At 64.2% G+C, this 225,939-nt stretch carries 216 protein-coding genes, 2 tRNA genes and 1 riboswitch (2 of these 219 running past the window's edge); of the genes, 133 read left to right on the forward strand and 85 right to left on the reverse strand.

The genetic code is table 11. The features are described 5' to 3' along the window. The 4 genes from AC6H0R_RS05500 to AC6H0R_RS05515 all read left to right on the forward strand — a co-directional run. On the forward strand, positions 1-381 hold the end of the coding sequence (locus tag AC6H0R_RS05500) for a class I SAM-dependent methyltransferase (RefSeq protein ID WP_497580340.1). The gene continues 480 nt to the left of window position 1, outside the view; only the last 381 of its 861 coding nucleotides appear in the window; its start codon lies beyond the left edge, outside the window; the stop codon is at positions 379-381. 256 nt (positions 382-637) lie between these two features. Further along, complete coding sequence (locus AC6H0R_RS05505; protein ID WP_497580341.1) at positions 638-1,498, forward strand: glycosyltransferase family 2 protein; 861 nt, start codon at positions 638-640, stop codon at positions 1,496-1,498. Positions 1,499-1,554: 56 nt separating this feature from the next. Then, positions 1,555-1,628: transfer RNA gene (locus tag AC6H0R_RS05510), tRNA-Gly, on the forward strand. Positions 1,629-1,774: 146 nt separating this feature from the next. Next, positions 1,775-2,611, forward strand: coding sequence for a class I SAM-dependent methyltransferase (locus AC6H0R_RS05515; protein ID WP_497580342.1), 837 nt, complete (start codon positions 1,775-1,777; stop codon positions 2,609-2,611). Here AC6H0R_RS05515 and AC6H0R_RS05520 read toward each other — a convergent pair. Both AC6H0R_RS05520 and AC6H0R_RS05525 read right to left on the reverse strand, forming a co-directional pair. Next, on the reverse strand, positions 2,596-3,795 hold the full coding sequence (locus AC6H0R_RS05520; RefSeq protein ID WP_497580343.1) for an MFS transporter: 1,200 nt from the start codon (positions 3,793-3,795) through the stop codon (positions 2,596-2,598). The two genes, AC6H0R_RS05515 and AC6H0R_RS05520, sit on opposite strands and share 16 nt — an antisense overlap. 38 nt (positions 3,796-3,833) lie before the next feature. After that, positions 3,834-4,334, reverse strand: coding sequence for a flavin reductase family protein (locus tag AC6H0R_RS05525; protein ID WP_497580344.1), 501 nt, complete (start codon positions 4,332-4,334; stop codon positions 3,834-3,836). Between the two features lie 111 nt (positions 4,335-4,445). On the opposite strand from AC6H0R_RS05525, the gene mutY reads away from it, so the two are divergent. Next, positions 4,446-5,510 carry an A/G-specific adenine glycosylase gene (mutY, locus tag AC6H0R_RS05530; RefSeq protein ID WP_497580345.1) on the forward strand — a complete coding sequence of 355 codons (1,065 nt, stop codon included), beginning with the start codon at positions 4,446-4,448 and terminating at the stop codon, positions 5,508-5,510. Here the strand turns inward: mutY and AC6H0R_RS05535 are convergent. The 3 genes from AC6H0R_RS05535 to AC6H0R_RS05545 form a co-directional block, all read right to left on the reverse strand. Further along, positions 5,497-6,093, reverse strand: a complete 597-nt coding sequence (locus tag AC6H0R_RS05535; RefSeq protein ID WP_497580346.1) for an LON peptidase substrate-binding domain-containing protein — start codon at positions 6,091-6,093, stop codon at positions 5,497-5,499. The two genes, mutY and AC6H0R_RS05535, sit on opposite strands and share 14 nt — an antisense overlap. Next, entirely contained in the window at positions 6,090-6,716 is a 627-nt protein-coding gene (locus tag AC6H0R_RS05540) for a flavin prenyltransferase UbiX (RefSeq protein WP_497580347.1), read from the reverse strand. The genes AC6H0R_RS05535 and AC6H0R_RS05540 overlap by 4 nt, the downstream gene beginning before the upstream one ends. Positions 6,717-6,812: 96 nt before the next feature. Then, a complete protein-coding gene (locus AC6H0R_RS05545; RefSeq protein WP_497580348.1) occupies positions 6,813-7,631 on the reverse strand; it encodes an ABC transporter substrate-binding protein in 819 nt (272 codons plus the stop codon). A 119-nt stretch (positions 7,632-7,750) separates the two neighbouring features. On the opposite strand from AC6H0R_RS05545, the gene AC6H0R_RS05550 reads away from it, so the two are divergent. Next, complete coding sequence (locus AC6H0R_RS05550) at positions 7,751-8,851, forward strand: substrate-binding domain-containing protein (protein ID WP_497580349.1); 1,101 nt, start codon at positions 7,751-7,753, stop codon at positions 8,849-8,851. Positions 8,852-8,856: 5 nt separating this feature from the next. Here the strand turns inward: AC6H0R_RS05550 and modC are convergent, their stop codons facing one another. From modC to AC6H0R_RS05570, 4 genes are read right to left on the reverse strand one after another with little or no spacing between them, the layout of a single operon-like run. After that, complete coding sequence (gene modC / locus AC6H0R_RS05555; protein WP_497580350.1) at positions 8,857-9,930, reverse strand: molybdenum ABC transporter ATP-binding protein; 1,074 nt, start codon at positions 9,928-9,930, stop codon at positions 8,857-8,859. Next, positions 9,927-10,613: a molybdate ABC transporter permease subunit gene (gene modB / locus AC6H0R_RS05560; protein WP_497573044.1), complete on the reverse strand. Its 687-nt coding sequence runs from the start codon at positions 10,611-10,613 to the stop codon at positions 9,927-9,929. Before modB ends, modC begins: the two co-directional genes overlap by 4 nt. 9 nt (positions 10,614-10,622) lie before the next feature. Next, the gene (gene modA, locus AC6H0R_RS05565; protein ID WP_497580351.1) at positions 10,623-11,375 is read right to left on the reverse strand and encodes a molybdate ABC transporter substrate-binding protein; all 753 of its coding nucleotides are present in this window, start codon (positions 11,373-11,375) and stop codon (positions 10,623-10,625) included. 32 nt (positions 11,376-11,407) lie between these two features. After that, positions 11,408-12,229, reverse strand: a complete 822-nt coding sequence (locus tag AC6H0R_RS05570) for a TOBE domain-containing protein (RefSeq protein ID WP_497580352.1) — start codon at positions 12,227-12,229, stop codon at positions 11,408-11,410. A 102-nt stretch (positions 12,230-12,331) separates the two neighbouring features. Here AC6H0R_RS05570 and AC6H0R_RS05575 point away from each other — a divergent pair, with 102 nt between their 5' ends. Beyond that, positions 12,332-12,784: a TOBE domain-containing protein gene (locus AC6H0R_RS05575; RefSeq protein ID WP_497580353.1), complete on the forward strand. Its 453-nt coding sequence runs from the start codon at positions 12,332-12,334 to the stop codon at positions 12,782-12,784. A gap of 12 nt (positions 12,785-12,796) precedes the next feature. On the opposite strand, the gene AC6H0R_RS05580 is transcribed toward AC6H0R_RS05575, so the two are convergent. Both AC6H0R_RS05580 and AC6H0R_RS05585 read right to left on the reverse strand, forming a co-directional pair. Beyond that, positions 12,797-14,173 carry a nucleoside recognition domain-containing protein gene (locus tag AC6H0R_RS05580; RefSeq protein WP_497580354.1) on the reverse strand — a complete coding sequence of 459 codons (1,377 nt, stop codon included), beginning with the start codon at positions 14,171-14,173 and terminating at the stop codon, positions 12,797-12,799. Positions 14,174-14,242: 69 nt separating this feature from the next. Further along, entirely contained in the window at positions 14,243-14,836 is a 594-nt protein-coding gene (locus AC6H0R_RS05585; RefSeq protein WP_497580355.1) for a CBS domain-containing protein, read from the reverse strand. A gap of 156 nt (positions 14,837-14,992) precedes the next feature. On the opposite strand from AC6H0R_RS05585, the gene AC6H0R_RS05590 reads away from it, so the two are divergent. After that, positions 14,993-16,639, forward strand: coding sequence for an ATP-binding domain-containing protein (locus AC6H0R_RS05590; RefSeq protein WP_497580356.1), 1,647 nt, complete (start codon positions 14,993-14,995; stop codon positions 16,637-16,639). A gap of 54 nt (positions 16,640-16,693) precedes the next feature. Here the strand turns inward: AC6H0R_RS05590 and AC6H0R_RS05595 are convergent, their stop codons facing one another. Together AC6H0R_RS05595 and AC6H0R_RS05600 are read right to left on the reverse strand one after the other, a co-directional pair. Continuing rightward, positions 16,694-17,155, reverse strand: coding sequence for a ProQ/FINO family protein (locus AC6H0R_RS05595; protein ID WP_497580357.1), 462 nt, complete (start codon positions 17,153-17,155; stop codon positions 16,694-16,696). 87 nt (positions 17,156-17,242) lie between these two features. Continuing rightward, positions 17,243-18,466, reverse strand: a complete 1,224-nt coding sequence (locus AC6H0R_RS05600) for an Eco57I restriction-modification methylase domain-containing protein (protein WP_497580358.1) — start codon at positions 18,464-18,466, stop codon at positions 17,243-17,245. Positions 18,467-18,774: 308 nt separating this feature from the next. Here AC6H0R_RS05600 and chrA point away from each other — a divergent pair, with 308 nt between their 5' ends. Continuing rightward, complete coding sequence (chrA, locus tag AC6H0R_RS05605; RefSeq protein ID WP_497580359.1) at positions 18,775-20,136, forward strand: chromate efflux transporter; 1,362 nt, start codon at positions 18,775-18,777, stop codon at positions 20,134-20,136. Positions 20,137-20,246: 110 nt separating this feature from the next. Here chrA and AC6H0R_RS05610 read toward each other — a convergent pair whose 3' ends face one another. Then, a complete protein-coding gene (locus AC6H0R_RS05610) occupies positions 20,247-20,657 on the reverse strand; it encodes a hypothetical protein (protein WP_497580360.1) in 411 nt (136 codons plus the stop codon). Between the two features lie 262 nt (positions 20,658-20,919). Here AC6H0R_RS05610 and trhP point away from each other — a divergent pair, with 262 nt between their 5' ends. The 9 genes from trhP (at position 20,920) to metW (ending at position 30,605) form a co-directional block, all read left to right on the forward strand. Further along, positions 20,920-22,314, forward strand: a complete 1,395-nt coding sequence (trhP, locus tag AC6H0R_RS05615; protein ID WP_497580361.1) for a prephenate-dependent tRNA uridine(34) hydroxylase TrhP — start codon at positions 20,920-20,922, stop codon at positions 22,312-22,314. Between the two features lie 158 nt (positions 22,315-22,472). Then, positions 22,473-23,573, forward strand: coding sequence for a tRNA (uridine(54)-C5)-methyltransferase TrmA (trmA, locus tag AC6H0R_RS05620; RefSeq protein ID WP_497580362.1), 1,101 nt, complete (start codon positions 22,473-22,475; stop codon positions 23,571-23,573). 1 nt (position 23,574) lies between these two features. After that, the gene (locus AC6H0R_RS05625; RefSeq protein ID WP_497580363.1) at positions 23,575-24,063 is read left to right on the forward strand and encodes a GNAT family N-acetyltransferase; all 489 of its coding nucleotides are present in this window, start codon (positions 23,575-23,577) and stop codon (positions 24,061-24,063) included. 77 nt (positions 24,064-24,140) lie between these two features. Then, positions 24,141-25,766 (forward strand): ABC-F family ATPase, encoded by a 1,626-nt coding sequence (locus AC6H0R_RS05630; protein ID WP_497580364.1) that lies wholly within the window; start codon positions 24,141-24,143, stop codon positions 25,764-25,766. A 73-nt stretch (positions 25,767-25,839) separates the two neighbouring features. After that, positions 25,840-26,223 carry a PTS sugar transporter subunit IIA gene (locus AC6H0R_RS05635; protein WP_497580365.1) on the forward strand — a complete coding sequence of 128 codons (384 nt, stop codon included), beginning with the start codon at positions 25,840-25,842 and terminating at the stop codon, positions 26,221-26,223. A 7-nt stretch (positions 26,224-26,230) separates the two neighbouring features. Beyond that, positions 26,231-26,500, forward strand: a complete 270-nt coding sequence (locus tag AC6H0R_RS05640) for an HPr family phosphocarrier protein (RefSeq protein WP_497580366.1) — start codon at positions 26,231-26,233, stop codon at positions 26,498-26,500. Between the two features lie 6 nt (positions 26,501-26,506). Continuing rightward, positions 26,507-28,237, forward strand: coding sequence for a phosphoenolpyruvate--protein phosphotransferase (gene ptsP / locus AC6H0R_RS05645; RefSeq protein ID WP_497580367.1), 1,731 nt, complete (start codon positions 26,507-26,509; stop codon positions 28,235-28,237). 629 nt (positions 28,238-28,866) lie between these two features. Next, complete coding sequence (gene metX / locus AC6H0R_RS05650; protein WP_497580368.1) at positions 28,867-29,994, forward strand: homoserine O-succinyltransferase MetX; 1,128 nt, start codon at positions 28,867-28,869, stop codon at positions 29,992-29,994. Beyond that, positions 29,991-30,605, forward strand: coding sequence for a methionine biosynthesis protein MetW (gene metW / locus AC6H0R_RS05655; protein ID WP_497580369.1), 615 nt, complete (start codon positions 29,991-29,993; stop codon positions 30,603-30,605). Before metX ends, metW begins: the two co-directional genes overlap by 4 nt. Here metW and AC6H0R_RS05660 read toward each other — a convergent pair. Further along, the gene (locus AC6H0R_RS05660) at positions 30,581-30,862 is read right to left on the reverse strand and encodes a hypothetical protein (protein ID WP_497580370.1); all 282 of its coding nucleotides are present in this window, start codon (positions 30,860-30,862) and stop codon (positions 30,581-30,583) included. The genes metW and AC6H0R_RS05660 overlap by 25 nt on opposite strands. 283 nt (positions 30,863-31,145) lie before the next feature. On the opposite strand from AC6H0R_RS05660, the gene AC6H0R_RS05665 reads away from it, so the two are divergent. From AC6H0R_RS05665 to AC6H0R_RS05690, 6 genes are all read left to right on the forward strand, one after another. Continuing rightward, on the forward strand, positions 31,146-33,281 hold the full coding sequence (locus AC6H0R_RS05665; protein ID WP_497580371.1) for a putative bifunctional diguanylate cyclase/phosphodiesterase: 2,136 nt from the start codon (positions 31,146-31,148) through the stop codon (positions 33,279-33,281). A gap of 61 nt (positions 33,282-33,342) precedes the next feature. Beyond that, on the forward strand, positions 33,343-34,659 hold the full coding sequence (locus AC6H0R_RS05670) for an AmpG family muropeptide MFS transporter (protein WP_497580372.1): 1,317 nt from the start codon (positions 33,343-33,345) through the stop codon (positions 34,657-34,659). Beyond that, positions 34,656-35,387, forward strand: a complete 732-nt coding sequence (locus tag AC6H0R_RS05675; protein WP_497580373.1) for a uracil-DNA glycosylase family protein — start codon at positions 34,656-34,658, stop codon at positions 35,385-35,387. Before AC6H0R_RS05670 ends, AC6H0R_RS05675 begins: the two co-directional genes overlap by 4 nt. Before the next feature lie 52 nt (positions 35,388-35,439). After that, positions 35,440-36,120: a carbonate dehydratase gene (can, locus tag AC6H0R_RS05680; protein WP_497580374.1), complete on the forward strand. Its 681-nt coding sequence runs from the start codon at positions 35,440-35,442 to the stop codon at positions 36,118-36,120. Then, positions 36,120-37,028 (forward strand): ROK family protein, encoded by a 909-nt coding sequence (locus tag AC6H0R_RS05685; RefSeq protein ID WP_497580375.1) that lies wholly within the window; start codon positions 36,120-36,122, stop codon positions 37,026-37,028. Before can ends, AC6H0R_RS05685 begins: the two co-directional genes overlap by 1 nt. Further along, the gene (locus tag AC6H0R_RS05690) at positions 37,025-38,062 is read left to right on the forward strand and encodes a GGDEF domain-containing protein (RefSeq protein WP_497580376.1); all 1,038 of its coding nucleotides are present in this window, start codon (positions 37,025-37,027) and stop codon (positions 38,060-38,062) included. The genes AC6H0R_RS05685 and AC6H0R_RS05690 overlap by 4 nt, the downstream gene beginning before the upstream one ends. Position 38,063: 1 nt before the next feature. On the opposite strand, the gene AC6H0R_RS05695 is transcribed toward AC6H0R_RS05690, so the two are convergent. From AC6H0R_RS05695 to rpmH, 14 genes are all read right to left on the reverse strand, one after another. Continuing rightward, positions 38,064-40,247 carry a primosomal protein N' gene (locus AC6H0R_RS05695; RefSeq protein WP_497580377.1) on the reverse strand — a complete coding sequence of 728 codons (2,184 nt, stop codon included), beginning with the start codon at positions 40,245-40,247 and terminating at the stop codon, positions 38,064-38,066. Positions 40,248-40,591: 344 nt separating this feature from the next. Then, on the reverse strand, positions 40,592-41,662 hold the full coding sequence (hemE, locus tag AC6H0R_RS05700) for a uroporphyrinogen decarboxylase (RefSeq protein WP_497580378.1): 1,071 nt from the start codon (positions 41,660-41,662) through the stop codon (positions 40,592-40,594). Between the two features lie 107 nt (positions 41,663-41,769). After that, positions 41,770-43,227, reverse strand: coding sequence for a TrkH family potassium uptake protein (locus AC6H0R_RS05705; RefSeq protein WP_497580379.1), 1,458 nt, complete (start codon positions 43,225-43,227; stop codon positions 41,770-41,772). A gap of 1 nt (position 43,228) precedes the next feature. Then, positions 43,229-44,629 (reverse strand): Trk system potassium transporter TrkA, encoded by a 1,401-nt coding sequence (gene trkA / locus AC6H0R_RS05710; protein ID WP_497580380.1) that lies wholly within the window; start codon positions 44,627-44,629, stop codon positions 43,229-43,231. Positions 44,630-44,709: 80 nt separating this feature from the next. Further along, positions 44,710-45,954 carry a sigma-54-dependent transcriptional regulator gene (locus AC6H0R_RS05715; protein ID WP_497580381.1) on the reverse strand — a complete coding sequence of 415 codons (1,245 nt, stop codon included), beginning with the start codon at positions 45,952-45,954 and terminating at the stop codon, positions 44,710-44,712. A gap of 9 nt (positions 45,955-45,963) precedes the next feature. Beyond that, positions 45,964-48,102 carry a sensor histidine kinase gene (locus AC6H0R_RS05720; protein WP_497580382.1) on the reverse strand — a complete coding sequence of 713 codons (2,139 nt, stop codon included), beginning with the start codon at positions 48,100-48,102 and terminating at the stop codon, positions 45,964-45,966. Beyond that, positions 48,099-48,692, reverse strand: coding sequence for a DUF4390 domain-containing protein (locus AC6H0R_RS05725; protein ID WP_497580383.1), 594 nt, complete (start codon positions 48,690-48,692; stop codon positions 48,099-48,101). Before AC6H0R_RS05725 ends, AC6H0R_RS05720 begins: the two co-directional genes overlap by 4 nt. Next, the gene (gene rsmB, locus AC6H0R_RS05730) at positions 48,652-49,902 is read right to left on the reverse strand and encodes a 16S rRNA (cytosine(967)-C(5))-methyltransferase RsmB (RefSeq protein WP_497580653.1); all 1,251 of its coding nucleotides are present in this window, start codon (positions 49,900-49,902) and stop codon (positions 48,652-48,654) included. The genes AC6H0R_RS05725 and rsmB overlap by 41 nt, the downstream gene beginning before the upstream one ends. Before the next feature lie 101 nt (positions 49,903-50,003). Next, the gene (locus AC6H0R_RS05735; protein WP_497580384.1) at positions 50,004-50,774 is read right to left on the reverse strand and encodes a sulfite exporter TauE/SafE family protein; all 771 of its coding nucleotides are present in this window, start codon (positions 50,772-50,774) and stop codon (positions 50,004-50,006) included. A gap of 30 nt (positions 50,775-50,804) precedes the next feature. Continuing rightward, on the reverse strand, positions 50,805-52,172 hold the full coding sequence (mnmE, locus tag AC6H0R_RS05740) for a tRNA uridine-5-carboxymethylaminomethyl(34) synthesis GTPase MnmE (protein WP_497580385.1): 1,368 nt from the start codon (positions 52,170-52,172) through the stop codon (positions 50,805-50,807). A gap of 41 nt (positions 52,173-52,213) precedes the next feature. Further along, a complete protein-coding gene (gene yidC, locus AC6H0R_RS05745) occupies positions 52,214-53,893 on the reverse strand; it encodes a membrane protein insertase YidC (RefSeq protein ID WP_497580386.1) in 1,680 nt (559 codons plus the stop codon). Between the two features lie 5 nt (positions 53,894-53,898). After that, entirely contained in the window at positions 53,899-54,132 is a 234-nt protein-coding gene (gene yidD, locus AC6H0R_RS05750) for a membrane protein insertion efficiency factor YidD (RefSeq protein ID WP_497580387.1), read from the reverse strand. Next, the gene (gene rnpA / locus AC6H0R_RS05755) at positions 54,129-54,530 is read right to left on the reverse strand and encodes a ribonuclease P protein component (RefSeq protein ID WP_497580388.1); all 402 of its coding nucleotides are present in this window, start codon (positions 54,528-54,530) and stop codon (positions 54,129-54,131) included. Before rnpA ends, yidD begins: the two co-directional genes overlap by 4 nt. Continuing rightward, the gene (gene rpmH / locus AC6H0R_RS05760) at positions 54,490-54,624 is read right to left on the reverse strand and encodes a 50S ribosomal protein L34 (RefSeq protein ID WP_002926183.1); all 135 of its coding nucleotides are present in this window, start codon (positions 54,622-54,624) and stop codon (positions 54,490-54,492) included. Before rpmH ends, rnpA begins: the two co-directional genes overlap by 41 nt. A gap of 287 nt (positions 54,625-54,911) precedes the next feature. On the opposite strand from rpmH, the gene dnaA reads away from it, so the two are divergent. The 9 genes from dnaA (at position 54,912) to AC6H0R_RS05805 (ending at position 67,909) form a co-directional block, all read left to right on the forward strand. Beyond that, complete coding sequence (gene dnaA / locus AC6H0R_RS05765; protein WP_497580389.1) at positions 54,912-56,309, forward strand: chromosomal replication initiator protein DnaA; 1,398 nt, start codon at positions 54,912-54,914, stop codon at positions 56,307-56,309. A 69-nt stretch (positions 56,310-56,378) separates the two neighbouring features. After that, positions 56,379-57,485, forward strand: a complete 1,107-nt coding sequence (gene dnaN, locus AC6H0R_RS05770; RefSeq protein ID WP_497580390.1) for a DNA polymerase III subunit beta — start codon at positions 56,379-56,381, stop codon at positions 57,483-57,485. A 104-nt stretch (positions 57,486-57,589) separates the two neighbouring features. Then, positions 57,590-60,073, forward strand: coding sequence for a DNA topoisomerase (ATP-hydrolyzing) subunit B (gene gyrB, locus AC6H0R_RS05775; protein ID WP_497580391.1), 2,484 nt, complete (start codon positions 57,590-57,592; stop codon positions 60,071-60,073). Between the two features lie 155 nt (positions 60,074-60,228). After that, positions 60,229-61,683, forward strand: coding sequence for a class I SAM-dependent DNA methyltransferase (locus AC6H0R_RS05780; RefSeq protein ID WP_497580392.1), 1,455 nt, complete (start codon positions 60,229-60,231; stop codon positions 61,681-61,683). Beyond that, on the forward strand, positions 61,680-62,828 hold the full coding sequence (locus AC6H0R_RS05785) for a restriction endonuclease subunit S (protein ID WP_497580393.1): 1,149 nt from the start codon (positions 61,680-61,682) through the stop codon (positions 62,826-62,828). Before AC6H0R_RS05780 ends, AC6H0R_RS05785 begins: the two co-directional genes overlap by 4 nt. 35 nt (positions 62,829-62,863) lie before the next feature. Beyond that, entirely contained in the window at positions 62,864-64,015 is a 1,152-nt protein-coding gene (locus tag AC6H0R_RS05790; RefSeq protein WP_497580394.1) for a helix-turn-helix domain-containing protein, read from the forward strand. Continuing rightward, a complete protein-coding gene (locus AC6H0R_RS05795) occupies positions 64,002-64,478 on the forward strand; it encodes a DUF4411 family protein (protein ID WP_497580395.1) in 477 nt (158 codons plus the stop codon). The genes AC6H0R_RS05790 and AC6H0R_RS05795 overlap by 14 nt, the downstream gene beginning before the upstream one ends. 5 nt (positions 64,479-64,483) lie before the next feature. Then, the gene (gene hsdR / locus AC6H0R_RS05800; RefSeq protein WP_497580396.1) at positions 64,484-66,874 is read left to right on the forward strand and encodes an EcoAI/FtnUII family type I restriction enzme subunit R; all 2,391 of its coding nucleotides are present in this window, start codon (positions 64,484-64,486) and stop codon (positions 66,872-66,874) included. Between the two features lie 144 nt (positions 66,875-67,018). Further along, on the forward strand, positions 67,019-67,909 hold the full coding sequence (locus AC6H0R_RS05805; RefSeq protein ID WP_497580397.1) for a DMT family transporter: 891 nt from the start codon (positions 67,019-67,021) through the stop codon (positions 67,907-67,909). 24 nt (positions 67,910-67,933) lie between these two features. Here AC6H0R_RS05805 and AC6H0R_RS05810 read toward each other — a convergent pair whose 3' ends face one another. From AC6H0R_RS05810 to AC6H0R_RS05825, 4 genes are all read right to left on the reverse strand, one after another. Beyond that, positions 67,934-69,202 (reverse strand): D-amino acid dehydrogenase, encoded by a 1,269-nt coding sequence (locus tag AC6H0R_RS05810; RefSeq protein ID WP_497580398.1) that lies wholly within the window; start codon positions 69,200-69,202, stop codon positions 67,934-67,936. 160 nt (positions 69,203-69,362) lie between these two features. Next, a riboswitch (glycine riboswitch) is annotated at positions 69,363-69,456 on the reverse strand. Between the two features lie 323 nt (positions 69,457-69,779). Continuing rightward, positions 69,780-71,744, reverse strand: coding sequence for a TonB-dependent receptor domain-containing protein (locus tag AC6H0R_RS05815; protein WP_497580399.1), 1,965 nt, complete (start codon positions 71,742-71,744; stop codon positions 69,780-69,782). Positions 71,745-71,832: 88 nt separating this feature from the next. Next, complete coding sequence (locus AC6H0R_RS05820) at positions 71,833-73,182, reverse strand: sensor histidine kinase (protein ID WP_497580400.1); 1,350 nt, start codon at positions 73,180-73,182, stop codon at positions 71,833-71,835. Continuing rightward, positions 73,179-73,874, reverse strand: a complete 696-nt coding sequence (locus tag AC6H0R_RS05825; RefSeq protein ID WP_497580401.1) for a response regulator transcription factor — start codon at positions 73,872-73,874, stop codon at positions 73,179-73,181. The genes AC6H0R_RS05820 and AC6H0R_RS05825 overlap by 4 nt, the downstream gene beginning before the upstream one ends. Positions 73,875-74,071: 197 nt before the next feature. Between AC6H0R_RS05825 and AC6H0R_RS05830 the strand changes: the two genes are divergently transcribed. Genes AC6H0R_RS05830 through AC6H0R_RS05840 form a run of 3 tightly spaced genes read left to right on the forward strand, consistent with a single transcriptional unit; the run spans position 74,072 to position 77,561 of the window. Beyond that, positions 74,072-76,258, forward strand: coding sequence for a TonB-dependent receptor (locus AC6H0R_RS05830; RefSeq protein WP_497580402.1), 2,187 nt, complete (start codon positions 74,072-74,074; stop codon positions 76,256-76,258). Further along, positions 76,258-77,409 (forward strand): PepSY-associated TM helix domain-containing protein, encoded by a 1,152-nt coding sequence (locus tag AC6H0R_RS05835; protein WP_497580403.1) that lies wholly within the window; start codon positions 76,258-76,260, stop codon positions 77,407-77,409. Before AC6H0R_RS05830 ends, AC6H0R_RS05835 begins: the two co-directional genes overlap by 1 nt. Next, the gene (locus tag AC6H0R_RS05840; RefSeq protein ID WP_497580404.1) at positions 77,406-77,561 is read left to right on the forward strand and encodes a hypothetical protein; all 156 of its coding nucleotides are present in this window, start codon (positions 77,406-77,408) and stop codon (positions 77,559-77,561) included. The genes AC6H0R_RS05835 and AC6H0R_RS05840 overlap by 4 nt, the downstream gene beginning before the upstream one ends. Here AC6H0R_RS05840 and AC6H0R_RS05845 read toward each other — a convergent pair whose 3' ends face one another. Continuing rightward, positions 77,562-78,422, reverse strand: coding sequence for an HDOD domain-containing protein (locus AC6H0R_RS05845; protein ID WP_497580405.1), 861 nt, complete (start codon positions 78,420-78,422; stop codon positions 77,562-77,564). Positions 78,423-78,579: 157 nt separating this feature from the next. Between AC6H0R_RS05845 and AC6H0R_RS05850 the strand changes: the two genes are divergently transcribed. Both AC6H0R_RS05850 and alkB read left to right on the forward strand, forming a co-directional pair. Further along, positions 78,580-79,791 carry a tetratricopeptide repeat protein gene (locus tag AC6H0R_RS05850; RefSeq protein ID WP_497580406.1) on the forward strand — a complete coding sequence of 404 codons (1,212 nt, stop codon included), beginning with the start codon at positions 78,580-78,582 and terminating at the stop codon, positions 79,789-79,791. Further along, positions 79,775-80,416 (forward strand): DNA oxidative demethylase AlkB, encoded by a 642-nt coding sequence (gene alkB / locus AC6H0R_RS05855; protein ID WP_497580407.1) that lies wholly within the window; start codon positions 79,775-79,777, stop codon positions 80,414-80,416. The genes AC6H0R_RS05850 and alkB overlap by 17 nt, the downstream gene beginning before the upstream one ends. Positions 80,417-80,432: 16 nt before the next feature. Here alkB and AC6H0R_RS05860 read toward each other — a convergent pair whose 3' ends face one another. The 3 genes from AC6H0R_RS05860 to AC6H0R_RS05870 are packed head-to-tail and all read right to left on the reverse strand — an operon-like array spanning position 80,433 to position 81,493. Continuing rightward, complete coding sequence (locus AC6H0R_RS05860; RefSeq protein ID WP_497580408.1) at positions 80,433-80,732, reverse strand: hypothetical protein; 300 nt, start codon at positions 80,730-80,732, stop codon at positions 80,433-80,435. 12 nt (positions 80,733-80,744) lie between these two features. Further along, entirely contained in the window at positions 80,745-81,191 is a 447-nt protein-coding gene (locus AC6H0R_RS05865) for a hypothetical protein (RefSeq protein WP_497580409.1), read from the reverse strand. Positions 81,192-81,199: 8 nt separating this feature from the next. Beyond that, the gene (locus tag AC6H0R_RS05870) at positions 81,200-81,493 is read right to left on the reverse strand and encodes an ElaB/YgaM/YqjD family protein (RefSeq protein ID WP_497580410.1); all 294 of its coding nucleotides are present in this window, start codon (positions 81,491-81,493) and stop codon (positions 81,200-81,202) included. Positions 81,494-81,826: 333 nt separating this feature from the next. On the opposite strand from AC6H0R_RS05870, the gene AC6H0R_RS05875 reads away from it, so the two are divergent. Further along, entirely contained in the window at positions 81,827-82,795 is a 969-nt protein-coding gene (locus AC6H0R_RS05875) for a M14 family metallopeptidase (RefSeq protein ID WP_497580411.1), read from the forward strand. A 68-nt stretch (positions 82,796-82,863) separates the two neighbouring features. Then, positions 82,864-84,051 (forward strand): acyl-CoA dehydrogenase, encoded by a 1,188-nt coding sequence (locus AC6H0R_RS05880; RefSeq protein WP_497580412.1) that lies wholly within the window; start codon positions 82,864-82,866, stop codon positions 84,049-84,051. Positions 84,052-84,059: 8 nt separating this feature from the next. On the opposite strand, the gene AC6H0R_RS05885 is transcribed toward AC6H0R_RS05880, so the two are convergent. Both AC6H0R_RS05885 and AC6H0R_RS05890 read right to left on the reverse strand, forming a co-directional pair. Further along, entirely contained in the window at positions 84,060-85,016 is a 957-nt protein-coding gene (locus tag AC6H0R_RS05885) for a recombination-associated protein RdgC (RefSeq protein ID WP_497580413.1), read from the reverse strand. A gap of 52 nt (positions 85,017-85,068) precedes the next feature. Beyond that, a complete protein-coding gene (locus AC6H0R_RS05890; RefSeq protein WP_497580414.1) occupies positions 85,069-85,536 on the reverse strand; it encodes an SRPBCC family protein in 468 nt (155 codons plus the stop codon). Positions 85,537-85,876: 340 nt separating this feature from the next. Here AC6H0R_RS05890 and AC6H0R_RS05895 point away from each other — a divergent pair, with 340 nt between their 5' ends. From AC6H0R_RS05895 to nikR, 12 genes are all read left to right on the forward strand, one after another. Then, positions 85,877-86,590, forward strand: coding sequence for a pseudouridine synthase (locus tag AC6H0R_RS05895; RefSeq protein WP_497580415.1), 714 nt, complete (start codon positions 85,877-85,879; stop codon positions 86,588-86,590). 237 nt (positions 86,591-86,827) lie between these two features. After that, entirely contained in the window at positions 86,828-87,973 is a 1,146-nt protein-coding gene (gene earP / locus AC6H0R_RS05900; RefSeq protein ID WP_497580416.1) for an elongation factor P maturation arginine rhamnosyltransferase EarP, read from the forward strand. Positions 87,974-88,068: 95 nt separating this feature from the next. Next, complete coding sequence (gene efp, locus AC6H0R_RS05905; protein ID WP_497580417.1) at positions 88,069-88,626, forward strand: elongation factor P; 558 nt, start codon at positions 88,069-88,071, stop codon at positions 88,624-88,626. 180 nt (positions 88,627-88,806) lie between these two features. After that, on the forward strand, positions 88,807-89,169 hold the full coding sequence (locus AC6H0R_RS05910) for a hypothetical protein (protein WP_497580418.1): 363 nt from the start codon (positions 88,807-88,809) through the stop codon (positions 89,167-89,169). Positions 89,170-89,203: 34 nt separating this feature from the next. Then, positions 89,204-89,806 (forward strand): YcjF family protein, encoded by a 603-nt coding sequence (locus tag AC6H0R_RS05915; protein WP_497580419.1) that lies wholly within the window; start codon positions 89,204-89,206, stop codon positions 89,804-89,806. 83 nt (positions 89,807-89,889) lie between these two features. Further along, on the forward strand, positions 89,890-90,819 hold the full coding sequence (locus tag AC6H0R_RS05920) for a histone deacetylase family protein (protein ID WP_497580420.1): 930 nt from the start codon (positions 89,890-89,892) through the stop codon (positions 90,817-90,819). 268 nt (positions 90,820-91,087) lie between these two features. After that, positions 91,088-91,654, forward strand: a complete 567-nt coding sequence (ahpC, locus tag AC6H0R_RS05925) for an alkyl hydroperoxide reductase subunit C (RefSeq protein WP_497580421.1) — start codon at positions 91,088-91,090, stop codon at positions 91,652-91,654. 131 nt (positions 91,655-91,785) lie between these two features. Continuing rightward, on the forward strand, positions 91,786-93,384 hold the full coding sequence (gene ahpF / locus AC6H0R_RS05930; RefSeq protein WP_497580654.1) for an alkyl hydroperoxide reductase subunit F: 1,599 nt from the start codon (positions 91,786-91,788) through the stop codon (positions 93,382-93,384). A 231-nt stretch (positions 93,385-93,615) separates the two neighbouring features. Beyond that, positions 93,616-95,658: a TonB-dependent receptor gene (locus AC6H0R_RS05935; protein ID WP_497580422.1), complete on the forward strand. Its 2,043-nt coding sequence runs from the start codon at positions 93,616-93,618 to the stop codon at positions 95,656-95,658. Between the two features lie 14 nt (positions 95,659-95,672). Beyond that, the gene (locus AC6H0R_RS05940) at positions 95,673-96,389 is read left to right on the forward strand and encodes a DUF4198 domain-containing protein (protein WP_497580423.1); all 717 of its coding nucleotides are present in this window, start codon (positions 95,673-95,675) and stop codon (positions 96,387-96,389) included. Then, positions 96,389-96,856: a hypothetical protein gene (locus AC6H0R_RS05945; protein WP_497580424.1), complete on the forward strand. Its 468-nt coding sequence runs from the start codon at positions 96,389-96,391 to the stop codon at positions 96,854-96,856. Before AC6H0R_RS05940 ends, AC6H0R_RS05945 begins: the two co-directional genes overlap by 1 nt. A gap of 34 nt (positions 96,857-96,890) precedes the next feature. Beyond that, positions 96,891-97,376, forward strand: a complete 486-nt coding sequence (nikR, locus tag AC6H0R_RS05950) for a nickel-responsive transcriptional regulator NikR (RefSeq protein WP_497580425.1) — start codon at positions 96,891-96,893, stop codon at positions 97,374-97,376. A gap of 11 nt (positions 97,377-97,387) precedes the next feature. On the opposite strand, the gene AC6H0R_RS05955 is transcribed toward nikR, so the two are convergent. Both AC6H0R_RS05955 and AC6H0R_RS05960 read right to left on the reverse strand, forming a co-directional pair. Continuing rightward, on the reverse strand, positions 97,388-97,798 hold the full coding sequence (locus AC6H0R_RS05955; protein WP_497580426.1) for a VOC family protein: 411 nt from the start codon (positions 97,796-97,798) through the stop codon (positions 97,388-97,390). A gap of 7 nt (positions 97,799-97,805) precedes the next feature. Then, positions 97,806-98,654, reverse strand: coding sequence for an aldo/keto reductase (locus AC6H0R_RS05960; RefSeq protein WP_497580427.1), 849 nt, complete (start codon positions 98,652-98,654; stop codon positions 97,806-97,808). A gap of 123 nt (positions 98,655-98,777) precedes the next feature. On the opposite strand from AC6H0R_RS05960, the gene AC6H0R_RS05965 reads away from it, so the two are divergent. After that, on the forward strand, positions 98,778-99,098 hold the full coding sequence (locus AC6H0R_RS05965) for an ArsR/SmtB family transcription factor (RefSeq protein ID WP_497580428.1): 321 nt from the start codon (positions 98,778-98,780) through the stop codon (positions 99,096-99,098). Then, on the forward strand, positions 99,095-99,757 hold the full coding sequence (arsH, locus tag AC6H0R_RS05970; RefSeq protein WP_497580429.1) for an arsenical resistance protein ArsH: 663 nt from the start codon (positions 99,095-99,097) through the stop codon (positions 99,755-99,757). Before AC6H0R_RS05965 ends, arsH begins: the two co-directional genes overlap by 4 nt. Here arsH and AC6H0R_RS05975 read toward each other — a convergent pair. The 3 genes from AC6H0R_RS05975 to AC6H0R_RS05985 form a co-directional block, all read right to left on the reverse strand. Beyond that, entirely contained in the window at positions 99,751-100,209 is a 459-nt protein-coding gene (locus tag AC6H0R_RS05975; protein ID WP_497580430.1) for a hypothetical protein, read from the reverse strand. The genes arsH and AC6H0R_RS05975 overlap by 7 nt on opposite strands. 8 nt (positions 100,210-100,217) lie before the next feature. Then, positions 100,218-100,535, reverse strand: a complete 318-nt coding sequence (locus tag AC6H0R_RS05980; RefSeq protein ID WP_497580431.1) for a hypothetical protein — start codon at positions 100,533-100,535, stop codon at positions 100,218-100,220. Between the two features lie 166 nt (positions 100,536-100,701). Then, on the reverse strand, positions 100,702-101,145 hold the full coding sequence (locus AC6H0R_RS05985; protein ID WP_497580432.1) for a hypothetical protein: 444 nt from the start codon (positions 101,143-101,145) through the stop codon (positions 100,702-100,704). Positions 101,146-101,314: 169 nt separating this feature from the next. On the opposite strand from AC6H0R_RS05985, the gene AC6H0R_RS05990 reads away from it, so the two are divergent. The 5 genes from AC6H0R_RS05990 (at position 101,315) to AC6H0R_RS06010 (ending at position 108,017) form a co-directional block, all read left to right on the forward strand. Then, the gene (locus AC6H0R_RS05990) at positions 101,315-102,106 is read left to right on the forward strand and encodes a CbbQ/NirQ/NorQ/GpvN family protein (RefSeq protein ID WP_497580433.1); all 792 of its coding nucleotides are present in this window, start codon (positions 101,315-101,317) and stop codon (positions 102,104-102,106) included. A 7-nt stretch (positions 102,107-102,113) separates the two neighbouring features. After that, positions 102,114-103,670, forward strand: a complete 1,557-nt coding sequence (locus AC6H0R_RS05995; RefSeq protein WP_497580434.1) for a nitric oxide reductase activation protein NorD — start codon at positions 102,114-102,116, stop codon at positions 103,668-103,670. Between the two features lie 394 nt (positions 103,671-104,064). Next, entirely contained in the window at positions 104,065-104,697 is a 633-nt protein-coding gene (locus AC6H0R_RS06000; protein WP_497580435.1) for a hypothetical protein, read from the forward strand. Positions 104,698-104,810: 113 nt separating this feature from the next. Beyond that, on the forward strand, positions 104,811-106,025 hold the full coding sequence (locus AC6H0R_RS06005) for a hypothetical protein (protein WP_497580436.1): 1,215 nt from the start codon (positions 104,811-104,813) through the stop codon (positions 106,023-106,025). A gap of 222 nt (positions 106,026-106,247) precedes the next feature. Then, positions 106,248-108,017: a hypothetical protein gene (locus tag AC6H0R_RS06010; protein ID WP_497580437.1), complete on the forward strand. Its 1,770-nt coding sequence runs from the start codon at positions 106,248-106,250 to the stop codon at positions 108,015-108,017. Positions 108,018-108,134: 117 nt separating this feature from the next. Here the strand turns inward: AC6H0R_RS06010 and AC6H0R_RS06015 are convergent, their stop codons facing one another. The 5 genes from AC6H0R_RS06015 to AC6H0R_RS06035 are packed head-to-tail and all read right to left on the reverse strand — an operon-like array spanning position 108,135 to position 115,151. After that, positions 108,135-108,539: an SET domain-containing protein-lysine N-methyltransferase gene (locus AC6H0R_RS06015; protein WP_497580438.1), complete on the reverse strand. Its 405-nt coding sequence runs from the start codon at positions 108,537-108,539 to the stop codon at positions 108,135-108,137. Then, positions 108,523-109,383 carry an ATP-grasp fold amidoligase family protein gene (locus tag AC6H0R_RS06020; protein ID WP_497580439.1) on the reverse strand — a complete coding sequence of 287 codons (861 nt, stop codon included), beginning with the start codon at positions 109,381-109,383 and terminating at the stop codon, positions 108,523-108,525. The genes AC6H0R_RS06015 and AC6H0R_RS06020 overlap by 17 nt, the downstream gene beginning before the upstream one ends. 59 nt (positions 109,384-109,442) lie before the next feature. Further along, entirely contained in the window at positions 109,443-110,831 is a 1,389-nt protein-coding gene (locus AC6H0R_RS06025) for an efflux transporter outer membrane subunit (protein WP_497580440.1), read from the reverse strand. Next, the gene (locus AC6H0R_RS06030) at positions 110,828-113,983 is read right to left on the reverse strand and encodes an efflux RND transporter permease subunit (RefSeq protein ID WP_497580441.1); all 3,156 of its coding nucleotides are present in this window, start codon (positions 113,981-113,983) and stop codon (positions 110,828-110,830) included. The genes AC6H0R_RS06025 and AC6H0R_RS06030 overlap by 4 nt, the downstream gene beginning before the upstream one ends. A gap of 10 nt (positions 113,984-113,993) precedes the next feature. Next, positions 113,994-115,151, reverse strand: a complete 1,158-nt coding sequence (locus tag AC6H0R_RS06035; protein WP_497580442.1) for an efflux RND transporter periplasmic adaptor subunit — start codon at positions 115,149-115,151, stop codon at positions 113,994-113,996. A 108-nt stretch (positions 115,152-115,259) separates the two neighbouring features. On the opposite strand from AC6H0R_RS06035, the gene AC6H0R_RS06040 reads away from it, so the two are divergent. From AC6H0R_RS06040 to AC6H0R_RS06075, 8 genes are all read left to right on the forward strand, one after another. After that, entirely contained in the window at positions 115,260-115,865 is a 606-nt protein-coding gene (locus AC6H0R_RS06040; RefSeq protein WP_497580443.1) for a TetR/AcrR family transcriptional regulator, read from the forward strand. A gap of 301 nt (positions 115,866-116,166) precedes the next feature. Then, complete coding sequence (locus AC6H0R_RS06045; protein WP_497580444.1) at positions 116,167-116,877, forward strand: DUF481 domain-containing protein; 711 nt, start codon at positions 116,167-116,169, stop codon at positions 116,875-116,877. Between the two features lie 197 nt (positions 116,878-117,074). Then, positions 117,075-118,706, forward strand: coding sequence for an AAA family ATPase (locus tag AC6H0R_RS06050; protein WP_497580445.1), 1,632 nt, complete (start codon positions 117,075-117,077; stop codon positions 118,704-118,706). 301 nt (positions 118,707-119,007) lie between these two features. Further along, entirely contained in the window at positions 119,008-119,706 is a 699-nt protein-coding gene (locus AC6H0R_RS06055; RefSeq protein WP_497580446.1) for a FadR/GntR family transcriptional regulator, read from the forward strand. 10 nt (positions 119,707-119,716) lie between these two features. Beyond that, positions 119,717-120,511, forward strand: coding sequence for a transporter substrate-binding domain-containing protein (locus tag AC6H0R_RS06060; protein ID WP_497580447.1), 795 nt, complete (start codon positions 119,717-119,719; stop codon positions 120,509-120,511). 74 nt (positions 120,512-120,585) lie between these two features. Continuing rightward, positions 120,586-121,254 carry an amino acid ABC transporter permease gene (locus tag AC6H0R_RS06065; RefSeq protein ID WP_497580448.1) on the forward strand — a complete coding sequence of 223 codons (669 nt, stop codon included), beginning with the start codon at positions 120,586-120,588 and terminating at the stop codon, positions 121,252-121,254. After that, positions 121,254-121,907, forward strand: coding sequence for an amino acid ABC transporter permease (locus AC6H0R_RS06070; protein ID WP_497580449.1), 654 nt, complete (start codon positions 121,254-121,256; stop codon positions 121,905-121,907). Before AC6H0R_RS06065 ends, AC6H0R_RS06070 begins: the two co-directional genes overlap by 1 nt. Further along, on the forward strand, positions 121,894-122,622 hold the full coding sequence (locus tag AC6H0R_RS06075) for an amino acid ABC transporter ATP-binding protein (RefSeq protein WP_497580450.1): 729 nt from the start codon (positions 121,894-121,896) through the stop codon (positions 122,620-122,622). Before AC6H0R_RS06070 ends, AC6H0R_RS06075 begins: the two co-directional genes overlap by 14 nt. A 22-nt stretch (positions 122,623-122,644) precedes the next feature. Here the strand turns inward: AC6H0R_RS06075 and AC6H0R_RS06080 are convergent, their stop codons facing one another. Further along, positions 122,645-123,013, reverse strand: a complete 369-nt coding sequence (locus AC6H0R_RS06080; protein WP_497580451.1) for a thiol-disulfide oxidoreductase DCC family protein — start codon at positions 123,011-123,013, stop codon at positions 122,645-122,647. Positions 123,014-123,089: 76 nt separating this feature from the next. Between AC6H0R_RS06080 and AC6H0R_RS06085 the strand changes: the two genes are divergently transcribed. Continuing rightward, complete coding sequence (locus tag AC6H0R_RS06085) at positions 123,090-123,512, forward strand: GFA family protein (RefSeq protein ID WP_497580452.1); 423 nt, start codon at positions 123,090-123,092, stop codon at positions 123,510-123,512. Between the two features lie 102 nt (positions 123,513-123,614). On the opposite strand, the gene AC6H0R_RS06090 is transcribed toward AC6H0R_RS06085, so the two are convergent. Then, positions 123,615-124,175 (reverse strand): hypothetical protein, encoded by a 561-nt coding sequence (locus AC6H0R_RS06090; RefSeq protein ID WP_497580453.1) that lies wholly within the window; start codon positions 124,173-124,175, stop codon positions 123,615-123,617. A gap of 151 nt (positions 124,176-124,326) precedes the next feature. Between AC6H0R_RS06090 and uvrA the strand changes: the two genes are divergently transcribed. After that, entirely contained in the window at positions 124,327-129,807 is a 5,481-nt protein-coding gene (uvrA, locus tag AC6H0R_RS06095) for an excinuclease ABC subunit UvrA (protein WP_497580454.1), read from the forward strand. Then, a complete protein-coding gene (locus tag AC6H0R_RS06100; RefSeq protein WP_497580455.1) occupies positions 129,804-130,493 on the forward strand; it encodes a cytochrome b/b6 domain-containing protein in 690 nt (229 codons plus the stop codon). Before uvrA ends, AC6H0R_RS06100 begins: the two co-directional genes overlap by 4 nt. 69 nt (positions 130,494-130,562) lie before the next feature. Here AC6H0R_RS06100 and AC6H0R_RS06105 read toward each other — a convergent pair whose 3' ends face one another. Then, entirely contained in the window at positions 130,563-131,027 is a 465-nt protein-coding gene (locus AC6H0R_RS06105) for a c-type cytochrome (RefSeq protein WP_497580456.1), read from the reverse strand. Positions 131,028-131,254: 227 nt separating this feature from the next. On the opposite strand from AC6H0R_RS06105, the gene AC6H0R_RS06110 reads away from it, so the two are divergent. Next, the gene (locus AC6H0R_RS06110) at positions 131,255-132,880 is read left to right on the forward strand and encodes a methyl-accepting chemotaxis protein (protein WP_497580457.1); all 1,626 of its coding nucleotides are present in this window, start codon (positions 131,255-131,257) and stop codon (positions 132,878-132,880) included. Between the two features lie 50 nt (positions 132,881-132,930). Here the strand turns inward: AC6H0R_RS06110 and AC6H0R_RS06115 are convergent, their stop codons facing one another. After that, complete coding sequence (locus AC6H0R_RS06115) at positions 132,931-134,406, reverse strand: DegQ family serine endoprotease (protein WP_497580458.1); 1,476 nt, start codon at positions 134,404-134,406, stop codon at positions 132,931-132,933. A 160-nt stretch (positions 134,407-134,566) separates the two neighbouring features. On the opposite strand from AC6H0R_RS06115, the gene AC6H0R_RS06120 reads away from it, so the two are divergent. Together AC6H0R_RS06120 and AC6H0R_RS06125 are read left to right on the forward strand one after the other, a co-directional pair. Further along, positions 134,567-135,505 (forward strand): hydrogen peroxide-inducible genes activator, encoded by a 939-nt coding sequence (locus AC6H0R_RS06120; RefSeq protein ID WP_497580459.1) that lies wholly within the window; start codon positions 134,567-134,569, stop codon positions 135,503-135,505. A gap of 122 nt (positions 135,506-135,627) precedes the next feature. Continuing rightward, positions 135,628-136,101 (forward strand): Dps family protein, encoded by a 474-nt coding sequence (locus AC6H0R_RS06125; protein WP_497580460.1) that lies wholly within the window; start codon positions 135,628-135,630, stop codon positions 136,099-136,101. Between the two features lie 68 nt (positions 136,102-136,169). On the opposite strand, the gene AC6H0R_RS06130 is transcribed toward AC6H0R_RS06125, so the two are convergent. From AC6H0R_RS06130 to AC6H0R_RS06145, 4 genes are all read right to left on the reverse strand, one after another. After that, a complete protein-coding gene (locus tag AC6H0R_RS06130) occupies positions 136,170-138,680 on the reverse strand; it encodes a DNA topoisomerase III (protein ID WP_497580461.1) in 2,511 nt (836 codons plus the stop codon). A gap of 131 nt (positions 138,681-138,811) precedes the next feature. Then, positions 138,812-139,276 (reverse strand): Smg family protein, encoded by a 465-nt coding sequence (locus AC6H0R_RS06135; protein ID WP_497580462.1) that lies wholly within the window; start codon positions 139,274-139,276, stop codon positions 138,812-138,814. A gap of 17 nt (positions 139,277-139,293) precedes the next feature. Continuing rightward, positions 139,294-140,379, reverse strand: a complete 1,086-nt coding sequence (gene dprA / locus AC6H0R_RS06140) for a DNA-processing protein DprA (protein WP_497580463.1) — start codon at positions 140,377-140,379, stop codon at positions 139,294-139,296. Next, entirely contained in the window at positions 140,379-141,434 is a 1,056-nt protein-coding gene (locus AC6H0R_RS06145) for a LysM peptidoglycan-binding domain-containing protein (protein ID WP_497580464.1), read from the reverse strand. Before AC6H0R_RS06145 ends, dprA begins: the two co-directional genes overlap by 1 nt. Positions 141,435-141,600: 166 nt before the next feature. On the opposite strand from AC6H0R_RS06145, the gene def reads away from it, so the two are divergent. The 7 genes from def to AC6H0R_RS06180 all read left to right on the forward strand — a co-directional run bounded on the left by def (position 141,601) and on the right by AC6H0R_RS06180 (position 148,907). Next, positions 141,601-142,104, forward strand: a complete 504-nt coding sequence (def, locus tag AC6H0R_RS06150; protein WP_497580465.1) for a peptide deformylase — start codon at positions 141,601-141,603, stop codon at positions 142,102-142,104. Beyond that, entirely contained in the window at positions 142,104-143,051 is a 948-nt protein-coding gene (fmt, locus tag AC6H0R_RS06155; RefSeq protein WP_497580466.1) for a methionyl-tRNA formyltransferase, read from the forward strand. Before def ends, fmt begins: the two co-directional genes overlap by 1 nt. Positions 143,052-143,111: 60 nt before the next feature. Continuing rightward, complete coding sequence (gene htpX, locus AC6H0R_RS06160; RefSeq protein WP_497580467.1) at positions 143,112-143,948, forward strand: zinc metalloprotease HtpX; 837 nt, start codon at positions 143,112-143,114, stop codon at positions 143,946-143,948. Positions 143,949-143,988: 40 nt separating this feature from the next. Continuing rightward, positions 143,989-146,076, forward strand: coding sequence for a sensor histidine kinase (locus AC6H0R_RS06165; protein ID WP_497580468.1), 2,088 nt, complete (start codon positions 143,989-143,991; stop codon positions 146,074-146,076). 100 nt (positions 146,077-146,176) lie between these two features. Next, positions 146,177-147,583: a sigma-54-dependent transcriptional regulator gene (locus tag AC6H0R_RS06170; RefSeq protein WP_497580469.1), complete on the forward strand. Its 1,407-nt coding sequence runs from the start codon at positions 146,177-146,179 to the stop codon at positions 147,581-147,583. 43 nt (positions 147,584-147,626) lie between these two features. Beyond that, a complete protein-coding gene (mobB, locus tag AC6H0R_RS06175) occupies positions 147,627-148,154 on the forward strand; it encodes a molybdopterin-guanine dinucleotide biosynthesis protein B (RefSeq protein ID WP_497580470.1) in 528 nt (175 codons plus the stop codon). 48 nt (positions 148,155-148,202) lie between these two features. Further along, positions 148,203-148,907 (forward strand): Rieske (2Fe-2S) protein, encoded by a 705-nt coding sequence (locus tag AC6H0R_RS06180; RefSeq protein ID WP_497580471.1) that lies wholly within the window; start codon positions 148,203-148,205, stop codon positions 148,905-148,907. Positions 148,908-148,918: 11 nt separating this feature from the next. Here the strand turns inward: AC6H0R_RS06180 and AC6H0R_RS06185 are convergent, their stop codons facing one another. Further along, positions 148,919-149,590 (reverse strand): ankyrin repeat domain-containing protein, encoded by a 672-nt coding sequence (locus AC6H0R_RS06185; protein WP_497580472.1) that lies wholly within the window; start codon positions 149,588-149,590, stop codon positions 148,919-148,921. Positions 149,591-149,691: 101 nt separating this feature from the next. Here AC6H0R_RS06185 and apbC point away from each other — a divergent pair, with 101 nt between their 5' ends. Further along, complete coding sequence (gene apbC / locus AC6H0R_RS06190; protein ID WP_497580473.1) at positions 149,692-150,786, forward strand: iron-sulfur cluster carrier protein ApbC; 1,095 nt, start codon at positions 149,692-149,694, stop codon at positions 150,784-150,786. Positions 150,787-150,820: 34 nt separating this feature from the next. Here apbC and AC6H0R_RS06195 read toward each other — a convergent pair whose 3' ends face one another. Beyond that, positions 150,821-151,708, reverse strand: a complete 888-nt coding sequence (locus tag AC6H0R_RS06195; protein ID WP_497580474.1) for a sigma-54 interaction domain-containing protein — start codon at positions 151,706-151,708, stop codon at positions 150,821-150,823. Between the two features lie 421 nt (positions 151,709-152,129). Here AC6H0R_RS06195 and AC6H0R_RS06200 point away from each other — a divergent pair, with 421 nt between their 5' ends. The 10 genes from AC6H0R_RS06200 to AC6H0R_RS06245 all read left to right on the forward strand — a co-directional run bounded on the left by AC6H0R_RS06200 (position 152,130) and on the right by AC6H0R_RS06245 (position 161,497). Further along, entirely contained in the window at positions 152,130-152,699 is a 570-nt protein-coding gene (locus AC6H0R_RS06200) for a DUF3305 domain-containing protein (protein WP_497580475.1), read from the forward strand. Then, entirely contained in the window at positions 152,696-153,364 is a 669-nt protein-coding gene (locus tag AC6H0R_RS06205; protein WP_497580476.1) for a DUF3306 domain-containing protein, read from the forward strand. The genes AC6H0R_RS06200 and AC6H0R_RS06205 overlap by 4 nt, the downstream gene beginning before the upstream one ends. Further along, positions 153,361-155,088: a 4Fe-4S binding protein gene (locus tag AC6H0R_RS06210; RefSeq protein WP_497580477.1), complete on the forward strand. Its 1,728-nt coding sequence runs from the start codon at positions 153,361-153,363 to the stop codon at positions 155,086-155,088. Before AC6H0R_RS06205 ends, AC6H0R_RS06210 begins: the two co-directional genes overlap by 4 nt. Positions 155,089-155,097: 9 nt before the next feature. Further along, entirely contained in the window at positions 155,098-155,706 is a 609-nt protein-coding gene (locus tag AC6H0R_RS06215; RefSeq protein ID WP_497580478.1) for a TorD/DmsD family molecular chaperone, read from the forward strand. A gap of 63 nt (positions 155,707-155,769) precedes the next feature. Beyond that, the gene (locus AC6H0R_RS06220; RefSeq protein ID WP_497580479.1) at positions 155,770-155,979 is read left to right on the forward strand and encodes a twin-arginine translocation signal domain-containing protein; all 210 of its coding nucleotides are present in this window, start codon (positions 155,770-155,772) and stop codon (positions 155,977-155,979) included. 48 nt (positions 155,980-156,027) lie between these two features. Continuing rightward, positions 156,028-158,907 (forward strand): formate dehydrogenase subunit alpha, encoded by a 2,880-nt coding sequence (locus AC6H0R_RS06225; protein WP_497580480.1) that lies wholly within the window; start codon positions 156,028-156,030, stop codon positions 158,905-158,907. A 28-nt stretch (positions 158,908-158,935) separates the two neighbouring features. Then, the gene (gene fdh3B, locus AC6H0R_RS06230) at positions 158,936-159,523 is read left to right on the forward strand and encodes a formate dehydrogenase FDH3 subunit beta (RefSeq protein WP_497580481.1); all 588 of its coding nucleotides are present in this window, start codon (positions 158,936-158,938) and stop codon (positions 159,521-159,523) included. 73 nt (positions 159,524-159,596) lie between these two features. Next, complete coding sequence (locus AC6H0R_RS06235) at positions 159,597-159,788, forward strand: hypothetical protein (RefSeq protein ID WP_497580482.1); 192 nt, start codon at positions 159,597-159,599, stop codon at positions 159,786-159,788. 10 nt (positions 159,789-159,798) lie between these two features. Then, on the forward strand, positions 159,799-160,878 hold the full coding sequence (locus AC6H0R_RS06240; protein WP_497580483.1) for a formate dehydrogenase subunit gamma: 1,080 nt from the start codon (positions 159,799-159,801) through the stop codon (positions 160,876-160,878). 103 nt (positions 160,879-160,981) lie between these two features. Next, complete coding sequence (locus AC6H0R_RS06245; protein ID WP_497580484.1) at positions 160,982-161,497, forward strand: DUF6505 family protein; 516 nt, start codon at positions 160,982-160,984, stop codon at positions 161,495-161,497. A gap of 40 nt (positions 161,498-161,537) precedes the next feature. Here the strand turns inward: AC6H0R_RS06245 and mobA are convergent, their stop codons facing one another. Genes mobA through AC6H0R_RS06260 form a run of 3 tightly spaced genes read right to left on the reverse strand, consistent with a single transcriptional unit; the run spans position 161,538 to position 164,153 of the window. Next, on the reverse strand, positions 161,538-162,125 hold the full coding sequence (gene mobA / locus AC6H0R_RS06250) for a molybdenum cofactor guanylyltransferase MobA (protein ID WP_497580485.1): 588 nt from the start codon (positions 162,123-162,125) through the stop codon (positions 161,538-161,540). Next, a complete protein-coding gene (locus AC6H0R_RS06255) occupies positions 162,122-162,949 on the reverse strand; it encodes a formate dehydrogenase accessory sulfurtransferase FdhD (protein ID WP_497580486.1) in 828 nt (275 codons plus the stop codon). Before AC6H0R_RS06255 ends, mobA begins: the two co-directional genes overlap by 4 nt. Before the next feature lie 28 nt (positions 162,950-162,977). After that, positions 162,978-164,153 carry an MFS transporter gene (locus AC6H0R_RS06260; protein ID WP_497580487.1) on the reverse strand — a complete coding sequence of 392 codons (1,176 nt, stop codon included), beginning with the start codon at positions 164,151-164,153 and terminating at the stop codon, positions 162,978-162,980. Between the two features lie 141 nt (positions 164,154-164,294). On the opposite strand from AC6H0R_RS06260, the gene tpx reads away from it, so the two are divergent. The 7 genes from tpx to AC6H0R_RS06295 all read left to right on the forward strand — a co-directional run bounded on the left by tpx (position 164,295) and on the right by AC6H0R_RS06295 (position 172,214). Further along, positions 164,295-164,795, forward strand: a complete 501-nt coding sequence (tpx, locus tag AC6H0R_RS06265; protein WP_497580488.1) for a thiol peroxidase — start codon at positions 164,295-164,297, stop codon at positions 164,793-164,795. 129 nt (positions 164,796-164,924) lie between these two features. Continuing rightward, on the forward strand, positions 164,925-165,929 hold the full coding sequence (locus AC6H0R_RS06270; RefSeq protein ID WP_497580489.1) for an adenosine deaminase: 1,005 nt from the start codon (positions 164,925-164,927) through the stop codon (positions 165,927-165,929). Positions 165,930-166,021: 92 nt separating this feature from the next. Further along, positions 166,022-167,104: an efflux RND transporter periplasmic adaptor subunit gene (locus AC6H0R_RS06275; RefSeq protein ID WP_497580490.1), complete on the forward strand. Its 1,083-nt coding sequence runs from the start codon at positions 166,022-166,024 to the stop codon at positions 167,102-167,104. Further along, positions 167,101-170,205: an efflux RND transporter permease subunit gene (locus AC6H0R_RS06280; RefSeq protein ID WP_497580491.1), complete on the forward strand. Its 3,105-nt coding sequence runs from the start codon at positions 167,101-167,103 to the stop codon at positions 170,203-170,205. The genes AC6H0R_RS06275 and AC6H0R_RS06280 overlap by 4 nt, the downstream gene beginning before the upstream one ends. A gap of 15 nt (positions 170,206-170,220) precedes the next feature. After that, entirely contained in the window at positions 170,221-170,631 is a 411-nt protein-coding gene (locus AC6H0R_RS06285) for a hypothetical protein (RefSeq protein WP_497580492.1), read from the forward strand. Between the two features lie 66 nt (positions 170,632-170,697). Then, a complete protein-coding gene (locus AC6H0R_RS06290; protein ID WP_497580493.1) occupies positions 170,698-171,588 on the forward strand; it encodes a LysR substrate-binding domain-containing protein in 891 nt (296 codons plus the stop codon). 2 nt (positions 171,589-171,590) lie between these two features. After that, entirely contained in the window at positions 171,591-172,214 is a 624-nt protein-coding gene (locus AC6H0R_RS06295) for a pyridoxamine 5'-phosphate oxidase family protein (RefSeq protein ID WP_497580494.1), read from the forward strand. A gap of 1 nt (position 172,215) precedes the next feature. Here the strand turns inward: AC6H0R_RS06295 and AC6H0R_RS06300 are convergent, their stop codons facing one another. From AC6H0R_RS06300 to AC6H0R_RS06315, 4 genes are read right to left on the reverse strand one after another with little or no spacing between them, the layout of a single operon-like run. Further along, positions 172,216-173,415, reverse strand: coding sequence for an ABC transporter permease (locus tag AC6H0R_RS06300; RefSeq protein ID WP_497580495.1), 1,200 nt, complete (start codon positions 173,413-173,415; stop codon positions 172,216-172,218). Then, positions 173,412-174,617: an ABC transporter permease gene (locus AC6H0R_RS06305; protein WP_497580496.1), complete on the reverse strand. Its 1,206-nt coding sequence runs from the start codon at positions 174,615-174,617 to the stop codon at positions 173,412-173,414. The genes AC6H0R_RS06300 and AC6H0R_RS06305 overlap by 4 nt, the downstream gene beginning before the upstream one ends. Next, positions 174,614-175,309 carry an ABC transporter ATP-binding protein gene (locus AC6H0R_RS06310; RefSeq protein WP_497580497.1) on the reverse strand — a complete coding sequence of 232 codons (696 nt, stop codon included), beginning with the start codon at positions 175,307-175,309 and terminating at the stop codon, positions 174,614-174,616. The genes AC6H0R_RS06305 and AC6H0R_RS06310 overlap by 4 nt, the downstream gene beginning before the upstream one ends. Before the next feature lie 4 nt (positions 175,310-175,313). Continuing rightward, the gene (locus tag AC6H0R_RS06315) at positions 175,314-176,456 is read right to left on the reverse strand and encodes an efflux RND transporter periplasmic adaptor subunit (protein WP_497580498.1); all 1,143 of its coding nucleotides are present in this window, start codon (positions 176,454-176,456) and stop codon (positions 175,314-175,316) included. Positions 176,457-176,612: 156 nt separating this feature from the next. Between AC6H0R_RS06315 and AC6H0R_RS06320 the strand changes: the two genes are divergently transcribed. Both AC6H0R_RS06320 and AC6H0R_RS06325 read left to right on the forward strand, forming a co-directional pair. Further along, positions 176,613-176,900, forward strand: coding sequence for a hypothetical protein (locus AC6H0R_RS06320; protein ID WP_497580499.1), 288 nt, complete (start codon positions 176,613-176,615; stop codon positions 176,898-176,900). A 3-nt stretch (positions 176,901-176,903) separates the two neighbouring features. Beyond that, positions 176,904-177,467: a thioredoxin family protein gene (locus tag AC6H0R_RS06325; protein ID WP_497580500.1), complete on the forward strand. Its 564-nt coding sequence runs from the start codon at positions 176,904-176,906 to the stop codon at positions 177,465-177,467. A 1-nt stretch (position 177,468) separates the two neighbouring features. Here AC6H0R_RS06325 and AC6H0R_RS06330 read toward each other — a convergent pair whose 3' ends face one another. Continuing rightward, positions 177,469-179,403, reverse strand: a complete 1,935-nt coding sequence (locus AC6H0R_RS06330) for a PhnD/SsuA/transferrin family substrate-binding protein (RefSeq protein WP_497580501.1) — start codon at positions 179,401-179,403, stop codon at positions 177,469-177,471. Further along, positions 179,400-180,308 (reverse strand): ABC transporter substrate-binding protein, encoded by a 909-nt coding sequence (locus AC6H0R_RS06335; RefSeq protein ID WP_497580502.1) that lies wholly within the window; start codon positions 180,306-180,308, stop codon positions 179,400-179,402. Before AC6H0R_RS06335 ends, AC6H0R_RS06330 begins: the two co-directional genes overlap by 4 nt. Positions 180,309-180,587: 279 nt before the next feature. Between AC6H0R_RS06335 and mnmG the strand changes: the two genes are divergently transcribed. From mnmG to AC6H0R_RS06355, 4 genes are read left to right on the forward strand one after another with little or no spacing between them, the layout of a single operon-like run. Beyond that, entirely contained in the window at positions 180,588-182,570 is a 1,983-nt protein-coding gene (gene mnmG, locus AC6H0R_RS06340) for a tRNA uridine-5-carboxymethylaminomethyl(34) synthesis enzyme MnmG (protein WP_497580503.1), read from the forward strand. Then, positions 182,567-183,193 (forward strand): 16S rRNA (guanine(527)-N(7))-methyltransferase RsmG, encoded by a 627-nt coding sequence (gene rsmG / locus AC6H0R_RS06345; RefSeq protein ID WP_497580504.1) that lies wholly within the window; start codon positions 182,567-182,569, stop codon positions 183,191-183,193. Before mnmG ends, rsmG begins: the two co-directional genes overlap by 4 nt. Continuing rightward, positions 183,193-183,963: a ParA family protein gene (locus AC6H0R_RS06350; protein ID WP_497580505.1), complete on the forward strand. Its 771-nt coding sequence runs from the start codon at positions 183,193-183,195 to the stop codon at positions 183,961-183,963. The genes rsmG and AC6H0R_RS06350 overlap by 1 nt, the downstream gene beginning before the upstream one ends. A gap of 31 nt (positions 183,964-183,994) precedes the next feature. After that, on the forward strand, positions 183,995-184,843 hold the full coding sequence (locus AC6H0R_RS06355; RefSeq protein WP_497580506.1) for a ParB/RepB/Spo0J family partition protein: 849 nt from the start codon (positions 183,995-183,997) through the stop codon (positions 184,841-184,843). An 8-nt stretch (positions 184,844-184,851) separates the two neighbouring features. On the opposite strand, the gene AC6H0R_RS06360 is transcribed toward AC6H0R_RS06355, so the two are convergent. Further along, a complete protein-coding gene (locus AC6H0R_RS06360) occupies positions 184,852-186,174 on the reverse strand; it encodes an MFS transporter (RefSeq protein WP_497580507.1) in 1,323 nt (440 codons plus the stop codon). 188 nt (positions 186,175-186,362) lie between these two features. On the opposite strand from AC6H0R_RS06360, the gene AC6H0R_RS06365 reads away from it, so the two are divergent. From AC6H0R_RS06365 to AC6H0R_RS06405, 9 genes are read left to right on the forward strand one after another with little or no spacing between them, the layout of a single operon-like run. After that, on the forward strand, positions 186,363-186,704 hold the full coding sequence (locus AC6H0R_RS06365) for an ATP synthase subunit I (RefSeq protein WP_497580508.1): 342 nt from the start codon (positions 186,363-186,365) through the stop codon (positions 186,702-186,704). A gap of 2 nt (positions 186,705-186,706) precedes the next feature. After that, entirely contained in the window at positions 186,707-187,561 is an 855-nt protein-coding gene (gene atpB / locus AC6H0R_RS06370) for a F0F1 ATP synthase subunit A (protein WP_497580509.1), read from the forward strand. Positions 187,562-187,613: 52 nt separating this feature from the next. Beyond that, positions 187,614-187,862 (forward strand): F0F1 ATP synthase subunit C, encoded by a 249-nt coding sequence (gene atpE / locus AC6H0R_RS06375; RefSeq protein WP_497572865.1) that lies wholly within the window; start codon positions 187,614-187,616, stop codon positions 187,860-187,862. A gap of 37 nt (positions 187,863-187,899) precedes the next feature. Beyond that, complete coding sequence (locus tag AC6H0R_RS06380; protein ID WP_497580510.1) at positions 187,900-188,373, forward strand: F0F1 ATP synthase subunit B; 474 nt, start codon at positions 187,900-187,902, stop codon at positions 188,371-188,373. A 3-nt stretch (positions 188,374-188,376) separates the two neighbouring features. Continuing rightward, complete coding sequence (locus tag AC6H0R_RS06385; protein WP_497580511.1) at positions 188,377-188,913, forward strand: F0F1 ATP synthase subunit delta; 537 nt, start codon at positions 188,377-188,379, stop codon at positions 188,911-188,913. A 13-nt stretch (positions 188,914-188,926) separates the two neighbouring features. Further along, positions 188,927-190,465, forward strand: coding sequence for a F0F1 ATP synthase subunit alpha (atpA, locus tag AC6H0R_RS06390; RefSeq protein ID WP_497580512.1), 1,539 nt, complete (start codon positions 188,927-188,929; stop codon positions 190,463-190,465). A 20-nt stretch (positions 190,466-190,485) separates the two neighbouring features. Continuing rightward, entirely contained in the window at positions 190,486-191,355 is an 870-nt protein-coding gene (gene atpG / locus AC6H0R_RS06395; RefSeq protein WP_497580513.1) for a F0F1 ATP synthase subunit gamma, read from the forward strand. Between the two features lie 27 nt (positions 191,356-191,382). Continuing rightward, entirely contained in the window at positions 191,383-192,780 is a 1,398-nt protein-coding gene (atpD, locus tag AC6H0R_RS06400; protein WP_497580514.1) for a F0F1 ATP synthase subunit beta, read from the forward strand. Between the two features lie 53 nt (positions 192,781-192,833). Then, complete coding sequence (locus AC6H0R_RS06405; protein WP_497580515.1) at positions 192,834-193,259, forward strand: F0F1 ATP synthase subunit epsilon; 426 nt, start codon at positions 192,834-192,836, stop codon at positions 193,257-193,259. A 68-nt stretch (positions 193,260-193,327) separates the two neighbouring features. On the opposite strand, the gene AC6H0R_RS06410 is transcribed toward AC6H0R_RS06405, so the two are convergent. The 4 genes from AC6H0R_RS06410 to AC6H0R_RS06425 form a co-directional block, all read right to left on the reverse strand. Beyond that, entirely contained in the window at positions 193,328-193,918 is a 591-nt protein-coding gene (locus AC6H0R_RS06410; protein WP_497580516.1) for a ubiquinone biosynthesis accessory factor UbiJ, read from the reverse strand. 18 nt (positions 193,919-193,936) lie between these two features. After that, positions 193,937-194,788: a Tim44 domain-containing protein gene (locus AC6H0R_RS06415; RefSeq protein WP_497580517.1), complete on the reverse strand. Its 852-nt coding sequence runs from the start codon at positions 194,786-194,788 to the stop codon at positions 193,937-193,939. Positions 194,789-194,859: 71 nt separating this feature from the next. Further along, a complete protein-coding gene (gene ubiE, locus AC6H0R_RS06420; RefSeq protein ID WP_497580518.1) occupies positions 194,860-195,597 on the reverse strand; it encodes a bifunctional demethylmenaquinone methyltransferase/2-methoxy-6-polyprenyl-1,4-benzoquinol methylase UbiE in 738 nt (245 codons plus the stop codon). A 4-nt stretch (positions 195,598-195,601) separates the two neighbouring features. After that, a complete protein-coding gene (locus AC6H0R_RS06425) occupies positions 195,602-196,048 on the reverse strand; it encodes a gamma-butyrobetaine hydroxylase family protein (RefSeq protein ID WP_497580519.1) in 447 nt (148 codons plus the stop codon). A gap of 130 nt (positions 196,049-196,178) precedes the next feature. On the opposite strand from AC6H0R_RS06425, the gene phoB reads away from it, so the two are divergent. Together phoB and phoR are read left to right on the forward strand one after the other, a co-directional pair. Beyond that, positions 196,179-196,880 (forward strand): phosphate regulon transcriptional regulator PhoB, encoded by a 702-nt coding sequence (gene phoB, locus AC6H0R_RS06430; RefSeq protein WP_497580520.1) that lies wholly within the window; start codon positions 196,179-196,181, stop codon positions 196,878-196,880. A gap of 63 nt (positions 196,881-196,943) precedes the next feature. Beyond that, positions 196,944-198,257 carry a phosphate regulon sensor histidine kinase PhoR gene (gene phoR, locus AC6H0R_RS06435; protein WP_497580521.1) on the forward strand — a complete coding sequence of 438 codons (1,314 nt, stop codon included), beginning with the start codon at positions 196,944-196,946 and terminating at the stop codon, positions 198,255-198,257. Here the strand turns inward: phoR and AC6H0R_RS06440 are convergent. From AC6H0R_RS06440 to gatC, 8 genes are all read right to left on the reverse strand, one after another. After that, complete coding sequence (locus AC6H0R_RS06440) at positions 198,241-199,845, reverse strand: cyclic-di-GMP receptor FimW-related protein (RefSeq protein WP_497580522.1); 1,605 nt, start codon at positions 199,843-199,845, stop codon at positions 198,241-198,243. The two genes, phoR and AC6H0R_RS06440, sit on opposite strands and share 17 nt — an antisense overlap. Further along, positions 199,842-200,270: an HIT family protein gene (locus AC6H0R_RS06445; protein ID WP_497580523.1), complete on the reverse strand. Its 429-nt coding sequence runs from the start codon at positions 200,268-200,270 to the stop codon at positions 199,842-199,844. The genes AC6H0R_RS06440 and AC6H0R_RS06445 overlap by 4 nt, the downstream gene beginning before the upstream one ends. A 56-nt stretch (positions 200,271-200,326) precedes the next feature. Further along, positions 200,327-201,127 carry a class II glutamine amidotransferase gene (locus tag AC6H0R_RS06450; protein WP_497580524.1) on the reverse strand — a complete coding sequence of 267 codons (801 nt, stop codon included), beginning with the start codon at positions 201,125-201,127 and terminating at the stop codon, positions 200,327-200,329. A 53-nt stretch (positions 201,128-201,180) separates the two neighbouring features. After that, complete coding sequence (locus AC6H0R_RS06455) at positions 201,181-202,272, reverse strand: YeeE/YedE family protein (RefSeq protein ID WP_497580525.1); 1,092 nt, start codon at positions 202,270-202,272, stop codon at positions 201,181-201,183. Positions 202,273-202,381: 109 nt separating this feature from the next. Continuing rightward, positions 202,382-202,918: a DUF3617 domain-containing protein gene (locus tag AC6H0R_RS06460; RefSeq protein WP_497580526.1), complete on the reverse strand. Its 537-nt coding sequence runs from the start codon at positions 202,916-202,918 to the stop codon at positions 202,382-202,384. A gap of 20 nt (positions 202,919-202,938) precedes the next feature. Next, positions 202,939-204,396, reverse strand: a complete 1,458-nt coding sequence (gatB, locus tag AC6H0R_RS06465; RefSeq protein ID WP_497580527.1) for an Asp-tRNA(Asn)/Glu-tRNA(Gln) amidotransferase subunit GatB — start codon at positions 204,394-204,396, stop codon at positions 202,939-202,941. 14 nt (positions 204,397-204,410) lie between these two features. Then, positions 204,411-205,886, reverse strand: a complete 1,476-nt coding sequence (gene gatA / locus AC6H0R_RS06470) for an Asp-tRNA(Asn)/Glu-tRNA(Gln) amidotransferase subunit GatA (protein ID WP_497580528.1) — start codon at positions 205,884-205,886, stop codon at positions 204,411-204,413. A 28-nt stretch (positions 205,887-205,914) separates the two neighbouring features. Continuing rightward, on the reverse strand, positions 205,915-206,202 hold the full coding sequence (gene gatC / locus AC6H0R_RS06475) for an Asp-tRNA(Asn)/Glu-tRNA(Gln) amidotransferase subunit GatC (protein ID WP_497580529.1): 288 nt from the start codon (positions 206,200-206,202) through the stop codon (positions 205,915-205,917). A gap of 135 nt (positions 206,203-206,337) precedes the next feature. Here gatC and AC6H0R_RS06480 point away from each other — a divergent pair, with 135 nt between their 5' ends. The 13 genes from AC6H0R_RS06480 (at position 206,338) to AC6H0R_RS06540 (ending at position 217,949) form a co-directional block, all read left to right on the forward strand. Beyond that, on the forward strand, positions 206,338-207,381 hold the full coding sequence (locus tag AC6H0R_RS06480) for a rod shape-determining protein (RefSeq protein ID WP_497580530.1): 1,044 nt from the start codon (positions 206,338-206,340) through the stop codon (positions 207,379-207,381). 54 nt (positions 207,382-207,435) lie between these two features. Next, complete coding sequence (gene mreC / locus AC6H0R_RS06485) at positions 207,436-208,350, forward strand: rod shape-determining protein MreC (protein ID WP_497580531.1); 915 nt, start codon at positions 207,436-207,438, stop codon at positions 208,348-208,350. A 1-nt stretch (position 208,351) separates the two neighbouring features. Then, complete coding sequence (mreD, locus tag AC6H0R_RS06490; RefSeq protein WP_497580532.1) at positions 208,352-208,873, forward strand: rod shape-determining protein MreD; 522 nt, start codon at positions 208,352-208,354, stop codon at positions 208,871-208,873. Between the two features lie 45 nt (positions 208,874-208,918). Then, positions 208,919-210,817 (forward strand): penicillin-binding protein 2, encoded by a 1,899-nt coding sequence (gene mrdA, locus AC6H0R_RS06495; RefSeq protein WP_497580533.1) that lies wholly within the window; start codon positions 208,919-208,921, stop codon positions 210,815-210,817. Further along, positions 210,814-211,953 (forward strand): rod shape-determining protein RodA, encoded by a 1,140-nt coding sequence (gene rodA, locus AC6H0R_RS06500; RefSeq protein WP_497580534.1) that lies wholly within the window; start codon positions 210,814-210,816, stop codon positions 211,951-211,953. The genes mrdA and rodA overlap by 4 nt, the downstream gene beginning before the upstream one ends. A gap of 9 nt (positions 211,954-211,962) precedes the next feature. Next, positions 211,963-212,925 carry a septal ring lytic transglycosylase RlpA family protein gene (locus AC6H0R_RS06505; protein ID WP_497580535.1) on the forward strand — a complete coding sequence of 321 codons (963 nt, stop codon included), beginning with the start codon at positions 211,963-211,965 and terminating at the stop codon, positions 212,923-212,925. A 93-nt stretch (positions 212,926-213,018) separates the two neighbouring features. Beyond that, positions 213,019-214,146: a D-alanyl-D-alanine carboxypeptidase family protein gene (locus AC6H0R_RS06510; protein ID WP_497580536.1), complete on the forward strand. Its 1,128-nt coding sequence runs from the start codon at positions 213,019-213,021 to the stop codon at positions 214,144-214,146. Further along, positions 214,143-214,997 (forward strand): D-amino acid aminotransferase, encoded by an 855-nt coding sequence (locus tag AC6H0R_RS06515; protein WP_497580537.1) that lies wholly within the window; start codon positions 214,143-214,145, stop codon positions 214,995-214,997. The genes AC6H0R_RS06510 and AC6H0R_RS06515 overlap by 4 nt, the downstream gene beginning before the upstream one ends. Further along, the gene (locus tag AC6H0R_RS06520) at positions 214,994-215,266 is read left to right on the forward strand and encodes a YbeD family protein (protein ID WP_497580538.1); all 273 of its coding nucleotides are present in this window, start codon (positions 214,994-214,996) and stop codon (positions 215,264-215,266) included. The genes AC6H0R_RS06515 and AC6H0R_RS06520 overlap by 4 nt, the downstream gene beginning before the upstream one ends. 26 nt (positions 215,267-215,292) lie before the next feature. Continuing rightward, positions 215,293-215,904 carry a lipoyl(octanoyl) transferase LipB gene (lipB, locus tag AC6H0R_RS06525; protein WP_497580655.1) on the forward strand — a complete coding sequence of 204 codons (612 nt, stop codon included), beginning with the start codon at positions 215,293-215,295 and terminating at the stop codon, positions 215,902-215,904. A 78-nt stretch (positions 215,905-215,982) separates the two neighbouring features. Further along, the gene (lipA, locus tag AC6H0R_RS06530; protein WP_497580539.1) at positions 215,983-216,930 is read left to right on the forward strand and encodes a lipoyl synthase; all 948 of its coding nucleotides are present in this window, start codon (positions 215,983-215,985) and stop codon (positions 216,928-216,930) included. A gap of 46 nt (positions 216,931-216,976) precedes the next feature. Further along, positions 216,977-217,420 carry a hypothetical protein gene (locus AC6H0R_RS06535; RefSeq protein WP_497580540.1) on the forward strand — a complete coding sequence of 148 codons (444 nt, stop codon included), beginning with the start codon at positions 216,977-216,979 and terminating at the stop codon, positions 217,418-217,420. 55 nt (positions 217,421-217,475) lie between these two features. Continuing rightward, complete coding sequence (locus AC6H0R_RS06540) at positions 217,476-217,949, forward strand: DUF6152 family protein (RefSeq protein WP_497580541.1); 474 nt, start codon at positions 217,476-217,478, stop codon at positions 217,947-217,949. A gap of 19 nt (positions 217,950-217,968) precedes the next feature. Here AC6H0R_RS06540 and dksA read toward each other — a convergent pair whose 3' ends face one another. Next, positions 217,969-218,400, reverse strand: coding sequence for an RNA polymerase-binding protein DksA (gene dksA, locus AC6H0R_RS06545; protein ID WP_497580542.1), 432 nt, complete (start codon positions 218,398-218,400; stop codon positions 217,969-217,971). A 213-nt stretch (positions 218,401-218,613) separates the two neighbouring features. On the opposite strand from dksA, the gene AC6H0R_RS06550 reads away from it, so the two are divergent. Beyond that, positions 218,614-220,599: a UvrD-helicase domain-containing protein gene (locus AC6H0R_RS06550; RefSeq protein WP_497580543.1), complete on the forward strand. Its 1,986-nt coding sequence runs from the start codon at positions 218,614-218,616 to the stop codon at positions 220,597-220,599. A gap of 51 nt (positions 220,600-220,650) precedes the next feature. Here the strand turns inward: AC6H0R_RS06550 and AC6H0R_RS06555 are convergent, their stop codons facing one another. After that, the gene (locus AC6H0R_RS06555; RefSeq protein WP_497580544.1) at positions 220,651-221,100 is read right to left on the reverse strand and encodes a c-type cytochrome; all 450 of its coding nucleotides are present in this window, start codon (positions 221,098-221,100) and stop codon (positions 220,651-220,653) included. A gap of 135 nt (positions 221,101-221,235) precedes the next feature. Between AC6H0R_RS06555 and AC6H0R_RS06560 the strand changes: the two genes are divergently transcribed. From AC6H0R_RS06560 to AC6H0R_RS06575, 4 genes are all read left to right on the forward strand, one after another. Then, positions 221,236-221,312, forward strand: a tRNA-Arg gene (locus AC6H0R_RS06560). A gap of 265 nt (positions 221,313-221,577) precedes the next feature. Continuing rightward, the gene (locus tag AC6H0R_RS06565; protein ID WP_497580545.1) at positions 221,578-222,573 is read left to right on the forward strand and encodes a glycosyltransferase; all 996 of its coding nucleotides are present in this window, start codon (positions 221,578-221,580) and stop codon (positions 222,571-222,573) included. A gap of 258 nt (positions 222,574-222,831) precedes the next feature. Continuing rightward, the gene (locus AC6H0R_RS06570; RefSeq protein WP_497580546.1) at positions 222,832-223,455 is read left to right on the forward strand and encodes a sensor histidine kinase; all 624 of its coding nucleotides are present in this window, start codon (positions 222,832-222,834) and stop codon (positions 223,453-223,455) included. Next, entirely contained in the window at positions 223,452-224,846 is a 1,395-nt protein-coding gene (locus AC6H0R_RS06575) for a response regulator (RefSeq protein ID WP_497580547.1), read from the forward strand. The genes AC6H0R_RS06570 and AC6H0R_RS06575 overlap by 4 nt, the downstream gene beginning before the upstream one ends. A gap of 6 nt (positions 224,847-224,852) precedes the next feature. Here AC6H0R_RS06575 and AC6H0R_RS06580 read toward each other — a convergent pair whose 3' ends face one another. Together AC6H0R_RS06580 and hydA are read right to left on the reverse strand one after the other, a co-directional pair. Next, complete coding sequence (locus AC6H0R_RS06580) at positions 224,853-225,620, reverse strand: fumarylacetoacetate hydrolase family protein (RefSeq protein ID WP_497580548.1); 768 nt, start codon at positions 225,618-225,620, stop codon at positions 224,853-224,855. Next, positions 225,617-225,939 carry the 3' end of a dihydropyrimidinase gene (gene hydA, locus AC6H0R_RS06585; RefSeq protein ID WP_497580549.1) on the reverse strand. 1,123 nt of this gene lie beyond the right edge of the window, so the window shows 323 of its 1,446 coding nt (coding positions 1,124-1,446); its start codon lies off the right edge, out of view; it ends in the stop codon at positions 225,617-225,619. The genes AC6H0R_RS06580 and hydA overlap by 4 nt, the downstream gene beginning before the upstream one ends.

A 225,939-nucleotide genomic window follows, 5' to 3' on the forward strand; every position in this document is an offset into this window, starting at 1 on the left:
TCACCTGTCTCAGAGGATGTCGAAGCCGTACTACGCGCGCTGGAGGATCACCGGATACCCAGCCTCAACCACCTGAAACTGCGTCTGTGGTCCGCGCTGCAGGACAACCCCTCCGACGGGGTTTGCCTTGCGGATGTATGGACTGCTGTACACCGCCTCGTTGATGCCGACTGGAAGGAACTGGCCGAGCGCTTGCACTGGAATGTCGAGCAGCTGGAAATGATTGATGCCTATCGTGAATGTCCCGCACGCTACCATCTGGTCACCCCAAGCGAAGCGACAAAGCTATTCTCCACGGCAGGTTTCCGCCGCGTAAGCACAGTGATACCGAACTACCCGCTCGGTCGCCATTGCCCGACATTGGTATTCGCCCGGGACTGAAGCGGCTGCGCTCGCGGGCCTCTGGCTGAACGGTCATGAAGCTTCGAAGCAGCAAGCCTAGTTTTCGGCGGCGCCTTCCGCCAATCCGACCTCAAAACTGAATTGCCGCATCAAACCAGGTCGAGCATCTTCGACGGCTGATTGCAGAAACTCTGGATGATCCGCTGATCACCCCCGCCGGCGCGAACGCCGGCATACTGCCAACCGCCCCCCGCGCCATACCGGCGCCATTCCGACGTGACGGAGCGCATCGCCGATGAACCTCGAACCGAAGCTGAGCATCCTGCTCATCAGCTACAACCAGGAGCGATTCATCGAGCAGTGCGTGCACGGCATCCTCATTCAGAACTACACGTCTCCATTCGAAGTGGTCGTGGCCGATGATTGCTCGACGGACGGCACGCTTGAGCTCATCGAACGCAGCTTGTCCTCGGCGCAGATCGATTTCCGGGTCCTGCCGACGCCCGGTAATCTCGGCATGTACGCCAATTACGAACGCGGCTTTGCTGCCTGCCGGGGGGAGTACATCGCGGTGCTGGAAGGCGACGACTACTGGACCTACGCCCGCAAACTGGCCGAACACACGGCGTTTCTCGACCTGCATCATGAATGTGTGATGAGCTTCAACCGCGCAATCATCTATCGGGACGAGCAGCAACGTTTCGAAGTGCGCGGCAGCGAGCCTGACGGCCCGTTCGAGTACATCACCACTGCGCAACTGGCTGCGGGCGGAGGTATCGGCAATCTGTCCACCTGCGTTTTCCGGGCATCTGCAATAAGACGCCTCGACGAGGAGTTCTGGCGCATGGGGTCCGCTGACTGGGGCTTCGGGCTGGCACTCGGACAGTTCGGGCTAATTGCCCGCCTGCCAGGCCCGATGTCGGTGTATCGGGTTCATTCCGGCGGCCTTTGGAGCAGCCGGAAAATGACCCCGCAAACGGCAGCACGACCGGACTCGCTCGACAAGTGGGACCAATACCTGGAATACCGATTCAGCCGCGAATTCAAGGCACATCGGCGCAAGGCCGGCTGGAGACGAGTCAAACGCAATTGGCGACGTACCCTGCGTAATGCCCTCGCGAGGCTAATTGGGCGATCTCGACACCGCGACCACTGAGCAGCGCGGCAAACGCTGTAAAAACACCCGATCGTGACGTACAATCCGGCTCCTTCGCGGGTGTAGTTCAATGGTAGAACGGCAGCTTCCCAAGCTGCATACGTGGGTTCGATTCCCATCACCCGCTCCATCGGCCGTCCGGCCATCTTCCCGCCGCACCCTCCTGTTTCAGCTCATCCGTCCGCCACTGCGGAACCAAGCTGCGTGAATGTCATCTGTGCCGTTCACGCCGGCAGTGCTTCCCGATCCGACGTGCTTTCTTTCCGGAGAGACGCGATGAGATGCCTGAACAGATCAATCACCGCTTCAACCCTTGGGGCTCTGCTGCTGTGCAGCGCCGTCTGGGCACAGACAACCGCCCCGGAGGTGCAGCCTTACCAGCCCCGCGTCGGTCAGGAAGGCAAGGACGTTGTTTGGGTACCCACCGCCGACAGCCTGGTGTCGAGCATGCTCGACATGGCGCAGCTGAAGCCCGGCGACCGTCTGGTCGACCTCGGCTCCGGCGACGGGCGGACCGTCATCGCTGCCGCCCGACGCGGCATCGCAGCGCGCGGCATCGAGTACAACGCGGATCTGGTCGCGCTGTCACGGCAGAACGCCGACGCGGCGGGGGTGGCAGATCGTGCGAAGTTCGAACAGGGTGACATCTTCGAATCCGACTTCTCGGACGCCACGGTGGTCACGCTGTTCCTGCTGCCGGCGCTCAATCTGCGGCTGCGCCCGATCCTGCTCGACATGCCGCCGGGCACACGCATCGTATCCAACTCCTTCCACATGGAAGAGTGGCAGTCGGACGAACGTGTTGAGGTCGAAGGCGCCTGCAGCACCTGGTGTCGCGCCTACAAGTGGGTGGTGCCGGCCAAGGTCGAGGGTAGCTGGGCCATCGGTGGCGATCAGCTCGTGCTCAAGCAAAGCTTCCAGATGCTCGAAGGTCACCTGAATCGCGGCGGCAAGGCGGTGGAAATTGCTGACGCCCGGCTCGACGGCGCACAAATCCGCTTCTCGGTCGGCACGCAACACTACGTCGGGCAGGTCGATGGCAACAGCATGCGCGGCATGATTGATGGCCGCACGGCCTGGGCGGCAACGCGCACGGCTCAGGAAGCGCGCTGACGACGACCTATCAGCACCGCAAAGGTGATGCCGATCAACAGCAGGCCGAACGCCGGCACGAGAAAGGCCGGCACGTAACCGAAGTGGTCGATGAGCAGCGCATTGAGCGAGATCCCTGCGGCCTGACCCAGAAACAACGAAGACGCAAACAGCGCCACCGCCGTGCCGCGATGCTCCGGAACCATCTGCGTGGCATTGAGCTGAAAGGTGTTGTGCAGCATGTAGAAACCGATGCCGGCCAGCCACGCCGCGGGCAAGGCGCCGCTCCAGTACGGCACCAGCGCAAACAACAAGAAGGCCAGCCCGAGCGCGGCACCGCCGGAAACGGCCAGGCCGCGCTCGCCAAGGCGGCTGACGAAATGGCGTGCGAACAGCGCGTAACTCAAGCCGCCAAGACCGAACAAGGCCATCAGCGCCCCGGCCTGTGTCAGCGACAGCCCGAAACGCTCGTGCACGTAAGTCGGCACGAAGGCCAGGCCTCCGAACACCAGGCCGCCTTCCAGACACACGCCCAGCAGGATCAGGCGCGCCCACCCGACCCGACCGACCGCCGCGAAACGCTGCACAAAGCTGAAGCCGCGCGTCGTGGCCGGAACGGCAGCGTCGATGTCAGGGCTGCGCCACACCTCGCGCACCAGCAGGATGCCGACCAGCGCAAACACCGCCAGCATGAACCAGAAGGCTCCGCGCCAGCCGGTCAGATCGGCAAACAATCCGCCGAATGCCTGCCCGGCAATGACGCCGAAAATCTGCCCGATCAGGAAGTAGGCCAGCACCGGCTGCCGGCGCTCGTAAGGCACGTTGTCGGCGATCCACGCCATCGCCAGCGGAATCGCCGCCGCGCAGGCTACGCCACTCAGGGCACGGAACAGCAGCAGGTGCGAGAAGTCGCTGGCCAGCGCGGAGCCGAGCACACCCAGCGTCCCCGCCAGCACGGCCCAGGCAATCACGCGGTACTTGCCGAAGCGGTCGCCCAACGGGCCGTACAGCAACTGGAAGCAGCCATAGGCCAGTGCAAACAGCGACACCGCATAGGCGGCCTGCCCTGCGCTTACCATGAAGTCGGCGACGAGTTGCGGCAGCAAGGGGTCGGCCACGCGCGCCGCGCCACTGCTCGCGAAGGCCGCGAGGGAAAGCAGCGCAATGCGGCGAATCAGGTCACGTTCGGACGGGGCAGTCGACACTGCGGGGATTCAGCCAGCGTGCATCGCGGCGCGCGAACTCACGGCGCGAGTCGCTGGTAGGCGCCGCCCCAGTAGATCAGCGGCGGATGGGTTTCTTCGTGGTCGAAGCGCACGACCTCGGAGATGAACAGGATGTGATCACCCCCGTCGTGGCGCACCGTGTTGCGGCACTCGAAACGCGCGCAGCAGCCCTTGAGCAGCGGCACGCCATACATGCCGGTGTCGATGTCGAGCCCGGCAAACTTGTCGTCCGAACGCGAGGCGAACAGGTTGGAGAGGTTGTCCTGGTCGGCCGCCAGCACGTTCACCGAGTAGTATTCGCAGGACTCGAAAATCGGCACGCACGGCAGGTTGGACGACAGGCTCCACACGATCAGCGGCGGATCGAGCGAGACGGAATTGAAGGAATTGACGGTCAGCCCGATGGGCTTTCCGTCCGGCGCACGTGTGGCAACCACCGTGATGCCGGTGGCAAACATGCCGAGGGCGTCGCGGAATTCGCGGGTGAAAGATTCGTGGGAAATCGGGGTTTGGGACATGAATGAGACCGGTCGAAAATCGGGGGATGTACGCAGACCGGTAAGCAAAATCAAAGGTTCCGGTGGCGCGATTATCCCCGCGTTGTGCGCTGCGGTCGAGGACGGACTGCGATGACGCCCGGACCGCGGTTCGCCGAACGCCTGCTCGCATGGCACGCACAGCATGGCCGGCACGACCTGCCGTGGCAGGCCACGCGCGACCCCTACCGTGTATGGCTGTCGGAGATCATGCTGCAGCAGACCCGCGTCGAGACGGTGATTCCTTACTACACGCGCTTTCTCGCGCGCTTTCCGGACATCGCGGCGCTGGCCGCTGCACCGGTCGAAGACGTACTCGCGCTGTGGAGCGGGCTGGGCTACTACGCCCGCGCCCGCAACCTGCACAAAGCGGCACAAACGGTGGTGCAGGAGCACGGCGGACGTTTTCCGCAGTGCGCCATCGAGATCGCCACACTGCCCGGCATTGGCCGCTCGACAGCCGCCGCGATTGCCGCCTTCTGTTTCGGAGAACGCGCAGCCATTCTGGATGGCAACGTCAAACGCGTGCTGTGCCGTGTCTTCGGCATCGACGGTTTTCCGGGCGAACGCGTGGTCGAGGAAAAGCTGTGGGCGCTGGCCGACACGCTGATGCCGGCGGAACGCGGCGGCAACTACATCCAGGCGCAGATGGACCTGGGCGCCACGTTGTGCACCCGCAGCCGCCCGGCCTGTAACCGTTGTCCGCTCGCCGCTGACTGCGTGGCGCTGGCCACCGGCCGGGTCGCCGAACTACCCCAGGCCCGCCCGAAAAAAGCCGTGCCGCAACGTCACGTGCGTGTTGCGGTGATCGAGCGGGATGGGCAGGTGCTGCTGGAACGCCGCCCGCCATCCGGCATCTGGGGTGGCTTGCTGGCGCTGCCGGAAATCGCTGACGGCGAAAAGACCAACGACTGGCTGCGACGTCGTTTCGGCATCACCGCGAACGCGCAGGCACTTGCCACCGTGCGGCATGTGTTCACGCATTTCCGGCTCGACATCGAACCGGTGCTGCTGCGTGCGCCGGCCAGCGCGGCGATGGTGACGGAAGCGGGTCTGGAGTGGCTGGCACTCGACGCGCTGGATGAGGTCGGCCTGCCGGCACCAGTGCGACGCATCCTCGACGCCGTTGCACAGCCGGACCTGCTCAGTCCTTCTTGAGACCCTGCTGCGCCAGATAGCTGCGGATGATCTGCAGGCGGTCGATCGGCAGTTCCAGCTCCAGCAGTGCCTGACGCGCACGCAGCGGAATCGGCAGCACGCCAGCCAGCCGCATGCCGACCCAGTCGGCGTCGTCGAAATGCTGTGGCGGAGGGAAATGCTCTTCGCCCAGGTCGTTCATGATCGCGCGCAGCACCGACACCAGAATCACGCTCTCCTGCGGCACCGGCTGCGGCGGGCGCTCTTCCAGCCATTCCACATCGGCAATCAGCAAACCGTTGGGACCGACTTCGGTATCGACAATGCGGTAACGCCGCTCGCCCATCACCGACACCTGCAGCAATCCGGCCTGCTGCGCATCACACGACACGATGCGTGCGCTGGTACCCGTGGCATGCGGGCGCGCGGGCGCGCCCACTTCCTTGCCCTCGGCGATCAGGTTCACGCCAAAGGCCGAGCCCTCGCGCAAGCACTGCGACACCAGATCCACGTAACGTGCCTCGAACACCCGCAGTGGCAGCAGGCCGCCCGGAAACAGCACGGTTTGCAGCGGAAACAGAGGCAGTCGCGACACTTCCTTCATTCTTCCTCCCCGGCACCCCAGCGTTGCATCAGGGCATGCGGAACACCGAGTTGGTCCAGTACGCGAGCCACGACAAAATCGACCATGTCGTCCACGGTCTGCGGATGGGTATAAAAGCCCGGACTGGGCGGCAGGATGACCACGCCCAGGCGCGCCAGCTTGAGCATGTTTTCGAGATGGATGGCCGAGAACGGCGTCTCGCGCGGCACCAGGATCAGCTTGCGGCCTTCCTTGATGGCGACGTCGGCCGCGCGCTCGATCAGGTTCTGCGACAAACCCGCCGCGATGGCGGCCAGTGTGCCCATGGTGCACGGACACACCACCATGGCATCGGCCGGGTTGGAGCCCGAAGCCAGCGGTGCAAACCACTCCTCACGGCCAAACACGCGCAGCTGACCCGGTTTGGCGTTGAACTGCTGCGACAGCGCGGCCTCGACCTCGGATGGGCGAGAGGGCAGTTCGAGATTCATTTCCTGCCGCGCAACAATCTGCGCAACCTGCGAATACAGCAGCCACACCGTAACCCCTGCCCCGAGCAGGGTATCGACCAACCGCATGCCGTAGGGCATGCCGGAGGCGCCGGTGAAGGCAACAGCAACGGTATCGGGTGGCGAGCGGGTCATCGGAGCTAACGGGCCGGAAGATACGGCCAACTCTAGCACGAGCCCGCAAACGACGACGGGGCGCCCGCAGGCGCCCCGTCGTGAAACAAACCCGCCTTACTTGTCGGCGTTCGGGAAGAACAGCTGCTCACCGTCGATCTTGTAGGAAGCAATGGCGGCCTGACCTTCAGCCGACACCAGCCAGTCGATGAACTTCTGACCCGCTTCCTTCTTCACGTGGGCATGCTTCTCCGGATTCACCAAGATCACGCCGTACTGGTTGAACATGCGCTCGTCACCTTCGACCAGGATGGCCAGATCAGCACGGTTCTTGAAGTTCAGCCAGGTCGCGCGGTCCGACAGCACATAGGCGCCGCTGGATGCAGCGATGTTCAGCGCGGGGCCCATACCGCAACCGCATTCCTTGTAGCCCGTGCCCATGTTGTCGACCCCTGCAGCCTTCCAGAAACGCAGCTCGGCGGCGTGCGTACCGCTCTTGTCGCCACGCGACACGAAACCGGCATTGGCGGCGGCGACCTTCTTCAGGCCGGCGTGGATATCGCTGCCTTTGGTACCGGCCGGGTCCTTCTTGTCACCGATCAGCACGAAATCGTTGTACATCACCGGGTAGCGCTTGACGCCGAAGCCCTCCTCGACGAACTTCTCTTCGGCGACCTTGTTGTGCACGAACAGCACGTCGGCATCACCACGGCGACCGGTGTCGAGCGCCTGCCCGGTGCCCTGGGCCACCACACGCACCTCGATGCCCGTCTTTTTCTGGAACATCGGCAGGATGTGGCCGAACAGGCCCGACTGCTCGGTGGAGGTGGTCGACGAGACCACGATGGATTCGGCTTGTGCCGCAACGGCAAAGGCCGAGATGGCAAACGCGGCTACGAGGCCGCGGAACGGACGAACAAAAGATGCTGGCTTCATGGAATCACTCCTGGGGGAAACGGCTGCCATGCTGTTGCGCGGCAACCTATGGTCGCGAGTTCATTACTGGTTTTGGCGTAATCTATTGATCGTGATTACTTTCAGCAATATGAAGCCCCGTGCATAGGATTCAGTTCAACTACGTTCTGGCCGACACCCGCGGCCCCACGCGGATACGCAATCCGCTGATCGACCTGCTCCACGCGGTCGAAGACAACGGCTCGATCTCCGCCGCCGCCCGCCAGCTCGGCTACTCCTACCGCCATGTGTGGGGCGAGCTGAAACGCTGGGAAGTGGAACTGAACCACAGCCTGATCGTCTGGGAGAAGGGCCAGCCGGCGCGGCTGACCGAGTTCGGCACCAAGCTGCTGTGGGCTGAGCGACAGGTACAGGCGAGGCTGCAGGCGCAGATCGACAACCTGCGCGCCGACCTTGAACGCGCCTACGCCGTGGCCTTTGACGACTCCACCCACGTGCTGAGTTTCTACGCCAGCCACGACGACGCGCTCTCGGCGCTGCGCGAACAGGCGCGCACCAGCAAGCTGCATCTGGACATCCGCTTCACCGGCAGCGTGGACGCCATCCGCGCGCTGAACGAAGGGCGCTGCATGATGGCGGGCTTCCACACCCGCCTGCAGCCCTCGCGCAGCTCGCTCGCCTATCGCACCTACAAGCCCATGCTCAAGCCGGGCCTGCACAAGATCATCGGCTTCGCGCGACGCACGCAGGGCCTGATCGTGGCGCCCGGAAATCCGCTCAACCTCAATGGCCTGAAGGACCTCACCAGGAGTCGCGTGCGCTTTGCCAACCGTGCGCTCGGCACCGGCACGCGCCTGCTGCTCGACGAGTTGCTGGCCGAACAGCGCATCGCTACGGACTCGATCAACGGATTCGACACTGCCGAACCCTCACACACCGCTGTCGCACAGGCCGTGGCTGCAGGCCAGGCCGATGTCGGGATGGGCATCGAGGCGGCGGCGCGGGCGCGCGGACTGGACTTCGTGCCCATCGTCGACGAGCAATACCATCTCGCCTGCCTCAAGTCGGCGCTGGCCGAATCGGGCATCCAGGCATTGCTTCAACTGCTCGGCAACACAGACTGGCAGCGCATGCTGGCGAACCTGCCAGGCTATGCGCCGGAACACTGCGGCGAAGTACTGGCAATGAGCCGCGTGCTGCCCTGGTGGCGTTACCGCACGCACAAGCACCCGGCTGAGTAAGGGCTTCACGCCTCCATCAATGCCGCCGATTTGATCTGCGCCCACACCGCGCAGCCTGGCGCCAGCCCCAGCCGCTCAGCCGAGCGCCGCGTGATGCGCGCCAGCAGCGGCACTCCGGCCGCGTCCAGCCGGATCAGCACATAGGCCGGAGCATCGGCGGCCGCAACTTCAACGACTTTGACCGGAATCTGGTTGTTGATGCTGGTGTCTTCGGCGCGCGAGCGCGCCAGCCCCACATCGCGCGCATGCACCCGCACACGCAACGCCTCACCCGGCGCACGCGCACAGCGCGGCACCAGCAACTCCCCGCCAGCGAAGGCCAGCCGCGACAGATGCCAGGCCTCGTCGTGGGCAACCACGGTCGTCTCGATCATGACGCTGGACTCAATGCCCCGCGCCAGCGACAGGTCGGTGCGCGCCAGCGTCTCGACCAGCGGGCCAGCCGCTTGCACGCGGCCGCTCTCGATCAGCACCAGATGGTCGGCCAGCCGGATCACCTCGTCGTGGGAATGGCTGACATACAGCATCGGAATGTCCAGCTGGTCGCGCAGGCGTTCCAGGTAGGGCAGGATTTCCTGCTTGCGCGCGGCATCCAGCGCCGACAGCGGCTCGTCGAGCAGCAGCAGGCGCGGGCTGGTCAGCAGTGCGCGGGCGAGCCCGACGCGCTGGCGCTCGCCACCCGAGAGCTGCTCGGGGTGGCGGTCGAGCAGATGCCCGAGATCGAGCAGCGCCACCAGATCGTCCCAGCCGATGCGGCGCTCGGCGGCCGGAACGCGCTTGTAGCCGTATTCCATGTTGCCGCGCGCCGACAGGTGCGGAAACAGGCTGGCCTCCTGGAAAACGTAGCCGAGGCTGCGCCGGTGGGTCGGCACAAAGTCGCGGCCGTCCTGCCACATCTCGCCGTCGAACTCGACGCGGCCATCCGCCAGCCGCTCCAGCCCGGCGATGCAGCGCAGCACCGTGGTCTTGCCGGCGCCGGACGGCCCGAACAGCGCCGTGACACCGTGAGACGGCAGCTTCAGGTCGACATCGAGCACGAAGTCGCCACGATCGACACGGAAACGTGCCGCGATCGTCACGATGCCACCCCCATCACCTTGAAGCGCCGGTTGATCGCATAGACGCTCAGCAGCAGCGAGAACGACAGGACCACCAGCACCAGCGCCAGGCGATGGGCGGCGGCGAAGTCCATGGATTCGACGTGGTTGTAGATCGCGATCGAGGCAACCTGGGTGCTGCCCGGAATGTTGCCGCCGAGCATGATGATCACGCCGAACTCGCCCAGCGTATGGGCAAACGACAGCACTGCGGCGGTCAGGAAACCACGCCGCGCCAGCGGCAGCGAGATCGTCACGAAGCGCTCGAAGGGCCCGGCGCGCAGGCACGCTGCAGCCTCCAGCACGCGCGTGCCGGTGGCCTGGAAGGCGTTCTGCAGCGGCTGCACGACGAAAGGCAGCGAATAGATCATCGAGCCGATCACCAGCCCCGAGAAGCTGAAGGCCAGGTGACCGATGCCGACATCTTCAAGAAAGCCACCGATGGCGCCATACGGCCCCAGCAGCAACAGCAGGTAGAAGCCCACCACGGTGGGCGGCAGCACCAGCGGCAGCGACACCAGCGCCTCGACGAAGGTCTTGATGCGCGACCGCGTCTGCGCCAGCCACCACGCCAGCGGCACACACAGCACGATCAGGATGGCGGTGCTGATCACCGCCAGCTTGAGCGTGATCCACAGCGCGGTGAGGTCCTGCGGTGACAGCATGCAACTTCCTCAGTCGGGGAATCCGTAACCGGCAGCCTCAATCACCTTGCGCGCCTCGGCACCACGCAGCCACTCCAGAAACTGCTTCGCAGCCTCGACATCACCCGCACGCTTGAGGGCCACGCCCGCCTGGGCAATCGGCGTATAGGCATCCTTCGGCGGAATCCAGTAGGAGCCGGCGATACCCCTTTCGGTCTTGACCTGCGCCAGCGCGACAAAGCCCAGATCCGCCGCACCACTGGCAACCTGTCCGTGGGTCTGGCCAATGGACTGCCCGCGCACCAGCTTGCCGGCGGAGTCGATGGTAGCGAACACGCCGCGCTTGCGCAGGATTTCCTCGGCCGCCTTGCCATACGGCGCGACCTTGGGATCAGCGATGGCGAGATGGCGGAAGCCGCCCCGCTCCAGCACGGCTGCGTCGGCGTCGACCACGCCTTCGCGCGCACTCCACAGCACCGGCACACCCAGCGCATAGACAAAGCGCGTGCCCTCTACCGCGCGACCTTCCTGCTCCAGACGCTCCGGGCGCGCCGCGTCGGCCGACAGGAAGACGTCGAAGGGCGCGCCGTTGAGGATCTGCGTGGTCAGCGCTCCCGACGAACCGGCACTGATCACAAGATCATGGCCGCTCGCCGCCTTGAACATCGGCGCCAGCTTCTGCAGCGTGCCGCGGAAGTTGGCCGCCACAGCGACCTTGATATCGGCGGCAGCGACGGGGAGGGTGACGAGCAGCGCAAGCGCCGCGATGCATTTCCTGAACATGGGACAACTCCGGGGAAGTGGCCTTGCGGCCGTCAGTCATAGGTCGCCAGCATCACGCTGGACGCCCTGAAGATGGCGCAGGCCCGCTTGCCGGGGACCAGCACTAAGGATTCGGTGCTTTCGTGGGTCAGCACGGCCGCCAGACTGCGGCCGGATGGCAAGGCCAGCGTGACTTCATCGTTGACCGAGCCGTGATGCACCTCGCTGATCTCGCCCCACAGCTGGTTGCGCGCCGTCACGCGCAGGTCGGGGTCGGTGGCAATCAGCACCGAGGGTGCCTTGACGAAGGCGAACACCTCGCGGCCGATGGCCAGCCCGAGGTTCTCGGCACTGGTGCGGGTGATGGTGGCAACCAGCTCGGTGTCGGCGTCAATGCGCAAACGCACCTCGAAATCCACCTCGCCGTCACGCAGCGCGACGACCGGGCCGGAAAACTGGTTGCGCGCGCTGCTGCGCATCTTCATGCGGTGCATCAGACGGCGGAACCCGTCCACATCGATGGGGCCGTCCTGCCCCAGCCGCTCACCCACGCGCTCGAGTGCGGCCTGCGTCTCGATCTCGAGTGCGCGGTACAGCGCGATCATCCGCCGACCATAGTCGGTGAGTGCCGTGCCGCCCCCCTGCCGTCCGCCGGACACACGCACCACCAGCGGTTCCGGGGCAAGGTTGTTCATGGTGTCGATCGCGTCCCAGGCGGCCTTGTACGACAATGGCACCGCCTTGGCCGCCTGGTTGATGGAGCCCGCGTGATCGATGGCTTCGAGCAGTCGAATGCGGGTGTCGGAGAAGGCAAAGCCGGCCTCGGCTTCGATCGACACCCGTCCTAGAATGCGCTCCGGGGTACGCTGATTCATGATGTTATGTCTTCTTGTGTATAACGATTCATGGTTTCATGACGCCATTATCCCTTTGGAACGCATGGCAATTCCGATTACTTGTGTAGTGGACTATATAACGTGACCGAGACCGACCACAAGCCCGGCGGAATCAGCGCGCGCAACGTGCTGCCGGCCCGTATCCGCAGCATCGGCGGAGACGGCGCGACCAGCCGGGTCGAGCTTGAACTGGCGGGTGGCGAACTGCTGGTGGCAACGCTCGCGCGTTCGGGTGTGGTCGAACTGGGGCTGACGCCGGACGGCGCAGCGCTGGCAATCATCAAGGCGCCCTGGCTGGATCTGTGCACCGCAGGCAATGCGGCACAGCTGTCTTCACCCAACCGCCTGCCCGGCACGATCACGCGCGTGGTACCCGGGACGGTGAATGCCGAGGTCTGGCTGAAAACCGCGCGAGGCAACGAACTGGTGGCCGTGTTGCCGCGCACGGCCGTGGCGGAATGCGGGCTGACGGTCGGCGCCGCAGCAACGGCAATCGTCAGTCCGTCGGATATCGTGATCGGCGTGCGTGGCTGAGCGGAGCGTGCTCTAGAGGAACAGATAGCTGCAGATCGCCACCGCAGCCATCACGGCGATCACGTCTGCGGTCAGCGCCGCCGCCAGCGTGTGGCGCATACGGCGGATCTGCACCGCGCCGAAATACACCGCCAGCACGTAGAAGGTGGTTTCGGTCGAGCCCTGCAAGGTCGTCACCAGCATGCCGACGTAGCTGTCGGGGCCAATGGCCGGGTCGTTGATGATCGAGGCCATCACGCCGTAGGCGCCGGAACCCGAGAGCGGCCGCAACAGCGCCATCGGCAGCGCCTCGGCGGGCAGGCCGACCTTGCCGGTGAGAGCACCCAGCGTCGCCACCATGTAGTCCATCGCCCCGCTGGCGCGGAACATGCCGACCGCAACCAGGATGGCGACCAGATACGGAATGATGCGCAGCGCGACCTGAAAGCCGTCCTTGGCGCCGTCGACGAAGACCTCGTAGATGCGCACCCCGCGCAGCGCGCCGAACAGCAGAAAGGCCACCATCAAGCCCGGCACGATCCACGGCGAAATGGCGCGGCCATACACGATGGTGAAGGGGATCAGCGCGAACAGACCGCCCAGCGCCAGCACCGAAACCCACAGCGGGTAGCCGCCGCCGTCGTCCGGCAATGCCTCGCTTTCAGCCTCGACCCAGGGGCGGTCGACGGGAGCCGCATCGGGGTCGAGCGGCCCGACAGGGAAGAAACGTCGATACATGAACGCGGCGACAACAGCCGCGATCGTCGCGCAAATGGTCGCGAAAAGCGTAGTCGGCAGAATCGCCGCCGGGTCAGCCGAACCCGCTGCCGCGCGGATGGCGATGACGCCAGTCGGCAGCAGCGTGACGCTGGAAGTGTTGATGGCGAGGAACAGCGCCATCGAGTTGGTCGCCGTACCGGGCCGGGTATTGAGCTTGTCCAGCTCCTGCATGGCTCGGATGCCGAAAGGCGTGGCGGCGTTGCCCAAGCCCAGCGCATTGGCTGACATGTTCAGGATCATCGCGCCCATGGCCGGATGGTTGGGCGGCACTTCGGGAAACAGCCGCGTCATCAGCGGGCGGATGACCTTGGCGATGATGACCAGCAGCCCCCCCGCCTCGGCGACCTTCATCAGGCCAAGGAACAGCGTCATCACGCCGACCAGCCCCAGCGCCAGTTCCACCGAACCGGTGGCTGCGTCGATCATGCCCTTGGACAGCGCCTCCATCGGCGCAGCCGTGCCCTCAACCGGCACATGGCCGATCTGGCGCCAGGCCGCGGCACCAAAGGCAATCAGGACGATGGCGAGGAAGATGCCGTTCACCGCGCGCCCTCCGGCCAGATGGCAGAAGGGCTGCAGACGACGCGATGCGGGGGATTCAAGATGCGGCGGCTCCTGGCGGCGGGGCATGACGGGCGGAAAACAGCCGCCATGAAATCACGTCGCCCCGCCCCGCACAAGCCGCCCGGTGACGGACGCTCAGCCGTTGGCCAGCGTCTCCTCGATCTCGGCAAAGGTACGCGCCACCGACATCGGCACGACCGGCACACCCAGGCGGCGCGACAGGTCGGCCGACGAGAAGACACCGCAGATCTGAGCCAAACCGGATGCGTCACGACGCACCACCAGGGCATGCTGACGACCGTGCGCGCGCATGGTCTCGACCACGTCGCCCAAACGGGCCTTGCCCAGATCGGCTAATTCGAGCGCCTCGACGGCATCGGCCGGCGTCATGATGTCCTGCACCCGGATCTCGTCGTGGTGCACGCCACGCTCACGCACGATCTGCATGGGCTTTTCGCCAAGCAGATCGTTGCTGGTGACGAGGCCGACCACATCCCCCGCGTGATCAACCGCAAACAGCATGCGCACGCGGCGTTCGAGCATGCGCACGTGCGCCGCCTCGACGAACTCGTCGGCGCGAACGGTAACTGCAGTGATGCGGGTCAGATCCGTCATTGCCGACAGCGCCGGCTCGGCCAGCAGGCGTTCCAACGGTTGCGCCGCAGGGGCAGGTACGAGCGGCACCTTACCGGCAAGCGTCGTGGCAGAAAGGGCGTGAAACTGGGTCATGGTGGCTCCTCCTTGTGAGGTGCGAGTGATGCACCGAGCATGAGTCGCACCGATGTTTTCACTATGGGCGCCACACCAGCCCGACGCAAGCCGGCAGACACGCGCGTCCGGCCGCTTCGCGTACCATGCGGACATCCGCGACCACGGCTTCCGACCATGCCCCGCATCCACCCCGAAGGATGGCGCCAGATTCCCGCCAGCGGCGCGCTGGCGCGCAAGCTCGACACCCTGGCCGAGCTGGAAGACGGCCTGCCCGATGGCTTCACCGTATTCCACGGCATCCACTGGACGCGCGCCGAGCACGAGCAACTGCTGTTCGGCGCCATCGATTTCGCAGTGGTGGGCCCGTCCGGCCGGGTATTGCTGATCGAGCAGGTCGCCGGCTTTCTCGACGAAACGCCCGAAGGTCTGGTCAAACGTCACATCCGCGCACGCCACAACATCAGCGTTGAACTGGCGCGCACCGCCGACCACCTGCGCGCACGGCTCAAGACCAACCTCGACGGCATGGAGCCGGTGCTCGACCTGCTGCTGTTCTGCCCGGACTTCACGGTGCGCGACCCCGGCAGTGCCGGCATCGACCCGAGCCGCATCGTCGACGCCGCAAAACGTGACCAGCTCGCCAACACGGTACGCACCCTGCTGGCCAGCGATGAAGCCGAACCGGCTGTGGTGGCGCGCATCAACCGCTTCTTTGCTGACGAACTCCAGCTCGTGCCCGACACCAGCGCACTGGTGGGTCAGGCCACAACGCTCTACACACGCCTGGCCGGCGGGCTGGCCGAATGGGGCCGGCGCATCGAGATGCAGCCGCACCGTTTGCGCGTCACCGGCACCGCCGGCAGCGGCAAGACGCAGCTCGCGCTGGCCGTGCTGGCCGATGCCGTGGCGGCCGGGCGGCGCGCGCTCTACGTCTGCTACAACCGCCCGCTGGCCGATCACATCTCGCGCATTGCGCCCACCGGCACCGAAGTCACCACCTATCACCAGCTGTGCGACCGCATGCTCAGCGCCGCCGGCAAACGCCCGAGCTTTGGCCGCCCCGACTCTTTCGCGCGCATGGAACGCGACTTTGCCGCGCTGGCCGTGGAGCCGCGCTTTGACGAACTCATCGTCGATGAAGGTCAGGATTTCGCCGAGGAATGGCGCGACGCGCTGCTGCGCCTGCTCACGCCCGAGGGCCGCGCCTGGTGGCTCGAAGACCCGATGCAGAATCTCTACGAGCGGCCCGAGGTCGCGCTGCCGGGTTGGGTGCGGCTCACCAGCGAGCGCAACTTCCGCAGCCCTTCGGACATCGTCACGCTGCTCAACCGCAAGCTTGTGAACGAGCGCCCGATGGAAGCCGGCAGCCCGCTGGCCGGTTCGGAAGTGGAGATTTCGGTGTGGAACAACGAAGCCGAGATGATGGAGCGCACGCGCCGCGCCATCACCCGCGCCATCGGCCTCGGCTTCCGGCGCGAGCACATCGCGCTGATCACCTTCCGCGGCCGTGAGAACTCACGCTTCACCGGGCTGGAACGCCTCGGCCAGCACAGCCTGCGCGCCTCGACCGGGCGCTACGATCTGCTCGGCTCGCCGGAATTCACAGCGGGGGATTTCCTCATCGACTCGGTGCACCGCTTCAAGGGCCAGGCCGCGCCCTGCGTGATCCTCACCGAGATCGACTTCACAACGCTGGACGTGCGCACGCAGCGCAAACTCTTCGTCGGCGCAACGCGGGCGGGGATGAAGCTGATGATGGTGATGTCGCAGCGGGCGGCAAAGCTGCTGGAACTGAGCGCCAGCGAAGGGCCGGCTACGTGACTCGCAGGTCAGACAAGCGCCGCAAGGCGGCTTCTCTGGCCTGCGCCTGCTAACTCAGCGCTTCGAGAACTTCCCGACCAGCTGATTGAGGCGCTCGGCCTTGCGCTGCTCGGCCTGTTCCTCACGTTCGCGTTCCTGCTGTTGCTGCTGCTCGTCGCGCTTGCGCTTGGCCGCGGCGGCAAAGCGATCCTTCAGCGTCTGCGAGGCGTGGCTGCGGTGCTCTTCGGTGATTTCGCCGTCCACCTTGCCATCGAGGTCGAAACGCTCGGTGGCTTTCTCAACCGCCTTCAGATAACGCGTGGAGCTCACGTGCATGCGCATCGCGGTGCGCACCGTCTTGCGGTCGAACTCGGGGAAGCGCGCGTGGATGGCCTTGTCGATGCCAAGCGCCAGCGGCTTGCAGTCGCGGAAGGTCGGCGACGCCTCTTGCAGGCGGCGCAACACTTCACGCGGTTCTATACCGGCAGCCTTGGGGGCCTCGGTGGCGGGTTCTTCGCTGGGGATCTCGGATTCCATCGGCTCTACAGGCAGCAGTTTCGGACGCGGCGCAATCATCGCACGAATCGGCGGGCGTCGCTCAGACAGGCAGGGTTGGCAGGGCCATCAGGCTACGTTGCGTTGTACGGAAGTCGCCACCGCGCCCAGGCTCACTTGCTGCGGGCGGCGCAATTCGTTGAAGACCTCGGGCAACAACAGGGAAGCGAGGCTGCGCTGCGTGAACAGAAAACGCCCGTCCACCACAAAGCCCAGCTCCGCCCACGGCACGGCCGTGTTCAGCAATTCAACTGCCCGCGCCATGTCCATGCCTTCCACCTTGGGAAACAGCGCCAGAATGGAGCCGTCGTAGGCCTCGCAGTCGTGCGTGAAGAAGGGCGCCGGGCGGCGCGTGCGGCTGTTCACGTAGATGCGCTGGCGGCCCGGCGCGTCGTGGAAGGTCCGGCCCCACATCCACCAGTTGGTCTCGTCAAAGTGGCGCACACGCCTCGCCAGCAGTCGGGCCTTGTGCCGCTTCAATGACGGGTGGCGCAGGTTGTAGAGCATGCGCCGGGTTTCATTGGTGTCGATGGTCCGGGAGCAGACGAACTCGACATTGCCCTGCCGGTGCTCGAACACCGCATCGGCCCCCGACACCGCACCCACCTTGACCATGAACAAGGACGACAGCGGCACGCTCAGCTCGGTGGACGAGAAGATCAGCTGCCCGTCCATCTCGACGAAGCGGCGCGTTTGCCAGTCGCCACTCCACTCGCGGTACAGCGTCTTGCGCGTGAAGTTGCCCAGCTCGAAGCGGAAGATCGCGCAGTTGGGCACCGCGCCGTCAAAGATGCGGTGATCGCCGGTCTCGATCCAGTGCGTGATGGTGCCCAGCTCGAACAGCCGGCGGTTGAGCTTGCGCGCCGAGGTGAGCTTGATGAACTCGCGCGGCACGATGAACACCAGTTCGCCACCCGGCTTCAGATGCCGCACCGCCTTCTCGATGAAGAACAGCGCGAGGTTGCTGCGCGCGTCGAAGAGCGTGCCATCGAGCAGCCGCTTGGTCGCATCGCCGATGTCCTGGAAGCGCACATAGGGCGGATTGCCGATCACGGTGTCGAACTGCTCACTGTCCGGGTAGGCGAAGAAATCCATCACCTGCGCGCCGGCCGGCGCCACACGAGCGTCGAACTCGATAGCCACACAGCCCGGAATCCGCCGCGAGAACGCGCCGTCACCGCAACTCGGCTCCAACGTGCGGCCCTTGCGCTCGCAGAGGGAAAGCATCTGCTGCACGACCAAATCGGGCGTGAACACCTGGCCGAGCTTTCCGACGTCGAGCTGCTTCTTCAAACCCTCTCTCCTTCCTGCTGACGTGGCCCATCGTCCCGTCAGCGAATCCGTGCCGGAACTTTAGCACCGCGCGATTGCGCACCGGTCGCAGCAACCGGGAAAATTGCGGCGCGGATGGCAGCCGACCGCGAAGCCGGGTACCTTGCGCACTCAGCCTCAGTAGGGCGCAATAACCGAAGGGCATTGCGCCGCATGCGCCCGTGCAAACTGCGCCTCATGGCATGCCCGGATCATCCGGCGGATTACGCTTCGCTAATCCGCCCTACGCAAACTGTATCGATCCCGATCTTCCGACTGCGAGCCTCACGATGACCGAACCGCACGCTGCCCCGAACGCGCCCGACGAGAACGCGGCTCCGGCCCACCCGAGCTTCTACGAAGCCTTCCTGTGGTGGCTCAAGCTCGGCTTCATCAGCTTCGGCGGGCCGGCCGGGCAGATTTCGATCATGCATCAGGAGCTGGTCGAAAAACGCCGCTGGATCTCGGAGCGGCGCTTTCTGCACGCGCTCAACTACTGCATGGTGCTGCCCGGCCCTGAGGCGCAGCAGCTGGCCATCTACATCGGCTGGCTGTTGCACCGCACCTGGGGCGGCATCGTGGCGGGGGCGCTGTTCGTGCTGCCGTCGCTGTTCATTCTGGCGGGGCTGACCTGGGTGTATCTGGCCTATGGCGATGTGCCGCTGGTGCAGGGCATCTTTGCCGGCATCAAGCCGGCGGTGGTGGCCATCGTGCTGTTCGCCGCCTGGCGCATTGGCAGCCGCGCGCTCAAGAACGAGGTGATGTGGGGCATCGCCGCTTTGTCGTTCGTCGCGATCTTCGTGTTCCGCATTCCCTTCCCGTTCATCGTGCTGGGAGCGGCGCTGATCGGCATGGCCGGCGGCAAGTTCCTGCCCGCCAAATTCGCCGTGGGCGGCGGACACGGCTCAGCTGACAAGAGCTTCGGCGCCGCAGTGATTGATGACAACACGCGCCTGCCGCACACGCTGTTCAACACGCTGCATCTGGCCAAGCTGCTGGGCGTGGGGCTGGTGCTGTGGGCTGTGGGCATGTGGCTGCTGCCGGCCGGCACGCTGAGCGACATCGGCGCCTTCTTCACCAAGGCCGCGCTGGTGACCTTCGGCGGCGCCTACGCGGTGCTGCCCTATGTGTATCAGGGCGGCGTGGACAGCTACGGCTGGCTCACCGGCGCACAGATGATCGACGGCCTCGCGCTGGGCGAATCCACCCCCGGCCCGCTGATCATGATCGTCGCCTTCGTCGGCTTTGTCGGCGCCTGGACGCACCAGATATTCGGCTCGGAAAACCTCTTCCTCGCCGGCTTCGTCGGCGCCAGCGTGGCGACCTTCTTCACCTTCCTGCCGTCCTTCCTGTTCATCCTGGCCGGGGGGCCGCTGGTGGAATCCACCCACGGCGATCTGAAATTCACCGCACCGCTGTCCGCCATCACGGCAGCAGTGGTGGGCGTGATCCTGAACCTCGCGCTGTTCTTCGCCTGGCACGTGCTGTGGCCGCGTGCCTCAATGGAAGCCCCCTTTGCGGGCGGCTTCGAGTGGTTCCCGGCCGTGGTGGCCGTTGCCGCCTTCATCGCGCTGTGGAAGTTCAAGCAGGACATCCTGCGCGTGCTGGGGGTTTGTGCGGTGTTGGGGTTGGGGTGGACGTTGGTGGGGTGAGGCTGGCTGGGGAAAACGTGGTCTGTCCCCTATTTGTGCTATTTGTGTCCCCTATTTGCTAATTTTGAAAGAAGTGGGGATCCGAAATTACGAAATTCGTAGCCGCTCTTCTAAAATTTTTGGCACGTAAACTGTTCTACAGCAAGGCTATCTTTATATTTTGCTCCTGGAGCAACTGCGCCAAAAAGATTAGCCACTCCGCCTGTTTTAAGATTTTCGTCAAAAACTAGAAAGCTTCCACCCCCGACACCAGTGCAAGTTAAAAAGTTTTTCTGAGAAATAATATTGGCATTCTTTGTGCAGGTATATGAAAGGTCTAGAGCTTGATCTGATTCTCTGTATTCAAGCCTCTCTCCATTCCCGTGAATTTTTATGAGTACATTATTCTTTACGAAATTGGTCAATTCCCACCTCGCACCATCCCAATTAAAGCCACCCGATACATTCATAACACAACCATACTGTCCATCTGAATTTGCATTAAATGAAATGATTAAAAGTAGGTAGGCATATTTATTCATTTTGATCGATCCTATTTTGCAGACCGCGTAGGGCGCAATTACCGAAGGGCATTGCGCCGTATTAAACGAACATCCGGCGGATTACGCTGCGCTAATCCGCCCTACAAAAACAACTACCCCGATTCAAGCACGAATGCATGGAAAGCAAAACATTCCATGACAACCCAATCCGTGACTTCCTGACCACTCAGCGCACAAAGCAAAGCCGACAAGTAGCTTCCGGTAGAATTACGCCCCTTCCCCCCGCTCCACCGAGAACCCCATGCCCTCCCGCTTCAACCCCGAACTGCTCGCGCCTGCCGGTTCGCTCGACATGATGCGCACCGCATTTGCCTATGGCGCTGACGCCGTGTATGCCGGCCAGCCGCGCTATTCGCTGCGGGTGCGCAACAACAGCTTCGACAAGGTGGAGGCGCTGGCCACGGGCATCAACGAGGCGCACGCGCTGGGCAAGGCCTTCCACCTGGTGGCGAACATCAGCCCGCACAACAGCAAGGTGCGCACGTATCTGCGGGACATGGAGGACGTGATTGCGCTGGGGCCGGACGCGCTGATCATGGCGGACCCGGGGCTGATCATGATGACGCGCGAGCGCTGGCCGGACATGCCCATCCACCTGTCGGTGCAGGCCAACACCACCAATTACGCCAGCGTGCGTTTCTGGCAGAGCCTGGGGGTGAAGCGCATCATCCTGTCGCGCGAGTTGTCGCTGGATGAGGTGGCGGAGATTCGGCAGGAATGCCCGGACATGGAGCTGGAAGTGTTCGTGCATGGCGCGCTGTGCATTGCGTACTCGGGCCGCTGCCTGCTGTCGGGCTATTTCAACCACCGCGACCCCAACCAGGGCAGTTGCACCAATTCGTGCCGCTGGGATTACCGCATGCACGAGGGCGCGGAGAACGGCGCGGGGGATGTGGTGGCGAGCAACGCCATGCCCATCGGCAACCCCAAGGATGCCGGGGCGGTGGGCACGGCGACGCGGCCGATGGCAGTGACGACGGCGCTGGGCGGCGGGCCGCGCCACATCGGCGGCAGCAAGACCTGGCTGCTGGAAGAGGGCACCCGCCCCGGTGAGCTGATGCCCATCGAGGAGGACGAGCACGGCACCTACATCCTCAACTCCAAGGACCTGCGCGCCATCGAGCACATTGGCCGGCTGGTGGAGATCGGCGTGGATTCGCTGAAGATCGAGGGCCGCACCAAGAGCCCGTATTACGTGGCGCGCGCCGCGCAGAGCTACCGCCGTGCAATTGACGACGCGGTGGCCGGCCGGCCGTTTGACCCAGGCCTGCTCGGCGCGCTTGAAGGCCTGGCCAACCGTGGCTACACCGACGGCTTCTACCAGCGTCACAGCACGCCAGACCACCAGAACTACCTGCGCGGCCATTCGGAATCCGGCCGCAGCCTGCTGGTGGGCGAGGTCACCGGCTTTGACACCGAGCGGGGCCTGGCCCAGGTCGAGGTCAAGAACGGCTTCGGGCTCGGCGACCGGCTGGAGTTCGTGACGCCGGCGGGCAACTTTGACGTGGTGGCCGAGCGCATCGAGAACGCGGCGGGCGAAGCCATGGAACGCATTCCGGGCAGCGGACGCACGGTGTGGCTGCCGTTGCCGGAAGGTGCGCCGCAGGGCGAGTGCTTCGTCGCGCGCTTTGTGTAAGACAGCACGGATGGCTTGGCCGCGCGCCATGGTGAGCGCGGCGTGGCCATCCCGCTTCTGACGGCTACGCCGATTCCAGACGAATCCCCGAATACCCGGCGTACTCGGCCGGTGCGCACGGTACAGTCTCAACCCTTGTCTCACGCCCCCGGTTTCAAATGTCCCTGCCCAATACCCTGATGTCGGCCGAAGCCTACGAAGCGCAACTTGAAGCCAAGCTGGCGCGCTATCGCGCCGACTTTGCGCCGCTCGGGCTGCCGGAGCCGGAGGTGTTTCGCTCAACGCCCACCGAATACCGCCTGCGGGCGGAGTTCCGCCTGTGGCACCACGACGAGCGCGTGGATTACGCGATGTTCGACGCCGCCAACCCCAGGCAGCCGGTGGTTGTCGATGATTTTCCGGCCGCTGCAGCGTCGATTCGCGCGGCCATGCCGGGCCTGCGCGATGCGCTGATGGCCAACGAGTTGCTGCGCAAGCGCGTGTTTCAGGTGGAGTTTCTCGCCACGCTGTCGGGCGAGCTGCTGATCAGCCTCGTGTATCACCGCAAGCTCGACGAAGCGTGGGAAGCCGCCGCGCGCCCGCTGGCCGCGCAACTGAACGCGCAGATCATCGGCCGCAGCAAGGGCCAGAAGGTGGTGCTGGAGCGCGACTGGCTGCTTGAAGAGCTGGAAGTCGACGGCCTGCGGCTGCGCTACCAGCAGATCGAAGGCAGCTTCACCCAGCCCAACGGCGAGGTGAACCGCCAGATGCTTGGCTGGGCGCGCGCGCAGTGTGCCAAGGCCGGCGGCGATCTGCTGGAGCTGTATTGCGGCAACGGCAACTTCACGTTTGCGCTGGCGCCGCTGTTCGAGCGCGTGCTGGCCACCGAGCTGTCGAAATCGTCGGTGAAGGCCGCGCTGTACAACATCGAAGCCAACGGCACCGACAACATCACGCTGCTGCGCATGTCGAGCGAAGAGCTGAGCGATGCCATGGCCGGCGGGCGCGAGTACCGCCGCCTGCAGGGCATCGACCTGGCGTCCTACCGCTTCTCCACGCTGTTCGTCGACCCGCCGCGCAGCGGTCTGGACCCGGCCACGCTGGCCATGGCGGCAGAGTTCGACCGCGTGCTGTACATCTCGTGCAACCCCACCACGCTGCGCGAAAACGCCGAGGCGCTGAGCGCCACGCACAGCATTGCGGCGGCAGCGGCCTTCGACCAGTTTCCCTACACGCATCACCTGGAATGCGGCCTGCTGCTGAAGCGCCGGGACGCGTGAGATGAACGGGGCCGTGCGCATCATCGCAACCGATCTGCACGACCCGGCCCACGCAGCGGCCTGGGTGGCGCTGCTCGATGCCTACGCGCGCGACCCCATGGGCGGCGGCACGGGCCTGCCCGACGCGGTGCGCGCGGCGCTGCCGCAACGGCTCGCCGGCCGCGCAGGCTTTGTTTCCTTTCTGGCCTTTGACGGCGACGAGGCGGTGGGGCTGATCAACTGCTTCGAGGGCTTCTCGACCTTTACCGCGCAGCCGCTGCTCAACGTGCACGATATCGCCGTGCTGCCCACCCACCGCCGCCGTGGCATCGCCCGTACCCTGCTCTCTGCGGCAGAGGAAGCCGCCCGCCAGCGGGGCTGCTGCAAGCTCACGCTGGAAGTGCTCTCCAGCAACCACGCGGCCATGTCCGCCTACGTGCAGCAGGGTTTCGCGCCGTATGAGCTGGACCCGGCAGCGGGGCAGGCGGTGTTGCTGCAGAAGTGGTTGTAAGCGGGAAGGGCCTGCGGTGAGCAGGCCGCGTAGGCTATAATCCCGCCCTTTCTTTTGCTTCAAAAACAGGATCTTCCGTGCTCGTCGCCGCCAACATCACCATGCAGTTCGGGGCCAAGCCCCTTTTTGAAAACGTCTCCGTCAAATTCGGCGATGGCAACCGCTACGGCCTGATCGGGGCCAACGGAGCGGGCAAGTCGACCTTCATGAAGATCCTGTGCGGCGCGCTCGAGGCGAGCGGCGGCAACGTCTCCAAGGAGCCGATGGAGCGCATGGCCTATCTGCGCCAGGATCAGTTCGCGTACGAAGACAAGCGCGTGCTCGACGTGGTGATGATGGGCCACGAAGAGCTGTGGGCCGCCATCCAGGAACGCGACGCGATCTACGCCAACCCGGAAGCCACCGAAGACGACTACATGCACGCCGCCGAGCTGGAAGGCAAGGTTGGCGAGTACGACGGCTATACCGCCGAGGCGCGCGCCGGCGAACTGCTGCTGGGCGTGGGCATTGCCACCGAACTGCACGACGGGCCGATGAGCGAAGTGGCGCCGGGCTGGAAACTGCGCGTGCTGCTGTGCCAGGCGCTGTTTGCCAACCCGGACATCCTGCTGCTGGACGAGCCGACCAACAACCTCGACATCAACACCATCCGCTGGCTGGAAGACGTACTCAACAACCGTGACAGCACGATGGTGATCATCTCGCACGACCGCCACTTCCTGAACCAGGTGTGCACGCACATGGCCGACCTGGATTACGGCACGATCACCGTGTACGCCGGCAACTACGACGACTACATGGAAGCCTCGGTGATGGCGCGCCAGCGCCAGCAGGCGGCCAACGCCCGCGCCAAGGAAAAGATCTCCGACCTGCAGGACTTCGTGCGCCGCTTCTCGGCCAACAAATCCAAGGCCAAGCAGGCCACCAGCCGCCTCAAGCTGATCGACAAGCTCAAGCCGGAAGACGTGAAGCCGTCTTCGCGCCAGTACCCGTTCATCCGCTTCGAGTACGACGACAAGGACAAGCTGCACCGCCTGGCCTGCGAGATCGAGAACATCACCTTTGCCTACGAGGGCATGGAAAAGCCGCTGTTCAAGGGCTTCAGCATGCCGATCGAGGCCGGCGAGAAGATTGCCATCATCGGTGAGAACGGCGTCGGCAAGACCACGCTGCTCAAGCTGCTGATGGGCGAGCTGACGCCGCAGAAGGGCCAGATCAAGTGGGCCGAAAAGGCCAACCCCGGCTACTACGCGCAGGACCACTCGGCGGACTTCGCCAAGGACGTGAACCTGACCGACTGGATTGCCGAGTATTCGCGCATCACCGCGGCCGCCACCGGCGAAGACAACGAAACCCTGATGCGCGGCACGCTGGGCCGGCTGCTGTTCTCGGGCGACGACGTGAAGAAGTCGGTGAAGGTGATCTCGGGTGGCGAACAGGGCCGCATGCTGTTCGGCAAGCTGATGCTGTCGCGCCCCAACGTGCTGATCATGGACGAGCCGACCAACCACCTCGACATGGAATCCATCGAGTCGCTGAACACCTCGCTCGACAAATTCCCCGGCACCTTCGTGTTCGTATCGCACGACCGCGAATTCGTGTCGTCGCTGGCCACGCGCATCCTCGAGATCAAGCTCGACGGCACCCTCATCGACTACCGCGGCAGCTACGAGGAATACCTCGCCAGCCAGGGCCTGGACTGATGCGGTGATCGCGGGCCGGCATGCACCGTGCGTGCGCCGACCCGCGCTCTCTGCACTCCGCTAGAATCTGCGCATGATCGGCATCTTCCTCATCACCCACGGCACGCTCGGCGAATCGCTGATCCAGTGCGTGAGCCACGTGCTCAACAAGCGCCCGGTGCAGATCGTGCAACTCGGCGTCAGCGGGCAGGACGACCCGCTCGACCTGTTGCCGGTGGCGCGCCGCATGCTCGACTGGGTGGATTCCGGCGACGGCGTGCTGGTGCTCACCGACATCTTCGGCGCCACGCCTTCCAACATTGCCAGCAAGCTGCTCGAACCGGGTCGTGTCGAAGGCCTCGCAGGAGTGAACCTGCCGATGCTGATGCGCGCACTGACCTATCGCGAACGAGACATGAACACGCTGATCCAGCGCGCCATCAGCGGCGGCTGTGACGGCGTACTCCACATCAAGTGAGGCCCTGATGCCGCGCAAGGAACTGGAAATCATCAACAAGCTGGGCCTGCACGCGCGCGCCTCGGCCAAACTCACCCAGACCGCCAGCCAGTTCCGCAGCGAAGTGTGGATGGAGCGCAACGGCCGGCGCGTGAACGCCAAGAGCATCATGGGCGTGATGATGCTGGCCGCCGCCAAGGGCACGACGGTGATCGTAGACATCGAAGGCCCGGACGCTGACGACGCCATGCAGGCCATCGAAACGCTCATTGCCGACCGCTTTGGCGAAGAGGAGTAAGCGCGCATGACCTTCACCGTCCACGGTCTGCCGGTCTCGCAGGGCATTGCCATCGGCCATGCCCATCTCATCTCGCGCGCGCTGCTGGAGGTGAATCACTACCACGTCGCCGAAAAGCACGTGGACGACGAGATGAAGCGGCTGGACGATTCGGTCGCGGCGGTGAAGCGCGAACTCAACGCACTCAAGGCCACCGCCGCCAGTTCGCAGGCGCATGGCGAGGTCGGCGCCTTTGTCGACCTGCAGCTCATCATGCTGGCCGACCCGCTGCTGGTGGACGCCGCACGCAGCGTGATCCAGGAACGCCGCTGCAACGCCGAGTGGGCGATGGTGCAGCAGATGGACCACCTCGTCGCACAGTTCGAGCAGATCGAGGACGCCTACCTGCGCGAGCGCAAGGCCGACGTGGTGCAGGTGGTCGAACGCGTGGTCAAGGATCTGGTCGGCCACCCCGGCCACCTGCCGCCCAAGCGCCGCGACGGGCTCGGCACCATCGTCGTCGCACACGACCTGTCGCCGGCCGACACCATCGGCTTTCGCGATCACAACATCGCCGGTTTCCTGACCGACATCGGCGGCCCGACCAGCCACACCGCCATCGTCGCGCGCACGCTGTCGATTCCGGCCGTGGTCGGCCTGCACCGCATCCGCGATCTGGTCGAAGAAAACGAACTGATCATCATCGACGGCACGCTGGGCATCGTCATCGTCGATCCGGACGAGGCCATTGTCGAGGCCTACCGGCTGCGCCGCACCGAGCTGGAGGTCAAGCGCTCGCGCCTCAAGCTGCTGCGCGACACCCCCGCCAACACGCTCGACGGCCGCTTCATCTCCCTGCTCGGCAACATCGAAGGGCCGGGTGACGTGGCGCAGATCAAGTCGGTCAACGCCGACGGCGTCGGCCTGTACCGCACCGAATTCCTGTTCATGGGCCGCGAGGACCTGCCCGGCGAAGACGAGCAGTTCGAGGCCTACCGCGCCGTCGTCAAGCCGCTGGCCGGCAAGCCGGTGACCATCCGCACCTTCGACATCGGCGCCGACAAGATGCTGTCGATCGGCCATCAGCGCGAAGAACCCAACCCCGCGCTGGGCCTGCGCGCAGTGCGCTTCTCGCTGTCCGAACCCCAGATGTTCCGCACCCAGCTGCGCGCACTGCTGCGCGCCTCAGCCTACGGCAAGCTGCGCATCATGATCCCGATGATCTCGCACGTGCAGGAGCTGGAGCAGGCGCTGACCATGCTCGCGCTGGCACGCGAGGAACTGAAGGCGGCCAAGCAGAAGTTCGATGAGTCCATCGACATCGGCGCGATGATCGAGGTGCCGGCCGCCGCGCTGGCCATCGGCATGTTCAAGAAGCGCGTGTCCTTCCTGTCGCTCGGCACCAACGATCTGATCCAGTACACGCTGGCCATCGACCGCACCGACGACGCCGTGGTGCATCTGTACGACCCGCTGCACCCCGCCGTGCTCAAGCTCATCAACGGCACCATCCAGGCCGGCGCGCGCTACGGCATGTCGGTGTCAGTATGCGGCGAAATGGCCGGCGACCCGACCTACACCCGACTGCTGCTCGGCATGGGCCTGCGCGAGTTCTCGATGCACCCGGCCAACGTGCTGGAGATCAAGCAGCAACTGCTGCACGCCGACTACTCGGAGCTGGCGCCACGTGTGCAACGCATCCTGCGCATGGATGAGCCGGCGCGGGTGCATGAAGCAGCGCTGAAGCTCGCGGGCTGAAGCCCCGCCGTCTCGGCCCTTCGGGCTTCCCTCGCTCCGGGCGGTTTAACCGGCCGGTCCTGAACTCGCTGCGCTCAGACAGCAGGACCGGACTGCCCCGGCGAAACCACCCTGCACTCGGCGAGCCAGAGGGGATGAGGGTGCCAGTCCGACCGTAGGGCGCAATAAGCGAAGCGCATTGCGCCGGATGGGCAGCGAGAACCGCACGGCTGTTCTGGAGAGCATCCCCCCTTCTGAGCCGCTGAGCGAAGAGCGCTCACGGCGGGGCCTTCCGGCCTTGCTGTCTGAGCGCAGCGAGTTCGCAAGGCCGGCCGCCGGGAGTCCTCGTAGCGAAGGGACCCCGAAGGGGCGGTGAGGAGGGCACGTTTCTTTGCTTCCTTTCTTGTCGTGCAACAAGAAAGGAAGTCGCCCGCCGGGGCGAACTCCCGGCCAACGCACGCCAACCATCAGCGTTGCCGCAACGAACCGGCAAGGCGCTGAAATTGACTTTCCACTCTCACCGCGATAACTTCGCGCCCTGATAGCGCCGATTTGAACTACAGCTTGCGGGCGCTCAATAAATACGGCTAAAGCGAGGGCAACCCTGTCCGCGTTTATGAGCCGACAGGGTTTTATTTTTTCCAGACACCATGATCCAGCCTCAATCGGTCGGCATCGTCACCCCACAGCGGGCGGTCTTCAATGAACCGCTGCCGCTCAAGTGCGGCGCAGTGCTGCCAGCCTACGAACTCGTCTACGAGACCTACGGCGAACTCAACGCCGACCGCAGCAATGCGGTGCTGGTCTGTCACGCACTCTCCGGATCGCATCACGTTGCCGGCCATTACGCCGACGATCCCGGCAGTATCGGCTGGTGGGACAACCTCGTCGGGCCGGGCAAGCCGCTCGATACACGGCACTTCTTCGTCATCGGGGTGAACAACCTCGGCGGCTGCTTCGGCAGCACCGGGCCGGCCTCGATCAACCCGGCCACGGGCCGCCACTGGGGCGCCGACTTTCCGTTCATCACGGTCGAGGACTGGGTCACGACGCAGGCGCGGCTGGCCGACCAGCTCGGCATCGAGCGCTTTGCGGCAGTGGTGGGCGGCAGCCTGGGCGGCATGCAGGCCATCTCGTGGGCGCTGCAGTATCCGGAGCGCGTGGCCAATGTGGCAGCCATCGCCTCGGCGTCCAAGCTGACGGCGCAGAACATTGCCTTCAACGAGGTGGCCCGCCAGGCCATCCTGACCGACCCGGATTTTCACGGCGGCAACTTCTACGAACACGGCCTGGTGCCGGCGCGCGGGCTGCGGCTGGCGCGCATGATCGGCCACATCACCTATCTGTCGGATGATTCGCTGGCCGAGAAATTCGGCCGCGTGCTGCGCCACGGCAAAGCCATCTACAGCTACGACGTGGAGTTCGAGATCGAGTCCTACCTGCGCTATCAGGGCGACAAGTTCTCGAAGGTGTTCGACGCCAATACCTATCTGCTGACCACCAAGGCGCTCGATTACTTTGACCCGGCCTTCGAGCACGGCGGCAATCTGGCCGCGGCCATGGCGCGCTGCACGGCGGACTTTCTGGTGGTGTCGTTTTCGACCGACTGGCGTTTCTCGCCCGAGCGTTCGCGCGAGATCGTCTATTCGCTGCTGCACAACCGGCGCAACGTGAGCTATGCCGAGATCGAGAGCGGCGCCGGTCACGACGCCTTCCTGCTCGACGATGCGCACTACCATGCGGTGCTGCGCAGCTACTTCGAACGGATGCGCAAATGAGCCCGACCTATCGCTACGACTATGACGTCATCGCCGGCTGGATTGCCCCCGGCGAGAAGGTGCTCGACCTGGGATGCGGCGACGGCAGTCTGCTGCGCCGTCTGATGGACGAGCGCGGCGTGCAGGGCTGGGGCGTGGAGAACGATCCGGCCAATCTGGTGGCCTGCCTGAAAAACGGTATCAACGTGATCCAGGTCGACCTCGAAAAAGGCCTGGCCGGCTTCGAGGACGGTTTCTTCGACCACGTCATCATGAGCCTGTCGCTGCAGACCATCCACAACACGCAGGGCATTCTCGACGAGATGCTGCGAGTCGCGCGCGAGGCGGTGGTGAGCTTTCCGAACTTCGGCTACCGCAGCCATCGCGAAAGCATCGGCGCCGGCCACATGCCGGTGTCCGATAGTCTGCCGCACCAGTGGTTCAACACACCCAACGTGCGCTTCTTCACGATTGCCGACTTCGAGTCGCTGTGCCGGATCAGCGGCATCGTGGTGCGCGAGCGTCTCGCTTTCGACGACGGTCAGCGCATCGACGACGACGCCAACCTCAACGCCAGCATGGCGGTGTATCGCCTCGGCCGCGACACTCAGGACAAGCTGCGCACGGCGTAAGCCGCTACATCCACTTCCAGCGCAGCCGCCTCTTGCAGGCGCAAGGCGCTGACCGCGTAGCGGTCGCGCCATGCGCCGGATTGCGCAAAAGCGGCCTCGCCAGCCGCCCTCGCCACCCCCAGCAACAGATCTGCCGGCAGCAGCTTGCCCATCGGGTTCGACGGCTCGCAGCCGGCCTCCTCGAACTGCCGCCCCAGCCACGCACGCGCCTCATCAACAGCCATTGCCGCGAACGCGGGCTCGGCAACCGTCAGCACGTACGCGTGCCCCTCTCCGAACAAAACCGAAAGCCTGCGCATCATCCCTCACACCCGACCCTGAAGCTGGCCGATGATTGTGTGCTTCCGGGTCGAGCCGATCAAGGGCTGCCCTCATTCGGGCCCCAGTGTGCACACAGCCACGCTTTGCCGGCACAAATCCTTGTATTCAAAACACATGGCCGCCAGAATCGCGCCCTGTATGTGCCCGCGCGATGGGCACGGCACGCCGCAACAGCACCCACGCGCGGGGCCTTGACCGGCCTCCAACCAGGAGCAGTACATGCACCGAGACCCGGCCGGTCCCGACCACGCACCCGCAGACGGCGCTCAGCCATCTGTCACGGCTGCACAGGTCGTTGCCCGGCACCTGTGTCAGCCCCAGGCGGCGGTCACCCTCGGTCGCTGGACGCACGACCTGCGCAGTGGCGAGCTGTGCTGGTCCGAAGCCTTCCGCAGCCTGATGCACATTCCGCCCGACGAGCCGCCCAGCTTCGAAGGCTTCATCGAGCGTATCCACGCCGACTGCCGCTCCGGCGTGCTCCGGGTGCTGCAGCAGTTGTGCGAGGTCGGCGGCAGCGCCAGCTTCAGTTTCCGCGTACCACGGGCCACCGAAATCGCGTGCTTCGAGGCCCACCTCGTCGTCGACCTGGATGATCTCGACCGCCCGACGCTGGCCCACGGCAGCCTGCGCGACGTCACCGAACGCAACAACAGCGACGACGCGCTGCGCCGCCGCAGCGTCTATCTCAACGCCATCCTTGATCAGTTGCCGCAGGCGATCAGCGTGTTCGACGCGCAGCTGCGCCTGCAGTGCTGGAACGCACGTTACGCCGAGGTGATCGGCGTGCCGCGCGACATGCTGCACGCCGAAGCATGCTTCGAGGAGATCTACCGCATTCCGGCCGAACGTGGCGATTTCGGCCCTGGCGACCCCGCCGAGCTGGTCGAGCAGCGCAAGCAGCTGGCGCTCAACTTCGAGCCGCTGTTGTTCGAGCGCACCCGCTCCGACGGGCGCACCCTGCTGATTGCGCGCGAGCCGCTGTACATCGATGGCCGCGTGGCCGGGCTGGTCACCACCTATACCGACATCTCGGAGCGCAAGCGCATCGAGGCCGAGGTCCGCCATCTGGCGCACCATGACGTGCTGACCGGGCTGGCCAACCGCAGCCTGCTCGACGGCCGGCTGCAGCAGGCCATTGCCGACTCGCGCCGCTGCGGCCAGCATCTGGCGGTGCTGTTCATCGACCTGGACCGTTTCAAGAACATCAACGATTCGCTCGGCCACCACGTCGGCGACGAGCTGCTGGTGCAGGTGGCCGAACGCCTGCGCGCCGAAGTGCGCGAATCCGACACCGTGGCGCGGCTGGGTGGCGACGAGTTCGTCATCGCGCTGCAGGGCGTGGGCGGAGCAAGCGACGCAGCACGCATCACCGAAGGCCTTCTTGAGACCCTCTCGAAGCCCTACCAAGTGGCCGGCACCGAGCTGCACGCCACGCCGTCCATCGGCATCAGCCTGTTTCCGGACGACGCCCAGGACGCCAACACCCTGCTGCGCAACGCCGACACCGCGATGTACCACGCCAAGGCGGTCGGCCGCGCCAACTACCAGTTCTTCACCGACGGGCTCAACCACAGCACCACGGTGCGCCTGGAGCTGGAAAACAACCTGCGCCGCGCCATCGGCCGCAAGGAATTCGAGCTGTGGTATCAGCCGCTGCACGACGCGCGCGGCGCCACGCTGAACGGCTTCGAGGCGCTGGTCCGCTGGCGCCGCGAGGACAATCTGCTGGTGATGCCGGACAGCTTCATCCCGGTGGCCGAAGATACCGGCATGATCGTCGAGCTTGGCGAGTGGGTGCTGCGCGAAGCCTGCCGGCAGGCGCGTCTGTGGTCAGGGCTGGGCGCCGCGCGCCCGCGCATTTCGGTCAACCTGTCGGCACGTCAGCTGCGCGACGCGCACTTTGCCGACACGGTCGCCGACATCCTCGCCGAAACGGGGCTGGAACCGTCGATGCTCGAACTCGAGATCACCGAGAGTTCGGTCATGGACAAGCCCGACGAGGCCGTCGCACTGCTGCGCCGGCTCAAGGCGCTGGGCGTCGGCATCGCCATCGACGACTTCGGCACCGGTTATTCCTCGCTGTCCTACCTGAAGATGTTCCCGCTCGACCGACTCAAGATCGACGGCTCCTTCGTGTGCGACATCGACAACGACCCGAATGATTCGGCCATCGTCTCGGCCGCGGTCTCGCTGGCGCACAACCTCGGCCTGCCGGTGGTTGCCGAGGGCGTGGAGACCGCCGCCCAGGCCCAGCACCTGGTACGCCTGGGCTGCGACGAGCTGCAGGGCTACCACTTCAGCCGTCCGATGCCGGCCCAGCAGGCCGATTCCATGCTGCGCGCGCTGCAGGTCTGAACCAGCCTCCCAAGCATCTGCAATAATCGGGGCCTTGCTCCCGACCCCCGACGGATTCCGCGTGCCCGAAACCGAACGCCCGAGCTGGCAACAAGCCCTGCTCAACCGCCGCATGCTGGTGTGCATCTTCACCGGCTTCAGTTCCGGCCTGCCGCTGTTCCTGCTGTTTTCCTTGCTGCCCGCCTGGCTCAAGACCGAGGGCCTGAGCCTGAAGGTGATCGGTGCCTTCGCGCTGATCCAGTTTCCCTACACCTGGAAGTTCCTGTGGGCGCCGCTGCTCGACCGCTACGGCATCCTGCCGTGGCTGGGCCGACGCCGCAGCTGGATGCTGGTGTCGCAGATCGGGCTGCTGGCCGCGATCGCCTCACTCGGCCAACTTTCACCGGCGGACAACCTGCAACTGGTGGTGATCCTGACGGTAGTGCTGGCGTTCCTGTCCGCCACCCAGGACATCGCGTTGGATGCCTTCCGGCGAGAAATCCTGCCCGATGCCGAGCTGGGCATCGGCAACGCCATGCACGTCAATGCCTATCGCATCGCGGGCTTCGTGCCAGGGTCGCTGTCACTGATCCTGGCCGACCACCTGCCGTGGTCGCAGGTCTTCCTGATCACGGCGCTGTTCATGGTGCCGGGCCTGCTGATGACGCTGTCGGTAAAGGAACCGCTGGCTTCGGTGCAGGCGCCGCGCTCGCTGCGTGCTGCGGTGGTCGAACCCTTTCAGGAGTTCTTCGGCCGACACGGCGTGAAGTCTGCGCTGCTGGTGCTGCTGTTCATCTTTCTCTACAAGGTCGGCGATTCGCTGGCCTCTGCGCTGGCCACACCGTTCTACCTCGACATGGGCTTCACCCTGTCGGAAATCGGCGTGGTCGCCAAGAATGCCGGGCTGTGGCCGATGATCATCGGCGTGCTGCTGGGCGGGCTGTGGATGCTCAAGCTCGGCATCAACCGGGCCTTGTGGGTGTTCGGCGTGGCGCAAGTGGTATCCACTGCCGGCTTCGTATGGCTGGCCTGGATCGGCCCGGGCGATTCCGACGCCGCTCGGCTGGCCGCACTGGCAGTGGTGATCTCGTTCGAAGCGCTGGGTGCCGGCCTCGGCACCGCAGCCTTCGTAGCGTTCATCTCGCGCACCACCAACCCGGCCTATACGGCCACCCAGTTCGCGTTGTTCACCAGCCTGATGGCCGTGCCACGAACCTTCATCAACGCCACCTCGGGCTGGCTGGTCGAGAACATGGGCTGGATGGATTTCTTCGCGCTGTGCGTGATCATCGCCATCCCGGGCATGTTGCTGCTGATCAAGGTAGCCCCATGGAACGGCGAACAGCAAGCCATCGACGACATGCCATCACGACGCAGCGAGAAACAAGCCACGCCATGACCACTTCCGATACCGCCGACGCGGCCATTGCCGCCGCCAGAACGCTGTCCGACACGCTGGCACCGATGCGTTTCGCGCCGCCGGTGAGCCACGTCTACGACCCGCTGACCTACGCGTGGGCGGTACATGAGGCCTATCTCGAACGCTTCGCCGCCGCACCCAAACGCGTGGTCTTCCTCGGCATGAACCCAGGCCCCTTCGGAATGGCGCAGACCGGCGTGCCGTTCGGCGAAATCGAGACGGTGCGCGACTGGCTGGGCCTGTCCGGCGAGATCACGAAGCCGCCGGTCGAGAATCCCAAACGCCCGGTGGAAGGTTTTGCGTGCGCCCGATCCGAGGTTTCCGGCCGCCGCCTGTGGGGCCTGTTCCGCGAACGCTTCGGCACGGCTGAGGCCTTTGCGCAGGATCACTTCGTCGCCAACTACTGCCCACTGGCCTTCTTCGACGGCGGCCGCAACCTCACGCCGGACAAGCTGCCCGCGGCCGAATCGGGGCCGCTGATGGCAGCCTGCGACGCGCACCTGCGCGCGCTGATCGACGCACTCCAGCCAGAGTGGGTGGTGGGCGTCGGTGCGTGGGCCGAGCAGCGGGCCGCGCAGGCGCTGGCCGGACGGAACTTACGCATCGGTCGGGTACTCCACCCCAGCCCGGCCAGCCCGGCCGCCAACCGCGGCTGGTCCCCTGCGGCCAGCCGCCAGCTCGTCGAACTCGGCATCTGGACCGCTTGAACACCACCCGGCACGGTAAAATCCGGACCGAACGCATTACAGGCAGACCACCGTGAACGAAATCCAGCATCTGTTCGACAGCAACCGTGCCTGGGCGGCCCGCCGCCTGCAGGAAGACCCCGACTTCTTTTCGCGCCTGGCGCGCCAGCAGTCGCCCGAGTATCTGTGGATCGGCTGTTCCGACAGCCGCGTGCCGGCCAACCAGATCGTCGATCTGGATCCGGGCGAGGTCTTCGTACATCGCAACGTCGCCAACGTGGTCGGGCACACCGATCTGAACGTGCTGTCGGTCGTGCAGTTCGCGGTCGATGTGCTCAAGGTCAAGCACATCCTGATCGTCGGCCACTACGGCTGCGGTGGCGTTGCCGCCGCGCTGCACAACCGCAGCATGGGCCTGATCGATAACTGGCTGCGCAATGTGCAGGACGTGCGCGACCGCAACATCATCCTGCTCGACTCTTTGGGCGCCGACCGCGACCGCCAGAACCGCCTGTGCGAACTCAACGTGATGCAGCAGGTGGTCAACGTCAGTCAGACCACGGTGCTGCGCGAAGCCTGGGCGCGTGACCAGAAGGTCACCGTGCATGGCTGGTGCTATTCGCTGGAAGACGGGCTGATCCGCGATCTGGGCATGAGTGCGCGCAGCGCCGACGAGGCCTACCGCAATTTTCATGACACCAGCCGGCGCATGCTGGGCAGCAAGACCACCCTGGCCGACCGACAGGGCGGCTGATGCGCATCGGGGTCGATCTGGGTGGCAGCAAGATCGAGCTCGTCGCACTCGACGATGCCGGCCACGCGCTTCATCGTGAACGCGTGGCTACTCCGGCCGGCGACTACGCCGCCACACTCGACACCATTGTTCAGCTGGTGGCGCGTTGCGAAGCTGCCATCGGCGCGCGCGCGACCGTCGGCATCGGCACGCCCGGCTCGCTGTCCCCTGCCAGTGGTCTGATCCGCAACGCCAACTCCACCTGTCTCAACGGTCACGCGCTCGACCGCGATCTGGCACGGCTGCTGGACCGTGAGCTGCGGGTAGCCAATGACGCCAACTGTTTTGCAGTGTCGGAGGCCACCGATGGCGCGGGCGCCGGCGCGACCTGCGTGTTCGGCGTGATCCTGGGTACCGGCGTGGGCGGCGGAGTAGTGATCAATGGCCGCCTGCTGCACGGCGCCAACGGCATTGCCGGCGAATGGGGCCACACCCCGCTGCCGCTGCCCGGCGCCGACGATCTACCGTTACCGCCGTGCTATTGCGGGCGAACCGGCTGCATCGAGACCTATCTTTCCGGCCCGGCAATGGCCACCGAACACGCCCGGCGCACCGGCCTGTCGCTGGATGCCCGCGAAATCGCGGCGGACGCCGAACGTGGCGGGCAGTGCAGCGAGGCCACGATGGAACGCTTCGAGCGCCGACTGGCACGCGCGCTGGCCGGCATCATCAACGTCATCGACCCCGACGTCATCGTGCTCGGCGGCGGCCTGTCCCACCTCGATCGGCTGTACCGCAACGTGCCACGCATCTGGAGGGAATACGTGTTCTCCGACGTCGTGAGCACCCGACTGACCCCGGCCCTGCACGGCGACGCCTCCGGCGTACGCGGCGCGGCCTGGCTGTGGCCGGCCGAGGCCGGGTCATGAGTCGCGCCTGCACGCCTCCGGGCGAAGCCGAACGCCTTGCCGCGCTGCACGCCTACGGCATCCTGGACACGCCACCCGATGCCAGCTTTGACGCACTGACGCGCATTGCCGCGCACATCTGCGAGACACCGATCGCCGTCATCAACTTCATCGACCGTGATCGCCAGTGGTTCAAGTCCGAGATCGGGCTGGGTGTTCGGGAAACACCGCTCGACATCTCGATCTGTGCGCACGCCATTTTGCAGCCCGGCCTGTTCGTGGTGCCCGACACCACGCAGGACGCGCGCTTTGCCGACAATCCGCTGGTGACCGGCGAACCGCATCTGCGCTTCTATGCAGGCGCCCTGCTGGAGAGCGAAGACGGGCATCCGCTGGGCACCTTGTGCGTGCTCGACCAGCATCCGCGCACGCTCAGCCCGGAGCAAGGCGAGATCCTACAGGCACTGGCCGGTCAGGTCATGCTGTTGTTGCAACTCTACCGCCAGAACCAGAAGCAGGCCGAAATGTTGGCCAGGATCGATGCTGCCCGGCGCGAGATGGCGCACCTTGCCGCCACCGATGCGCTGACCGGGCTGGCCAACCGGCGCGCCTTCGGCGAACGCCTGTCGCAGGAGATCGCACGCATCGGACGTGGCAAGGGGCCAAGCTGCCTGATCATGGCCGACCTCGACCACTTCAAGCGCATCAACGACCAGCATGGTCACCAGACCGGTGACCATGCGCTGACAGTGTTTGCGAGCACCTGTTTGAGCGTCTTCCGCGAGGTCGACGTGATCGGGCGCTGGGGTGGCGAGGAGTTCGCCATACTGCTGCCGGACACGCTGGTGGATGACGCACTGCGCGTGGCCGAACGCCTGCACGCTAGCCTGTCGCGCGCACCGATTACCGGCAACGGCAGCGCCTTCCATCTGTCGGTCAGCCTCGGCGTCGTCGAGCTCGATGGCAGGCGCAGCATGGATGAAGTCATCCGTCTGGCCGATGAAGCGTTGTACGCGGCCAAGAGCGCGGGACGCAACCGCAGCGAAACCCGCTGACTCAGACCTCCAGCGGGTCGATGTCGATCTGCCAGCGCAGGGTTCGCGGCGCACGTTGCGCGCGCAGGTAGTCCAGCCACACCGCCACGAAACCCTGCAACAGACCCCGCTGATCCGCCTCCACCAGCAGTTGCGCACGCTCGCGCCGCGCCAGCCGCGTCATGCGCATCGGCACGGCATCAAACACGCGCAGCCCATCGGGCGCCAGTTCGAGCGCCCGCTCGCGTGCTTCGGTCAGAAAGGTCAGCGCAGCTTCGAGCTCAGGCGCATCGGCGCGCAGCATCACCTGATGGCTGAAGGGCGGGAAGCCGGCCATGTGGCGCTCGTCGAGCTCTCTCGCAGCAAAACCGTCAAAGTCATGGCGGGCCAAATGGCGATACAAGGGGTGCTCGGGAAACTCGGTCTGGATCAGCACCTCGCCGGCCAGATGGGCGCGACCGGCACGACCACCCACCTGCATCAACTGCTGGAACAGGCGCTCCGGCGCGCGGAAATCGGCTGCATGCAGCGAAGAGTCCGCGCCAACCACCCCGACCAGCGTGAGCTGCGGGAAGTCGTGGCCCTTGGCCATCATCTGCGTGCCCACCAGGATGTCCGCCTCGCCGCCCGCGATACGCGCGAGCAAGCTCTCCCATTGCGGCCGCGTGCGTGCCGCGTCACGGTCCAGACGCAGCACACGCGCCTGCGGAAACATCGCGGTGAGGCGCTCTTCGATACGCTGCGTGCCGCGGCCGAAAGGCTGGATGTCCTGGTTGCCGCAACTCGGGCAGGCGGCGGGGATCGGCGCTTCGGTGCCGCAGTGGTGGCAGCGCATGCGCCGGTCGGCCAGGTGCACGACAAGTTTGGCCGAGCAATGCGGGCAACCGCTGACCCAGCCGCATGAAGTGCACGACAGCACCGGCGCATAGCCTCGCCGGTTGAGGAATACGAGACTCTGCTCACCGCGTTCCAGACGCTGGCCGATGGCCTCACGCAGGGCCGGGCTGATGCCTTCGTCGAGGCGGATATGGCGGGTGTCGACGCAGCGCACCTTCGGCATGCCCGCGGACACCGCACGCGCATCCAGCCGCAAGGGCTTGTAGCGCCCCTGCCGCGCGTGCTGCCAGGTTTCGAGCGACGGCGTGGCCGAACCCAGCACGATGGGCACCCCCCGGTCGTGCGCGCGCCACACCGCCACGTCGCGCGCGGAATAGCGCACGCCTTCCTGCTGCTTGTAGGAGGCGTCGTGCTCTTCGTCGAGCAGGATCAGACCCAGCCGGGGCAGCGGCGTGAAGACCGACAAGCGGGTACCGAGCACGATATCGGCGCGCCCCTCCATGGCCTGGACGAATCCGCGCGAGCGTGCACCGGCGGCCTGGCCTGAATGCAGGCTGACCACGTTGGCAAACGGGAAACGTGAGGCGACGCGCGTCTCGAGCTGCGGCGTCAGTGCGATCTCGGGCACCAGCATCAGAACCTGCCGGCCAGCCTCCAGCGTACGCTGGGCCAGCTGCAGATAGACCTCGGTCTTGCCGCTGCCGGTCACACCCTGCAGCAGCCAGCACCCGAAATCGTCGAGCCGCGCCGCAACCGCGTCGATGGCTGCCTGCTGGTCTGCGGTCGGAACCGGGGCCGGCCCGGTCGTGTGCGGCGGCTGGTCGGCCTCCACGATCTCGATCCAGCCACGACGCATGGCATCGGCCAGCGCTCCGGCCAGCGGGTGCTCACGCGCAACGCTGCGGCGCTGTGCTCCCGCGTCGCACAGGGCCGCCACCAGTTGGCGAGCGCGACTGTCACGTCCAGCTTCCAGCGCAGTGCGTCCGGCAGCAGACACCGCCACAAAGGGATCGGCGGCCGCGGAATCGACGGCATCGGAACGACGCAATCCGGGCGGCAACGCCAGCGCGATCACCTCGCCCAACGGTTCGTGATAGTAGCGGGCAACAAAGCCGACCAGCGCCAGCCAGTCCGGTGGCAGCGGCGGCAACTCGCGCAATACGCGAGAGACGGCCTTCAGACGGGAAGAATCGATGTCCTGCAGCGGCACAACATCGACAATGACGCCGTTCTTTTCAGCCGCGCCGAAGGGAACACGCACACAGCATCCGATATCTTCTATGGATATCTTTTCACACGAATAATCAAACAGTTGCGGTAGCGGAACTGCAATCGCAACGCGGGCGACAAGCTGTTCCGGATGGCTCATTTATACAGATAATCCTTTTTAAACAGTTGCTTGCACGCGGAAGCTGATCACGATGATTGAAAGTTCCGCTAAGACCTTGCTCTTCAACCCTTAGGCGGGTTGTCCACAATATCTGTGGATAACTTTGTGAAAAAGCTGGGCGAAACTGCGTGAACCCGCCGGAACGACGGGACTCCAGTCACATTGCCTTAACAATGCGCAACAAAAACTTCTTTTAAAATCAATGAACTAAAATAAATGCTTGGCTGGCAACATTTTTTCTTCACGGAGTTGCAGCCCAACACCGTGGCGTGTGCATAAGTCAAGCCTGAATTTGGCTTTTTTCGGTTTCCGAAACCCGGAAATCAGCTGCCGGATCTCAAGCTTCGGCTGTGGGTATGCACGGTTTCCACGAGCGCATCCACCGACTCCGGCGGGGTGAACTGCGAGATACCGTGACCGAGGTTGAAGACGTGACCAGGGTGCGGCCCGAAGGCGTCGAGCACGCGGCGTGCCTCGGTCGCGACCACCTCGGGCGGGGCGAACAGCACGTTGGGATCGAGGTTGCCCTGCAGGGCAACCCGGTCGCCCACTAGCTTGCGGGCGCGGCCGATGTCCATGGTCCAGTCGAGGCCCACCGCATCACACCCGATGTCGGCAATGCTCTCCAGCCACAGCCCGCCACCCTTGGTGAACACGATGCTGGGCACGCGCTGGCCGTCGCGCTCACGCGTGAGGCCGGCCACCACGCGGCGCAGATAGGCCAGCGAAAACTCCTGATAAGCCGCCTCGGACATCACACCGCCCCAGGAATCGAACACCATCACGGCCTGCGCACCGGCTTCGATCTGGGCGTTGAGATAAGCCACCACGGCGTCGGCGGTGACCGACAGGATGTGGTGCATCAGATCCGGCCGGCTGTAGACCATGGTCTTGATCTTGCGGTAGTCGGAAGAACCCTGGCCCTCGACCATATAGCACGCCAGCGTCCACGGGCTGCCGGAGAAGCCGATCAGCGGCACGGAACCGTCGAGCGCGCGGCGGATCTCGGACACCGCATCCATGACGTAGCGCAGCTCGATGTTGGGGTCGGGCGCGGTGAGGTTGCGGATCTCCCATTCCTCGCGCAACGGACGCTCGAAGCGCGGGCCCTCGCCCTCGGCGAAGTACAGACCAAGGCCCATGGCGTCGGGCACGGTGAGGATGTCGGAGAACAGGATGGCGGCGTCGAGGTCGTAACGCGCCAGCGGCTGCAGTGTGACTTCACAGGCCAGATCCTTGTTCTTGCACAAGTCAAGGAAGCTGCCGGCACGCGCACGCGTCTCACGGTATTCCGGCAAGTAGCGACCGGCCTGACGCATCAGCCAAAGAGGGGTGTAGTCGGTAGGCTGGCGCAGCAGGGCGCGCAGAAAGGTGTCGTTCTTGAGACGGCTCACGGGATCAGTCCTGTGGGGCCGCGCAGCGCGCGGCCGGAATCGGTCGTAAAGGACCGATTATCCCGGTTTTCGGCGCCGCTGCCGACCCTCACGCCACCAAGCAGGGCTCAGCGACGCCAGAACACCGGCGTGAGCACCACCAGCAAGGTGAGCAGTTCAAGACGACCGAGAATCATCGCAAAGGACAGCACCCACATCTGGAGTTCGCTGAGACCGGCGTAGTTGGTCGCCGGACCGACCAGCGCCAGACCCGGACCCGTGTTGTTGATGCAGGCCACGACCGCCGAGAACCCGGTCACCAGATCCGCGCCGAGTGCGGTCATCACTAGCGTCAGCGTGACGATGGAGACCATGTACAGGAAGCTGAAGGCCAGCACCGCATGCAGGATGTTCTCGGACACGCGCTGGTGGCCCAGGCGCACCGGATAGACGGCGTTGGGATGCAATGAGCGCACGATCTCCCGGTAGGCCTGCTTGTACAGGATGATGGCGCGCATCATCTTGATGCCACCGCCGGTCGAGCCCGAACACGCGATGAAGCTGCCCAGGAACAGCAACCACAGCTGCAGGAAGCCCGGCCACATGGTGTAGTCGTGCGTGACCAGGCCGAGCGAAGTCGAGATCGACACCACGTGGAAGGCAACCTGCCGCACGGTGGTCGCAAGGTCGGCCGTGCTGTCGAAGTACATCAGGTAGCCGGTCATCATCACGACGCTGGCAGCCAGCACCATGAAGTAGAACGGAATCTCGGGGTCGTGCAGGTAGGGCCGCGGCGAGCGGCGGACCAGCGCGAGATAGTGCGTGGCGTAGTTGAGACCGGCGAGCAGCGCGAAACCGATCACGACGAGTTCGATCGGCAGGCTCTGGAAGTGGCCGATGGAGTCGTCCTTGCTCGAAAAGCCCCCCAGCCCGGCTACCGTGAAGGCGTGAATGACCGCATCCCACGGCTCCATGCCGACGGCCCACAGGCTGATGCCGCAGGCCACGGTGAGCAGCATGTAGGTCAGCCACAGGCCCTTGGCGGTTTCCGTGATGCGCGGAGTGAGCGAAGACTCCTTCATCGGGGTCGGCACTTCGGCCTTGAACAGCTGCCGGCCGCCGATGCCGAGCAGCGGCAGGATCGCCACCACCAGCACGATGACACCCATGCCGCCGATCCAGTGCATGAAGGTGCGCCACAGGTTGATCGCCACCGGCAGGTCATCAATGCGGTAAAGAATGGTGGCGCCGGTAGCGGTGAGCCCCGAAACGGCCTCGAAGAAGGCCTTGCTCACCCCGAGCTCGGGCATGAACCCATACAGCGGCATGGCCCCGAAGATCGGCAATACCAGCCAGGTCAGCACCACCAGCAGGAAACCGTCGCTGGGACGCAGGTCGCGCTTCTTGCCGCGTGTCATGAACCAGATCACGGCGCCGATGACGAAGGTCACCAGCATGGCCCGGTCGAAGGCTGAGCTCGCGTCATCACCGTGCAGGTGCGAAATGCTCAGCGGTACGGCCATCAGCAGGCCGAAGATCATGATGATCAGGCCGAGAGCGTTGAAGACGGGAAAGAAACTCCGCATGTCAGAGGAAGGTGAATCCGACCTGGAACAACTTTTCGACCTGACGCACGAGCTTCTTGTGCGTGCAGAACACGATGACGTGGTCGTCCTGGGCGATCACGGTGTCGTGGTGCGGCATGATCACCTCACGCCGGATCACACGCTCATCACGGATCTCGTTGCGCACGATGGCGCCGATGGTGACCCCGCGTGGCAGCGGGATGTCTTCGATGGCCTTGCCGACGACTTTGGACTCGGAGGGCGTACCGTGCGCGACGATCTCCAGCGCTTCGGCTGCGCCCCGGCGCAGGCTGTGCACCGCCACCACGTCGCCACGCCGTACGTGCGCGAGCAGTGTGCCGATGGAAATCTGCGCCGGCGAAATGGCGATGTCGATCGGGCCGCCCTGCACCAGATCGACGTAGCTCTTGCGGTTGATCAGTGCCAGCGTGCGGCGTGCGCCCATGCGCTTGGCGAGCGAGGCGGACATGATGTTGTCCTCCTCGTCATTGGTCAGCGCCACGAACAGGTCGATCTCGTCTATACCTTCGTTCTCGAGCAGCTTCTCGTCCGTCGAGTCGCCGCGCAGCACCAGCGTGCGGTCGAGATTGATGGCCAGCATCTCGGTGCGGCGCTTGCTCACGTCGAGCAGCTTGACGTTGTAGTCCTGCTCGATCGAGCGAGCCAGGCGGAAGCCGATGTTGCCGCCGCCGGCGATCATGATGCGGCGCATCGGATGGTCGCTGCGGCGTAGCTCGCGCATGACCTGGCGGATGTGCACACTGGCAGCCAGACAGAACACTTCGTCGCCCGGCACGATGATGGTGTCGCCCTCGGGGATCAGGGCTTCGCCGTTGCGATAGATCGCGGCGATGCGCACTTCGATGTTGGGCAGGTGGTAGCGCAGCGCCTTGAGCGGATGGCCGACCAGCGGGCCGCCCTCGAAGGCACGCACGCCGATCAGGCTCAGGGTGCCGTCCGCAAACTCGAGCACCTGCAGCGCTTCCGGGAAGGAGATCAGGCGCTTGATGTAGTCCGTGACGATCTGCTCGGGGCAGATCGAGAAGTCGACAGCGAAATTTTCGCTCGACAGCAGTTCCGGGTAATCAACGAACTCGCCGGAGCGCAGCCGCGCGATGCGGGTAGGCAGGTTGAACAGTGTGCGCGCCACCTTGCAGGCGCACAGGTTGCTCTCGTCGGACTGGGTCACCGCGATGAGCAGGTCGGCATCGTCGGCGCCGGCATCACTCAGGACGGAAGGCGACGCACCATTGCCGCACACGGTGCGCACCTCGAAGCGGTCGCGCAGGGTATCGAGCAATTCTGCGTTCGAATCGACGAGCGTAATGTCGTTGGCTTCTGAAACCAGATTCTCGGCAACAGAAGTGCCGACCTGACCCGCACCCAGGATGATGATTTTCACTTCCGGACTACCCTCGTTCCGAAAGCGCGCATTGTACGCCCGCGCTGCGGCTCATGGTGCAGCGCGCAAACCGGCGCTTTTCAGCTCTCGGCACTCTTGCGGCCCGGCTGCAGGCCGAGTTGCTTGAGTTTGCGATACAGGTGGGTTCGCTCCAGGCCGCACTTCTCGGCAATCCGCGTCATGTTGTTGCCTTCCGAGCGCAGATAGTGCTCGAAGTACAGCCGCTCGAAGGCTTCCCTGGCCTCACGCAGCGGCTGGTCGAAGGAGATTGCGTGCACGTTGTCGGCCGGCGCAGGCAACACACGCCGCACGTCGGCAAGACTGATTTCTTCTTCCAACGTGCCCAGTGCCAAGGACTTCACGGCGGCCCGCAATTCTCCGAAACCGCCTGCCCAGGGCTGCGTGCGCAGGGCGTTGAGGGCAGCGGTCGAAAACCCCCGGCGGGGGACCTCGCCACCTTCGACCAGATGTACCAGCAGCTGGGAGGCCACTTCAGGCACATCGTCCTGTACGTCGGAGAGCGTCGGCGGTACGAGGCTGACTTCGAACAGACGCGACACCAGACGCTCTTCCCACCCTTCGGCAATCAGCGCTTCCGGGCCGGACTCGGCCACCATCACCACGTGCAGGTTGAAACGGTCGAGCCGCTCCAGTGCGAAGGCGAGGTTCTTCTGCTGAGTGCGCGTCAGTTTGCCGGGCTCGCCCACGAAGACCACGCCGCCGCTGCAGTTTTGCAGCTGGGTCAGGTCGATGGGATGGCTGACGGTGGCGAAATCCAGCCACGGCGAACCATTGGGCTTGAGGCTTCGAGCCGCAAGCTCTGCAAGACTGCCGGGACCGGCACGCAGCGCCAGTACGCGGGACTTTTCGGCGATCTGCTGCAGCCGCTTGCGCAGCTCGCGCAGCGGCGCCGAGCGCGGGAAGGCCGCGAGGGTCAGCGGCGCAGGCTGGCCGGTTGCACTGGGACGCTGCAGGCCGCGTTTGACGGCGGTAAGCAGCTTCTGCAGCGCAATGGGCTTCTCAAGGTAGTCGATGGCACCGATTCGCGTCGCCTCGACGGCAGTATCAATGGTGCCGTGACCGGACATCATCACCACCGGCATGGTCAGCTGACCATTGGCGGCCCACTCCTTGAGCAGGGTGATGCCGTCGGTGTCAGGCATCCAGATGTCGAGCAGCACCAGCTCAGGCCGCTTGGCATTGCGCGCGGCCCGCGCTGCGCCGGCATTCTCGGCCAGCACGACGTCGTGACCTTCGTCGCTGAGGATTTCAGAGAGGAGCTCGCGTATGCCGACTTCATCGTCGACGATAAGAATGTTCGCCATCGTTGCTCTTTACCACGTTTCTGCGTTGCGTTCCGGAACGGCTTCAGCCGCGAGCGGAAACCGCACGGTGACGACAGCGCCACCCTCCGGTCCGTTCGACAGCTGGACATCGCCGCCATGCTCATCGACGATCTTCTTCATGATCGCCAGCCCCAGCCCCGTCCCCCGGGCCTTGGTGGTGAAATACGGTTCAAATGGCCGCGTCAGCACTTCGGGAGGGAAACCGGGACCGTTGTCGCGCCAGTTCAGTTCGATCATGTCAGAGACCACCCGGGTGGTCAGTGTGACCTGCGCGCTGGCCGAGCCGCTCAACGCGTCTTCAGAATTCTGGAAGAGATTATGAATGATCTGCCGGATCTGCGCCGGATCCCCGCTGGCATGCGGGGTACCGGGCGCGAAATCGCAGCGCACCTTCAGCGGCGAGCTCTCATACAGGCCGAGCACTTCACAGACCAGCGCATGCATGTCCACCGGCACATAGCCCGGACTCTGCGGCCGCGCATAGTCGCGGAAGGCGTTGACCAGATTCTTCATGGCCTCGACCTGATTGACGATGGTCTTGGTAGCGCGCTGCAGGATCGCCTGCCCATCTTCGTCCAGGCGGCTTTCAAGCTTGTAGGCCAGCCGCTCGGCCGAAAGCTGGATCGGGGTAAGCGGGTTCTTGATCTCGTGGGCGAGACGCCGCGCAACTTCACCCCATGCCGCGGTCCTCTGCGCACGCACAAGCTCGGAGATGTCATCAAAGACCACCACCATGCCGCCGCCGCTCGATGCCGGCAGGCGGGCGCCGTGGATGCGCAGCGTTTGCGGTTCATTGCCGTCGCGCACGATCTCGACCTGCTCGTGCCACTCCGCCTGATTGCGCGCAAAGCCGTCAAACAGGGCATCACGGAAACCATGCAGTCTCGGCCAGTGTGACAGCGGAATGTCCTCGAAGCCTTCGAGTGCATCTCCCAGGATATCGACGGCGCCATGGTTGGAGGCGCGCAGGCAGCCGTCCTCTCCAAAGGCCAGCACACCCGCCGAAAGGTTGGCGAGTACGCTTTCCAGATAGACGCGCGCCGTCTCTACCGCGTGCCTGCTCTTGTCGGCCTGTCCTCGCGCCTCTTCAAGCTGACGGGTCATCTGGTTGAAGGACTGGGTCAGCACGCCAAGCTCGTCACGTGCGGGCAAGGCCCGCCTGGGGCTGAAGTCGCCTTGGGCAACGGCGCGCGTGCCTTCGGCAAGAATCAGCAACGGGGCAACCAACCGACGCGTGAGCACAAAGGCGACCGCGATCGCACCCAGCAGCGCCAGAAACAGCGTCAGGGTGAGTGTGAGCAGATAGATCTGGCTCAGGCCGTCCCGACCAATGACGATCTGTTGGTATTCCCGATGCGCTTCCTGCACCGCTTCGACGTTGCGCAACAGCGCATTCGGTACCGGTTCGGTAAGCTGGAGATAGTAGGGCTCACCAAGCATGCTGCGATCCTGGATCGGCACAACGACCCGAATCATCATGCTTTCGTCATTACTTGCCTCGACCTGGGCGTAGCGGCGCAGCTGTCTGGCCTGACGAAGCTGGGCAGAATTGGGGAGGTCCGGCAGAAGACTGCCTACGCCACTGCTGACAGTGGTGATCAGTTGCCCGCCCGGCCCCATCAACGTCAGGGTGGCAACCCCTGAACGCTCACGCAATGCATTGAGCCGGATGGACGACGCTGCAATGTTGCCGTCCAGCTCAAGCGCAACGTCCCGACCCCGTTCCACCACCTGACTGACGAGGTGATCGAGGGCGGTCTGGCCGAGCACAATGCCGCCGTCGAGTGCGCGCTCGACACGCACGTCAAACCACGAGTCGATACTGCGCACGACGAAGAACAGCGACACCGCGTACAGGATCAATCCCGGTATCACCGCCATCAGCGCGAACATCAGCATCAGGCGGTACTTGATGCGGGATCCGAAACTGCGCGCCCGGTACTCGCGCCACAGGCGCACAAGCTGCACCAGCACCACTGACGCGAGGATCGCAGCGGCGACACCGTTGATGGCCAGCAGCTGCGGGAAAAGGCCACCGAGCAGATCGAGGTTGGCGCTCACCGAGGTCAGCAGGAACAAGGAGACCGCGGCCAGAGCAAGCAGCAGGACAATACCGGCGCGCTTCATGGCCGCGGCTCCCCGCTGAACTGCCAACGCACCCAAGGGGTTGCCAGCGTCCATTCACGTCCGCCAGTCGCAGTCACCACGAGCAGCTTGGGCAGCAGTTCAATCTGGTGGCGCATGCGCAGCGAGGCACGGTACTCCGCAGCTTCAGTGATTGCTTCGTAGGGCATGACATACCAGTTGCGGACTCGTGTCATGGTGAGCAGCGCGGCATCCAGGGTGTCGAAAGTTCGATGCAGGCCGCCAAACGACAGCCGGTAGCTGCGAGTGACCGCATGGTAGGCGAGTCGATACTGCAACGTGCTTTCAAGCACGGTGCGGTCAAACCAGTACCAGTGGGGTTGCTCGACTTCCAGCTCTACGCTGAAGTGCAGCGACACGCCGCGCTGCAGCGCATCGACCAGACGGGGGTTGAGGTCGAGCTCGAAATCGGCATTGACGACGTAGCCCTCTTCTGTGGCAATCATCGCCGCCGAGCGTACCTTGGCCTCGGCCAGTGCAACCAGTGGCAGGCAGACGAGCAGAAGCGCAAGCGTCAGGGCACGCAGGTGATCACGCACTCTTCCGGAGCAGCGCGTAGTAAAAGCCGTCATGCTCGGCATCCGGCAGCAGTTGTAAATCCATCCGGCCATGCAGCGGCAGCCTCTCCACATCGGGGTGGCGATCGCAGAAGGCTGCGATCTGCGCGCCATTCTCGTCATCGAACACCGAGCAGGTTGCGTACAGCATTGTGCCACCTCGAGCGAGGCTTGGCCAAAGCGCGTCCAGGATCTGAGCTTGCTGGGCAGCAAATCCGGCAATGTCCTCGTCGCGGCGCAGCCACTTGATGTCGGGATGTCGGCGTACCACTCCGGACGCACTGCACGGCACGTCGGCAAGAATCCGATCGTAGGGCTGGCCGTCCCACCAGCTCGCGAGGTCACGGGCGTCCCCGCACAGACTCTCGGCTTTGAGCTTGAGCCGCTCGAGATTGGCACGCACTCGGCCAAGGCGCCTGCGATCGACATCCAGTGCAGTCAACTGCACATCTGCACGTTCAAGAATATGGGCACTCTTGCCGCCAGGTGCGGAGCAGGCGTCCAGCACCCGCTCACCGGACAAAGCACCCAGCAACTCCGCTGCCCGTTGGGCACCCGCATCCTGAACCGAGACCTTGCCCTCGGCAAAACCTGGCAGTTCGATGACGCCCACCGGGCGGTGCAGACGAAGGCCCTGCTCTCCGAAGGGCACGGCCGAGATTCCTGCAGCCTGCAGCTCTGCAAGATAGGCCTCTCGAACCACCCTCCTGCAGTTCACACGCAGACTCATTGGCGGATGCGTATTGCCGGCCTCCAGCACCGCCTCCCAATCATCCGGCAGGGAAGACTTCAGACGCGCCACCCACCAGTCGGGATGACATGTCCTGGCTACTTCATTCTTCTGAATGGCCTGACCGAACGCGTCTCGCTGACGCAGGTAGTTTCTGAGAACGCCATTAACGACCCCCTTCAGCCCTTGCACGCGGGAAGCCGCGGCTACAACTGCCTGATCGACGATAACGTGCGAGCGTTCAGGCTGCACCTCAAGGCGATGCAGTGCAATCATCAGGATCGCATGGATGTCGTCGGGCAGAGGCTTTGAAAGCAGGCGGTCCAGTATCAGATCCCCGGCCCCGTAGTTTCTCAGTGTTGACCAGGCAAGATCGCGAACGGCCCCTCGCGTTGCCGCCGGCCATTGGGGATGCGCCGCAAGTGTGCTCTCCCAGCTTTCGGTCAGGTTCTTGCCTTGCAGCACGTTTGCGATCAAGGTGGCCGATTGGCACATGGCGTACGCGAGACTGTCGCTCGCCATGGTCGGCGATGTGCCTGTCGAGCGTTTGCGGGATTCGGAGAATGTCTGTTTCACGTGAAACCGTTGATATGAGGTCAGCTACCGATCAGGTCGTACGCCATCTTCGCAATGAGCAGAACAACCACCAGCAGAAAAATGCGACGCACGAAACCAGCTCCGTGCCTGAGTGCCATGCGAGAGCCGATAAGCGCACCGCCAAGATTGCATACCGCCATCACCAGACCGGCCTGCCAAAGCAGCTCAACGCTGCTCATGAAGAAAGATAGCGCTGCAAGATTGGTCGCGACGTTGAGAATCTTGGCGGTCGCTGATGCATGCAGAAAATCAAGCGCGACAAAACGGACCAACAGAAAGATGAAGAAGCTACCAGTACCCGGTCCGAAAAAGCCATCATAGAACCCTACGGCCAGCGCGATCCCGACGGTAACAAGCACATCACGACGCTCAATGGCGGACTTGTTCGCTCCGGTACCGAAGTCCTTGCGGGCAAAGGTGTAAGCGGCCACCAGAATCAACAGCACCAGCACGAGCGGGCGAAGCAGCTCAACCGGCATCCATGCAACGGCACGGGCGCCAAACCACGCACCGATGAGCGCCGCCACCGCGCCAGGTACTGCAAGACGCCATGGAATACTGACGCGACGGGAATACTGAATCGCTGCGCTGGTTGTTCCGACTATGCTAGCGATCTTGTTGGTACCGAAGAGGGTGGCCGGACTGGCAGATGGGAATGCGGTGAACAACGCCGGTATCTGGATCAGACCACCGCCACCCACCACGGCGTCGACAAAGCCCGCCATGAAAGCGGCTATTGCGATCACCACAAGTACGCTTTCAAACTCCACGCCACCACCCATGTTTCACGTGAAACGGCATTACTTGCCGATGCAGAATCTCGAGAAGATCACGCCAAGAAGATCGTCGGGTGTGAACTCACCGGTAATCTCGCCCAGCGAGTCATGTGCGAGACGCAACTCTTCTGCGAACAGCTCAAGCACAGCCATCTGCGCATACGCAGACTCCAGATGCAAAGCAGCACGACGCAAAGCCTCCAGGTGACGCTCACGTGCGATGAACACATCTTCGCCGGACGATTGCCAACCCGCGATCGACAGCATCTCGGATCGAAACAAATCGACGCCTTCCCCGCTTCTGGCAGAAAGCCAGATCGTGGCAACGCCACCGATCAGCTCACGCTGTGCCGAGTGTCCTGAAAGATCAATCTTGTTGATGACACGTATGCGTGGCAAGGAAGGCGGTATGCGTGGATCGCTCTCATCTGTATCGGACGCCTCTTCGCTGTCCGACAGCAGCACCACCACATCCGCATTGGCAATTTCGCGCCAACTGCGCGCCACGCCGATGCGTTCAACCGGATCATCCGTATCGCGCAATCCCGCCGTGTCGATGATATGCAACGGCACACCTTCAATCTGGATCGTCTCGCGCAGTACATCCCTGGTTGTTCCAGCAATATCCGTGACGATGGCCCGTTCATCGCCGGCCAGTGCATTGAGCAAACTGGACTTGCCGACATTGGGCTTTCCGGCCAAGACAACCCTCAGGCCGTCCCGCAGCAATGCCCCCTGCCTTGCAGTGCGCAGCACACCGTCCAGATGAGCAGCAATCGATTCCAGTCGCTCGAAAGCCCGAGCCCGTTCAAGGAAATCGATCTCCTCGTCGGGAAAATCCAGTGTGGCCTCGACGAGCATGCGCAAATCGATCAACTCGTCACGCAAGGCACCGATACGCTGTGAGAACTCACCGCCCAGAGAGCGCACCGCTGAACGCGCGGCCTGTTCCGTTGCGGCCTCGATCAGGTCCGCAACCGCCTCTGCCTGTGCGAGGTCCATGCGACCATTGATGAAGGCCCGTCGCGAGAACTCGCCCGGCTCCGCGAGACGGGCGCCCAACTCGACGCAGCGCGCAAGCAACATGCGCATGACCACCGGACCACCGTGTCCCTGCAACTCGAGTACGTCTTCGCCGGTGAAGGAGTGTGGCGTCGGAAAATACAGCAACAGCCCCTCATCCAGCGCAGCGCCGTCGCTGGCGAGAAAGCGCGTGAAACGAGCGCGGCGTGGCTCGGGAGCCACGCCGCAAAGCATTTGAGCAAATGAAAGAAGATTGCGGCCGGAGAGCCGCACGACACCGATACCGCCACGGCCGGCGGCGGTGGCGATGGCGGCAATCACATCGCCGCCATCGCGGGAAGGTCCGATTACGTCCTGCGTATCCGTCACCATCCCGCTCCGTCAGACGGCGCGCGCAGCGCCGCTCGCCATCAGACCGGCTTGCCGGCCTTCTTCTGGGATTCGATCATGCGCGTGATCTGCCACTGCTGTGCGATGGACAGCACGTTGTTCACGACCCAGTACAGCACCAGCCCCGACGGGAACCACAGGAACATGATGGTGAACACGAACGGCAAAGCCATCATCACCTTGGCCTGGATCGGATCGGGCGGAGCCGGGTTCAAGCGCATCTGGATGAACATCGTCGCGCCCATCAGCACCGGCAGGATGAAGTACGGATCCTGTGCCGAAAGGTCGGTAATCCAGCCCAACCAGGGCGCATGGCGCATCTCAACGCTACCGAGCAGTACCCAGTACAGCGCGATGAAGACCGGGATCTGCACCAGGATCGGCAGGCAGCCGCCCAGCGGATTGATCTTCTCGGTGCGGTACATCTGCATGACTTCCTGCTGCATGCGCGGCTTGTCATGACCATACAGCTCCTTGATCCGCTGCATGCGCGGGGCTAGCACCCGCATCTTTGCCATCGACTTGTAGCTCGTCGCGGACAGCGGGAAGAACACCGCCTTGATCAGAACCGTAACCAGAATGATCGCCCAACCCCAGTTTCCGGTCAGGTCATGCAGCCACGACAACACCCAGAACAGCGGCGCGGCGATGACCGTCAGCCAACCGTAGTCGACCACCAGACCCAGACCATTGGCAATGCCGTCGAGCTGGTCCTGTTCCTGCGGACCGGCATACAGACGGGTACCGACCGTCGCAGTCTGTTCCGGCGCAATCGCGGCGACCGGCATGATCACGCCTGCCGTGTACTGGTCCGGGCCGATCTTGCGCATGTAGTTCTCACGCTGCACACCTGCTTCCGGCAACCAGGCCGCCACGAAGTAGTGCTGCACCATGGCCAGCCAGCCGTCGCTGGCACGCGGCACGAACTTGGCCTTGCCCTCGTCGATCTCTTCGAACTGGACCTTCTGGAACTTTGCTTCTTCGGTGTATACCGCCGGGCCGGTAAAGGTATTTACGCCGAACACCTCGACCGCCTCAGCCTCACGGCCGTCGCGTGCAAACTGGAAGTACGCATGCGCGGACACGGCGCGATCACTGCGGTTGGCCAGCTCGTACTCCATATTGATGACGTAGCTGCCGCGCTCGAAGGTCAGCACCTTGGTGACTTCGACGCCCTGCGTTCCAAGTGCCTTGAGCCGCACGACCAGACGATCCTGACCGGCCTCGAGAATCTGGTCAGCATCAGGCAAGGCATACACGGTGCGGTGATTGGGCAGTCCATCGCCAATCAGCCCGCCCTGCGCGGAGTAGGTATGACGCATGCCATCGTCGAACAGCACGAAGTTGCGCGACTTGTCCTCACCCGAAGCGGCATGGCGCTTGAGCTCCATGCGCACGATCTGCCCACCTTGGGCGGAGATCTCGGCCTTGACCATGTCGGTTTCGACCGTGATGCGACGCTGGGAGGCCGAAGCCGGCGCTGCGGTCGCCTCGGGCACGGCGGCAGGGTCTACCCCCTGCGCCAAATCGGCGGTCGGCGTAGGAATCGCACCGTCGTCTGACGCGGCTGGAGTGCCCACTGCCGTCTGCTGGGCAACGGGAGCCGGCGCATTGCGACGCTGATCCGACGTCCATGCGTCCCACAGCATGACCAGGGCAAAGGAGAGAACGAGAAAGGCTATTAGGCGGCGCTGATCCATCGGATTTAGTCTTGGCTGTGCGAAGGTTTGGAGACGGGATCATACCCGCCCGAATGGAAGGGGTGGCATCGACCGAGCCTGCGCACGGTCATCCACGTGCCGCGCAAGGCGCCATGAGTCTCGATGGCTTCGCGGGCATATTCGGAACAGGTCGGGTAAAAACGGCAATTGCTCCCGAGCAGCGGGCTGATGCAGTAACGGTACGCAGCAATGAGGCCGATCAAAAACCGGGTCATCATCTTGGCAGGCGTTCCAGCAAACGGACCACATCTTCGTTGATCATGCTGCGCGTTGCCTCACCCACCGGGGCCGAGAGCCGCATCACGATATCGACTGCAGGCAACATTTCCCGCCGCTTGCGGAACTGCTCGCGCACGATACGTTTGACGAGGTTGCGCACGTTGGCACGCTTCGCCAGACGTTTCGCCACGACAACGCCGAGGCGTGCATGCGGCAGATCACTGGGTCGGTAGTGCAGCATCAGGTAGCGCCCCTTGAGCGCCCGCCGAAAAGCAAAAACGGATGAATACTCATCCGTTTTTCGCAATCTGCAGACGCCGGGAAAACCCTGTCCGGCGTCTGGTGTGTCGATCACCTCAGACGGCGAGACGGTGACGACCCTTGGCGCGGCGGGCACGGATCACCGCGCGGCCACCACGGGTCTTCATGCGGACCAGAAAGCCATGGGTGCGCTTGCGACGGACGACGGAAGGCTGGTAAGTGCGTTTCATTTTGGTTCTGCCGGGTTTGGGTCAAACGCGGTATTTGATGCGATAGGACCATGTTTGTCAAGCACATTTTTTGGCCCATGCTGTGGATAAGTCGGGCGCTGCGGGGGTAGAATCCGGGGGTCGTACCCTGTTGCCGCGCCGGCCCTCATGCGATTGTCTTGCCGGCCTCATCACAGCAGGGTTTTTCCAGCATGCCTGGCGTGTAGTGGCAAATCCGATGGCAGGCCTCGCGGCCCCGCCATCCGCCCGCGCTTTGCATGGAACCGCGAGCCCAAGCCGACGAATCCGTGACCCAAGATTTCTGGTCCTTCTGCCTGTCCCGACTCGAGAGCGAGCTGCCGCCGCAGCAGTTCAGCACGTGGATCAAGGCGCTCAAGGCAGACGGCGACCATACCACCGACACGCCCTCCCTGCGCCTGTTCGCACCCAACCGCTTCGTGCTGCAATGGGTTCGTGAGCGCTACCTGCGCCGTATCGGGGAGCTTGGTGAAGAGTTCCACGGCGCGCCGATCGATCTGCAACTGGTCCTTCCGAACGTCACCAACGGCGCCACCGCGCCTGCGGCCGCGACGAATGCTCCTGCGCCGGTCTCCGCACCGGAACCCGTTTCCGCCAGCCCGGCCGCCGAAGCCCCGCGCCGTCGTGTAGCCGAGTCGGGCTACGACAAGACGCGCCTGAACGGCGACTTCAGTTTCGACAACCTCGTCACCGGCCGCGCCAACGATCTGGCCCGCGCTGCTGCCATGCAGGTCGCCGAGAACCCGGGCACCGGCTACAACCCGTTGTTCATCTACGGCGGCGTCGGCCTCGGCAAGACCCACCTCGTGCACGCCATTGGCAACTCGGTGTATCGCAACAATCCGTCGGCGGTGATCCGATACGTTCACGCCGAGGATTACTACGCTGACGTGGTGCGCGCCTATCAACAACAGAGCTTCGAGCAGTTCAAGCTGTATTACCGCTCGCTCGACCTGCTGATCATCGACGACATCCAGTTCTTCAACCGCAAGACGCGCACGCAGGAAGAATTCTTCCATGCCTTCAACGCGCTGACCGAGGCCAAGAAGCAGATCGTCATCACCTGCGACACCTACCCCAAGGATATCCAGGGGCTGGAAGATCGCCTGATTTCCCGCTTTGACTGGGGCCTGACGGTGCAGATCGAGCCGCCGGAGCTGGAAATGCGCGTCGCCATTCTCAAGAAGAAGGCCGAAGCCCTGCGCGCACAGATCTGCGACGATGTGGCCTTCCTGATCGCCAAGAACCTGCGCTCCAACGTGCGCGAGCTCGAAGGCGCGCTTAACAAGGTTGTCGCCTACGCCAACTTCCAGAACCAGCCGATCACGCTGGAGCTGGCAAAGGCTGCGCTCAAAGACCTGCTCAACGCCCACAACCGCCAGCTCACGATCGAGCACATCCAGAAGACGGTTTCCGACTTCTACAAGATCAAGGTCGCCGACATGCACTCGCGCAAACGCACCCGCGTCATCGCGCGACCGCGCCAGGTGGCCATGTGGCTGGCCAAGGAACTCACTCCGATGTCGCTGCCGGCCATCGGCGAAGCCTTCGGCGGGCGCGATCACACTACGGTGTTACATGCCTGTCGTACGATCACCGAGTTGCGCCTCGGCGACCCTCAGTTGAATCACGACGTACACGTTCTGACCCAGGTTCTTCGGGGATGAGCGCCAAACCAGCCCGCGCCCGGCAAAATGCCGGACAGACCAACAATCAAGACGGACGAATCTGACGCCATGCATTTGCTCACCACTACCCGTGACGCGCTACTCGCCCCGCTCCAGTCGGTGTCGAACATTGTCGAGAAGCGCCACACCCTGCCCATCCTGTCGAACGTGCTGATCGAGAAGCGCGGTGAGCAGCTGACCATGCTGGCCACCGACATCGAGATCCAGATCCGCACCACCACTGCCGGGGATCTGGGCGGTGAAGACGCCAACCTCACGGTTTCGGCGCGCAAGCTGCAGGACATCCTGCGCGCACTGCCCGACGGCTCCGACGTCAATCTCACGCTCGACGACAAGCGCCTGACCGTGAAGGCCGGCAAGAGCCGCTTCGCGCTGCAGACCCTGCCGGCCGCCGACTACCCGCGCATGAACCCGCCTGAAGAGGGCGGTGCGCGCTTCTCCGTGTCGCAGAAAGCCTTCAAGCGTCAGCTCGCGCAGGTCGCCTACTCGATGGCGCAGCAGGACATCCGCTACTATCTCAACGGTCTGCTGCTGATCGTCGACGGCAACGAGCTGCGCATGGTCGCTACCGACGGCCACCGCCTGGCCTTTGCCGCCAGCCCCATCGAATCGTCGATCGAGCGCACCGAGGTCATCCTGCCGCGCAAGACCGTCACCGAACTGGCGCGCCAGCTTGCCGACACCGACGACCTGCTTGAAGTCGTCCTCGCCGGCAATCAGGCGCAGTTTCGCTTCGGCCCGACCGAGCTGGTGTCCAAGCTGATCGACGGCAAGTTCCCCGACTACGAGCGCGTGATCCCGCAGAATCACCCCAAACTGGTGATCTTCGAGCGCGCTCCGCTGCTGGCCGCACTGCAACGCGTCGCCATTCTCACCAACGAGAAGTTCCGCGGCGTACGCCTCGTGATCGATGATGGCGTGCTGCGCATCAGCAGCTCCAACACCGAGCAGGAAGAAGCCGTTGAAGAGATCGAGATCGACTTCCACGGCGAAGGCGCCGACATCGGCTTCAACGTCAGCTACCTGCTCGACGTGCTCGGCAATGTTTCGCACGACACCATCGAGTGGCGTTTCAACGACGGCAACTCGTCGGCCTTGCTCACCCTTCCCGGTGACGACAGCTTCAAGTACGTCGTGATGCCGATGCGGATCTGAACTCCGCCACCGCGCCGGAACGCACCGGCGCTCACGCGGTGGCCAACCGGCCGCCACGAGGATGTACCCGGCCCGCACACGCGGGCCGCAGAACAGAGAAGAACATGTCCGAATTCCAGAATCGCCCGATCAACGAAGACTACGACGAATCCAGCATCCAGCAGCTCGAAGGGCTGGAGGCAGTGCGCAAGCGCCCCGGCATGTATATCGGCGACACCTCCGATGGCACGGGCCTGCACCACATGGTGTTCGAGGTAGTCGACAACGCCATCGACGAAGCGCTGGCCGGACATTGCGACGACATCACCGTCACCATCCACGCCGACAACTCCATCTCCGTCACCGACAACGGCCGCGGTATCCCGGTCGGCGTCAAGATGGACGACAAGCACGAACCCAAGCGCTCGGCGGCCGAGATCGTCATGTGCGTGTTGCACGCCGGCGGCAAGTTCAACCAGAACAGCTACAAGGTTTCGGGCGGCCTGCACGGCGTCGGCGTGTCCTGCGTCAACGCCCTGTCCAAGTGGCTGCGCCTGTCCATCCGCCGCGACGGCAAGAAGCACCTGATCGAATTCCACCGCGGCGTGCCGCAGGATCGCGTCATCGAGGTCGTCAACGGCATCGAAACCAGCCCGATGCGCGTGGTCGGTGAAACCACCAAGCGCGGCACCGAAGTGCACTTCCTCGCCGACGAAGAGATCTTCGGCGACATCGAATTCCACTACGACATCCTCGCCAAGCGCCTGCGCGAACTGTCCTTCCTCAACAACGGCGTGGCCATCCGCCTGATCGATCAGCGCCACAACAAGGAAGAGAACTTCGCCTTCGCCGGCGGTGTGAAAGGCTTTGTCGAGTACATCAACCGCAGCAAGAGCACCCTGCATCCGTCCATCTTCTACGCCGAAGGCTCGACGCGCATCCCGACCCCCACGGGCGATGCCGAACTCACCGTTGAAGTCGCCATGCAGTGGAACGACTCCTACGCCGAGCAGGTGCTGTGCTTCACCAACAACATCCCGCAGGCGGATGGCGGCACCCACCTCACCGGCCTGCGCGCGGCGATGACGCGCATCATGAACAAGTACATCGAAGAGAACGAAATCGCCAAGAAGGCCAAGGTCGACATCACCGGCGACGACATGCGCGAAGGCCTGGCCTGCGTGCTGTCGGTCAAGATGCCCGACCCCAAGTTCGCCAGCCAGACCAAGATGAAGCTCGTCTCCTCCGAAGCCCGCCCGGCGGTGGAAGAAGTGGTCGCCAGCAAGCTCGCCGAGTTCCTGCTCGAGAACCCGCACGACGCGCGCACCATCTGCGGCAAGATCGTCGAGGCCGCTCGCGCCCGTGACGCCGCCCGCAAGGCGCGCGAAATGACCCGCCGCAAAGGCCTGCTCGACGGTGTCGGCCTGCCCGGCAAACTGGCCGACTGCCAGGAAAAAGACCCGGCCATGTCCGAGATCTACCTGGTCGAGGGTGACTCCGCCGGCGGCTCCGCCAAGCAGGGCCGCGACCGCAAGTTCCAGGCCATCCTGCCGCTCAAGGGCAAGATCCTCAACGTCGAGAAGGCCCGCTTCGACAAGCTGCTGCAAAGCCAGGAAATCGCCACGCTGATCACCGCGCTCGGCACCGGCATCGGCAAGGACGACTACAAGCCCGAGAAGCTGCGCTACCACCGCATCATCATCATGACCGACGCGGACGTCGACGGCGCCCACATCCGCACCCTGCTGCTGACCTTCTTCTACCGTCAGATGCCGGAGCTGGTCGAGCGCGGCCACATCTACATCGCCCAGCCGCCGCTGTACAAGATCAAGCACGGCAAGGCCGAGCACTACATCAAGGACGACAACGAGCTCAACCAGCACCTGCTGCGTCTGGCGCTCGACAACGCCGCCCTGCTCCCGCGCACCGGCGCCGACCCCATCGCCGACGAAGCGCTGGCCGGGCTGGCCCGCAGCTTCCTGCTCGCCGAAGCCGTCATCAACCGCCTGGCCGCCTACATCGACCCGGCCGTGCTGCACGCCATGCTTGCGCGCAACGTCGCAGTCAGCCTCGAGAACGAGGAGGCCGCCCGCGCCTCGGCCGCCGCCATCCAGCCGCACGTCTCGGACGACATCCGCATCCTCGCCGAATATGACGAAGAGTCCGAGAACTGGCGCCTGGCCATCGAGCGCATGTACCACGGCAACCGCCGCATCACCTCCATCGAGGAGAGCTTCCTCCTGTCGGGTGACTACCGCAGCATCCGCACAGCCGCCGAATCCATCGCCGACCTGATCGGCACCGGCGCCGAAATCCGCCGCGGCGAAAAGAGCCAGCCGGTCACCCGCTTCGCCGACGCCATCCGCTGGCTGCTGGGCGAGGTCGAACGCAACCTCACCAAGCAGCGCTACAAGGGCCTGGGCGAGATGAACCCCGAGCAGCTGTGGGAAACCACCATGGACCCCGAAGTGCGCCGTCTGCTGCGCGTGCAGATCGACGACGTCATCGCCGCCGACGAGATCTTCACCACGCTCATGGGCGACAACGTCGAACCGCGCCGTGCCTTCATCGAGAGCAATGCGGTGTACGCGCAGAACATCGACGTATAAGCACCACACTTCGCGCAGTCCAAAAACAAAACGCCCGGCTTGTCCGGGCGTTTTGCTTGGCTCGCTTATGCAAACAACGTCAATGCAGTGTCTGCCGTTAAACTCCAGCCACAGATTCCGCCTCACTCACGCCTAAATCGCACTGCGACCCACCCATGTTCGAACAAGCCTTCCGCAACATCGACGACGCGCTCTGGAAAGAGAGCGGCTGCACCACCGAGCTCGACTACACCGAGCAGACCTCGTGGCTGCTGTTCCTCAAGTACCTCGACGGGCTGGAGCAGGACAAGGCCGCCGAAGCCATGCTCGAAGGCCGCAGCTACCGCAACATCCTCGACCCCGAATACCGCTGGGAGACCTGGGCCGCACCCAAGGATGAACACGGCAAGCTAGACCACAACCTCGCCATGACCGGCGACGACCTCGTGGACTTCGTCGACCGCAAGCTCTTCCCCTATCTGCAGGGTTTCAAGCAGCGCGCCAGCGGGCCCGACACCATCGAATACAAGATCGGAGAGATCTTCGGCGAGATCAAGAACAAGATCCGCAGCGGCTATACCCTGCGCGACATCATCGACCACATGGACGAACTGCGCTTCCGCTCGCAGAGCGAAAAGCACGAGCTGTCCATGCTCTACGAAGAAAAGATCAAGCGCATGGGCAACGCCGGGCGCAACGGCGGCGAGTACTACACCCCGCGGCCGCTCATCCGCGCCATGATCCGCGTGCTCGACCCCAAGATCGGCGAGCGCATCTACGATGGCGCCTGCGGCTCGGCCGGCTTTTTGTGCGAGGCCTACGACTACCTCTCCACCCGCCCGCGCCTCACCACCTCCGACCTCAAGACCCTGCAGACGCGCACCTTCTACGGCAAGGAGAAAAAGAGCCTCGCCTACGTCATCGCCATCATGAACATGATCCTGCATGGCATCGAGGCGCCCAACATCGCCCACACCAACACCCTGTCGGAAAACCTCGCGGACGTGCAGGAGAAGGACCGCTTCGACATCATCCTCGCCAACCCGCCCTTCGGCGGCAAGGAGCGCGCCGAGGTCCAGCAGAACTTCCCCATCCGTACCGGCGAGACGGCCTTTCTGTTCCTGCAGCACTTCATCAAGCTGCTCAAGGCCGGCGGCCGCGCCGCCATCGTCATCAAGAACACCTTCCTCAGCAACCCCGACAACGCCTCCGTCTCGCTGCGCAAGCTGCTGCTCGAATCCTGCAAGCTCCACACCATCCTCGACTGCCCCGGCGGCACCTTCCAGGGCGCCGGCGTCAAGACCGTGGTGCTGTTCTTCGAGAAAGGCACCCCCACCCGCAAGCTCTGGTACTACCAGCTCAACCCCGGCCGCAACCTCGGCAAGACCAACCCGCTCAACGACGCCGACCTCACCGAGTTCCTCGAACTGCAAAAGACCTTCGCCGACTCGCCCAAGAGCTGGTCGGTGGACATCGCGGATGTGGATACCGTCTGCTACGACCTGTCGGTGCGCAACGCAAAAAACGCCGAGGCGGTGGCGCATCGCAGCCCGCAAGACATCCTTGATGAGATTGCGGCGGTGGATGCGGAGAGTGCCGAGGTGCTGGGCAAGATCAGGGCGATGCTATGAAAGCGGGCTGGCAATCGAAGCCTTTTGAGGGGTGTATCGAGAAGGTGACATACACCCAAAAAATTCCTCGCCAAGACTTTCTTGAGAATGGTGCCTTCCCTATCGTCTCGCAAGAAGCAGAGTTTATAAATGGCTACTGGAATAGCGAGGATGATCTGTTCAAGGTCAGCACACCCTTGGTCATTTTCGGAGATCACACAAAGGTTTTGAAGTACGTCGACTTCGACTTTGTTCTGGGCGCCGACGGCGTAAAAATTCTTCAGCCTTTAGACTTCCTGCTTCCTAAGTTTTTTTACTATCAACTGCAGACTGTGCGTCTGGATTCGCTGGGTTACGCGCGTCATTACAAGCTGTTGAAAGAGCTTCAGATCGTCTATCCCGAGAAACCTGAACAACAACGCATCGTCTCCATCCTCGACGAGGTCTTTGCCGGCATCGCCACCGCCCGCGCCGCCGCCGAGCAAAACCGCCAAAACGCCCGCGCCCTCTTCGAAAGCCACCTCCAGTCCGTCTTCAGCCAGCGAGGTGAGGGGTGGGTGGAGAATCGATTACAAGCAATTACCACCAAGATTGGCAGCGGGGCTACGCCACGCGGGGGGGAGGCGTCTTACAAGAGCGAAGGTGTTTCGCTCATCCGCAGCCTCAACGTTCATGACCTTGGGTTCAAGTATGCAAAGCTGGCATTTTTAGATGAAGCTCAAGCAAGCGACTTGGCGAATGTCGAGATTAAGTCGCGAGATGTGCTGTTGAACATTACAGGTGCGTCAGTTGCTCGCTGTTGCCTCGCACCAGACAATGTTCTACCCGCCCGAGTGAATCAACACGTTTCGATTATTCGCCCACAGGCTGATGTGCTGACCCCGGAGTTCCTGCACTACCTGCTCATCTCAAAACCCTACAAAGACAAGCTACTTGAGACTGGCGAAGAGGGAGGCGCAACACGACAGGCCATTACAAAAGCACAGATTCAGGACTTCGCGGTCGCTTATCCTCCAAGCACTGAAAAACAAGAGGCAATCGTTTCCATGCTCGACGAGTTCCTTGCAGAAACCCAACGCCTCGAAGCACTCTACCTGCGCAAGCTCGAAGCACTGGACGAGCTGAAGCCATCCCTGCTGCATCAGGCTTTCAGCGGCGCGCTGTAGGGCAGCTCGACGGAATCGCCCATATAATCCAAAGCATGGAACGCATCCAGTCGATCAACGCCGAACGCATCGAATGGTGTTGTGCCGATCATGGCATGACGCCGGATGCGCTTGCGCGCGAGGTTGACATCGCCCCGGCCAGTCTCGCTAAGGCCCTGACCGGCGAAAGCGGGCTGACTTTCAACCAATTGCGCAAGATCGCCGCCTTCTTCGGGCGTGGCACGCTGTTCTTCCTCGAACCGGGACCGGTGAACGAGGAGAAGGTGCATACCCCGCAGTTCCGCACGCTGGCCAACCAGAAGCCGGAGCTGTCGCCCCGCCTGAAACTGTTCATCGAACGCGTCGAGCGCCAACGCGCCATCTACCTTGCCCTGCGTGAAGAACTCGACGCCGAGGACATCGTTCGATTCGCGCCGCCAGCCCTTGACGGCCTGAGCATCCCGGAAGCCGCCAAACGCACCCGCGAATGGCTCGGGCTGGGCGAGCGCAACAGCTTCGAGAGCTATCGCCGCGCGGTCGAGGCCAAGGGCGTGCTGGTTTTCCAGAGCAACGGCTACGCCGGCAAATGGCAGATCGCCAAGGAAAGCCCGATCAGCGGCTTCGCGCTGTACGACGCCGAATGCCCGGTGATCGTGGTGAAGAAACAGGACGTCGACCGCCGCCAGAGCTTCACGCTGATGCACGAACTCGGCCATGTGTTGCTGCACCAGACCAGCTGGATCGACGACGAGAGCGACCTGTATTCGCACGAAGGCAAGGAGCGCGAAGCCAATGCCTTTGCCGGCCATGTGCTGGTGCCGGACGCCTTTCTGCACAGCATCCGCGATGACCAACGCCCGGACGACGTGACTGAATTCAATGACTGGTTGCAGCCACAGCGCCAAAAATGGGGCGTGAGCACCGAAGTGATCCTGCGACGGCTGATGGACGCCGGACGCCTCTCGCGCGCCGAATACGGCGAATATCGTGAATGGTGGAAGAAGCAGGGTGCACCGGTTGCCGAGAGCGGGGGCAGCCGGGAATACCGCAACCGCGAACCGAAACACATCTTCGGCGATGGCTACGTACGCACCGTGCTCGACGCCCTGAACACACGCCGAATCACCCTGGCCAAAGCCAGCACCTACCTCGACAACCTGAAGATCAGCGACCTGCACAAGCTGGAAAGGCACTATGCAGGCGTTTGATGCCTCCTCCATGATCCACGCGTGGGATAACTACCCCATCGGGCAGTTTCCGCCTTTATGGGCATGGATGGCGCAGCGTGTACAGGCCGGTCTTGTTCAGCTCTCTGATGTCGCTCTCGAAGAAGTCGGCCACAAAGTGCCCGAATGCGTGGCGTGGCTCAAAGACAACCAAGTTCAGGTCATCCCGGTAAGCGAAGCCATCCTGCAAGAAGCTCTGCGCATAAAAGGTCTGCTGGGCATTGAGGAAGATCGCTACGGCAGCGGGGTAGATGAGAACGATCTGATCATCATCGCTTCGGCAAAATTGCGGGATATCGAGCTCGTCACCAACGAGGCCGTTCAAAACCTGCCCGCACAGAAGCGCAAGTACAAGATTCCCGCTGTTTGCGACATGGCAACCGTGAAGGTTCCCCATATCGACTTCCTCGGCTACCTCAAACGCACCGAAGAAGTGTTCCGCTGAACAGGATGAACGAAGCCGAAACCCGCGCCGAACTGATCGACCCCGCGCTGGCCGCCGCTGGCTGGGGCGTGGTGGACGGCAGCCGGGTGCGGCGCGAATACGCCATCACCCTCGGCCGGCTGGAAGGCGCAGGCCGGCGCGGCAAGGCCCTGACGGCAGATTACGTGCTGGAGTACCGCAACACGCGGCTCGCGGTGATCGAGGCCAAGGCGGTCGGCAAGTTGCTGACCGAGGGAGTGAGTCAGGCCAAGGACTACGCCGGCAAGCTACGCGTGCGCTTCAGTTACGCCAGCAACGGCAAGGGCGTCTACCGCATCGACATGCACACCGGCGCGGAAGGCGAAGTGCACGCCTTCCCCTCGCCACAGGAACTGTGGGACGCGACCTTTGCCAGCACCAATGCCTGGCGCGACCGCTTTGCTGCCGTGCCGTTCGAGGACAAGGGCGGCTACTGGCAGGCGCGCTACTACCAGGACATTGCCGTGGAACGGGTGCTGGAAGCGCTGGCCGCAGGGCAGGAGCGCATCCTGCTGACGCTAGCGACCGGAACAGGCAAGACCTTCATCGCTTTTCAGCTTGCGTGGAAACTGTTCCACAGCCGCTGGAGCCTCACCGACTGGAAATCCGGCAGTGAGCCGACGCGGCGCCCGCGCATTTTGTTTCTGGCTGACCGCAACATCCTCGCCGATCAGGCCTACAACGCATTCTCGGCCTTCGCCGAAGACGCGCTGGTGCGCATCGCGCCAGACGACATCCGCAAGAAGGGGCGGGTGCCGAAGAACGGCAGCATCTTCTTCACGATCTTCCAGACCTTCATGAGCGGCCCGCCCAAGGATGGCCACCCGTCGCCGTACTTCGGCGAGTATCCGGCGGATTTCTTCGACTTCATCATCATCGACGAATGCCACCGCGGCGGCGCAAACGACGAGAGCAACTGGCGCGCCATCCTCGACTACTTCTCGCCGGCCGTGCAGTTGGGCCTGACGGCTACGCCCAAGCGTAAAGACAGCACCGACACCTATGCCTACTTCGGCGAACCGGTGTTCGTGTATTCACTCAAGGACGGCATCAACGACGGCTTTCTGACGCCGTTCCGCGTGCGCCAGATCGCCACCACGCTGGATGAATACGTCTACACCCCGGACGACACGCTGGTGGAAGGCGAGATCGAAGCCAGCAAGCGCTATGGTGAGGCGGACTTCAACCGCATCATCAAGATCCGCGAACGCGAGAAGAAGCGCGTCGAGATTTTCATGAACGAGATCGACCAGCGCCAGAAGACTCTGGTGTTCTGCGCCACGCAGGAGCACGCCCTGGCCGTGCGCGACCTGATCAACCAGATGAAGCGCAGCAGCGACCCGAACTACTGCCACCGCGTCACCGCCGAAGATGGCGCGCTGGGCGAACAGTGGCTACGCGACTTCCAGGACAACGAAAAGACCATCCCGACCATTCTGACGACCTCGCAGAAGCTGTCCACCGGGGTGGATGCGCGCAACGTGCGCAACATCGTGCTGATGCGGCCAATCAATTCCATGATCGAGTTCAAGCAAATCATCGGGCGTGGCACGCGGCTCTACGACGGCAAGGACTACTTCACGATCTACGACTTCGTGAAGGCCCACCACCACTTCAGCGACCCGGAGTGGGACGGCGAACCGCTGCAGCCGGAACCCTGCGCCAAATGCGGACATACGCCCTGCGTATGCATCAAGGAGCCACCACCGCTCTGCTACGTATGCGGCAACCAACCCTGCACCTGCCCGAAGCAAGCCTGCCGCGAATGCGGCCAGCGCCCTTGCGTGTGCATCAGAAAGAAGAAGGCCACCGTCAGGCTGGCTGACGGCAAGGAGCGCCGCATCCAGCACATGATCGCCACCAGCTTCTGGCACCCGGACGGCACGCCGATGTCGGCCGCGCAGTTCGTCACCGAGCTATACGGCCAGTTGCCCGAGTTCTTCAAGGACGAAGACGAACTGCGCGCCATCTGGAGTGCACCGGACACGCGCCGCAAGCTGCTCGCCGGCTTGGCCGAAAGAGGTTTCGGACACGACCAGCTTGCCGAAATGCAGAAAATCATCGAAGCCGAACAGAGCGACCTGTTCGACGTGCTGGCCCACATTGCCTACGCCGACACACCGCTGACCCGAGAGCAGCGCGCCGAGCGCGCCAAAGCTGTGATTGGCAGTGAGTACGACAGCAAACAGCAGGTGTTCCTCAGCTTTGTGCTGACGCACTACGTTGGCGTGGGCGTGGAAGAGCTGGATGAGGACAAGCTCGGGCCGCTGCTACGGCTCAAGTACAGTGCGCTGCCCGATGCCTTTGCTGAACTCGGCCCTCCGGACCAGATACGCAACACCTTCGTCAGCTTCCAGCGCCATCTGTATGAGCGCTAAAACCTTCATCGACCAGGATCAAGTTCCGATCCTTTGACCAAGCTGCGCGATAGACCAAAGATAGTTGCCTGTTCGGCAACAGGTTTCAGCCTTTCCCCAGGCCGAGTGGGCACAATCAACCGACCTCCCCGCCGACTGCCCTTCATGCTCCCATCCGTTTCTGCCAATACCGGCCTCTCCGACCACACCCGCGGCCTGATCGCCGCCGGCATCGTGGTGCTGTGCTGGTCGGGTTTCAACATCGTCTCGCGCTTCGGTTCCACTGGCGCGCTGACACCCTACGACATCGCAGCGCTGCGCTTCGGGGTATCCGGCTTGCTGGCCTTGCCGTTCTTTCTGCGCATGGTGCCGGTGGCCGAATACCCGCGCTATTTCGCGCTGGCGATGGTGGCCGGCGTGGGGTACTCGCTGCTGGCGTACTCGGGCTTCGCCTTTGCTCCCACGGCCCACGCCGGGGTTTTCATCAACGGCGGGATTCCGTTCTGGACGGTGATCCTGGTGGCGGTGACGGCGGGTTTTCACCTGTCGCGGCGGGTGTTGATTGCGCTCGGCACGACTTCCGCCGGACTGCTGCTGATCGCGGGCAAAAGCCTGGGCGAGATCGGCGATTCGGACGTATGGAAAGGCGACGTGCTGTTCCTGATCGCGGCGCTGTTCTGGGCCGTATTCGGCATGCTCGGCCGACACTGGAAGGTACCGCCACGCAGCGCCATCGTCGGCATGGCAGTGATCTCGCTGGTGGTCTACATGCCGGTGTATCTGCTGTGGCTGCCCAAGAGCATCGCCAGTGCGTCTTTCGGCGAGATCGCGCTGCAGGCGGTGTACCAAGGCATCGTCGCGGCGCTGCTGGCCGGCGCGATGTACACCTATGCCTGTCAGACCATCGGCGTGTACCGCGCGTCGATGACGCTGGCCATCGTGCCGGGCGCTTCCGCCGTGGGCGCATGGATCCTGCTGGGCGAAGCACTGACGGTCACGGCGATTGCCGGGCTGGCGCTGGTGTCGGTCGGCGCACTGCTGTCGGCACGGCGCTGACGCGCCGCACCGACCCCTTCAACTTCAGGCGTTGCCTGGACGCAGCTGCGCCGGCACCTGCACCGTCGGCGACGCCCCGGATGCACCGGCCACAACACCGGCGATCAGATCGGCCGTAGCGGCCGACAGCGTCCAGCCCAGATGGCCGTGGCCGGTGTTGTAGAACACGTTGGCGCGGCGACCACGCCCCACCCTCGGCATCATGTCCGGCATCATCGGCCGCAATCCGGCCCAGGGCACGACCTGGCGTGTACTCACACCGGGGAAGCACCGGTTCACCCAGTCGACCAGCGGCCGGATACGGTCTGCACGGATGTCCTTGTTGAAGCCGTTGAACTCGGCCGTGCCCGCCACGCGGAAGCGGTCGGGGCCGAGCCGGCTGGTGACCAGCTTGGTCTCGTCATCGAGCAGGCTGACCCACGGCGCGCTGCGCTGGCTGCGCTCATCCGCCAGGTTAACGGTGATCGAGTAGCCCTTCACCGGATAAACGTTGACGCGGTCGCCAAGCTGTCGCGCAAACGCGCGACTGGCCACCCCGGCGCACACCACCAGCGCATCGAAGCTCCACGTGTCTTCCCGGCCGTCGATCAAGGTCGTCACCGTCGCACGCTCGCCATCGCTTTGCAGCGCCACCACGTCACGCCCGAAGATGCTGCGCGCGCCCAGGCGGTCAAGCGCGGCCGACAGGCCCACCGTGAACTTGTGGATGTCGCCGGTGGAATCGCTCTCCGTGTAGAAACCGCCGTAATAGTTGCCGGCCAGCGTGGGCTCGATGGCGCGCATCTCCTCGGGCGTGACGGCATGGCGTTCCAGCCCGCCGGCGGCGAGCATTTTGGTCACCTCGGCAGCGTGTTCGAAACCGGCGCGATCGCGGTAGATATGCAGGATGCCGCGCTTCTCGCAGTCGAAATCAATGCCTTCGGCCTCGGCCCAGGCGAACAGATGCTCGCGCGCCGCCACGGCCAGCCGGGCGGTCTCGATGGTGTTCTCGCGGTAATGCGGAATGCTGGCGAGGAACTGCGCAAACCACGACAGCTTGTGCCAGGAGGGCCTGGGGTTCACCAGCAACGGCGCATCGCTGCGCAACATCCACTTGAGGCCCTTCAACACCGTGCTCCAGTGCGTCCAGGTTTCCGCATTGGACGCGGAGAGCTGGCCGCCGTTGGCAAACGAGGTCTCCATGGCGGGATAACGGTGCTTCTCGAACAGCGTGACGGAATAGCCCCGGCGGGCGAGCGCATAGGCGCTCGTCACACCGGTGATGCCTCCACCGATGACAGCAATGGTCTTCATTGGAATGGTCTCCAGACGTCGAGGGGTGGGGTGCCTGCGCAACATGCGCAGAACACGCCCCCTCTGTCCGGTACCTGAGAGATTCACGCCAGCCTTGCAGGCGGCGCTTGCTCCTTCGGTGTGACGGGTGACGAACCCGCCAGCTCTTCAGAGATGGATGCCGATTCGGTCGGTCCTTTTGCCTGAGAGTTTCCGGGGCGGTTGCTCCTTCGGCGCCGCGCCATGTTGGCGACGGTCTCTCCCGATCGAATCCCGGCGTGAGCCGGCAATGACAGGCTCCACTCTACCCCCGAAGCCGGCGCAACAACACCCGTACAAACATCAATGTGCCCGCTCATTGGGCTCTTGTCGGGCTGAAAACGGCCACCACAGCCAATCCGGCTTCATTCCCCTGTAATCCGGGAGTGCGAGATTGGCGGCACGACAAGAGACCAGGGAGCGCTCATGCAGAGCGTTTGCGCACACTGCTACCGCCGTCTGGAACGTCCGCGACAGCATGCACGGGCGATCCTGTGCGAACACTGCGAGGCACGCTGGGCGCGGCGCATTGCCGCCCGGACGCCGCGCCCGATACCGCTCAGAAGCGATACGCCACACTCACCCTGAGCTCACGCCCGGCTTCCTTCGAGCCAACGACTCCGGCATAGCCCGGAATGCCCTGGAAGTCCTCGTTGGTGGCGTGGTCCAGGTAGTCCTTGTCGAGCAGGTTCTTGATCGTCAGCGACAGGCTCAGATCGCGCAGATTGGCCGGACTCCAGCGGGCATACACGTCGTGCACCGCGTACCCCGGCTTGTCGACCTTGCCGACGCTGGTGCGCAGACCATCCAGACCGCGCACGAAGCGCCCCTGCCAGCCGAACTGCAGGCCTGCCATGGCCGTGTAGTCGGCATGCAGTGTGAGGCTGTCGCCGATGCTCGTGCCCAGGCCGTTGTGTTCGTACACGTTGAGGCGCTCGCCGCTCAGGCGCGAATCGTTGTGGTGCAGGCTGGCGCCGATGGCCAGTTGCGTCCAGCGGTAGGCCGCGTTGAGAACGATGCCGCGCGAGCGCACATCACCGACATTCACATACAGCGACGGGCTGCCGATGGGGTCGGAAATCGCGTCCTCAATCACGGTGCGGTAGACCTTCGCACCCAGAGTCAGACGACCGCGCTGGAAGTCCAGACCGATCTCGGTGCTGCGGGCCTTCTCGGAATCGAGATCCGGGTCATTGGTGGCCGAATCGAGCTTGAACGCATCGCGGATCTCGACGCCGCGCAAGGCGCGGGTATGACCGGCGTACAAGGTCAGTTCCGGCGTGGCCGCAAAGCTCAGATTGACGTTGGGGCTGAAGCCGCTGTCGGAGAAGTCCTGATCGGAAGCATCGTCGAGCCGGTAGCGGTCGTAACGCACACCCAGGCCGAGGTTCAGACGCGAACTCAGATCAATGCTGTCCTGCACGTACAGGCCGGTGACCGTACCCTTTTCCTTCATCTCGGACGGATCGCTGCCCGGCCCGGCGGTGACGCGATCGCGTCGGTGGTCGACGCCATAGGTGAGCGTGTGTGCGCCGATGCGGCTGGTGTTGCGCAGGTCGAAACCCACCGACTTCACTGCGCCGTTGTAGAGGCCCCAGCGGTCGAAGACGTCCTGTTCCAGCGAGATATCGGTGTGATACAGCGTGGCTTCGAGGTCCACCAGATCGTTATCTACCGGGCGCCAGGTGTAGTTCGCCGTCCAGGTTTCACGCTCGCTTTCGAGCGGATAGGCACGGTTGAAGCTGCTCGGCACCCATTGCGGGCGATGCGTGCGCACGCCGCGGTCGTCACGTCGCTCGTAGCTCACGCGCAGCGTCTGGTCATCAGTGAGCTGGCCGACCAGTTTCAGAAAGCCCAGATCCTGGCGCGCACGCGTGGTCGGCACCGTGTCACCGTCACCGTCCTTGTAGTCATTGCGGTCCTGATGGGTGGCCGAAACCATGGCCGACCAGCGATCGCCCAGCCGGCCGAACACGTTCGAGCTGAGCTTGAAGCCTTCGCCATTACTGAAGTACGTGGCCTTGAGCAGCGCGCCGATGCGCTCGTCCGGGCGCAGCATGTCGAGCGGGTCCTTGGTCACGAAGCGCACCACACCGCCCAGCGCACCCGGCCCGCCCAACGCGTCACCGGCACCGGATTGCACCGTCACGCGCTTGATCAGTTCCGGCTCGATGCTGATGCGGCCGGTGTGGTGAAACACCTGTCCGGCCTGCAGGGCACCGTCGATACTGACGTTGAACAGTGTGTCCTCGACGCCGCGCACATAGACCTTCTGCGCAATGCCGTGGCCACCGCCAACCGACACTTCCGGCTGCCCGGAAAACACATCTTCCAGATCGGTGGCCTGATAGCGCTCCATCTCCTCGGACTGGACGACGCCAACGACGTTGCGGCCACGCTCGGCCGTCACCTCCACGGGAGCAAGCTGCGCGGGTTCATCGGAAGCATCCGCCGCCAGCGCAAACGAAAACGGCATAAATCCGGCCAGGGCCATGGTGATGACAAGCGGACGGGGGAAAGGCATTGCGTGCATGAGGTCCTCACTGCTGCGGTAACAATTTGAGAAAGATTCTCATTACCTCAGCAACTCGGAACGAGCACTTTTACATCTGTTACGCCACGGCCGGGAACCCGGAGCCAAGCCGGATCGTCATGCGCAGCCCGCCTTCCGGTCGGTTCGTGGCGACGATGGTGCCACCCGCCGCCCACACCTGACGGCGTGCAAGCGCCAAGCCCAGACCGAAGCCCGAGCGCTCGGCGCCCGACTGCTCCGGCACGCGAAAGAAGGGCTCGAAGATGCGCTCCAGCAGCGAGGCCGGCACACCCGGCCCCTCGTCCTCGACGGTAATGGCAAATCCGTCGCCGACCTCGGCCAGCCGCAGGCTGACGCAGCCCCCGACCGGCGTGTGGGCCAACGCGTTGCGGATCACGTTCTCCAGCGCCTGGGCCAGCGAACGATGGCTGGACCCCTGCACGGTGGCTTCATCGGGCAGATCGGCCACCACACGTCGGTCGGGATATTCGAAACGCGCGTCCTCGATCAGGCTGTCGAGCAGCGAAGTCAGGTCCACCGGCTCGTCGCGCAATTCAGGTGTCTCGTTCTCCAGCCAGCTCAGCGTCAGCGCATCCTCGACCAGGCGCCGCATGGCCGAACAATCATCGCGGATACGCCCGAGCAGCACATCCTCGCCCTGACGCTGCGCCGCCAGCTCGGCCGCCATCTCGATACGCGTCAGCGGCGTGCGCAACTCGTGCGAAAGGTCAGCCAGACGCTGACGCTGCGAAGCGATCAACTGCCCGGTACGGGTGGCCATGTCATCAAAGGCATGCGCCACACGGGAGAGTTCGTCACGCCCCGCACCGTCGGAAGCGCGCACGTCGTACTGACCCGCGCTGAAGGCATGCGCCGCCTGTTCCAGGCGGTCGAGCGGACGCATCAGGTGACGGTACAGCCAGATGCACAGTGCCAGCAGCAGCAAGGACGGCAACACCAGATGCAGCATCAGCCGCAACGCGGTCCATCCGGCGCCGGGTCGCATGCGGGCGGGGAGCTGGATCAGGAAACGCGTGCGGCCATCCGAGAACGCGACCTCCATGATCGGGTTCTCGGCGAAGTAGAGGTGGATCTTCCAGGACACGTCGCGGCCCAGCATGAAGCCGCGGTCGAAGCGGTCCGTCAGCACGCTGCCACCCAGCGGATGGGCCTCGGCGCGCACCACCGCCGCCCAGGTCTGCTCCCGCGCCTGCAACGCTTCCAGCCAGCGCGCCAGTGCCGCCTCGTCACCGGCAGCAAGCAGGGCCTCGGCCTGTGCGCCGTATTGCAGCAAGGTGCGCTGGTGCTCCGGCGCAAGGTGGCTCATCACCTCCTCAGTGTGGGTGGCGACATGCGTGATGCCCCAGAACAGCGCCACCGTACCCAGTGCTACCGTCGCCCACAGGCGCCAGAACAGCGGCCGTTTCATTCGAAGACGTAGCCGCGCCCATGCACGGTGACGAGCCGGTCGATGCGCATGCCGGCCTCGGTAAGCCGGCGGCGGATGCGGCTGACGTGCATGTCGAGACTGCGGTCGTACCGGCTGAAATCGCGTTCGAGCACGGCGCGATACAGATACGGCTTGGTCAGCGCCTCACCGCGATGCGCCACCAGATGCCACAAGAGCCGGAACTGCAAGGGCGTGAGCTGGACCGCACGGCCGCTCACGCTGACACGCTGGGCGGCGCGTTCGAGCTTGAGGTCTTCGAGCTGCAGCATGGCCGGCTGCGCGGCCGGCGCGGCACTGGTCTGCGTACGGCGCAATACCGCATCAATACGCAACTGCAATTCGGTCAGATTGAAGGGCTTGGACAGATAGTCGTCCGCGCCGTGACGCAGGCCGCGAATGCGTTCCTCTTCTGCCCCGCAGGCCGTCAACATGATGACCGGTGTCTGACGGCGCAGACGCAGGCGGCGCAGCACGTCGAAACCGCTGGTGTCGGGCAGGCGCACGTCGAGCAACACCAGCGCAAAGTCTTCATCCAGCGCCCGTTGCAAACCCGTCTCGCCGCAACTCGCGGTCTCGGTGCACAGGCCATGCCGACGCAACAGGCTGCGCAACTGTTCAAGCAGGGTCAGATCGTCTTCCACGATCAGGATACGAGGTGAGCGGGGCAGCACGCGTATGAGCTCGGGTCGAATGGACAGAGCCGCATGATAACGCGAACGGTTCTCATTTATTCAACGATCTGATGCAATAAGCCAACAGCTCCGGACACGGAGCAGACCCTCCCTGCGCAGCTTGCTATACTCGCACAGTTATCGCGAATCATTCTTATTCGCTTGTTTATTCATCAGACATGTTTCCGGAGGTCGTCTTGTCACGTCGTCGCCCACTCCCGTTCCTTCGCCCGAGTGCGCTCGCCCTCGCGCTCGCTTTCAGCTACCCGGCGTTTGCGCAGTCGCCGGAAGAGGCCAGCGGTGAAGCTCCGACCGTACTCGACGCCGTTGAGGTCAACGCCAGTGCCGACGCTTCCGCCGAAGGACTGACACCCGCTTACGCCGGGGGTCAGGTGGCGCGCGGCGGGCGGGTTGGCCTGCTCGGCAACCGCGACACCATGGAAACGCCGTTCAACGCCAATGCCTACACCAGCGAGCTGATCCAGGACCAGCAGGCCCGCAACGTATCCGACGTGATGCAGAACGACGCCTCGGTGCGCACCGCGCGCGGCTTTGGCAACTTCCAGGAGCTGTACGTCATCCGCGGCTTCCCGGTGTACTCCGACGACATGTCCTACAACGGCCTCTACGGCCTGCTGCCGCGTCAGTACGTGGCCGCCGAACTGCTCGAACGCGTGGAGGTGCTGCGTGGCGCCAACTCCTTCGTGAACGGCGCCGCACCCGGCGGCAGCGGCATCGGAGGTTCGGTCAACCTGCTGCCCAAACGCGCGCCCAACGAGCCGCTGACCCGCATCACCACCGGCATCGAAAGCGGTGGCCAGGCCTATGTCGCAGCTGACGTCGGCCGACGCTTCGGCCCGGATGAGGCGAACGGCATCCGCATCAACGTCGCGCGCCGCGACGGCGACACCGCTATCGACGGCGAGAGCCGCCGCCTCGACGTGGTCGCCATCGGCCTCGACCACCGCGGCGCCAACTATCGCCTGTCGGCCGACATCGGCTATCAGGACCACGACATCGACGAACCGCGCCCGAGCGTGACACCGACCGGGCGTGCCCCCAAGGCGCCGGATGCTGACGACAACTTCGCACAGCCCTGGACCTACTCGAAGGAACGCCAGGTCTTCGCAACCCTCCGCGGCGAACTCGATCTGAGCGAGGACGTCACGGCCTGGGCCGCAGCCGGCATGCGCCGCGGTGACGAGAAGAACAGCCTCGCAAACCCGCGAAACGTCGCGGCCGACGGCTCCGGCACCGCTTACCGTTTCGACAACGTAAGGGAAGACGACGTCTCCACGGCTGAGGTCGGCGTTCGCGGCAAACTGAAGACCGGCGCGGTCAGCCACGAACTGGTGGCCTCGGCCAACATCTTCCGTATGACTTCACGCAACGCCTATGCCGGCTCGCCGACGTTTGCCATCGACATCTACGACCCTGTGGATGTCGCCCTGCCGCCAACAAGCTCCTTTGCGGCCGGATCAATGTCCTCCCCACACGTCACGGAACGCACCAACACAAGCAGCTTTGCCGTCGCAGACACCATGGGATTCATGGAAGACCGTCTGCTCGTGACGGTCGGTGCCCGCCACCAGACGCTCCACACACGCAACTACAACTACTCCACCGGACTCAAGAACGACAACGGTGAATACGACGAGACCGAGGTAACGCCAGTCGCCGCGGTGGTGTACAAGCTCAACCCGCAGGTCTCCCTCTACGCTAACTATGCCGAAGCCCTGGTGAAAGGCGATATCGCCCCAAACACGGCCGATAACGTGGGCGAAGTCCTGGCCCCTTACGTCTCGGTGCAGAAAGAGCTTGGTGCCAAGTACGACGGTGGCCGCATCGGCGGCAGCCTGGCATGGTTCACCACCGACAAGCCGTTCTCCACCGTGGAAGGGGATGTCTTCGCCGAACGCGGCGAACAGCGCAACCGCGGCCTCGAACTCACGGTCTTCGGCCAGGCTACGGACCGTCTGCGCGTGCTCGGCGGCATCACGCTGCTCGACGCCAAACTGCGCAAGACCGAAGGTGGTGCGCAGGATGGCAACGACGCCATCGGCGTGCCCGAACGTCAGCTCAATGTCGGCCTCGAGTGGGATGTGCCGGGCGTACCGGGACTGACGCTGACCGGCCGTGCCATCCACACCTCCAGCCAGTACATCGACGCCGACAACGACAACAGCATCCCGTCGTGGACGCGCTTCGATCTCGGTGCGCGCTACATCACCGACATCGGCGGTCAGGTCATGACCCTGCGCGCACGCATCGACAACGTCACCAACCGCGACTACTGGGCATCGGCCGGTGGTTACCCGGACGCCAACTATCTGGTGCTCGGCGCACCGCGCACCTTCACCGTCACCGCGAGCTTCGACTTCTGATGAGTCCTGTTGCCCTGCGCCGCTGGAGCTGGGTGCATAAGTGGTCGAGCCTGGTGTGCACACTGTTCATGCTGATGCTGTGCATCACCGGCCTGCCGCTGATCTTCTCGCACGAGATTGAGCACCTCACCGGCGAAGAGGTGGAGATGCCGCAGCTGCCGGCCGGCACGCCACATGTGTCGCTCGATCGCATCGTCACCGCGGCCGAGGGTCATCATCCAGGCCTCGTGCCGCTGTACCTGTTCGCTGGCGACGACGAACCCGACCTGTGGCTGGCCAAGATGGACACCCGCGTGGACACCGACGAACGGCTGGCGCAGTTTGCCTACGTCGACGCACGCACCAGCGAGATCCTCGGTGAACCCAACTTCGGCGAGGGTTTCATGAGCGTGATGTATCGCCTGCATGTGGACCTCTACGCCGGTCTGCCAGGCAAGCTCTTCCTCGGCGCCATGGGCATGCTGCTACTGGTCGCTCTGGTGTCGGGCGTGGTGCTCTACGCCCCCTTCATGCGCAAGCTGAACTTCGGCACCGTGCGTCGCCAGCGCAGCCAGACACGCTGGCTCGACCTGCACAACCTGATCGGCATCGTGACCCTAGTGTGGGCACTGGTGGTGGGCTTCACGGGGGTAGTCAACACCTGGGCGGACCTGATCCTGCAGGCCTGGCAACGTGACCAGGTTGCGGTACTGCAATCAGGCGGTGCGCAGACCCTGCTGGCGTCCGATTCGCGTATCGCTACACCGGCCGATGGCACGCTGCAGACCGCAGTGGACCGCGTGCTGGCCGCCGCGCCGGGCATGAAGGCCGACATGATTGCCTTTCCCGGCACGCTGCGTGCGACGCCCGACCATTTTGCCGTGATGCTGCGCGGCGATACGCCGCTGACTTCGCGCATGACCCGCGCCCTGCTGGTCGATCCAGCCAACGGCGAGGTGCTTGAAGCGTCCGGCCGGCCCTGGTACGTCACCGCCTTCATGCTGTCGGAACCGCTGCATTTCGGCGACTACGGCGGAATGCCGCTCAAGATCCTGTGGGGGCTGCTCGATCTGCTGACCATCATCGTGCTCGGCAGCGGACTGTACCTGTGGTGGAAGAAGCGCTCGGCTACTGCTGCGTCGCTGTCATACGCCGGCGGGGTGCGCACATGAAGAGCCTGTGGTTATGGCCGTGCATCATTGCGGCGCTGTCGGCGGTCGGTTTGGCTGCCGGGCTGGTATCAGACGGGATCGGCGACGCCGCGGCCTGGTTCGGCCTCGGCGTGCCGGTCGCCGTCACGGCATGGTTCGGGCTGCGCGGCTGATCAGTTCGCGTAGTCGCGTTTCAGCTCGGCAAAACGTTCTTCGACACGCGGCGCCAGTGCCAGATAGGGCTCGCCAAGCTGCCGTTGCTTGCCGTCATCGACCCACTCCATGCTGCCGCCGGCCATCACGTTGGCCGCGTACACCACTTCCTCCAGATTGCGCGGAGTCTCCAGCATGGGCTCGCGCGGCTGGTCGTGGTCACGCACGGAATCGACAATATGACCCGGCAGTTGCAGCGCATGCAACAGCGATTCACCGATGCTCTCGTGCCACTGCACGATGAGATGACGCACCGTCTCGGGACGCTCGCGCAACTCCGGATACTGCATCGCGCGATAGAGCATGTAGAAAGCACCGAGGTCATGCACCAGGCCGGCGAACATCGCCTCTTCTGGGCTGATCCGCGGTGACAGCTCACGCGCAATGACTTCCGCCGCTGCCGCTGTCTGCAAGGAATGCAGCCAAAGCGCGCGCGAGTAGTCCTTGAAGTCGACCAGATCTTTGGCCCTTACCAGCTGGCTTACCGCAATTGCCAACGCAGCGTTGCGCACGGCATTGATGCCGAGGCGCTTGATGGCCGCCGTCACGTCGGTGACCGGCTGAGCCGCGCCCTGCGCAGCAGAGCCAGCCTGATGGATGAGCCGGGCACAGATCAGCGGTTCGGTGCGAATCAGGGCAACGATGCGTTTGACCGACACCTCCGGGTCACGCAGGGCATCGCGCAGCTTGATCACGATGTCAAAGGATGTCGGGAACACAATTTCGGTGCTCGACATCTCGTCGGCGATGTCCTCTAGCATCTTCAGGCGCTGCATTTTGAGCGCTTCGCCCTTCTTGTCCGGGTGACTGGCCGTACTCATCTTCGCTTCCGCTCGGCTGACAAAGGACACATTCTATGCGAGCCGCTGCTCGCCTGCCTTGACTGCGAGAATAGGGCCCGGCACCTCCGCCCGATACTTGATCGACTTCGAGCACTGTCGCATGCTCACGGCTTCACGCACCAGGGAGATCACAGGCATGAGCAGTTCGCTCGAACAGGCGCGCGAACATTTCAGTGAGGGCCTTGAACACTTCGAGGCCAGGCGCCTGGAAGCCGCGGCAGCCAGTTTCGAGGCCGCGCTGGTTCTGGCGCCCGGGCGGCCCTCGGTGCTCGGCAATCTGGGCATCACGCTGTTCCAGCTCGGCCACAATGAGCGCGCCGTCGAGGTGCTGCAGCAAGCCGTGACTGCCGACCCTTCGCATGCGGAAGCACGTGTATGTCTGGGCCTTGCGCATGAACTGCTCGGCCACTGGGAAGCCGCCGCCGAAGCGCTCGAACAGGGGCTGGTGGATTTCGATGCCGGCGCCAAGGCGTGGCTGGCTCTGGGCCGCGCATTCGGTCATTCGGGGCGCTTTACTGACGCCTTGCGGGCGCTCGATCACGCCGTCGCAAAAGAGGAATATCTGGCCGAGGCCTGGAGCGTGAGGGGCAACGTGCTGCGCGACATGGGCCGCCTGACCGAGGCGGCCGAGAGCTTCCGCCGCGCCATCGACGGTGGCGCCGACCCCGAGCTGCACGCCTGGTACCTGGCCGCAAGCAGCGGGGCAACCGTAGACGCTCCGCCGCGCTTCTTTGTCGAATCGCTCTTCGACGAGTACTCGGCGGACTTTGACGAGCATCTGGTCGACAAACTCGGCTACCGCGGACACGAGCGCCTGCTGCAACCCCTGCTCGAAAAGGATCGGCATTACTGCCACGTACTAGATCTGGGCTGCGGCACCGGATTATGCGGCGCACTGGTGGCGGCACATGCCGATACGGTCGACGGAGTCGACCTGTCCGCTGCAATGCTGGAACAGGCCCGGAAGCGTGAGGCCTACCGCGAACTCGTGCATGACGATCTGACGTCTTTCCTGGCCAGTCGGCAGGAAAAAGCCGATCTGGTCATCGCCGCCGACGTGTTCATTTACGTCGGTGCGCTCGACGAAGTCTTCCGTCAGGTCCGTCGGGTACTCGCAGCGGACGGCCTCTTCGCTTTCACGCTGGAACGCAGCCAGGCACCACAGGGCTTTCATCTCCTGCCTACGCTGCGCTACGCCCATTCCGAAGATTATGTGCGCACACTCGCGGCGCAACACGGCCTGATAGTGCGTGAGATCATCACCGCCGGCCTGCGTGCCGACCAGGCCGAGACCCTTCAAGGCCTCTACGTCTACCTGCAACCGGATCGACATGGCCGGACTGTTTGAGGAATTCGAGACACAGGCGCTCCCGCTGGCAGATGGCGCCGTGCTGCTGCCCGGTCGCGCGGGAACATGCGCCCGCTCACTGCTCGAAGCCATCGAGAACGTAGCCTTCCAGGCACCCTTCCGTCATATGCACACCCCTGGCGGCCACCGCATGTCGGTTGCCATGACCAATTGCGGCGCACTTGGCTGGGTCACGGATGAAACGGGTTATCGCTACTCGGAAAAGGATCCGCAAAGCGGTCTTGAGTGGCCTGAAATGCCCGCGATCTTGCGCAATCTCGCGCGCAATGCAGCAGAAGAAGCCGGCTTTGAGGGCTTCGACCCGGATGCCTGTCTCATCAACCGCTATGAACCAGGCGCGCGCATGTCATTGCACCAGGATCGCAACGAACGCGACTTCAGCTGGCCCATCGTGTCGGTATCACTCGGCTTGCCCGCGGTATTCCAGTTCGGCGGGCTGTCACGTGCCGAACGGCCACGCCGCGTGCCGCTGGAGCACGGAGACATCGTCGTGTGGGGCGGGACGGCACGCCTGCGCTTTCACGGTGTGCTGGTGCTCAAGGATGGCCATCATCCGCTGACCGGCCGCTCCCGCATCAACCTCACCTTCCGTCGGGCAAGCTGACGACTGCCCGACTTGCTCAGTCCACGCCGACGTCGCCCTGACTGACCATTCTGGCCACCAGCTCCACCAGCGGGACCACTCTCAACAACGAAAGGCCCAGATTTCCGCCGGACCGAACGCCGCGCCAATGCGGCCGCAGACGATCGAACAGAAAGCCGGCCGAGAACCCTCCCAGCAGCATGCGAAAGCTGCCGAAACGGCCGTGCAAGGCCTGACCGAACGCAGCGACATCGTGCCGCAAGCACTGCTGTCGAAGTGCCACATCCTCGCTCAGCATGCGCACCTCGCGCACTTGCCTGAAATAACCGGGAATCACGATGTCTCCTCGCTAGGCATCCGGACCTTCACCACCCGTCATGCGTGCCAGCATGCGACGGCTTTCGGTGAAACGCAGATGCCGCGTCAGACCACGCATGCACAGCAAACAGATCACCGCCATGGCAAACAGGCTGATCGTCGCGAGCAGTACCGCAATCACCGGGTCCAGGCCGGCGTGTTCGATCAGCACCAACACCATCGCGCCAACCAGAAAAAGCAGTGCTCCGGCGATCACGAAGGCCGCCGTCACCCCCAGCATCACGATCAACAACAGGGACGACGCAAAGAGCTTGCTCTCTGCGCCGAAGAGCCTGGCACCCTGCTTCACCCACTCCGCAAACTCGTCCCGCAGTTCGCCGAGTCGGGCAAGCAACTCACGCTCGGACGGCGCCGCCTCAGGAGGCGCTGTCCGCGGCAAGTCTTCCGGGTCGCCGGAATCGTTCCCTGTGCGATCCATGAATGCCTTCAGCGCCGACGGCTCAGTGCCGAGAAGATGCTCCCGGCCACAAAGGCAATGCCCAGTGACGTAAGCGGATTCTCCCGCACGTAATCAGTCACCTTGCCGACCAGTTCTTCTCCCTGGGTACGGGCAAACTCCTTGCCCTCACGCATCTTCTCGGCAGCTTGCCGGGCCTCTCCGCGTACGCGTTCTTCGGCCGTACCGAGATTTTCAGCTGCCCTGTCGACGACGTCGTGAAGCTTGTCCGCGACTTGATCGACCGTTCCATGTGCTTGTTCAACCGGCTTCTTGGTTGGCATCTTGGCTACCTCCAGATTGGTTGTGAAGCGTTCTCCGGAAATGTCTCCCGGACCAAAACTTCGTTTTCAGGATACCGACATCATGGGACGATGCCCAATCGCCCTGTTGCATACTATGTCCCTGCAAGCTGACCACCCTGTCAGCGCGAGGTTCGTCCGGATCGAGGCCATACGGACTCATCCCGATGGGCCATGAAACCGGCCATATCCCGCCGTAAACGGCTCCAGGAGCCCCAAACCGGCGATGCGGTTTCACCTGCCCGCTACAGTATGGTCTTCACCCGACCCGAGCTGTGCACTGAAAGCACATCCCGTAACAAACGCCTGAAAACGATGCAGACCGCTACCGAACATATCCAGATCGACGATCTTGAGCTCGTCGCACACCGCTTCCGTGGCGAATTGGCCGGGCCTGAACTCATCGTGCTGGGCGCTGTTCACGGCAACGAAGTCTGCGGCAGCATCGCAATCAAGCAGATGCTTGTCGAACTCAATGCCGGCGATCTGGTGATCCGGCGTGGCAGCGTCACCTTCGTCCCGGTTGCCAATCCGCTGGCCTGGAAAAAAGGCACCCGCGAGGGCCAACGCAATCTCAACCGCTGGCTGCAGCCCACCGACCATCCCCGTCAGTTCGAGGACCACGTTGCCAACGGCCTGTGCCCGCTGCTGGCCCGGCATGACGTGCTGCTTGACCTGCATTCCTTCCATACGCCGGGAGAACCGTTCGTCATGCTCGGCCCGGAGGACAACGACGGGCCGCTCGAAGCTTTTTCACGCTCCAGCGAAGAACGCGCCATGGCGCGACACCTGGGTATTCAGCGCTGCGTTGATGGCTGGCTCGACACCTATGCCCGCGGCGTCGCACGTCGCAAGACCAGCGATGCCGGTGCAGACCCGCGCTACGGTATCGGCACCACCGAATACATGCGCAGCGTCGGCGGCTACGGGGTCACCGTCGAATGCGGTCAGCACGACGACCCACAAGCTGTTGCCGTGGCACGCAACTGCATTCTCAGTACGCTGGCCTTTCTCGGACTCACCGACAGCACGCCACCGGTGCCGGTCGGCAGCTTCGATCATCTGCGTATGTTCGAGGTGATCGACCGCAACAGCGAGGCAGACCTTTTCACACGCGACTGGGACAGCTTCGATGCATTGCGCGCCGGTGAGTTGATCGGTACCCGCGCCGACGGCACCGCCGTACGTGCGCCTCAGGACGGTTTCATCCTGTTCCCGAACCCGGATGCTGCGGCCGGGCGGGAATGGTTCTATCTTGCCGAGGCAGTCGCCAGCCCTGCGTGATTTCCGCGGCTTGACGCTGCTTGTGCACAGCGCGATGCTCGGGTTCCCACGTGCCGAGGAACGCCGCCATGCCCGCCACCCGTCCGAGTTTTGACCGCGACGATCCGCTGCGCCTGGATGACCAGCTCACCGAGACCGAGCGCATGGTGCGTGACGCTGCCGAAGCCTATTGCCAGGACCGGTTGCTGCCGCGCATTCAGGACGCTTTCCGCCACGAACGCACCGACCGCGAGATCTTCACCGAGATGGGGGAGCTGGGCCTGCTTGGCGCAACCATACGCGAGGAGTACGGCGGTTCCGGACTCGGCTATGTCGCCTATGGCCTGATCGCACGCGAAGTCGAACGCATCGATTCGGGCTATCGCTCGATGATGAGCGTGCAGTCTTCACTGGTGATGCGGCCGATCGACACCTTCGGCTCCGACGAACTGAAGCGCCGCTATCTGCCAAAACTGGCCAGTGGCGAGCTGATCGGCTGCTTCGGCCTGACCGAGCCGGATCACGGTTCAGACCCGGCCAGCATGGCCACCCGTGCCCGCAAAGTGGACGGCGGCTGGCAACTCAACGGCGCCAAGACCTGGATCACCAACAGTCCGATTGCAGATGTGTTCGTCGTATGGGCCCGCGATGAGGCGGGTGACATCCGCGGCTTCGTGCTGGAAAAAGGCTGGAAGGGACTGTCCGCACCCACCATTCACGGCAAGATGGGACTGCGCAGCTCGATTACCGGCGAGATCGTGCTGAACAATGTGTTCTGCCCGGATGAAAACACTTTCGCAGACGTTCGTGGTTTAAAAGGCCCGTTTACGTGCCTGAACTCGGCGCGTTACGGAATTGCCTGGGGTGCGCTCGGTGCCGCTGAAACCTGCTACCGGACAGCCCGCAACTACGTCATCGATCGCCAGCAGTTCGGGCGCCCGCTGGCCGCCAACCAGCTTGTGCAGAAGAAGCTTGCGGACATGCTGACCGAGATCAGCTTGGGGCTGCAGGGCTGTCTGCGACTCGGGCGCATGCGGGAGGAAGGCACGGCCGCGGTCGAACTGACGTCGATCATGAAGCGCAATTCATGCGGCAAGGCACTCGACATCGCGCGCACCGCCCGTGACATGCTCGGCGGTAACGGCATCTCGGATGAGTACCCGGTGATCCGCCACATGCTCAACCTGGAAGTCGTGAATACCTACGAAGGTACCCACGACATCCACGCGCTGATCCTCGGACGGGCCATCACCGGAATTCAGGCATTCAGCACCTGACAGACGAACTACGCAGCAACTTCCCACGGCGGCGTCGAGGATGAAGCCTCGGCGGAAGGCTTCTCGGCCTCCAGCTCACCACCCAGTGCAGTCATCAACTCCGGCAACAGTCGCGCCAACTCACCGGTCATCAACGCAAAGGATGCGTCGAACATGGCCTGCGCGTCCTCGGCGCCGGAATCCTCGACCTTTTCCTTGACCACATCGAGAAAATCGAGACGTTTGATCTCGAGCTTTTCACTCAGCACGAAGCTGATACGGTCATCGAAGGTCAGCGCCAGCCGGGTCGGCATCTTGCCGGCTGCCAGGTGGCCGCGGATTTCTTCGGCGTCGAGCACATGATTGACGTAGCGCACGGCCGCCTTGCTCTCGGTGATCGAACGCAGCTCGCAATCCAGGTCGATGGAAAACCCGCTCGGCGCTTCCCCGCTCGCCAGCCAATCGGCCATTGCCGACCCCGGCGAACGTTCGGTCCGCAAAAGAGCCAGCGGCAAGGCGTCGAGTGAATCGCGCAAGGCCCCCAGCACGTCTTCCGCACGGGTCTGGCTGGGCGCGTCGATGCCAAGCCACCCCCCGACCGGGTCGATCCAGGCATAGACCTTCCTGCGCCGCGTGAAGGCCCTTGGCAGAAATTCCTGCAGGATCTGCTCACGCAGCTCCTTCATCTGCTTGCGACCCGGCTTGTACCCCTGCTCGGCCGCAATGTGTTCAGCCCGCTCCTCGGCTTCCTGCTTGACTACTGCAGCCGGCAGCAGGCGTTGCTCGAAACCCAGTGCAATCAGCCAGTGCGTACCCACACGGTGCACCAGTACGTCGTCCCCGCAAGGGGCAACCCAACCACGGCTTTCCTGATCCTGACTGCCACAAGGCTGAAAACGACGGCGAGAAAGTTGTTCCTGGAGGATGTCGGCGTCGATGTTCCACGGTGCCGGCAGACGATAGAGCTGAAGATTCCTGAACCACATGAGAGGGATTTCCGCGAATTGAGAACACCCGTCTTGTGACGGGGCGTGGATGTTACTGCATGCGGCCGCTCGCGACGATCTCGCGAATCACCCGCACGGTGTCGATGTCCGATTGCTCATAGGCCGATTTCACCAGATCAGCGTACATCGTGCTGCCATCTTCGGTATCCGGCTGTGTCGTGCGGTACACGAAGCGCAATACCAGCTGACCACTGGCCGGTTCCTCGATGCGAATGGTCAGACAACCTCCGGCGTGCTGGGCACACCTTTCAGCCTCGAAACTGACAGAAATCATTGGCTCGAGCGTGACACGGTCACGGATGCGCAGCGCACCGAAGTCGAGTTCGCGCAACATCCCGTCCTGCCAACGTTCCAATATCTGACAGCGTTCAAGACCCGGCAGAAAGGGCGCAGGGTTTTCCACTCTGCAGAGCAGGCCAAACCACAGCTGCTCCCTGCTCATATCCTCGATCAACGGATTCTGAGGATCGTTGACGATCACAACGTGTTCGAACTTCAAGCCTGCGACTCCATGACGGTTCAAGCCAAGTCTAACAGGCTGCTCGAACACCGCAGCGAGCGTGTTGCTTGCCCTGACAAGGCCGTAAGTCTCTTGTTGTTAACTTCTTTCTTTTAAAAACAATAGTAATGATGATGCTTTGACCGTTTCTGTGGATAAGTCTGTTTTCATGATTTAAATCAGGTTGATGGAATCGATGGATTCCGGTTAGCAAACGGTTGTCCTGATGTGCGGGGAATGTGACCGGATTTCAGGCGTGGGGAAGAAACCTGACTTGTCCACATGTCACACACAGCGGATACAGGAGTTATACCGTCTGCTCCGGGCTACACTTCGCGCCATGAAACTTGAACGCATCCTGCAGTCCCAGGGTTTCGGCAGTCGTCGCGAGTGCCGTTCCATCATCCGTGCCGGTCTTGTCGAGATCGGCGGTGAGGTTGTTGAAGATCCCTTTATCGAGGTTGATCCTGCGGGCCTCGAGTTCATCGTCGACGGTGAAGTGTGGGCCTGGCATGAGCAGGTCTATCTGATGCTGCACAAGCCCCTCGACTATGAGTGCTCAAGGCAACCCCAGCATCACCGTTCGATCTTCGAACTGTTGCCGCCGCAGTTTGCCTTGCGCGACGTGCAATCCGTCGGCCGGCTCGATGTCGACACGACGGGCCTGTTGTTGATGTCTGACGACGGCCAGTTCATCCATACCTGGAGCTCGGGCAAGAAGCGTATCCCGAAGTGCTACGAAGTCGGCCTGCGCCATCCGGTCAACGACGAGCTGCTGGCTGCCATGCGCGAGGGGGTGCAGCTGCATGATGAGCCTGCACCAATCCGTGCGCACCGATGTGAGGCAACGGGTGAGTCAACGATTGATCTGGTGGTGACCGAAGGAAAATATCACCAGGTACGCCGCATGGTCGGAGCGGCCGGCAACCGCGTTGAAGTGCTGCATCGCCGCTCGGTCGGGGGGCTGGTGTTGCCGGCAGATCTGGTAGCCGGCGACTGGCGCTGGATGTCGGAAACCGATCTTGCTGCGCTGGCTGATTTCGATGCTGACTGATTTGACTGCGTGTCGATCAAGTGCCTTTTTGGTGCCGGAACGCACCGTTTTGTGGCATTCCAGAGGCTGTGGACAAATCTGTTGACTTCCTGACACCCGATCAGAAGCGGATTCACGTTTCTGGTGCAGATTTTTCGAAAGTATTACTTTCGATATGTATTTCAGAGTTCGATCATATTTTTGAAACCCAATACCGGTAAGGCTTTCAGAGATCTTGATAGCGAACTGTAAAGTCGCATGACCAAGGTGCCAACTGCTGCTGCCAGACGCTGGAGCATCTTCTGCCGGGTTGTGGATAACTTCGGGGATATCGGTGTTTGCTGGCGCCTTGCGCGGTCTCTCGCAATGCACCATCGTCAGCAGGTCACCTTGTGGCTCGATGACCTCGGAAGCTTGCAGAAGCTTCATCCCGACGTGGTCCTTTCCAATGATGCACAGCAACTGGAAGGGGTCTGCGTCCGTCCGTGGGCAGCGCCGTTTACCGCTGTTGCAGGCGACGATGTCGTGATCGAGGCCTTCGCCTGCGAGTTGCCGGATGAGGTGCTTGCCGCGATGGCATCCCCTCCGTCCCCTCCGTTGTGGATCAATCTGGAGTATCTGAGCGCTGAAGTCTGGGTCGAAGGCTGCCATCGTCTGCCTTCTCCGCATCCGCAACTCGGTTTGCAGCGGCATTTCTTCTTCCCGGGCTTCACGCCTGCGACTGGGGGGCTGTTGCGGGAACCTGAGCTGTTGGTGCAGCGTGACCGGTTCCGACGCGATGCGGTTGCGCGGGCGGATGTGCTGGGCGCCTTGCTTGGGCGTGCGCCCTCGCCGCATGCGTGCGTGATTTCCTTGTTCTCGTATGAGCAGCCGTGCCTTCCGCAATTGCTGTCGGTATGGGCGGCGGCGGATCAGCCGGTTGAACTGCTGGTTCCGCAGGGACGAGTGACGCCGGATATTGCGCGGCATTTCAGGCAGGATGATCTGTCCGTAGGCACGCAGCTGCGTGATGGTGCGCTGTCGGTCAGTGTGATTCCCTTTGTCGATCAGGGCCGTTATGACCGCTTGTTGTGGTCGTGTGATATCAACTTCGTGCGCGGGGAAGATTCCTTCGTGCGTGCGCAGTGGGCCGGGCAGCCTTTCGTATGGCACATCTACCGACAAGCAGAAGATGCCCATCTGGCCAAACTCGAAGCTTTTCTCGGGCGTTTCCTGGCAGGCGTGCCTGAGGAAACCGCAGACGCCGTTGCGAACTTCTGGCGGGCATGGAACGGGACGGGTGATCCGGTCAGGGCCTGGCCGGCATTTGCAGCGCAACGTCAGACCTTCGGCCAGCATTGCGAGGACTGGAGCACACGGCTTGCGGGACAGGATGATCTTGCGTCAGCCTTGCTGAAATTTTAGTAAACAAGCGTATAATCAACGGTTTTTTGAAAATCGCGGCTCGCTCCGATCTCGATTCGTCGCCGTCCCGCACCTGTCCAGGAAATCTAGCAAGCATGAAAACCGCCCAGGAACTCCGCTCCGGCAACGTCATCATGGTCGGGGCTGACCCGCTCGTCGTGCAGAAGGCCGAATACAACAAGTCCGGCCGCAACTCGGCGGTCGTCAAGATGAAGCTCAAGAACCTGCTCAACGGCTCGGCTTCGGAATCGGTCTACAAGGCTGACGACAAGTTCGAGGTCGTCCAGCTCGACCGCAAGGAAGTGACCTATTCCTACTTTGCCGACCCGATGTATGTCTTCATGGACGAGGAATACAACCAGTTCGAGGTCGAAGCCGAGAACATGACCGACGCGCTCAAGTATCTTGAGGATGGTCTGCAGTGCGAAGTGGTGTTCTACAACGGCAAGGCCATCTCGGTCGAACTGCCGAACTCGGTGGTGCGTGAAGTCACTTACACCGAACCGGCCGTCAAGGGCGACACTTCGGGCAAGGTGCTCAAGCCGGCCAAGATCAACACCGGCTTCGAACTGATGGTTCCGGCTTTCGTCGAAATCGGCGACAAGATCGAGATCGACACGCGCACCGACGAGTACAAGAACCGCGTCAAGTAATCTGCGGCTGTGCAGCGGAGCAATTGGAAGAAGCCCGCTTGGCGGGCTTTTTTTCATGCTGCGCTACAAAAATGTTGGTCATATGCAACGCATTGTTGCGAACGAGCCAATCTGACTTGCTTTTTCGTACGAAAGGCATAGGTTTGAAAGGGTCCAAAACTACTTTCGAGGAAAGTAAAGATGAGAAGCGTAGCGGCACTCATTGCCGCCTCGTTGTTGGTGTTGCTGGTCGCATGCGCTCCGGATCGTCCGGTCAGTTCGCAGGCGGCCGAGACCGCTGCTCCCGCTGGTGAAGTCGCTGCAGTACGAAGCTTCCCGTCACATGCCGGTGCACCCGGCAGTGAAGTGCGCGATGCCAGGGAAGCTGCCGAAGAGGCCACCCGCAAGATTGTCGATGCGACGCTGAACGTAGCCAGTCGTATTCGCGAGGCGGGTGTCGAGGTTGTGCAAGCCGTTCGTCCCGGCGACCCTGACGCACCGACTGAAGAAGTCGCCGACGCGAACCCTGCGGCTGCTTCGGAGTCCGAGTCAGCACGCAACTGAAGGTGGGTGGCGGTTTCCGCCACTCCGGAATCTGATGGAAATCCCCGTCCGTGAGCGCTTCAATGCCTATCGGGAACGCCTCCTGCGCGCCCTGACAGAGCCGCGTTCCGACGACGCCCGCGAGCAGGATCTGCCCGATGGCGTAACACTGCCGGTGCCATCCGACACGGACCGGCTGTCGCGCAGCGAGATAGCGGAGCGCGAGATTTCCGGCCATGCGCGAACCGCGGCTGCACTGGGTGTGCTGCCGGTGGTTGATCTGATCGCAGTCACCACCTTGCAGGCGCGCATGCTCAGGCGTCTTGCCCAAGTGCATGGCATCGGGTGGGATGCCGACCTGGCACGTGATTTCATTGCTCGTCTCGGGCCCGGTATCGCCGGCGGCATCGTCGGTCACACGGTCGGGCGCAGCGTGTTCAAGATCATCCCGTTTGTGGGACAGACCGCGGGTGCGGCGTGGAGCGCGCGCTCCAGTGCGATCTCGACCTACGCCGTTGGTAAGGCGGCCGACTATTACCTGGGTTTGCATGCTGCCGGTGAAACCCCGACGGCAGCTGCGCTGCGCAGCGTGCATGCGCGCGCTGCAGGAAACGCCACGACCCGCGTGAGAGAGTTGATCGAGCGCGACAAGGCCTGATCGACGCGTTTTCGCGCGTTTCGGGGGCACCGTATAATGAACGCCGTTCGCCGCCGTCGCGCGGTACCGGCCACGAGGAAACCATGACTACGCTGATCTATTCCCACCCCGCCTGTTTCGAACACCGTCCCGGCCCCGGTCACCCGGAGTCGCCCGAGCGTCTGAGGGCTGTGCTGGCTGCCCTGCAGAAGCCCGAGTTCTCGGACCTGCAGTGGGCCGAAGCCCCGCTCGGTACACGTGAGCAGGTGCTGATGGTGCATACCGAAGGCTATGTGTCGGATGTCGAGGAGATCTCGCCGCGTCACGGCACCATGCCGCTCGATGGCGGTGACACGGTCATGTCGCCGGGCTCGCTCGAAGCGGTCATGCGTTGCGTCGGGGCCGCTTGCGCCGGCGTCGACAAGGTCATGAACAAGGACGTGGACAACGTTTTCTGCGCCACGCGTCCTTGCGGCCACCACGCTACCCCCAACCGTGCGATGGGCTTCTGCATCTACAACCAGGCGGCCATTGCAGCGGTGTATGCCAAGGAACGTCACATGCTCGAGCGCGTGGCGGTCATCGACTTCGACGTCCACCACGGCAACGGTACGCAGGATGCCTTCTACAACGACCCGGCGCTGTTCTACGGTTCCACTCACCAGTCGCCGTTGTATCCCGGCACCGGTTCGCGTGCCGAGACCGGCGTGTCGGGCAACATCGTCAACGTTCCGCTGCCGCCGGGGTGCAACTCCGAGGTGTTCCGTAGCCAGGTTACCAATGAGCTGCTGCCCAAGATCCGTGACTTCAACCCCGAGCTGATCATCATCTCGGCCGGCTTCGATGCCCACATGCTCGATCCGCTGGCCGGTCTGAACTTCAAGGACGAGGACTACCGCTGGATCACCGAGGAGCTCAAGGAGATCGCCGAGGAATGTTGCGAGGGCCGCATCGTCTCGATCCTCGAAGGTGGGTACAGCCTGGACGGGCTGGCCAGCAGCACCGAGGCTCATGTAAGAGCACTGATGAGCTGACGCAACGCAACATCAGGTTTTGATGGAACGGCCCGGGAGTCTCCCGGGCCTTTTTTTCATGCGTTTAGGATTACTTCCACTACGTCTGAAATCAGCATCCATATTTACTTATGAGTGCAGTAATAGAATTTATTGATAATAAATTCCTATCTACGGAATACGAGCTATTCATTTCACTAATATCGTGCGACGCAATAAAATTCACTTCGTCGGCTGATATGGTCGCGAAAAATTTTCAGCAACCCATCCACCTCAACAGGAGATTTCCATGAGCTCGTTGATCAACACCACGGTCCAGCCGTTCTCGGCCAATGCCTTCTACAACGGCAAGTTCATCCCGGTCACCGAAGAAAACCTGAAGGGCCAGTGGTCCGTCCTGATTTTCATGCCGGCCGCCTTCACCTTCAACTGCCCGACCGAAGTCGAAGATGCCGCTGACAACTACGAAGCCTTCAAGAAGGCCGGTGCCGAGGTGTACATCGTCACCACCGACACCCACTTCTCGCACAAGGTGTGGCACGAGACCTCGCCGGCTGTCGGCAAGGCTCAGTTCCCGCTGGTCGGCGACCCGACGCACCAGCTGACGCGTGCCTTCGGCGTGCATATCGAGGAAGAAGGTCTGGCGCTGCGCGGCACCTTCATCATCAACCCGGAAGGCGTCATCAAGACCGCTGAAGTCCACGACAACGCCATCGCTCGTGACGTGACCGAGACCCTGCGCAAGCTCAAGGCTGCCCAGTACGTCGCCGCTCACCCGAACGAAGTGTGCCCGGCCAAGTGGAAAGAAGGCGAGCAGACCCTGGCTCCGTCGCTGGACCTGGTCGGCAAGATCTGATTTCTGCCTGAATTGCCCGGCGCTTCGGCGCCGGGAGCCGCCTCCGGGCGGCTCATCCAGGAGCACCGTGTACCGGCGCTGCTGAATGAGTCGGAACCTCCGTTTCAATGACCGTATTCAAGGAGTCAGCCATGCTCGACGCCAACATGAAAGCCCAGCTCAAGACCCTGCTTGAGCGCATCAACGAAAACGTAGAACTCGTCGCTTTTGTCGACGACAGCGCCAAGTCGAGCGAAGTGCTCGAGCTGATCGACGATATCGCCGCGCTGTCCGACCGCGTGTCGGCCCGCCGCCGTGCCGGCAGCTACGAGGGCGAACGCGTGCCGTCCTTCTCGGTCAGCCGTGCCGGCACCGACATGGGTGTGCGTTTTGCCGGGCTGCCGATGGGTCATGAATTCACCTCGCTGGTGCTGGCGCTGCTGCAGGCCGGTGGCTATCCGCCCAAGATCACCGCCGAGCAGATCGAAGCCATCAAGGCGCTGGATGCCGAGCTCGAGTTCACCACCTATATCTCGCTGTCCTGCCACAACTGCCCGGACGTGGTGCAGGCGCTGAACCTGATGGCCATCCTCAACCCGAAGATCCGCCACAGCATGGTGGACGGCGGGGTGTTCCGTCAGGAAGTCGAGAGCAAGAACATCCTGGCCGTGCCGACCATGCTGCTCAACGGCGAGGAGTTCGGCTCCGGTCGCATTACGCTGGAAGAAATTCTCGCCAAGGTCGACGTCGGCGCCTCCGAGCGCGATGCCGCCAAGCTTTCGCAGAAAGACGCCTTCGACGTGCTGATCGTCGGCGGTGGCCCGGCCGGAGCGGCTGCGGCGATCTACGCTGCACGCAAGGGCATTGCGACCGGCATCGTGTCCGAGCGCTTCGGCGGTCAGGTGATGGACACCATGGCTATCGAGAACTTCATCTCGGTGAAGGAAACCGAAGGCCCGAAGATGGTCGCCGCGCTCGAAGAGCACGTGAAGGCCTACGAGGTCGACATCATGAATCTGCAGCGTGCCGCCAAGCTTGTGCCGGCCGCCACGCCGGGCGGTCTGGCGGAAGTGGTGCTGGAGAACGGTGCGGTGCTGAAAAGCCGCAGCGTGATCCTCGCCACCGGTGCGCGCTGGCGCGAACTCAACGTGCCGGGCGAGCGTGAATACCGTAACCGCGGCGTGGCCTATTGCCCGCACTGCGACGGCCCGCTGTTCAAGGGCAAGCACGTGGCGGTGGTTGGCGGCGGCAACTCGGGCGTCGAGGCGGCTATCGACCTCGCCGGCATCGTCGGCAAGGTCACGCTGATCGAGTTCGACAGCAAGCTGCGCGCCGATGCCGTGCTGCAGGCCAAGCTCACCAGCTTGAGCAACGTCACGGTCATCACCAGCGCCCAGACCACCGAAGTCACCGGCGACGGTAACCGTGTGAATGGCCTGGTGTACGTCGATCGCGTCAGTGGCGAGACCAAGAAGGTCGAGCTGGAAGGCGTCTTCGTGCAGATCGGTCTGCTGCCGAACACCGACTTCCTGAAGGGTTCGGTCGAGCTTTCGCGTTACGGTGAGATCGTCATCAACGACCGCTGCGAAACCTCTGCCCACGGCATCTTCGCCGCCGGCGACTGCACCACCGTGCCGTACAAGCAGATCGTCATCGCCATGGGCGAGGGCAGCAAAGCCGCGCTGTCGGCCTTTGACCACCTGATCCGCAGTTCGCCGGAAACCGAGAAAGCCGAAGCTGTCGCCGCCTGACGCAGCATTCTTCACGGTTTCCACAACGGCTGTGCCTTGAAAGGCACGGCCGTTGTCATTTCTGCCATGCAGATTGCCGCGCCACTTCGGGTGTGAGCACCCGCCGTACGCCACTTCGCGTATGTAAGAACAGTTAATAAAACTTCATACTTCATCCGTTTCTGTTTGCGGGTGTTGTCCTCATCGGATTGGCGACCCTGCCTGTAGTCAATCCGGTGATGGAGTTTGATGATGTCCCGTTTGAGCCTTGCCGGTCGTCAAGGCGACTTCTGCGCTGCGTCCATGCGCCTGCTGTGGCGCTTGCTTCCGGTGCTTGCCTGCACCCTTCCGGTCACTGCGTCGGCCGAAGAAACCCTGCTCGATGCGGTTGAGGTCAAGGGCCAGACTCTCGACGCACAGGCCGGCGCGTATTCCGTCGAGGTCCTCGGCAACCACGAGATCCGTGCCAAACGTGTGTTGCGTGTGCAGGACCTGTATCGCGACGTCCCGGGCCTGGACATCCGTGGCCTGGGGCTGGACGGAGTCGCTGACAACATCGTGCTGCGCGGTTTCAGCGGCGGTGGTCACGGTGGTGACATCGCCTTCAGCGTGGACGGCATTCCGCTCAATGAGGCCATGTCGCATGCCGACGGCTATGCCGATCTGAACGTGATCGTGCCGCTCGAACTGCGTTCCATGTCGGTGCACAAGGGCCCCGTGTCGGCGCTCTTCGGTAACTTCAACCGTGCCGGCAGCGTGTTGCTTGAAACCCGCAAGGGTAGTGAGTACCAGGAAGTGGATGTTTCGGTCGGGAGCCACGGCACCTTCGACACACAAGCCGCGCTTGGCCTGAAGCTGCGTGAAGACCAGCACCTCAACCTGGCCGCTCAGGTCTTTCGCAGCGACGGCTTTCGTGACCGGTCGAAGTCCTGGCGCGGGACGCTTGCCGGGCGCTGGGCAATGGACGTCACTGCACAGACGCGTATCGCCGTCTCCGGCCGTCTGCACACCGCCGACGCCGACAATCCGGGCTATCTGAGCGAGGCGAGCTTCCACGACGACCCCTATGGCGTCGAGCCCGGTATCCAGAACGACGGTTCGGAAAAGCACTTCGGCACGCTACGACTTGATCTGCAGCATTCGCTCGACGACAGCTTGCGCGTGCTGGCCTTCGCCTACACCACGCAGCAGGATTTCAGCCGCTGGTTCACGCGCCCCGTCAGCAACGTGATGACCCAACGCGAGGAAAGCTACGACCGCAAGGTGTGGGGCGCCGGCGTCAGCCTGAATGGCCGTCACCGGGATGCAGTGCCGATCAACTGGGTGGCGGGCATCGAAACCTTCCGCGAATCCACCGACTACGAGTACTACGAGAACCTCGACAACCGACGCCGCACCGCCGCGGCCGTCAACGACCGCAACTCGATACTCAAAAGCCTTTCGGCCTTTGCCGAACTTGAAGCACCACTGCGACCCTGGTTCCAGCCGTCGTTCGGATTGCGTTGGGACCGCTTCACCGGCGACTGCCGGCTCAACGGGCCGGAAACCTCCACCGCGCCTTGCGACCGCATGGCCACGCAGTCACACCTCTCGCCCAAGTTCGGCCTGCGCTCCGAGATCATGCCGGGGGTAGAGCTGCGCGCCAGTCGAGCGGAGGGCTTCGCTCTGCCGTCCAACTTCGCCAAATACGCGCTCGGTGCGGCCACGCTCGACGCCAATGTCTTCCGCCAGACCGAAGTCGGTGCGCGCATCCAGGTCGTGCCGTCGCTGCTGCTCGACGTCGCGCGCTACCGCATCAAGTCCTCGAATGAAATCCGCAGCGTCGCGCCCGGTGTGTACGAAAACTTCGGTTCGACACGACGCGACGGCACCGAGGTGAGCATCACCTGGCTGCCGCTTGATGTGCTCGACTTTCAGCTCGCCTGGAGCCACACCGATTCGAAGATCACCCGCAACGGCAACCCGACGCTGATCGGCAAGCGCGTGACATCGGTGCCACGCAATACCCTCACGCTGGAAACCAACTGGCATCCAGCGCTTGGCTGGAAGGCCTCTCTGGTGGTGCAGAAAATCGGCCGCTATGCCATCGACGCCGCCAACACCCAGCGCTATGGCGGTCATTCCCTGATCGATCTGCGTCTTGAGCACTCCACTGAGGTCGCCGGACAGCCGGTAACGCTGTATGCCGCCATCGACAACCTCACCGATCGCCGTTACGCGACTGCGGTCAACACCATCGGCTACGCGACCGGTGCGCCGCGTACGCTACGCCTTGGCACCAGTTTCAGCTTCTGAACGGAGATTCACACATGACTTGCGCCCGAACCTTCCGTGCCCTGCTGGCAGCCTCGCTGCTGATCACCGCAACCGGAGCAATGGCCCACACCGCCTGGCTTGAACGCGATCCGGGCGCGGACGGCACGTACCGCGTGTTGTTCGGTGGCCATGGCGGCCCACAGGATGTGGAGGACTATCCGGCCGAAAAACTCGGCGTGGTCGAGGCATTCGACGCCGCCGGCAAGGCCGTGCCGGTCGAGCGTGGCGAAGACGTGCCGGTGCGCATCGTTGCGCCCGCCGCGGCCGTGTTGTTGCTGAGTTTCGACAACGGCATCTGGAGCCGCGCAGACAGCGGTTCCGTGAATCGCCCGATGAACGAAGTGCCCGGCGCCATCAGCGCGGTGCATGCCGTGAAGTACGGCAAGACCGTGCATGACTGGGCGGCTGGAACACGGACTTTCAATCAGCCGTTCGAGTTGCTCCCCCTGGGAGTGCACGCACCCGCTCCCGGTGGCGCGCTGCGTCTGCAGGTGCGTATCGACGGCCGGCCGGCCGCTGGTGTGGCGGTGATGCACGAAGGCCAGTCCCCCGGCGTGAAAAGCGACGCCGACGGCATCGTCGAACTGGTGCTGGAGCGCGGAGTGAACCGCATCTGGGCCGGCCAGCGCAGCGCGGTAAGTGGTGACCCGCGCTACACCACGCGTTCCATCGAATACCTGCTGATCCTTGATCTTTGGGCCAACCGTTGATGAACCGACTGCTTGGCGTTCTGTTGTTGGTGATGTTGGCGCTGCCTGCGCCACAGGCCATGTCGCATGCCTTGCAACTGATCGCCCAGACCGACGGGAACGAGGTGGTGGGTGAGGCGCTGTATGCCGACCTCAGCCCGGCGGCGGGCGTCGTCGTGACGGTCTTCGACGAAGCGGAAACGCCGGTGGCGCGCGGCACAGCCGACGCCCACGGCCGGTTCCGCCTCCAGACCCAAACTGAGCGGGCTTTGCATGTGCTCGCCGAAGACGATGAAGGGCACCGTGCTGCCGTGCTGCTGCGGCCCGATACGCCCGCAACGGCGCAGCAGCGCGCGCTCATTGAAGCCGGCCACACGCATGCGCTGCAACAGCAAAGCATGGGGCGTATCGCCTTCGGTGCGTTCCTGCTGGTGGGCCTGGTGTGGGGTGCGCTGTGGCTGCGGCGTCGGCGCCGAGCCTCATGCTAAGCTCGCGGCACAGCCCGCCGCCGGAGCCCGCCGCGTGATCGAACGTTTCACCATCTCGCTGGACCAGACCCTCGCCGACGATTTCGACGCGCTTATTGCCGAGCGTGGTTATCGCAACCGTTCCGAGGCCGTGCGCGACCTCGTACGGCGCGAGCTGGAAGCCTCGCGTGTCCGCAACGAGCGCGAAGGCCAGTGCGTGGCATCGCTGAGCTACCTCTACAACCATCACGAGCGTTCGCTGTCCGAGCGGCTGGCCACGTTGCAGCACGATCACCACGACCTCACCGTGTCGTCCATGCATGTGCCTCTCGACCACGATCACTGTATCGAGTGCGTGATGCTGCGCGGCCCGGTGGCTGCGGTGCGCGGTTTTGCCGAACGCCTGACCGCCGAACCCGGTGTGCGCCACGGCCAGCTCAACCTGATCAGCGCAGACGTGCAACGCTCACCCGAGGGCCATGGAAGTGACCACGCCCACCCTCATTCCGCCCATCACGTGCATTACCGCCCGCGTAGCTGAGCGGGTGTGCGTCAGGCCGCGGGGCCGACCTGCATGAACGGGTTCCAGGCAACCTCCCACAGGTGGCCGTCGAGGTCGGTGAAGTAGCCCGAATAGCCCCCCCAGAACACGTCCTGCCCCGCTTTGACCAGCGTGGCGCCGGCGGCCACGGCCTGTGCCAGCGTGGCGTCGACGTCCTCACGCGAACCGACGTTGTGCGCCAGCGCGACGCCGGAAAAGCCGCTGCCCTCTGCCGATACGCCGGCATCCTTGGCCAGGTCGTCGCGTCCGAACAGGCCCAGCCAGGCGCCGGCCAGCGTGAAAAAGGCGACCGAATCGCTGTCGAAATCGAGCTTGGGCAGACCCAGGCCGAGCTCGTAAAAACGTACGGCGCGCGGCAGGTCGCGCACGCCCAGCGTCACCATCGAGAGATGCGGTTTCATGTGATCCTCAGCGCATGTCGAGCGGCGTCGGGCCGAACGGCGGCGGGAAGGCCTCGTCGAGTTCGGAGAGATCCTGCGAGTTCAGTTCGATCTCCGCCGCGGCCGCGTTCTCACGTACATGCTCGACCCGACCGGCCTTGGGGATCACGATCACGTCCTGCTGGTGCAGCAGCCAGGCGATGGCGATCTGCGCCGGCGTGGCCTTGTAGCGATGGGCCACCGATTCCAGCGTGGGGTCGTCGAGAAAGCCGAATTGCTCGTTGGGCGAATGCTCGATCGGCGAGTAGGCCATCACCGGCATGCCGTGCTGGCGTTGCCAGGGCAGCAGATCCCATTCCGCACCGCGGCGCACCAGGTTGTAGAGGATCTGGTTGGTGGCAAGCTGGTCGCCACCGTTTGCGGCGTAACAACGCTGCATACCGCGCGTGTCGAAGTTGGAAACGCCGTAGTCGAGGATCTTGCCGGCTGCCTTCAGCGCCTGAAACGCCTCGAAAGTCTCGTCGAGCGGCACCGAGCCGGGCCAGTGCAGCAGATACAGGTCGATGCGGTCGGTGCCCAGGCGCTGCAGACTCTGCTCGCACGCGGCGATCACGCCGCGACGGCTGGCGTTGAAGGGGTAGACCTTGCTGACGTAGTAGGCCTCGTTGCGGCGGTGGCCGATGGCCTCGCAAATCAGTTCTTCGGATTCGCCGTCGCCGTACATTTCGGCGGTGTCGATCAAGGTCATGCCCAGATCCATGCCGAGCTGGAGTGCGGCGATTTCCTCATCGCGTAGTGACGGAATCTCGCCCATCTTCCAGGTGCCCTGGCCGAGCGCGGGAACGGTCCTGCCCGAGGGCAGCGTGATGGTCTTCATGTGCTTCTTCCTTGGCCGTCGAAGCGCACATTGTCTTGCGGACCGTGCCGGGCATGCAAACCCGGTGCCGACTTGACGGCATTCGACTTTGTTTGCATAGTTGCGCAAATTAGAGGTTAAGCCATGTCCGAACACATCCTCACCGCGCTCAATGCCCTCGGGCAGGGTACCCGTCTCGAAGCTTTCCGCCTGCTGGTGCGCGCTGGCCCGCAGGGGCTCGGTGTCAGCGAGCTGGCGGCGCGGCTGGAGGTGCCGGTGTCCACACTGTCGCGTCATCTCGACCAGTTGCAGCAGGGTCGCCTGTTGCGCACCTGGCGTGACGGCCGCCATGTATTCCACGCCATCGACTGGGACGGCACGCGTGCGTTGCTGGCCTATCTGACCGAAGACTGCTGCCAGGGCTTTGCCGGCTGCAGCGACAATTCCCCTGGAGAATGCACGTGAAGTCCACTCATCCGCCGCGCATCCTGTTTCTGTATGGCTCGCTGCGCGAGCGTTCTTTCAGCCGGCTGGCGGCCGAAGAAGCCGCGCGACATCTTGCCGCGATGGGCGCCGAAGTGCGCTTCTTTCACCCGCAGGGTCTTCCGCTGCCGCACAGCGTGGACGCGAGTCATCCGAAAGTTGCCGAGTTGCGCGAACTGGTCGAGTGGAGCGAGGGCATGGTGTGGTCCAGCCCGGAGATCCACGGCAACCTCAGCGGCTTGATGAAGATGCAGATCGACTGGATTCCGCTCAACACCGGCTCGGTGCGCCCGACGCAGGGCAAGACGCTGGCCGTGATGCAGGTTTCCGGCGGCTCGCAGTCGTTCAACGCGGTCAACAGCCTGCGCGTGCTCGGCCGCTGGATGCGCATGTTCACCATCCCCAACCAGTCCTCCGTGGCCAAGGCCTGGGAGCAGTTCGAGGACGATGGCCGGATGAAGGAATCTGCCTATCGCGACCGCATCATCGACGTGATGGAAGAGCTCTACAAATTCACCACGCTGTTGCGCGACGAGAAGGACTTTCTCACCGATCGCTACAGCGAGCGCAAGGAAAGCGATCCGCAGGCCACCTGGAACATCCTGAAGGGTGCCGGCGCGCTGGAAGCGGACGTTCAGTAGGGTTGGCCGCGATACATGCGCACACCCTTGGCGGGTGCAAGTGCCGGGTTGTCTTCGACTTTAGGGGGCGGTTCCGGCGCAGCAGACTCGGGCAGCGGCTTGAGCGCGCCAACCGCTTCGGGCGTGAGATTGCGTACCAGCAGATTGGTGACCATGCGCACCGCCACCAGGCTGGAAGCGTCGTGCATCAGCACAGCCAATACGTAGGGGCCCGCGCGGCGCAGCATCAGGCAGCGTTCTTCGTAACGCAGTACGCAGTCGTCCGCCCCCCCGGGGCTGCTGTCGAGGGCGGCATACAGCGCACGAATGTGGGCGCGTGAGTTCTCCAGCGGGTTGTGCGTCAGCCCCGGCGGCTGACGATGAACGTGTGCGACGCCGTCTGCATCAAGCAGCCACGCGCCTTCCACGCCCGCAAGCGCAGTCACGTTGTCGAAGAGTTTGCCGACATCCACGTTCGTACTCAGGCCTGCAAGGCGTGCAGGCGCTGCGATACGTCCGACAGTGCGGTGCGCGATCCGGTCTCGACCATCACTGCGCCGTCCTCGCAGGGCAGGCACAGTGCGTGCAGTTGGCCGTGCAGTTCAGCCTCGCGCAGCGTGCCGAGGCCAAGTTCGTGACCGAGCTCTGATGCCAGATGGAGAATTTTCGGTAATGCGCCGTCGAGCGACGAAACAGCTTCGCCGCCGCGCAGAACCACCCCGCCCTGGGGGTCACAGTGCGCAAAAGCGCGCACACCCGGAATGCAGCCCAGGCTTTCGTGCAGATGGGTGCCGATCATGGTCGCAGACTCCTGTGAAAAGGGTCAGGTCCACCATGCATCTTGCGTGCCAGATCGGAGCGCTCGCGAAAACGCCTGAAATGCACGCAATCCGCTGCAGGAGCGGATCACGGCCAAAGAATGATGCACCGCCGCAGGGCGGTGCGCACCGAATGCGGGCCTTGGCCTAGCGTCCGTCGGCCTGCAGCCGCTTGCGCGCCCGCTCGATGGCCTGGGCAAGCCCCTCGGGGTCGCGGATGAAAGACACCGATCGGATCATGCCGCCGGCGATTTCCAGCGTGACCGAACGACTGTCGGGAGACACCGCGCGAATCTTGTGCAGCAGCACTTCGCTCATCTGGCCGCGCAAGGCGCCCATGCGCAGCAGCACGCGGCGATTGGTCACCGCGATGTCGCCGAGCATCAGCGACAGCGCGATCAGCGCGGTATAGGGGATGAGCACACCGATGATAAGGATGCCGACGTAGGGCAGATGTTCCTTGGGCAGGGTGAAGGCCAGAAAGCCCACGATCACGGCCACGATCAACGGCTTGATGAAGATCATCGGGTGCAGGCGTGTGCGAAAGACGATTTCCTCGCCGGGTTGAAGCATCCGGTTGACGTAGTTCATGCGTTTTCTGGGCCTGAGTGTGGTGACCGGCAATGATGCCGTCAGGCGCAGTGCAACACAACGTCGAACGCCCGGTTCGGGCTGAAAATCCCTGCCTTTTTGCGGCATACTCGGCATTTCGCCGGGCTGTCGTGCGTGCCCGAGACCCTCTGCAGGAAGCCCCGACCCGATGTCCAACGAACCCACCGACCTTCCCTATTACGAGCCCGTCGGCAACGAGATCGACCTGTTCGAACGCGCCTGGCGCAACCACCTGCCGCTGCTCATCAAAGGGCCCACCGGTGTCGGCAAGACGCGCTTTGTCGTGCACATGGCCGCCCGCCTGGGGCTGCCGCTGTACACCGTCGCCTGCCATGACGACCTCACCGCCGCCGACCTGGTCGGCCGTCACCTCATCGGAGAGGGCGAGACCTACTGGAACGACGGCCCGCTCACCCGCGCGGTGCGCGAAGGTGGCATCTGCTACCTCGACGAAGTGGTCGAAGCGCGCAAGGACACCACCGTGGTGCTGCACCCGCTGGCCGACGACCGCCGCGTGCTGCCCATCGACCGCACGGGTGAAATGCTGGCGGCGCCGCCCAGCTTCATGCTGGTGGTGTCTTACAACCCCGGCTACCAGAACTTCCTGAAGGGCATGAAGCCTTCCACGCGCCAGCGTTTTGTCAGTCTGCGCTTTGATTTTCCGTCGGCAGAGGCCGAGCGCACCATCCTGACCGGTGAAACCGGCTGCAGCGCTGAAGTTGCGGCGAAGCTGGTCGACATCGGCCGTCAGATCCGTGTGCTGAAGAACGTTGACCTCGAAGAAGTCGCCTCGACCCGCCTGCTGGTCTACGCCGCCCGTCTCATCCACGACGGCATGGACCCGGTCGAAGCCTGCAGCGCGGTGCTGATCGAAGCGCTCACCGACGACGAAGATGTCGCCGCCGCGCTGCTGGAAGTGATCCGCTCGGTCTTCGGCTGAGGTTCGGGTGAGCACCGACTTCTCCCCCAGCGCAGTCATGCTGCGCGACATCGAGCGCACCACCGCCACGCTGTTTCGCGCATTGGGCCAGGACCCGATCCTGCGCGTTGCCGCGGGCCGTGCAGAACTCGGCGCCTGGCGGGACGGCGACGTGCTGTGCCTGCCGCAATGGCTCGACGCCTGTAAAGACGCCACGCTCAACCGCGAGCTCTACCTGTGGTTCGTCGCGCTCGCGGCCAACTTCGACGAGCCCGAGAAGCTCGAAGACTGGCCCGCTGCCAACCTTGCCGCCGTCGATACCGTGCTGGCCCGATACCCCGGGTTTGCGCAGCGCCATGCGCGCCTTGTGGCCGCGCTGGACGATTCCACCCGTCTGCACCTGCAGCCCCCGCCGCGCCGCGCATCGGGCGGTGCACGCGCCACCATCCGTCTGCGCGACGAGGATGATGCCGCGCGCGAGGACCGCAAACGCAAGGCGGCCAACATCACGCATACGGTGAAGCTCGACAAGGCCGCCGCCATGGCCGAGTTCATCCGCGTTGCAGGCGACAGCCGCAAGAACGAGGACGAACCCACCGCCCCGCCGACCGCCGGCGCCGAGGGCACCAGCGCAAATGCCCGCGTGCGTTTCGATGTGGAGACCTCCGACCAGCCGCATGAAGATCTGCCGCTTGGTGACGGCATTCCCGCTGACGAATGGGATTACCGCAAGCGCATCCTGCTGCCGGGCCACTGCATGGTGCAGGAACTGCTCGGCCGCACATCCGGCGGCGAAGCCCTGCCCGAACGCCTGCGCAAGCACGCCATGCGCCTGCGCCACCAGTTCGCCGCGCTGGTGCCGCAGCGCCAGTGGATCCGTGGCCAGCCCGATGGCATCGAGCCCGATCTCGACGCCTACGTGCGCCTGCACGCCGACCGCATCGCCGGCGGCCATGACCGCGAGCAGAACCTCTACATCGCCCAGCGCAACCGCGAGCGCGACCTCTCCTGCATGGTGCTGGCCGACCTGTCGCTGTCCACCGAGGCGCGTGTATCGGCTTCCCAATGCGTCATCGACGTCATCCGCGACAGCCTCATGCTCTTTGCCGAGGCGCTTACCGCCACCGGTGACCGCTTCGGCCTGTACGGCTTCTCGTCTCAAACCCGCGCCCAGGTGCGTTTCCACCGCCTCAAGGAATTCAACACCCCGTGGGACGATACCGCCCGCGGCCGCGTCGCCGGCCTCAAACCCGGCTTCTACACCCGCATTGGTCCCGCCCTGCGCCACGCCACCCGCATCCTCGAACGCCAGGACACCAGCTTGCGCGTGCTGCTCATCCTCACCGACGGCAAGCCGCACGACATCGACTACTACGAAGAACGCTACGGCATCGAAGACACCCGCATGGCCGTCATCGAAGCCCGCCGCAAGCGCATCAAGCCCTTCTGCATTACCATCGACCGAGAAGGCTCCAACTACCTGCCGCACCTCTTCGGCCCGAACGGCTACACCGTACTGCGCCGGCCGGAAGACCTTACCGCGCGGCTGCCCATGCTGTATGCGCAGCTCACCGGGCAGAACTGAGCCCGCACCTCCTCGCCACTGTGGGAGCGGCTCCAGCCGCGAACAACCACGCAGCCCCTCGATACTGCGATCACTTGAAATGGTGGATTGGCCGCCGCAGTTGAGTGGCGCGCAGCGATAAGCTGCTCGACATATGCGCATTCTATTCGTATGCTCAAATTCGAATGGCGTATGCGCCTATGCAGTCGGTTCTGTGTCGCGCCTGAACGCGGCGACGGTATCGGCGCAGTGCCGGGTTTCACGAGTTGTTATGCAGCTTGGTTCGTAAAGAATTTTCATGAAAACCCAGGCTTCAAGCGCATTGCGGTGCAGGTCGATGCTCAATGTTATGGAGCAGTGACAATGTTATGCAGCAGGGCTGTCGCCCTAAAACAAAGTTAGGTAAATTCGCAAGATGACCAACTCTGCAATTTATAATTTCCGCCGTGATGGCGCTTGGAATAGTTCATATTCATTTCACTACGAATGTGCATGGCAATGCTTTTATGAATACAAAGAATCAATCAGTAAATTGCATGCCGAGGAAGATACCCTAAAAAACAGCCCAGAAGTTGAGGATGAATATTTAGAGGGCTACATACGCCATAAAACAGACCATATTCACGCTCAAGCTCACCGCGCTGCAACCTCAGCACACCTATACGCCTGCATGGCTATAGAAGGGTTTATTAATCACTACGGCACAATACGACTGGGAGAGGATGTTTTCAAAAGCCTCCTGGAAAGAACAGGAATCACCGAGAAGCTTTCCCTAATATATTTACTGTGCTTTGAAAAAGCAGCCCTGATTTCAGATCACCCTATCAAATCAGTCAGAAAAATCTTTGACCAAAGAAATGCACTTGTGCATCCAAAAACGAAAGAGCTGACACCCCAAAATATTAGCAAGTACATATATTTGCATCCCAGCAAACTAGAAATCGAAGAAACAATGACTCATCTTGAAGAGTTCATCAGCGACATATGTGATATGGATAAAGATATTTTGCGAGACTTTAGCTTTAATAAGCCCGAAGAGCCTAACTAGTGGTTCAAATCGCTCGCTGCGCTCACTGGGACTGGCTAAAGCCAGCCCCTTAACCAAACGTTACATAGGCTGCCGCGCAAAGCAGCGTCTCAGAACTGATTATGAGAAAAACAATGGCGTTTAAAAGAAGAACTCGGAAAGGGAAAGCAACAGCCTCAAAAGACAACCTTGAAGACCTTCTTATCAATGCCCTCCAGAAATCCAAAAAAACAAACGAACCACCCCCATCATGCGCTACAAAATATAGCGCCATAGCAGCTAATTGCTCACAAGTAGCTATGCTAGCGATTGTCATATGGGGGTATTTTTATACTGTATTGCCCGTATTTCAAAAAGAGAAGCTAACTGAAGATTTAGCACGCTTGGAAATTGAAAAGTCGAGTTGGCAAGAAAAGCTGGACAGCTATGCTCGAGATATTGAAGAGAGCAAAATTAACTTATCAAAGCTGGCTAAAGAGAGCGAAGGGCTAGAAGATAGATTAAATAGTATTAAATACGAAAAGGAACAAGCGGAGAAAGCACTAGAGAGCTTAGCAAATAAAGAGCAAACCTCTAGAGAGCAACTTGCAGATACTGCCAAGGCGTTGCGTGAGGCTGAGAGTCAACTTTATGAACAGCAGCGACTCACCTTGCTAGGGAAAACTCCTATACCGATAGAGTCGATCTTTCTTATTAATAAAAGTCGCGACACGTTCAATATTTTTGAGCGTGACGCATCGCAAGCAGTAGCAGAAAAACTACATGACACATTCGTTCAGCCCATTGCATTTGTAGATAAAAAACTTGAAGAGCTAACAACTCAAGCAAATTCAGCCTCAAGTAAAATATATAGAAATGTCCAGCTACGACTAATAGATGAATATAGAAAAGGTATCCAAAGAAGCGCTCAGATCTTGCAGTGTCCAGAACCTAATTTTGAATCCTGGCAAGCTGAGTTTACTCGCGCGCTTGCACTAGGCGACTCAATGGTTGAGGGGTGCGTCGACTATCACTTCAAGGCTAGAGAGAGAAAAGAAGGTTGGTCATCACGTGAAGTGGCGGAACTCAAGAACTCTGACTTTTGGGAAAAACAGAGGAAAATCTTTGCCCATAGCTGTTCAATAACAATCGACTTTAAAGTTAGCGAGCTGTACCGTGAGCGCTGGTCGTACATAAGCGACCCATGCGAGGAGAGGTTGCATAAAATGAGCTCAATTGCCCTGGAGGATGGAGCTGCATTGAACCTAACTCCTTTTAGAGATACCGCGCCACCAACTGAATCCCATATCAAGGCTCAGATTCAAGCTGCCATTGATGGCTGGTACAAATCACCAGATCAGCGCATGTAACAACTGGTTCAAACCGTTCGCTACGCTCACTGGGACGAGCTAAAGCCCGCCCCTTAACCAAACGTTAGCGTATGGGACGTGGATGCTGCTGAGAAGGTTGCTTTGTAAGAACTGATCCCGTTCTGTGGCAGAACTGAGTGCCGCCAACATCGATTCCGCCGTTCGCGGGTCCTATAAGAAGCGGATCATCTGGGTTTCCTTTCCCATGCACGAGGATGCGCCATGCGCCCGCGACGCCTTTCCCATGCTCTTGCCGTATGCGGTCTGGTCGTTCTGGCCGTTCCTGAGCCGCGGTCATTGCGCGCCGAGAATCCTTTGCCACCGGCAATGCTCGACGTGTGCCGCTCCCCGGCGCAGTCCCCGCTGCTGCTCGCCCGCAGCGGGACACAGCCCTTCAACGTGGACGTGATTCCGGCCGGGGAATCCGCCGCGGGTGTGCCGCCGCTGTTTACGGACCTGGGCGATCTGCGTTTCCCGGTCACGACACGGTCGGCCGAGGCGCAGGCCTATTTCGATCAGGGCATGCGGCTGGCCTTTGCGTTCAATCACGCCGAGGCTGCGCGGGCCTTTGTAGCCGCCCAGGGTTTCGACCCGGACTGTGCGATGTGTTTCTGGGGCGAGGCGCTGGTGCTCGGGCCCAACATCAACGCGCCGATGGTTTCCGAGGCCATTGCACCGGCCCACGCTGCGGCGCAGCGAGCCGGTGAGCTCGCCGGCAAGGCGAGTGAGCGCGAGCAGGCGCTGATCGCCGCACTGGCCAGGCGCTACAGCGCTGATCCGGCCGCAGATCGCGCAGCGCTCGACCTGGCCTGGGCGGATGCCATGGCGGAGGTCGCCGCACGTTTTCCTGACGACGACACCATCCAGACCCTGTACGCGGAGGCGCTGATGGACCTCTCGCCATGGGACTACTGGGAGGCCGACGGCGCGCGGCCAAAAGGCCGTGCCGCCGACATGCTGGCGGCCCTGGAGCGGGTTCTGGCGCGCACGCCTGATCATCCGGGGGCTATTCATCTCTACATCCACGCCGTAGAGGCCTCCACCGCACCCGAGCGCGCCTTGCCGCATGCCCGCCGTTTGGCCGCGCTGATGCCCGGCGCCGGCCACATCGTGCATATGCCCGCGCACATCTACTATCGCGTGGGTCTGTACCGTGAATCGCTGGAAGCCAATATCGACGCGGTTGCCGCGGACGAGCGCTATTTCGCCCGCTCGGCCAGCGACCCCTTCTATCGCAATGGCTATTACCCGCACAACCTGCACTTCCTGATGGCCTCCGCGCAGATGGGGGGTGATGCGGCAAGCGCGCTGGAAACCGCCGCCAAACTCGATGCCGCCATCGACCCGAACGTGGTCCGCGTTGCCGCCGGGCTGCAACCGGTCAAGGCCAGCCCCTACGTCACCCACGCGCAATTCAGCACGCCGGAAACCATCCTCGGGCTCCCGGATCCGGGAGATGAGTTCGTGCTGCTCAAGGCCATGTGGCACTACGCCCGAGCGGTCGCACACAGCGCAGCCGGCAACACCGACGCCGCAGCGCGTGAGATCGCTGCGCTTGCCGCCCTTGAAGCCACCGCCGATTTTGCCCCGCTTGCTGCCAGCGGCGTACCCGGCCGCGAGGTGGTGCAAACCGCCCGACTCGTTGCCACAGGGCGACTTGCCGACGCCAGCGGAAACTTGCGCGAAGCCGTTGCCGCCTACCGACAAGCCATTGCCATCCAGGACCGGCTCGCCTACATGGAGCCGCCTTATTGGTATTACCCCGTGCGCCAGTCACTCGGCGCCGCGTTGCTGCGTCTGGGGGAAATTGACGCCGCACGCGCTGCCTTTGAGCAAAGCCTGCAGCGCACGCCAAACAACGGCTGGGCGCTGTTCGGGCTGCAGCAGGTGGCGCGTCAGCGAGGTGATGTGGATGCGGTGAGTGAGCTGGAGCGGAAGCTTGATGGCGCGTGGTTCGGCGACCGCAAATATCTGGATCTTGCGCGGTTGTAAGCGACCGCGCCAAACAAGCGATGGCGGGCTGGATTGTGCGGACGTGTCCTCCGGGAGCACTCCGGCTTGTTCGGCGTTATCGGCTACACCACGGTGTGCCGTGCCGGCCTGTCGTGGCTATTCGATCCGCCCCATGCAGTGGGGCGCACCGCAGGAGCAATCGAACGGCGAAACGATCTGCCGCTCGCTGCTCAGGTAGTCGAAGGTGATTTCTTCCCCCGAGAGGATGTCGCGCAGCGCCACCACAGCACGGCCGGCGAGGTCGATGCGCGCGCTCGGCGCGCAGCTGTGGTTGATGTAGCGGGCGACCGGGTGCAGCACGTGACCGTCGTGCAGATCGATGGTGGCGAAGTCCGGTGTTTCCCTTAGCTCGGCCTGCGCCAGATCGATCAGGCGTTCGCCCTGGACGAAGGGGCGGCTGGCCCGCAGTGTCTTGAACTGCTCGTCGCGGTCGTCGACATGGAGCCCGTTCCAGGCTTCGTTGTCGCCCGAGCGGGCGGGCGTGTCAGTGGTTGATGTCATGGATGTCCATCAGCTTGCCGAATTCGATGTCCAGGGAGACGGGACTCCAAGGGGTTAGGCCGCTTTCCGGTGCGTACGTCAGTTCGCCGAAATACACCTTGCCGTCGACGTTGTAGAGGTCGACGCGCAGATGCGGGAAACCGCGACTGAACTGTTCCGCCATATGCAGCATGCGGCTGAAGTTCGGCGGCGGGGCGAATGGCGTATCAGGTTGCGGTAAATCATGGTGGAACGCGACGTGGCTGGGCGTCCAGTCGGGATTGAAATAGGCCCGAGTCGCCACCCCGTCGATCTTGCCCGTTTCAACCGACAGGAAGGCGACCCTGCCGTGAAAACAGTAGAACTTGTAGTCTTTGAGGTGCCCCTCGGAGTCCACCAGATAACGCTCTGCAAGAATGCGTGAGGGCATCTTGCCGTAGTGGAATTCACCGAGCCGCTCGCCGTACCTGCGTGACATCAGGCGCTGTGCTTCGTGTTCGAAGTCGGCCACCGGGAAGGCCGATTTGTTCTTCACGAACCAGCGGTAACGTGGCCCCGAGCCATTGTTGAGCTTGAGTACAAAGTTCTGCGGCAGGCTGTCCCAGTCGATCTGATGGGGTGACGCCCAACAGCCGTGCAGCGGGATGAGGGTGTCTGCGAAGCCGAGTTGCGCAACGAAGTCGCGCACTGCGTACTTGTCTGCCCTCACCACGGTCTGCGGATCCCGCCCGATATGACGGAATTTGAGCCATTGGATCTTTTCGCAATACGTTTTCGGATTTCGCAGATTGAGCGGATAGCCCAGCTTCTCCAGAAAAAGCCGTTCGACGTATTTGCGCGCGCGATATCGCTTGAGTAGCTTCATGCCGTCATTCTATCGGTAGCCAGGACGAAGGCATGAAGCGCTGCAATGCGATGCGGACCTTACTTCCAGCCGCCCCCCAGCACCTTGTACAGCGTCACCAGACTCGTTGCATCCGCGAGCTGAACGCTGACCAGTTCCTGCTGTGCAGCATAGAGCTGGCGCTGCGCGTCCAGCACACCGAGGTAGGAATCGACGCCGCCTTTATAACGAGCGTCCGACAGGCGGAAGCTCTCGGAGGTGGCGTCAAGCAGCGCGCGTTGGGCGTCGAGGCGCTGGTTGAGCGTGGCGCGTTGGGCCAGTACGTCGGCGACTTCACGGAAGGCGGTCTGGATGGCTTTCTCGTAGGTGGCCACGGCGATCTCGCGGTCGACGCGGCTGACGTCCACCTCGGCCGACAGCCGGCCGGCGCTGAAGATCGGGATGGAGATCATCGGCATGAAGGCCCAGGTGCGCGTGCCGGACTCGAACAGGCCCGACAGCGAGGTGCTGGCGGTGCCGGCCGAGGCGGTGAGCGAGATGCGCGGGAACAGCGCCGCGCGCGCCGCACCGATGTTGGCGTTGGCCGCGAGCAGGCGGTACTCGGCTTCGAGGATGTCGGGGCGGCGCACCAGTACCATCGACGGCACGCCTGCCGGCAGGTCGGGCAGTGTGACGCGGCCGGTCAGGCCGTCGGGCAGCAGGTCTTCGCGCACATCACCGCCGACCACCAGCATCAGCGCGTTGCGCCCCTGAGCGACCAGCGCCTCGTAGCGCGCGGCATCGGCGCGGGCACGTTCCAGGCTGGTGCGGACCTGGTTGAGCTCCAGCGCGGAGGCCACGCCCAGCTCTTCGCTGCGTTTGGTCAGTTCATACGATTCGTTTTGCGCGCGCAGGGTTTCACGTGCGATTGAGAGCAGTTCGCGGTCGGCCGCGAGCGATAGCCAGGTGCCGGCGACTTCGGCCACCAGACTGATCTGCGCGGCGCGGCGTGCCTCGGTGGTGGCGAGGAATTGCTCCAGCGCGCTCTGGCTGAGGTTGCGCACGCGGCCGAAGAAATCCAGTTCGAAGCCGGTGAAACCGATGTCGGCCGAGTACTGCCGGCTGACGGTGGATTCGCCGGTCTGCGACACGTCGGCCGAGATGCGCTGGGCGCTCTGTCCGGCGCCGACGTCCAGCGTCGGGAAGCGGTCGGCACCACGGATGCGGTACTGCGCGCGGGCTCGCTCGATGGCAAGCGAGGCCATGCGCAGGTCGCGGTTGTTGGCCAGTGCCTGTTCGATCAGTGCGTGCAGGCGCGGCTCGGTGAAGAACTGGCGCCATTCGAGCTGGTCGGCGGCAACACCGTCCGCTTGAGTGGGCTGGCCCCAGCCGGTAGGCACCGGGGCTGCGGGACGCTCGTAGTCCGGCGCGAGGTTCATGCAGCCGGACAGAACCAGCACGGTCAGCAGGGAGAGTGCGGGGGTTTTCATGAGGTGTGGGTCTCCTGCGCCACGGCGGTTTTGTCCTGCTTCTTGCGTCCGAAGATGCGCAGGATCACGACGTAGAACAGCGGAATGAAGAATATGCCGAGCAGGGTGGCCGACAGCGTGCCGCCCAGCACACCGGTGCCGATGGCGTTCTGCGCGCCGGAGCCCGCGCCGGTGGCGATGGTGAGCGGCACCACGCCGAGGCCGAAAGCCAGCGAGGTCATGATGATCGGACGCAGTCGCTGCCGCACGGCAATCAGCGTGGCCTCGATCATGTCCTTGCCCTCTTCCATCTGCGCCTTGGCGAACTCGACGATGAGGATGGCGTTCTTGGCCGAAAGACCGATGATGGCGAGCAGGCCGACCTGGAAGAACACGTCGTTGGACATGCCGCGACCCAGTGCCGCCAGGATGGCCCCGAGCACGCCCAGCGGGATCACCATCATCACCGCGAACGGAATCGACCAGCTCTCGTACAGTGCGGCCAGACACAGGAACACCACCAGCACCGACAACGCATACAGCGCGGGCGCCTGCGAACCGGAACGGCGCTCTTCGTACGACGTGCCGCTCCACTCGTAGCCGAAGCCCGGTGGCAGTTTGGCCATGATTTCCTCGACGGCCTGCATGGCATCACCCGACGACAGCCCCGGTGCGGCCTGACCGAGCAGCTCGACTGCGGGCTGACCGTTGAAGCGCTCCAGACGCGGCGGGCCGTAGGTCCATTCGGCGGTGGCAAAGGCGGACACCGGCACCATCTCGCCGGAGGCATTGCGCACGTACCACTTCGACAGATCTTCCGGCAGCATGCGCGACGGCGCATCGCCCTGCACGTAGACCTTCTTGATACGACCGCGGTCGATGAAGTCGTTTACGTAGCTGCCGCCCCAGGCGGTGGACAACGTGTCGTTGATGTCGGCCACCGACACGCCCAGCGCACCGGCGCGGGCGTGGTCGATCTCGATGCGGTACTCGGGCGTGTCTTCCTGCCCGTTCGGGCGCACGCCGACCAGGCGCGGGTCCTGCCCGGCCATGCCGAGGAACTGGTTGCGTGCCTCGATCAGCGCCTCGTGGCCAAGCCCGGAGCGGTCCTGCAACTGGACGTTGAAGCCGCCCGAGGTGCCGAGTTCAAGCACCGCCGGCGGCACGAAGGCGAACACCATGGCCTCGCGGATCTGCGAGAAGGCGCCCATTGCGCGGCCGGCGACGTCGCGCACGTTCTGCCCTTCGCCGGTGCGCTGATCCCACGGATGCATGTTCACGAAGCCGATACCGACGTGCTGACCGCGACCGCCGAAGCTGAAGCCGGCCACCGTGAACAGCGCCCGCACGTTCTCCTTCTCGTCTTCGAGGAAGTGCTTCTCGACCTTCTTCAGGACTTCCAACGTGCGTTCCTGCGTGGCGCCGGCCGGCAGCGAGACCTGCGTGAACATCACGCCCTGGTCTTCATCCGGGAGGAAGGAGGTCGGCATGCGCAGGAACAGCAGGCCGAGCACCGCGACAATCGCCAGATAGATCGCGAGGAAGCGCGCCGAGCGATGCAGGATGTAGCCCACCGACGATTCATAGCGCTTCTGGTTGCGCTCGAAGCTGCGGTTGAACCAGCCGAAGAAACCGCGGAACCAGCTGCCTTCACCGGCGTTGTGGCCCTTGGGCACCTGCTTGAGCATGGTGGCGCACAGCGCGGGAGTGAACACGATGGCAACCAGCACCGACAGCGCCATGGCCGACACGATGGTGATCGAGAACTGCCGGTAGATGACGCCAGTGGAACCGCCGAAGAAGGCCATCGGCACGAACACCGCGGACAGCACCAGACCGATGCCGATCAGGGCGCCGGTGATCTGGCCCATCGACTTCTTGGTGGCCTCCTTGGGTGGCAGGCCCTCCTCGGTCATGATGCGTTCGACGTTCTCCACCACCACGATGGCGTCGTCCACCAGCAAGCCGATGGCCAACACCATGCCGAACATGGTGAGCATGTTGATCGAGAAACCGAAGGCCGCCATCAGGCCGAATGTGCCGAGCAGCACCACCGGAATGGCAAAGGTCGGGATCAGCGTGGCGCGGATGTTCTGCAGGAACACGAACATCACGAGGAAGACCAGCGCCACGGCTTCGAGCATGGTCATCACGACCTTCTGGATCGAGATGCGCACGAAAGGCGTCGTGTCGTAGGGGATCACCGCTTCTACACCGGTCGGGTAGAAGCGTTTCATTTCCTCCAGCTTGGCGCGGATGGCATTCGCGGTTTCCAGCGCATTGGCGCCGGCGGCCAGACGTACGCCGATACCGGCAGCAGGCTGGCCGTTGAAACGGGCAATGGTGTCGTAGTTTTCGGCACCGATCTCGATGCGCGCGACGTCCCTGAGGCGAACTTCGCCGCCCGAGGCCGCCGTGCGCAGCAGGATGTCCTCAAACTGTTCTACCGTCTGCAAACGGCTCTGTGCCGTGATCGAGGCCGTGAAACCCTGACCCGGCAGGGCCGGCGTGCCGCCAAGCTGGCCGGCCGAAACCTGGGTGTTCTGCGCTTCGACGGCGCGTTTCACGTCGCTCGGGGTGAGCCGGTAATTGTTGAGTTTGGTCGGGTCCAGCCAGATCCGCATCGCGTACTGCGAACCGAAGATCACCACCTCGCCGACGCCGGTGACGCGCGACAGCGGATCCTGCACGCTCGACACCAGGAAGTCGGTCAGGTCGAAATTCGACAGCGACCCGTCCGGCGTGACGAAGCCGATCACCATCAGGAAGTTGCGGGCCGACTTGGCGACCTGCACGCCCTGTTGCTGCACGGCCTGCGGCAGCAGCGGCAAGGCAAGCTGCAGCTTGTTCTGCACCTGCACCTGGGCGATGTCCGGATTGGTGTCCGCGCTGAAGGTCAGCGTGATGGTGGAGCGGCCGAAGGAATCACTCGACGAGTTGAAGTACAGCAGGCCGTCGAGGCCGGTCATCTTCTGTTCGATGACCTGGGTGACGGAGTCTTCTACCGCCTTGGCCGAGGCGCCCGGATAGGTCGTGTTGATGGCGATCGCCGGCGGCGCGATGGCCGGGTACTGCGACACCGGCAGGCTCAGGATGGACAGCGCCCCGGCCAGCATGATGACGATCGCGATGACCCACGCGAAGATGGGCCGGTCGATGAAGAACTTTGCCATGGCGGTGTCCTCAGCGCGCTTCGGCGGCGCTGACGACGCTCACCTTGGCACCCGGCCGGATGCGCTGCAGACCTTCGACGACGACGCGTTCGCCGGGCTGGAGACCCGAGGTCACGATCCAGTGCTCGCCGGTGGCGCGGGCCACGGTCAGCATGCGTGATTCGATCGTGTCGTCATCCTTCACCACCATCGCCGTAGCGTTGCCGCGCGGGTCACGCTGCACCGCAGCATGCGGCAGCCGGATGGCGTTTTCGTTCACACCCTGGTCGATGCGGGCACGCACATACATGCCGGGCAGCAAGCGCTGCTCGGGGTTCGGCAACACGGCGCGCAAGGTCACGCTGCCGGTGCCCGGGTCGACGGTGACTTCCGAGAAAGCCAGACGACCTTCCTGCGCATACTCCGTGCCGTCCTCAAAGATCACCCGTACCGGCGTCTCACCTGCGCTGTTGCTGCGAATGCGGCCTTGTTCGATGGCGCGCCGCATTTGCAGGAGTTCCGTGCCCGATTGCGTCAGATCGACGTAAATCGGATCAAGTTTCTGCACGGTCGACAGCGCGTTCTCCTGATTGGCCGTGACCAGAGCGCCAGCGGTGACACTGGAGCGGCCGATGCGTCCGGCAATCGGCGCCTTCACCTGCGTGCGTTCCAGATCGATACGCGCGACGGACACGGTGGCGCGGGCCGACGCGATCTCGGCTTGCGCCTGCTTGTTCGCCGCCACAGCGTCGTCATAGGCCTGGGTGCTGACCGCCTTGATCTTGACCAGCTCCTGATAGCGCTCGGCCTTCACGCGGGCCGCCTCGGCATTGGCTTCTGCGCGGGCGAGCGCGGCGCGGGCGCTCTCGAGCGCGGCCTCGTAGGTGGCCGGATCGATGCGGTACAGCAAGTCACCGGCAGCCACTTCGGCGCCTTCGGTGAACAGCCGCTCCTGCACGATGCCGCCAACCTGCGGGCGAATCTCGGCGACCTGGTAGGGGGTGGTGCGACCGGGCAGTTCGGTGGAGACGGCAGCGGCTTCGCCTTGCACTTCGATCACGCTGACCTTGGGTGCTTGCGGGCCTTGCTGGCTGGCGTTGTCGCTCTGGCCGCAGGCGGAGAGGAGGAAAACGGTGGCTGCTGCGATGGCAAGCAGCCGGGTGCCGCGGGTTTGGGGAAGGGAGGGCATGTGGGGTCTCGGAGGGGTCCGGATAGGCGGGAAATTTAGAATGTTTGTTCTAGTTTGAGCGCTCATTCTATGTTATGCTGCACTGCATCGCAAGTACGGATTCCCCGCATGACCGCAGCGCAAACCACTGTTGAAGCTCTTTCCAGCCCGCGCGCCGAAGCGCGGCGTGCGCAGATCCTGAGTGCCGCCCAGGCCTGTTTCCGCGAGCATGGTTTTCATGGTGCAAGCATTGCGCGCATCTGCCAGGCGGCGGGCATGAGTCCCGGCCACATCTATCACTACTTCCGCAACAAGGAAGACATCATTGCCGCCATCGTCGAACAGGATGTGGCGCGCATTCTTGATTTTCACGATCGCATGCGCAGTTCCGGCGACCTTTCTGCAACGGTGTGCGCCTGTGTGCGCGAGAGCGTGCTGAGTGCGCTCGATGCCGGTGAAGCCGCGTTGAAGCTGGAGATCGTCGCCGAAGCCGCGCGCAATCCGCGCATCGCCGAGCTGGTGCGCGCTGCCGACCAGCGCCTGCGTGCCAGCTTCATGTCGATGATGTGTGAGGTCGGGCTGGGTCGTCCGCGCGAGGAGCTCGAAGACTGTGTCGACACCCTCTGCGCAATGTTCGACGGCCTGATGACACGCGGCGTGCGCAATCCTGATCTGGATGTGGCTGCTGTGACCGAGCGTTACCAGTGCCGGGTTCTGGAACTGATGGGGCTGTGAGCGCTGGTACATTTTCTTACGATGCCGAATTTCGTTGAAATTCGGCAATCCACAGCTTAATTCCGTCCAACTTCGTAAATTCCCTCATTCCCCCGCGATATGGGGAATGCAGCGTGTTCGCGCAGGAAACTGCGCTGCGTGCGCCACGATTCCGTTTGCATGATGCGCCGCAGGCCCTGCCGTGCGTGCTTTTGAAGGTCGTCTCCTGTTTTGCTAGGGTGAGCCGTTCCCTGGACCCTGTGTGGTCGCGTGGAACCTCCGGTCCGGGTCAGATACCCCTCAACCCGAACAGGAGAACAACATGAAGAAGCTCGCGCTGAGCGCCACTCTGGCGATGACAACCGCACTGCCGGTGCACGCCGAGGGATGGACTGGCGGACTGGAACTGGGTTTCTCCAACACCGCCGGCAACAGCCGGGACACCAGCCTCAATACCCGCTTCGACCTCAAGCACGAAAACGCAATCTGGTCCCACGAGTTCTATGGCGACGCTTATTACGCCAAGTCCGACGGTGACAAGACGGCCGAGCGTCTCGGCCTGGGCTACAAGCCGCGTCGCGAGCTGACCGAACGCTCCTATGCCTTCGGCACCGTGCGTTACGAGCGTGACCGCTTCTCCGACATTCTCGCGCGCTGGAGCACGATCGGCGGCTACGGCCGGACGCTGTACGAATCGAGCGCGAGCGAGCTCGAAGGCGAAATCGGCGCCGGCTTTCGCAGGACGAACTACGACGAAAACCCCGACGGCCTGCGCCAAACCGAGCCCATTCTGTATGTCGGCGGACGCTTTGCGCATGAGATCTCGGACACCGCCAAGTTCGTGCAGACCCTGCGCGTGGAATTTGGCGACGACAACACCTGGACCGAGTCGATCAGTTCGCTGACGCTGCGTGTGACCGATTCGATCTCCGCCAAGCTCTCGCACACCATCCGCCACAACAGCGCAATCGAAGGCGCACGTGGCAAGAAGATGGACCAGATCACCGGCGTGAACATGGTCTACAGCTTCTGAAAGACCAGCGCCGCCGCGGCTTCCAAAGCATGGCGGCTTGATCTATAGTGGCCCGGCCGCCGACGCGGCGGTCGGGCTCGCAAGGGCTTGCGCCGAACAGGATTCGCGGCTTCCGGGAACCGGAGGCCGTTTTCGTTTGTGGGGCTGTGAGGGCCCCGGTGTGCCGCGCGAACCGACGCTGCGGCGATGGAGTGGCAATGGATCTCGAGATTTCAGACACCCTGCGCAACCGGCTGCTGGGCAGCATCGATGCAGACAGCCTGCTGGGCAAGCGGCTGTCCGAATGCGCCGTGTATCACGGTCGCAGTGTAGTGCCGAGCAAACTCTTCGACGCGCCCGCGCTGGAGACTTTCCACAGCCTGTGCGAAGCCGCAGGCGAACGCACCACCATGCTGCAGGTTGCCGCACTGCGCCGCATGCGAAGCGAGCCGGCCGGCATGGCGGTGGACAACCTCGAAGTGTTCATCCCGGCACTGGTCGCCTACCTGTTCAAGGACATCGAGGACGGCTGGCTGTACCGCCGCAACAAGGATGGTGTGCTGCTGCCGTGGCTGGTCAGCTACGTGCGCATGTTCAATCCGGACCAGGGATCGCCCTACGTCATCGTCGGCCTGATGGCCAATACCATCTGGTCGGCCCACAACGAGGTCACCGAAGACGCCACCCAGCGTGGCGGCGGCATGACCAACGCCATCGTCTTCTACAAGCACGACCTGCAGGGCAAGACCGTGCCCGATCTGCTGGCTGAGCGTGGTTACTTCAAGGAAACCGCAGAGCTCAAGACCGAGTACCTCGAACACGAGCGCCGTTTCCTTGAGCTGCAGCCGCGCTTCGGCATGCAGTTCTCGTGCCGCAACGCCATGTTCCTCGCCAAGGGGCCGCAGGACACCGAGTTCATGAAGCTGCCGCGCGGCATGGTGGTCAAGTGCGTCAACGACGAAGGCGTGCTCGAGCGCAGCTTTGACTTCAACGCCGACACCACCTTCTGGCGCGAGCTGGGCATCCCCTGTGGTTTCGAGCGTGTGCCGCTGCACTGCTACCTGAACCTGTTCCACCTCGAGCTGCACCGCAATGTGTGGGTGCACGTGCAGAACCTCGAACCCTACGAGTACAAGCCCGAGCTGCGCGAAAAGCTGGTGCTGCCCGATTCGCACCGCGACCTCATCGACATACTTACCTCCGATATGGAAGTGCTGCAGGACGACATCGTCGAAGGTAAATCCGGCGGCACCATCATCCTGTGTCAGGGTGCGCCGGGCCTGGGCAAGACGCTGACCGCCGAGGTGTACTCCGAAGTCGTCGGCAAGCCGTTGTACCGGGTGCACTCCGGCCAGCTCGGCATCACCGCCGAATCGGTCGAGGCCAACTTGTCGACGGTGCTGCAGCGCGCCTCGCGCTGGGACGCCATCATGTTGCTCGACGAAGCCGACGTGTACATCCGTTGCCGAGACAATGATCTGCAGCACAACGCCATCGTCGCGGAGTTCCTGCGCACGCTGGAGTACTTCAGTGGCCTGCTGTTCATGACCACCAACCGCGACGACGATGTGGATGACGCCATCCTGTCGCGCTGCATCGCCACCATCAAGTACGACGTCCCGCCGCGCGACGCCGCCCTGCGGCTGTGGAAAACGCTGGCAAAGCAGTTCAACGTTGAGCTGGACGAAACGCTGATCGAAGCCCTGGCCGACACCTACAGTGACGCCAGCGGCCGTGACATCAAGGAGCTGCTCAAGCTCACCGCCCGCTTCTGCAAGAGCAAGCAACTGCCGCTGTCGGCCGAGGCGTTTGCGCAGTGCGCGGTGTTCCGCGGGCTGGGCAATAACTGACGCTGTCCTTGAGCGTGTAGCCAAGCAGTCCCGTTTTCAGGCCGCCCGCCGCCGGACCTTTTGGGTCCGGTAGCAGATGCCGCCTGCATCCATCTCCCTCCGCACCATCCCGGGGCACAACGCAGTTCGTGGCTTGCCGCGATGGTGCGTTCTTGCCTGTCCGTCGCTTCCCGGCGTGCTCTCTTCTCCCCCATTCTCCTTGCAATGAGCGGGAAAAATGCGTTCTGGCACGGCTGATGCTTTAACTGGCCTGACTGGTCTGACCAGTTAAAAACCATCTGTCGATCTTGAAAACAGGACCATGCCCAGTATTGCCAGCATCGCTGCTCAAGCGCTCCAACGCCGTATCGTCTCGGGCGAGTTTGCCCAGGGCGCTTCCTTGCCGTCGCAGCGCGACCTTGCCGAAAGCCTGAGCATCAGCCGAGCCTCGCTGCGCGAGGCGGTCTCGATGCTCGAAGCGCTTGGTCTGGTGCGCTCTCAGGCCGGCAAGGGGGTCTTCGTCACCTGGGGCAGCAAGCCGGGGCCGACACACCTCCCGGCCGGACCGTCGGCAACGCCGCCACACGCGCTGTTCGAGTTCCGCCACGCCATGGAGCCGGTCTGGGCCGGTCTTGCGGCGCAGCGGGCATCGAAGGCGGACGTGGCAACCTTGTGGGCGATCCAGCACGAGATGGAAGACGCGCTGCGCGCGGGCGACCTGGTGCAGGCCTCGGAGCTGGATCTGCGCTTTCACCTGCAACTGGCTGAGCTGTCGGGCAACCCGCTGATGCGTGCGGTGGCGGCCCAGTTCAGCGCCCAGATCGCCCACAGCCTGCGTCTGCCGTTCAACGACGTGGGCAGCATGTGGTCGCCGGCCGATGAGCACCGCGTCATCCTCGTCGCCATCGAGGCGGGTGATGCCGCGCAGGCTTCGCAGGCCATGCGGGCGCATCTGGACAGCGCTGCCAGCAGGGCGGGTATCGAGTTCGTCAGATCGGAAACTTCCTTCACCCGTTCGTAGGAGTCATGTCATGCAGATCCATCGTCGCAGCTTCATCCAGAACCTTCTCGCCGGCGCTGCCTTGTTCGCATGCGTTGCCTTGCCCGCCCACGCCGATGCGCTCGAGAGCGTGCTCAAGAACGGCACGCTGCGCGTCGCCGTGCCGCAGGACTTTCCGCCCTTCGGCAGCGTCGGCACCGACCTCAAGCCGCGTGGCTACGATATCGACATGGCCAATCTGATCGGCAAGGAGCTGGGCGTGAAGGTCGAGCTGGTGCCGGTGACCAGCACCAACCGCATTCCCTTCCTGACCACCGAAAAGGTTGATCTGGTGATCTCCAGCCTCGGCAAGAACCCCGAGCGCGAGAAGGTCATCGACTTTTCCGACGCCTACGCGCCGTTCTTCAACGGCGTGTTCGGCCCGACCGACGTCGAGCTCAAAGCGGTTGAAGGCCTGGATGGCAAGACCGTGGGCGTGACGCGTGGCGCGGTCGAGGATCTGGAGCTGAGCAAGATCGTGTCGTCGAAAGTGACGGTGCGCCGCTTCGAGGACAACAACTCGACCATCTCGGCCTATCTCACCGGGCAGGTGGATTTCATCGCCACCGGCAACGTGGTCGCCGCAGCCGTGGCCGACATGACGAGCCGTCGCAGTCTGGAGCCGAAGTTCCTGATCAAGAACTCGCCGTGCTACGTCGCCACTGCCAAGGGCGAGACGGCGCTGATGGCCAAGGTCAACGAGATCATCGCCAAAGCCAAGACCGACGGCTCTCTTGAGGAAATCTCGCAGCGCTGGCTGAAGGCCCCGCTGCCGCAAGGTCTGTAAGCGCATTCGGGCCGGTCGCCGCCTGCGGCGCCCGGCCCGCGCTGAGTCTGACATTCACCGGATCGGGAGTGCACATGGCCTACCAGTTCGATTTTGCGCCGGTGTTCGACAACACCGGAATGCTGCTGCAGGGTGCCGCCGCCACGCTGGGCCTGACAGCCGTCGGCGCGGTGCTGGGCATCTCGCTCGGCATCGTCGGGGCGATCTGCCGTGCCTGGCACGTGCAGCCCTTCTCGGCGGCCTTCGGGGTGTATGTGGAGGCCATCCGCAACACGCCGTTTCTGGTGCAGCTGTTCTTCATCTTCTTCGGTCTGCCGTCGCTGGGCGTAAAGCTGAGCGGCTGGGAGGCCTCGATTCTGGCGATGGTCATCAACCTCGGCGCCTATTCCACCGAGATCATCCGTGCCGGCATCATCGCGACCCCGCGCGGGCAGATCGAGGCTGCGGCGTCACTCGCGCTCAATCGTGTGCAGATCTTCGTGCATGTGGTGTTGCGACCCTCGCTGGCCCGGGTGTGGCCGGCGTTGGTCAGCCAGATCATCATCGTCATGCTCGGGTCGGCCGTTTGTTCGCAGATCGCAGCAGAAGAGCTCACGTTCGCGGCAAACTATCTTCAGTCACGCAATTTCCGCGCCTTTGAAACCTTCTTCGTGGCCACCGCCATGTACTTCGCCATGTCGGTGTTCGTGCGTTGGCTGCTGATGCAGTTCGGGCAGCGCGTGATCGTCGGGAGGGCGCGCTGATGTTCGTCGAATTCACCACCTGGGACATTGTCCGCAACCTGCTCCAAGGCGCCCAATGGACGCTCGCGCTGTCGCTGATCGCTTTCGCATTGGGTGGCGCAGTGGGTCTGCTGATCCTGTTCCTGCGCATCTCGCGCAGCCGCGCCCTGCAATGGCTTACCAAGGCCTACATCGAGGTCTTTCAGGGCACGCCGCTGCTGATGCAGTTGTTCATCGTCTTCTTCGGCTTGCCGCTGTTTGGCGTGAATGTGTCGCCCTGGACCGCTGCAGCCCTCGGTCTGACGCTGTTTACCAGCGCCTATCTGGCCGAGATCTGGCGTGGTTGCGTCGAGGCCGTGCCGCGCGGCCAGTGGGAAGCCTCATCCAGCCTGGCGCTGGGCTTCACGCAGCAGATGCGTTACGTGATCCTGCCGCAGGCCATGCGTCTGGCCATTCCGCCCACCGTCGGTTTCTCGGTGCAGGTGGTCAAGGGCACGGCCGTGGCCTCGATCATCGGCTTCTCCGAACTCACCAAGACCGGCTCGATGCTCGCCAACGCCACCTTCCAGCCATTCCTCGTGTTCGGTCTGGTGGCGGTCGGCTACTTCGCGCTGTGCTATCCACTTTCGCTGTATGCGAAGCACCTGGAGAGGAAGTTCCATGTCGCTCGTTAAGATCACTGCCCTGCACAAGCATTTCGGCAGCAACCACGTGCTCAAGGGCATCGACCTGACGGTCGAGAAGGGTGATGTCATCGCTCTGATCGGCCGCAGCGGCTCGGGCAAGAGTACCTTGCTGCGCACCATCAACGGACTCGAAACCATCGACGACGGTGAGCTGGTGGTCGACGGCACTGCGCTGCATGGCGGCAAGGGCGACCTGCGCGCGCTGCGCCAGAAAGTCGGCATGGTGTTCCAGCAGTTCAACCTGTTTCCGCATCTCACCGCTGGGCAGAACGTGATGCTGGCGCCCACCGTCGTCAAGAAGACGCCCAAAGGCGAGGCCGAAGCGATTGCCCGCGAGGTGCTCGCCAAGGTCGGACTGTCCGACAAGTTCGACAGCTTCCCCGACCAGCTCTCCGGCGGCCAGCAACAGCGTGTGGCGATTGCCCGTGCGCTGGCCATGAACCCCAGCGTGCTGCTGTGCGACGAGATCACCTCCGCGCTCGACCCCGAACTGGTCAGCGAAGTGCTGGCAGTGGTGCGTCAGCTGGCCGATGAAGGCATGACCCTGATCATGGTCACGCACGAGATGCGCTTCGCGCGCGATGTCGGCAATAAGCTGATCTTCATGCACCAGGGCCGCATCCACGAAAGCGGTGACCCCAAGGTGATCCTGAACGATCCGCAGACGCCCGAGCTGGCCAACTTCACCCGCTCGGTGATGTAAGCCGCGCTGCGGCGCGAGGGCTTCAACCCCGCCCCTCGCGCCGCAGCCGCCGGTCCACCATGGCCCGATACGCCCGCGAACACAGCCCGCGTACGCCCGGCAGACCGATCAGCCAGGCCAGCGGCTTGATCACCCACACCCGCGACATCAGCAGGATGTAGGCATCGAGCTCGCGCAGCACCCGCCCGTCCGGCGAGCGCACATGCAACTCGCGCAAGGCCAGCGCCGGGTCGATACCCTCGGCCCGCAAGGCATCGTCCCGTCCGGTGATGTCGCACCACTCCACGTTACGCCCGCTCTCGCCTGCAAGCCGCTCGTAGTTCGCGCGGTCGCGTCTGCAGCGCGGGCAGGCGCCGTCGTAGAAGACGGTGATGGGCTTGTCGTCAGGCATGGCTTTCCTCCGCTTTCAGTGTGGCATGCGACACATTGCTATGCTTTGGGCTTCACTTGAGAAGGAGGACGAAGTCATGTCCGAAGGATCGGTTGCAGGCGCGTGCCTGTGCGGCGGCGTGAAGCTGCGCGCGACAGTGAAGGATCGGGTCTACGGTGCTTGCCATTGCGGCATTTGCCGCAAATGGGGCGGCGGGCCGATGCTGGCGGTGGAGTGTGCCGAGACGCCGGCCATCGAAGGTGCGGAACACATCAGGACGTACGACTCTTCGGAGTGGGCGGAGCGCGGATTCTGCAGCAACTGCGGTACGCATCTGTTCTACCGGCTGAAGCAGAGTGGCTTCTATGCGTTTCCGCTGGGCTTGCTGGAGGACGGCGACTGGCGCTTCGATCATCAGGTGTTCATCGACGAGAAGCCGGCGCATTACGCGTTTGCCAACAAGACACACGACATGACGGGTGCCGAGGTGTTTGCGAAGTTCGGGGCGTCGGAAGACTGAGCGTTCAGCCGTAGGTCGCGATGAGCGTAGCGGTGCGACTGCAGCGCCTGAATCAACCGCCGTTGTCGTATTTCGCCTGTGGCTCAACACGACCTACGCAGCTCAGACCTGCTCGGCGTCGCCGGCGGCGAACTCGGCGAGCGTTGAATCCGGCTCGGCGAGCCAGGCTTCGGGTGCGACTTCGGCTACGCGGCTGGCGATTTTGCGGGCGTAGCGTGTGCCGGATATTTCGGCGATGAAGCGCAGCGTGGCGTCGATGGTGCTCATGACTTCGGCTTCTGCGGTGGCGGCGTGCAGGCGGGCCGACATGGCGTTGGCGTCGTCGCGGCGCATCAGGTTGAGCATGTCGGTGACGTAGATTTTTGCGATGGCGGCCGAGCGGCGGTTGCGGGTCGTTGCGGTCGGTTCGGGCGCGATGGGCGCCGCCCCTGCCTCGGGCGGTGGCGGCTCTGGTGGTGCTTCTGCGATCTGTGTCCAGCTCAGAAAACCTTGTTCCCGCAGCCGTTCGAGCGTGTCGGGCGTGCCGGGGCCGAGCAGCGCGGTGAGTTCATCAGGCGGACGCTTGCCGTCGCACAGGATCAGCAGCCGGCGCTCGGCGGGGCCCAGCGCGGGGTCGCGCACGGCCAATGCAGTGCGGGCGAGTTCGGTCTTGGCCGGGTGCATGGTCGGGAGCAGGTCGGGTCACGGGAGCACAACGCTGCCGCATGCGGGTTACGCCGCGATGAAGGTGTCTTGGTTCGCAAAACCGCAGGCGTCGGGAACCCGCTCCGGACGATAGAATCAGACCCCGCTCCTCTCCCTTTCCGGCTCCTTCATGACCGACTCGATCCGCATCCGCGGTGCGCGCCAGAACAATCTGCGCAACCTCTCGCTCGACATTGCGCTCAACGAGCTGACGGTGGTGACCGGGGTGTCCGGCTCGGGCAAATCCTCGCTGGTGTTCGACACGCTGTATGCCGAGGGGCAGCGGCGTTACGTCGAGACCTTCTCGCCGTACGCGCGGCAGTTTCTCGACCGCCAGGACAAGCCGCAAGTGGATCGCATCGAGGGCGTGCCGCCGGCGATTGCGATCGACCAGACCAACCCGGTGCGCAGTTCGCGCTCGACGGTCGGCACCATGACCGAGCTGTCCGACCACTTCAAGCTGCTGTATGCGCGTGCGGCGCATCTGCATTGCCGCGGCTGTGGTTGCGTGGTGCGGCGCGACGACCCGGAGAGCATTGCGCGCGCACTGGCCGAGCGCAGCAAGGCAGAGGATCCGCGGCTGGTGCTGAGCTTTCCGGTGCCGGTGCCGCACAACTTTTCCGAGGCGGAAGTCGAGCAACTGCTCGCCGCGCAGGGCTACACCCGCATCCAGTCGCGCGAAACCGGCGCGGACGGCGACGTGCTGCACGTGGTGCAGGACCGTTTCCGCCATTCGAATGCCGAATCGGCGCGGGTGGCGGAGGCCATCGAGGCGGCGCTGGTGCGCGGCAAGGGGCGCATGAGCGTCCATGCCGAGGATGCCACCTGGCGCTTCTCGACCGACCTGCATTGCGCCGACTGCGACATCCACTACGCCGACCCCACGCCGGGGCTGTTCTCGTTCAATTCTCCGATCGGTGCGTGCGAGACCTGCCGCGGTTTCGGGCGCGTGATCGGCGTGGATTTCGGGCTGGTCGTGCCGGACGAATCGAAGACGCTGCGCGAAGGTGCGGTGAAGCCGTGGCAGAGCAAGAGCTACGCTGAGAGCCAGGACGACCTGGTCAAGATGGCGCCGAAATACGGCGTGCCGCTGGACGTGCCGTTTGGTGACCTGTCGCCCGAGCATCGCCGCTGGGTGCTGGAAGGCGACGAGACCTGGAAGAGCTGGAAATCCTCATGGCCGAAGAAGTGGTACGGCGTGCGTCACTTCTTCGACTGGCTGGAGACCAAGGCCTACAAGATGCACATCCGCGTGTTGCTGTCGCGCTACCGCAGCTATACGCAATGCCCGGCCTGCCACGGCGCGCGGCTCAAGCCCGAGGCGCTGTTGTGGCGGTTGGGCGGGCAGGCCATCCATGAACTGATGGCGCTGCCGATCGCCCGTGTGCGTGACTTCATCGACTCGCTGGAACTGCCCAAGCCGCTGGACGAAGCCACCGAACTGCTGCTCGGCGAGGTGCGCAGCCGGCTGGATTACCTCGACCGCGTGGGCTTGAGCTACCTCACGCTGGACCGCCAGTCGCGCACGCTGTCGGGCGGCGAGGTGCAGCGCATCAACCTCACCACGGCGCTCGGCACCTCGCTGGTGAACACGCTGTTTGTGCTCGACGAGCCCAGCATCGGCCTGCACCCGCGTGACATCGACCGCATTCTCGGCGTCATGACGCGGCTGCGTGACGCCGGCAATACGCTGGTGGTGGTCGAGCACGATCCGCAGATCATGCTGGCGGCCGACCGCCTGCTCGACATCGGCCCCGGCCCCGGCGAGCGCGGCGGGCAGATCGTAGCCTATGCCACGCCGGCCGAGGTCGCGGCGGACAAGGCTTCGCGCACTGGCGCCTATCTGGCCGGGCGCGAGCGCGTGGACATCGCCCGCAAGGCGCGGCCGGTGGCAGGCGACGGCCCGGCGCTGAGCTTGCGCGGTGCGCGCCTGCACAACCTGCGCGGCGTGGACGTGACGATTCCACTGGGCCATCTGGTGTGCGTGTCCGGCGTGTCCGGTTCGGGCAAGTCCACGCTGATGCAGGACGTGCTGTACCCGGTGCTGGCGCGCCACTTCGGCGAGAGCGTGTCGTCCGAGCTGCCGGCCGACGCCTGCGCCGGGTTGGATGGCGTCGAGCATCTGGCTGGCGTTGTGATGGTCGACCAGTCGCCGATCGGCAAGAGCGCGCGCTCCATGCCGGTCAGCCATGTCGGCGCGTGGGACGCCATCCGCAAGCGCTACGCCGCGCTGCCCGAGGCGAAGACGCGTGGCTACACGCCCGGCACCTTCAGCTTCAACACCGGCACCGGCCGCTGCCCGACCTGCACCGGCTCGGGCTTCGAGCATGTCGAGATGCAGTTCCTGTCCGACGTCTATCTGCGCTGTCCGGACTGCGACGGCAAGCGTTATCGCCCGGAAGTGCTGGAGCTGGAGTGGCGCGGCAGATCCGTGTCCGACGTGCTGGAGATGACCGTCTCCGAGGCGCTGGAGTTCTTCGCCGGCGAGAAGGATGTGCTGGCCGCGCTGGCGCCGCTGGCCGACGTCGGGCTGGAATACCTGCGTCTGGGCCAGCCGGTGCCGACGCTGTCGGGCGGCGAGGCGCAGCGCCTGAAGCTGGCCGGCCATCTGGCCGAGGCGGCGCAGCGCGCCGGCAAGCGCAAGACGGCCAAGACAAAAACCGAACGTCTGCTGTTCCTGTTCGACGAGCCGACCACCGGCCTGCATTTTTCCGACGTGGCCACCTTGCTCGCGGCCTTCGACAAGCTGCTCGACGCGGGTCACGCGCTGGTCGTCATCGAGCACAACCTCGACGTGCTGCTGGCGGCGGACTGGCTGATCGACCTCGGCCCCGAGGGCGGCGAGGCCGGTGGAGAACTTGTCGCCAGCGGCACGCCCGAAGCGGTGATGCTCGTCGAGGCTTCGCACACCGGCCGGGCCATGCGCGATTACCGCGCCGCGCTCGCCGCCGTTGGTCTGCCCAAGGCGGACGAGGCGGCGGCGAAGTACCGCGCCGTGCCGACGCCGGCCATCTCCATCCGCCACGCGCGCGAGCACAACCTCAAGAACGTCAGCCTAGATATCCCGCGCGACAAGTTCACGGTGATCACCGGGCTGTCCGGCTCCGGCAAGTCCACGCTGGCCTTCGACATTGTGTTCGGTGAAGGGCAGCGGCGTTATCTGGAATCGCTCAATGCCTATGCGCGCCAGTTCGTGCAGCCGGCGGCAAGACCGGAGGTGGACAACGTCACCGGCATTCCGCCCACGGTGGCCATCGAGCAGCGCGTGAGCCGCGGCGGGCGCAAGAGCACGGTCGGCACGCTGACCGAGATCCAGCCCTTCCTGCGCCTGCTCTACGTCAAGCTCGGCACGCAGTACTGCCCGGAATGCGAGGTGCCGGTGCTGCCGCAGAGCTTCGACGCCATCGCCGCGCAGATCGGCAAGGATTTTGCCGGCGAGTCGGTGGAGCTGCTGGCGCCGCTGATCGTGAACCGCAAGGGTTTGTACACCGATCTCGCCAAGTGGGCGCGCGGCAAGGGCTTCGAGCAGCTGCGCGTGGATGGCAAGTACCTGCCGACCACCAAGTGGCCGCGGCTGGACCGCTATCAGGAACACAACATCGATCTGCCGGTGGGCATGCTGGTGCCCAAAGCCGCCAACGAGGCGCGCCTGCGCGAACTGCTGGAAACCGCACTGGAACACGGCAAGGGCGTGGTCAAGGTGCTGCGCCTGGGGGCGCTGGACGCGCAGCCGGTGACTTTCTCGACCAAGCGCGCTTGCCCGTGCTGCGGCACGAGCTTCCCCGAGCCGGACCCGCGGCTGTTTTCGTACAACGCCAAGCACGGCTGGTGCGCGAGCTGCTTCGGTACCGGGCAGAAGGTATCGGGCCGCATCGAAGACCCCAATGCGCTTGATCTGGCCGAGGACGAGCATGTTGCGGACGAGACCTGCCCGGCCTGCGAAGGCGCCCGCCTGAATCCGGTGGCGCGTGCCGTGCGTTTCCGCGATCTGGGCATCCACGAGCTGTCGTCCTTTGCGGTCGACAAGGTGGCGGGCTTCTTCGAGGCCATCGAGTTGGCGGGGCGCGAGGTCGACATCGGCCGCGATCTGGTGAGCGAGATCCGCGGCCGGCTGGAATTCCTGCACAAGGTCGGCTTGGGCTACCTCGCGCTCGACCGCGGCGCGCCGACGCTGTCCGGTGGCGAGGCGCAGCGCATCCGGCTGGCGGCGCAACTCGGCTCTAACCTGCGCGGCGTGTGCTACATCCTCGACGAGCCGACCATCGGCCTGCACCCGCGCGACAACCGTCTGCTGCTCGACACGCTGGAGGCGCTGCGCGACCGGGGCAATACCTTGCTGGTGGTCGAGCACGATGAAGACACCATCCGCCGCGCCGACCATGTCATCGATCTGGGCCCCGGTGCCGGCGTGCGGGGTGGCCGCGTCACCGCCCAGGGCTCGCTGGCGGACCTGATGGCTGCGCCCGAGTCCGCTACCGGCCGCTGTCTGCGCGCGCCGCTGCTGCATCCGCTGCATCCGCGCCGTGCCGTGCCGGACGAGCATCCGGCGCTGGTCGTACGCGGCGCGAATCTGCACAACCTGAAGGGCGTCGAAGCGCGCGTGCCGCTGGGCCGGCTGACGGTGGTCACCGGGGTGTCGGGTTCGGGCAAGTCCACGTTGGCGCGCGACGTGCTGCTGACCAATCTGCAGCGTGTGGTCGGCGCTAAAACAGCGCAGCCGGTGCTTGGCTGCGCGCGCATCGAAGGTGCTGAATTCATCGGGCGTGTGCTGGAGGTCGACCAGACGCCCATCGGCAAGACGCCGCGCTCCTGCCCGGCCACCTACGTGGGCTTCTGGGACATCATCCGCAAGCTGTTCGCGGAGACCTTCGACGCCAAGACGCGCGGCTGGAACGCCTCGCGCTTCTCCTTCAACACCGGCGCCGGGCGCTGCCCGGTGTGTCAGGGTCAGGGCCAGGTCACGGTCGAGATGAACTTCCTGCCCGACGTGAAGCTGCCCTGCGAATCCTGCGGAGGCAAACGTTTCAACGCCGAAACGCTGGCGGTGCAATGGCGTGGCAAGTCGGCGGCGGAGGTACTGGACATGCCGGTGGACGAGGCGGTGGAGTTCTTCGCCGCGCACCCGTCGGTGGCGCATCCGCTGAAGTTGCTACAGGACGTCGGCCTCGGCTACCTCACGCTGGGCCAGCCCAGCCCGACGTTGTCGGGCGGCGAGGCGCAGCGCATCAAGCTGGTCACGGAACTCGCGAAGGTGCGCGGGCGTGCCGGGGAGTCCGAAGCCACCGGCGGCCGCCCGCTGCCGCCCGAAAAACACACGCTGTATGTGCTCGATGAGCCCACCGTGGGACTGCACATGGCGGATGTCGAGAAGCTCATTCACGTGCTGCACCGGCTGGCGGATGCCGGCCACACGGTGCTGGTGATCGAACATGATCTGGACGTGATGGCCGAAGCCGACTGGCTGATCGATCTTGGGCCGGAAGGTGGTGACGGCGGTGGCGAGATCGTCGCGCAGGGGCCGCTGGAAACCGTTCGCACCGAGCTGCGGTCACATACCGCCCGCATCCTCGGTGAATTTCTCGCTACGCGAACCTCGACGGAGAAAGCATGAGCCAACGCAGCATCAAGGTCTGGGATCTGCCGACCCGGCTGTTCCACTGGTCGCTTACCGCGCTGATCGTTGCCGCGGTGGTGACGGTCAAGATCGGCGGCAACGCGATGCTGTGGCACGGCCGCATCGGGCTGACCATCCTCGGTCTCGTGGTGTTCCGCATTGCGTGGGGCGTGGTCGGCTCGACCTATGCCCGCTTCACCGATTTCGTGCCGGGGCCGCGCGCCATCCGCGACTATCTGGCCGGGCGATGGAACGGTGTGGGCCATAACCCGCTCGGCGCGCTGTCGGTGCTGGCGCTGTTGGGCGTCGTGGCCTTCCAGGTCGGCACCGGCCTGTTCTCGAACGATGACATCGCCTTCAACGGCCCGCTGGTGCCGGCCGTGTCGTCGGATACCAGCGGATGGCTGTCGGGTCTGCACCGTCAGGGCGAGTGGTTTCTGTACGGGCTCGTCGCGTTGCACGTGATGGCGGTGCTGTACTACGTGCGCGCAAAACGCGACGACATCCTCACTCCGATGATTACCGGTCGCAAGCTGGTCGAGGGTGAGCACCGCGAAGCGCGTGGTGGCGGTGCCGCTGCCTTTGTCATTGCGCTGATCGTGGCGCTGGGGGCGGTGTGGGCTGCAAGCGGCACCTTGTTGCCCCCTCCGCCGCCGCCTGCTCCGACAAATCTGGGGTGGTGAGCATCTCACCGCGCCAGCCACAAAGCAGAACGGCCACCCTCGGGTGGCCGTTCTGCTGAGGTCGGAGCCTTATTCCTTTTCGCGGTAATTGTCGTGACAGGCCTTGCAGGCCTTGCCGACCTCGCCGAACTGGGCGGCGACAGCAGCCTTGTCGCCGTTGGCGGCAACTTGCTGCAGCTTGTTCGCCTGTTGGACGAAGTTGATCGCGATTTCACGCACTTTGTCCTGCTCGGCAAAGAACTCCGACTTCAGGCGGGTTTCCTTCCAGCCCGTGCCCTTGTCGGTGCCCGGTGCATACAGCGCGCCCATGCCGGAGTTGGCGATGGAGGCGATGACGTTGGCGGCAGCGGCCACGCGCGCCTGGTCGTAGTTGGCGCCTTCGAGCTGGGCCTTGATGTTGCCCATATTCCACGACATGAAGCTGTAGCCGGACTGGCGGTACTTGATCATGTCCGAGGCGGACTGGGCGCTGGCGGCACCGGTGACGGCGAGCGCCATCAGGCCGAGAGCTGCGGCGAGCAGGGTTTTCTTCATCTTGTTGCTCCTGAGAGTGGGTGGGGACAGCTAGCCGCTGCGTTGCAGCAACGGCGAAATGACCGTGATTGGCGCATTTGGTTCGAATCTATCTGATCTGGATCAGCAATTGCAACGGCATGGCCGCATACCCTGCAGGCCTCAAGAATGCAGGGTGGTGGCCGTAAAGACCCTCATGCTGTCATAACAATCACGCCGCCTGTGCGGTGCCTTCTGGAAGCCTGCCCATGTCGTCCCGTTTTTCCGACACCCCGATCTGGATGCGCTTGACCGGCGCGATCTGGCTGATGCTGTTGATTGCCTGGGGCAGCCTGATCGCATGGGAGACCCACAGCAACCGCCGCAACGCCGTTCAGCAGGCGGAGGCGTTCGCCATGACCATCCACGAAATGACCATGGCGGGACTCACCGGCATGATGATCACCGGCACGGTGGATCAGCGCGACGTGTTCCTCGACCAGATCAAGGAGCTGGTGGTGTTACGCGACCTCAAGGTCTTGCGTGCCGAGGCGGTGAGCAAGGCTTTCGGGCCCGGCAAGGCCGGCGAAACGGCCTCCGACGATGCCGAGCGCGCGGTGCTGGCGGGCGGTGAGGCGGTGGTGCGCGTCGAATCCGATGCGCAGCACGGCGAGCATTTGCGCGTGGTTGTGCCGTCACGGGCGAGCGCCAACTACCTCGGCAAGAACTGCCTGATGTGCCACCAGGTGACTGAGGGTACGCCCTTGGGCGCGGTGTCGATGCGCGTATCGCTCGATCGCGCCAACGAGGCCGTCGCGCGTTTGCGCAACGAGAGCATCATCTTTGCGCTGCTGGCTTCCCTGCCCCTGATGGCTTTCGTGTACTTCTTCATCCGCCGTGTCGTGACGCGCCCGATGAGCCATCTCTCCGACACGCTGGCCGAGCTGGCGCAGGGCGGTGGTGACCTGACGCGGCGTCTGCCGGTGGATGGCGATGACGAAATCGGGCGGACGGCCGGCACGTTCAACCGAATGCTCGGCACGATTGCCGACCTGGTACGCAACGTCGGCGAGTCAGCCGGCGTGGTGACGCGTTCAGCGCGTGAGCTGGCGGAGGATGCCAGCCGCGTGGCGCAGGGCTCGCACCGTCAGAACGACCAGTCCGAGCGTGCCGCGGTGGCTGTCGAGGAGCTGGCCAGTGATATCGGCCAGATCGCGGCCAGCACCGAGCAGGTGCGCGAGCGCTCACGCGAGAGCCTGGCGCGTTCGGCCGAGGGCAAGGCCAGCCTGCAGCACCTGATCGGTGAGGTTTCGCACGTCGAGTCGGCGGTGCAGAACCTGGCAGAGTTGATTGACGCCTTCGTGCAGTCTGCCGGCTCCATCACCGGCATGACCAGCGAGGTGCGTGAGATCGCCGAGCAGACCAATCTTCTGGCGCTCAACGCTGCCATCGAGGCCGCACGCGCCGGCGAGCAGGGCCGCGGTTTTGCGGTGGTCGCCGACGAGGTGCGCAAACTGGCCGAGAAGTCGGCGATGTCGGCCGGAGAGATCGACAAGATCACGCACGAGATCCTGAATCAATCGAAGGCCGTGCAGAAATCGCTGACGCAGGGCATCGGCCACATCGAGTCGAGCCGTGCGGCGGCCGGCAAGGTGTCGGAGGTGCTCGATGCGGCGAATGCGCTGGTGGCCGAAGTCGGCGCCGGGCTGGACGACATCGCCGCGTCGGCGGCCTCGCAGCGCCAGTCGTCGGACAGCGTGAGCGGCAGCATCGAGGAGATTGCCCGCATGGCGCGAGACAACAATGCCGCCATCGATCGCACCGTGTCGGCGGCGCGTCAGCTCGAAGATCTGGCGGCGCGGCTGCAGGAGGCGGTGGCGCGCTTCCGCGTGTAAACAAAAAACGGCCGGCGCAATGCCGGCCGTTTTGCTTGCGGGACCAGGTGTCAGTCCAGCGTCACCGGCAGGAAGATGCGCCCGTCACCGCGCTGTACCAGCAGCGCGAAGCGCTTGCCCGCGGATTCCACGCGCGTGCGCAATTCGGCCAGATTGGCCACGCCCTGATTGTTCAGCGCGAGCACGATGTCACCGGCGATCAGGCCGGCCTTGGCGGCGGCTCCGCTGACGCTTTCGACCAGCACGCCACCGGGAATGCCGAGCCGACCGGCTTCGGCCGGATCGATGTTGCGGCCGCGCAGACCGAGCGTGGCGACGCTGTCGTTGGGTTCGGGGACGGCGCTCGGTGCGGCGAGCGGTGTGTCGTCGGCGGGCATTTCATCCAGCGTGGCGGTGATGCGCTTCTTGCTGCGCTCACGCCAGACGTCGAGCTGCACCTTCGTGCCGGGACGCTTCTCGCCGATGATGCGCGGCAGATCCGTCGATTCCTCGACACGCATGCCGCCTACACCGGTGATGATGTCGCCCGGTTGCAGTCCCGCACGGGCCGCGGCGGAATCGGGTTCGACACGGGACACCAGTGCGCCATGCGGTTCGGACAGGCCGAAGGTCTGGGCCAGATCCTTGTCCACCGGCTGGATCAGCACACCCAGTCGGCCGCGCTGGACGCGCCCGAACTCGACGAGCTGGTCTTTCACGTTGAGCGCGACGTCGATCGGGATGGCGAAGGAAATGCCCATGAAGCCGCCCGAGCGCGAGTAGATCTGTGCATTGATGCCGATCACCTCGCCGGCCAGGTTGAACAGCGGACCGCCCGAGTTGCCGGGGTTGATGGCGACGTCGGTCTGGATGAACGGCACGTAGGTTTCGCTCGGCAGGCGGCGCGCCTTGGCCGAGATGATGCCGGCGGTGACGGTGGAGTCGAAGCCGAAGGGCGAGCCTACAGCCACCACCCATTCACCGACGCGCGCTTGTTCCGGGTCGCCCAGTTTCACCGTGGGCAGACCACTGGCTTCGATCTTGAGCACGGCAATGTCGGTGCGCGGGTCGGTGCCGATGACCTTGGCCTTGAACTCGCGGCGGTCAAGCAGGCGTACCGTGACTTCGGTATCCGTACCGCGCTCGCTGACCACGTGTGCGTTGGTCAGCACATAGCCGTCGTCGCTGATGATGAAGCCCGAGCCGATGCCGCGGCTGATCTGCGGCCCGCGCGATTGCGGGCCCTGACCGTTGGGCCCCGGCATGTTGGGTAGCGGGATGCCGAAACGCCGCAGCAGATCGAACATCGGGTCTTCGGCGAACGAACCCGGGCCACTTGCGGTCTGGGTATGCACGACGCTGATGTTGACCACCGCGGGCGAGACCTCGGCCACCAGATCACCGAAATCCGGCAAACCGAAGCGGTTGGGTTTGACCAGTGTCTGGGTGTCCGGCGCGGCCGTGAAGGCGGTCGAGGGAATGGTCAGCAAAGCCGTTCCGAGCGCGATGCACAGCGCAACGACGGTGCGTGAAAGCGAATGGCGCATGAATGCCTGTCCTCCGAAAGGTTCTGAAGCGTTGGGGTAGACGCCGAGGCGCCCCGTGCGTTCCCATGCTGCTGCCTGCAAAGCTGTCGTATCCTTTGTCCGGCGTATTTCCCCGGCGCTGCAAAGTTCTCCGCGCGGCACCCAGACAGGAGTTTCATCCATGACCCTCACCGACCTGCGCTATCTCGTGGCGCTTGCCCGCGAACGCCATTTCGGACGGGCTGCCGAGCGTTGCCATGTCAGTCAGCCGACCTTGTCGGTCGCGATCAAAAAGGTCGAAGAAGAGCTGGGCGTGCAGTTGTTCGAGCGCAGCGCGACCGAGGTCAAGATCACTGCGGTGGGTCAGCGTATCGTCAACCAGGCCGAAAAGGTGCTGGTCGAAGCCGCATTGATCCCCGAGATCGCCTCTGCCGGCAAGGATCCGCTGTCCGGCCCGTTGCGTATCGGCGTGATCTACACCATCGGCCCCTATCTCTTGCCGCGCCTGATTCCGCTGATGCGCAAGCACGCGCCGAAGATGCCGCTGGTGATCCAGGAGAACTTCACGCATGTGCTGGTCGAGCAGCTCAAGCGCGGCGAACTGGATGTAGTGATCCTGTCCCTGCCCTTCGAGGAGGCCGGCGTGGTGGCGCAGCCGCTGTATGACGAGCCCTTCCGCGTGCTGCTGCCGGCGGGCCATGCCTGGGCCAGCGAGAAGACCATCGAGGCCGACAAGCTGGCCGACGACCAGTTGCTGCTGCTCGGCGCCGGCAACTGTTTCCGCGACCAGGTGCTGGAGGTCTGCCCGCAGTGCCGCAATGTCGGCGGGCTGCAGCGCACACTCGAAGGCAGTTCGCTGGAGACCATCCGGCACATGGTGGCTTCCGGTCTAGGCGTCACCATCCTGCCCAGTTCTGCAGCTGATGAGCTGCAGGAGAACAATGCGCTGGTGGCCGTGCGTCCCTTCGCCGAGCCGCAGCCAACGCGGCGCGTGGCGTTGGCCTGGCGCGTGACCTATCCGCGCAGCGGCGCCATCGACGTGCTGCGTCTGGCCATCCATGAATGCGGTCTGCCCGGGGTGCGGCCGGTTGGTCGAACGGTGGTCGAGGAAGCCGCCTGAGCCTCATCAAGTGTCTTGATGAGGCTCTTGGGGGTTTTCAATTGGCCTTTCCCAAACCACGCCCGTAACATGGTCTTGTCGTCGGCGCCACTGGCAGCCGACCTGTCTGAATGGAGAACTGAATGGATATCGATATCGGCATCAACAAGAAGGATCGTGCACAGATCGCGGACGGTCTGTCGCGTCTGCTGGCCGACAGCTACACGCTGTACCTGACCACGCACAACTTCCACTGGAACGTCACCGGCCCGATGTTCAACACCCTGCATCTGATGTTCGAGACGCAGTACACCGAACTGGCGCTGGCAGTGGATGCAATCGCCGAGCGCATCCGTTCTCTGGGTTTTCCGGCGCCGGGCACGTATGCCGAGTTCGTCAAACTGAGCAGCCTGAAGGAGCCCAAGGGCGTGCCGTCGGCCGACGAGATGATCCGCCACCTCGTGAAGGGGCAGGAAGCCGTCATCAAGACCGCGCGCAGTCTGATGCCGGTGGTGGATGCGGCGGCTGACGAACCCAGCGCCGACCTGCTGACGCAGCGCATGCAGGTGCATGAGAAGACCGCCTGGATGTTGCGCAGCCTGCTCGACAACAAGTAAGCGCTGCTACCGCATACAAAAAAGGCCTTGCCGGAAACGGCAAGGCCTTTTGCATGGGAGGTCCGGAATCAGGCTTTGGCGGCGCGCTTCTTCTTCGGGGTCTCGGCCTCGCCGTCCTTGGCGTCGGCCTTGGGCTTGCGCGGCTCGAACTCGAAGCCGACCTTGCCATCCTTGCCGCGTGCCAGGAAAGCCGAGAACTTGCGGCGCGTGCGGCTGGAGACGAAGCCCTTGAGCAGATCGGTCTTGCCGTCGGTGAGCAGCTTCACCATCTGTTCGCGCTCGATCGGCTGTTGCAGGATGATCTTGCCGGAGCGGAAATCGCAGTTCTTGTCCGGACCGACAGACTTCTCGCAGACGTAGGACATGCCGTGCTCGAAGACCTTGCTCTGGCACTTCGGGCAGGCGCCGAGCGGCTGCTGGTCCGAGAAGTCGGGCGCTTCGGCTTCCTCACCCTCTTTGGGCTGGCCGAAGTCGAATTCCGGCTGATGTTCGTCGTTGAGTTTGATCTCGGCGTTGAAGGCCCGGCCCATTTTGCTGCGGAAGCCCATCAGCGGGCCGACACGGCGTTCGGTCAGCAGCGTCTCGATCTCGTCGATCTCGAACTGGCGGCTGGCGACGATCTTCCATGCGCTCCAGTCGCACTTCTGGCAGGCGAACTTCTTGTAGTTCTCCTTCACCACCCCGCCGCACTTCGGGCACGGCGCCTTGAGCGTGGCGAAATCGCCCGGCACGGTGTCCGATTCGTAGCTTTTGGCCTTGTCGACGATGTCGCGCGCCATGTCGGCGATCTCGGCCATGAAGGCTTCGCGCGACAGGTCTCCGCGCTCCATGCGGGCGAGCTTGTGCTCCCAGCCGCCGGTCAGCTCGGGTGAAGTCAGAGAATTGACGCCCAGGCCCTTGAGCAGGGTGATCAGCGAGAAGGCCTTGGCGGTCGGAATCAGCTCGCGGCCCTCGCGGTGCAGGTATTGCTCGGTGATCAGGCCTTCGATGGTCTGCGCGCGCGTGGCTGGCGTGCCGAGACCGCGTTCGCTCATGGCGGCGCGCAGCTCCTCGTCGTCGACCATCTTGCCGGCGCCTTCCATGGCGGACAGCAGCGTGGCTTCGTTGTAGCGTGCCGGCGGCTTGGTCTGCAGGGCCTTCACGGCAATTTCGTCGGTGCTGATCTTCTCGTGCTGGTCGACCGCCACGAGCTGGTCACCGCCGCCTTCCTCAGTGACGGCTTCCTTGCCGTAGATCGCCAGCCAGCCCGGCTTGACCAGCACCTTGCCTTCGGTCTTGAAGGCGTGCTTTTCGACGCGCGTGATGCGTGTCGTGACGCGGAATTCGGCCGCCGGGAAGAACACCGCGAGAAAGCGCTTCACGACCAGGTCGTAGAGCTTCTGCTCGGGTTCGGACAGGCTTTTGGGCACGACGCCGGTCGGGATGATGGCGAAGTGATCCGAGATCTTGGCGTTGTTGAAGATGCGCTTGTTCGGTTTGACCCAGTCGTTCTTGGTGATTTCGTTGGCGAACGGGGCGTAGGCCTGCGGCAGCTCGCGCAGCACGTCCTTGACGGTCTGCACATAGTCTTCGGGCAGCGCGCGGGCATCGGTACGCGGATAGGTCAGCACCTTGTGACGCTCGTACAGTGCTTGCGCGATCTGCAGCGTGGCGCGCGCCGAGAAACCGAAGCGGCCGTTGGCCTCGCGCTGCAGGCTGGTCAGGTCGAACAGCAGCGGCGACATCTGCGTGGTGGGCTTGGCCTCTTCGGTGACTTCACCCGGCTTGCCTTCGCAGGTGGCCCGGATGGCGTCGGCCTTTTCCTTCTCCCACAGACGGAAGGCGGTAGCGTGCTCGTCACCCTCGGGGCGCTTGAAACCTTCGTCGAACCAGCGGCCGGTGTAGGTGCCGGCCTTGCAGCCGAACTCGGCTTCGATCTCCCAGTAGTCGCGCGACTTGAACTTGCGGATGCGGTTCTCGCGCTCGACCACGATGGCCAGCGTCGGCGTCTGCACACGGCCGACCGTGGTCAGGTGGAAACCGCCGCTCTTGGAGTTGAAGGCGGTCATGGCGCGCGTGCCGTTGATGCCGACCAGCCAGTCGGATTCGGCGCGGCACACGGCCGCGGAGCGCAGGCCTTCGACTTCCTCGGCGCTGCGCAGACTGGCGAAGCCGTCGCGGATGGCGGCGGGCGTCATCGACTGCAGCCACAAGCGGCGCGCCGGTTTCTTGGTCTTGGAGTGTTCGGCGATGAAGTTGAAGATCAGCTCACCCTCGCGTCCCGCGTCGCAGGCGTTGATGAGGCCGTCCACGTCCTTGCGCTTGATCAGCCGCGTGAGCAGTTTGAGCCGGTCGTCGGTCTTCTCGATGGGTTTGAGCGCGAAGTGCGGCGGGATCATCGGCAGATGGGCGAAGGTCCATTTGCCGCGCTTGACTTCGAATTCCTCGGGCACGGCCAGTTCGAGCAGATGGCCGACCGCCGAGGACAGGACGTACTCCTCTGATTCGAAGTAGTCCTTTTCCTTGGTGAACCCTCCCAGTGCGCGGGCGATGTCCTGCGCGACCGAGGGTTTTTCCGCGATGATCAGTTGCTTGCTCATGCCTGTTGGCCAGCCTTGCGGGAGCGTTTTGCTCCCTTCAATTGATTGAGGCCGGCTTTATGCCGGCCCTGTATGTGCGGCGCATCATAAGCAGGCCTGTTCAGGCCGTGCAAGCATGCGCGGGAATCGGACTACTGCAAAAGTGCGTCTTCGGCGTCTTCGGCGCCGGTCAGCAGCTCGTCGAGAATCAGCACGTCGAGCGGGCGTTCCTGCTGCCACAGCACCATCAGCACGATGACCTTGAGGCGGTGCACGTCGAGGCGAAAGCCCTCGAGCGCAAGCGCCCGGCCGATGACCAGCTCGCGCGTACCTGCGTCGAGCGCACCGCTGCTCTCCAGGAAAGCCAGAAAGCCGCGGCATTCCACGTCCAGACGCGCCTCTTCGTCCGCCGTGAAGATGCGGATCGAGTCTGCTTGAGGCGCTCGCGCCATCGGCACGGTTGCGATCTCGCGCAGTTCCGACAGCCAGTTGAGCGCCTCGGAGATCTCCTCGTCGTCAAAGCCGGCGTCCGCCAGCGTGCCGGCGAGCTCCCCGTCGGCCGGGCAGGACTCGGGATGGAGATTGTTTTCGAAGAGATAGACGAGGATGTCGAACATGGAAATGGGGGCGTGAATCAGAGTCGCTGGAAGCGGGAACCGGGGAGACTGGCAACACGGCCGTCAAGTTCCAGCGCGAGCAGGATGGCGTACAGCGCATCGAGCGTCAAGCCGCAACGCTTGACCAGGCACTCCGGTGTGACCGGGTCAAAGCCCATGGATTCGAGTACGGCGGCGTTCTGCGGGTCGGCGGGCGGGGGGCTGGCGGGCTTCTCCAGTACGCGACTGGTCGTGGTGTTCCAGCGCAATTCGTCCAGCACATCGGCGGCGGTTTCAACCAGCTTGGCCCCGTCGCGAATCAAGCGGTGGCAGCCACGTGACAGCGGGGAATGAATGGAGCCCGGGATGGCCAGCACCTCCCGGCCGTTCTCGCTGGCCAGCCGCGCGGTGATCAGCGAGCCGCTGTCGGTGGCGGCTTCAACCACCAGCACGCCGCGCGCAAGACCGGCAATGATGCGATTGCGACGCGGAAAGTTTTGGGCCAGCGGCGGGGTCCCGAGCGGGTACTCGCTGACGATGGCGCCACGTGCGGCGATGCGGTGTGCCAGATCGCGATTGCGTGCCGGATAGACTCGATCGGCGCCGGTGCCGATGACGGCGACGGTCTGTCCGTTGGTAGCCTCGAGTGCGCCGCGATGGGCTGCTGTGTCGATTCCCAGGGCAAGTCCGCTGACGATCGTGAGTCCGGACCCGGCCAGCGCACGGGCGAAGGCGTGCGCATTGTCGATGCCCTGTGGCGTGGCAGAACGTGCGCCGACCACTGCGATGGCGGGTTGGCTCAAGCGCTCGGGGGCGCCGATCACATACAGGACAGTCGGAGGGTCGGGAATTTCGAGCAGAGCGGGCGGATAGACGGCATCGGCCAGTGTGACGAGGTGGTGATCCGGCTCGGTGAGCCAGGTTAGGGCGGCTTCGAGTTGCGTCGGCTCAGGCCCGGCCAGCAGCGCGTCGACAATCTCGCGCCCGACGATTCCGGCGAGCGTGCCGCGCCCGGCGGAAAAAATCTGTGCGGGAGGGCCGAGCGCCGACAGCAGGCTGCGTTGTGCAGCTGCGCCGACGCCCGGCGTCAGGGTCAGACGCAGCCAGGCCTCGCGCTCATCCATCAGGGCCGACTGACGCGGTCTCCCACCGAGACGTGTCCGTCGGTGTCCATCACCAGCGCGTAGGCCACGCGATTGAAGACCCGGAAGACGAACGCAACGCCGTAGCGGGCGTCGGGTAGGTCGAACTGTTCCTTGCTTCGGCGATTATCGTCATTGCTGAATGCAATGGTTCCTCGATTTCTGTGCAGTGCGAGGACATGACCAACTTCAAGGCCTTCGCGGGAACCGATATTGAGTGTGACAACATTGTTGCGGCCAGTTTCGGCTACGCCCCGATAGATGCCGATCAGACGGCCGTCGATTTCAGCGTCGGGAGTGCGCGGTGCATAAGACAAGATGCGCGGTTGATCGATGCGCATCAGGCGATCCTTAGCTCCGATCTCCTCCACCGCGCTGGTGATTCTCAGTGTTGCGGGAACTCCCCGGCTGGCGGCCGAAGGGCGCGCATCCTCTGTAACCACGGCTTCGCCAAGATAGTGCGCTTCATAGGCCAGAGTTTCTTTGGTGACCGGGTCGATAACCGGCCGTACGGGGCGGAAAACTTGCCACGCGCCCTCCCCAGGGGGGATATCTTTGGCGAAGATGGTGTCGCCTTCACCGGTGTAAACGCGCTGGCTGTCTGTGGCGATGACGGTTCCCGCCCCAGCCAGATCGTTCTGGTCGACGATGAGTTGCCGCACCAAGAAGGGCTCGATGTCTGCCAACGGGATGCTAGGAATGGCCTCTTCGACTGACTCGGAGTACACCTGCGGCGACAGCTTCTGATCAGTGATGACGCGACCGATGGACAGTCGTCCGGCGCTGCGGTCGAGGATGATGACCTGTCCGGGATAGATCAGATGCGGGTTCTTCACCTCGTCCCGGTTGATCTGCCACACCTCCGGCCAGCGCCAGGGCTGTTGCAGGAAACGCTGGGCGATGCCCCACAGCGTGTCGCCACGCTGCACCGTATAGGTGTCCGGCGCGTTCGGTGCGAAGGTGTCGGACTGGGACATTGCCGGGCTTGCGAACAGCATCGCGGCGGCACACAGAAGAGGGAATATAATGCGGGTCATCATTCGATTCCGTAACAGGCGGGTGAGCTGCGGTACCGGAACCCCGGCGTCGTCAAGGCGTCAAACCCGCGGGCTCATTCCAGTGCCCGGTGAGGCTAAGCGGCTGGCATGCCACTAGCGAAACCGATTCTGCACGTAAAAACCATCAACCGGCAAGCACTCAAAAATGGCACTTCTTCCGATCCTGCGATATCCCGATCCGAGGCTGCACAAGCGGGCGGCTCCGGTCGAGGTTGTTGACGATGTCATCCGCAAACTCGTGACCGACATGGCCGAGACCATGTACGAGGCGCCCGGCATCGGTCTGGCTGCGACCCAGGTCAACGTCCACAAGCGTGTGGTCGTCATCGATGTGACCGAGGATCGCAGTCAGCTAATGGCGTTCATCAACCCGCAAATCCTTGAGAAATCCGGCGAGCAGGTGTGCGAGGAAGGCTGCCTGTCCGTACCCGGAATCTACGAGAAAGTCACACGCGCGGCGGAGGTTCGCGTGGCCGCGCTGAATGAAAAGGGTGAACGCTTCGAGCTCGAGGCCGACGGCCTGCTGGCGGTGTGCATCCAGCACGAGATCGATCATCTCGACGGCAAGGTCTTCGTCGAGCACCTGTCCCAGCTCAAGCAGACGCGCATCAAAGGCAAGCTCGTCAAGCGGGCCCGGATCACCGCCTGATGACGACGGATCTGCGCGTCGCGTTCGCCGGTACGCCGGAGTTCGCGGCGGTGGCGCTGCGTGCGCTGCTTATGGCCGGTTACAAAGTACCGCTCGTGCTGACCCAGCCCGACCGCCCGGCCGGGCGGGGCATGAAGCTCACGCCCAGTCCGGTCAAGCGTGTCGCGCTGGAGGCCGGCATTAGGGTGGATCAGCCCGAAAAGCTGCGCACGCCGGAACAGCGCGCGATGCTTGCAGACTGTGCGCCGGACGTGCTCGTGGTGGCTGCCTATGGCCTGTTGCTGCCGCCCGAGGCGCTGACTCTGCCGCGACTGGGCTGCATCAACATCCATGCTTCCTTGCTGCCGCGCTGGCGCGGTGCGGCGCCTATCCATCGCGCCATCGAAGCAGGCGATATGGAAACCGGCATCACTATCATGCAGATGGATGAAGGCCTGGACACCGGGCCGATGCTGCTGCGTCGCGCTACCCCCATCTCCGGCGACGACACCACCGGCAGTCTGCACGACCGTCTCGCCACGCTCGGTGGCGAGCTGCTCATCGAAGCCCTGAAGCGTCTGGAGGCCGGAGACCTGCCGGCCACGCCGCAACCTGAGGCCGGTGTGACCTACGCCGCCAAGATCGCCAAGGCCGAGAGTCTGATCGACTGGTCGGAGCCTGCCGAGCGGATTGCCCGACGCATGCGCGCCTTCGACCCCTTCCCCGGCTTGGTGTCCGGCCTGCGCGACACGCCGATCAAGCTCTGGCGCGCCACGCCCGAGACCGGCTCGGGGCGGCCCGGCGAAGTGCTCGTCGCGGACCGCGACGGCGTGGTGCTTGCCTGCGGTGCGGGGGCGCTTCGCGTGAGCGAACTGCAGCGTCCGGGCAGCCGGCGCATGGGGGTGGAAGAATTCCTCCGTGGTTTCCCGATCGCGGCGGGCGAGCGTTTCGGGCAGGCTGGCGATTGAAACCGGTTGCGACGCCCCCCATCTGAGCGTCTTGATTTTCTGAGACGGAGAAGCAACGCGATGTACGGAAACTGGATCAAGACTTCGATGCTGATGGCCGGCATCGTGGCGCTGTTCGGCACGGTCGGCGCACTGATCGGCGGGCAGCAGGGCATGCTGCTGGCGCTGGTTTTCGGCGGTGCCACCAATTTGTGGGCCTACTGGTTCTCGGACCGCATGGTGCTCAAGATGTACCGCGCCCGCGAGGTTGACGAGACCACCTCACCCTACCTCTACAACATGGTGCGCGAGCTGGCGCGCCGTGCCGACCTGCCGATGCCCAGGGTGTACCTCATCGACGAGGCCCAGCCGAACGCCTTCGCCACCGGTCGTAATCCCGACAACGCCGCCGTGGCGGCCACCACCGGCATCGTGCAGCTGCTTTCCGAGCGCGAGTTGCGCGGCGTGATGGCGCACGAGCTGGCGCACGTGAAGAACCGCGACATCCTGATCTCGACCATGTCAGCCACCGTGGCCGGCGCGATTTCGGTGCTGGCGCAGTTCGGCATGTTCTTTGGCGGTCGTGGCGAGGACCGCCCCAATCCGGCGCTGGCGATTCTGGTCATGATCCTCGCGCCGATTGCCGCGATGATCATCCAGATGGCCATCTCGCGGACCCGCGAATTCGGCGCCGACCGTGGCGGTGCCGAAATCTCCGGCGATCCGTTGGCGCTTGCCAGTGCGCTCGCCAAGATCGAGGCCTATGCGCGCGGCACGCCGATGGAAACGGCCGAGCGTCACCCCGAAACGGGCCAGATGATGATCATGAATCCGCTTTCCGGCGGCATGCGCGGCCTGTTCTCGACTCACCCGGACACGCGCGAGCGCATTGCGCGTCTGCAGGCGATGGCGCGGTGAATCCCGGGGCCTCCGGGTCGGGATGGGGCGGGGCCGTCGCATGAGGCTGTCCTGGGTCGCCGGCTGGGTGGAGCGCGCACGCGCTTCGGTACGCATCAAGCTGCTGGCCCTGGTGCTGGCACCGCTGGCGATCGGGGTGCCGCTGCTGTTGGGGCTGGTGTGGACCTGGGGTAACGAGGCCTACGAGCGGCTGGTGAACTACAAGGTCAGCTCGGACATGGTCACCGCGCACGAGTACTTTGACCGTGTGCGTGAGGGTGTGGGGGCCGATGTCGTGTCGATTGCCGGCTCGCATCGCCTGGTCGTGAGCCTGGACGAAAGTGATGATCCGGACTTCGTCACGCTGTTGTCGCTGCTGGCGCGCGAACACAGTCTCGATTACCTGATGCTGCTCGATCTGAAGGGGCGTCCGGTGTCGAGTTCATTGTCGGACGAGGCGCCGCCGGACAGCCGCCTGCGATGGCCGGTGGTGGCCGCCGCAGCCAGCGGCGCGGCGCACAACACGATCGAGATTTTCTCGCCCGACGATCTGGGCGCGCTGCACCCGGAGTTGCGTCTGCGTGCGTGGGTGCCATTGGTGCCCACGGTCGCGGCGGCGCCCGATCTGCGCCAGGCTGAAGATCGCGGCATGGTCATCCATGCTGCAGCGCCGGTCTACGATGCCCTTGGCCGGCTCGCTGGCGTGCTCGAGGGCGGCACGCTGCTCAACGGCAACCTGGGCCTGGTCGATCGCATCAACGAGATCGTCTACCGCGATGGCTCGCTGCCGCTCGACAGCAAGGGCACGGCCACGCTGTTTCTGGGGGATACGCGCATCGCCACCAACGTGCGGCTGTTCGAGGGCGAGCGAGCGTTGGGTACGCGCGTGTCGAAGACGGTGCGCGACTATGTGCTGGGCGACGGCGGCATCTGGCTGGGCACGGCCTTTGTCGTGAACGATCACTATGTGTCCGGCTACGAGCCGGTGGTCAACGGCCATGGCCAGCGCGTCGGCATGTTGTACGTGGGTTTTCTTGAAGCGCCTTTGCGCGCCGCCATGCAGGCGGCGATGGCGGTGCTGTTCGTCCTCTTTCTGGCGATCAGCGGGATCGGCACGGTACTCAGCCTGCGCTGGGCGCGCAGCGTGTTCGGGCCGATCGAGCGCATGAACCGCGTGATCGGGCGCATCGAGGACGGTGACGCCGCGGCGCGCGTCGGTCCGGTTGCCAGCCGCGACGAGTTGGGCCGTCTGGCGGTCGAGTTCGACCACCTGCTCGACACGTTGCAGGCCAAGCGCGAAGAGTTGCAGCGCTGGGCCGATGAGCTCGACCGCAAGGTGGCCGAGCGCACCGCCGAGCTCAAAGAAGCCAACGAGACCCTGCGTCGGGCGCAGCAGCAACTGGTCATGAGTGAAAAGCTCGCAGCCATCGGCGAGCTGACGGCCGGGGTGGCGCATGAGGTGAACAATCCGGTGGCGGTGATCCAGGGCAACCTCGACGTCCTCCGCTCGGTGCTGGGGCCGGCGGCCGAGCCGGTACAGCAGGAGATTCGACTGATCCATGCGCAGGTTGACCGCATCCGCCTGATCGTCACCAAGCTGTTGCAGTTTGCCCGACCGGGTGATTTCGCCGGCTACACCGAGAATGTCGATGTGGCGACCGTGGTTGAGGACTGCCTGTTGTTGACGCGCCACAACCTGGACCGTAACGACATCGAGGTGGTCTCCGACCTGCGCGTTGCCGGCCCGGTCGAGATCAATCGTGGTGAATTGCAGCAGGTGCTGATCAACCTGTTCGTGAACGCTGCTCAGGCCATGCCTGACGGCGGTACGCTGACGGTTGGGGGCGAGGATTGGCTGGACGAGACCGGCGAGTCGGTCGGCGTGCTGCTGCGCGTGCGTGACACCGGTATCGGGATTGCGCCAGAGCACCTGGCCAACATCTTCGATCCCTTCTTCACGACCAAGAAGGAAAGCGGCACTGGACTCGGCCTGTCGGTGACCTACACCATCCTTGAACGCTACGGCGGCCGAATCGCGGTGCGCAGCACGCCGGGCGAGGGTACCGAGTTCGAATTGCGGCTGTATCGCCAGGCGGTGTTCCAGAGTGGTCCCGAGGCGCCCGGCTTCATGCGGCGCTGGAAGGGATGACGGGCTCGGTTATCATGAGCCGACCCCGGTGGAGCAACTCAAACAGAATCGGACGGTCACACGAAGTCCGCAAGCCCCCCGGCCCGGAGGAGAGGAATTGATGCTGCACGGGCAAGATCCGATGCGCAACGGCCCCGTTTCGCATGAAGTCGCGCACGACGAACTGGCGTGGCCTGAACTGGCCATCCTGGTGGTGGATGACGAAGAAGGCATGCGCAGCTTCCTGCAGCGGGCGCTCGCCCCGCGTTGTGCGCGGGTCGAGGTCGCGGGCGATGTGGAGCAGGCCCGCAGCCTGATGGACCGTGAACACTTCGATCTGCTGATTCTCGACATCGCGCTGCCCGGCAAGTCAGGCATCGAATGGCTGCGTGAGCTGCGCGAGGGCGGCGTAGGCGTGGACGTCATCCTGATCACCGCCTTTGCGGATTTGGAGAGCGCCATCGACGCGCTGCGTGGCGGCGCCTCGGACTTCATCCTCAAGCCGTTCCGCACCGATCAGATCTTCAATTCGATCAAGAACTGTTTCCAGCGGGCGCGGCTGGCCCGCGAGAACTACGTGTTGCGCCGCGAGCTGTCGGCGCGCGAAGACCAGGTCGAAGGTCTGGTCGGCAGTTCGCCGCCGATGCTGGAGCTGCGCGATGTTCTCCACCGCGTCGCCGCCACGCCCAGCACGGTGTTGCTGCAGGGCGAATCCGGCACCGGCAAGGAAGTGGTCGCGCGTGCGCTGCATCAGCTGAGCGGCCGACGTGAGCGGGCTTTCGTTCCGGTCAACTGCGCGGCGATCCCCTCCGAGCTGATCGAAAGCGAGCTGTTCGGCCACGTCAAAGGCGCGTTCACGGGTGCTGCGGCCAGCCGCAACGGCCTGTTCTACTACGCCAACGGCGGCACGCTGTTCCTCGACGAGATCAGCGAACTGCCGCTGTCGATGCAGAGTCGATTGCTGCGTGTGCTCGAAGAACGCCGGCTGCGGCCGGTGGGCTCGGAACGCGAGCTGCCGGTGGATGTGCGCATCATCGCCGCGTCCAACCGCGACCTGACGCAGGCCGTGCACGACGGAGTGTTTCGCGAGGATCTGTATTTCCGTCTGGCCGTCGTCGACCTGCAGGTGCCGGCCTTGCGTGATCGTGCCGAGGATGTGCCGGCGCTGGTCGAGCATTTCATGGCCATGCTGTCGCAGCGGCTGGGTGTGCCGCCCATGCAGCCCGATGCGGCGGTGATGGATGCGCTGTGCCGGTACCATTGGCCGGGCAATGTGCGCGAGCTGCGCAACTTCGTCGAACGCTCCTTGATTCTCGGCGCCTTTGCCACGGACGCCATGGCAGCGCCGGTGTCTGCCGCACGCGCCCAGGCTGACCCCGAGTTGTCGCTCGACGAGGTCGAACGCCGTCACATTCTCGGCGCGCTGGATGCCTGTGGCGGAAACAAGGCGGAAGCCGCGCGCCGTCTGGGCGTGTCGCGCAAGACCCTGGACCGCAAATTCGCAGAATGGAGCGAGAGAACCTCATGAACACCCCAGTACCCTGCCCTGTGCTCCTGACCGGAGAGGCCTCATGCAGGTGATCGGATTCGCCGGCTGGTCAGGCAGCGGCAAGACCACGCTGATCGAGCAGGTCATCCGCGTGCTGACGGCCCGCGGCTTGTCGGTGTCGCTGATCAAGCACGCCCATCACAAGTTCGACGTCGACGTGCCGGGCAAGGATTCCTGGCGCCACCGTCAGGCCGGCTGCAAGGAAGTGCTGGTCAGTTCGGACAACCGTTGGGTGTTGATGCACGAGCTGCGCGATGCCGAGCCCGAGATGAATCTCGATGCGCTGCTGGCCAAGTTGTCGGACTGCGACGTTGCGCTCGTTGAAGGTTTCAAGCGCGCGTCGATCGACAAGATCGAGGTCTATCGCGAAGGCGCTTCCGAGTCGCAGATGTTCCCGGGTGACCGACACATCGTGGCCGTGGCGACCGATGTGCCCGCTTTGGATACCGGCGTGTTGCCGCGTCTCGACCTCAACGACCCGGTGGCGGTCGCCGATTTCATCGAAGCGCATTGTCTGGGCCGCCGTGCGGCCATTGTCCGCGCGGGGTGAGCACGGCGCGCGGACGCGCGTCGCCCTGTCGCCTGAGGGAGTGAAGCCATGGATCGTCGTGCCTTCGTCAGGACCTGTTCGATCAGCGCCGGCCTGCTCGCCGGCGGGGCGCTGAGCCTGCCGGCCAGTGCATCGCTGCGCAAATACGGCCGCGTGCGGCTGCTCGACAGCCAGGGGCAGCCGCTGAAAGCCTCTGCCGTGCTGGCCGGTGAGCAATACGTGTTCAATTACCCGTTTCCGGCCACGCCGTGCTTCCTGATCAACCTCGGCCGCCCGGTGGACGATCGCAAGACGCTGAAGACCGTCAGTGGCGGGCGCTACGACTGGCCCGGCGGCGTCGGTCCGCAGCGCTCGCTGGTGGCCTACTCGGCGATCTGCGCGCACAAGATGACCCACCCGACGCCGGCCATCAGCCATATTTCCTTCCGACCGGCGCGTACCGATGCCGAGCCTGCGGCCGGTGTGATCAGCTGCTGCTCCGAGAACAGCCGCTACGATCCGGCCACCGGTGCGGCAGTGCTCGACGGTCCGGCCGACCAGCCGCTGGCGGCGATCATTCTTGAGCACGACGTGGCCAGCGACGGTCTGTATGCGGTCGGCACGCTGGGTGGCGAGATGTTCCAGCGCTTCTTCAAGACCTTTGGCGCGCGGCTCAGCCTGCAGTACCCGAACGGCAATGCCACCCAGCCGCTGGCTGGCGAGGTACGGGTGCAGCGGCTGGAGGAGTTCTGCGGGAACGTGGTGACGTGCTGAACCGGCGGCGCTCAGCGTGCAGGCCTTGCAGCCTTGAGCAGCGCGACCAGCTCCGGGCGGTTGCTGCGCTCGGCCAGCATCAGCGCGTTGATGCCGGCTTCGTCGGTCGCCTGCGGGTCCAGACCGAGTTCGATCAGTGTGCGCATCATCGCCGTGTCGGCGCGGTCGGTGGCGTGCATCAGCAGGTTCCAGCCGTAGACGTCGCGCGTTTGCGGGTCGGCACCCAGTCCGGTCAGCGCCCGCACCGCTGCAACGTGACCCTTGGCCGTGGCCAGCAGCAAGGGGCTCCAGCCATGACGCACGCGGTGATTGGGGTCGGCGCCGGCCTGCACGAGCAACTGGATGGCTTCGGTCTGGCCGGCCACTGCGGCATACATCAGTGCCGTGCCACCCTTCGGATTTCCGCGGTCGACGACGGCGCCGTACTGCAGCAACATGCGCAGGATGTCGAGCTGGCCCGATTCGGCCGCCCACATCAGCGCCGTCTTGCCCTGCGACTCCGTTTCGCGGCTGACGGCCTCGGGCGAGACGCCCTGGTCGAGCAGGATCGCAACGCGAGTGGCTTGTCCGTTGATGACGGCTTTGATCAAGGCTTCAGCAGACGCGGCGAAGCTTGCCGGGGCCGCGAGGGCGAGAACGAGCAAAAGCACGATTGCCGCCAGGCGGCCGGATTTGAAGGACATCTCACCCTCTCCGAAGCGGTGCAACAGGGTTTGATTATAGAGGCCGGATGGCTCGCGCCAAGTCGCGGGTTTTCCACAATGAAAAGAGCAGGGAGTAGAGCATGACCGAACTCAAACGCGAGGCCGTGGAAGCGGCTCTTGCAGGCGTCGTCGAACCGCATTTGCAGCGTGATCTGGTGTCGGGCGGCTGCGTCGAAGCCATTCACCTCGATGGCGACTGCGTGCGCATTGAACTGGTGATGGGCTTTCCGGTGCGCCGCATTGCCGTTACGCTGCGCGACGCCGTGCGTGCGGCCGTTTCGCCGCTGCCGGGGGTGCGCAGCGTCGATGTCGACGTCACCAGCCGCATCGGCCCGCGCGAGCCGGCCGAGGACCCGAGCGCGATCCCTGGAGTGCGCAACATCGTGGCGGTGTCGTCGGGCAAGGGGGGTGTCGGCAAATCGACCACGGCCGTGAACATCGCCTTGGCGCTCTCCGATGAGGGCGCGCGCGTCGGCATTCTGGACGCCGACATCTACGGCCCCAGCCTGCCGCGCATGCTCGGGATCTCGGGGCGTCCGTCGTCCAAGGACGGCAAGCGCTTCCAGCCGCTCACGCAGTACGGCGTGCAGGCCATGTCAGCCGGCTTCCTGATCGACGAGGAAGAGCCCATGGTGTGGCGCGGCGCGATGGCCACGCAGGCGCTCGAACAGCTCATGCGCGACACCGAGTGGAATGATCTGGACTACCTCATCGTGGACATGCCGCCGGGTACCGGCGACATCCAGCTCACGATGGCGCAGCGCGTGAAACTGGCCGGCGCGGTGGTCGTCACCACGCCGCAGGACATCGCCCTGCTCGACGCCAATCGCGGCTACAAGATGTTTGAAAAGGTCGGCGTGCCGGTACTCGGCGTGATCGAAAACATGGGCATGCACTGCTGCAGCGAGTGCGGCCACGAAGAACACATCTTCGGCGCCGGTGGCGGGCAGAAACTGGCCGAGAAGTACGGCCTCGACCTGCTCGGCTCGCTGCCGCTCGACATCCGCATCCGCGAACAGGCCGACAGCGGCAAGCCGACCGTGGTGGCGGAGCCCGACGGCCCGCTGGCGGGTGCCTACCGCGAGGTGGCGCGCAATATGGCAGCGCGGCTTGCGCTGCGCCACGCCGGCAGCGTCGGCGGTGGTTTTCCGAAGATCTCGATCGAGAACACCTGATCGTTGCTCCCGCGGGTCGGCGTCCGCCGGCCCGTCAGGTCTCGCGCAACCAGCGCTCCAGCGTCTTGCGTGACACGCCCATGCGCCTTGCGGCTTCGGACTTGTTGCCCTGGCAGCGATACAGCACACGCTCCATGTGACGGCGTCGTACCTCGGCCAGCGGCAGGTCGGGTGCGTACCCGCTGTCGCCGCGCGCCTGCAGGTCCGAGGCGTCGAGCGGGCGCACGCGCAGACAGGCGTCCACATTGCGTCCCAGCAGCATGGCCCGCTCCACCAGGTTGCGCAGTTCGCGCACGTTTCCGGGCCAGCTGTGGCTTTGCAGCTTGCGCAGCCCGCCGCGCCCGAGCACGGCCGGCGCCACACCCAGGGTTTCGACAAAGTGCGATGCGAAGTGCTCGATCAGCGCAGGGATGTCCTCAAGGCGTTCGCGCAATGGCGGTACGCGCACGGCCAGCACGTTGAGGCGGTAATACAGATCCTCGCGAAACTGTCCGGCTTCAACGAGCTGCGCCATCGGTCGGTTGGTCGCAGCGACCACGCGCAGGTCAACCGGTATCTCGGCATCGGTGCCGACCGGGCGCACGCTCGACGTCTCCAGCACACGCAACAGCTTGGCCTGCAGGAACAACGGCAATTCCCCGATCTCGTCCAGAAACAAGGTGCCGCCGTCGGCGTGCAGGATCAGCCCATCGCGCCCCTGGCTAGCGCCCGTAAAGGCACCGCGGGCATGGCCGAACAGTTCGCTGTCGAGCAGTTCGGGCGACATCGAGCCGCAGTTGATCGCCACCAGCGGGCCGCCGCGGCCGCTGAGCACATGCAGCTGGGTAGCGGTCACTTCCTTTCCCGCCCCTGACTCGCCTTCGATCAGCACGGTCGTTCGCGACGGCGCGATCCGTTGCAGCAGTGATTCCAGTTCGCTCATGCATGCACTGCGGCGGGCCACGTCGCGTGGATCTGCGGGAGCCGTGCTTGCGGAAATCTCGGATTGGCCGGGGTTCATCATCGGCGCAGGCTGTTCCTGGAGGCGAAAATGCAGACATTTTGTACCAATCGGCCGGTCTGTGCGGGTCAATTTGGGCTGTTTTCGCGGGTGTCGGCGAGAACGTTCAGAGGGGCCTCCGATCACCGATCAGCCCACCGAACAGGCGGTTTCGGAAATGCTGCCATGCACCATGGTGCATTTTGTCCACTGCGGTTTGGATGTGGGTCAAAAGTGCCCGGTGTGCTGTTGCTGCAGCCGCAAAAACCCTTGTCAAAACGGGTGTTTCCACGAATGCCCAGGGTGGCATGTCAGTTGCTATCGTCTATAAAACGATAGGTACTTCCTTGCATAGGGGTGTCACTTGACGACTGATTTGCACGTTCCTGAAGCCACTGACGATACGTGGTCGCACGACGCGGTTTTGCCCGTCGCGGTGATGATTGCGTCGCCCGGTCGGGAGCGTGCGGCGGACTCCATGCTGTGGCAGGTGACCGGCATCGTGGTTGGTGAGCATTTTGCGTCGGCTGAACGTTCCGGCGTCTGTGTGCGTTCGACCGGCGCGGCCGAACTGTTCCTGTGGCGCGGCTTTTCGATCCGGTTGCATCCGGCGCAGGCCGAGGATTACGCCCTCAACCTCGGTGGTGATCGCCCCGAGGTGTACGTCATTGCACGGTTCAGCCCGGAAGGCGGCATGGAGCCGCTGGAGGTCACGGTCAGCCTGGACCGCGCACAGAACCTTGATTGCACCAACCTGCGCGGTTCGGACGAAGTCGTGCTGTCGGCCCAGATGCCGCCGGAGGTCTACCGCTGGCTGGAGAAGTTCATCACCGTCCACTACGAGCCGAAACGCCGGGGCAAGGGTCGCGGCAAGCAGCGCAGCAAGGCGCTGTATGACGCGACCGTGGGTGACTTCCTGGGAGGTGGTTCATGAGCGAGCCGCGCGTGTCCGCCGCCGAAGCCGAGGCCGGAACCTTCCTGTCGCGCTGGTCGCGCCGCAAACGCGGGCTGGTCGTCGACGAGCCGGTCACCGAGCCGGTGGTCACCGTTGCGGTGACCGAAGTCGTTGCGTCCGAGGTTGATGAAGACCCCGTTGATGCCCGTACCGGCAAGCGCATGTCCGAGCTCACCGACGAGGACATGCCCGAAGTCGAGACGCTGACGGCCGATTCGGACGTTTCGATGTTCATGGCCAAGAACATCTCTGCCGCGCTGCGCATGCGTGCGCTCAACAAGATCTTCATGAGCCCGAAATACAACGTGTACTGCCTGTGCGCCGAGTACGCCGATGACTACACCAACTTCGCGCCGCTCGGCGACATCGTGCCGCACGACCTCAAGTCGGCCATCGCACGCGAAGCCGGCAAGCTTTACGAGCGGCTTACCGGTCAGGGCGTGGCAGTGCCCAGGGAAGAACTCGAAGCCCGTATTGCCGCCCAGTTCCGGGGCGAGAAAACGCCTGATCTGGAGGCGGAGTACCTGGCCCGCGCCGAGCGCGACGGCAGCCTGAAACTTTCCCAGGCGGACGAAGAGCCGTCCGGGACCGACCAGAACGTGGTGCCCGACAGGGTGGGCGCCGCCAGAACCGAGGCCACATGACTGATCTTTCCGCCCTGTACGACGATCCTGTGCTCCGATCCGGCGAACCGGAGGCGGCCGCGCGGCTGGCTGCCTTGCAGGCGGCCTACTCCGTTGACGTCGATGCCACCTCACTGGTGGCGTACCGCTCGTCCGGCTATGTGCTGATCGTCGGTGCCGAGCGCGATGCGCTTGAATGTGCCGATGCCTTGCGCGAACACCTGCACTGTACGGTGCTGCCGACAGCGGCAGCGAGCGGCGCCCTGTCCGAGTCCGCGGCCGCCGCCAAGGCCGACGAAGCGCGCGTAATGATCGTGCGCGGCGAACCGGGCGACATCGCCGGTCACCTCGGAAAATTCTCCTGTACGGTCAAACTCCCCAACGGGCAGGACGTCTCGCCCGCCGGCCTGTCGCGCCCGGATCAGCCGTGGTTCGACCTGGTGCTCGATCTGCGCCGCGAGCCCGCCATCCGCCACGAGATCGCGCCTTTCGGCTACTACGCACCGCGTGGCAATTCCGACAAGCTCAACGCCATGCTGGCCGAGATGCCGGAGATGACCGGTGAGTTCGAGAAGCCGCGCTTCTTTGCCTACAACGCCGATATCTGCGCGCACGGTGATTCCGGGCTGAGTGGCTGTACGCGTTGTCTCGACGCCTGTCCGACCGGGGCGATCAAATCACTGGGCGATCTGGTCGACGTCGACCCCTACCTCTGTCAGGGCGCCGGCACCTGTACCAGCGTGTGCCCGACCGGGGCCATGACCTATGCCTACCCCGGCCCGCGTGACCAGATTTCGCGCCTCAAGCGCATGCTCTTCGCCTACCGCGAGGCCGGTGGCGAGAAGCCGTTGCTGGTGTTCCACGACGAAGAGGGCGGCCTTGATCGTCTGCGTGCGCTGGGCGCGCAACTGCCTGCGCGTGCCCTGCCGGTGCAGCTTGCCGAGATCGGCGCGGCCGGCATGGACGCCTGGTTTGCGGCCTTTGCCTACGGCGCGGCCGAGATCGTGCTGCTCGACACCGACACGGTGCCGTCCACGGTGCGTGAGGCCATGCGCGAGCAAATGCGTTTTGCCGCCCCGATCATGGATGCCATGGGCCTCGATAGCGCCCGACTGGTGTGGCTGGGGGTCGACGACGACGCTGCGGCGATCTTCGCGCGCGCCATGCAGCCGGCGGTGCGCCAGCCGGCGAGCTTCGACACCTACAACGAAAAGCGCGGCACGCTGCGGCTCGCGCTCGATCACCTGTATGACCAGTCGCCCGAGAATCCGCGCAGCGTGGCGCTGCCCGCGGGTGCGCCGTTCGGCCAGATCGCGGTCAACAAGCAGGCCTGTACCTTGTGCATGTCCTGTTCGCAGGTCTGTCCGACCCGCGCCATCACTGACGCCGGCGACAAGCCGCAACTGTCCTTCACCGAGGATCTGTGCGTGCAGTGCGGGCTGTGTGCCAAGGCCTGTCCGGAAGACGCCATCACGCTGGATGCGCGCTTCACCTTCGACTGGGAAACGCGTCGCAAGCCGCAAGTGCTCAACGAGGAAGAGCCCTTCTGCTGCATTCGCTGCGGCAAGGCCTTTGCCACCCAGAGCGTGATCGGCCGCATGGTCGAGAAGCTCTCCGGCCATCACATGTTCCAGTCCGAAGACGCGCTGCGCCGTCTCAAGATGTGCGGCGATTGCCGTGTCGTGGACATGTTCGCAGACGACCTCAAGGGCGGCTCCAAGCCGCGCTGGTTCGGGCCGAAATGAGGACGCGAAATGCTTGAAAACACCGTTGAAACGCCGCGCGATACCGATGTCGACATGCTGCGTGCCGGCACCTGGACGCTGCTTGGCCGCTTGCTGATGGCGCCGCCCGACGGTCAATTGCGCGAACGCATGATCGCCATCGGTGCCGAGACGCGCCATGGCGATGCCATCAGCGAGGCCTGGGGCCGGTTGGCCGAGGCTGCGCGCACTGCCGATGACGCCAGGCTTGCCGAGGAATACCAGGCCCTGTTCATCGGTGTCGGCAGCGGCGAGGTCACGCCGTACTCGTCGTGGTACCTCGACGAATCGATTGCTTCGCGGCCATTGGTGCTGTTGCGCGATGAGTTGCTGCGGCTCGGCATCGAGCGGCGCGAAGATAGCCACGAGACCGAGGATCACGCCGGTGCGGTGTGCGAAATCATGGGATTTGTCGTCCTCGATGAGGACGTCGATTTCGACTGGCAGAAGGAAATCTTCGAACGCCATGTCGACAACTGGATGGGGCGACTTTTCGAGGATATCGACAAGGCGCCCAGCGCGGATTTCTACCGCGCAGTGGCGGCGCTCGGTTCAGCGTTCATGACGCTGGAGCGGCGGTTTTATGCAATGTCGGCGTAAGCCGGCCACCAGAGCAGTGGCGGCGACATTGCCGCAACGGGGTTACGACAAGAGGAGTCGGAGATGAACAGAAAAGACGATACGGCCGGGGTTGAATCCCGTCGCAAGTTCATGAAATCGATGGCATTGACCGGGGGCGGTGTAGCGGTTGTGGCGACGATTGGCCAGGCCTCGGCTGCGCCGGTGGAGGCCGAGGCGCCTGCCGAGGCTGCGGCGACCGGCTATCACGAGACACAGCACATTCGCGACTACTACAACAAGGCGCAATTCTAGGCTGGGCGCGGCGTTAGGCCGCCGTAGCCAACAGCGAGGAGAGAAACCATGAAATTGGTCAAGAAAAACGGAACGGCGTCTGCCCCCCTGGGTGCCGGCCTGCTCGGCAAGACCGTGACCCGCCGCAATTTCCTGCGCGGTTCCGGTCTGGCTGTCGGGGGTGTTGCGGTCGCCGGCATCGTGCCGGGCACGATGGTCAAGAAGGCCAAGGCAGCGCGCAGCATCGACCCCAAGGCCGAGATCAAGAAGGTCAAGACCATCTGCGGTCACTGTTCGGTCGGCTGTTCCACCATCGCCGAAGTGCAGAACGGCGTGTGGATCGGCCAGGAGCCGGCGTTTGATAGCCCGATCAACCTTGGCGCACACTGCGCCAAGGGTGCTGCACTGCGTAACCACGGCCACAGCCAGCGCCGGATCAAGTATCCGATGAAGATGGTTGGAGGCAAGTGGGAGCGCATCAGCTGGGAGCAGGCGATCAACGAGATCGGCGACAAAATCCTGGCCCTGCGTGAAGAGTCCGGGCCGGACAGCTTGTGGTTCGCCGGTTCGTCCAAGGCCAACAACGAGGGCTCGTACCTGCAGCGCAAGTTCGCAGCCTTCTGGGGCTCGAACAACTGCGACCACCAGGCGCGTATTTGTCACTCCACCACGGTTGCAGGGGTTGCCAACACCTGGGGCTACGGTGCGATGACCAACTCGTACAACGACATGCTCAAGGCCAAGAGCATCATCATGTGTGGCTCGAACGCCGCCGAGGCGCACCCCGTGGCGATGCAGATGATCCTGCGTTCCAAGGAACAGGGCGCCAAGCTGATCGTCATGGACCCGCGCTTCACACGCACGGCCGCGCACTCGGACATCTACGTGCGTTTCCGCTCCGGGACCGACGTGGCGCTGATCTGGGGCATCCTGTACCACGTCTTCGAGAACCAGTGGGAAGACAAGGAATACATCGCCCAGCGCGTCTATGGCATGGACAAGGTGCGCGAGGAAGTGAAGAAATGGACCCCGTCGGAAGTCGAGCGGGTCACCGGCGTGGGCGGCGATGCGCTGCTTGAAGTTGCCAAGACGCTGGCCGAGAACCGCCCCGGCACCTTCGTATGGTGCATGGGTGGTACGCAGCACACCATCGGCAGCAACTACGTGCGTGCCTACAACTGCCTGCAGCTGGCGCTTGGCAACATCGGCAAGGAAGGCGGTGGCGCCAACATCTTCCGTGGTCACGACAACGTGCAGGGCGCGACTGACGTCGGCCCCAACCCGGACAACCTGCCGGGCTACTACCCGCTCGCCGAAGGCGGCTGGAAGCACTGGTCGCGCGTGTGGGGTGTTGACTACGAATGGCTCAAGGCGCGTTTTGACCAGGAAGAGTACGACGACGGCAAGGGCGGCAAGGTCAAGCAGATGAACACCGGTGGTATCACGGTGTCACGCTGGATCGACGGTGTTCTCGAAGACAAGGCCAACATTGCGCAGAAGGACAACATCCGCGCGGCCATGTTCTGGGGCCACGCGCCGAACTCGCAGACGCGCGGACCGGAAATGAAGCGCGCTTTCGAGAAGCTCGACCTGCTGGTCATCATCGACCCGTATCCGACGGTGTCTGCCGTGCTGCACGACCGCAAGGAGAACACCTACCTGCTGCCGGCTGCGACGCAGTTCGAGCAGGCCGGCTCGGTGACCGCATCGAACCGCTCGATCCAGTGGCGTGAGCAGGTCATCGCGCCGCTCTACGAGCACAAGCCAGATGCCGAAATCGCCTATCTGCTGGCGAAGAAGCTCGGTTTCGCGGACGAGATGTTCAAGAACTACGAGATCGTCAACAACATGCCGACCCCTGAGTCGGTGTTGCGCGAGATCAACCGCGGTACCTGGACTATCGGCTACACCGGCCAGAGCCCGGAGCGCCTCAAGGAGCACATGGCCAATCAGGCCCACTTCGACGTGATGACGCTCAAGGCCACCGGCGGGCCGCTTGATGGCGAGACCTACTGCCTGCCCTGGCCGTGCTACGGCACGCCGGAGCTCAAGCACCCGGGTACGCATGTGTTGTACGACACCAGCAAGCACGTGATGGAAGGCGGCGGCAACTTCCGCAACTCCTTCGGTACCGAGCGCGATGGCGTCACCCTGCTGGCGGAAGGCTCCTACTCCAAGGGTGCCGAGATCCAGAACGGCTATCCGCAATTCACCGCGGATCTACTCAAGCAGCTTGGCTGGTGGGATGACCTCACAGCCGAAGAGAAGGTCGAGGCCGAAGGCAAGAGCTGGACCACCGACCTGTCGGGCGGCATCCAGCGCGTGGTCATGGCGCATGGCTGCCACCCGTTCGGCAACGCCAAGGCGCGCGCCCACGTGTGGAACTTCCCCGACCCGATCCCGATTCACCGCGAGCCGCTGTACACGCCGCGTCACGATCTGGCTGCCGAGTTCCCGACCTACGAGGACCGCAAGGTGTTCTACCGCCTGCCGACGCGCTGGAAATCGGTGCAGGCCAAGGACTACTCGGGCGAATTCCCGCTCATTCACACCTCCGGCCGTCTGGTCGAGTACGAAGGTGGTGGCGAGGAAACCCGCTCGAACCCGTGGCTGGCCGAACTGCAGCAGGATATGTTCGTCGAGATCAACCCGGCCGACGCCAACAACGCCAACGTCAAGGATGGCCAGATGGTGTGGCTGGAAGGTCCGGAAGGCGGAAAGATCCGCATCAAGGCTCTGGTGACTAACCGCGTCGGACGCGGCACGGTGTTCACGCCGTTCCACTTCGGCGGTCACTTCCAGGGTCAGGACCTGCTGGCGAAATACCCCGAGGGTTCCGCGCCCTACACCCGTGGCGAGTCGACCAATACGGCGACCACCTACGGTTACGACGCGGTGACGATGATGCAGGAAACCAAGACCACGCTTTGCCGTGTGATGCCCGCATAACCGCGGAACGAGATAGAGGAGAGCCAAGATGGCCAGAATGAAGTTTCTCTGTGACGCGGAGCGCTGCATCGAATGTCAGGCGTGCGTCACTGCGTGCAAGAACGAGCACGAAGTGCCCTGGGGGGTTAACCGCCGTCGCGTCATCGTCATGGACGATGGCATGCCGGGTGAAAAGTCGGTGTCGGTGGCGTGCATGCACTGTACCGATGCGCCCTGTGCGGCGGTCTGCCCGGTGGACTGCTTCTACACCACCGCCGACGGCATCGTGCTGCACGACAAGGACCTGTGCATCGGTTGCGGTTACTGCTTCTACGCCTGCCCGTTCGGAGCGCCGCAGTACCCCAAGCAGACCGCATTCGGCGTGCGCGGCAAGATGGACAAGTGCACCTTCTGCGCAGGCGGTCCGGAAGACGCCCACTCCGATGCGGAGCTGACCAAGTACGGTGCCAACCGGATCGCCGAAGGCAAGCTGCCGCTGTGTGCCGAGATGTGCTCGACCAAGGCACTGCTCGCCGGTGATGGTGACGTGGTTGCAGACATCTACCGCCAGCGCGTGATGCGCCGCGGTGGTCGTCCGCAAACCTGGGGTTGGCAGGCTGCGTACGGCGCGGCCTGAGTAGACGGCAGTACGCACGGCGCTCCACACGGGCGCCGTGCGCAACCCGCTAAAACCTATAAGGAGCGAGACCATGCCGCACAAATCACTGCTCTTGGCATTGGCAGTTGGCGCCCTGGCGCTGACGGCCTGTGATTCCGGTGTGACCGTGCACGAACCCGGCGTGTACAAGGGCAAGAAAGACGAAACGGCGACCAAGGAAGCCGCGGATCGTCGCGCCGAGCCGCTGCGACAGCGTGCGCTGGTCGCGCACACCGACCGTTAGGAGCCCCGTCATGAATGATTCGAAAACCGTCAGTCCGCAGCGTCGCCGCTGGCGTTCCATGCTGTGGAGCCTGCTGGCCATCGTGACGCTGGCGATGGCTTTGCCGTCGATCGGCTACGTCATGGCGCAGTCGGGCAGCAACACCGCCGCGTTTGGCGAAGGCGGCGACAACCCGCGTTCCGACATGTGGCGTGAAGCGCGCGAAGGTCAGGCCGGCTACACCGCACAGACCGGGCCGTACGTCACCAACACCATGATGAACAACAGCGGAGACATCTGGCGCCAGTTCCGTACCGGCCCGCTGGTTGAATGGGGTGGCTGGTTCATGGGCGGTGTACTTGCCCTGATCGCGCTGTTCTTCCTCGTGGCCGGACGCGCCAAGCTCGACCACGGGCGAGCGGGGATGACCATTGAGCGATGGAAGGCCTACGAACGCGTGCTGCACTGGTTCGTCGCGATTTCCTTCGTGCTGCTCACGATCACCGGGCTTTCGATGCTCTTCGGTCGATACGTCCTGATTCCGGTGATGGGTGCAGAAGGCTTCGCCTGGTGGGCCGGCATCGCGATGAACATCCACAACTACCTCGGCCCGGCATTCTCGGTCGGTCTGTTGTTGATGATCCTGCTGTGGGCGCGTCACAACATCCCCAACGCCACCGATATCGCCTGGTTCAAGCAAGGCGGCGGCATGATCGGCAAGGGCCACCCCTCTGCCGGCAAGCTCAACGGCGGCGAGAAGGTGTGGTTCTGGGTCGGCGTGTTCGCACTGGGCATTCTCGTGAGCGTCTCGGGCGTGATTCTGGACTTCCCGCTGTGGGGTCAGACGCGCAGTGACATGGCGCTGGCGCAGGGCATCCACGCGATTGCCGCGATCATCTGGATCGGCTTCTTCTTCGGCCACGCCTACATCGGCACGCTGGGAACCGAGGGCGCGCTGGAAGGCATGACCACCGGCCGTGTGGACGTCAATTGGGCCAAACAGCACCACGACCTGTGGCTGGAAGAGGAGCTCGCCAAGGGCGTCAAGCCGGTACCGGCTGAAGACGCGTCCTCCTCCGGTGCTGGCGCGGTCGGCCAGCCCAGTCACTGAGTTCAGAATGCGGCGGGAGCCGTAGCCGGGCGGCCGGGAAACCGGTCGCCCGTTTCAGTTTCTGCGGCACCCTGCCGGCAGCAACACTGTGTTGGAGCAAACAATGAAGTTTCTCGAAGTGGCCCGCCTGGACGATACCGACGAGCGCGTGTATTCAAAGGCAGCACAGCTCGGTGAGCCGGCCGTTACCGGTTCGTTCGTCTTCGCCTTCGCGGAAGAAGATCCCGCGACGCTCACCGGCAAGGCTGCGCAGTCCTTCCGTCACGGCTTTCTCGGGCTGGACAGTTTTGGTTGGGCTACGGTGGTGCGCATTGTCGAAGTCAGTGACGAGCAGTACGAGGCCAGCCTGACCAAGCTCGCGCAATTCCTGGTCGAACGTTTCGGTGCGCCCTCATTGGCTGAGGCCCTGCCGGTTGCCCGTCAGGAAGTGGAGTACGCCTCGGGGCTGTGCGAACACCCCGTCGGAACCCTGCTCACCGTCGAGCGTGATACCGAGAACGGCGAAATACACGAATCCTTCAAGCGTGTGCAGCAGCGTCAGCAGGCTGCTGACTGGGAAGGGCACACCGGTCAGGTGCGGATCTGGGACATGTTTCCGGAGAGCGACAACAAGGTCTGAGCATGCGGGGGCAAGCGCTCCCGCAGAGCAGGCGCTGTGGTCAGTTGCGGTCGAACTCGCCCAGTTCGTCGCGCGTGTTGATGTTGCGGAAGGCGTCTTCCTGGTCGTCGAAGTTCACCTCGACGATTTTCAGCGTGGCGTACCAGCGATCAATCTTGCGTCCGCCGGCTTCCAGAAAATCTGCCAGATGCGGCAGCACTTCGCGCTTGCACAGGCAGAACACCGGATGTGCCTGATCGAAGGTCTTGGCCACGGCCAGATCAGCGCCGGCGGCGTCCAGTCCGGCCTTCAGGCGCGATACGAGATCCTCCGGCAGAAACGGCGAGTCACACGGCGCCGTGACCACCAGCGGATGGCTGGCGCGTGACAGCGCCGCATGCAGGCCGGCCAGCGGGCCGGCAAAGCCGCCGATCTCGTCCGGGAATACCGTATAGCCGAAGGCCTCGTAGCGTTCGGCATTCTGGTTGGCATTGATCAGCAGTTCATCCACTTGCGGGCCCAGGCGTTCGAGCACCCAGGCAGCCATCGGCCGGCCCCGCAGTTCGACCAGTCCCTTGTCTACGCCGCCCATGCGGCTGCCCTGTCCGCCGGCCAGCAGCACGCCGGTGATCTTCGCATTCGTGCTCATCGCGTGAATCGCTCTTCGCCGGTGAACAACAGGTAGTGCTTGCCTTGCGCCCGGCCGATCATGGTCAGCCCGACCTGCCTTGCGATCTCCCAGCCCATGCGCGTCAGGCCCGAGCGCGAAACCAGCACCGGGATGCCCATCTGCGCGGTCTTGATGACCATCTCGGAGGTCAGCCGGCCGGTGGTGTAGAAAATCTTGTCGCCACCATTGAGGCCGTCCAGCCACATCTGTCCGGCAATGGCGTCGACGGCATTGTGACGGCCGACGTCCTCGAAGAACATCAGGATCTCGCAACCCTCGGAGGTGGTCTGCGCCAGCGCACAACCATGCACGGCGCCGGCCTGCTTGTAGATCGAGTCGTGCTTGCGCACGGCGTCCATCAGCGCATAGAGCTGCGTCTGCGAAAAGTTCAGCGTGGTCGACAGGTGGATGGCGTCGATCTCGTCCATCAAATCGCCGAACATCGTGCCCTGACCGCAACCGGTGGTGACCGTGCGCGAGGACATCTTCTCCTCGGCGTTTTTCAGGCCGTTGCGGGTCGTGACGGACACCGCATCCACGTCCCAGTCGACCTGTACCGAGGCGAGTTCATCCAGGCTGTCGACCAGCCGCTGGTTGCGCAGCCAGCCGATGGTCAGCGCTTCGGGCGCGGCGCCGAGTGTCATCAGCGTCACCAGTTCGCACTTGTCGACGTAGATGGTCAGCGGGTTCTCACCGGAGATCGAGGTGGGGACCTCCTCTCCGTGCTCGTTCCACGCGGGAATCTCGATGGTCAGTGGCCGGCTGGCCTGGCTCAGCAGGGGGCGACGTGCGGGCGTGGTCATGGGTACAGCCTGAACGGAAACAAGGCCTTCATTCTAGCTGGCCTTGCTGTGCGGGGGCCGGTGGCAGCCAGGCCACGGTGAACAAGGTGCAGCACGCAATGGCCGCCATCAACAACAGCAAGGCGGAAAAGCCGGCCTGTGCCACCAGCGGGCCAAGCAGCCAGACCGCCGCCGAGCTGGCGCCGAAGGACACCGTGAGCCGCATGCCGGCCACGCGTGAGCGCATGCTGTCGTCCACGTAGCGCACGATCATGGCTTCGGTGAAGGGGATCGCGCCGAAGATCGCGATCATGAACAGCAGTTGCAGCGCATACAGCAGCCAGCTCTCCGCGAAGGCCGCCAGCGCCAGCAGCGGAATCTGCACCGCAATCACCGACAGATACAGCGGCTTGAGCGGGAAACGGTCAATCAGCCGGCCGACCACCAGCTGTGCGACGGAAGCCACCGCATACACCGCCGCCAGCAACAGGCCCAGCGTGGCCGGGTCGGCCGTGACGGCGGCCAGGCGTTCGCGCAGCAGCTCGTAGTTGCCGTTGGTCGAGAAGTTGAAGAGCAGGCTGCCGCTGGTTGCGGCGAGTGTCATGACCAGGAACAGACGCACGAACATGCCTCTCGGCACGTCGGCCTGCAACGGCTTGCGGCGCGCCGGCGGCAGTGCGTCGTCGCGTACGAGCACGGCAAAGGCAATCCCGCAGCCGATGGCGATCACGCCGGGAATGGCAAAGGCCGCGCGCCAGCCCAGATATTTCACCAGAACGCCCGTGACCACCGCCGCCAATGCCACGCCGAGATTGCCGGCCAGTCCGTTGACGCCCAGCGTCCAGCCCGGCCGCTTGCTGCCGCGCACCAGCATCGGAATGCCGACCGGGTGGTAGATCGCAGCGAAGGCTCCGAGCAGCCCCAGAGCGACTGCAATCTCGAACGGAGTGCGCGCGAGGCTGGTGGCAATCGCCGCCGCGCCGATGCCGACGAAGAACACGATCATCATCGGGCGGCGCCCCCACAGATCGCCCAGCCGCCCGGCCGGCAGCGAGCCGATGCCGAAGAGGAAAAACGCCAGCGTCCCCCACGGCATCAGGTCTTCCCAGCGCGCCAGACCGAAATCGGCCGCGATCGACGTCACCGCGGTGGCGAAGATCAGCAGGAACATGTGGTCAATGGCATGACCGATGTTGAGTAGCCAGGTACCCGCCTTGCCGTGCATGGGCCCGCTCCGAAGGGTTTCAGGGTGTGCCGGTGATTCTTTCCGTCCGGTACGAAGTGCTACACTCTGCGGCAGTTTAGCGCGGCGAAGTACCCAATAATCACAGCTGCGATCCACCCCCTCAGCAATGGAGAACTCCTCATGAGCCAAGTTACCCTCGCGGGCAATCCCATCGACGTCGCCGGCAATTTCCCGAAGGTCGGTGATACCGCCCCCGCTTTCTCGCTCGTCGACGGCAAGCTCGGCGATGTCACGCTCGACACCTATGCCGGCAAGCGCAAGGTGCTGAACATCGTCCCGAGCCTGGACACCCCGACCTGCGCCACCTCGACCCGCAAGTTCAACGAAGAAGCCTCCAAGTTGGCCGACACCGTCGTGCTGGTGGTTTCGGCTGACCTGCCGTTCGCTGCCAAGCGTTTCTGCGTGGCTGAAGGCCTCGAGAACGTCGTGCCGCTGTCGACCATGCGCGGCGCCGAATTCATGAAGAACTACGGCGTGGCCGTCACCTCCGGCCCGCTGGCCGGCGTGACCGCCCGCGGCGTGGTCGTGCTCGACGCCAACAACAAGGTCCTGCACTCGGAGCTGGTTTCCGAAATCAAGAACGAGCCGGACTACGCTGCTGCGCTGGCCGTGCTGAAGTAATTCGCGCGCTTTCGTGCGAACAGGACGGCGGGCTTCGGCCCGCCGTTTTTTTGGCCTGATGTCCCACAGTTTCGGGAATGCATCCTATTCTTGCGGGACTCGTCGCACCCAGAATCCACAGGAGCCGCCATGGATCTCGAAAACTATATCCGTGCCCTGCCCAAGGCCGAACTGCACCTGCACATCGAAGGCACGCTGGAACCCGAATTGATGTTCGCGCTGGCCCGCCGTAACGGGATCAAACTGCCGTTTGCCAGCGTCGAGGAAGTCCGCGCTGCGTATGACTTCTCCGATCTGCAGAGCTTTCTTGACCTCTACTACGCCGGCGCGGCGGCACTGGTGACCGAGCAGGATTTCTTCGATCTGGCCGCCGCCTATTTCGAGCGCGCCCACGCTGACGGCGTAGTGCATGCCGAACTGTTCTTCGACCCGCAGACGCATACCGAGCGCGGTATCGCCTTCGAGACCGTGCTGGATGGTCTGGAGCGGGCCTGCCGCGATGCGCAGCAGCGTTTCGGCATCAGCTCACGGCTGATCCTGTGTTTTCTGCGCCACCTGTCCGAGGCGGATGGATTCGATACGCTGGAACAGGCGCTGCCACATCTGTCGCGTATCCACGGCGTCGGGCTGGATTCGTCCGAACAGGGCCATCCGCCGGCCAAGTTTGCGCGTTTGTTCGCGCGTTGCCGTGAGCTGGGCATGCATATCGTTGCCCATGCCGGTGAGGAAGGGCCGCCCGAATACATCGTCGAGGCGCTGGACGTGCTGAAGGTCGAGCGCATCGACCATGGCGTGCGCTGCGATGCCGATGCGGCGCTGGTGGCGCGACTGGCGCGTGAACAGATGCCGCTGACCGTATGCCCGCTGTCCAACGTCAAATTGTGTGTGTTCGATCGTCTCGAAGACCACAATTTCAAGCGTCTGCTCGATGCCGGGCTGAAACTCACCATCAATTCCGACGATCCGGCCTACTTCGGCGGGTATGTTGCCAAGAATTACCTCGATACGGCCACTGCCTTGGGCTTGAGCCGTGCCGAGCTGGCGCGCGTGGCGCGCAACAGTCTGGAGGCCAGCTTTGTCTCGGAGGCCGAACGTGCTCCCTGGCTGGTCCGTCTGGACGCGATTCCGGCATGAGGGGGATTTCCACACAGGGCGGAACCACGCGGTTCCCAGCCTGTCAGCAATCCGTTCGCCGCGTTTTGCGGTCATCCGCCTGGTTACCTCACATGTTTCGATTACGCATTTCCCTGGCGTGCGCGCTTGTTGCAGCGTCGCTGTTGTTGCCCGTCGCGGTCCAGGCCCAGGGTCTTGATGTCATCGTCACGCAGGTGCGCGAAATGCGCATCGCCGACAACATCGAGGCGCTCGGCACGCTGCGCGCCAACGAATCGGCCGAGCTGACGGCAACCACCACCGACACCATTGCCGAGATCCGTTTCAACGACGGCCAGCGCGTTGCCGCCGGGGATGTGCTGGTGGTGATGAACAGCCGCGAGCAGCAGGCTGAGCGCTCCGAGGCGCTGGCCGCGCAGGACGAGGCACGCCGGCAGTTTGATCGCGTGCAGGATCTGGCGCGCCGCGGTACGGCTTCGGCGGCCCTGCTCGATCAGCGCCGGCGCGAGCTGGCCACCGCGCAGGCACGCCTCGCGGCGACCGATGCGCGCCTGCGTGACCGTCGTATCACTGCCCCGTTCGACGGCATCGTGGGCTTGCGCAACGTCTCGGTCGGATCGCTGCTGACGCCCGGCATGGTGATCACCACGCTGCACGACGACTCGGTGATGAAGCTTGATTTCACCGTGCCCGAGTTGTTCATCTCCGTGATCGAGCCGGGTTTGCGCATCGAGGCCCGCAGCCGCGCCTACCCCGCCGATGTGTTCCGGGGTGAAGTGGTGAGCGTCGGCAATGAAGTCGATCCGGTCACGCGCGCCTTTCGGGTGCGCGCGCTGCTGCCCAACGTCGACCGCAAGTTGCGCCCCGGCATGCTGATGACGCTAGGCCTGTCCGCCAACGAGCGGGATGCCCGGGTGTTGCCAGAGGAGGCCATCCTGACGCGTGGACGCGAGCATTCGGTGTTTGTCGTGGCCGGCCAGGGCGACGCCTTGAGCGCGCAACGACGCGTAGTGCAGCTGGGCACGCGCATGCCCGGCATGGTGGAGATCCGCGACGGCCTGACGGGGGATGAACGCGTCGTCACGCATGGCGCGTTCCGGCTCGCGGATGGTGACGCGGTGCGCATCCGCGCCGTCGACGACGGCAGCCGACCGTTGGCCGAGCTGCTGGCCCTGCCTGCCGGGGCCGCGAAATGATCCTCTCCGACGTCTCGGTCAAACGGCCGGTACTGGCAACCGTACTGGCGCTGCTGCTGGTGATCTTCGGCTTGATGGCCTACCAGCAGTTGCCCTTGCGCGAGTATCCCGACATTGATGCGCCGGTGGTGGCGATCGAGACCAACTATCCGGGCGCTGCGGCGACCGTGATCGAGACGCAGATCACCGAGCCCATCGAAGAGGCCGTGGCCGGCATCGAGGGCATCGAATACATCGAGTCGCGCAGCCGCGACGGTGAATCCGACGTGGTGCTGCGTTTTTCCATCAGCCGTGACATCGAGGCGGCCGCCAACGACGTGCGCGATGCCGTCTCGCGCGTCATCGAGCGCCTGCCGGTCGAGGCCGACGCACCCGAGATCCAGCGCGTGGACGCCGATGCCGACGTGATCGTGTGGTGGAATTTCACCTCCGATCGTCACAGCGTTGCCGAGCTCACCGATTTTGCCGAGCGCTATCTGGTCGACCGCCTGTCGGTGGCCGATGGTGTGGCGCGCGTGCGGATTGGCGGTGCGCGCAGCTACGCCATGCGCGTGTGGATCGACCGCAATGCGCTGGCGGCGCGTCAGCTCACCGTGGCCGATGTCGAGAGCGCGCTGCGCAACGACAACATCGAGTTGCCGGCCGGGCGTATCGAATCGCGCACGCGGCTGTTCACGGTGCGCGTTGCGCGCGAGTTCCAGAACGCAGAGGATTTTGCCAGGCTGGTCGTCAGCCGGGGGGACGATGGTTATCTGGTGCGGTTGGCCGATGTGGCACGCGTCGAGCGCGGCACCATCGATGACCGCAGCCTGTTCCGCGGCAATGGCGATCCCATGGTCGGTCTGGGCATCATCAAGCAATCCACCGCCAACACGCTGGATGTGGCCCTGGGCGTGCGCGACGAGGTGCAGCAGCTCAACCGCACGCTGCCTGAAGGCATGTCCATCGAGCCCAGCTTCGATTCCTCGGTGTTCATCGCCGGCGCGGTGCGCGAGGTGTACTCCACCCTCGCAATTGCCACCGTGCTGGTGGTGCTGGTCATCTTCCTGTTCCTCGGCAGCGCGCGCGCCATCCTGGTGCCAGCGGTGGCGGTGCCGGTTTCGCTGGTGGCCACCTTCATCGCCCTGGCGCTGTTCGGCTTCTCGGTGAATTTACTCACGCTGCTGGCACTGGTGCTCGCCATCGGCCTGGTGGTGGACGACGGCATCATCGTGCTTGAGAACATCCGCCGTCGCATGGACGAATACGGCGAATCGGCACTGGTGGCCTCCTTCCGCGGGTCGCGTCAGGTTGCCTTCGCGGTGATCTCGACCACGCTGGTGCTGATCTCGGTGTTCGTGCCGATCTCCTTTCTTCAGGGCGATATCGGCCGCTTGTTTTCCGAGTTCGCGCTGACCATGGCGGCGGCCGTGGTGTTTTCGAGCTTTGTGGCCTTGTCGGTGTCGCCGATGCTGGCGTCCAAGTTGCTGCGCCCGCGCGACGACAACCATCGCATCGTGCAGATCGTTGACCGCATCGTGAATGCCCTGCGCCGCCGCTACGCCGTGGCGCTGCGCAGCATGTTGGCGCACCGCCGGATCGCGCTGGCAGGTCTTGCCGTGTTGTTCGCGGTGCTGGGCCTGCTGTACACCCAGCTGGATGCGGAATACGCGCCGCGCGAAGACCGAGGCGTGTTCTTCGTGCAGGTCACCGGCCCCGAGGGCGCCACGCACGCCATGATGGCCGACTACATGGGCGAGATCGAGCAGCGCATGCTGCCCTACGTCGAGCGCGGCGAGGTCGAGCGCCTGCTGGTGAACTCGCCGCGTGGCGGCAATGACGCCCCGGTCTACAACATCGGCCTGGTGATTGCGGTGCTGGCCGACTGGGCCGAACGCCGCCCGGCCGAAGAGATCATGGCCGAGGTGCGCGGCAAGCTCGCTGACCTGTCGGGTGTGCGCACCAGCGTGATCATGCGTCAGGGCTTCGGCGGGCAGACGCGCAATCCGGTGCAGTTCGTCATCGGTGGTGCCGGCAGCTACGAGGAGCTGGCGCAGTGGCGCGACACGCTGCTCAAAGCCATCGAGGCCGACAACCCCGGCCTCACCGAACTCGACTGGGACTACAAGGAAACCCAGCCCCAGCTTGAGGTGAAGATCGACTACGCACGCGCCGCCGAACTGGGCGTGACCGTCGACGGCATCGGCCGCACGCTCGAAGCCATGCTCGCCTCGCGTCGCATCACCACCTACATCGACAACGGACGCGAGTACGACGTGATCGTCGAAGGCGAACGCGGCACGCAACGCAGTCCGGAAGCGCTGGAGAACCTCTACGTACGCTCGGACCGCTCGGGTGAGCTGATTCCGCTGTCCAACGTCGTGCAACTCGAGGACTTCGCCGATTCACGCGCGCTCAACCGCTACAACCGCGTGCGCGCCATCACCATCAGCGCCGGTCTGGCCGACGGCCTGCCGTTGGGCGTGGCGCTCGATCACCTCGAACGGCTGGCGCGAGAGAGCCTGCCCGAGAACGTGGTCATCGACTACCGCGGTCAGTCGCTCGACTTCAAGACGTCCAGCGGCTCCATGGATTTCATCTTCCTGCTCGGTCTGCTGGTGGTCTTCCTGGTGCTCGCGGCGCAGTTCGAAAGCTGGGTGCATCCGTTCGTGATCATCCTCGGCGTGCCGTTTGCCGTCGGCGGCGGCTTGCTCGGACTGTGGCTGACCGGCGGTACGCTCAACGTCTACAGCCAGATCGGACTGATCATGCTGATCGGGCTGGCGGCCAAGAACGGCATTCTTATCGTCGAGTTCGCCAACCAGTTGCGCGACGAAGGGCGTGAATTCCACGACGCCGTCGTCGAAGCGTCGGTGATCCGCCTGCGTCCGATCCTGATGACTGGCATCACCACCGTCGCCGGCGCCGTGCCCCTGATCCTGGCTTCCGGCGCCGGCGCCGAAACGCGTCAGGTGATCGGCGTTGTCGTGCTGTTCGGCGTGGCCCTGTCGACCGTGCTGACGCTGTTCGTCATCCCGCTGTTCTACGAACTGCTGGCGCGCAACACCGGCTCGCCGGACGACATCAAACACCGCCTCGAGGCGGAAATGGCCCCGCGCTGACGCACCGGAGCCCGCATGCGAGCCATCGTCTGCCATATCTGGTTGCTGCTGACCCTGCGCCATCCCGGCACGGGCCTGCCGCAGCGCTGGCCGCCGGTGTTTGCGCTGATGGTGCTGGCTTCAGTGCTTGCGGCCGTGCGTTGGGAAGTGCTGTACGAGCCCTACATGTTCTCGCGCCTGATCGAGCTGTTTTCGGTCGCGCTGGCGCTGTTCGTGTGGCTGCTGCTGATGGCGCTGATCAGCACGCGCTTTGCGGCAGCCTATGCACTGGTATCGATCGGCGCGGACAGCGTCAGCATGTTGCTCGGGCCTCCCGGCCTGCTGGTTCAGGGCGTGGGGTCGGCCATCCTGCTGCTTGAATTCATTGCGCTGGCCCGCATCGCTACGCTGCTGTGGCGTCGATCGCGCTCCGACGGGCGCATATGAGCGCGTTGGTCGTCGTGGGGTCGGTGCGACAATGCGTACTGGCTCAGCATCTCGGCGGTTTTCCTGATGAATTTCAATCTGCTCCGTATTTTCGTTGCCGTGGTGGACGCGGGGAGTTTTTCGCGCGGCGCAGAAGCGCTCGACATCAGCCAGCCCGCTGTCTCCAAGGGCTTGCGCGAACTTGAAGCACAGCTCGACACCCTGTTGCTCGAGCGCAAGGGGCGCAGCTTCGAGGTGAGTGAGCCGGGGCGGCTGTTGTACGACTACGGGCGCAGCATCTTCGCGCTGGAGCGCGAGGCCGACGAGGTGATCCGTTCGTTCGGCGCGCTGGACCGCGGCGAACTTGTGATCGGCGCCAGCACGACCATTTCGACCTACTGGCTGCCGCCCTATCTGGCGCGGTTTCACGAGCGCTATCCGGGCATCGCGCTGCGCCTGGTCAGCGCCAATACGGCGCACATCGCCGAGGAACTGCTGGAATGCCGCATTGATGTGGCGCTGGTCGAGGGGCCGGTGGCGGACCCGCGCTTCGAGACGCGCGCGTGGCGCGAGGACGAGATGGTGGTGATCGTCGCACGCACCGACGATCTGCCGTCCGACCGCATGATCGACCCGGCCGCGCTGGCGGAACAGCTGTGGGTGGTGCGCGAGCGCGGCTCGGGCAGCCGGGAAGCCACCGATTCGGTGCTGGCCGGGTTGGGCATCGTGGCGCCGCAGACCATTGAAGTCGGCAGCAATGAGGCCATTGTGCAGACGGTCGCGGCGGGCGTCGGCCTCGGGCTGGTGCCGCGCATTTGCGCGCGCGATCAACTTGCTCTCGGCCGTGTGCACCGCGTGTTGCCGCAGAAGGGCCCGCTGCTGCGACAGCTCTATCGCATGCGCCTGCCGCAACGCCCGGTCAGCCACGCTGCGCTGGCCTTTGAAGCATTGCTGTTGGAACCTTCGACAGGACGATGACGATGCACGACGACGCCCACACCATCACCACCGAAGCGCAGCTGGATGCGCTGTTCGGCGCGGTTGCTGCGCCTTCGCTGAAGAAGGAGATCGACCACATCCACCCGCTGTACGCGCAGATGATCGAGGCCTCGCCCTTCTTCATCATGGCGACGTCCGGGCCGGACGGCCTGGATGCCTCGCCGCGCGGTGATCCGGCCGGCTTCGTGGCGGTGGAGGATGCGCGCACGCTGCTGCTGCCGGAGCGGCGCGGCAACAACCGCGTCGATTCGCTGCGCAACCTCGTGCACGATCCGCGCATCGCACTGCTGTTCCTGATTCCCGGTGTCGGCGAAACGTTACGCGTGAACGGCCGCGCACGCATCAGCACCGAGCCGGCGCTGCTCGAACGTTTCGCCATGCACGGCAAGCCGCCGCGCTGCGTGCTGGTGGTGTCGGTCGAGCGTGTGTATTTCCAGTGCGCCCGTGCGATCGCCCGCTCAGGGTTGTGGAACCAGCCTGCGGAAGAGGCGAAGGCGCGCGTACCCAGCCCGGGGCATATCCTCGACGCGTTGACCGGCGGTGAAGTCGATGCGCAGCGCTACGATCTGGCTCTGCCCATGCGTCAGCGCGATACGCTTTACTGAGTCATTCGGCTCGCAAGGCCTCCACCGGGTTCAGACGCGCGGCACGGCTGGCGGGCACGACGCCGGCAATTGCGCCGATCACCACCGCTATCGCCTCGGCTGCGACCACGAAGGCCAAGGGGGTATGCACCGGCAGTGCCGGTAGCAACAGCGCCGCCAGTTGCGCGATGCCGATGCCGGCGACCAGCCCCAGCGCGCCGCCTATCGCGGCCAGCACCACTGCCTCGCCCAGGAACAGACCGAGGATGGTGCGCCCGCGGGCGCCCAGCGCCTTGAGCAGGCCGATCTCGTTGGTGCGTTCGGACACCGCGATGGTCATGATGGTGACGATGCCCACTCCGCCGATGAGCAGCGAGATGCCGCCCAGCGCGCCGACTGCCGCGGTAAGAATATCGAGGATGTTCGACAGCGTTGCGATCATGTCCTCCTGGGTCTGAACGGTCACGTCGTCCTGGCTGTGGCGCGCGGCAAGCAGCGCGCGTGCGGATTCGGCGATACGCGCCGGGTCGGTGCCCTCGCGGTAGGCGAGGTTGATCTCCATCAGACCCTCGCGGTCGTACAGCGCCAGTGCGCGCGCAGCCGGAATGTAGATCATGTCGTCCAGATCGAAGCCGAGAAACTGGCCCTTGGAGGCCATCACGCCGATCACGCGGTAGCGCTCGTCACCGACGCGTACGCGCTCGCCCAGCGCGCTGGCGTCGCCGAACAGTTCGCGCGCGAGTTTCGCGCCGAGCACCGCCACGGCGCGCGCGCTACCGGCGTCCTCGTCGGGCAGGAAGCGGCCGCTGGCCACCGGCAGCGAGAACACGCGATCCATGCTTGCGCCCGTACCCAGCACCATGGTGCGGCGCACGCGCGCGCCGGCGCGCACCTCGGAATTGCCCGATACGGCCGGAATCGAGCCGGTCACGTCGGGCAGGCGGGCGAGCGCCGCGGCGTCGTCCAGCGTCAGCGGTCGTGCGCTCGACGGCAGGCCGGGCGGCCCGCCACTGGCTTCGCGCCGGCCCGGCGTGATCTGCACGATGTTGGTACCGAATTGCGTGAATTCGTGCAGCACGTAGCGGTGCAGGCCTTCGCCCAGCGACGTGAGCAGGATCACCGCGGCAATGCCCACCGCGATGCCGGCGAGCGTCAGGGCGCTGCGCAGTCGGTGGGCGGCGAGCGAGCGCAGCGTCAGGTGCAGGAAGTCGGCCGCGTTCATCGTCTGGCCAGCGCCCGGATCGGGTCCAGCTGCGCAGCGCGACGCGCCGGCAGTACGCCGAAAACCACACCGGTTGCCAGGGCCGTGCCCAGCCCCGCCGCTACCGCCCAGTCCGGCGGCCACGCCGGCAGCAGCGGAAACGCCGCGCGCACGGCCCATGCGCCGCCATGCCCCAGCGCCACGCCGAGCGCCGCACCGGCGGTCGATAGCAGCGCGGCTTCGACCAGGAACACCGCGCGGATCGCGCGCGTGCTCGCGCCCAGTGCCTTGAGCAGGCCGATCTCGGCGGTGCGCTGCGTGACTGCGACGAGCATCACGTTCATGACCAGCACACCGGCCACCGCCAGGCTGATGGCGGCGATTCCGGCCACTGCCAGTGTCAGCGTGGTGAGGATGCGGTCGAAGGTGCCGAGGACCGCGTCCTGCGTAATGACGGTCACGTCCAGTTCGCCGCGCCGTTGCGCGAGCAGGTCTTCGATGGCCATCTGGGCGCCGGCGAGCGCGTCGCGCGAGCGCGCTTCGACGAGCACGCGAAACAGCGTGTTGGTGTCGAACATCGCCTGCGCGGTAGCCACCGGCACGATCAGCAACTCATCGGTGGTCATGCCCAGGCCGGCGCCGGCGCGCTCCATGACGCCGATCACGCGCAGCCGACGGTCGCCGACGCGAACGCTGCGGCCGATGGCGCTCTCGGCGCCGAACATTTCGTCGCGCAGGCTCGCCCCCAGTACCGCTACAGCGCCGGCGCGACGCGCGTCGGCTTGAGGCAGGAAGCGTCCCTGGGCCATCGTGAAGCCGCGCAGCGCGAGGTAGTCGGCAGTCGTGCCCATCACGGTGACGTCACGTCGGCGCCCGCTCCAGGCGATCTCCGAGGTGCCCACCGACAGCGGCGCGACGCGCACCACGGTGCTCAGACGGCGCAACGCGTCAGCATCGTCCACGGTGAGGTCGCGCGGCGTGCTGGTGACCAGAGTGCCCAGCCCCACGCCGCCGGTCTCGCTGCGTCCCGGCAGCACGATGAGCAGGTTCGCACCCAGTGCCGAGAACTCGTCGATGACGTAACGTCGTGCGCCGTCGCCGAGTGCGGTGAGGACTACCACCGAGGCTACGCCGATGGCCATTGCGAGCATCATCAGCATGCTGCGCAGGCGATTGCCGGCGGCCGCGCGCAGCGAGAAGGCGAGCGTGTCGCGCGGCGTCACGATGCTGCCTCGTCGGCGACCACGGCGCCGTCTTCCATACGGATGCGTCGCCGCGCACGCGCGCCCAGGGCGGGGTCGTGCGTGACCACCAGCAGGGTGACGCCTTCGGCGTTGAGTGCTTCGAGTACTTCGGTGACCTCGTTCCCGGTGGCGCGGTCGAGGTTGCCGGTGGGTTCGTCGGCCAGCAGCAGGGCCGGACGCATGATCGTGGCGCGGGCGATGGCCACGCGCTGGCGCTGGCCGCCGGACAACTCCTCGGGCCGGTGGTCGGCGCGAGCGGCCAGGCCCGTCTGCTGCAATGCTTCGGTCACGCGCGCGGCGCGATCCTTCGGCGCGACGCCGGCCAGCATCAGCGGCAGCGCAATGTTTTCGGCGGCGGTCAGGCGCGGCACCAGGTGAAAGCTCTGGAATACGAAACCGATGCGCCGACTGCGCACTGCGGCCTGCTCGTCGGGTGTCAGCGTCGTGACGTCGCGGCCCTCGAGGCGGTAGCTGCCCGAATCCGGGCGGTCGAGCAGGCCGAGCAGATTGAGCAGTGTGGACTTGCCCGAGCCGGACGGCCCCATCACGGACAGGTATTCGCCGGCGTGGATGGTCAGCGTCACGTCGCGCAGCGCATGCACGGTGGCGTCGCCGACATGGAAGATGCGCTCGATGCCGGCCAACTCGATCTGGGCGGCCTGCGTCGCCATGACCTTACTCCTCGGGCACGACACGCACGCCCTCATTCAGGCCGGCGCGCTCGAGCGAGACGACGACGCGCTCGCCCGCGGCCAGTCCGTCGCGCACCTCGGTGTATTGCCAGTTGGCCAGTCCGGTCTCGACCGAGCGCAGTGACAGCCTGCCGTCGTCGGGGCGGTAGACGTAGGCGCGGTTGCCTTCGAGCAGCGTCGCAGTTGGCACGCGCAGTACGTTGTCGCGCACGTCGCGCACGATCTCGACGTCGGTGCTGTAGCCGACGAGCAGGCCGCGCACACGGTCCGGGTCTGCGAACGCTACATCGACGTCCACGGTGCGCGCCTGGCGCTCGACGGCCGAGATGTAGGGCGCGACGCGTGTGACGCGGCCGTCGAAGACCTCGCCGGGCAGTGCGTCGAGTCGGATGCGGGCGCGTTGGCCGGGGTGGATGCGGGGCGCATCGATCTCGTCCATTGGCACGCGTACGTACAGGCAGGAATCGTCGATCAGGTCGATTGCCGGCGGCGTCGGTACGCCGGGCGGCGACGGGGTCGAGTACTCGCCCAGTTCGCCGGTGATCTTGGCCACGGTGCCGGCGAAGGGCGCGATCAGCACGCTGCGTTCGCGGTCGGTGGTGGTGGCGGCGATCTGTGCCTCGGCGGTGCGGGCATCGGCCTCGGCGGCGCGGCAGGCGGCGCGGCGCGCGCGTGCCTCGGTGTCGGCCTGCTCGACGCGCGCGGCCGACACGAAGCCCGATCCAAACAGCGCGCGCTGGCGCACCGCGTCGTGCTCGGCGTTGTCGGCCATGTCGCAGACCTCGGTGACGCGTCCGCGCGCGGCCTCGAGCTGAGCGTGGTTGACGGCCAGTCGCGCGCTGTTGTCCTCGCTCCACAGACGCAACAGCACTTGCCCGGCCTCAACGCGGTCGCCTTCCTCAACGCCGAGGTAGTCGATGCGCCCGCCTACGATGGTCGACAACCGGGTACGCTGGCAGGCTTCGATCTCGCCGGCGCGCGTGTTGGCGACGATCGCCTCGACCGTGCCGGTATCCACCGTCGCCAGCCGCACCGGCAGCGGGGGCGTGCGCGTTGTCCACCACAGCACTGCTGCAATCAGAGCGGCGAGGGTGGTGGCGACGGCGAGTTTGCGCAGGGCTGCCATGGCAACGGGATCCTCCGGAACTGATGATCGCGCGCGGCGCTGCGGCGCACAAGCGCAGTGCGCAATATCTTTGCGTTGGATCAAAGAGATGCGGAACTTGCGCTGGCCAGCGCCGTCGGATGACAATTGTCCCGACACGAATATACCGAGGCCGCCATGCAAACCCGAGACAAGAACCTCGATCCCCGACGCTGGCTGCGCCTGGCGAATCATTTCTTTCTGGTCACGGCCGTGCTGTTCGTCATTCACCAGAACGTTTTCCGCCCGGCCCCACCGGCGACGGACGTGCCGGTGATTGCGCAGGCCATCCAGTACCAGCCGCAGACGCCGCCCCCCGGGTTTGATCCGGAGCAGACCAGCAACGAGGAACTCGACCTGTCCGTGCGACCGGAAGAGCGGCCCTACTCGATGCACTGGGAGCCGGCCTTGCCGTCCGGCGACTGAGCCATGGCACTGGTCGAATCGACCATGTTGCCGCTCGGAACGCCGGCCCCGGCGTTCCGCCTGCCTGAACCGGCCACCGGCAATCTGGTGGCGCTCGATGACTATGCGACGGCTGACGCCATACTCGTCGCCTTCATCTGCAACCACTGCCCCTACGTCCAGCTGATCCGCGACGAGCTTGCGCGCTTCGGGCGTGACTATCTGCCGCGCGGCCTGGCGGTTATCGCGATCAACGCCAATGACGCGGCCACCCACCCGGCCGACAGCCCGGAAAGAATGAAGGAAGAGGTGGCGCGCTTCGGCTACGTATTTCCCTACCTGCACGATGCCAGCCAGGACGTCGCGCGGGCCTATCGTGCGGCGTGCACGCCGGACTTCTTCCTGTTTGACGCTTCGCGCCGGCTGGTCTATCGCGGTCAGTTCGACGATGCGCGTCCGGGCAATGACATTGCGCCCTCGGGTCAGGATCTGCGCGCCGCAGCGGATGCCGTACTGGCGGGCTTGCCGGTGTCGACGCAGCAGAAGCCCGGCATCGGCTGCAACATCAAGTGGAAGACCCCTCGCTGAATCAGGCCTCCGGGCCGAAGACGTGGAAGCGGTTCTTGCCCGAGAGCTTGGCGCGATACATCGCCTGATCGGCCTGACGCAGGAACTGGTCGGCGTCCATGGATGCCTGCAGCGGGAAGAAGGCCAGTCCGATGCTGGCCGACACCCGGAGCATCTCGCCCTGATACGGCACCGGCGCGCCCAGCGTTTCGAGCAAGCGCTGGACCAGCGCGATGCTGGCGGTCTGATCGGTCTGGTCGGCCATGACGGTGACAAATTCGTCACCGCCCAGGCGCGCCACGGTGTCGCTCTCACGCAGCGTTGCGCGCATGCGCTCGGCCAGTACCACCAGCAGGTGGTCACCGGCCTGATGGCCGTAGCAGTCGTTCACTTCCTTGAAGCCGTCCAGATCGATATAGGCCAGCGCGAGCTGGCGGTCGCCACGGCGGGCGCGGGCCATGGCGTGGTTGAGCCGGTCGGCCAGCAGCACGCGGTTGGGCAGGCCGGTGAGCGCGTCGTAATGCGCGTTGCGCTTGAGCTGGGCCTCAACCTCCTTCTGTCGTGTGATGTCGATGAACAGCATGACGAAGTGCGATACCGCGTCGTCCGGCCCGCGTACCGCGGTCACGGTCAGCAGGTGGGCGCGTTCCTCGCCCGAGCGGCAGCGGCTCCAGATCTCGCCTTCCCAGTAGCCGTGCTCGATGAGGTTAGTCTGCATCGCGGCGTAGAAGCCTTCGCTCTGGCGGGCCGAATGCAGGATCTGCGGGGTGTTGCCGACGGCTTCCCCGCGCGAGTAGCCGGTGAGCCGTGTGAAGGCATCGTTGACGTCGAGGATGCGCTGGGCGGCATCGGTGATGAGGATGCCCTCCCGCGCATGCGAGAACACGCTGGCCGCCAGTTCCAGCCCGGACTGGGCGAGGTCGCGTTCGCGCACCAGGTGCACGAGCTGGCGGTTGCGGCGCGAGAGCTGCATCAGCAGCGCAGAGATCACCAGAATGGCCAGCGCTCCCGCGGCCAGATAGGGCCAGTACTGCTCCCATATGTCGCGTGGTGCGATGGTGGGTGCGGCGTCGTAGGGCGGCATGCGCAGCGTGCGGGCGAGCTGCTCTACCGGCAGGTAGTCTGCCGGCGGGGCGAAGCCGCCGATATGCGCCGCCTGCGCGGCTGGATGTTCCGGCTGCAGCGTCAGCAGGGCGGTCGTGATGCGACGGACCAGATCGTGATCGACTGTCGACAGCGCAACGAATGGCCATTCCGGATACAGGCGGGTAGAGATGGCGTAGGGGAAGCCGGCGAGTGCTTGCGGGTTGATGACTTTCAGGTCGGACGGGTCGAGCTGGCCCGCGGCGGCAAGACTCTCGAGAATGCCGGTGCGGATGAAGCCGGCGTCGACCTTGCCGTCCAGCACGGCGCTGACCACGCTGTCGTGACGCCCCAGCACCACCGGCCGGAGGCTGCGTTCCGGATCGATTCCGGCATCGAGCAGTTCCAGCGCCTGGGTCTGGTAGCCGCCGAGGTAGCGCAAACCCGGAATGCCGACGCGTTGTCCGCGCAGATCGGTCAGCGCGGCCAGGTCCGCGCGATCGGCGCGGGCGATGATCACGCCGCCGAGGGATTCGATCGGCGTCCCGTCCTCGCGGCTGATGACGGTGGCCAGCACTCCGCCGAGGCTGTCGCGGCTGCGCACGATGAGGTAGTGGCTGGGGTTGGTCAGTACCAGGTCGAGTTGATGCTGCGCCATCGCCTGCTCGAGCTCGTCCTGCTCCAGCACCCGCAATTCGACCGTGGCGTTCGGCAACTGTGCGCTGAGGTAGTCGGCCAGCGGTTGGTAGCGCTCGATCATGACCGGCTTGGGGCGGAACGCGAATACGCCGAGCACGAGCTTCTGCGCCGCTTCGGCAGCCACCGGCGCGGCGAGCAACAGTGCGGCAAGGAAACCGGTGAGTTGCCTTTTCATGTCTGCGGCGCCTTGTCGGGTAGAAAGCTCGCGTCGATGAGATCATCGAGCGCGGTGGAAGGACGGTTCGGGAGCATGCTGGAGAGATGCCCGGCAGCCCGCTGTACCGTGCCGTCTGGGGCCAGCATGCGGCGGTTCTGCGCCAGATCGGGCAGCGCCAGCCCGGCAACCGCACGCAGGGTTTCATCCAGGCTCAGTCCGCGCCATGCGGCGATGCGGCGTGTAGCGTCGTCGCGGCTGACGCGCAGGTGCTCGAGCCCGCGCAGATGTGCGGTGATCAGGTCGCGGATGCAGCTGTTCTGCCAGCGCATGCGGTCATTGCGAACTGCCAGCACATCGAAGATCGTGCCCGGAAACTGGCGGCTGTCGTAGATGCGCTGTCCCCCGGCGCGCTCGATCAGGGCGTCGGTCGGCGCGTAGGTGATGACGGCGTCGACCCGGCCCTCGCTCCAGGCGGCGAGCTGGCGATCGTGTGGTAGATCTACCAGCGTCACGTCGGTCTCCTGCAACCCGCCGGCCGTGAGCAGTTTGCGCAGCACAATGCCGCCGACTGCCGAACGCTCGACCGCGATGCGCCGGCCACGCAGCTCGGCCGGGTCAGCGATGTCGGCACGCGCCATCACCACGTCGGCACCGACCGACTCATTCATGACCAGAATCACAGACAGCGGAAGACCTTCGACGCGCGCACCGAGCACTTCGTCCAGGGTCAGGGCTGCGCCGTCGAGTGAGCCATCGCGCAGGCCGGCGAGGGATTCGCTGGCGCTAAGTGCTTTGTGCAGCGCAACAGTCGAAGGCATCCAGCCAAAATGTTCGGCCAGATACAGTGGCTCATAACCGGGCCATGGGTGAATGCCGATGGCGAGAGGTCGCACAGGCTTGCAGCCCGGCAGGGCGGCGAGCATCGTTGCGCTGCAGAGGCCGGTCAGGAAGGAACGTCTAAGCATTCCGGGATTTTAATTTGCACCTGCACAAATTGGCTTGAGCCAACGCAATTTCCGGCGCACTCAGGGCGCTTTCGGGCCGCGAATGTGCGATTTTCCGCGGGCCGCGCCGGTCAGGGTTTTGCTGCCATGACGCAAGTAACTGTTTGAGCATGATTTTCGCCCTGCATTGCCTAGGATTTTGCGCCTCGCAAGCGTAGAATCTCGCCCTTCGCCGAATTTCACGCGCCGGGGTGCGCCATGCGATATCCAGAGTCCTTTGATGTGATTGTTGTGGGTGGTGGCCATGCCGGCACCGAGGCTGCGCTCGCGTCCGCGCGCATGGGCGCGAAGACGCTGCTGCTCACGCACAACATCGAGACGCTTGGCCAGATGAGCTGCAACCCGTCGATCGGCGGCATCGGCAAGGGCCACCTCGTGAAGGAAGTCGACGCGCTCGGCGGTGCGATGGCCGAGGCCACCGACGAGGGCGGCATCCAGTTCCGCATCCTCAATGCCTCCAAGGGGCCGGCCGTGCGCGCCACCCGCGCCCAGGCCGACCGCGTGTTGTACAAGGCCGCGATCCGCCACCGGCTGGAGAACCAGCCGAACCTGACGCTGTTCCAGCAGGCGGTGGATGACATCACCGTCGAGGGCGAGCGCGTTACCGGCGTGGTCACGCAGATCGGCCTGCGCTTTGAAGCGCGTGCGGTGGTGCTGACCGCCGGCACCTTCCTCAACGGCCTGATCCACGTCGGCATGCAAAGCCATGTCGGCGGCCGTGCCGGCGATCCCCCGTCAATCTCGCTCGGCCAGCGCCTGAAGGAAATGCAGCTGCCGCAGGGTCGCCTGAAGACCGGTACGCCGCCGCGGCTGGATGCGCGCAGCATCGACTTCTCGGTGATGCAGGAACAGCCCGGTGACGATCCGGTGCCGGTGTTCAGCTTCCTCGGCTCGGCCGCGCAACACCCGCGCCAGTTGCCGTGCTGGATCACCAGTACCAACGAGCGCACGCACCAGATCATTCGCGAGAACCTGGACCGTTCGCCGATGTACTCCGGCGTGATCGAGGGTGTCGGCCCGCGCTACTGTCCGTCCATCGAAGACAAGATCCACCGTTTCGCCGACAAGGACAGCCACAACGTCTTCCTTGAGCCGGAAGGCCTGGATACGCACGAGATTTACCCCAACGGGATTTCGACCTCGCTGCCCTTCGACGTGCAGCTGGCGGTCGTACGCTCGATCCACGGCATGGAGAACGCACACATCCTGCGCCCCGGCTATGCCATCGAGTACGACTACTTCGACCCGCGCAACCTCAAGTCCAGTCTGGAAACCAAGTCGTTCAGCGGCCTGTTCTTCGCCGGTCAGATCAATGGCACCACAGGCTACGAAGAAGCCGCTGCCCAAGGTTTGCTGGCCGGTGCCAACGCGGCGCTGCAGGTGCAGGGCCGCGAGCCCTGGTGCCCGCGCCGCGACGAAGCCTATCTGGGCGTGCTGGTGGATGACCTGATCACGCGCGGCGTGTCCGAGCCCTACCGCATGTTCACTTCGCGCGCGGAGTACCGCCTGCAGTTGCGCGAAGACAATGCCGACCTGCGCCTGACCGAAAAGGGCCGCGAACTGGGTCTGGTGAGTGATGCGCGCTGGGATGCCTTCTGCCGCAAACGTGATGCCATCGAGTGCGAAACCGCGCGCCTGAAGGCCGCCTGGGCCCATCCAGCCAACGTCCCGGCGGCGGACGCCGAGCGTGTACTGGGCAAGGCGCTGGAGCGTGAGTACCGCTTCTTTGAACTGCTGCGCCGGCCCGAGGCCACGTACGCCGGCCTGATGAGCCTGCCGGGTGCGCCGGCAAGCGAGGCGCTTGATCCTGCCGTGATCGAGCAGGTGGAAATCGCGGCCAAGTATCAGGGCTACATCGACCGTCAGCAGGGCGAGGTCGCGCGTCAGTTGCAGGCCGAATCCGCGCGCCTGCCGGGCCAGCTCGATTATTCGGTGGTGCGTGGTCTGTCCAAGGAAGTGCAGCAGAAGCTCAATACGCATCGTCCCGAAACCATCGGCCAGGCCGGTCGTATCCAGGGCGTAACGCCAGCTGCGGTCTCCTTGCTGCTCGTCTGGCTCAAACGCAATGAGTTGATGGCCCCCACGCTTGCCCGCGATGCCGGCGGCGCCGCCCCCCAGGGGGGCGGTCTTGCCTTGGGGCGGCCCGGCGGCAAGACGGATGCGGGCAAAAAGAGCGCATGAGCGAGGCCGCCCTGCTGGACCGCGGCCTTGCGGCGCTCAAGCTTGAGCTTTCACCGGAAGCGCGCGACAAGCTGCTGGCTTTCGCCGCTTTGCTCGGCAAGTGGAATCGCGTTTACAACCTGACCGCGATCCGCTCGCCCGAGCAGGCCATCACCCACCACCTGCTCGACTCGCTGGTTGTGCTGCCGCATCTGGCAGGCATTGCGCGGCTGGCCGACATCGGTTCGGGCGGCGGCCTGCCCGGCATTCCGCTGGCCATCGCGCGCCCCGATCTGGCGATCACCTCGATTGAAACCGTCGGCAAAAAATCCAGCTTCCAGCAGCAGGCCAAGATCGAGCTGCAGTTGCCCAACTTCATGCCGGTGCATGCCCGCGTCGAGGACGTGGTGCCCGATGCGCCGTTCGACGCCGTGATCTCGCGCGCCTTTTCGGACATGGGCGATTTCGTGGGACTCACCCGTCATCTTCTCGGCCGCGGCGGGCGCTTCCTGGCGATGAAAGGCGTGTATCCTCGGGACGAACTCGCGTCGCTGCCAGCCGACGTGCGCATCGTCGAAGCCCTGCCGCTGACGGTGCCGGGGCTGGACGCGGAACGGCATCTGATCATCCTGGAACGGGACTGATGGCAAGAATCTTCTGCGTCGCCAACCAGAAAGGGGGCGTCGGCAAGACCACCACCTGCGTGAACCTCGCAGCCGCGCTGCATGAGGCCGGGCAGCGCACCCTGCTGATCGACCTCGATCCGCAAGGTAACGCCACCATGGGCAGCGGCGTCGAGAAGCGCAGTCTGGGGCACTCGATCTACCACGCGCTGGTTGGTATCGCTGCGTTTGAGGAAGTGCGCGTGACTTCGCCGACCGGTGGTTTCGACGTCCTGCCAGCCAACCGGGATCTGGCCGGCGCCGAGGTTGAGCTGGTCGATCTGGATCGGCGCGAAACGCGCTTGCGCGACCTGCTCGCACCCTATGTCGATGAGTACGACTTCATCCTGGTCGACTGCCCGCCGTCCCTGTCGCTGCTCACCCTCAACGGCCTGTGTACGGCGCACGGCGTGATCATCCCGATGCAGTGCGAGTACTACGCGCTGGAAGGGCTGACTGATCTGGTCAACAGCATCAAGAAGGTGCACGCCAACCTCAACCCCGATCTGAAGATCATCGGCCTGTTGCGCGTCATGTACGATCCGCGCATGACCCTGCAGCAACAGGTGTCGGACCAGCTCGAAGGGCATTTCGGCGACAAGGTCTTCAAGGCCATCGTGCCGCGTAACGTGCGGCTCGCCGAGGCGCCCAGCCACGGTATCCCCGGCGTGCTGTTTGACCGCAGCGCCAAGGGCGCGCAGGCCTACATGGCCTTCGCGCAGGAAATGATCGAACGGGTAAAGACGCTGTGATACGCCCCTTCGCAACCCTCCGGAAACACGCATGACGCCACCGAAACCGAAAGGCCTGGGCCGCGGGCTGGATGCCCTGCTGGCCGGTAACCGCGACGACGAAGACAAGGGCGAGCTGCAGACGCTGGCGCTCGACCGCCTGCAGCCCGGCAAGTACCAGCCCCGCACGCGCATGGACCCGGGCTCGCTTGATGAGCTGGCGGCATCGATCCGTGCGCAGGGGCTGATGCAGCCCATCCTGGTGCGCCCGGTCGGGCCGGATCGCTACGAGATCATCGCCGGTGAACGGCGTTGGCGTGCTTCGCGTCTGGCCGAGCTGGAATATGTGCCGTGTCTGGTGCGCGAGATCCCCGACGAAGCTGCGTTGGCGATGTCGCTGATCGAGAACATACAGCGTGAAGACCTTAATCCGCTCGAAGAAGCCGCCGGCATTCAGCGGCTGGTCGACGAGTTCGGCATGACCCACCAGCAGGCGGCCGATGCGGTCGGGCGTTCGCGCTCGGCAGCGTCGAACCTGCTGCGCCTGCTCAATCTGGCGGCTCAGGTGCAGGAGTTGCTGATGGCGGGCGACATCGACATGGGCCACGCCCGTGCGGTGCTACCGCTGGATGAGGCGAGCCAGATCCAGGTGGCGAATCAGGTCGCGGCGCGCGGTCACTCGGTGCGTGAGACCGAGCATCTGGTGTATCGCATGCTCAATCCGCATGCGCAGAAGACCCCGGCGGCCCCGGATCGTGATCTGTTGCGGCTGCAGGACGAACTGGCCGACACACTCGGTGCGACCGTGAAGATCCGCGCCAATCGCAAGGGTGCCGGGGAGCTGTCGATCCGTTTCGGTGATCTGGATCAGCTCGACGGGCTGCTTTCGCGCCTCAAGTAGCCGTCCGGCTATGCATCCCCATGCGCGGCTGCAATGCCGCGTTTTTCGTTGACGGCGGCCAGCGGCACCAGCGCGGCGACGAACAGTACGATGCAGAACAGCACGGCGCCCTGCAGCCCGAAGGCCAGTTGCAGCAGGCCGACACCGAAGATGCCGAAGATCGCGGCGAGCTTGGAGAACAGCCCCCAGAAACCGAACAGTTCGGCCGCCCGCTCGGGTGGCGCGAAAGCGCCGACCAGTGCGCGTCCGACCGATTGACTCGACCCCAGACTCAGCCCCGACAGCAGGCCGGCAAACAGGAACACCTGTTCGGTCAACAGACTCGTTCCCAGCGTGGCGTTGATGATCACGGTGAGTTCGGCGACGTAGTAGATCGCAAGGATCGCGACGATCCACAGCACCAGCGTCATGGCGTAGGTCGGACGCCCGCCGACGCGATCCTGCAGCCAGCCGAACAGCAGCGCACCGCCGAGTGCAGTGAGCTGCACGACGATGAACATCAGCGTGCGCGTGCCCTCACTCCAGCCAATGACCTGCGCACCGTAGATGAACGAGAACGCGACGATCACATACACGCCGGCCATCGCGAACAGGATGGAGAGGAAGACTCGCCGCAGATCCGGGTACTGCGCAGCGGTGCGAGCCGTCTCGCACAGCCGGCGGTAGCCGGCCGCGACCACGCCGCCATCAAGCGGGCGACGTACGCCGATGTCCGGTTCGCGCAGCCACAGGAAGGTCGGGATCGCGGCAATCAGGAAGAAGGCCGCGGCGAAGGGGCCGACCCAGCGAACGCGGTCGAAGTTGTCAAAGCTGACCTCGCCGAGGAAGACCAGTGCGAATACTGCAGCAACCAGCCCGCCAGCGTAGCCCAGTGCCCAGCCGAAGCCGGATACCTTGCCCAGCTCGCCCGGTTTGCCGAGGAAGGGCAGGAAGCTGGCGATGAAGGATTCGCCGATGGCGTAGGCGGTGTTCGACAGCACGATCAGGAAGAAGCCCAGCCACCACCAGCCGGGGGCAACGAAATACAGCAGTGCGGTCGTGGCGACGGTGGCGATGTAGCTGGCAAAGAGCAGTCGCTTCTTCGCGCGGGCGTGATCCATGATGGTGCCCAACAGTGGTGCGGTGAGTACCACCAGCAGATAACTCAGGCACAGCGCCATGCTCCACATCAGATTGCCGATCCGATAGTCGGGTGCGTCGCCGACAACGATGCGCGTGTACAGGTCGCCGAAAATGACCGTGATGATCAGCAGCGTATAGGCCTGGTTCGCAAAGTCGAACATGCTCCAGCCGAAGATCTCGCGGCGGCTGGCGCGGGAGGTACGGATCATCGATCAGGCCTGTTGGTGTAGAAAGCCGCAGTCTGAGGCCCGCTACCTTTCGGCGCAAATCCCTGCAAGGGGCAGACGCCCTGAAAACATGGGGCCGAACAGGTTTGACTTGATAGAGGTTAACCCCTACCATTGCCCGGATTTTCAGCCGTCGGCGCCTCCCGAACGGGTAGAAAAGGCAGCGATCCATGCTGAAAGTCGTATTTCTGCAGATATGCGCGACCCTCATCGCAGCGGCCCTGGCGGCCGTTTTTTTCGGGGTCCATGGCGCGGTTTCTGCAACCCTCGCGGGTCTGGTGTGTGCGGTGCCGAACTTGCTGTTCGCGCTCCGCATGAAGGCGGTCTCGAAGCATCCCGGTCCGGTGACCGCGATGACTTTCATGATCGGCGAGTTCATCAAGATCATCGCGATCGTAGGATTGTTGGTGCTGATTCAGGCCTTGTATGAGGACCTCCATTGGGGAGGCTTGTTCATCGGTCTGATTCTGGCGCTCAAGGCGAATTTGTTTGCTTTTCTGGTGAAGACATAATCATGGCATCCGGGCACGCACCGACCGCATCCGAGTACGTTGTACACCACCTGACCAACCTGAATCAGACGGGTCATGGACAGGAAAACATCGTTGACTGGACGTATATCAACCTCGACTCCGTGTTCTGGGGCTTCGGCCTTGGCGCGCTGACCGTGTTCATCCTGTGGCGTGTGGCGCTGCGCGCGACCTCCGGCGTGCCGGGCCGCTTCCAGGGCCTGATCGAGATGATGGTTGATCTGGTTAACGACCAGGCCAAAGGCATCATCCACAGTGCCGAGTCGCGCAAGTTCGTGGCCCCGTTGGCGCTGACCGTGTTCATCTGGGTGTTGCTGATGAACACCATGGACCTTGTGCCGGTCGATCTGATTCCGATGGCCTGGGGCGGTCTGATGGCCTCCATGGGCTTCGTCGAACACGCCGGTGAGGCCTACATGCGCGTCGTGCCGACCGCCGACATCAACGTGCCGCTGGGCATGGCGATCTCGGTGCTGCTGATGTGCTTCTACTACAACATCAAGATCAAGGGCGTCGGTGGCTGGATCCACGAGCTCTTCACCGCCCCGTTCGGTGCGCATCCGCTGCTGTGGCCGGTGAACTTCGTCATGCAGATGATCGAGTTCCTCGCCAAGACGGTTTCGCACGGCCTGCGTCTGTTCGGCAACATGTTCGCCGGTGAGCTGCTGTTTGTGCTGATCGCGCTGCTTGGCGGCACGGCCACCGTATTCGGTTTCCTGGGCCACATTGTTGCTGGCTCGATCTGGGCGATCTTCCACATCCTGATCATCGTGCTGCAGGCCTTCATCTTCATGATGCTGACCCTGGTGTACGTCGGTCAGGCGCATGAAGGTCATTGATTTTCTGTATCATCCGCCGTTTTAACTAGTCACCTTTCTTCAAGGAGTTGTCATGGAAGTCACTCTCGGTTACGTCGCGCTGGCTGCTGGTCTGATCATCGGTATGGGCGCCATCGGTGCGTGCATCGGCATCGGCATCATGGGCAGCAAGTACCTCGAAGCTTCGGCTCGTCAGCCGGAACTGATGAACGCCCTGCAGACCAAGATGTTCCTGCTGGCCGGTCTGATCGACGCCGCGTTCCTGATCGGCGTGGGTATCGCGATGATGTTCGCCTTCGCCAACCCGTTCGTCGTCGCCTGATCGATACCACCTCAACACCCAACGAGGGTCAAGAACAGTGAATCTGAACGCAACCCTGATAGCCCAGATCGTTGTGTTCTTCATTCTCGGCTGGTTCACGATGAAATTCGTGTGGCCGCCGATCATGAAGGCACTCGATGAGCGCGCGGCGAAGATCGCCGACGGGCTGGCAGCTGCGGACAAGGCCAAATCCGACCTCGAGCTGGCTGAGAAGAAAGCCGTCGAAGAGATGCGCAAGGCGCGCGAATCCGCAGGCGATGTTCGCACCGCCGCAGAGAAGCAGGCCGCCAAGCTCATCGAGGAAGCGCGTGGCGAAGCTGCACGCATCGTCGAACAGGCCCGTACCGCAGCCGAAAGCGAAGCCGTTTCGGCGATGCAGCGCGCAAAGGAAGAACTGCGTGACCAGGTCGCGGCGCTTGCCGTGTCCGGCGCGGAGAGGATCCTGCGCCGCGAGATCGACGCCAAGGCCCACAACGCGTTGCTGGCAAACCTGAAACAGGAACTGCAATAAGTCATGGCCGAGAACCTCACCATCGCGCGCCCCTACGCCGACGCTGCGTTCGAGCAGGCGAAAGGCAAGAAGGCGCTGGGTCCCTGGCTTGACGCCCTGGACAGCCTCGCCGCCATCGTCTCCGACGCATCGATGAAGGAAGTCACCCACAATCCGAAGCTTTCGGATGACCAGGTGTATTCCCTGCTGATGGGCGTCGCAGGCGAGGGCCTCTCCGCCGATCAGCAGAACTTCGTTCGCATCCTCATCGAGAACGACCGCCTGCAGGTGCTGCCCGAAATCCGCGACCTGTTCGTTGCCAAGAAGAACGGACACGAAGGTGTGCTGGAAGCCGACGTCAGTTCGGCTTTCGACATCGACGACGCGACGCTGGCCGCTCTCAAGAAGGATCTTGAGGCCCACTTCAAAGCCAAGCTCAACGTCAACGTGCGTCTGGACCCCGAACTCATCGGTGGCGTCCGGATTGCCGTCGGCGACGACGTCATCGACACCTCGGTCCGCGGCAAGCTCGCGAACATGGCCGCTGCGCTCAAGAACTAGGAGTTATCGCAAAATGCAACTCAACCCCTCTGAAATCAGTGAGCTGATCAAGAGCCGGATCCAGGACCTGAAGCTTGGCGCCTCGTCGCGCAGCGAAGGCACTGTCGTTTCGGTCACCGACGGCATCACCCGTATTCACGGTCTCGCCGATGTCATGCAGGGCGAGATGCTGGAGTTCCCGGGCAACACCTTCGGGCTCGCGCTGAACCTTGAGCGTGATTCTGTCGGCGCGGTCATCCTGGGTGACTACGAGCACATCTCTGAAGGCGATACGGTCAAGGCGACCGGCCGCATTCTCGAAGTGCCGGTTGGTCCGGAACTGCTCGGTCGCGTGGTTAACGCGCTGGGTCAGCCGATCGACGGCAAAGGCCCGATCAACGCCAAGATCACCGACAAGATCGAGAAAGTCGCTCCGGGCGTGATCGCCCGTGAAGGCGTTTCGCAGCCGGTCCAGACCGGTGTGAAAGCCATCGACTCGATGGTGCCGATCGGCCGTGGTCAGCGTGAGCTGATCATCGGTGACCGCCAGACCGGCAAGACCGCTGTTGCCGTCGATGCGATCATCAACCAGAAAGGGCAGAACATGCTCTGCGTCTACGTTGCCATCGGTCAGAAAGCCTCGACCATTGCCAACGTGGTCCGCCAGCTCGAAGAGCACGGCGCGCTGGAATACACCATCATCGTTGCTGCTTCGGCTTCCGAATCTGCCGCCATGCAGTACCTGTCGGCCTACGCTGGCTGCACCATGGGCGAGTACTTCCGTGACCGTGGTCAGGATGCGCTGATCGTTTATGACGATCTGACCAAGCAGGCTTGGGCATATCGTCAGATCTCCCTGCTGCTGCGCCGTCCGCCGGGCCGCGAAGCCTACCCGGGTGACGTGTTTTATCTGCACTCCCGCCTGCTCGAGCGTGCTGCTCGCGTGAACGCCGACTACGTCGAGAAATTCACCAACGGTGAAGTCAAGGGCAAGACCGGTTCGCTGACCGCGCTGCCGATCATCGAAACGCAAGCCGGTGACGTGTCCGCCTTCGTTCCGACCAACGTGATCTCGATCACCGACGGCCAGATCTTCCTCGAGACCGACCTGTTCAACGCCGGTATCCGCCCCGCCATCAACGCCGGTATCTCGGTGTCGCGCGTCGGTGGTGCTGCCCAGACCAAGGTCGTCAAGAAGCTCTCCGGCGGTATCCGTACCGACCTCGCGCAGTACCGTGAACTGGCGGCCTTCGCGCAGTTCGCCTCGGACCTTGATGCGGCGACCCGTCGTCAGCTCGAGCGTGGTCGTCGCGTGACCGAACTGATGAAGCAGGCGCAGTTCGCTCCGCTGTCGGTGGCCAAGCTGGCAATCACGCTGTTCGCGGTGAACAAGGGTTACTTCGACGACGTCGACGTGAATCGTCTGCTGGCACTCGAAACGGCGCTGCACAAGCACATCGAAGCCCAGAACGCCGCACTGTACAACAGCATTCAGACCAAGGCCGAAATCGACGCTGACGGCGAGAAAGAGCTCGCTGGCGCCATCGAAGCGTTCAAGAAGACCTGGTCCTGAGACCGCTGAGGGAGGCGTAAATGGCAAGCGGTAAGGAAATCCGGACCAAGATCAAGAGCGTGCAGAACACGCGCAAGATCACCAAGGCGATGGAGATGGTCGCGGCATCCAAGATGCGCAAAGCGCAGGAACGGATGCGGCACGCCCGCCCCTATGCCGAAAAGATCCGCCAGCTCGCCGCCAACCTGTCGCAGGCGAACGTGGCTGACTATCGTCACCCGTTCGTCGTGCGCAAGGCCGAAGGCAAGAGAATCGGCCTGATCATCGTGACGTCCGACAAGGGCCTGTGTGGTGGTCTCAACACCAACATCCAGCGCATTGTCATCAACGCGATGAAGGAATGGGAAGGCAGCGGGGCCAGCGAGGTTCAGGTGTGCTGCATCGGCAACAAGGGCTTGGGCTTCATGCAGCGAATTGGTGCCAAGGTCGTGTCGCAGGTCACGCAACTGGGCGATACGCCTCACCTCGACAAGATCATCGGTCCGATGAAAGTCGTGCTCGACGCCTTCCGTGAGGAAGACCTCGACACCGTGTATGTGGCCTACACCCGCTTCGTGAACACCATGAAGCAGGAGCCCGTGCTCGAGCAGCTGCTGCCGGTTACCGGTGAGCAGCTCGGAACGCCCGACGCCTTGTGGGATTACCTCTACGAGCCGAGCCCGGAAGTGGTGGTCGATGAGTTGCTGATGCGCTACATCGAAACCGTCGTGTATCAGGGTGTGGTCGAGAACATGGCGTCCGAGCAGAGTGCGCGGATGGTGGCGATGAAGGCCGCGTCCGACAACGCCAAGAACGTGATTGGTGAACTGCAGCTGGTCTACAACAAGACCCGCCAGGCAGCGATCACGAAGGAACTGTCGGAAATCGTCGGCGGCGCAGCCGCGGTCTAACGGATTATTGCTTTTAAGGAAATGACGATGAGTCAAGGAACGATCGTTCAGTGTATCGGCGCCGTGGTGGATATCCAGTTCCCGCGCGAATCGATGCCCAAGGTTTACAACGCCCTCAAGCTTGAAGACACCAGCAACGCCATCGTTGAAGCGGGTCTGACCTTCGAGGTGCAGCAGCAGATCGGTGACGGCGTGGTGCGTACCATTGCGCTCGGCTCCACCGACGGCCTGCGCCGCGGCATGGCCGTTTCGGATACCGGCGCGCAGATTTCCGTGCCGGTCGGTGAAGGTACGCTGGGCCGCATCATGGACGTGCTGGGCCGCCCGATTGACGAAGCCGGCGAGATCAAGTCCGACGAACTGCGCCCGATTCACGCCAAGGCACCGAAGTTTGACGAGCTGTCCCCGTCGGTCGAACTGCTCGAAACCGGCATCAAGGTTATTGACCTGATCTGCCCGTTCGCCAAGGGCGGCAAGGTCGGCCTGTTCGGCGGCGCCGGCGTCGGCAAGACCGTCAACATGATGGAACTCATCAACAACATCGCCAAGCAGCACTCGGGCCTGTCGGTGTTTGCCGGTGTGGGTGAGCGTACCCGTGAGGGCAACGACTTCTACCACGAGATGAAGGACTCCAACGTTCTCGACAAGGTCGCGATGGTGTTCGGTCAGATGAACGAGCCCCCGGGCAACCGTCTGCGCGTTGCGCTGACCGGTCTGACCATGGCCGAGCGTTTCCGTGACGATGGCCGTGACATCCTGTTCTTCGTCGACAACATCTACCGCTACACGCTGGCCGGTACCGAAGTGTCTGCGCTGCTCGGCCGTATGCCGTCTGCGGTGGGTTATCAGCCGACGCTGGCCGACGAAATGGGCCGTCTGCAGGAGCGCATCACCTCGACCAAGGTCGGTTCCATCACCTCGATCCAGGCCGTGTATGTTCCCGCGGATGACTTGACCGACCCGTCGCCGGCAACGACCTTCCTCCACCTCGACTCCACCGTCGTGCTGAGCCGTGACATCGCCGCGCTGGGTATCTACCCGGCCGTCGATCCGCTCGACTCCACCAGCCGCCAGCTCGATCCGCTGGTCGTCGGCGAAGAGCACTATGGCGTTGCGCGTCAGGTTCAGCAGACCCTGCAGCGCTACAAGGAACTGCGCGACATCATCGCAATTCTGGGCATGGACGAACTGTCGCCGGAAGACAAGCTGGCCGTCGGTCGCGCACGCAAGATCCAGCGCTTCCTGTCGCAGCCCTTCCACGTGGCTGAAGTGTTCACCGGCGCGCCGGGCAAGTACGTTCCGCTGAAGGACACGATCTCGGGCTTCAAGATGATCGTGAACGGCGAGTGTGACCACATGCCGGAGCAGGCTTTCTACATGGTCGGCAGCATCGAAGAGGCCATGGAAAAGGCCAAGAAACTCTGATAGCGCAGTGCGGCGGGTTCGCCCGCCGCGCAGCCAGAACATAAGGACAACCCATGGCCATGACTGTTCACGTCGACGTCGTAAGTGCGGAAGAGCAGCTTTTCTCGGGTCTGGCAGAGTTTGTTGCCTTGCCCGGTGAAGCAGGCGAGCTCGGTATTCTGCCCGGCCACATGCCGCTGCTGACGCGTATCCGCCCGGGTGCGGTACGTGTGAAGCTGCCGAATCAGGAAGCCGAAGAGCTGATCTTCGTCGCCGGCGGTCTGCTCGAAGTCCAGCCGGGTCTGGTGACCGTGCTGGCCGACACCGCGATCCGTGGCGCTGATCTCGACGAAGCCAAGGCGCTTGAAGCCAAGCGTCTGGCCGAAGAGGCTCTGCAGAACCGTTCGGGGCAGGTAGATTACGCAAAGGCCCAAGCCGAACTGATGGAAGCCATCGCGCAGATCGCAGCGATCCAGCGCCTGAAGAAGCGCGGCCACTGAGCGTCAACGGGATGTAATGAAAAGGGCAACCGCATGCGGTTGCCCTTTTTGTTTGTGGCGCTTCTCCTTCAGATGCGTTTGCGCAGGCGGTCGATGCGCTTGTCCAGACGCGCGACTGCGTCGCGCAAATGCGTGACTTCGTCATGCAGACCATTCAGCTCCGGGCGTGAGGCGATCAGGCCACTTTCTTCGGTCAGGTATTCGACGAGGTTGCCGCCCAGGGATTCCGCGGCCCGCTTCCGCATCACGCCCAATGACCGTGCGCCTTCGACGATGCGATGGGCCGGGGCGTCACCGACCACGCGCGACAGATCTTCCTCGATGTCCCAAGACAGATTGCGGAACACGAAGCCAAGAGCCTCCGCGAACTCAGCATTGCCTGAAATCCGGACACGATTCATCAGCCGATCCAGACCGCCGGAAAGCACCAGTGGCACCTCGGCAATGGGCAGGTTCAGGCTTACGTCCGGCTCAGAGTCCTTCGAGGCGGCCCCGAGCAGACCAGCCGTGGTGATGCTTGCGTCGAGCCTGAAAGGGGTAGCGTCAATGCGGAACTGTTGGTCGCTGAAAGCCTGCAGGCGCTCGCGTGCCCAGGGTGAGCGCGCGAGCGCATGATTGACTGCAGCGATGAAGCCCTGATCGAACAAAGCCGTGCTCATGTTCGCTGCGGAATGGGATCAGTGGCTTTGCTGAATGCCGGCAACCAGCCAGCCGCCGCTGCCATCAACGTTCTTGACCAGATGCCAGACCTCATCAAAGGTGGCCGGCGCCGCGTCTGCATCTTCGCGGATGAGGCCCTTGAAGCGCACGCTGACGACGTACCGACTGCTCTCTTCAGCCACATCAAGCACTTCTGCATCGAGATCGACGACGTCGGTACGCTGTCCTTCGACCGGAGGATGCTCGTTGATCTGCATGCAAATCTCGGCAAAGACCTCCGGCGTGGTGAAGCTGCGAATATCGTCGTGATCGCCGCGGTCATTCGCCGCCTGAAGGCGGATGAAGCTCAGCTTGGCCTGGCGCAGGAAGGCCTCTTCGTCGAGTTGAGCACGCAGCTCGTTGGACGGAGCTGCCGCGCCGCCGCCCACTTCACTCATGGACCTGGGAACTCCGCCGCCAAAGCTTCCCGGCCCGTTCGCGGCATACTGCAATGGCCCCGAGCCCTCGGCATTTGCCGTGGCGCGACGAGCGAGCATGCGGAACAGCATGAGGCCGGCGAAGACCATCAGCGCGATCAGGAAAAACGAAGCGAACTCCTCACCCAGGCCGAGATGGGAAAACAGGGCGGCCAGCCCAAGACCTGCGGCCAGGCCTGCGACCGGGCCCATCCACGACGAACGTGTCGGTGCCGCAGCGCCCGTGGGTTGGCGAGCAGGTGCTGTGGCGGCGGGACGCGGTGCCTGCGGGGGCGCCATCTGGCGCTGCATGCCGAAGCTGCTGCCACCGCCGAAGCGTCGCGCCTCTGCCTCGGGGATCATCATGCTGAAGGTAAAGACCGCTGCGATCAGCGTCATGAAAAGGTGTTTCATGTGATGCCTTGCTCCACAAAAAAGCCGGTCTGCGCCGGTCTGATCGGCGCGCCCCTGTGGGCGCGTCCTCCTCAAATCTTGAATCCGCGGTGCAGTGCGACCACGCCGCCGGTCATGTTGAAGTAGTCGACACGACTCAGACCGGCGTGTTCCATCATCGTCTTCAATTCGTCCTGACCAGGGTGCATGCGGATGGACTCGGCCAGGTAGCGATAGCTATCCGCATCCTTGGCGACCTTGTCGCCCATCCACGGCAGGATCTTGAAGGAATAGAAGTCATAAGCCGGTGCCAGCGGCTTCCAGACCTTGGAGAATTCGAGCACCAGCAGCCGGCCGCCGGGACGCAGCACACGCGTCATCTCGGCGAGTGCGACGTCCTTGTGGGTCATGTTGCGCAGGCCGAAGGCAACGGTGACACAGTCGAAATGGTCGGACGGGAACGGCAGCTTCTCGGCGTCACACTGTGCCACCGGCAGCAGCAGCCCGTTGTTGACCACCCGATCGCGCCCGACCGACAGCATGGCGTGATTGATGTCTGTGAGCCACACCTGCCCGCTCTTGCCTACGCGCTTGGCAAATGCTAGTGAGAGGTCAGCCGTTCCGCCGGCAACGTCGAGAACGCGCGAGCCTTCGCGGACGCCGGCAAGCTGTATGGCAAAGGTCTTCCACAGGCGGTGCAGGCCCATCGACATCAGATCGTTCATGACGTCGTAGCGGCGCGCGACCGACGAAAAAACCTCGGCAACCTTGTGGCGCTTCTCGCCCTCGGCAACGGTCTCGAAACCGAAATGAGTGTTCCGTTCGCTCATCGTTTTAGTGCTTGTGAGAGCCGCAGCCACCCGACCCGCAACCACCTGAACCGCAACCGCCGCCAGATGCAGTGGCTGCAGGGTCGCGCTGGGCGCCGGCCTGCTTGAGTTTGTCGAGATACTCCTGCCACAACTCATCCTGGCGGCTGCCAAGCATGTACAGGTAATCCCACGAATACAGGCCGCTGTCGTGACCGTCGTCAAAGCGCGGACGGATGGCGTAGTTGCCTACGGGGTCGACCGCCGCAATGGCGACGTTACGCTTCCCGACCTGCAGCACTTCCTGACCGGGCCCGTGGCCGCGTACTTCGGCGGACGGCGAATGTACGCGCAGGAATTCAAACGGAAGCTGGAACACCTTGCCGTCGTCGAACGCGATTTCGAGGGTCTTCGACTGGCGGTGCACGGTGATGCCGGTGGGGGTCGGGGTACGGGTGTCGAGTCCGGCCATGATGGGCCTCGTCTGCAGCGATGTGGAGTTGCCAATCATACCTGAAGCCGGTGCGGCACCGACTTGCGTGACCTGTCACAAAACCTTCAAGGTTCTGCAATAGACTTCGCCAGAACAAATGGAGCAAACGATGGCTGCAAACATACTGCTGGTCGAAGACGAGCCTGCGATTCAGGAACTTATCGCCGTCAATCTCACCCGGGCCGGCCACAACGTGATCCGCGTAGCCGATGCCGAAGCGGCTCAGAGATTGGTGCGCGACGCCCTGCCCGACCTGATTCTCCTCGACTGGATGCTGCCGGGAATGTCCGGTGTCGAGTTGGCGCGTCGGCTTCGTGCCGATGAGCGTACGCGCAGTACGCCGATCATCATGTTGACGGCTCGCGGAGAGGAGGCCGACAAGGTGACGGGGCTGGAGACCGGAGCAGACGACTACATCACCAAGCCGTTTTCGCCACGCGAACTGGTGGCCCGCATCAAGGCGGTGCTGCGCCGCCGCGCGCCGCAGGCTACCGACGATCCGGTGGAGATGGGCGGGCTCAAGCTCGACCCGATCGCGCACCGTGTCAGTGCCAGCGACCAAGGGCTGGCGCTCGGGCCTACTGAGTTCCGCCTGTTGCACTTCCTGATGACGCACCCGGAGCGCGTGCATTCACGCACCCAGTTGCTCGACCAGGTGTGGGGTGACCATGTCTTCGTTGAAGAGCGCACGGTGGACGTGCATATCCGACGCTTGCGTTCGGCGCTTGAGCCGACCGGGCACGATCAGCTGATCCAGACCGTTCGGGGCAGTGGATACCGTTTCTCCACCCAGCTCGACGCCGCGGCCTGAACAGGCCACGTGTAATAATCGACGGGCCCGCATGTGCGGGCCCGTCCTTCATTTTCGGCAACCATGTACAAGATCTGGACCGGATCGCTGATTTTCATCTCGGCCTGCGCGGTCGTGTCCCTCGTTGTCGGCTACGCCTACGGCATGTGGTTCGGTATCGGGCTGTTCATTCTGGTGTTGCTGGGCCTACTTGATCATCATCTGAGCAATCTGCAGCGGCTGGCACAGTGGGCGCGTCGGCGTGATGATGCACCGGCGCCGGAGGGGCATGGCGCCTGGCGGCCGGTCTTTCACGAGCTCGAATGTCGCGCGCGCGACGGACGGGACGAACGCGTACGCCACACCGCTACGCTGGAACGCTTCCGTGCCGCCAGTGAGGCCATGCCGGACGGGATCGTCTATCTGTCGGCCAGCGACTCCATCGAGTGGCTCAACCGCCGTGCCGAGCAGCACTTCGGACTTTCGCAGGATCAGGACATCGGCGTTCCGCTGGTCGGCATCGTGCGTGTGCCGGAGCTGGTGGAGTACATGGAGGCCGAGCTGCACGACGAGCCGCTGCTGATCCAGTCGCCGCGCAAACCGGGCATGCGCTTGCAGATGCAGCTCGTGCCTTTCGGCGGCGGGCAGAAGATGCTGATCTCGCGCGACATCACGCAGCTGGAGAAGCTCGAGACCATGCGTCAGGACTTCATCGCCAACGTGTCGCACGAGTTGCGCACGCCGCTGACGGTGGTCGGCGGATTTCTGGAAACCGTGCATGACGGTCTGGATGATCTGGATCGTGCCGATATCGAGCGCTTCCTGCAGATGGCGCTCGACCAGAGCACCCGCATGCAGCGCCTGATCGAAGATTTGCTCACGTTGTCGGCGCTGGAAACGGATGCTCCGGCACCGAATGAAGAGCGGGTCGACGTCTGCGCGCTAGTGCGCAGCATCTCGCAGGAGGCCATCGTGTTGTCAGCCGGCAAGCACCAGATCGAGGTCGAGCTGGATACGCGTGACGAAGGCGACATCGTGCTAGGCAGCCAGAAGGAGTTGCACTCCGCGTTTGCCAACCTCGCCAGCAATGCGGTGCGCTATACGCCGGCTGGCGGCCGCATCGTCATCGGCTGGCGCCGCGGCATGGGCAATGGTGAATTTTCGGTTTCGGACAACGGTATCGGTATCGACACGAAACACATCTCGCGCCTGACCGAGCGCTTCTTCCGGGTGGATAAGGGGCGTTCGCGCGAGACCGGCGGGACCGGTCTGGGGCTGGCGATCGTAAAGCACATCGTGTCGCGCCACAGCGCTGAACTGGATATCGAGAGCACACCGGGCAAGGGCAGTCGCTTTGCGGTGCGCTTCCCCGGGTCGAGGCTTACCCGGCGACGTTGATCGTCTCGAAGGTCGCCTGATCGAAGTCCGCACCGCGGTTGACGAGTTCCAGCAAGCGGAAGCCGCGCAGGCTTCCGTCGAACATCTCGACGACACGGAAGGGCTGAAAATAGCCAGCAGGCAGCACCAGTGTGGCTGGAGACTTGATGGCCGGCGTTTCGGACAGCTGAAAAGCCGGCTGAAAGCTGACGTCGTATTGTCCCTGACCCAGCCCGACCGAACGCACGGCGACGACCGTGGGAATGCCTTCGAGCAGTTGGATGCCGGCATCCAGAGCGCCGTCTTCGCGGTACATCACCCAACTGACCGTGCCCAGCATGAAGGTTCTGGTGTCGCTCGGGCGGATGGCAATCAGCCCGCGATGTGCCAGTCGTTCCGCGCTGCTGCTGCGACGCAGCCGGAACCCGCCAAGTGACTGATCCAGGATTTCCCACTGAGTGCAGATAAAGCCCCGATGCTCGGCAGCCCGCTGAACGGCGGTGGGCTGCTCAATGGCGATGTCCGTGACGCGTTCGCCCAGCGTCAGCAGGCGCATGTCGCTGCGTACACTGCGGGCTTCGCCCTGCACGCTCGGCTGGCTGAACGGCTTGCCGCCCACATAAAAGGTAATCGCTTTCCAGTCGCCGGTGAGCTCGACTGTCCCGCCGCCGGGGCGGCGGGTAAAGCGGCGTCCGACCGAGCCGCGCGCCCACGGGCGATAAAGCGACAGCAGCAGACGCACGGCTTCGTCCACCTCCACCGACGGATCCAGATTGAGCTCGGTAACGCTTTGGCGTTTGCGGATGCGCGCCGTCAGCTCCCGGAACTGGTCGGCGAGTTGCGAACTGTCAAACCGGCGAATGCCGTCCAGGCGCGTCAGCGTCGCGATCGGGCGCAGGCCGTGGTCACCGTGCAGGTCGAGACCATAGGCGGCGCGACGGCCATCGTCGGCGTCGCTGTCGGGGGCGAGCAAGCGGCAGTGCGGTGCGAAGTGCCGCGCGCAATGCCAGATCTGACCGAACTCGCGCGGTGATCGGCTGAATGGCGCTGACAGGTCCACCAGCAGCAGAACGATGTGTGCTTCCGCTGCACTTTGGGCCTGCCAGGGATTGAGCGGATCTGGCGCGCGGGTGTAGGCAAGCCCGCGTGCCTCGGCGTCGATCAGGCTTTCATGCAATGCCGACCACAGGCCGGGTGCGATGACACGTCGTGCCCGCATGTACTCGAGCACCGCGCGCCCCAGGCAGTCCGAGCGGCGCTGGGCGAGCAGCGTGAGCGTGGCGTCCGAATTGCCCAGCGCGGTGTCCTGGGCAATGACCGAATAGGCGTCGGCCATCTTTCCCCAGGTCGAACTGACCTTGAGCAGCACGTCGTTCTCGGGGGCATCGGGCGCGACCAACAGTCCGGAGTAGCGCAGCGACAGTGTCGCCAGTGCGCGGGAAAGCGGCTCACGCATGGTTTCGAGCACGTCGAGGTGGCGGCGCGAAGGCGGAACGGCGTTGAGCACGGCATCGAGCATGATTTCGAGCTCGTCGCGCAAGGTGGTGGGGTCCTTGCCGCGAAGGTCGCGCAGCGCGGTAAGGCAATCGGCGGCGGTGGGGTGGCTCATCGCGAGCTCCGTGGCGGATTGCGGGCCAGTTCGAGCGCCAGTTCTGCGGCCAGCGTTGCCTCGTCCGGGGTGGTGCGCTGCGCGGCTTCGCGTTCCGGCTCGGCCCAGACCGGCTGGGGAAAGTGACGGTCTTCCCGGTAACGCGGAATCACGTGCCAGTGCAGGTGCGGCACCATGTTGCCGAAGCTGGCGAGATTGATCTTGTCCGGTTGCAACGTATTGCGCAGGACGTGTTCGGTGGCGAACACCACGTCCATCAGATGATCCCGTTGTGCAGGAGGCAGATCGCTCATCTCTGCCACATGGGCGTGCCAGATGACGCGGCAGAAGCCCGGGTAGTCCGCATCATTGACGGCAATCACGCGGCACAGCGCATCTTGCCAGAGGATTCGCTCCGAACCGGATTCGCAGAGAGCACAGGTCATGAAGCCTCCAGCCGGAATGATGAAGGGATTATAGCGGCAGCCGGGCGCCGGCCCGTTCAGCCGGTGTGCGCGATGGTGTGCATTTCTCCCAGATCTTCCGGTTCGCCGTGCGCAAATGCCATCAGGGTGCCGGGGGCGATCAGCGTCCAGGTCTCGTTGTCAGTCAGCGGCAGGGTGGCGATTACGGCGACGCGGTCTTGCGGCGATGTGACGTGATTGAAATCCACGCTGACGTCTTCATCGGACAGGTGAGCGGTGGGAAACGGCGCCTGACGGATCACATAGGCGAGGCGGCTCGAACAGTGCGCGAACAGGCGCTCGCCGTTGGACAGCAAGAAGTTGAATTCGCCGTGAGCGCCGATGGAAATGGCCAGTTCGCGCAGCGTTGCCTGCAGGATGTGCGCGTCGGGCGGGCCGTCCGGGAAGCGCTCTGCCAGCGTCTGAAGGATGTGGCAGAAGGCGCGTTCCGAGTCCGTCGTCCCCACCGGCAGGAAGCGTCCGCCCAGCTGCGGAGCGTAATCAAGCAGGTTGCCGTTATGCGCGAAGATCCAGTACCGGCCCCACAATTCGCGTTGAAACGGATGGGTGTTGTCGAGCCGGATATCGCCCTGCGTGGCCTTGCGGATGTGCGAGATCACGTTGAGCGAGCGGATCGGATACTGGTGCACGAGCTCCGCTACCGGCGAATCCACGCTCGGCCTCGGATCGAGAAAAACGCGTACGCCGCGCCCTTCGAAGAAGGCAATGCCCCAGCCGTCGCGATGGTGGTCGGTCAGCCCGCCGCGCGCGCGAAAGCCGGTGAAGGAAAAGCAGATGTCGGTCGGGACGTTGCAGTTCATGCCGAGAAGCTGGCACATGGTCGGTATTCCGGAGGTTCGATGCCCCGATTATAGGGTGTTGGCCGTGCGCATCAGGGATGCACGGGGCTGGCTGCCGGCGTTTGGACGGTTGTGCCGCGTCGATCCACCAGCCAGTCGGTCAGCGCCGCGCCGGCCCACATGCCGCACAGCGTCACCCACGCAGTCATCGCAAACACGGCTGCGCCGGACACCCCCGCGCCCACTGCACACCCGCCGGCGAGCATGCCGCCAAAGCCCATCAGCAGCGCGCCGATGATGTAGCGGCGCATTGCCGCACCCCCCTGAAATCCTTCGAGCTTGAGTTCTCGCGCCAGCCAGGCAGCGATGAAGGAGCCCAGGAAGACGCCCGGCACCATGCCATGGTCGAAGTTCAGCACCTGACCGAGCGGCGACAGCACCAGCATCAGCATGTCTGCGGCCGGGCCGGTGAACGACAGGCTTTTTACGGCCGTCGGTTCGAAAGTGATGTGCGACAGCGCAAAGTTGAACCACCAGGCGGCCGCCACCATGACACCGCAGCCGATGCCACCGATCCAGCCCCACAGCGGGATGCGTGCGCGCAGCGCGAAGAAAACGCCGGCAGCAAGCCATACCAGACCGAAGGCCAGGCCGCCGCCGTTGTCCAGGCCGGTCAGTGCCAGCAGGTCGCGCGCATGGCCGCCGTCGATGGTCCACAGATTGCCAAGTGCCTCGCGCGCCGGCGCCAGAATGCCGTGCATGGAAGCCTGTGCCGCAACTGCGAAAATCAGACCGGACAGCAGCGCGCGCAGGTTGCCGTTGGCGGCCAGTACCAGCAGGCGGCTTGAGCAGCCGCGAGCGAGGATCATGCCGGCGCCGAACATCAGCCCGCCGATCAGTGCGCCGGAAAGGCTGCCGCGGCTGGCGAGCTGGCGCACGTTGGCGGTGTCGAACGCGTCGATCTGCGCCAGAAACTGGGTGGTGACGACCGCTGCGGAGAAGGCGAACAGCCACACCGCGAGCCTGCCGCCGAACTGCCCGCGTGCGACCTCGATGACCGCGGCACGCAGACAGAAGCGGCTGCGCTGGGCGAAGAAACCGAACAGTGCGCCGACCACGAGCCCGCCTAGCGCCAGGGCGTACTGGTCGCCAATGGCTTCGACGAGTTTGATGAGTGCGGACATGCATTCTCCCGCCGCAGGGGCGGCGCGCGATCACGAGTGATCGCTGGAGAATGCTCTTAAATTAGAGAACGATTATTGACTTGACGCAAACGACGCAATGTCTGTCGTCTCAGCGGCCGGCGCCCGGCATGTTCTTCATCATCGCGTCGAGGTCGATGTTGCCGAGCCCGGGAATGTTCACGCCACCCTTCATGCGCGAGTCACCGGGTTTTTGCCCGGCGAGGCAGTTTGGCGCGATCCAGCGGCCTTCGACCGTGGCAGTGGTCTGCGACATGCCATGCAGCGGCGGCGTGTAGGTCGAGCGAATCTGACCTTGGTAGGCGCGGCGGAAATCACCGGTGAACTCGGACACCATGTCGGCACGCGAACCTTCGATGGTGCAGGTGGCGCGCGCCGTCATGCGGTTGCCGGCATAGTCGATCTTCATGTCCGAGCAGTCGGCGTTTTCGACTTCGGGGCGCTGCAGCAGCTCCTCGACGCTGCCACCCATGCAGCTTTCGAAGGTCATCGCCATGCCGCCCATTTCGGCGACGGTGGTCTTCATCTCCCACAGGCCAGGATTGGGCTTGGGCATGTTCGGCGGCACCGGGTTGGCCAGCGCCGCGCCTGCGACGGCGGCGAGCGACAGGGCGAGAATACGTTGCATGGCGTTGTGCTCCTTGGGCCTCAGGCGCCGAGCTTGCGCCTCAGGATTTCGTTGACCTGTGCCGGATTGGCCTTGCCGCGGCTGGCCTTCATGACCTGACCGACCAGCGCGTTGAAGGCCTTGTCCTTGCCGGCGCGGAATTCTTCAACCGACTTCTGGTTGGCGGCAAGCACTTCGTCGACGATGGTCTCGATGGCGCCCGAGTCGGTGACCTGCTTCAGACCCTGCGTTTCGATGATCTCGTCGGCCGATGCCCCCTCGCCGTTCCACAGCGTATCGAAGACCTTCTTGCCGATGCTGTTAGAGATTGTGTTGTCGGCGATGCGTTGCACCAGCCCGGCAATCTGCGAGGCCGATACCGGCGAATCCGTGATGTCCAGATCCGCCTTGTTGAGTCGCGCGGCCAGATCGCCCATGACCCAGTTGGCGCAGGTCTTGGCATTGGCGCTGCCGGCCGCATCGACCGTGGCCTGGAAGAAGGCCGCGACTTCGCGCGAAGCGGTGAGCGTGGCGGCGTCGTAGGGCGACAGGCCGAACTGCGCGATGAAGCGCGCCTTCATCGCCTCGGGCAATTCCGGCATGGCCGAGCCGACGTCATCCATCCATTGCTGCGAGATCAGCAATGGCAGCAGGTCGGGGTCCGGGAAATAGCGGTAGTCGTGCGCGTCTTCCTTGGTGCGCATGACGCGCGTCTCGCCCGTGTCCGGGTCGAACAGCACGGTGGCCTGCTGGATGGTGCCGCCGTCTTCGATGCGCTCGATCTGCCACTGGATCTCGTAGTCGATGGCCTGCTGCAGGAAGCGGAAGGAGTTCAGGTTCTTGATCTCGCGACGCGTGCCCAGCGGCGCGCCGGGGCGACGCACCGACACGTTGGCATCGCAGCGGAAGGAGCCTTCCTGCATGTTGCCGTCGCAGATCTCGATCCAGCGCACCAGCGCGTGCAGCGCGCGGGCGTAGGCTACGGCTTCGGCCGACGAGCTCATCTCCGGTTCGGACACGATCTCCAGCAGCGGTGTGCCGGCGCGGTTCAGGTCAATGCCGCTCATGCCGTGGAAGTCTTCGTGCAGGCTCTTGCCGGCGTCTTCTTCCAGGTGCGCACGGGTGAGGTTCACCGTCTTCTCGTAGGCCTTGTCACCTTCGCCGACGCGGATGGTGATCGCGCCGCCCTGTACCACGGGCAGTTCCATCTGGCTGATCTGGTAGCCCTTCGGCAGGTCGGGGTAGAAGTAGTTCTTGCGCGCGAAGATGCTCTTTGGCGAGACATGTGCGCCGATGGCCAGACCAAAGCGGATGGCGCGCTCGACCGCGCCGCGATTGAGCACCGGCAGCACGCCGGGCAGCGCGATGTCGACGGCGCTGGCCTGGCGGTTGGGCTCGGCACCAAAGGCAGTCGAGGCGCCGGAGAAGATCTTCGAGGCGGTGGTGAGCTGGGCATGGACTTCCAGTCCGATGACCACTTCCCATTCATTACGGCTCATGGCGGGGGACTCGTTCAGTCGGCAAGCGCCGGGCGGCGCTGGTGCCAATCAGTGGCCTGCTGGTAGCGGTGAGCCACGTTGAGCAGGCGGGCTTCGTCGAAATGGTTGCCGATCAGTTGCAGGCCGACCGGCAGCTGGCCGGTGCCGAAACCGCAGGGCAGCGACAGACCGGGCAGACCGGCGAGGTTGACGGCCAGCGTGAAGATGTCGGACAGGTACATCTGCACCGGGTCGTCGGTCTTCTCGCCGATTTTCCAGGCCGTGGTCGGGCTGACCGGGCCGGCAATGACGTCGCAGCCTTCGAAGGCTGCGGCAAAGTCGTTGGCGATCAGGCGGCGCAGTTTCTGCGCTTTCAGGTAGTAGGCGTCGTAATAGCCGTGAGAGAGCACATAGGCGCCGACCAGGATGCGACGTTTGACCTCGTCACCGAAGCCTTCGGCGCGGCTCTTGCGGTACATGTCGTCGAGGTCGCCGTACGCGGCGGCGCGGTGACCGTAGCGCACGCCGTCAAAGCGCGACAGGTTGCTCGAGGCTTCGGCCGGAGCGAGCACGTAATAGGCCGGAATCGACAGTTTTGCGTTGGGCAGCGACACCTCGACGGTGGTCGCGCCGAGCTGGCGGTACTGCTCGATGGCGGCTTCCACCGCGGCGCGCACGTCGTCGGCCATGCCCTCGCCGAAGAATTCGCGCGGCAGGCCGATGCGCAGGCCGGCGAGCGGTCGATCTGAACCAATGAGCGCGCGGATGTCCCGCGAGTAGTCCTCGGCCGGGCGATCGAGGCTGGTCGAATCGCGCTCGTCAAAGCCGGCCATGGCGGTGAGGGCCAGCGCGCAGTCTTCGGCGGAGGCTGCGAACACGCCGGCCTGATCGAAGGACGAGGCGTAGGCGATCATGCCGTAGCGGCTGCAGGTGCCGTAGGTGGGCTTGATGCCGGTGACGCCGGTCATCGCTGCCGGTTGGCGCACCGAGCCGCCGGTGTCGGTGCCGGTGGCAAACGGCGCCAGACGCGCTGCCACGGCTGCCGCCGAACCGCCCGAGGAGCCGCCGGGAATGCGCGTCACGTCCCACGGGTTGCGGGTGGCGCCGAAGTAGGAGTTTTCGTTGGACGAGCCCATCGCGAACTCGTCCATGTTGGTCTTGCCCAGCATCACCACGCCGGCTTCGCGCAGCTTCGTGACGATATGCGCGTCGTAGGGGCTGACGAAGTTGGCGAGCATCTTGGAGCCGCAGGTGGTCAGCACGCCTTCGGTGCAGAACACGTCCTTGTGGGCAAGCGGGATGCCGGTGAGCGGCCCGGCCGTGCCGGCAGCAATGGCGGTGTCCGCGGCGGCGGCATCGCGCAGCGCGCCGCTGCGATCAACGGTGACAAAGGCGTTGAGTTCGCCGTCCAGGCGTGCGATGCGATCCAGGAACAGTGTCGTGAGTTCGACGCTGGAAATGCTGCGCGCATCCAGGGCGGCGCGCAGTTCTGCGAGGCTGGCGTGAATCATGATGAGGGCGGTGTGCGCGGGGCGCGGATTATTCGATGACCTTGGGCACGAGATACAAGCCGGCCTCGGTCTGCGGGGCGACGCGTTGGAAGGCGTCGCGGCGGTCGGATTCGGTGACGCGGTCCTCGCGCAGGCGCTGGCCGCAGTCCTGCGGGTGGCTCATCGGTTCGACGCCGTCCGTGTTCACTGCCTGCATTTGCTCGATCAGCCCGAATATGCCGTTGAGCTTGTCCTGGGTGGCCTTGGCGTCATCGCCGCGGAGTTCGATGCGCGCCAGCGTGGCGATGTTGTGGATATCTTCGAGCGAGAGCGACATGAGATGAAATGGTTTAGCTTTTCAAACCGTGAGAAATTGTAGAGTATCATACTGGCTTTCGCCCTTATCCCGCTTGGGTGTGGCGCTGATCAGCGCATTTCCAGGCGTCCTCTTGCATCGGTTACGGAACCCTCAATGTTCGGTTTTCTGCGTTCCTATCTTTCCAGCGATCTGGCAATCGACCTCGGTACGGCTAATACGCTGATCTATGTACGCGGCAAGGGCATCGTCCTGGATGAGCCGTCCGTTGTTGCCATCCGTACCGAAGGTGGTCCCAACGCCAAACGCACGATTCAGGCAGTCGGTTCCGCAGCCAAGCTGATGCTGGGCAAGACGCCCGGAAACATCACCGCGATTCGCCCGATGAAGGATGGCGTCATTGCCGATTTCGTCGTCACCGAACAGATGATCAAGCAGTTCATCAAGAAGGTGCACGAGTCGCGCATGTTCTCGCCGAGTCCGCGCATCATCATCTGCGTGCCCTGCGGCTCGACCCAGGTCGAGCGCCGCGCGATCCGTGACGCCGCCCTCGCGGCCGGCGCGAGCCAGGTGTTCCTGATCGAGGAGCCGATGGCAGCAGCCATCGGTGCCGGCCTGCCGGTGTCCGAAGCGACTGGCTCGATGGTGGTTGATATCGGTGGTGGCACCACCGAGGTCGGCGTCATCTCGCTGGGCGGCATGGTCTACAGCGGCTCGGTGCGTGTGGGTGGCGACAAGTTCGACGAAGCCATCATCAATTACATCCGCCGCAACTACGGCATGCTGATCGGCGATACCACGGCCGAGAACATCAAGAAAACCATCGGATCGGCTTTCCCGGGCTCCGAAGTGCGCGAGATGGAAGTCAAGGGTCGCAACCTGGCCGAAGGTATTCCGCGCAGCTTCACGGTATCGAGCAACGAAGTGCTCGAAGCGGTCACCGAGCCGCTCAACAACATCGTTTCCGCAGTGAAGATCGCGCTCGAGCAGACGCCGCCGGAACTTGGCGCGGACATCGCCGAGCGTGGTCTGGTGCTGACCGGCGGCGGTGCGCTGTTGACCGATCTGGACCGCTTGCTGATGGAAGAAACCGGTCTGCCGGTCATCATTGCCGAGGAGCCGCTGACCTGCGTCGCGCGCGGTTGCGGCATGGCGCTGGAGAAGATGGACACGCTCGGTTCCATCTTCTCTTCCGAGTAATGCGCACGGAGCCGATGCCCGCCAGGTCGCCGGTTCCGTTGCCGATACGCTGACATGTCGCTGGCCGGACACTCGCCGCCGCCCATCTTTCACCACGGACTCGCTCCGCGCGTCCGCCTGTTCATCCTCAGCGCAATCTGCCTGGTCATGCTCGTGGCCGATCTGCGCTTCGGGTACCTCGAGTTCGTGCGCCAAGTCGCTACCGTCGTCATCCACCCCGTCCAGCGTCTGGCTGCCGCGCCGGTGGATTTTGCGCGCAACGCGGCGGTGTATTTCGCCACGCTGGTGGATGTCCAGCTCGAGAATGCCGAGTTGCGCCGCAATCAGGTGGAGTCGGCGCAGCGCCTGCTGCGCTTCGGACAGCTGGAGCACGAGAACGCCGAGCTGCGCCAGCTTGCCGGCCTGTCGCAGGCGGTCGCACTGCGCGGCGTCGGGGCGGAGGTCCTGTACGACGCTGCCGACCCGTTTTCCCGCAAGGTGATTCTCGACAAGGGCGATCATCACGGTGTGCGCGCAGGTCTGGCCGTAGTCGATGCGCGCGGGTTGATCGGGCAGGTCAGCCGCGTTTATCCGGTGCAATCGGAAGTGACCTTGCTGACCGACCGCGAGCAGGTGGTTCCGGTCCGGGTCGAGCGCAGCGGTATGCGTGGCATCCTGTCAGGCTCCGGCGACGGTGGGGTGGAGATGCGCTATGTGCAGGTTGGCAGCGACATCCAGCCGGGTGACCGGATCGTGACTTCCGGGCTCGACGGCCTTTTTGTGGCCGGTCTGCCGGTGGCGGTCGTGACGGAAGTCTCCGCAGCCAACTCCCCGCATCTGCGCGTGATCTGCGAGCCCATTGCCCGTGTCGAGCGCGCCGTCCAGGTGCTGGTGCTGGGCCCGGAGGAGCCACGTCCCGGTCGTCCCGATCGTTCGCAGGCCTTGCCGCTGCAGCCGCAGCCGCCCGCAGAAACAAGGCCCGCCGAATAAGATGCATCCTACCCATCGATCCAATCGCATTCTGCAACCGGCCAAGAGCTGGTTCATCTGGTTCAGCCTGTTTGCCTCGCTGGCCTTGAACTATGTGCCAACCGGCCGTTTCCCCGGCTTGCCCGACTGGGTGGCGCTGGTGCTCGTGTTCTGGTGCATCCGGGAGCCTCGCCGTGTGGGCATGACCACGGCGTTCTTCTTCGGTGTGCTGGTCGACGTCGGCCAGGGCGCGGCAATGGGGCAGCATGCGCTGGCCTATGTCGTGATGGCTTATCTGGCCACCGCGTTGTCGCGCCGTGTGCTGTGGTTCGGTACGCTGCAGCAGTCGCTGCATGTGTTGCCGATGTTGCTGGTGGCACAGGCCATCATGGTGGCGGTGCGCGTGCTGGCCGGGGCCGAGTTTCCCGGCTGGAGTTATTTCATTTCCAGTTTCAGTGGTGCGTTGGCATGGGGTCCGCTGGGCCTGTTGCTGTTGTTGCCTCAATATCAGCCGGTGGATCGTGACGAGAATCGCCCGATCTGACGGCCGCGGGGCACCCCGCAAGCAGCCCGTGGGCGACGCAAGGGAATGAACGAGTTCCATAACCCCCAGCAGGTGAGAGCGAATTTCCGGCGTCGCGCTGTGGCGGCCGGCTTGTTCGTGATGGCCTGCTTCGCCCTGCTGACCTACCGCCTGTATCACCTGCAGGTCGAGCAGTACGAGTATTTTCACTCTCGTGCCGAAGGCAACCGCATCGCTGTGTTGCCGGTGCCGCCCAACCGTGGCGTGATTTTTGACCGCAACGGCGAGGCACTGGCGCGCAACTACTCGGCGTGGACGGTGGAGATCAACCCCGCACAGGTGCGCAACATCGACCGTACGCTCGACGTGCTGGCCGAAGTCCTGCCCTTCGAGGAGCGTGATCGCAGGCGTTTTCGGCGAATGCTGACCGAGTCGAAGTATTTCGACAGCGTACCGATCCGTACCCACCTCGATGATGAAGAGGTGGCGCGCGTGGCGGCAAGGCTTTACCGCCTTCCGGGCGTTGAAGTAAAGGCGCGGCTGTATCGCAATTACCCGCATGGCGAGTCCGCCGCGCATGTCATCGGTTATATCGGCCAGATCAACGAACGCGATCTGCAGCGCATCGAAGACGATGCGGAGCTCGCCAACTATCGGGGTTCCGAGTACACCGGCAAGAGCGGTCTGGAGCTGCGTTATGAGCGTGAGCTGCATGGCACGACCGGTGTCGAGCAGGTCGAAATCAATGCTTCCGGGCGGGCGGTGCGGCTGTTGGCGAGTACGCCGCCGATCAACGGCAGTGATCTTGAGCTGACGCTGGATCTGGGTCTGCAACAAGCGGCCGAACAGGCTCTGGGTGCGCGGCGCGGCGCGGTAGTGGCCATCGAGCCGTCCACCGGCGGAGTGCTGGCGCTGGCCTCGACGCCAAGCTTTGACCCCAACCTCTTCATCGACGGGATTTCGGTGGTCGACTGGCGGGCCTTGTCCGATTCGCCCGACCATCCGCTGCTCAACCGCGCGATCTACAGTGCCTACCCGCCGGGCTCGACCTTCAAGCCCTTCATGGCACTGGCGGGTCTGGAGTCGGGCAAGCGCACGGCGGAGCAGCGATTCAACAATCAGGGGCTGTTCAGCTTCTTCGGACAACGCATGCTCGACCGCAAGTCCCGCTGTCAGCAAGGGGTGGACCTGCACACCAGCCTCGTGCACTCCTGCAATACCTACTATTACGAGCTGGCCAACGAACTCGGTATCCAGGCGATTGCGGATTTCATGGAGCCGATGGGTTTCGGCAAGCGAACCGGCCTGGACATTCCCGGTGAGGCGGCCGGCATCCTGCCGTCTCCGCAGTGGAAGCGCGAGCGCTTCAAGACGCGCGAGCACCAGCAATGGTATGGCGGTGAGACCATCTCGGTGGGCATCGGGCAGGGGTACAACGCCTATACGCCGATCCAGCTGGCCCACGCCCTGACCGTGCTGCTCAATCACGGCGAGGTGCGCGTGCCGCATCTGGTGCGCCGTATCGTGGACGGCCGCGACGGGCAGATCATCGACGCCGCGCCGCCGCCAAACCTGCCGGCGCGTTTCCGGCCCGGCCATGCCGAGGCGGTGCGCAAGGCCATGGTGGATGTCACCAAGGTCGGCACGGCGCGTGCGGTGTTTGCCGGTGCGCCCTATGACGCGGGCGGCAAGACTGGCACGGCGCAGGTGTTCTCGCTGCGTGGTCAGAAATATGTCGAGGCGGATGTGGCCGAACGCCTGCGTGACCACTCGTGGTTCATCGGGTTCGCTCCGGCCGAAAACCCGAGTATCGCTATCGCGGTGCTGGTGGAGAACGGCGGCTTTGGTTCCCAGTCGGCCGCGCCGGTCGCGCGCAAGGTCTTCGATTTCCATCTGCTTGGACGGCCGGTGGCCAGTGAGGCGCCCGAGACGGATGAAGCCCTCGCCCAGGAGCTTGAGCAATGACCGGGCGCTTTTATCCGTTGCTCCTGCTTCGCAGCCTGTTGCGGCCGCTCGACCCGGTGTTGTGCGTCTTGCTGGCCTTGCTGTTTGCCTATGGCTGGGTACTCATGACCAGCGCTTCGCCGGAGCGTCTGCCGGTGCTGCGCATGCACATGATCATCGCCGTCGGCGTGATGTGGGTGGTGGCTGCGGTGCCGGTAAATCGCCTGCTGTCGCTGGCGGTGCCGCTGTATCTGGGCGGCTTGCTGCTGTTGCTGGGGGTGTTGTTCTTCGGTGAGATGTCCAAGGGCGCGCGCCGCTGGCTGGATCTGGGCTTCATCCGCATCCAGCCGTCCGAACTGATGAAGATTGCCATGCCGCTGATGCTTGCCTGGTACTTCCACATGCGCGAAGGCGCGATCCGCTTGGCCGATTACGTCGTTGCCGCCGTGCTGCTGGCCATACCGCTCGGGCTCATCGTGGTCCAGCCGGACCTGGGCACCAGTCTGCTGGTGTCCGCCGCCGGTCTGTACGTCATCTTCTTTGCCGGTCTGTCGTGGCGTCTGATCGTGCCGGTGTTCATTGTCGGGGTTGTCGGCATCGGCCTGCTGGTCGGCTTTGGTGACCAGCTATGCCAGCCCGGTGTCGACTGGCATCTGCTCAAGGAATACCAGAAGCAACGGGTGTGCACGCTGCTCGACCCGAGTCAGGATCCGCTGGGGCGCGGCTTCCATACCATCCAGTCGTCCATTGCCATCGGGTCTGGCGGCGTATGGGGCAAGGGCTGGATGGATGGTACGCAGACCCACCTGGCCTTCATCCCCGAGCGACACACGGACTTCATCTTTGCGGTGCTGGCCGAGGAGTTCGGATTGATCGGCGCGCTCGTGCTGTTGATGCTGTACCTGTTGCTGTTGCTGCGCGGCCTGCGTATTGCCTCGCGCGCCCCGATGCTGGGGGCGCGGCTGTTGGCCGGGGCCGTGACGATGATCGTATTTACGTATGCTTTCGTGAATGTCGGCATGGTCAGCGGTATCCTGCCGGTCGTCGGTGTGCCGCTGCCTTTCCTGAGTTATGGCGGCACCGCGCTCGTGACACTGTGTGTTGGCATGGGTATGCTCATGAGCGTTGCGCGCAGCCGCAGCACGCCCAAGGACTGATCGACCCGCATGAGCCCGACCCGACTTCTCCCCTCGTTTTCTTCCCCGTTGCTGGCGGTTTTGCTGGCCGTGATGCTGATGGCCTGCAGTTCGCGGCCGGTTCAGCAGACCCAACAATCCTCAGAAGTCGCGCCCCGGCCGGCCATGGTGCCGACGGTGAAGGGCGGCGGTTATTACAAGGACGACGGCCCGCATGCCATGGTGCCGGCTGACCTCGACGGCCTGCCCGACGCCGTGCCGCGCATCGAGCCGATCTACCCGCCTTCGCTGCGCCCCTACACCGTCATGGGACAGCGCTTCGTGCCCATGACCGCGCTTCACCCCTACCGCGAGCGCGGTCACGCAAGCTGGTACGGGCGCAAGTTCCACGGTCGGCTCACCGCCATCGGCGAGGTGTACGACATGTACGAAATGACGGCAGCGCACCCGACGCTGCCGTTGCCCAGCTATGTGCGCGTTACCAATGTCAGCAATGGCCGTTCGGTGATCGTGCGTGTGAATGATCGCGGGCCTTTCCTGCGTGGCCGGCTGATCGACCTGTCGTACGCCGCGGCGCATCGCCTGGGCTATATCAATAGCGGCAGTGCGGAAGTCGATATCGAATTGCTCACACCCGAGGTCATTGCCGCGATCAACCGCGAACGGCGCGAAGGCGCACGTGCTGTGGTGGCTGCCGCGCCGGCCGCCGCGCCGGCACCCTCGCTTGAAGTCACACGCGCACCGGTCGCATCGGGCGGCGAGGCCGCAGCCTATCTGCAGTTGGGTGCATTCGAGACACCCGCCAACGCGGCGCGCATGATGATGCGGGTGCGCGAGCAGTTCGACTTGATGGTCGAGCAGATGCATGTGCTTGACGACAATGGCCGCTACCGTCTGCAGATCGGGCCGTTTCCGTCTGTCGCCGAAGCGCGCAGTACGGCCGGGCGCATGGTCATGCTGCTGGAGATCCAGCCTTACCTCGTAATGCGTTGAACCAAGCCGCGCCGGGCGCGGTCTTTTCCCTCGTTGGCGGCCTTGCGGCTGCCCTTTGCTTTCCACCCTTACGGATTCCACACACAAGTCGTCATGCGTTTTCTCATTGTCCTGCTCTGCGCCCTCCTGCCTCTTGCCGCCTCTGCCCAGATTCCGCCGGCGCCCCGACTCGCTGCCAACGCCTGGCTGCTGGTAGACCACGGAACCGGCCAGACGTTGGTCTCGCACAATGCCGACGAGCGCATCGAGCCGGCTTCCTTGACCAAGCTGATGACGGCCTACATCACTTTCCAGACCATCCGGTCCGGCAATCTGTCGCTTGAGGATGTGGTCCAGGTCTCCGAGAAGGCCTGGCGCATGACGGGCTCGCGCATGTTCATCGAGCCCAACCGCCCGGTGACGGTGGAGGAGCTGATTCGCGGCATGATCATCCAGTCCGGTAACGATGCCTGCGTGGCGTTGGCCGAGCGCATTGCCGGTTCCGAGGAAGGTTTCGTCAGCATGATGAACCGCGAGGCCGAACGCCTCGGCATGAAGAACACGCGTTTTGCCAACTCGTCCGGCCTGCCCGACCCCGAGCTGTACACCACGGCCAATGATCTGGCGCTGCTGGCCTCCGCGCTGATTCGCGATTTCCCCGAGTTCTACCGCATCTACTCGGCGCGCGAGTACACCTACAACAACATCACCCAGCCCAACCGCAACCGTTTGCTGTGGCTGGATTCGACCGTCGACGGCATGAAAACCGGCTTCACCAACGCCGCCGGTTACTGCCTGGTGTCGTCTGCGGTGCGTGGCCCGCGCCGTCTGATTTCCATCGTGCTTGGTACGGAGTCCGAAGCCGCCCGCGCGCAGGAATCGCTCAAGCTGCTCAATTACGGCTTCCAGTTCTTCGACACCGTGCGCCTGTACCAGGCCGGTCAGGAGCTGTCGCGCTTCCAGGTGTGGAAGGGCGCGGTCAAGGATGTGCCGGTGGGATTTGCGGAAGACTTCGTGATGTCCATGCCCAAGGGGCAGGTTGATCGTGTCGAAGTCTCGCTGGTGAGCAGCCAGCCGGTGCTCGCGCCGATCGGGCGCGGCCAGGCCATCGGCACGCTGACCCTCTCTGCCGACGGCAAGCAGATCGGCCAGTACCCGGTGGTGGCGCTCGAAGAGGTCAAGGTGGGCGGCTTCTTCAGCCGTCTGTGGGACGCACTCATTTTGTGGATCAAGAGCCTGTGAGCATCTGCTTTCTGAACGGGGGCTTCGTGCCGCGTGCGGAGGCGCGCATCTCGCCGATGGATCGCGGCTTCCTGTTCGGAGATGGCGTGTATGAAGTCATCCCGGCGTATGGCAAGCGCGCGTTCCAGCTCGCGGCGCATATTGCGCGGCTGGGGCGTTCGCTCGACGGCATTCGCCTGAGCAATCCGTATTCGGCTGCCGAGTGGAGCGATCTGGTTCATCGCCTGATCGAAGCGCATCCGTGGCCTGATCAGGCGATCTACGTGCAGGTCACGCGCGGCGCCGATACGCTGCGCAACCATGCGTTTCCGAAGGACGTGCCGCCCACGGTCTTCATGATGGCCGACCCGCTCGCGCCGGTGCCCGACGAGCAGATGGAGAACGGCGTCGCCGCTGTCAGCGCCGTCGACAACCGCTGGCTGCGCTGCGATCTGAAGACCACTGCGCTGCTCGCCAATTGCCTGTTGCGCCAGCTCGCAGTCGAGCAAGGCTGCGCCGAGACGGTGCTGTTTCGCGACGGCTTCCTGACCGAGGGCAGTGCCTCGAACATCTTCGTCGTCAAAGAGGGCGTCCTGCTGGCGCCACCCAAGAGCCATCTGATGCTGCCCGGCATCACCTACGATGTGGTGCTCGATCTGGCGCGCAAGCACGGACAGCCGGTCGAGGTGCGCGACATCGCCGAGCATGAGGTGCGCCATGCCGACGAGCTGTGGCTGACCTCCTCCACCAAGGAAGTGCTGCCGATCACGCGGCTTGACGGTCAGACCGTCGGCAGCGGCCGGCCCGGGCCGGTCACCCTGAAGCTGCATGGCTGGTACCAGCTCGCCAAGGCCAGCGGGGAGCTCGCATGAGTACATCCGGACGCGAAACGCTGATCGAATTCCCCTGTGACTTCCCGATCAAGATCATGGGCGCGCGTGTCGAGGGTTTTGCCCAGAACGTTGTCGAGGTCGTGCTCAAACACGATCACGGTTTCGACGCTGCGACGGTCGAGATGCGTCCGTCGAGCAAAGGCAACTACCTCGCGCTCACCTGTACCGTGCGCGCCGTGTCGCAGGAGCAACTCGACGCGTTGTACCGTGAGTTGTCCTCGCACCCCATGGTCAAGGTCGTGCTGTGAGCCTGGCGCTGGCCGAACGCCCCGCGCTGGTCGTCAAACGGCCGGGGTGTGTCGACTACGAGGCCGCGTGGGAAGCCATGCGCGCTTTTACCGCCAGCCGCGAGCCCGATACACCGGACGAGATCTGGTTGGTCGAACACCCGCCGGTATATACGCTGGGTCAGGCTGGCAAGCCGGAACATCTCCTGCGCACCAGTGACATCCCGCTGGTCAAATCCGACCGCGGCGGCCAGATCACCTATCACGGTCCCGGCCAACTGGTGGCCTATCTGCTGATCGACCTGACGCGGCGCGGACTCAAGGTGCGGCAGCTCGTCAGTGTGATGGAGCAGGCGCTGATCGACTGCCTTGCCGAGTACGGCATCACCGCCGAACGCGTGGCTGGTGCACCCGGCGTGTACGTGGACGGCGCCAAGATCGCCGCGCTCGGCCTGCGTGTGCGAAACGGGCGCAGCTACCACGGCCTGTCGCTCAACGTGGACATGGATCTGGCCCCGTTCTCGTGGATCAACCCCTGCGGCTACGAAGGCCTGAAGACCACACAGCTGGCCGATTGCGGCGTGCATGAGCGTCTTGATGCGGTCGGCGTTCGCCTGCTGGGCCACCTGCAGCGCCTGCTGCCTGCACGCACGGCGTAAAATCGCGGCACACCGCCGCAGGTACGGCCGGCCCTACCCGGGCCGGTCCGACTGGAACGGAAACCACAAGAGACCCTGATGGAAACCACTTCCCGCAAACAGCGCGGTGCCGACAAGACCGCCCGCATCCCGATCAAGATCGTGCCGGCCGAGCGCCTCAAGAAGCCGGACTGGATCCGTATCCGCCTGGGCTCCGGCCCCGAGGCCGAGCGCTTCAACGAAATCAAGGCCACGCTGCGCGAGCACAAGCTGCACACCGTGTGCGAGGAAGCCTCCTGCCCGAACATCCATGAATGCTTCGGCAAGGGCACGGCCACCTTCATGATCATGGGCGACATCTGCACGCGGCGCTGCCCGTTCTGCGATGTGGGCCACGGCCGGCCCGAGGCGCTCAATGCCGACGAGCCGCGTGATCTGGCCAAGACCATCGCCGCGATGCGCCTGAACTACGTCGTGATCACCTCGGTGGACCGTGACGACTTGCGCGACGGTGGCGCCGCCCACTTCGTCGAGTGCATCCGCGCCACGCGCGAGGCTTCGCCGAAGACCACCATCGAGGTGCTGGTGCCGGATTTCCGTGGTCGCATGGACGTGGCGCTGGAGATCTTCGATCAGGCCCCGCCCGACGTCATGAACCACAACCTTGAAACCGTGCCGCGCCTCTACAAGCAGGCCCGCCCCGGTTCGGACTACGCGCATTCGCTGCTGTTGCTCAAGGAGTTCAAGGCGCGCAAGCCCGAGGTGCTGACCAAGTCCGGCCTGATGGTGGGGCTGGGTGAAACGGACGAGGAAATCCTCGAAGTGCTGCGTGACCTGCGGGCCCACGACGTCGACATGCTCACCATCGGTCAGTATCTGCAGCCTTCGGCCGGCCATCTGCCGGTGCTGCGCTACGTGCATCCGGACACTTTCAAGATGTACGAGACCGAGGCGCTGGCGATGGGCTTCCGCAACGCCGCCTGTGGCCCGATGGTGCGCTCCAGCTACTGGGCCGACCAGCAGGCCCACGGCGCCGGCGTGGTGTGAGCGCTGTCGCCCGGCCGTCCGAAGGCGGCGACCGGAGGATTGTCCAGTGACGGCAACGCCGCTCGACGCTTGGGGGAGCTGGCTCAAGGGTTCGCTGTGGGCCTACCCCGCGCTGGAAGCGGTGCATATCGCCGGCATCGCCTTGCTGTTCGGCAGCCTCGTCGTGCTGGAATTGCGACTGCTTGGCTTGGGGCGTGCGCTGGATGTGGCGCCGTTGGCCCGGCTGGTGCTGCCGGTCAGCCTGTTCGGCTTCGGCGTGGCGGCCTGTTCGGGCTTGCTGCTGTTCGCTGCCGACGCCTTTGATCTGCTCATCAATCCCGCCTTCCGTCTGAAGATGCTGGCACTGGTGCTGGCCGGCACCAATGCCGCGCTGTTTCACGCCACGGGCGGTCTGCGCGGCGATGGCACGATGGCGAAGCTGCAGCTGGCGGTCTCGCTACTGCTGTGGCTGACGGTGATTGCCTGCGGGCGGATGATCGCCTACGTCTGAACTCTGGCCACCCTCACATACTCTCAGCGTCGTTTCACCCACCCGGAGAACGACGATGAACCGACGCAACTTCATCCTCACCGCTGCGGTCGCGGTAGCTGCCCCCCAGCTCGCGCGTGCGCACCACGGCTGGAGCGGCTTTAACGTCGACACGCCGGTGTTCCTGCGCGGCAAGATCACGGCCGTGAAGTGGGAGAACCCGCACGCGATGCTGACCATCGAGATCCCCGATGGTCTCCAGCTGCCGGCCCAATTGCGTCAGCGTGCCCTGCCGGCACAGGCTTCCTCGGTGGATGCTGCGGACATCCTGCGCCGCGTGGTGGCTCCGCCAAAGGGAGAGATGGAATGGACGCTGGAGCTCGCGCCCCTGTTCCGTATCGGGCAGTGGGATATTCCGCAGCCGGCCGTCGGTGACGAGGTCGAGGCCATCGGCTACATCCTGCGAAAAGAAAACGCCCCGGCGTTCATGCGCGTGGAGTATCTGTTCCACGCCGGCCGGGGCTATGCATTGCGCTCAGGGCCTGCCTGACGCGCGATTGGGCGTACGGTCAGCGGAAAACCCGCTCCTCGCGCTCGTGCCGCTCCTGCTCTTCGATGGTGAGCGTGGCCGTCGGGCGTGCGAGCAGGCGGCGCAGACCGATCGGCTCCCCTGAGGCTTCGCAATAGCCGTAGGTGCGGTTGGAGATGCGATCGAGCGCGCCGTCGATCTTGCGCAACTGCTTGCGTTCGCGGTCGCGGATGCGCTGCTCCAGCACGTGCTCTTCTTCCTGCGTTGCGCGGTCAGCTTCGTCCGGCGTGGCTTCGGTTTCGCGCATGTGCGAAATCGTGGCCAGGCCGTTCTCGAAGATTTCCTCGCGCATGCGTTCGAGCAGCGCGCGGAAGAAGTCGAGCTGCTGCGTGTTCATGTAGTCGTCTTCCGACATCGCGAGCAGCTCGGCTTCGGTCAGCGGGGGCGCTTCGGCTACGGGTTTGGTTTTCATCGCGACAACTCCTGCGTCGTGCGAACATCGTCACTGCATCATACGGCCAGATTGCCAGCCACGGGCGTTTTGTGGATGCGATGCCACACCGGCTGCATCGGGTAGAATCGACGCGCTGCCGCCTGCGGGCGGCAGCACTGTTTGAAGGACGTGCTCCTCACTCGTCACGGCGATTTGCCGGCGTGGGCAAGGGCGGGTCCTCTCCCGGAGCCCATGTCCGCCAATCTCAACGTTCCGCAGCGCGAAGCCATTCACTACCTCGACGGCCCCTGCCTGGTGCTGGCCGGCGCGGGCAGTGGCAAGACGCGTGTGATCACCCACAAGATCGCGTGGCTGGTGGAAGAGTGCGGCATCAGCGCCGCCAACATCGCTGCGATCACCTTCACCAACAAGGCGGCCAAGGAGATGCAGGAGCGCGTCGCGCACCTGATGGGTGGGCGCACGCCGCGCGGGCTGACCGTGTGTACCTTCCACGCGCTGGGCGTGCGCATCATCCGTCAGGAAGCGCAGCATTGCGGGCTCAAACCACAGTTCTCGATTCTTGATGCGGCCGATACGGTGCAGATCGTGTCCGATGTGGCCAAGAACGCCGACAAGGCCATTGCCAAGCAGATGCAGTGGCAGATCTCGTCTTGGAAGAACGCCATGGTCACGCCCGAGCAGGCCGCACAACTCGCCGACAACGAGATTGCCGGCGCGGCAGCCGTCGCGTATGCCGAGTACGAGCGCACGCTGCGCGCCTATCAGGCGGTGGATTTCGATGACCTCATCGGTCTGCCGGTGCGGCTGTTCGAGGAAAACGACGAGGTACGCGAGCGTTGGCAGAACCGCCTGCGCTACCTGTTGATCGATGAATACCAGGACACCAATCGCGCACAGTACCGTCTGCTGAGCCAGCTCTCAGGAGTGCGCGGTGCCTTCACGGCAGTCGGTGACGACGATCAGGCGATCTACGCCTGGCGCGGTGCCGACGTCGAGAACCTGCGGCTGCTGCAGCAGGACTACCCCAAGCTCAGGGTCGTCAAGCTGGAGCAGAATTACCGTTCCTCGGCGCGCATCCTGCATGCCGCGAATACCTTGATCGCCAACAACGACAAGCTGTTCGAGAAGAAGCTGTGGTCCGAGCATGGCCCGGGCGAGCAGATCGTCGCACTGTCCTGCCGCGACGGCGAACACGAAGCCGAGTCGGTGGCCATGAAGATCTCCGCCCATCGCTTCCAGCATCGCACGCGCTTTGCCGACTACGCCGTGCTGTATCGCGGAAATCACCAGGCGCGGGTGATCGAGCAGCAGCTGCGCAACCACAAGATTCCGTACGTGATGTCAGGCGGTCAGTCGTTCTTCGACAAGGCAGAGATCCGCGACCTCATCTCCTGGCTACGCCTGTTGGTGAACGAGGACGATGATCTCGCCTTCATCCGCGCCATCACCACTCCGCGTCGGGGGGTCGGCACGGCCACGCTGGAGGCGCTCGGCGCCTATGCCGGGCAACGCCACGTGAGCCTGTTTGCAGCGGTCTTCGAGGAGGGTGTGAGTGAGCATCTGAACACCCGACAGCTCGAACTGGTGCGCGAATTCGCAGCCTTCATCAACAGTCTGCGGCACCGCGCGTCGCGCGAGCCGGCGGGTGCGCTGCTCGAAGAGCTGCTCGCCACCATCCGGTATGAGGTGTGGCTGTTCGAGCACCACGACTCGCGCGAGGCCGAGAGCAAATGGAGCAACGTGCGCGACTTCGTCGAGTGGCTTGCGCGCAAGGGCGACGAAGACGACAAGAATCTGCTGGAGCTCACGCAGACCATTGCGCTGATCTCCATGCTCGACAAGGACGACCCCGATTTCGATGGCGTCCAGCTCGCCACCCTGCATGCTTCCAAGGGGCTGGAGTTTCCGCACGTGTTCATGATCGGCGTGGAGGAAGGCTTGCTGCCGCACCAGTCGAGCATTGACGAGGACAAGATCGAGGAAGAGCGGCGCCTGATGTATGTCGGCATCACGCGCGCACAGCGCAGCCTGACGATCAGCTGGTGCGAGCGTCGCAAGTCGGGCCGTGAGTGGCGCCCGTGCGAGCCCTCGCGTTTCATCGAGGAAATGGGTGAGGACGTGAAGGTCGGCGGACGCAAGTCGAGCGAGCCGGTGGCGCGAGAGGACGGCCGCGCCCGCGCCGCCGCGTTGCAGGCCATCTTCCAGAACCGCGGTTAGACAAATGAAAAGGGCGGCTTGCGCCGCCCTTCCTGTTTGCCGCCCTGCAGCTTACTCGCTGAACTTGCCGCCGCTCTGGTTGGCCATGTGGATGACCGCGCGACGCACTTCGTCGTCCGTCAGGTTGGGGTTGCCGCCGCGGGCCGGCATCGCGCCGACACCGTTGATGGCGGTGGTGACCATGGAGTCCAGACCCTTGGCGATACGCGGCGCCCAGGCGGCGTTGTCACCGGTCTTCGGCGAGCCGGCAACACCTGCGGAGTGGCAGGCCGAGCAGACCGATTTGTACACCGTTTCGCCGTCACGATCACCGGCGGATTCCTCGGCGGCCGCGACCTTCAGTTCGACGCGTGCAACCGGCTGGATCAGCGTGGCGGTGAGCTCATGGTCGATCTGCGGCTTGTCGCTACAGGCCGCCAGCACCAGTGCGAGCAGGGCAACCACGGGCACGGCGTAACGACGGTGCTGCATCAGCGCAGCGGGCTTGCGGGTGTTCGACATGCTGAATCCTTTTCGCGGGAAGGGGCAAAGGGCGAATTATAGCGACCCGTCGGCGGTTTGTGGTCTGCTGCGATGGACGCTTCCTGTCGGCCGGTATATCCTTGCGCCCCCCGCGTCGAGTACACTCGACGACTGGCGCCCGTAGCTCAGCTGGATAGAGTACTGCCCTCCGAAGGCAGGGGTCGTGCGTTCGAATCGCGCCGGGCGCGCCAGAATTGCTTCAGGGGCCGAACCGTCCGGTTCGGCCCTTTTCTTTTTTCAGAACCCGAGGCGTGTGGCGCACGGCAGGTTGCATTTTCGACGACCCCGTTGCGCTTAACCCCATGCACTCGACTGCCGGAAGAGACAATCAGCTGGCAATTCCAGTGGCTCGGTTGTAACAATACGCAAGCCGCTCTGTTGAACGTGTGTCGCCATCACGCACACCTCGTCGAGCGAATGGTTTCTGACCAGAGTAGTTCGGGCATGAGGAGTGATATGAAGCACGGCGCTGAGGCGGTTCCCGCTCTGCCGACCGCACAAGATGCGGTTGAGGCGCTGTGCGTCATTGCGGTGTGCACCTATCGCCGTCCGGTCATGCTGCTCACTTGCCTGCAATCCATTCTCGCGCAGGAGGTGCCTCGCGGTTGGAGAGTGGTTGTGGTGGTGGTCGACAACGACCCCGCAGGCAAGCTGCCCGCTGCTGTCGAGCGCCTGATAGCTGACTCCCCGATCCCGGTTGAGTATGTGCGTGAGCCCTCGCGCGGGATTCCGTTTGCGCGCAACGCGGCCTGTCGTCGCAGCCTGGAACTGGGCGCCCGGTGGTTGATGTTCATCGACGACGATGAAAAGGCCCTGCCGGGCTGGCTGACCGCCTATGCCGACGTGATGGCTCGCTATGAGGCCGAGGTCTACACCGGTCCTGTACTGTACGAAATGCCTTCGGAGTACGCGTCCTATCTGCAGAACCGCGGGTTGCTGCATCTTTCCGATGGCTCTCCGTTGCGCCGTGCCGCGACCAACAACGTATTGATGAGCACATGTCTGCTTCAGCCGCCCAGGTCTATGGAGTTCGACACCCGCATGGCTTTTTCCGGTGGCAGCGACAGCGACTTCTTTCTGCGCTGCAGTTTTCACGGGGTGCGTATCGTGTGCGCCAGTCGGGCGCTGGTGTCCGAGCCAGTCATTGAAAACCGGCTGACCTTGCGCTGGCGCATGAAGCGGCAGTTCCGGTCGAGTGCAAACCGGGTCTACACCGACTACAAGCTCTTTGGTGCCGGGCGTACCATTCGAAAGAGTTGCATCGAAGTGCTCACGCGCTTGCTGCGCGGTTTTTTCCGTTTGGTGACCTTGCCGTTCTACCTGCCGGGCGGAAGGCCCGCGCTGATGCGGGCCGGGTATCACGGTCTGCGTCACTTTGCGAAGGCAGCCGGCATCGTGTCCGGCCTGTTCGGTGTGCAGCCGCGACCGTACTGGGAAACCGACGGGTACTGAGCTGCTCAGGTGCTTTCCGTGCCCAGGGGAGCCGTGCAAGGAGATGGCGCTCGTTGCCTCAAACCCGCGGCTGTGCAGCAGGACTTCCTCGCGCATGAAGCCATGCTGGTCGCGGCTTGTGTGTGGCCTCTTCGGCCATGCTGACCTGTTCCACGAATGCGCTTACACTGCCTGCAGCCTCCGGCCGTCTGTCTCGTTGCGAGATCCGGCCGGGTTCCTGTTCAAGCCGCATCGCGGCTGGTTGTCATGGGCCCCGCCATGCATGACGCGCTCGATCTCCTCACTTCCGGTGTGCATGACGCCAAGAACCAGCTGTTCGTGGCCGAATCGCACGTAGTGCGCGCCGAGGCCGAGCACGGCATCCGCCTGGATGAAGCGCGCTTTGCCATCGAGCAGGCGGCCCTGCGCCTGAATCGCATCCTTACGGCTTATCGCAGCCAGCGTGGTCTGCTGGCGCTGGCGATCGATATGGCGCGGCTGGAAGACGTGCTCGATGAGGCCGTGCTTGTGGGCGGTCCGCATTGCACGAATGCCGGTCTGGCGCTGGAATCGGTGTGTGTCGATGACGACCTGCAGTGGCCGCTCGATCGCGAGCGCATGCTCGATATGCTGTCCAATGCCCTCAATAATGCCTCGCGCTTTGCGCGCAGCCAGATTCTGCTGTCGGCCCGGCGTGACGGGGACGAACTGGTGGTGCGCGTAGAGGACGACGGCCCCGGCTTTGATTCCACCGACCCGGCGCTCATGGTGCAGCGTGGCCTCGGGCTGTTCGTCGCCCGCGAAATCGTGCAGCGGCATCAGCGTGGTCCGCGCAGCGGGCGATTGCTGTTGTCCAATGGCGGTACGCTGGGCGGCGCCGTGTTCGAGTTGCGTCTGCCATGAGCGAAGCCGAGCGCGAGCGCTACAAGAACCTGCGCTTCCTGGTCATCGACGACCAGCCCGCGGCGCGCGACGGGCTGCGTACCTGTGCGCAGACCATGGGCGCCTTCTCGGTCGAATTCTCGACGGCCTACAAGGAGGCCATCGCGCGCGTGCGCCGTGCGGTGCCGGACGTCATCCTGTGCGACTACAACCTGGGCGAGAGGCGCAATGGCCAGCATCTGCTCGAAGAGATGCGGCGCGACAAGCTGCTGCCCGAAGAATCCGTCTTCATCATGGTGACGGCCGAAAAGTCCTATGAAAACGTCGTGGCCACCGTCGAACTCGGGCCGGACGACTACATCATCAAACCCTTCTCACCCGATCGCCTGCGCTTCCGGCTGGACCGCGCACTGACCCGCAAGCAGTTCTTCCGCCCGCTCTACGTGGCCAAGCGGGAAGGGGATTTCGCGGCGGCCGAGGCCTTTCTGGAAGAGCACCTTGCCAGCCCCGAGGGCAAGCCCTACCACTTCGATCTGCTGCGCGCGCGCGCCGAGCTGCGGCTCCTGCGTGGTGACTCGCAGGCCGCGCAGGCCGCGTATTCAGAAATTCTCGAGCTGCACCCTTTCCCTTGGGCACGGGCGGGTCTGGCGCGCGCCCTGCTGATGCAGAACCGGCTACAGGAAGCGCGTGAGCTGGTCGACGGTGTGGTCGTCGAGGCGCCGATGTATTTCGAAGCCTTTGACCTGAAGGCAAAGATCTGCATGGAAATGGGTGATCACGCCGAGGCTCAGCGCACGGTCGAGGACGCCTCCAGTCGCAGCGCGAGAAACCACACCCGCAAGCGCCTGCTGGCGGATGTGGCGCTGCGCAACGGTGATGCCGAAACCGCCCGTCGCGCGATTGCCGAGGTGCTTGAAATTGATGTGCTGGGAGACCCGCCGTCGATTGCCGATCGCCTGATGCTGGTGCGCAGCCACCTGGAGGCCGGCGACATCCTGGCGGCGGAGCAGGCGCTGCAGGCCATTCAGCCGGTCGAGCTGGAAACGGCGAGCCTCGACGACAAGACCAGTCATCTCGCGTTGCGTGCGCGGCTTGGCCACGACGATGCGCGACTGGCATTCAGCGCGCGTTCCGCGAGTCTGATGCAGACCGATCTCGGACTCGATGCCAGCGTGGATATCGCCCTCACCGCGCTGACACTGCAGGATTTCGACACCGCCCGTGCCATGGCCGGGCGGCTGTTCGAGCACGGCAACATCCGGCCGGTCTTTGCCCAGCTGCGCACAGCCTTTGCCGCGGGCGGACTGGAGCAGGAGTTCCGTGACATGCAGAAGCGCGCCGCGCTGAGCCGAATCGGCAAGGACAGCGCGCCCGAGCAGCAGCCGGCAGACGACGGCACCCCGTCGGCCTGATCCTGCTTACGCGATGTCCAGACCGACTTCGCCGATTCCGGCGAAGCGCGCGCTGATCCGTTCGCCCGCGCATGCCTGGTGCAGTCCGGTCCATGTGCCCGACGCCACCAGATCCCCTTTCTGCAGCCCGTCGGCGCGCGCCGCAACATGGCCGGCCAGCCACGGCAGGATCGCGACCGGCGAGCCGAGCGCGTGTCCCCCGTGGCGGCGCAGCTTCTCCCGGCCATCTACGGTGAGCACCACTTCCGTATTGGCGAAGGAGTCCTGCCAGCCTTGCTCGATGCCGGTACCGAGGAGGAGGCGGCCGTGCATCTGATGGTCGGCGAGCAGGAAGGTGCGCGGCAGGGTGTTCCAGTCCCTTGCGCGCACATCGAAAATCTCGATCGCGGCGAAGATGCCGTCGATGGCGGCGGCGGCTTCGGCCTCGTTGCAGCCGGCCGGCAAGGCACGGCCGAGGCGCAGGAGCAGTTCCACCTCGATACCGATCAGGGTATGGAAGCCCTCGTGCTGAAGCGTTTGGGCACCGTCCAGGATGAAGGTGTCCGGCACGGGCGCCGCGGTGGGTGGAACCGAGGCGATCTTCCAGGCGTGCGCGCGGCCGCGCGGAAACCAGTCCAGCGCGGCGCCGACGGCATCCTGCACGGCGCAGGCTGCGGCGTCATCGGGTGGCGCCAGCCGCGTCGCGTCGAGTGCCGACAGCGGATCGCCGCTGCGCCATGCGCCCACCAGACGTTCGGCCAGCTCGGCCCCGCGTGGTGACAGTGCAGCGCTCAACGCGGGGTGCTCCCGCGGACCTTCGGGCGAGCCGGCTGGGGTAGCTCGCAGCGCAGGAATTCGCCTCGCCCGGCGCTGCCGCGGTACTCGCCGTCGCGCCAGACCACGGAGCCCCGTGACAGCGTGATGGCCGGCCAGGCCGACACCGGAATGCCCTCGTACGGCGTGTAATCGACTTCGTGGTGCAGATCAGCGTTGCGGATCTCGCGTGTGAGGCCGGTTTCCCAGATCGTCAGGTCGGCGTCGGCGCCAACCGCGATGGAACCCTTCTTCGGGTACAGGCCGTACATTTTCGCGACGTTGGTCGAGGTCAGCGCGA

Source organism: Pseudazoarcus sp. NS36 (assembly GCF_059703705.1).

Coding starts and splice junctions, on each gene's coding strand:
- AC6H0R_RS05505 (WP_497580341.1), top strand. CDS start 638: ATGAACCTCGAACCGAAGCTGAGCATCCTGCTCATCAGCTACAACCAG.
- AC6H0R_RS05515 (WP_497580342.1), top strand. CDS start 1,775: ATGAGATGCCTGAACAGATCAATCACCGCTTCAACCCTTGGGGCTCTG.
- AC6H0R_RS05525 (WP_497580344.1), bottom strand. CDS start 4,334: ATGTCCCAAACCCCGATTTCCCACGAATCTTTCACCCGCGAATTCCGC.
- mutY (WP_497580345.1), top strand. CDS start 4,446: ATGACGCCCGGACCGCGGTTCGCCGAACGCCTGCTCGCATGGCACGCA.
- AC6H0R_RS05535 (WP_497580346.1), bottom strand. CDS start 6,093: ATGAAGGAAGTGTCGCGACTGCCTCTGTTTCCGCTGCAAACCGTGCTG.
- AC6H0R_RS05540 (WP_497580347.1), bottom strand. CDS start 6,716: ATGACCCGCTCGCCACCCGATACCGTTGCTGTTGCCTTCACCGGCGCC.
- AC6H0R_RS05545 (WP_497580348.1), bottom strand. CDS start 7,631: ATGAAGCCAGCATCTTTTGTTCGTCCGTTCCGCGGCCTCGTAGCCGCG.
- modB (WP_497573044.1), bottom strand. CDS start 10,613: ATGCTGTCACCGCAGGACCTCACCGCGCTGTGGATCACGCTCAAGCTG.
- modA (WP_497580351.1), bottom strand. CDS start 11,375: ATGTTCAGGAAATGCATCGCGGCGCTTGCGCTGCTCGTCACCCTCCCC.
- AC6H0R_RS05570 (WP_497580352.1), bottom strand. CDS start 12,229: ATGAATCAGCGTACCCCGGAGCGCATTCTAGGACGGGTGTCGATCGAA.
- AC6H0R_RS05580 (WP_497580354.1), bottom strand. CDS start 14,173: ATGCCCCGCCGCCAGGAGCCGCCGCATCTTGAATCCCCCGCATCGCGT.
- AC6H0R_RS05585 (WP_497580355.1), bottom strand. CDS start 14,836: ATGACCCAGTTTCACGCCCTTTCTGCCACGACGCTTGCCGGTAAGGTG.
- AC6H0R_RS05590 (WP_497580356.1), top strand. CDS start 14,993: ATGCCCCGCATCCACCCCGAAGGATGGCGCCAGATTCCCGCCAGCGGC.
- AC6H0R_RS05595 (WP_497580357.1), bottom strand. CDS start 17,155: ATGGAATCCGAGATCCCCAGCGAAGAACCCGCCACCGAGGCCCCCAAG.
- chrA (WP_497580359.1), top strand. CDS start 18,775: ATGACCGAACCGCACGCTGCCCCGAACGCGCCCGACGAGAACGCGGCT.
- AC6H0R_RS05610 (WP_497580360.1), bottom strand. CDS start 20,657: ATGAATAAATATGCCTACCTACTTTTAATCATTTCATTTAATGCAAAT.
- trhP (WP_497580361.1), top strand. CDS start 20,920: ATGCCCTCCCGCTTCAACCCCGAACTGCTCGCGCCTGCCGGTTCGCTC.
- trmA (WP_497580362.1), top strand. CDS start 22,473: ATGTCCCTGCCCAATACCCTGATGTCGGCCGAAGCCTACGAAGCGCAA.
- AC6H0R_RS05625 (WP_497580363.1), top strand. CDS start 23,575: ATGAACGGGGCCGTGCGCATCATCGCAACCGATCTGCACGACCCGGCC.
- AC6H0R_RS05635 (WP_497580365.1), top strand. CDS start 25,840: ATGATCGGCATCTTCCTCATCACCCACGGCACGCTCGGCGAATCGCTG.
- AC6H0R_RS05640 (WP_497580366.1), top strand. CDS start 26,231: ATGCCGCGCAAGGAACTGGAAATCATCAACAAGCTGGGCCTGCACGCG.
- ptsP (WP_497580367.1), top strand. CDS start 26,507: ATGACCTTCACCGTCCACGGTCTGCCGGTCTCGCAGGGCATTGCCATC.
- metX (WP_497580368.1), top strand. CDS start 28,867: ATGATCCAGCCTCAATCGGTCGGCATCGTCACCCCACAGCGGGCGGTC.
- metW (WP_497580369.1), top strand. CDS start 29,991: ATGAGCCCGACCTATCGCTACGACTATGACGTCATCGCCGGCTGGATT.
- AC6H0R_RS05665 (WP_497580371.1), top strand. CDS start 31,146: ATGCACCGAGACCCGGCCGGTCCCGACCACGCACCCGCAGACGGCGCT.
- AC6H0R_RS05675 (WP_497580373.1), top strand. CDS start 34,656: ATGACCACTTCCGATACCGCCGACGCGGCCATTGCCGCCGCCAGAACG.
- AC6H0R_RS05685 (WP_497580375.1), top strand. CDS start 36,120: ATGCGCATCGGGGTCGATCTGGGTGGCAGCAAGATCGAGCTCGTCGCA.
- AC6H0R_RS05690 (WP_497580376.1), top strand. CDS start 37,025: ATGAGTCGCGCCTGCACGCCTCCGGGCGAAGCCGAACGCCTTGCCGCG.
- AC6H0R_RS05695 (WP_497580377.1), bottom strand. CDS start 40,247: ATGAGCCATCCGGAACAGCTTGTCGCCCGCGTTGCGATTGCAGTTCCG.
- AC6H0R_RS05705 (WP_497580379.1), bottom strand. CDS start 43,227: ATGCGGAGTTTCTTTCCCGTCTTCAACGCTCTCGGCCTGATCATCATG.
- AC6H0R_RS05715 (WP_497580381.1), bottom strand. CDS start 45,954: ATGGCGAACATTCTTATCGTCGACGATGAAGTCGGCATACGCGAGCTC.
- AC6H0R_RS05720 (WP_497580382.1), bottom strand. CDS start 48,102: ATGAAGCGCGCCGGTATTGTCCTGCTGCTTGCTCTGGCCGCGGTCTCC.
- AC6H0R_RS05725 (WP_497580383.1), bottom strand. CDS start 48,692: ATGACGGCTTTTACTACGCGCTGCTCCGGAAGAGTGCGTGATCACCTG.
- rsmB (WP_497580653.1), bottom strand. CDS start 49,902: ATGTGCCAATCGGCCACCTTGATCGCAAACGTGCTGCAAGGCAAGAAC.
- yidC (WP_497580386.1), bottom strand. CDS start 53,893: ATGGATCAGCGCCGCCTAATAGCCTTTCTCGTTCTCTCCTTTGCCCTG.
- yidD (WP_497580387.1), bottom strand. CDS start 54,132: ATGATGACCCGGTTTTTGATCGGCCTCATTGCTGCGTACCGTTACTGC.
- rpmH (WP_002926183.1), bottom strand. CDS start 54,624: ATGAAACGCACTTACCAGCCTTCCGTCGTCCGTCGCAAGCGCACCCAT.
- dnaN (WP_497580390.1), top strand. CDS start 56,379: ATGCATTTGCTCACCACTACCCGTGACGCGCTACTCGCCCCGCTCCAG.
- gyrB (WP_497580391.1), top strand. CDS start 57,590: ATGTCCGAATTCCAGAATCGCCCGATCAACGAAGACTACGACGAATCC.
- AC6H0R_RS05780 (WP_497580392.1), top strand. CDS start 60,229: ATGTTCGAACAAGCCTTCCGCAACATCGACGACGCGCTCTGGAAAGAG.
- AC6H0R_RS05785 (WP_497580393.1), top strand. CDS start 61,680: ATGAAAGCGGGCTGGCAATCGAAGCCTTTTGAGGGGTGTATCGAGAAG.
- AC6H0R_RS05790 (WP_497580394.1), top strand. CDS start 62,864: ATGGAACGCATCCAGTCGATCAACGCCGAACGCATCGAATGGTGTTGT.
- AC6H0R_RS05795 (WP_497580395.1), top strand. CDS start 64,002: ATGCAGGCGTTTGATGCCTCCTCCATGATCCACGCGTGGGATAACTAC.
- hsdR (WP_497580396.1), top strand. CDS start 64,484: ATGAACGAAGCCGAAACCCGCGCCGAACTGATCGACCCCGCGCTGGCC.
- AC6H0R_RS05805 (WP_497580397.1), top strand. CDS start 67,019: ATGCTCCCATCCGTTTCTGCCAATACCGGCCTCTCCGACCACACCCGC.
- AC6H0R_RS05810 (WP_497580398.1), bottom strand. CDS start 69,202: ATGAAGACCATTGCTGTCATCGGTGGAGGCATCACCGGTGTGACGAGC.
- AC6H0R_RS05815 (WP_497580399.1), bottom strand. CDS start 71,744: ATGCCTTTCCCCCGTCCGCTTGTCATCACCATGGCCCTGGCCGGATTT.
- AC6H0R_RS05820 (WP_497580400.1), bottom strand. CDS start 73,182: ATGAAACGGCCGCTGTTCTGGCGCCTGTGGGCGACGGTAGCACTGGGT.
- AC6H0R_RS05835 (WP_497580403.1), top strand. CDS start 76,258: ATGAGTCCTGTTGCCCTGCGCCGCTGGAGCTGGGTGCATAAGTGGTCG.
- AC6H0R_RS05840 (WP_497580404.1), top strand. CDS start 77,406: ATGAAGAGCCTGTGGTTATGGCCGTGCATCATTGCGGCGCTGTCGGCG.
- AC6H0R_RS05845 (WP_497580405.1), bottom strand. CDS start 78,422: ATGAGTACGGCCAGTCACCCGGACAAGAAGGGCGAAGCGCTCAAAATG.
- AC6H0R_RS05850 (WP_497580406.1), top strand. CDS start 78,580: ATGAGCAGTTCGCTCGAACAGGCGCGCGAACATTTCAGTGAGGGCCTT.
- alkB (WP_497580407.1), top strand. CDS start 79,775: ATGGCCGGACTGTTTGAGGAATTCGAGACACAGGCGCTCCCGCTGGCA.
- AC6H0R_RS05865 (WP_497580409.1), bottom strand. CDS start 81,191: ATGGATCGCACAGGGAACGATTCCGGCGACCCGGAAGACTTGCCGCGG.
- AC6H0R_RS05870 (WP_497580410.1), bottom strand. CDS start 81,493: ATGCCAACCAAGAAGCCGGTTGAACAAGCACATGGAACGGTCGATCAA.
- AC6H0R_RS05875 (WP_497580411.1), top strand. CDS start 81,827: ATGCAGACCGCTACCGAACATATCCAGATCGACGATCTTGAGCTCGTC.
- AC6H0R_RS05880 (WP_497580412.1), top strand. CDS start 82,864: ATGCCCGCCACCCGTCCGAGTTTTGACCGCGACGATCCGCTGCGCCTG.
- AC6H0R_RS05885 (WP_497580413.1), bottom strand. CDS start 85,016: ATGTGGTTCAGGAATCTTCAGCTCTATCGTCTGCCGGCACCGTGGAAC.
- AC6H0R_RS05895 (WP_497580415.1), top strand. CDS start 85,877: ATGAAACTTGAACGCATCCTGCAGTCCCAGGGTTTCGGCAGTCGTCGC.
- earP (WP_497580416.1), top strand. CDS start 86,828: ATGACCAAGGTGCCAACTGCTGCTGCCAGACGCTGGAGCATCTTCTGC.
- efp (WP_497580417.1), top strand. CDS start 88,069: ATGAAAACCGCCCAGGAACTCCGCTCCGGCAACGTCATCATGGTCGGG.
- AC6H0R_RS05910 (WP_497580418.1), top strand. CDS start 88,807: ATGAGAAGCGTAGCGGCACTCATTGCCGCCTCGTTGTTGGTGTTGCTG.
- AC6H0R_RS05915 (WP_497580419.1), top strand. CDS start 89,204: ATGGAAATCCCCGTCCGTGAGCGCTTCAATGCCTATCGGGAACGCCTC.
- AC6H0R_RS05920 (WP_497580420.1), top strand. CDS start 89,890: ATGACTACGCTGATCTATTCCCACCCCGCCTGTTTCGAACACCGTCCC.
- ahpC (WP_497580421.1), top strand. CDS start 91,088: ATGAGCTCGTTGATCAACACCACGGTCCAGCCGTTCTCGGCCAATGCC.
- ahpF (WP_497580654.1), top strand. CDS start 91,786: ATGCTCGACGCCAACATGAAAGCCCAGCTCAAGACCCTGCTTGAGCGC.
- AC6H0R_RS05935 (WP_497580422.1), top strand. CDS start 93,616: ATGTCCCGTTTGAGCCTTGCCGGTCGTCAAGGCGACTTCTGCGCTGCG.
- AC6H0R_RS05940 (WP_497580423.1), top strand. CDS start 95,673: ATGACTTGCGCCCGAACCTTCCGTGCCCTGCTGGCAGCCTCGCTGCTG.
- AC6H0R_RS05945 (WP_497580424.1), top strand. CDS start 96,389: ATGAACCGACTGCTTGGCGTTCTGTTGTTGGTGATGTTGGCGCTGCCT.
- AC6H0R_RS05955 (WP_497580426.1), bottom strand. CDS start 97,798: ATGAAACCGCATCTCTCGATGGTGACGCTGGGCGTGCGCGACCTGCCG.
- AC6H0R_RS05960 (WP_497580427.1), bottom strand. CDS start 98,654: ATGAAGACCATCACGCTGCCCTCGGGCAGGACCGTTCCCGCGCTCGGC.
- AC6H0R_RS05965 (WP_497580428.1), top strand. CDS start 98,778: ATGTCCGAACACATCCTCACCGCGCTCAATGCCCTCGGGCAGGGTACC.
- AC6H0R_RS05980 (WP_497580431.1), bottom strand. CDS start 100,535: ATGATCGGCACCCATCTGCACGAAAGCCTGGGCTGCATTCCGGGTGTG.
- AC6H0R_RS05985 (WP_497580432.1), bottom strand. CDS start 101,145: ATGAACTACGTCAACCGGATGCTTCAACCCGGCGAGGAAATCGTCTTT.
- AC6H0R_RS05990 (WP_497580433.1), top strand. CDS start 101,315: ATGTCCAACGAACCCACCGACCTTCCCTATTACGAGCCCGTCGGCAAC.
- AC6H0R_RS06000 (WP_497580435.1), top strand. CDS start 104,065: ATGACCAACTCTGCAATTTATAATTTCCGCCGTGATGGCGCTTGGAAT.
- AC6H0R_RS06005 (WP_497580436.1), top strand. CDS start 104,811: ATGGCGTTTAAAAGAAGAACTCGGAAAGGGAAAGCAACAGCCTCAAAA.
- AC6H0R_RS06010 (WP_497580437.1), top strand. CDS start 106,248: ATGCGCCCGCGACGCCTTTCCCATGCTCTTGCCGTATGCGGTCTGGTC.
- AC6H0R_RS06015 (WP_497580438.1), bottom strand. CDS start 108,539: ATGACATCAACCACTGACACGCCCGCCCGCTCGGGCGACAACGAAGCC.
- AC6H0R_RS06020 (WP_497580439.1), bottom strand. CDS start 109,383: ATGAAGCTACTCAAGCGATATCGCGCGCGCAAATACGTCGAACGGCTT.
- AC6H0R_RS06025 (WP_497580440.1), bottom strand. CDS start 110,831: ATGAAAACCCCCGCACTCTCCCTGCTGACCGTGCTGGTTCTGTCCGGC.
- AC6H0R_RS06030 (WP_497580441.1), bottom strand. CDS start 113,983: ATGGCAAAGTTCTTCATCGACCGGCCCATCTTCGCGTGGGTCATCGCG.
- AC6H0R_RS06035 (WP_497580442.1), bottom strand. CDS start 115,151: ATGCCCTCCCTTCCCCAAACCCGCGGCACCCGGCTGCTTGCCATCGCA.
- AC6H0R_RS06040 (WP_497580443.1), top strand. CDS start 115,260: ATGACCGCAGCGCAAACCACTGTTGAAGCTCTTTCCAGCCCGCGCGCC.
- AC6H0R_RS06045 (WP_497580444.1), top strand. CDS start 116,167: ATGAAGAAGCTCGCGCTGAGCGCCACTCTGGCGATGACAACCGCACTG.
- AC6H0R_RS06050 (WP_497580445.1), top strand. CDS start 117,075: ATGGATCTCGAGATTTCAGACACCCTGCGCAACCGGCTGCTGGGCAGC.
- AC6H0R_RS06055 (WP_497580446.1), top strand. CDS start 119,008: ATGCCCAGTATTGCCAGCATCGCTGCTCAAGCGCTCCAACGCCGTATC.
- AC6H0R_RS06060 (WP_497580447.1), top strand. CDS start 119,717: ATGCAGATCCATCGTCGCAGCTTCATCCAGAACCTTCTCGCCGGCGCT.
- AC6H0R_RS06065 (WP_497580448.1), top strand. CDS start 120,586: ATGGCCTACCAGTTCGATTTTGCGCCGGTGTTCGACAACACCGGAATG.
- AC6H0R_RS06070 (WP_497580449.1), top strand. CDS start 121,254: ATGTTCGTCGAATTCACCACCTGGGACATTGTCCGCAACCTGCTCCAA.
- AC6H0R_RS06075 (WP_497580450.1), top strand. CDS start 121,894: ATGTCGCTCGTTAAGATCACTGCCCTGCACAAGCATTTCGGCAGCAAC.
- AC6H0R_RS06080 (WP_497580451.1), bottom strand. CDS start 123,013: ATGCCTGACGACAAGCCCATCACCGTCTTCTACGACGGCGCCTGCCCG.
- AC6H0R_RS06085 (WP_497580452.1), top strand. CDS start 123,090: ATGTCCGAAGGATCGGTTGCAGGCGCGTGCCTGTGCGGCGGCGTGAAG.
- AC6H0R_RS06090 (WP_497580453.1), bottom strand. CDS start 124,175: ATGCACCCGGCCAAGACCGAACTCGCCCGCACTGCATTGGCCGTGCGC.
- uvrA (WP_497580454.1), top strand. CDS start 124,327: ATGACCGACTCGATCCGCATCCGCGGTGCGCGCCAGAACAATCTGCGC.
- AC6H0R_RS06100 (WP_497580455.1), top strand. CDS start 129,804: ATGAGCCAACGCAGCATCAAGGTCTGGGATCTGCCGACCCGGCTGTTC.
- AC6H0R_RS06105 (WP_497580456.1), bottom strand. CDS start 131,027: ATGAAGAAAACCCTGCTCGCCGCAGCTCTCGGCCTGATGGCGCTCGCC.
- AC6H0R_RS06110 (WP_497580457.1), top strand. CDS start 131,255: ATGTCGTCCCGTTTTTCCGACACCCCGATCTGGATGCGCTTGACCGGC.
- AC6H0R_RS06115 (WP_497580458.1), bottom strand. CDS start 134,406: ATGCGCCATTCGCTTTCACGCACCGTCGTTGCGCTGTGCATCGCGCTC.
- AC6H0R_RS06120 (WP_497580459.1), top strand. CDS start 134,567: ATGACCCTCACCGACCTGCGCTATCTCGTGGCGCTTGCCCGCGAACGC.
- AC6H0R_RS06125 (WP_497580460.1), top strand. CDS start 135,628: ATGGATATCGATATCGGCATCAACAAGAAGGATCGTGCACAGATCGCG.
- AC6H0R_RS06130 (WP_497580461.1), bottom strand. CDS start 138,680: ATGAGCAAGCAACTGATCATCGCGGAAAAACCCTCGGTCGCGCAGGAC.
- AC6H0R_RS06135 (WP_497580462.1), bottom strand. CDS start 139,276: ATGTTCGACATCCTCGTCTATCTCTTCGAAAACAATCTCCATCCCGAG.
- dprA (WP_497580463.1), bottom strand. CDS start 140,379: ATGGATGAGCGCGAGGCCTGGCTGCGTCTGACCCTGACGCCGGGCGTC.
- AC6H0R_RS06145 (WP_497580464.1), bottom strand. CDS start 141,434: ATGACCCGCATTATATTCCCTCTTCTGTGTGCCGCCGCGATGCTGTTC.
- def (WP_497580465.1), top strand. CDS start 141,601: ATGGCACTTCTTCCGATCCTGCGATATCCCGATCCGAGGCTGCACAAG.
- fmt (WP_497580466.1), top strand. CDS start 142,104: ATGACGACGGATCTGCGCGTCGCGTTCGCCGGTACGCCGGAGTTCGCG.
- htpX (WP_497580467.1), top strand. CDS start 143,112: ATGTACGGAAACTGGATCAAGACTTCGATGCTGATGGCCGGCATCGTG.
- AC6H0R_RS06165 (WP_497580468.1), top strand. CDS start 143,989: ATGAGGCTGTCCTGGGTCGCCGGCTGGGTGGAGCGCGCACGCGCTTCG.
- AC6H0R_RS06170 (WP_497580469.1), top strand. CDS start 146,177: ATGCTGCACGGGCAAGATCCGATGCGCAACGGCCCCGTTTCGCATGAA.
- mobB (WP_497580470.1), top strand. CDS start 147,627: ATGCAGGTGATCGGATTCGCCGGCTGGTCAGGCAGCGGCAAGACCACG.
- AC6H0R_RS06180 (WP_497580471.1), top strand. CDS start 148,203: ATGGATCGTCGTGCCTTCGTCAGGACCTGTTCGATCAGCGCCGGCCTG.
- AC6H0R_RS06185 (WP_497580472.1), bottom strand. CDS start 149,590: ATGTCCTTCAAATCCGGCCGCCTGGCGGCAATCGTGCTTTTGCTCGTT.
- apbC (WP_497580473.1), top strand. CDS start 149,692: ATGACCGAACTCAAACGCGAGGCCGTGGAAGCGGCTCTTGCAGGCGTC.
- AC6H0R_RS06195 (WP_497580474.1), bottom strand. CDS start 151,708: ATGAGCGAACTGGAATCACTGCTGCAACGGATCGCGCCGTCGCGAACG.
- AC6H0R_RS06205 (WP_497580476.1), top strand. CDS start 152,696: ATGAGCGAGCCGCGCGTGTCCGCCGCCGAAGCCGAGGCCGGAACCTTC.
- AC6H0R_RS06210 (WP_497580477.1), top strand. CDS start 153,361: ATGACTGATCTTTCCGCCCTGTACGACGATCCTGTGCTCCGATCCGGC.
- AC6H0R_RS06215 (WP_497580478.1), top strand. CDS start 155,098: ATGCTTGAAAACACCGTTGAAACGCCGCGCGATACCGATGTCGACATG.
- AC6H0R_RS06220 (WP_497580479.1), top strand. CDS start 155,770: ATGAACAGAAAAGACGATACGGCCGGGGTTGAATCCCGTCGCAAGTTC.
- AC6H0R_RS06225 (WP_497580480.1), top strand. CDS start 156,028: ATGAAATTGGTCAAGAAAAACGGAACGGCGTCTGCCCCCCTGGGTGCC.
- fdh3B (WP_497580481.1), top strand. CDS start 158,936: ATGGCCAGAATGAAGTTTCTCTGTGACGCGGAGCGCTGCATCGAATGT.
- AC6H0R_RS06235 (WP_497580482.1), top strand. CDS start 159,597: ATGCCGCACAAATCACTGCTCTTGGCATTGGCAGTTGGCGCCCTGGCG.
- AC6H0R_RS06240 (WP_497580483.1), top strand. CDS start 159,799: ATGAATGATTCGAAAACCGTCAGTCCGCAGCGTCGCCGCTGGCGTTCC.
- AC6H0R_RS06245 (WP_497580484.1), top strand. CDS start 160,982: ATGAAGTTTCTCGAAGTGGCCCGCCTGGACGATACCGACGAGCGCGTG.
- mobA (WP_497580485.1), bottom strand. CDS start 162,125: ATGAGCACGAATGCGAAGATCACCGGCGTGCTGCTGGCCGGCGGACAG.
- AC6H0R_RS06255 (WP_497580486.1), bottom strand. CDS start 162,949: ATGACCACGCCCGCACGTCGCCCCCTGCTGAGCCAGGCCAGCCGGCCA.
- AC6H0R_RS06260 (WP_497580487.1), bottom strand. CDS start 164,153: ATGCACGGCAAGGCGGGTACCTGGCTACTCAACATCGGTCATGCCATT.
- tpx (WP_497580488.1), top strand. CDS start 164,295: ATGAGCCAAGTTACCCTCGCGGGCAATCCCATCGACGTCGCCGGCAAT.
- AC6H0R_RS06270 (WP_497580489.1), top strand. CDS start 164,925: ATGGATCTCGAAAACTATATCCGTGCCCTGCCCAAGGCCGAACTGCAC.
- AC6H0R_RS06275 (WP_497580490.1), top strand. CDS start 166,022: ATGTTTCGATTACGCATTTCCCTGGCGTGCGCGCTTGTTGCAGCGTCG.
- AC6H0R_RS06280 (WP_497580491.1), top strand. CDS start 167,101: ATGATCCTCTCCGACGTCTCGGTCAAACGGCCGGTACTGGCAACCGTA.
- AC6H0R_RS06285 (WP_497580492.1), top strand. CDS start 170,221: ATGCGAGCCATCGTCTGCCATATCTGGTTGCTGCTGACCCTGCGCCAT.
- AC6H0R_RS06290 (WP_497580493.1), top strand. CDS start 170,698: ATGAATTTCAATCTGCTCCGTATTTTCGTTGCCGTGGTGGACGCGGGG.
- AC6H0R_RS06295 (WP_497580494.1), top strand. CDS start 171,591: ATGCACGACGACGCCCACACCATCACCACCGAAGCGCAGCTGGATGCG.
- AC6H0R_RS06300 (WP_497580495.1), bottom strand. CDS start 173,415: ATGAACGCGGCCGACTTCCTGCACCTGACGCTGCGCTCGCTCGCCGCC.
- AC6H0R_RS06310 (WP_497580497.1), bottom strand. CDS start 175,309: ATGGCGACGCAGGCCGCCCAGATCGAGTTGGCCGGCATCGAGCGCATC.
- AC6H0R_RS06315 (WP_497580498.1), bottom strand. CDS start 176,456: ATGGCAGCCCTGCGCAAACTCGCCGTCGCCACCACCCTCGCCGCTCTG.
- AC6H0R_RS06320 (WP_497580499.1), top strand. CDS start 176,613: ATGCAAACCCGAGACAAGAACCTCGATCCCCGACGCTGGCTGCGCCTG.
- AC6H0R_RS06325 (WP_497580500.1), top strand. CDS start 176,904: ATGGCACTGGTCGAATCGACCATGTTGCCGCTCGGAACGCCGGCCCCG.
- AC6H0R_RS06330 (WP_497580501.1), bottom strand. CDS start 179,403: ATGAAAAGGCAACTCACCGGTTTCCTTGCCGCACTGTTGCTCGCCGCG.
- AC6H0R_RS06335 (WP_497580502.1), bottom strand. CDS start 180,308: ATGCTCGCCGCCCTGCCGGGCTGCAAGCCTGTGCGACCTCTCGCCATC.
- mnmG (WP_497580503.1), top strand. CDS start 180,588: ATGCGATATCCAGAGTCCTTTGATGTGATTGTTGTGGGTGGTGGCCAT.
- rsmG (WP_497580504.1), top strand. CDS start 182,567: ATGAGCGAGGCCGCCCTGCTGGACCGCGGCCTTGCGGCGCTCAAGCTT.
- AC6H0R_RS06350 (WP_497580505.1), top strand. CDS start 183,193: ATGGCAAGAATCTTCTGCGTCGCCAACCAGAAAGGGGGCGTCGGCAAG.
- AC6H0R_RS06355 (WP_497580506.1), top strand. CDS start 183,995: ATGACGCCACCGAAACCGAAAGGCCTGGGCCGCGGGCTGGATGCCCTG.
- AC6H0R_RS06360 (WP_497580507.1), bottom strand. CDS start 186,174: ATGATCCGTACCTCCCGCGCCAGCCGCCGCGAGATCTTCGGCTGGAGC.
- AC6H0R_RS06365 (WP_497580508.1), top strand. CDS start 186,363: ATGCTGAAAGTCGTATTTCTGCAGATATGCGCGACCCTCATCGCAGCG.
- atpB (WP_497580509.1), top strand. CDS start 186,707: ATGGCATCCGGGCACGCACCGACCGCATCCGAGTACGTTGTACACCAC.
- atpE (WP_497572865.1), top strand. CDS start 187,614: ATGGAAGTCACTCTCGGTTACGTCGCGCTGGCTGCTGGTCTGATCATC.
- AC6H0R_RS06385 (WP_497580511.1), top strand. CDS start 188,377: ATGGCCGAGAACCTCACCATCGCGCGCCCCTACGCCGACGCTGCGTTC.
- atpA (WP_497580512.1), top strand. CDS start 188,927: ATGCAACTCAACCCCTCTGAAATCAGTGAGCTGATCAAGAGCCGGATC.
- atpG (WP_497580513.1), top strand. CDS start 190,486: ATGGCAAGCGGTAAGGAAATCCGGACCAAGATCAAGAGCGTGCAGAAC.
- atpD (WP_497580514.1), top strand. CDS start 191,383: ATGAGTCAAGGAACGATCGTTCAGTGTATCGGCGCCGTGGTGGATATC.
- AC6H0R_RS06405 (WP_497580515.1), top strand. CDS start 192,834: ATGGCCATGACTGTTCACGTCGACGTCGTAAGTGCGGAAGAGCAGCTT.
- AC6H0R_RS06410 (WP_497580516.1), bottom strand. CDS start 193,918: ATGAGCACGGCTTTGTTCGATCAGGGCTTCATCGCTGCAGTCAATCAT.
- AC6H0R_RS06415 (WP_497580517.1), bottom strand. CDS start 194,788: ATGAAACACCTTTTCATGACGCTGATCGCAGCGGTCTTTACCTTCAGC.
- ubiE (WP_497580518.1), bottom strand. CDS start 195,597: ATGAGCGAACGGAACACTCATTTCGGTTTCGAGACCGTTGCCGAGGGC.
- AC6H0R_RS06425 (WP_497580519.1), bottom strand. CDS start 196,048: ATGGCCGGACTCGACACCCGTACCCCGACCCCCACCGGCATCACCGTG.
- phoB (WP_497580520.1), top strand. CDS start 196,179: ATGGCTGCAAACATACTGCTGGTCGAAGACGAGCCTGCGATTCAGGAA.
- phoR (WP_497580521.1), top strand. CDS start 196,944: ATGTACAAGATCTGGACCGGATCGCTGATTTTCATCTCGGCCTGCGCG.
- AC6H0R_RS06440 (WP_497580522.1), bottom strand. CDS start 199,845: ATGAGCCACCCCACCGCCGCCGATTGCCTTACCGCGCTGCGCGACCTT.
- AC6H0R_RS06445 (WP_497580523.1), bottom strand. CDS start 200,270: ATGACCTGTGCTCTCTGCGAATCCGGTTCGGAGCGAATCCTCTGGCAA.
- AC6H0R_RS06450 (WP_497580524.1), bottom strand. CDS start 201,127: ATGTGCCAGCTTCTCGGCATGAACTGCAACGTCCCGACCGACATCTGC.
- AC6H0R_RS06455 (WP_497580525.1), bottom strand. CDS start 202,272: ATGTCCGCACTCATCAAACTCGTCGAAGCCATTGGCGACCAGTACGCC.
- AC6H0R_RS06460 (WP_497580526.1), bottom strand. CDS start 202,918: ATGCAACGTATTCTCGCCCTGTCGCTCGCCGCCGTCGCAGGCGCGGCG.
- gatB (WP_497580527.1), bottom strand. CDS start 204,396: ATGAGCCGTAATGAATGGGAAGTGGTCATCGGACTGGAAGTCCATGCC.
- gatA (WP_497580528.1), bottom strand. CDS start 205,886: ATGATTCACGCCAGCCTCGCAGAACTGCGCGCCGCCCTGGATGCGCGC.
- gatC (WP_497580529.1), bottom strand. CDS start 206,202: ATGTCGCTCTCGCTCGAAGATATCCACAACATCGCCACGCTGGCGCGC.
- AC6H0R_RS06480 (WP_497580530.1), top strand. CDS start 206,338: ATGTTCGGTTTTCTGCGTTCCTATCTTTCCAGCGATCTGGCAATCGAC.
- mreC (WP_497580531.1), top strand. CDS start 207,436: ATGTCGCTGGCCGGACACTCGCCGCCGCCCATCTTTCACCACGGACTC.
- mreD (WP_497580532.1), top strand. CDS start 208,352: ATGCATCCTACCCATCGATCCAATCGCATTCTGCAACCGGCCAAGAGC.
- mrdA (WP_497580533.1), top strand. CDS start 208,919: ATGAACGAGTTCCATAACCCCCAGCAGGTGAGAGCGAATTTCCGGCGT.
- rodA (WP_497580534.1), top strand. CDS start 210,814: ATGACCGGGCGCTTTTATCCGTTGCTCCTGCTTCGCAGCCTGTTGCGG.
- AC6H0R_RS06505 (WP_497580535.1), top strand. CDS start 211,963: ATGAGCCCGACCCGACTTCTCCCCTCGTTTTCTTCCCCGTTGCTGGCG.
- AC6H0R_RS06510 (WP_497580536.1), top strand. CDS start 213,019: ATGCGTTTTCTCATTGTCCTGCTCTGCGCCCTCCTGCCTCTTGCCGCC.
- AC6H0R_RS06520 (WP_497580538.1), top strand. CDS start 214,994: ATGAGTACATCCGGACGCGAAACGCTGATCGAATTCCCCTGTGACTTC.
- lipA (WP_497580539.1), top strand. CDS start 215,983: ATGGAAACCACTTCCCGCAAACAGCGCGGTGCCGACAAGACCGCCCGC.
- AC6H0R_RS06540 (WP_497580541.1), top strand. CDS start 217,476: ATGAACCGACGCAACTTCATCCTCACCGCTGCGGTCGCGGTAGCTGCC.
- dksA (WP_497580542.1), bottom strand. CDS start 218,400: ATGAAAACCAAACCCGTAGCCGAAGCGCCCCCGCTGACCGAAGCCGAG.
- AC6H0R_RS06550 (WP_497580543.1), top strand. CDS start 218,614: ATGTCCGCCAATCTCAACGTTCCGCAGCGCGAAGCCATTCACTACCTC.
- AC6H0R_RS06555 (WP_497580544.1), bottom strand. CDS start 221,100: ATGTCGAACACCCGCAAGCCCGCTGCGCTGATGCAGCACCGTCGTTAC.
- AC6H0R_RS06565 (WP_497580545.1), top strand. CDS start 221,578: ATGAAGCACGGCGCTGAGGCGGTTCCCGCTCTGCCGACCGCACAAGAT.
- AC6H0R_RS06570 (WP_497580546.1), top strand. CDS start 222,832: ATGCATGACGCGCTCGATCTCCTCACTTCCGGTGTGCATGACGCCAAG.
- AC6H0R_RS06575 (WP_497580547.1), top strand. CDS start 223,452: ATGAGCGAAGCCGAGCGCGAGCGCTACAAGAACCTGCGCTTCCTGGTC.